At 68.3% G+C, this 230,686-nt stretch carries 181 protein-coding genes and 11 tRNA genes (1 of these 192 running past the window's edge); 125 read left to right on the top strand and 67 right to left on the bottom strand.

Features of this window, described 5'->3' with window-relative positions; genetic code table 11:
• Positions 1–39: 39 nt before the first annotated feature.
• Entirely contained in the window at positions 40–225 is a 186-nt protein-coding gene (locus QWY76_RS15995; RefSeq protein WP_290312311.1) for a hypothetical protein, read from the bottom strand.
• Between the two features lie 594 nt (positions 226–819).
• Between QWY76_RS15995 and QWY76_RS15990 the strand changes: the two genes are divergently transcribed.
• The 25 genes from QWY76_RS15990 (at position 820) to QWY76_RS15870 (ending at position 37,121) form a co-directional block, all read left to right on the top strand.
• Positions 820–1,230, top strand: a complete 411-nt coding sequence (locus QWY76_RS15990) for an RT0821/Lpp0805 family surface protein (protein WP_290312310.1) — start codon at positions 820–822, stop codon at positions 1,228–1,230.
• Entirely contained in the window at positions 1,230–2,942 is a 1,713-nt protein-coding gene (locus QWY76_RS15985; protein WP_290312309.1) for a polysaccharide biosynthesis/export family protein, read from the top strand. Before QWY76_RS15990 ends, QWY76_RS15985 begins: the two co-directional genes overlap by 1 nt.
• Before the next feature lie 67 nt (positions 2,943–3,009).
• Positions 3,010–3,819, top strand: coding sequence for an ABC transporter permease (locus QWY76_RS15980; RefSeq protein ID WP_290312308.1), 810 nt, complete (start codon positions 3,010–3,012; stop codon positions 3,817–3,819).
• Between the two features lie 4 nt (positions 3,820–3,823).
• A complete protein-coding gene (locus QWY76_RS15975; RefSeq protein ID WP_290312307.1) occupies positions 3,824–4,705 on the top strand; it encodes an ABC transporter ATP-binding protein in 882 nt (293 codons plus the stop codon).
• Between the two features lie 25 nt (positions 4,706–4,730).
• Positions 4,731–5,810: a KpsE/RkpR family capsule polysaccharide export protein gene (locus QWY76_RS15970; RefSeq protein WP_290312306.1), complete on the top strand. Its 1,080-nt coding sequence runs from the start codon at positions 4,731–4,733 to the stop codon at positions 5,808–5,810.
• Between the two features lies 1 nt (position 5,811).
• Positions 5,812–6,927, top strand: a complete 1,116-nt coding sequence (gene rfbB, locus QWY76_RS15965) for a dTDP-glucose 4,6-dehydratase (protein WP_290312305.1) — start codon at positions 5,812–5,814, stop codon at positions 6,925–6,927.
• The gene (gene rfbD / locus QWY76_RS15960) at positions 6,902–7,774 is read left to right on the top strand and encodes a dTDP-4-dehydrorhamnose reductase (protein ID WP_290312304.1); all 873 of its coding nucleotides are present in this window, start codon (positions 6,902–6,904) and stop codon (positions 7,772–7,774) included. Before rfbB ends, rfbD begins: the two co-directional genes overlap by 26 nt.
• Positions 7,775–7,858: 84 nt before the next feature.
• The gene (rfbA, locus tag QWY76_RS15955) at positions 7,859–8,737 is read left to right on the top strand and encodes a glucose-1-phosphate thymidylyltransferase RfbA (protein ID WP_290312303.1); all 879 of its coding nucleotides are present in this window, start codon (positions 7,859–7,861) and stop codon (positions 8,735–8,737) included.
• 28 nt (positions 8,738–8,765) lie between these two features.
• Positions 8,766–9,323: a dTDP-4-dehydrorhamnose 3,5-epimerase gene (gene rfbC, locus QWY76_RS15950; RefSeq protein WP_290312302.1), complete on the top strand. Its 558-nt coding sequence runs from the start codon at positions 8,766–8,768 to the stop codon at positions 9,321–9,323.
• A 3-nt stretch (positions 9,324–9,326) separates the two neighbouring features.
• Entirely contained in the window at positions 9,327–10,397 is a 1,071-nt protein-coding gene (locus tag QWY76_RS15945) for a sugar-transfer associated ATP-grasp domain-containing protein (protein WP_290312299.1), read from the top strand.
• Positions 10,397–11,578 carry a hypothetical protein gene (locus QWY76_RS15940; RefSeq protein WP_290312298.1) on the top strand — a complete coding sequence of 394 codons (1,182 nt, stop codon included), beginning with the start codon at positions 10,397–10,399 and terminating at the stop codon, positions 11,576–11,578. Before QWY76_RS15945 ends, QWY76_RS15940 begins: the two co-directional genes overlap by 1 nt.
• An 11-nt stretch (positions 11,579–11,589) precedes the next feature.
• Positions 11,590–12,741: a sugar-transfer associated ATP-grasp domain-containing protein gene (locus tag QWY76_RS15935; protein WP_290312297.1), complete on the top strand. Its 1,152-nt coding sequence runs from the start codon at positions 11,590–11,592 to the stop codon at positions 12,739–12,741.
• Positions 12,742–12,831: 90 nt separating this feature from the next.
• Positions 12,832–14,220: an enolase-like domain-containing protein gene (locus QWY76_RS15930; RefSeq protein WP_290312296.1), complete on the top strand. Its 1,389-nt coding sequence runs from the start codon at positions 12,832–12,834 to the stop codon at positions 14,218–14,220.
• 51 nt (positions 14,221–14,271) lie between these two features.
• Positions 14,272–16,194: an acylphosphatase gene (locus tag QWY76_RS15925; RefSeq protein WP_290312295.1), complete on the top strand. Its 1,923-nt coding sequence runs from the start codon at positions 14,272–14,274 to the stop codon at positions 16,192–16,194.
• Between the two features lie 13 nt (positions 16,195–16,207).
• Positions 16,208–17,395, top strand: a complete 1,188-nt coding sequence (locus QWY76_RS15920; RefSeq protein WP_290312294.1) for a hypothetical protein — start codon at positions 16,208–16,210, stop codon at positions 17,393–17,395.
• A gap of 1 nt (position 17,396) precedes the next feature.
• Positions 17,397–21,053 (top strand): CapA family protein, encoded by a 3,657-nt coding sequence (locus QWY76_RS15915; RefSeq protein WP_290312293.1) that lies wholly within the window; start codon positions 17,397–17,399, stop codon positions 21,051–21,053.
• A gap of 695 nt (positions 21,054–21,748) precedes the next feature.
• Positions 21,749–24,334: an acylphosphatase gene (locus tag QWY76_RS15910; protein WP_290312292.1), complete on the top strand. Its 2,586-nt coding sequence runs from the start codon at positions 21,749–21,751 to the stop codon at positions 24,332–24,334.
• Between the two features lie 141 nt (positions 24,335–24,475).
• Complete coding sequence (locus QWY76_RS15905) at positions 24,476–25,873, top strand: ATP-binding protein (protein WP_290312291.1); 1,398 nt, start codon at positions 24,476–24,478, stop codon at positions 25,871–25,873.
• A 164-nt stretch (positions 25,874–26,037) separates the two neighbouring features.
• A complete protein-coding gene (locus QWY76_RS15900; protein WP_290312290.1) occupies positions 26,038–26,985 on the top strand; it encodes an ATP-grasp fold amidoligase family protein in 948 nt (315 codons plus the stop codon).
• A gap of 23 nt (positions 26,986–27,008) precedes the next feature.
• A complete protein-coding gene (locus QWY76_RS15895; RefSeq protein WP_290312288.1) occupies positions 27,009–28,076 on the top strand; it encodes an ATP-binding protein in 1,068 nt (355 codons plus the stop codon).
• A complete protein-coding gene (locus QWY76_RS15890) occupies positions 28,073–30,115 on the top strand; it encodes a glycosyltransferase family 2 protein (RefSeq protein ID WP_290312286.1) in 2,043 nt (680 codons plus the stop codon). Before QWY76_RS15895 ends, QWY76_RS15890 begins: the two co-directional genes overlap by 4 nt.
• Positions 30,099–31,589 carry a glycosyltransferase family 4 protein gene (locus QWY76_RS15885; protein WP_290312285.1) on the top strand — a complete coding sequence of 497 codons (1,491 nt, stop codon included), beginning with the start codon at positions 30,099–30,101 and terminating at the stop codon, positions 31,587–31,589. Before QWY76_RS15890 ends, QWY76_RS15885 begins: the two co-directional genes overlap by 17 nt.
• Positions 31,586–33,826, top strand: a complete 2,241-nt coding sequence (locus tag QWY76_RS15880; RefSeq protein ID WP_290312284.1) for an alginate O-acetyltransferase AlgX-related protein — start codon at positions 31,586–31,588, stop codon at positions 33,824–33,826. Before QWY76_RS15885 ends, QWY76_RS15880 begins: the two co-directional genes overlap by 4 nt.
• Positions 33,823–36,024: a glycosyltransferase family 2 protein gene (locus QWY76_RS15875; RefSeq protein WP_290312281.1), complete on the top strand. Its 2,202-nt coding sequence runs from the start codon at positions 33,823–33,825 to the stop codon at positions 36,022–36,024. The genes QWY76_RS15880 and QWY76_RS15875 overlap by 4 nt, the downstream gene beginning before the upstream one ends.
• 59 nt (positions 36,025–36,083) lie before the next feature.
• Entirely contained in the window at positions 36,084–37,121 is a 1,038-nt protein-coding gene (locus tag QWY76_RS15870) for a glycosyltransferase family protein (protein WP_290312279.1), read from the top strand.
• Positions 37,122–37,274: 153 nt separating this feature from the next.
• Here QWY76_RS15870 and QWY76_RS15865 read toward each other — a convergent pair whose 3' ends face one another.
• The 9 genes from QWY76_RS15865 to QWY76_RS15825 form a co-directional block, all read right to left on the bottom strand.
• Positions 37,275–38,405, bottom strand: a complete 1,131-nt coding sequence (locus QWY76_RS15865) for a phosphotransferase (RefSeq protein ID WP_290312278.1) — start codon at positions 38,403–38,405, stop codon at positions 37,275–37,277.
• A 7-nt stretch (positions 38,406–38,412) separates the two neighbouring features.
• Positions 38,413–39,000 (bottom strand): GNAT family N-acetyltransferase, encoded by a 588-nt coding sequence (locus QWY76_RS15860; RefSeq protein WP_290312276.1) that lies wholly within the window; start codon positions 38,998–39,000, stop codon positions 38,413–38,415.
• Positions 39,001–39,187: 187 nt separating this feature from the next.
• On the bottom strand, positions 39,188–40,678 hold the full coding sequence (locus QWY76_RS15855; RefSeq protein WP_290312275.1) for a hypothetical protein: 1,491 nt from the start codon (positions 40,676–40,678) through the stop codon (positions 39,188–39,190).
• Between the two features lie 29 nt (positions 40,679–40,707).
• A complete protein-coding gene (locus QWY76_RS15850; protein ID WP_290312274.1) occupies positions 40,708–42,069 on the bottom strand; it encodes an aminotransferase class I/II-fold pyridoxal phosphate-dependent enzyme in 1,362 nt (453 codons plus the stop codon).
• Entirely contained in the window at positions 42,066–49,529 is a 7,464-nt protein-coding gene (locus QWY76_RS15845; RefSeq protein WP_290312273.1) for a type I polyketide synthase, read from the bottom strand. The genes QWY76_RS15850 and QWY76_RS15845 overlap by 4 nt, the downstream gene beginning before the upstream one ends.
• Complete coding sequence (locus tag QWY76_RS15840; RefSeq protein ID WP_290312272.1) at positions 49,522–51,120, bottom strand: LTA synthase family protein; 1,599 nt, start codon at positions 51,118–51,120, stop codon at positions 49,522–49,524. The genes QWY76_RS15845 and QWY76_RS15840 overlap by 8 nt, the downstream gene beginning before the upstream one ends.
• Positions 51,117–51,893 (bottom strand): SDR family NAD(P)-dependent oxidoreductase, encoded by a 777-nt coding sequence (locus tag QWY76_RS15835; protein ID WP_290312271.1) that lies wholly within the window; start codon positions 51,891–51,893, stop codon positions 51,117–51,119. Before QWY76_RS15835 ends, QWY76_RS15840 begins: the two co-directional genes overlap by 4 nt.
• 44 nt (positions 51,894–51,937) lie before the next feature.
• The gene (locus QWY76_RS15830) at positions 51,938–53,278 is read right to left on the bottom strand and encodes a capsule polysaccharide biogenesis protein (RefSeq protein ID WP_290312269.1); all 1,341 of its coding nucleotides are present in this window, start codon (positions 53,276–53,278) and stop codon (positions 51,938–51,940) included.
• Position 53,279: 1 nt separating this feature from the next.
• A complete protein-coding gene (locus tag QWY76_RS15825; protein WP_290312268.1) occupies positions 53,280–55,295 on the bottom strand; it encodes a capsule polysaccharide biogenesis protein in 2,016 nt (671 codons plus the stop codon).
• A 305-nt stretch (positions 55,296–55,600) separates the two neighbouring features.
• On the opposite strand from QWY76_RS15825, the gene QWY76_RS15820 reads away from it, so the two are divergent.
• From QWY76_RS15820 to QWY76_RS15795, 6 genes are all read left to right on the top strand, one after another.
• Positions 55,601–55,771, top strand: a complete 171-nt coding sequence (locus QWY76_RS15820) for a hypothetical protein (protein WP_290312267.1) — start codon at positions 55,601–55,603, stop codon at positions 55,769–55,771.
• A 42-nt stretch (positions 55,772–55,813) separates the two neighbouring features.
• On the top strand, positions 55,814–56,260 hold the full coding sequence (locus tag QWY76_RS15815; protein WP_290312265.1) for a DUF6789 family protein: 447 nt from the start codon (positions 55,814–55,816) through the stop codon (positions 56,258–56,260).
• Between the two features lie 225 nt (positions 56,261–56,485).
• The gene (locus QWY76_RS15810) at positions 56,486–57,850 is read left to right on the top strand and encodes a glutamate--cysteine ligase (protein ID WP_290312264.1); all 1,365 of its coding nucleotides are present in this window, start codon (positions 56,486–56,488) and stop codon (positions 57,848–57,850) included.
• Between the two features lie 73 nt (positions 57,851–57,923).
• Entirely contained in the window at positions 57,924–58,937 is a 1,014-nt protein-coding gene (locus QWY76_RS15805) for an endonuclease/exonuclease/phosphatase family protein (protein ID WP_290312263.1), read from the top strand.
• A 153-nt stretch (positions 58,938–59,090) separates the two neighbouring features.
• Positions 59,091–60,131: a GlxA family transcriptional regulator gene (locus QWY76_RS15800; protein WP_290312262.1), complete on the top strand. Its 1,041-nt coding sequence runs from the start codon at positions 59,091–59,093 to the stop codon at positions 60,129–60,131.
• Positions 60,122–61,297: an MFS transporter gene (locus QWY76_RS15795; protein WP_290312261.1), complete on the top strand. Its 1,176-nt coding sequence runs from the start codon at positions 60,122–60,124 to the stop codon at positions 61,295–61,297. Before QWY76_RS15800 ends, QWY76_RS15795 begins: the two co-directional genes overlap by 10 nt.
• A 71-nt stretch (positions 61,298–61,368) precedes the next feature.
• On the opposite strand, the gene QWY76_RS15790 is transcribed toward QWY76_RS15795, so the two are convergent.
• The 4 genes from QWY76_RS15790 to QWY76_RS15775 all read right to left on the bottom strand — a co-directional run bounded on the left by QWY76_RS15790 (position 61,369) and on the right by QWY76_RS15775 (position 64,632).
• Positions 61,369–62,040 (bottom strand): DUF6064 family protein, encoded by a 672-nt coding sequence (locus tag QWY76_RS15790; RefSeq protein ID WP_290312260.1) that lies wholly within the window; start codon positions 62,038–62,040, stop codon positions 61,369–61,371.
• Between the two features lie 12 nt (positions 62,041–62,052).
• A complete protein-coding gene (locus QWY76_RS15785) occupies positions 62,053–62,982 on the bottom strand; it encodes an aldo/keto reductase (protein ID WP_290312259.1) in 930 nt (309 codons plus the stop codon).
• 60 nt (positions 62,983–63,042) lie between these two features.
• A complete protein-coding gene (locus tag QWY76_RS15780) occupies positions 63,043–63,183 on the bottom strand; it encodes a hypothetical protein (protein ID WP_290312258.1) in 141 nt (46 codons plus the stop codon).
• A gap of 312 nt (positions 63,184–63,495) precedes the next feature.
• Complete coding sequence (locus tag QWY76_RS15775; RefSeq protein ID WP_290312257.1) at positions 63,496–64,632, bottom strand: molybdate transporter family protein; 1,137 nt, start codon at positions 64,630–64,632, stop codon at positions 63,496–63,498.
• A 439-nt stretch (positions 64,633–65,071) separates the two neighbouring features.
• On the opposite strand from QWY76_RS15775, the gene ftsH reads away from it, so the two are divergent.
• The 5 genes from ftsH (at position 65,072) to QWY76_RS15750 (ending at position 71,366) form a co-directional block, all read left to right on the top strand.
• Complete coding sequence (gene ftsH, locus QWY76_RS15770; RefSeq protein WP_290312256.1) at positions 65,072–67,060, top strand: ATP-dependent zinc metalloprotease FtsH; 1,989 nt, start codon at positions 65,072–65,074, stop codon at positions 67,058–67,060.
• Positions 67,061–67,311: 251 nt separating this feature from the next.
• Entirely contained in the window at positions 67,312–67,710 is a 399-nt protein-coding gene (locus tag QWY76_RS15765; protein ID WP_290312255.1) for a YybH family protein, read from the top strand.
• Between the two features lie 219 nt (positions 67,711–67,929).
• The gene (locus QWY76_RS15760; protein ID WP_290312253.1) at positions 67,930–68,412 is read left to right on the top strand and encodes a group I truncated hemoglobin; all 483 of its coding nucleotides are present in this window, start codon (positions 67,930–67,932) and stop codon (positions 68,410–68,412) included.
• 141 nt (positions 68,413–68,553) lie between these two features.
• Positions 68,554–69,387, top strand: a complete 834-nt coding sequence (locus QWY76_RS15755; RefSeq protein ID WP_290312252.1) for a CPBP family intramembrane glutamic endopeptidase — start codon at positions 68,554–68,556, stop codon at positions 69,385–69,387.
• 173 nt (positions 69,388–69,560) lie between these two features.
• Complete coding sequence (locus QWY76_RS15750) at positions 69,561–71,366, top strand: C1 family peptidase (RefSeq protein ID WP_290312251.1); 1,806 nt, start codon at positions 69,561–69,563, stop codon at positions 71,364–71,366.
• Between the two features lie 75 nt (positions 71,367–71,441).
• On the opposite strand, the gene QWY76_RS15745 is transcribed toward QWY76_RS15750, so the two are convergent.
• On the bottom strand, positions 71,442–72,329 hold the full coding sequence (locus QWY76_RS15745; protein ID WP_290312250.1) for an LD-carboxypeptidase: 888 nt from the start codon (positions 72,327–72,329) through the stop codon (positions 71,442–71,444).
• Positions 72,330–72,611: 282 nt separating this feature from the next.
• Positions 72,612–73,595: a LysR family transcriptional regulator gene (locus tag QWY76_RS15740; RefSeq protein ID WP_290312248.1), complete on the bottom strand. Its 984-nt coding sequence runs from the start codon at positions 73,593–73,595 to the stop codon at positions 72,612–72,614.
• A gap of 266 nt (positions 73,596–73,861) precedes the next feature.
• Here QWY76_RS15740 and QWY76_RS15735 point away from each other — a divergent pair, with 266 nt between their 5' ends.
• Together QWY76_RS15735 and QWY76_RS15730 are read left to right on the top strand one after the other, a co-directional pair.
• Entirely contained in the window at positions 73,862–75,061 is a 1,200-nt protein-coding gene (locus QWY76_RS15735) for an efflux RND transporter periplasmic adaptor subunit (RefSeq protein WP_290312247.1), read from the top strand.
• Positions 75,062–75,134: 73 nt separating this feature from the next.
• Positions 75,135–78,305, top strand: a complete 3,171-nt coding sequence (locus QWY76_RS15730; protein WP_290312246.1) for an efflux RND transporter permease subunit — start codon at positions 75,135–75,137, stop codon at positions 78,303–78,305.
• A 121-nt stretch (positions 78,306–78,426) separates the two neighbouring features.
• On the opposite strand, the gene QWY76_RS15725 is transcribed toward QWY76_RS15730, so the two are convergent.
• Both QWY76_RS15725 and QWY76_RS15720 read right to left on the bottom strand, forming a co-directional pair.
• The gene (locus tag QWY76_RS15725) at positions 78,427–79,233 is read right to left on the bottom strand and encodes a DUF5602 domain-containing protein (RefSeq protein ID WP_290312244.1); all 807 of its coding nucleotides are present in this window, start codon (positions 79,231–79,233) and stop codon (positions 78,427–78,429) included.
• Positions 79,234–79,476: 243 nt separating this feature from the next.
• Entirely contained in the window at positions 79,477–80,436 is a 960-nt protein-coding gene (locus QWY76_RS15720; RefSeq protein ID WP_290312243.1) for a LysR substrate-binding domain-containing protein, read from the bottom strand.
• A 99-nt stretch (positions 80,437–80,535) separates the two neighbouring features.
• Here QWY76_RS15720 and QWY76_RS15715 point away from each other — a divergent pair, with 99 nt between their 5' ends.
• Positions 80,536–81,417 carry a PhzF family phenazine biosynthesis protein gene (locus tag QWY76_RS15715; RefSeq protein ID WP_290312242.1) on the top strand — a complete coding sequence of 294 codons (882 nt, stop codon included), beginning with the start codon at positions 80,536–80,538 and terminating at the stop codon, positions 81,415–81,417.
• 334 nt (positions 81,418–81,751) lie between these two features.
• Here QWY76_RS15715 and QWY76_RS15710 read toward each other — a convergent pair whose 3' ends face one another.
• The gene (locus tag QWY76_RS15710; protein WP_290312241.1) at positions 81,752–82,063 is read right to left on the bottom strand and encodes a hypothetical protein; all 312 of its coding nucleotides are present in this window, start codon (positions 82,061–82,063) and stop codon (positions 81,752–81,754) included.
• Between the two features lie 264 nt (positions 82,064–82,327).
• On the opposite strand from QWY76_RS15710, the gene QWY76_RS15705 reads away from it, so the two are divergent.
• Positions 82,328–83,731, top strand: a complete 1,404-nt coding sequence (locus tag QWY76_RS15705; RefSeq protein ID WP_290312240.1) for a GGDEF domain-containing protein — start codon at positions 82,328–82,330, stop codon at positions 83,729–83,731.
• Between the two features lie 271 nt (positions 83,732–84,002).
• Here the strand turns inward: QWY76_RS15705 and QWY76_RS15700 are convergent, their stop codons facing one another.
• On the bottom strand, positions 84,003–84,872 hold the full coding sequence (locus QWY76_RS15700) for a LysR family transcriptional regulator ArgP (RefSeq protein ID WP_290312239.1): 870 nt from the start codon (positions 84,870–84,872) through the stop codon (positions 84,003–84,005).
• Positions 84,873–84,962: 90 nt separating this feature from the next.
• Here QWY76_RS15700 and QWY76_RS15695 point away from each other — a divergent pair, with 90 nt between their 5' ends.
• Positions 84,963–85,580, top strand: a complete 618-nt coding sequence (locus QWY76_RS15695; RefSeq protein WP_290312238.1) for a LysE/ArgO family amino acid transporter — start codon at positions 84,963–84,965, stop codon at positions 85,578–85,580.
• A 143-nt stretch (positions 85,581–85,723) separates the two neighbouring features.
• Here the strand turns inward: QWY76_RS15695 and cysK are convergent, their stop codons facing one another.
• Entirely contained in the window at positions 85,724–87,214 is a 1,491-nt protein-coding gene (gene cysK / locus QWY76_RS15690) for a cysteine synthase A (protein ID WP_290312237.1), read from the bottom strand.
• Between the two features lie 238 nt (positions 87,215–87,452).
• Here cysK and QWY76_RS15685 point away from each other — a divergent pair, with 238 nt between their 5' ends.
• Positions 87,453–88,784: a tetratricopeptide repeat protein gene (locus tag QWY76_RS15685; RefSeq protein ID WP_290312236.1), complete on the top strand. Its 1,332-nt coding sequence runs from the start codon at positions 87,453–87,455 to the stop codon at positions 88,782–88,784.
• A 63-nt stretch (positions 88,785–88,847) separates the two neighbouring features.
• Here the strand turns inward: QWY76_RS15685 and mltF (QWY76_RS15680) are convergent, their stop codons facing one another.
• A complete protein-coding gene (gene mltF, locus QWY76_RS15680) occupies positions 88,848–90,284 on the bottom strand; it encodes a membrane-bound lytic murein transglycosylase MltF (RefSeq protein ID WP_290312235.1) in 1,437 nt (478 codons plus the stop codon).
• A gap of 313 nt (positions 90,285–90,597) precedes the next feature.
• On the opposite strand from mltF (QWY76_RS15680), the gene QWY76_RS15675 reads away from it, so the two are divergent.
• The 6 genes from QWY76_RS15675 to QWY76_RS15650 all read left to right on the top strand — a co-directional run bounded on the left by QWY76_RS15675 (position 90,598) and on the right by QWY76_RS15650 (position 98,627).
• Positions 90,598–91,743, top strand: coding sequence for a substrate-binding domain-containing protein (locus tag QWY76_RS15675; protein ID WP_290312234.1), 1,146 nt, complete (start codon positions 90,598–90,600; stop codon positions 91,741–91,743).
• Positions 91,743–94,787, top strand: a complete 3,045-nt coding sequence (locus QWY76_RS15670) for an EAL domain-containing protein (protein ID WP_290312233.1) — start codon at positions 91,743–91,745, stop codon at positions 94,785–94,787. Before QWY76_RS15675 ends, QWY76_RS15670 begins: the two co-directional genes overlap by 1 nt.
• A 112-nt stretch (positions 94,788–94,899) precedes the next feature.
• Positions 94,900–96,306, top strand: a complete 1,407-nt coding sequence (gene dbpA, locus QWY76_RS15665) for an ATP-dependent RNA helicase DbpA (RefSeq protein ID WP_290312232.1) — start codon at positions 94,900–94,902, stop codon at positions 96,304–96,306.
• Positions 96,307–96,349: 43 nt separating this feature from the next.
• Complete coding sequence (locus tag QWY76_RS15660; protein WP_290312231.1) at positions 96,350–97,207, top strand: PA4780 family RIO1-like protein kinase; 858 nt, start codon at positions 96,350–96,352, stop codon at positions 97,205–97,207.
• A 116-nt stretch (positions 97,208–97,323) separates the two neighbouring features.
• Positions 97,324–97,767 carry a DUF4399 domain-containing protein gene (locus tag QWY76_RS15655; protein WP_290312230.1) on the top strand — a complete coding sequence of 148 codons (444 nt, stop codon included), beginning with the start codon at positions 97,324–97,326 and terminating at the stop codon, positions 97,765–97,767.
• 89 nt (positions 97,768–97,856) lie between these two features.
• Entirely contained in the window at positions 97,857–98,627 is a 771-nt protein-coding gene (locus QWY76_RS15650; protein WP_290312229.1) for an META domain-containing protein, read from the top strand.
• 75 nt (positions 98,628–98,702) lie between these two features.
• On the opposite strand, the gene QWY76_RS15645 is transcribed toward QWY76_RS15650, so the two are convergent.
• Positions 98,703–99,422, bottom strand: coding sequence for a YebC/PmpR family DNA-binding transcriptional regulator (locus QWY76_RS15645; RefSeq protein WP_183382708.1), 720 nt, complete (start codon positions 99,420–99,422; stop codon positions 98,703–98,705).
• A 134-nt stretch (positions 99,423–99,556) separates the two neighbouring features.
• On the opposite strand from QWY76_RS15645, the gene QWY76_RS15640 reads away from it, so the two are divergent.
• The 3 genes from QWY76_RS15640 (at position 99,557) to QWY76_RS15630 (ending at position 103,090) form a co-directional block, all read left to right on the top strand.
• Complete coding sequence (locus QWY76_RS15640; RefSeq protein ID WP_290312228.1) at positions 99,557–100,744, top strand: M24 family metallopeptidase; 1,188 nt, start codon at positions 99,557–99,559, stop codon at positions 100,742–100,744.
• Positions 100,745–100,852: 108 nt separating this feature from the next.
• Positions 100,853–101,074 (top strand): hypothetical protein, encoded by a 222-nt coding sequence (locus QWY76_RS15635; RefSeq protein WP_290312227.1) that lies wholly within the window; start codon positions 100,853–100,855, stop codon positions 101,072–101,074.
• Positions 101,075–101,200: 126 nt separating this feature from the next.
• The gene (locus tag QWY76_RS15630; protein WP_290312226.1) at positions 101,201–103,090 is read left to right on the top strand and encodes an ABC transporter ATP-binding protein; all 1,890 of its coding nucleotides are present in this window, start codon (positions 101,201–101,203) and stop codon (positions 103,088–103,090) included.
• Positions 103,091–103,116: 26 nt separating this feature from the next.
• On the opposite strand, the gene QWY76_RS15625 is transcribed toward QWY76_RS15630, so the two are convergent.
• The 3 genes from QWY76_RS15625 to QWY76_RS15615 are packed head-to-tail and all read right to left on the bottom strand — an operon-like array spanning position 103,117 to position 104,957.
• Positions 103,117–103,881 carry a GNAT family N-acetyltransferase gene (locus QWY76_RS15625; RefSeq protein ID WP_290312225.1) on the bottom strand — a complete coding sequence of 255 codons (765 nt, stop codon included), beginning with the start codon at positions 103,879–103,881 and terminating at the stop codon, positions 103,117–103,119.
• The gene (locus QWY76_RS15620) at positions 103,871–104,503 is read right to left on the bottom strand and encodes an FMN-binding negative transcriptional regulator (protein ID WP_290312224.1); all 633 of its coding nucleotides are present in this window, start codon (positions 104,501–104,503) and stop codon (positions 103,871–103,873) included. The genes QWY76_RS15625 and QWY76_RS15620 overlap by 11 nt, the downstream gene beginning before the upstream one ends.
• Positions 104,504–104,513: 10 nt before the next feature.
• The gene (locus tag QWY76_RS15615; protein ID WP_290312223.1) at positions 104,514–104,957 is read right to left on the bottom strand and encodes a GNAT family N-acetyltransferase; all 444 of its coding nucleotides are present in this window, start codon (positions 104,955–104,957) and stop codon (positions 104,514–104,516) included.
• A gap of 88 nt (positions 104,958–105,045) precedes the next feature.
• Here QWY76_RS15615 and pdxR point away from each other — a divergent pair, with 88 nt between their 5' ends.
• Together pdxR and QWY76_RS15605 are read left to right on the top strand one after the other, a co-directional pair.
• The gene (pdxR, locus tag QWY76_RS15610; protein WP_290312222.1) at positions 105,046–106,539 is read left to right on the top strand and encodes a MocR-like pyridoxine biosynthesis transcription factor PdxR; all 1,494 of its coding nucleotides are present in this window, start codon (positions 105,046–105,048) and stop codon (positions 106,537–106,539) included.
• 184 nt (positions 106,540–106,723) lie between these two features.
• Positions 106,724–111,010, top strand: a complete 4,287-nt coding sequence (locus QWY76_RS15605) for an nSTAND1 domain-containing NTPase (RefSeq protein WP_290312221.1) — start codon at positions 106,724–106,726, stop codon at positions 111,008–111,010.
• A gap of 26 nt (positions 111,011–111,036) precedes the next feature.
• Here the strand turns inward: QWY76_RS15605 and QWY76_RS15600 are convergent, their stop codons facing one another.
• Positions 111,037–112,035 carry a hypothetical protein gene (locus QWY76_RS15600; protein ID WP_290312220.1) on the bottom strand — a complete coding sequence of 333 codons (999 nt, stop codon included), beginning with the start codon at positions 112,033–112,035 and terminating at the stop codon, positions 111,037–111,039.
• A 2-nt stretch (positions 112,036–112,037) separates the two neighbouring features.
• Positions 112,038–112,508: an RT0821/Lpp0805 family surface protein gene (locus QWY76_RS15595; protein WP_290312219.1), complete on the bottom strand. Its 471-nt coding sequence runs from the start codon at positions 112,506–112,508 to the stop codon at positions 112,038–112,040.
• Positions 112,509–112,709: 201 nt separating this feature from the next.
• Between QWY76_RS15595 and QWY76_RS15590 the strand changes: the two genes are divergently transcribed.
• The 3 genes from QWY76_RS15590 (at position 112,710) to QWY76_RS15575 (ending at position 114,868) form a co-directional block, all read left to right on the top strand.
• The gene (locus tag QWY76_RS15590; RefSeq protein ID WP_290312218.1) at positions 112,710–113,231 is read left to right on the top strand and encodes a DUF4231 domain-containing protein; all 522 of its coding nucleotides are present in this window, start codon (positions 112,710–112,712) and stop codon (positions 113,229–113,231) included.
• Positions 113,232–113,536: 305 nt separating this feature from the next.
• Positions 113,537–114,019 (top strand): diguanylate cyclase, encoded by a 483-nt coding sequence (locus QWY76_RS15580; protein WP_353960413.1) that lies wholly within the window; start codon positions 113,537–113,539, stop codon positions 114,017–114,019.
• 90 nt (positions 114,020–114,109) lie between these two features.
• The gene (locus QWY76_RS15575) at positions 114,110–114,868 is read left to right on the top strand and encodes a TIGR01458 family HAD-type hydrolase (protein ID WP_290312215.1); all 759 of its coding nucleotides are present in this window, start codon (positions 114,110–114,112) and stop codon (positions 114,866–114,868) included.
• 92 nt (positions 114,869–114,960) lie between these two features.
• Here the strand turns inward: QWY76_RS15575 and QWY76_RS15570 are convergent, their stop codons facing one another.
• Positions 114,961–116,241 (bottom strand): MgtC/SapB family protein, encoded by a 1,281-nt coding sequence (locus QWY76_RS15570; protein WP_290312214.1) that lies wholly within the window; start codon positions 116,239–116,241, stop codon positions 114,961–114,963.
• Positions 116,242–116,672: 431 nt separating this feature from the next.
• On the opposite strand from QWY76_RS15570, the gene QWY76_RS15565 reads away from it, so the two are divergent.
• The 4 genes from QWY76_RS15565 to QWY76_RS15550 all read left to right on the top strand — a co-directional run bounded on the left by QWY76_RS15565 (position 116,673) and on the right by QWY76_RS15550 (position 122,527).
• A complete protein-coding gene (locus QWY76_RS15565) occupies positions 116,673–117,461 on the top strand; it encodes a protein-L-isoaspartate(D-aspartate) O-methyltransferase (RefSeq protein ID WP_290312213.1) in 789 nt (262 codons plus the stop codon).
• Positions 117,462–117,467: 6 nt separating this feature from the next.
• Positions 117,468–119,810, top strand: a complete 2,343-nt coding sequence (locus QWY76_RS15560) for a hypothetical protein (RefSeq protein WP_290312211.1) — start codon at positions 117,468–117,470, stop codon at positions 119,808–119,810.
• A gap of 99 nt (positions 119,811–119,909) precedes the next feature.
• The gene (gene fusA / locus QWY76_RS15555; RefSeq protein ID WP_290312210.1) at positions 119,910–121,955 is read left to right on the top strand and encodes an elongation factor G; all 2,046 of its coding nucleotides are present in this window, start codon (positions 119,910–119,912) and stop codon (positions 121,953–121,955) included.
• A 116-nt stretch (positions 121,956–122,071) separates the two neighbouring features.
• Positions 122,072–122,527: an aminoacyl-tRNA deacylase gene (locus QWY76_RS15550; protein ID WP_290312209.1), complete on the top strand. Its 456-nt coding sequence runs from the start codon at positions 122,072–122,074 to the stop codon at positions 122,525–122,527.
• A gap of 42 nt (positions 122,528–122,569) precedes the next feature.
• Here QWY76_RS15550 and QWY76_RS15545 read toward each other — a convergent pair whose 3' ends face one another.
• Positions 122,570–124,543 carry an acyl CoA:acetate/3-ketoacid CoA transferase gene (locus tag QWY76_RS15545; protein WP_290312208.1) on the bottom strand — a complete coding sequence of 658 codons (1,974 nt, stop codon included), beginning with the start codon at positions 124,541–124,543 and terminating at the stop codon, positions 122,570–122,572.
• 141 nt (positions 124,544–124,684) lie between these two features.
• On the opposite strand from QWY76_RS15545, the gene QWY76_RS20175 reads away from it, so the two are divergent.
• Both QWY76_RS20175 and QWY76_RS15540 read left to right on the top strand, forming a co-directional pair.
• A complete protein-coding gene (locus tag QWY76_RS20175; RefSeq protein ID WP_435388992.1) occupies positions 124,685–125,023 on the top strand; it encodes a S24 family peptidase in 339 nt (112 codons plus the stop codon).
• Positions 124,948–125,163: a Y-family DNA polymerase gene (locus tag QWY76_RS15540; protein WP_290312207.1), complete on the top strand. Its 216-nt coding sequence runs from the start codon at positions 124,948–124,950 to the stop codon at positions 125,161–125,163. Before QWY76_RS20175 ends, QWY76_RS15540 begins: the two co-directional genes overlap by 76 nt.
• 411 nt (positions 125,164–125,574) lie before the next feature.
• Here the strand turns inward: QWY76_RS15540 and QWY76_RS15535 are convergent.
• The 3 genes from QWY76_RS15535 to QWY76_RS15525 form a co-directional block, all read right to left on the bottom strand.
• A tRNA-Thr gene (locus QWY76_RS15535) sits at positions 125,575–125,650 on the bottom strand.
• Positions 125,651–125,720: 70 nt separating this feature from the next.
• Positions 125,721–127,040, bottom strand: a complete 1,320-nt coding sequence (locus QWY76_RS15530) for a glycine cleavage T C-terminal barrel domain-containing protein (RefSeq protein WP_290312206.1) — start codon at positions 127,038–127,040, stop codon at positions 125,721–125,723.
• 241 nt (positions 127,041–127,281) lie between these two features.
• Complete coding sequence (locus QWY76_RS15525) at positions 127,282–128,094, bottom strand: acyl-CoA thioesterase (RefSeq protein WP_290312204.1); 813 nt, start codon at positions 128,092–128,094, stop codon at positions 127,282–127,284.
• A 91-nt stretch (positions 128,095–128,185) separates the two neighbouring features.
• Between QWY76_RS15525 and tadA the strand changes: the two genes are divergently transcribed.
• On the top strand, positions 128,186–128,668 hold the full coding sequence (tadA, locus tag QWY76_RS15520; RefSeq protein ID WP_290312202.1) for a tRNA adenosine(34) deaminase TadA: 483 nt from the start codon (positions 128,186–128,188) through the stop codon (positions 128,666–128,668).
• Positions 128,669–128,700: 32 nt separating this feature from the next.
• Here tadA and mltF (QWY76_RS15515) read toward each other — a convergent pair whose 3' ends face one another.
• The gene (gene mltF, locus QWY76_RS15515) at positions 128,701–130,164 is read right to left on the bottom strand and encodes a membrane-bound lytic murein transglycosylase MltF (RefSeq protein WP_290312201.1); all 1,464 of its coding nucleotides are present in this window, start codon (positions 130,162–130,164) and stop codon (positions 128,701–128,703) included.
• 157 nt (positions 130,165–130,321) lie between these two features.
• Here mltF (QWY76_RS15515) and purL point away from each other — a divergent pair, with 157 nt between their 5' ends.
• Entirely contained in the window at positions 130,322–134,242 is a 3,921-nt protein-coding gene (gene purL, locus QWY76_RS15510; RefSeq protein ID WP_290312200.1) for a phosphoribosylformylglycinamidine synthase, read from the top strand.
• A gap of 75 nt (positions 134,243–134,317) precedes the next feature.
• Here purL and QWY76_RS15505 read toward each other — a convergent pair whose 3' ends face one another.
• Positions 134,318–134,530 (bottom strand): hypothetical protein, encoded by a 213-nt coding sequence (locus QWY76_RS15505; protein ID WP_290312199.1) that lies wholly within the window; start codon positions 134,528–134,530, stop codon positions 134,318–134,320.
• Between the two features lie 226 nt (positions 134,531–134,756).
• Here QWY76_RS15505 and QWY76_RS15500 point away from each other — a divergent pair, with 226 nt between their 5' ends.
• The 9 genes from QWY76_RS15500 (at position 134,757) to nadA (ending at position 142,508) form a co-directional block, all read left to right on the top strand.
• Entirely contained in the window at positions 134,757–135,272 is a 516-nt protein-coding gene (locus tag QWY76_RS15500) for an AmiS/UreI family transporter (RefSeq protein ID WP_290312198.1), read from the top strand.
• A gap of 106 nt (positions 135,273–135,378) precedes the next feature.
• The gene (locus tag QWY76_RS15495) at positions 135,379–136,170 is read left to right on the top strand and encodes a crotonase/enoyl-CoA hydratase family protein (protein ID WP_290312197.1); all 792 of its coding nucleotides are present in this window, start codon (positions 135,379–135,381) and stop codon (positions 136,168–136,170) included.
• A 52-nt stretch (positions 136,171–136,222) separates the two neighbouring features.
• Positions 136,223–138,031, top strand: coding sequence for a DNA repair helicase RadD (radD, locus tag QWY76_RS15490; protein ID WP_290312196.1), 1,809 nt, complete (start codon positions 136,223–136,225; stop codon positions 138,029–138,031).
• Between the two features lie 160 nt (positions 138,032–138,191).
• Positions 138,192–139,160 (top strand): segregation and condensation protein A, encoded by a 969-nt coding sequence (locus QWY76_RS15485; RefSeq protein WP_435388991.1) that lies wholly within the window; start codon positions 138,192–138,194, stop codon positions 139,158–139,160.
• Positions 139,157–140,047 carry an SMC-Scp complex subunit ScpB gene (scpB, locus tag QWY76_RS15480; RefSeq protein ID WP_290312195.1) on the top strand — a complete coding sequence of 297 codons (891 nt, stop codon included), beginning with the start codon at positions 139,157–139,159 and terminating at the stop codon, positions 140,045–140,047. Before QWY76_RS15485 ends, scpB begins: the two co-directional genes overlap by 4 nt.
• On the top strand, positions 140,047–140,898 hold the full coding sequence (gene rluB / locus QWY76_RS15475) for a 23S rRNA pseudouridine(2605) synthase RluB (RefSeq protein WP_290312194.1): 852 nt from the start codon (positions 140,047–140,049) through the stop codon (positions 140,896–140,898). Before scpB ends, rluB begins: the two co-directional genes overlap by 1 nt.
• 96 nt (positions 140,899–140,994) lie before the next feature.
• Positions 140,995–141,070, top strand: a tRNA-Lys gene (locus QWY76_RS15470).
• Positions 141,071–141,111: 41 nt separating this feature from the next.
• Positions 141,112–141,187 (top strand) — tRNA-Lys (locus QWY76_RS15465).
• A 292-nt stretch (positions 141,188–141,479) separates the two neighbouring features.
• Positions 141,480–142,508 carry a quinolinate synthase NadA gene (gene nadA, locus QWY76_RS15460; protein ID WP_290312193.1) on the top strand — a complete coding sequence of 343 codons (1,029 nt, stop codon included), beginning with the start codon at positions 141,480–141,482 and terminating at the stop codon, positions 142,506–142,508.
• 65 nt (positions 142,509–142,573) lie between these two features.
• Here nadA and QWY76_RS15455 read toward each other — a convergent pair whose 3' ends face one another.
• Positions 142,574–144,028, bottom strand: a complete 1,455-nt coding sequence (locus tag QWY76_RS15455; protein WP_290312192.1) for a M48 family metalloprotease — start codon at positions 144,026–144,028, stop codon at positions 142,574–142,576.
• A 151-nt stretch (positions 144,029–144,179) separates the two neighbouring features.
• On the opposite strand from QWY76_RS15455, the gene QWY76_RS15450 reads away from it, so the two are divergent.
• Positions 144,180–144,428 (top strand): sulfurtransferase TusA family protein, encoded by a 249-nt coding sequence (locus QWY76_RS15450; RefSeq protein WP_290312191.1) that lies wholly within the window; start codon positions 144,180–144,182, stop codon positions 144,426–144,428.
• Complete coding sequence (locus QWY76_RS15445) at positions 144,425–145,528, top strand: AI-2E family transporter (RefSeq protein WP_290312190.1); 1,104 nt, start codon at positions 144,425–144,427, stop codon at positions 145,526–145,528. Before QWY76_RS15450 ends, QWY76_RS15445 begins: the two co-directional genes overlap by 4 nt.
• A 33-nt stretch (positions 145,529–145,561) precedes the next feature.
• On the opposite strand, the gene QWY76_RS15440 is transcribed toward QWY76_RS15445, so the two are convergent.
• Positions 145,562–146,038: a peroxiredoxin gene (locus QWY76_RS15440; RefSeq protein ID WP_290312189.1), complete on the bottom strand. Its 477-nt coding sequence runs from the start codon at positions 146,036–146,038 to the stop codon at positions 145,562–145,564.
• A 200-nt stretch (positions 146,039–146,238) separates the two neighbouring features.
• Here QWY76_RS15440 and dapA point away from each other — a divergent pair, with 200 nt between their 5' ends.
• From dapA to QWY76_RS15375, 13 genes are all read left to right on the top strand, one after another.
• Positions 146,239–147,123, top strand: a complete 885-nt coding sequence (gene dapA / locus QWY76_RS15435) for a 4-hydroxy-tetrahydrodipicolinate synthase (RefSeq protein ID WP_290312188.1) — start codon at positions 146,239–146,241, stop codon at positions 147,121–147,123.
• A gap of 45 nt (positions 147,124–147,168) precedes the next feature.
• Entirely contained in the window at positions 147,169–148,131 is a 963-nt protein-coding gene (locus tag QWY76_RS15430) for a lipoprotein-34 (RefSeq protein WP_290312187.1), read from the top strand.
• Positions 148,131–148,928 carry an MBL fold metallo-hydrolase gene (locus tag QWY76_RS15425; protein WP_290312185.1) on the top strand — a complete coding sequence of 266 codons (798 nt, stop codon included), beginning with the start codon at positions 148,131–148,133 and terminating at the stop codon, positions 148,926–148,928. The genes QWY76_RS15430 and QWY76_RS15425 overlap by 1 nt, the downstream gene beginning before the upstream one ends.
• A gap of 41 nt (positions 148,929–148,969) precedes the next feature.
• A complete protein-coding gene (purC, locus tag QWY76_RS15420; RefSeq protein WP_290312184.1) occupies positions 148,970–149,683 on the top strand; it encodes a phosphoribosylaminoimidazolesuccinocarboxamide synthase in 714 nt (237 codons plus the stop codon).
• 239 nt (positions 149,684–149,922) lie between these two features.
• Positions 149,923–152,913 (top strand): xanthine dehydrogenase family protein molybdopterin-binding subunit, encoded by a 2,991-nt coding sequence (locus QWY76_RS15415; protein WP_290312183.1) that lies wholly within the window; start codon positions 149,923–149,925, stop codon positions 152,911–152,913.
• Complete coding sequence (locus QWY76_RS15410) at positions 152,910–153,755, top strand: FAD binding domain-containing protein (protein WP_290312182.1); 846 nt, start codon at positions 152,910–152,912, stop codon at positions 153,753–153,755. Before QWY76_RS15415 ends, QWY76_RS15410 begins: the two co-directional genes overlap by 4 nt.
• Positions 153,739–154,266, top strand: coding sequence for a (2Fe-2S)-binding protein (locus QWY76_RS15405; RefSeq protein ID WP_290312181.1), 528 nt, complete (start codon positions 153,739–153,741; stop codon positions 154,264–154,266). Before QWY76_RS15410 ends, QWY76_RS15405 begins: the two co-directional genes overlap by 17 nt.
• A complete protein-coding gene (locus tag QWY76_RS15400; protein ID WP_290312180.1) occupies positions 154,259–155,788 on the top strand; it encodes an AMP-binding protein in 1,530 nt (509 codons plus the stop codon). The genes QWY76_RS15405 and QWY76_RS15400 overlap by 8 nt, the downstream gene beginning before the upstream one ends.
• 26 nt (positions 155,789–155,814) lie before the next feature.
• Positions 155,815–156,618 (top strand): enoyl-CoA hydratase/isomerase family protein, encoded by an 804-nt coding sequence (locus QWY76_RS15395; protein WP_290312179.1) that lies wholly within the window; start codon positions 155,815–155,817, stop codon positions 156,616–156,618.
• 40 nt (positions 156,619–156,658) lie between these two features.
• Entirely contained in the window at positions 156,659–157,936 is a 1,278-nt protein-coding gene (locus QWY76_RS15390; protein ID WP_290312178.1) for a benzoate/H(+) symporter BenE family transporter, read from the top strand.
• A 26-nt stretch (positions 157,937–157,962) separates the two neighbouring features.
• Positions 157,963–158,937: an XdhC family protein gene (locus tag QWY76_RS15385; RefSeq protein ID WP_290312177.1), complete on the top strand. Its 975-nt coding sequence runs from the start codon at positions 157,963–157,965 to the stop codon at positions 158,935–158,937.
• Positions 158,927–159,523 carry a nucleotidyltransferase family protein gene (locus QWY76_RS15380; RefSeq protein ID WP_290312176.1) on the top strand — a complete coding sequence of 199 codons (597 nt, stop codon included), beginning with the start codon at positions 158,927–158,929 and terminating at the stop codon, positions 159,521–159,523. The genes QWY76_RS15385 and QWY76_RS15380 overlap by 11 nt, the downstream gene beginning before the upstream one ends.
• Before the next feature lie 104 nt (positions 159,524–159,627).
• Positions 159,628–160,488: a helix-turn-helix transcriptional regulator gene (locus QWY76_RS15375; protein ID WP_290312174.1), complete on the top strand. Its 861-nt coding sequence runs from the start codon at positions 159,628–159,630 to the stop codon at positions 160,486–160,488.
• A 40-nt stretch (positions 160,489–160,528) separates the two neighbouring features.
• On the opposite strand, the gene tsaA is transcribed toward QWY76_RS15375, so the two are convergent.
• Positions 160,529–161,254, bottom strand: a complete 726-nt coding sequence (gene tsaA / locus QWY76_RS15370) for a tRNA (N6-threonylcarbamoyladenosine(37)-N6)-methyltransferase TrmO (protein ID WP_290312172.1) — start codon at positions 161,252–161,254, stop codon at positions 160,529–160,531.
• Positions 161,255–161,346: 92 nt separating this feature from the next.
• Here tsaA and QWY76_RS15365 point away from each other — a divergent pair, with 92 nt between their 5' ends.
• Positions 161,347–161,895, top strand: a complete 549-nt coding sequence (locus QWY76_RS15365; RefSeq protein WP_290312171.1) for a GNAT family N-acetyltransferase — start codon at positions 161,347–161,349, stop codon at positions 161,893–161,895.
• 4 nt (positions 161,896–161,899) lie between these two features.
• Here the strand turns inward: QWY76_RS15365 and nadC are convergent, their stop codons facing one another.
• Positions 161,900–162,751, bottom strand: coding sequence for a carboxylating nicotinate-nucleotide diphosphorylase (gene nadC, locus QWY76_RS15360; protein WP_290312170.1), 852 nt, complete (start codon positions 162,749–162,751; stop codon positions 161,900–161,902).
• Positions 162,752–162,828: 77 nt separating this feature from the next.
• Here nadC and ampD point away from each other — a divergent pair, with 77 nt between their 5' ends.
• The 6 genes from ampD to QWY76_RS15330 all read left to right on the top strand — a co-directional run bounded on the left by ampD (position 162,829) and on the right by QWY76_RS15330 (position 170,941).
• Positions 162,829–163,398 (top strand): 1,6-anhydro-N-acetylmuramyl-L-alanine amidase AmpD, encoded by a 570-nt coding sequence (gene ampD / locus QWY76_RS15355; protein ID WP_290312169.1) that lies wholly within the window; start codon positions 162,829–162,831, stop codon positions 163,396–163,398.
• Between the two features lie 336 nt (positions 163,399–163,734).
• Complete coding sequence (gene aceE / locus QWY76_RS15350) at positions 163,735–166,407, top strand: pyruvate dehydrogenase (acetyl-transferring), homodimeric type (protein WP_290312168.1); 2,673 nt, start codon at positions 163,735–163,737, stop codon at positions 166,405–166,407.
• A 70-nt stretch (positions 166,408–166,477) separates the two neighbouring features.
• Positions 166,478–168,487, top strand: a complete 2,010-nt coding sequence (gene aceF / locus QWY76_RS15345) for a pyruvate dehydrogenase complex dihydrolipoyllysine-residue acetyltransferase (RefSeq protein WP_290312167.1) — start codon at positions 166,478–166,480, stop codon at positions 168,485–168,487.
• Between the two features lie 243 nt (positions 168,488–168,730).
• A complete protein-coding gene (adk, locus tag QWY76_RS15340; protein WP_290312166.1) occupies positions 168,731–169,387 on the top strand; it encodes an adenylate kinase in 657 nt (218 codons plus the stop codon).
• Positions 169,388–169,475: 88 nt separating this feature from the next.
• Positions 169,476–170,180 (top strand): tRNA (adenosine(37)-N6)-threonylcarbamoyltransferase complex dimerization subunit type 1 TsaB, encoded by a 705-nt coding sequence (tsaB, locus tag QWY76_RS15335; RefSeq protein WP_290312165.1) that lies wholly within the window; start codon positions 169,476–169,478, stop codon positions 170,178–170,180.
• Entirely contained in the window at positions 170,177–170,941 is a 765-nt protein-coding gene (locus QWY76_RS15330; RefSeq protein ID WP_290312164.1) for a class I SAM-dependent methyltransferase, read from the top strand. The genes tsaB and QWY76_RS15330 overlap by 4 nt, the downstream gene beginning before the upstream one ends.
• 7 nt (positions 170,942–170,948) lie before the next feature.
• Here QWY76_RS15330 and plsB read toward each other — a convergent pair whose 3' ends face one another.
• On the bottom strand, positions 170,949–173,387 hold the full coding sequence (gene plsB, locus QWY76_RS15325) for a glycerol-3-phosphate 1-O-acyltransferase PlsB (RefSeq protein WP_290312163.1): 2,439 nt from the start codon (positions 173,385–173,387) through the stop codon (positions 170,949–170,951).
• Between the two features lie 133 nt (positions 173,388–173,520).
• On the opposite strand from plsB, the gene QWY76_RS15320 reads away from it, so the two are divergent.
• Positions 173,521–174,642: a phospholipase D-like domain-containing protein gene (locus tag QWY76_RS15320; protein WP_290312162.1), complete on the top strand. Its 1,122-nt coding sequence runs from the start codon at positions 173,521–173,523 to the stop codon at positions 174,640–174,642.
• A gap of 59 nt (positions 174,643–174,701) precedes the next feature.
• Here QWY76_RS15320 and QWY76_RS15315 read toward each other — a convergent pair whose 3' ends face one another.
• Positions 174,702–175,352 carry a YecA/YgfB family protein gene (locus tag QWY76_RS15315; protein ID WP_290312161.1) on the bottom strand — a complete coding sequence of 217 codons (651 nt, stop codon included), beginning with the start codon at positions 175,350–175,352 and terminating at the stop codon, positions 174,702–174,704.
• A 141-nt stretch (positions 175,353–175,493) separates the two neighbouring features.
• Between QWY76_RS15315 and QWY76_RS15310 the strand changes: the two genes are divergently transcribed.
• The 3 genes from QWY76_RS15310 (at position 175,494) to QWY76_RS15300 (ending at position 179,048) form a co-directional block, all read left to right on the top strand.
• On the top strand, positions 175,494–176,054 hold the full coding sequence (locus tag QWY76_RS15310) for a SprT family zinc-dependent metalloprotease (RefSeq protein WP_290312160.1): 561 nt from the start codon (positions 175,494–175,496) through the stop codon (positions 176,052–176,054).
• Between the two features lie 162 nt (positions 176,055–176,216).
• The gene (acs, locus tag QWY76_RS15305) at positions 176,217–178,166 is read left to right on the top strand and encodes an acetate--CoA ligase (protein WP_290312159.1); all 1,950 of its coding nucleotides are present in this window, start codon (positions 176,217–176,219) and stop codon (positions 178,164–178,166) included.
• Between the two features lie 219 nt (positions 178,167–178,385).
• Positions 178,386–179,048: a LuxR C-terminal-related transcriptional regulator gene (locus QWY76_RS15300; protein WP_126485493.1), complete on the top strand. Its 663-nt coding sequence runs from the start codon at positions 178,386–178,388 to the stop codon at positions 179,046–179,048.
• A 133-nt stretch (positions 179,049–179,181) separates the two neighbouring features.
• On the opposite strand, the gene QWY76_RS15295 is transcribed toward QWY76_RS15300, so the two are convergent.
• The 4 genes from QWY76_RS15295 to QWY76_RS15280 all read right to left on the bottom strand — a co-directional run bounded on the left by QWY76_RS15295 (position 179,182) and on the right by QWY76_RS15280 (position 185,843).
• A complete protein-coding gene (locus tag QWY76_RS15295; protein ID WP_290312158.1) occupies positions 179,182–183,132 on the bottom strand; it encodes a hybrid sensor histidine kinase/response regulator in 3,951 nt (1,316 codons plus the stop codon).
• Between the two features lie 68 nt (positions 183,133–183,200).
• Positions 183,201–183,716 carry a hypothetical protein gene (locus tag QWY76_RS15290; RefSeq protein ID WP_290312157.1) on the bottom strand — a complete coding sequence of 172 codons (516 nt, stop codon included), beginning with the start codon at positions 183,714–183,716 and terminating at the stop codon, positions 183,201–183,203.
• Between the two features lie 93 nt (positions 183,717–183,809).
• Positions 183,810–185,576 carry a sodium:solute symporter family protein gene (locus QWY76_RS15285; RefSeq protein ID WP_290312156.1) on the bottom strand — a complete coding sequence of 589 codons (1,767 nt, stop codon included), beginning with the start codon at positions 185,574–185,576 and terminating at the stop codon, positions 183,810–183,812.
• A gap of 6 nt (positions 185,577–185,582) precedes the next feature.
• The gene (locus tag QWY76_RS15280; protein ID WP_290312155.1) at positions 185,583–185,843 is read right to left on the bottom strand and encodes a DUF4212 domain-containing protein; all 261 of its coding nucleotides are present in this window, start codon (positions 185,841–185,843) and stop codon (positions 185,583–185,585) included.
• A gap of 670 nt (positions 185,844–186,513) precedes the next feature.
• Between QWY76_RS15280 and QWY76_RS15275 the strand changes: the two genes are divergently transcribed.
• The 3 genes from QWY76_RS15275 to ttcA all read left to right on the top strand — a co-directional run bounded on the left by QWY76_RS15275 (position 186,514) and on the right by ttcA (position 190,004).
• The gene (locus tag QWY76_RS15275; RefSeq protein ID WP_290312154.1) at positions 186,514–188,337 is read left to right on the top strand and encodes a DUF294 nucleotidyltransferase-like domain-containing protein; all 1,824 of its coding nucleotides are present in this window, start codon (positions 186,514–186,516) and stop codon (positions 188,335–188,337) included.
• Positions 188,338–188,372: 35 nt separating this feature from the next.
• Positions 188,373–188,999, top strand: coding sequence for a 3'-5' exonuclease (locus tag QWY76_RS15270; RefSeq protein WP_290312153.1), 627 nt, complete (start codon positions 188,373–188,375; stop codon positions 188,997–188,999).
• 90 nt (positions 189,000–189,089) lie between these two features.
• Positions 189,090–190,004, top strand: coding sequence for a tRNA 2-thiocytidine(32) synthetase TtcA (gene ttcA / locus QWY76_RS15265; RefSeq protein WP_435388997.1), 915 nt, complete (start codon positions 189,090–189,092; stop codon positions 190,002–190,004).
• A gap of 116 nt (positions 190,005–190,120) precedes the next feature.
• Here ttcA and fnr read toward each other — a convergent pair whose 3' ends face one another.
• From fnr to ccoN, 11 genes are all read right to left on the bottom strand, one after another.
• Positions 190,121–190,864 (bottom strand): fumarate/nitrate reduction transcriptional regulator Fnr, encoded by a 744-nt coding sequence (gene fnr / locus QWY76_RS15260; protein ID WP_290312151.1) that lies wholly within the window; start codon positions 190,862–190,864, stop codon positions 190,121–190,123.
• Positions 190,865–190,956: 92 nt separating this feature from the next.
• Positions 190,957–192,303: a coproporphyrinogen-III oxidase family protein gene (locus tag QWY76_RS15255; protein ID WP_290312150.1), complete on the bottom strand. Its 1,347-nt coding sequence runs from the start codon at positions 192,301–192,303 to the stop codon at positions 190,957–190,959.
• Between the two features lie 78 nt (positions 192,304–192,381).
• On the bottom strand, positions 192,382–193,104 hold the full coding sequence (locus tag QWY76_RS15250; RefSeq protein WP_290312149.1) for a sulfite exporter TauE/SafE family protein: 723 nt from the start codon (positions 193,102–193,104) through the stop codon (positions 192,382–192,384).
• Positions 193,104–193,343, bottom strand: coding sequence for a cbb3-type cytochrome oxidase assembly protein CcoS (ccoS, locus tag QWY76_RS15245; protein WP_290312148.1), 240 nt, complete (start codon positions 193,341–193,343; stop codon positions 193,104–193,106). The genes QWY76_RS15250 and ccoS overlap by 1 nt, the downstream gene beginning before the upstream one ends.
• Positions 193,340–195,799, bottom strand: coding sequence for a heavy metal translocating P-type ATPase (locus QWY76_RS15240; protein ID WP_290312147.1), 2,460 nt, complete (start codon positions 195,797–195,799; stop codon positions 193,340–193,342). Before QWY76_RS15240 ends, ccoS begins: the two co-directional genes overlap by 4 nt.
• A 9-nt stretch (positions 195,800–195,808) precedes the next feature.
• Entirely contained in the window at positions 195,809–196,318 is a 510-nt protein-coding gene (locus QWY76_RS15235) for a FixH family protein (RefSeq protein WP_290312146.1), read from the bottom strand.
• A complete protein-coding gene (gene ccoG / locus QWY76_RS15230) occupies positions 196,315–197,751 on the bottom strand; it encodes a cytochrome c oxidase accessory protein CcoG (RefSeq protein WP_290312145.1) in 1,437 nt (478 codons plus the stop codon). Before ccoG ends, QWY76_RS15235 begins: the two co-directional genes overlap by 4 nt.
• Positions 197,752–197,882: 131 nt before the next feature.
• The gene (gene ccoP, locus QWY76_RS15225; RefSeq protein ID WP_290312144.1) at positions 197,883–198,812 is read right to left on the bottom strand and encodes a cytochrome-c oxidase, cbb3-type subunit III; all 930 of its coding nucleotides are present in this window, start codon (positions 198,810–198,812) and stop codon (positions 197,883–197,885) included.
• Positions 198,809–199,021 carry a cbb3-type cytochrome oxidase subunit 3 gene (locus QWY76_RS15220; protein ID WP_290312143.1) on the bottom strand — a complete coding sequence of 71 codons (213 nt, stop codon included), beginning with the start codon at positions 199,019–199,021 and terminating at the stop codon, positions 198,809–198,811. Before QWY76_RS15220 ends, ccoP begins: the two co-directional genes overlap by 4 nt.
• A 2-nt stretch (positions 199,022–199,023) precedes the next feature.
• A complete protein-coding gene (ccoO, locus tag QWY76_RS15215) occupies positions 199,024–199,632 on the bottom strand; it encodes a cytochrome-c oxidase, cbb3-type subunit II (RefSeq protein ID WP_290312142.1) in 609 nt (202 codons plus the stop codon).
• 22 nt (positions 199,633–199,654) lie between these two features.
• Positions 199,655–201,079, bottom strand: coding sequence for a cytochrome-c oxidase, cbb3-type subunit I (gene ccoN, locus QWY76_RS15210; RefSeq protein ID WP_290312141.1), 1,425 nt, complete (start codon positions 201,077–201,079; stop codon positions 199,655–199,657).
• 164 nt (positions 201,080–201,243) lie between these two features.
• Between ccoN and QWY76_RS15205 the strand changes: the two genes are divergently transcribed.
• From QWY76_RS15205 to QWY76_RS15160, 10 genes are all read left to right on the top strand, one after another.
• A complete protein-coding gene (locus QWY76_RS15205; protein WP_353960412.1) occupies positions 201,244–201,966 on the top strand; it encodes an alpha/beta family hydrolase in 723 nt (240 codons plus the stop codon).
• A gap of 133 nt (positions 201,967–202,099) precedes the next feature.
• A tRNA-Val gene (locus QWY76_RS15200) sits at positions 202,100–202,175 on the top strand.
• A 39-nt stretch (positions 202,176–202,214) separates the two neighbouring features.
• Positions 202,215–202,291: transfer RNA gene (locus QWY76_RS15195), tRNA-Asp, on the top strand.
• A 25-nt stretch (positions 202,292–202,316) separates the two neighbouring features.
• Positions 202,317–202,393: transfer RNA gene (locus tag QWY76_RS15190), tRNA-Asp, on the top strand.
• 32 nt (positions 202,394–202,425) lie between these two features.
• Positions 202,426–202,502 (top strand) — tRNA-Val (locus QWY76_RS15185).
• A gap of 3 nt (positions 202,503–202,505) precedes the next feature.
• A tRNA-Asp gene (locus tag QWY76_RS15180) sits at positions 202,506–202,582 on the top strand.
• A gap of 232 nt (positions 202,583–202,814) precedes the next feature.
• The gene (locus QWY76_RS15175) at positions 202,815–204,758 is read left to right on the top strand and encodes an NADPH-dependent 2,4-dienoyl-CoA reductase (protein WP_290312520.1); all 1,944 of its coding nucleotides are present in this window, start codon (positions 202,815–202,817) and stop codon (positions 204,756–204,758) included.
• Positions 204,759–204,962: 204 nt separating this feature from the next.
• Positions 204,963–206,885: a PrkA family serine protein kinase gene (locus tag QWY76_RS15170; RefSeq protein WP_290312140.1), complete on the top strand. Its 1,923-nt coding sequence runs from the start codon at positions 204,963–204,965 to the stop codon at positions 206,883–206,885.
• 70 nt (positions 206,886–206,955) lie between these two features.
• Positions 206,956–208,236 (top strand): YeaH/YhbH family protein, encoded by a 1,281-nt coding sequence (locus tag QWY76_RS15165; protein WP_290312139.1) that lies wholly within the window; start codon positions 206,956–206,958, stop codon positions 208,234–208,236.
• 19 nt (positions 208,237–208,255) lie between these two features.
• Positions 208,256–209,815: a SpoVR family protein gene (locus tag QWY76_RS15160; RefSeq protein ID WP_290312138.1), complete on the top strand. Its 1,560-nt coding sequence runs from the start codon at positions 208,256–208,258 to the stop codon at positions 209,813–209,815.
• Between the two features lie 64 nt (positions 209,816–209,879).
• Here QWY76_RS15160 and QWY76_RS15155 read toward each other — a convergent pair whose 3' ends face one another.
• Positions 209,880–210,194 carry a high-potential iron-sulfur protein gene (locus QWY76_RS15155; RefSeq protein ID WP_290312137.1) on the bottom strand — a complete coding sequence of 105 codons (315 nt, stop codon included), beginning with the start codon at positions 210,192–210,194 and terminating at the stop codon, positions 209,880–209,882.
• A 277-nt stretch (positions 210,195–210,471) separates the two neighbouring features.
• Between QWY76_RS15155 and QWY76_RS15150 the strand changes: the two genes are divergently transcribed.
• Positions 210,472–210,747: an Lrp/AsnC family transcriptional regulator gene (locus QWY76_RS15150; protein ID WP_183382784.1), complete on the top strand. Its 276-nt coding sequence runs from the start codon at positions 210,472–210,474 to the stop codon at positions 210,745–210,747.
• A gap of 25 nt (positions 210,748–210,772) precedes the next feature.
• Positions 210,773–211,642 carry a DNA/RNA non-specific endonuclease gene (locus tag QWY76_RS15145; RefSeq protein WP_290312136.1) on the top strand — a complete coding sequence of 290 codons (870 nt, stop codon included), beginning with the start codon at positions 210,773–210,775 and terminating at the stop codon, positions 211,640–211,642.
• Between the two features lie 136 nt (positions 211,643–211,778).
• On the opposite strand, the gene QWY76_RS15140 is transcribed toward QWY76_RS15145, so the two are convergent.
• From QWY76_RS15140 to QWY76_RS15130, 3 genes are all read right to left on the bottom strand, one after another.
• Positions 211,779–211,865: transfer RNA gene (locus tag QWY76_RS15140), tRNA-Leu, on the bottom strand.
• 45 nt (positions 211,866–211,910) lie between these two features.
• Positions 211,911–211,997: transfer RNA gene (locus QWY76_RS15135), tRNA-Leu, on the bottom strand.
• A gap of 50 nt (positions 211,998–212,047) precedes the next feature.
• Positions 212,048–212,134 (bottom strand) — tRNA-Leu (locus tag QWY76_RS15130).
• 233 nt (positions 212,135–212,367) lie between these two features.
• Between QWY76_RS15130 and rnr the strand changes: the two genes are divergently transcribed.
• The 9 genes from rnr (at position 212,368) to QWY76_RS15085 (ending at position 220,115) form a co-directional block, all read left to right on the top strand.
• Positions 212,368–214,758: a ribonuclease R gene (gene rnr / locus QWY76_RS15125; RefSeq protein ID WP_290312135.1), complete on the top strand. Its 2,391-nt coding sequence runs from the start codon at positions 212,368–212,370 to the stop codon at positions 214,756–214,758.
• Between the two features lie 42 nt (positions 214,759–214,800).
• Positions 214,801–215,595 (top strand): 23S rRNA (guanosine(2251)-2'-O)-methyltransferase RlmB, encoded by a 795-nt coding sequence (rlmB, locus tag QWY76_RS15120; RefSeq protein ID WP_290312134.1) that lies wholly within the window; start codon positions 214,801–214,803, stop codon positions 215,593–215,595.
• A gap of 184 nt (positions 215,596–215,779) precedes the next feature.
• On the top strand, positions 215,780–216,154 hold the full coding sequence (rpsF, locus tag QWY76_RS15115; protein WP_290312133.1) for a 30S ribosomal protein S6: 375 nt from the start codon (positions 215,780–215,782) through the stop codon (positions 216,152–216,154).
• Between the two features lie 31 nt (positions 216,155–216,185).
• The gene (rpsR, locus tag QWY76_RS15110) at positions 216,186–216,413 is read left to right on the top strand and encodes a 30S ribosomal protein S18 (protein ID WP_016853668.1); all 228 of its coding nucleotides are present in this window, start codon (positions 216,186–216,188) and stop codon (positions 216,411–216,413) included.
• A 12-nt stretch (positions 216,414–216,425) separates the two neighbouring features.
• The gene (locus tag QWY76_RS15105; protein WP_290312519.1) at positions 216,426–217,277 is read left to right on the top strand and encodes a hypothetical protein; all 852 of its coding nucleotides are present in this window, start codon (positions 216,426–216,428) and stop codon (positions 217,275–217,277) included.
• A gap of 15 nt (positions 217,278–217,292) precedes the next feature.
• On the top strand, positions 217,293–217,739 hold the full coding sequence (gene rplI / locus QWY76_RS15100; RefSeq protein ID WP_290312132.1) for a 50S ribosomal protein L9: 447 nt from the start codon (positions 217,293–217,295) through the stop codon (positions 217,737–217,739).
• Between the two features lie 195 nt (positions 217,740–217,934).
• Positions 217,935–219,323, top strand: a complete 1,389-nt coding sequence (gene dnaB / locus QWY76_RS15095; RefSeq protein ID WP_290312131.1) for a replicative DNA helicase — start codon at positions 217,935–217,937, stop codon at positions 219,321–219,323.
• 73 nt (positions 219,324–219,396) lie between these two features.
• A complete protein-coding gene (locus QWY76_RS15090) occupies positions 219,397–219,690 on the top strand; it encodes a hypothetical protein (RefSeq protein WP_290312130.1) in 294 nt (97 codons plus the stop codon).
• A gap of 122 nt (positions 219,691–219,812) precedes the next feature.
• Positions 219,813–220,115 (top strand): DUF6482 family protein, encoded by a 303-nt coding sequence (locus QWY76_RS15085; RefSeq protein WP_290312129.1) that lies wholly within the window; start codon positions 219,813–219,815, stop codon positions 220,113–220,115.
• A gap of 176 nt (positions 220,116–220,291) precedes the next feature.
• Here the strand turns inward: QWY76_RS15085 and QWY76_RS15080 are convergent, their stop codons facing one another.
• A complete protein-coding gene (locus tag QWY76_RS15080) occupies positions 220,292–221,440 on the bottom strand; it encodes an AI-2E family transporter (RefSeq protein ID WP_290312128.1) in 1,149 nt (382 codons plus the stop codon).
• 470 nt (positions 221,441–221,910) lie between these two features.
• Between QWY76_RS15080 and hemH the strand changes: the two genes are divergently transcribed.
• Entirely contained in the window at positions 221,911–222,996 is a 1,086-nt protein-coding gene (gene hemH / locus QWY76_RS15075) for a ferrochelatase (RefSeq protein ID WP_290312127.1), read from the top strand.
• Between the two features lie 25 nt (positions 222,997–223,021).
• Here the strand turns inward: hemH and QWY76_RS15070 are convergent, their stop codons facing one another.
• From QWY76_RS15070 to QWY76_RS15045, 6 genes are read right to left on the bottom strand one after another with little or no spacing between them, the layout of a single operon-like run.
• On the bottom strand, positions 223,022–223,480 hold the full coding sequence (locus QWY76_RS15070) for a Na+/H+ antiporter subunit G (RefSeq protein ID WP_290312126.1): 459 nt from the start codon (positions 223,478–223,480) through the stop codon (positions 223,022–223,024).
• Between the two features lie 16 nt (positions 223,481–223,496).
• The gene (locus QWY76_RS15065) at positions 223,497–223,766 is read right to left on the bottom strand and encodes a K+/H+ antiporter subunit F (RefSeq protein WP_290312125.1); all 270 of its coding nucleotides are present in this window, start codon (positions 223,764–223,766) and stop codon (positions 223,497–223,499) included.
• The gene (locus QWY76_RS15060; protein WP_290312124.1) at positions 223,760–224,257 is read right to left on the bottom strand and encodes a Na+/H+ antiporter subunit E; all 498 of its coding nucleotides are present in this window, start codon (positions 224,255–224,257) and stop codon (positions 223,760–223,762) included. Before QWY76_RS15060 ends, QWY76_RS15065 begins: the two co-directional genes overlap by 7 nt.
• Positions 224,254–225,765: a monovalent cation/H+ antiporter subunit D gene (locus QWY76_RS15055; RefSeq protein ID WP_290312123.1), complete on the bottom strand. Its 1,512-nt coding sequence runs from the start codon at positions 225,763–225,765 to the stop codon at positions 224,254–224,256. Before QWY76_RS15055 ends, QWY76_RS15060 begins: the two co-directional genes overlap by 4 nt.
• Positions 225,762–226,109 (bottom strand): Na+/H+ antiporter subunit C, encoded by a 348-nt coding sequence (locus tag QWY76_RS15050; protein ID WP_290312122.1) that lies wholly within the window; start codon positions 226,107–226,109, stop codon positions 225,762–225,764. The genes QWY76_RS15055 and QWY76_RS15050 overlap by 4 nt, the downstream gene beginning before the upstream one ends.
• The gene (locus QWY76_RS15045; protein WP_290312120.1) at positions 226,109–228,928 is read right to left on the bottom strand and encodes a monovalent cation/H+ antiporter subunit A; all 2,820 of its coding nucleotides are present in this window, start codon (positions 228,926–228,928) and stop codon (positions 226,109–226,111) included. Before QWY76_RS15045 ends, QWY76_RS15050 begins: the two co-directional genes overlap by 1 nt.
• 254 nt (positions 228,929–229,182) lie before the next feature.
• Here QWY76_RS15045 and QWY76_RS15040 point away from each other — a divergent pair, with 254 nt between their 5' ends.
• Positions 229,183–230,686 carry the 5' portion of a putative monovalent cation/H+ antiporter subunit A gene (locus QWY76_RS15040; protein ID WP_290312119.1) on the top strand. The gene runs 827 nt beyond the window's last position, so the window shows 1,504 of its 2,331 coding nt (coding positions 1–1,504); the start codon lies at positions 229,183–229,185; its stop codon lies off the right edge, out of view.

Raw genomic sequence — 230,686 nt, 5'->3', positions numbered from 1 at the left:
AGGGGCCGGGCATCAAGACAACCGCCACCTGACGGCCCCCTATGGCATGTCCGGGAGGCGATGCGCCCGGTGGCGCCGCCGCGCGGGCCGGGCGGCTGAGCGCAGCACGAGCGGCACCGGGGGCTCGGCGACGATCGCCTCCCGTGGCGGCTCGGCATAGGGCGTCACGCCCTCGAAGGTGCCCAGGCATACCTCCGTGGCTCGGTCGAGGGCGGCGACGGGCATCAGTTGCCACAGGTCAGGCTCCAGGCGGCGGGGGAGTCGAGGGGGGATCCGGGGGCCAGTCCTGTGGACCCCAAGGCGCTTCCAGCAGGCTGAAGGCCCGACACTGGGAGCCGCCCCTATCATGTCGCCTGTCCAGCTAGCCTCCCGATCCCAGGTGCCGCTCGGGGAGACGCCGTCCACCCAACGAAGAAGGACCGATTTATTGTGTATGTATTAGCAGACTTTCATGTTGGCAATTGGCGACATCTTGGCTTAGGAATCGGGCGTATTTGCGCCAATGTATGTCTTGGCAGTCAGAGGTGTTTGCAAGTGACGACTGATCAACTTAGGAATCGGTGCATCCATGACCGTTGGGCTGGAGCTGGGAATTTCTCCTACGTAGGATTAGCCCGGATCAACGGGCAGCCTTCCGTGCTGGCCCGGCACGTCAGGATGACATCCATGTGGTCAGGGCAAGGGAATGCGCCCGTTACAATCCTCGGGCGGTAGCGTGGCTAAACGCCTGATCCCTCGCTTGCCAAAGTTACTATTCGAATTTCCGACACCTGAATATCGAGACCATTCCAGGTGTCATCATTGACATAGAGACTCACCATGCCAACGATTGCCCATCTTCTGCTCTCCCGGCCGGCCCGGTGCGGCCTGGCAGTCATGGGGTGTTCCCTGCTGCTGAGTGGCTGTGCCGCCTTGGGCGGATTCCCCGGCTCGAAGCCGGGCGGCGTCGTCGATGGTGGCCAGGGGGAAACCCTGGATGAGAACCTCAGTGGCTTTCTCGCCCAGGCGCCTGCCGGTGCCGTGATGACTCTCGCCGAGAGCCCTTGGGGCCGTGACGTCGAGGTCATGGCGGACGAGCCCTATCACGCCGCCAGCGGTCGTGAGTGCCGCAAGCTGCAGGTCATCTCGGCGAGTGACGCTACCCGTCGAGTGGTGGCCTGCGAAACCGACTCGGGCTGGGAATCCCAACGCCTGGTTACCGACATGCTGAGTGCAGGGGGTACTCGCTGATGCTGCAAGTGAAACGCTGTTCGCCCCTGCTCATCGGTCTATTCTGCGCCTTGCTGGGATCATTGGCCCAAGCCCAGACGGTTAACCCGTCCACCGGCATCCTGCCGGAGCAGCAGCAGAAGCGGGCCTCCAGCGAGTCCGAGGAGGTGGATGACACGCCGCGTGCCGACTGGCGCAGTGGCACCGTGGGCCCCGTCCCCCAGGACCGCCTCGACGAGGCCGCCGATCGGCTTCCTCCCTTCGGGGCCAACCTCTTCGAGGGGGGCTTCCGCGGCACCATGGCCGACGGACTGACGCCCGGCTATCGCGTCAAGCCCGGGGATCAGGTCACTCTGCGTGCCTGGGGTGCCGTCGAGATCGATCGCGTACTGACCGTCGATGCCCAGGGCAATATCTTCATCCCCAGCAGTGGCCCGCTGGCCGTGCAGGGCAAGAACAGTCAGGAGCTCGACAACGCCGTACGCCAGGCGATTCACGCCGTGTATCCGGATAACGTGGAGGTCTACACCAACCTGCAGGGTGTCCAGCCGGTGGGGGTGTTCGTGACCGGTTACGTGGACAACCCCGGCCGCTATGCCGGTACCCCGAACGACTCGCTGCTGTACTTCCTCGACCAGGCTGGTGGCATCGACAACGAGTTGGGCAGCTACCGCAAGATTCGTGTGGTGCGCGACAACCAGACCGTTGCCCGGGTCGACCTCTATGATTTCCTGATCGAAGGGTCGATTCCCCGCCCGCAGTTCCGTGATGGTGACACCATCGTCGTGGAAGAGCGCGGCCCCTCCCTGGCCGTCGTCGGCGACGTGCAGCGCGAGTATCGCTACGAGCTCATCGGCGATCGCCTGAGCGGCGACGAAGTGACCAAGCTGGCGCGGCTCAAGGCCGGGGTGTCCCATGTGCTGGTGCGTGGTTCCCGTGCTGACGGTCCCTTCGCCCGCTATTTCTCGCTCAACGACTTCAACGGCCAGACGGTGCGCAGCGGTGACGAGGTGACGTTCAGCGCCGACCAGCGTGACGAGAGCATCGTCGTCCAGGTGGAGGGCAGCTACTATGGACCTTCCCGCTATGCGCTGCCGCGCAACGCTCGCCTGAGCGAACTGCTCGACGCCATCTCCGTGCCGGAAGACATGACGGCCGTGCACAGCGTCTCGCTGCAGCGAGAAAGCATCGCCGAGCAGCAGCGACAGTCTCTCGAAGACAGCTTGCGCCGCCTGGAGACCACTTACCTGGGGGCGCCGACCCGTACCGACGAAGAAGCCCGCACCCGCGTGAAGGAAGCCGAGCTGATCGAGCGCTTCGTCGAACGCGCCCGTGAGGTCGAGCCGTCTGGCCGCCTGGTCGTCGCCCGGGATGATCGCATCAGCGACATTCGACTGCAGGACGGTGACGTGATCACCATTCCCGAGAGCAGCGACTCCGTCCTGGTCAGCGGCGAAATCGTGGTGCCCCAGGCGGCGGTCTACGAGCCGGGTCTGGATGTGCGTAACTACATCGAAGCGGCCGGCGGCTTCACCCAGCGCGCCGACGATGACCACATCCTGGTGGTGCGCCAGAACGGCGCCGTGGTCAACGCCGACGACGTCAAGCTGCGACCCGGCGACGAGATCCTGGTGATGCCCAGGGTGCCGAGCAACAATCTGCAGCTCGCCTCCACCATCACCCAGATCCTCTACCAGGTCGCCGTGGCCGCCAAGGTCGCGCTCGATATCTAACCTCGGGCCGATACCTCCCCGGGCGGCGGTTCGCCCGGGGAGGTCGAGCTCCTAAAGGTAGTGTGCCATGCCCGAAGCCAACTCATCGAACGGCGGCGTCCGCACGCCCTGGCAGGTCGCGCGCAGCGTCTGGTTCGCCATGTTCATGCGCGAAACCATCTCCCGCACCATGGCGGACCGCTTCGCCTGGTTCTGGATGATCTTCGAGCCGGTGGCCTTCGTGGGCATCTTCATCGCGATACGCACCATGATCCGTGGTGACCGCTTCGTCATCGGCGCCGATTTCATTCCCTGGCTGATCGTCGGGTTGATGGGGTTCTTCCTGTTTCGGGAGGGAATGAACCGTCCGGTGGGGGCGATCGAGGCCAATCAGGGCCTGTTCGCCTATCGCCAGGTGCTGCCGATCGACCCGGTGCTGGTCAGGATCGTCCTCGAGGGACTACTGCGCACCTTCATCTTCCTGATCTTCATCGTGGGCGGAATCATGCTGGGCCTCGACCTCTATGCCGACCTGCCGATGTTCGCGATGTGGGCCTGGCTCTCGTTGTGGGCCCTGGGAGCCGGGGCGGGGCTCACCATATCGGCGGCCGCCGCCCTGGTGCCCGAGATAGGACGCGTCGTGAAGATGATCTCGCTGCCCTTGATGCTGATCTCCGGCGTGATCATCCCGATGAGCCTGAAGTCCTACCACCTCCAGCAACTGATGCTCTACAACCCGATCGCCCATGCCATCGAGTTCCTGCGGCTCGGCTTCTTCGAGAATTACAAGACCGTGTCGGGCATCAGCATGCTGTACGTCTGGATGTTCGCGCTGGCGCTGATCGCGCTGGGGATGATCCTTCATCTGCGCTTCGCGGAAGAGTTGAAGGCCAAGTGATCTCATGATCGAAGTCAACGGGCTCTATAAGCGTTACCACAACCACCGCTACAACGACTGGGTGCTCAAGGACGTCAACCTGACGATCCCCAGAGGGGTAAGCGTCGGACTGGTGGGCCCCAATGGGGCGGGCAAATCGACGCTGCTGCGATTGATCGGCGGCATGGATACGCCCGAGCGGGGAGAGGTGAAGCGCCGCTGCCGCGTCTCCTGGCCCATCGGCCTGACCGGAGGGTTCAAGGGCTCCATGACCGGGCGCCAGAACGTGCAGTTCGTGGCGCGCGTGCATGGTGGCGGTGGGCAGGGCGTCAAGCGAGTCATCGAGCTCGTCGAGGAGTTCGCCGAGATCGGCAGTGCCTTCGACCGCCCGGTGCAGACCTACTCCTCGGGGATGCGTTCGCGTCTGGCCTTCGGGCTTTCCCTGGCGTTCGACTTCGACGTCTACCTCTCGGACGAGGCCACGTCGGTGGGGGATCGGGCCTTCAAGGCCAAGGCCAAGCAGGCCTTCCGGGATCGTGTCGGCAAGGCGAGCTTGATCATGGTCTCACACGGTGAGGCCATCCTTCGGGAGATGTGCCAGGCGGGCATTTTCCTCTATGAGGGGCGGGCCCAGTGGTTCGACGAGATCGACGACGCGATCGCCGCCTATCACGACACCTCCGGCATGCCGGATCCGGCACCGTTGCGGGAGGCCAGGAAGGCGACCAGGAAGGCGCGCCAGGAGCTGCGGGCCGCCAAGGCGGCCCATGCCCAGGCACAGGCCGAGGGTGCCGGCCAGGCCCATCTCGATACCCTGACGGCATCGATCAAGCGCAAGCGCGAACAGCTCCGGCAGCACAAGGCGACGCTCGCCGCCTTCAAGGAGCCGACCGATGACGATGATTGACGTTTCTTTTCGATAAGGTCCCTGGATGAAAGCAATCTTTAGGCGTAACTCCTACTGGGGGTTATGTATAGTCGCGATCGTGCTGGTGAGCGCCTACTGGACGTTCTGGGCGACGGATCGCTATGTATCCCGCACGGTGGTCGTGCTGGAGAGCCCGCAGATCGCCTCACCGGAGGTGTCGTTTGCATCGATCCTCGGCGGCGGCGGCTCGAGTGATCTGCTGCTGTTGCGCGAGCACCTGCTGTCGGTCGACATGTTGCGTCGGGCACAGCAGCAGCTGGATCTTCGCGAGCACTACTCCAGCCATGGCGATTTCTTCTCGCGGCTACGTGATCCCGATGCCCCCATCGAGGACCTTCACAGCTACTACCAGAGCCGGGTGAAGATCGACATGGACGAATATGCCAAGGTGCTGAAGATCGAGGTTCAGGCCAATACCCCCGAGTTCGCCCACGACCTCGCTGATCTGCTGCTCGAGGCCGGCGAGCAGCACATGAACGAGATGGGCCAGCACCTCGCCGAGGAGCAGGTCCGCTTCCTCGAGCAACAGTTGGGGCGTCTGGAGCAGCGGCTGGATGAGGCCCGCGCCGCTCTCCTCGACTATCAGAACGAACATGGCCTGATCTCGCCGACCAAGACCGTGGAGAACCTCAACCAGGTCGTTGCCACCCTGGAGGGGGAACTGGCCCGGTTGCAGGCACGCCGCAGCGCCCTGGCCTCCTTCAACAGTGCCCAGTCGGCCGAGATGGTGCGCATCGAGAGTGAAGTAGAGGCCTTGCGCGAGCAGATCGACAAGGAGCGGGGCCGCCTGGCCCAGGCGGCGGGTGATTCACTGAACCGGGTCTCCTCGGAATACCAGACCCTGGAGCAGCGTGCCAAGTTTGCCCAGGAAACCTATTCGAGTGCCATGGCCGCCCTGGAAAATACGCGTATCGAAGCGGCGCGTACCCTCAAGCAGGTCTCCGTGCTGCAGAGCCCGATGCTCCCCGAGTACGCCACCGAGCCGCGTCGGCTGTATAACGCCACGGTGTTCGCCATCCTCGCCCTGTTCGTCACTTTCATCCTCAATATGCTGATCCTGATCGTGCGCGATCATCGCGACTGATATGGCCAAGACCTTCTTGATCACTGGCGGGGCAGGCTTCATCGGTTCCGCGGTGGTGCGTGAACTCATCGGCAACACCGAGCATCGCGTGGTCAGCGTCGACAAGCTGACCTATGCCGGCAACCTGGCGTCGCTGGAGCCCATCGCCGACAGCCCGCGGCATGTCTTCGTGCGGGCCGATATCGGCGATGTCGCTGCCATGCAGCAGGTCTTCGAGCAGCATCGGCCCGACGTGGTCATGCACCTGGCGGCCGAGAGCCACGTCGACCGTTCCATCGAGGGGCCGGCCGATTTCATCCACACCAACCTGGTGGGCACGTCGGTGCTGTTGGAAGTCTCGCGCGGCTACTGGGCGGCGCTGAAGGGCTCCGTCCCGGAGAAGGCCGCCGACTTTCGCTTCCATCATGTGTCCACCGACGAAGTGTATGGCGACCTGGATGGCGCGGAGGGGCTATTCGCCGAAACCACCCCCTATGCACCGAGCTCACCCTATGCGGCCAGCAAGGCCGGTGCCGACCACCTGGTGCGCGCCTGGCACCGTACCTTCGGCCTCCCCACGCTGGTCACCAATTGCTCCAACAATTACGGGCCCTACCACTTTCCGGAGAAACTGATTCCGCTGATGATCCTCAACGCCCTGGCCGGCAAGCCGCTGCCGATCTATGGCGATGGCCAGCAGATTCGCGACTGGCTCCACGTGGAGGACCACGCCCGTGCACTGATCAAGGTGGCGGTGCAGGGACGGGCAGGGGAGACCTACAACATCGGCGGCCTCAACGAGAAGAGCAATCTCGAGGTCGTCGAGACGATCTGTGACCTGTTGCAGGAACGGGTGCCGCGGGATACCCGTTACCGTGACCTCATCACCTTCGTCGCCGATCGCCCCGGCCACGACAGACGCTACGCCATCGATGCCGGCAAGATCGCGCGCGAGCTGGACTGGGCACCACAGGAGACCTTCGAGAGCGGGCTATGCAGGACCGTCGAGTGGTACCTGAGCAACGAGGACTGGTGGCGGTGTATCCAGGATGGCAGCTATCTGGGACAGCGCCTCGGCCTGACCGACGCCTTTGATGACAGGGATGATCGCCATGAACATTCTGGTTACCGGGGGTAGCGGCCAGGTCGGCTTCGAACTGCAACGTCGGCTCAGCCCGCTCGGCAGGGTGCTGGCACCGACCCGCGCCGAGCTGGACCTGAGCGACTCCAGGGCCGTCGACGCCTGGCTCGAGACATCCCGTCCCGAACTGATCGTCAATGCCGCCGCCTATACGGCGGTCGACAGAGCCGAACGCGAACCGGACCTGGCACGGCGCCTGAATGCCGAGTTACCCGCCCAGCTGGCCGACTACGCCCAGGCGCACGACCTGCGGCTGGTCCACTTCTCCAGCGATTACGTCTATTCCGGCCACGGCGATACGCCCTGGCGGGAAGACGATGTCCCCCAACCGCTCAACGTCTATGGCCGGACCAAACTGGAAGGCGACCGGGCCATTCAGCTGAGCGGCTGCCAACACCTGATCTTCCGAACCAGCTGGGTCTACAGTGCCCATGGCAGCAACTTCATGCAGACCATGCTGCGGCTGGGGCAGGAGCGTCACCGGCTCGAGGTGGTGGCGGATCAGATCGGCGCGCCGACGCCGGCATGCCTGCTGGCGAAGGTCACTGCCCAGGCCCTCCAGCGGCGACTGGAGAGTGGCCTCTATCACCTGGCCCCGAGGGGAACGACGGGTTGGCATGGCTTCGCCCGGGCGATCTTCCGGCACGCCATCGCCCAGGGGCTGCCCCTGGCCATCTCTCCCGACGGGGTGATTGCCATCCCCACGGCCGACTACCCCACCCCCGCCACTCGCCCGCTCAACTCGCGCCTGTGCCTCGACAAGCTCGAGGAGGCGCTGGATGTGGCGCTGCCGCATTGGGAAGACCCGCTCGTCTCGACGCTGGCCGAGTCGCTGAAGGGCTAGCGGCTCGCCAGTTCGGGTGATGCGGTATCGCGGCGACAACCACTCGCAGGTGCCCGATGGATCGGGCAAATGAGGTTTGACAGCATGCAACGCAAAGGCATCGTACTGGCGGGAGGCACCGGCAGTCGGCTCTATCCCATTACCCATGGGGTCTCCAAGCAGCTGCTGCCCATCTACGACAAGCCGATGATCTACTACCCGCTTTCGGTCCTGATGCTGGCGGGGATACGTGACATTCTGATCATCTCGACCCCCGACGACTTGCCTGCCTTCCAGCGCCTGCTGGGCGATGGCGAGCAGTTGGGGGTATCCCTCGAATACGCCGAGCAGCGCTCGCCCGATGGCCTGGCGCAGGCGTTCCTCATCGGCGAGCGTTTCATCGCCAATGACCCCGTGAGTCTCGTGCTGGGTGACAATATCTTCCATGGCCAACACTTCACTGGACAGCTCCAGCAGGCGAGCCGGCAGCAGCGGGGCGCTACCGTGTTTGGCTACTACGTCAAGGACCCCAAGCGCTTCGGTGTGGTGGAGTTCGATGGCGAGGGTCGCGCGATCAGCATCGAGGAAAAGCCCGCCCGCCCCCGATCCCAGCATGCCGTTACCGGGCTCTACTTCTACGACAACGACGTCATCGAGATCGCCAAGGGGGTGAAGCCCAGCGCCCGTGGCGAACTGGAGATCACCTGCGTCAACAACGCCTACCTGGCGCGTGGCGACCTGCATGTGGCTAGCCTGGGCCGTGGCTTCGCCTGGCTGGATACCGGTACCCACGACAGCCTGCTGGAAGCGGCCCAGTACGTACAGACCATCGAGCACCGCCAGGGACTCAAGATCGCCTGCCTGGAAGAGATCGCCTGGCGCAACGGCTGGATCGACGATGAGGCCCTGGTCCGACGCGGCCAGGCACTGGCCAAGACCGGCTACGGTGACTACCTCCTGACCCTTGTGAACCCGACTCCCTAGGCGCCCGACTCCTCGGGCGAAGACCGCTATGCATGCTCAACCCCTCTCCATTCGCGATGTCATCCTGCTCACCCCCGAGGTCCATGGCGATGAGCGTGGCTTCTTCATGGAAAGTTTCAACCAGCGCGATTTCGAAGCCCTCACCGGTGTGAGCACCACCTTCGTACAGGATAACCATTCCCGCTCCCGTCAGGGGGTATTGCGCGGCTTGCACTATCAGGTAGAGCGGCCCCAGGGCAAGCTGGTGCGAGTGCTGGCCGGCGAGATCCTCGATGTCGCCGTGGACATCCGTCGCGACTCCGCCACCTTCGGCCAGTGGGTAAGCGCGCGCCTATCCGCCACCACGCACCAACAGCTCTGGGTGCCGGAAGGCTTCGCCCATGGCTTTCTCGTGCTCAGCGAGCAGGCCGAGGTGCTCTACAAGACCACCGACTATTACGCCCCTCGGGGTGAGCGCGCCATTCGCTGGGACGACCCCGCGCTGGCTATCGATTGGCAGCGTGCCGACTGGAGCTGGGGTGGCGAACCAACCCTCTCCACCAAGGATCGTCTTGCCGCCGATTTTCACACCAGCGAGATCAATTGAGACATGTTCAGCGGATACCACCAGTCCATCCATAACGCGCGGGATGGTGAGGCCTTGCAGGCCTGGAAGACCTTCTCGCTCGCCTATTGGGAAGAGCCGAGTTTCGGGCTGCCCGAGGACCTCCAGCAACGGCTCTTCCATGCCGGCTTCCTGCGCAGCCGCTGGGCGCTGTACGACATGGCGGAACATGGTGCCGACGGCTACCTCAGTGACTTCCAGGCCATGCGCCTGCAGGCGGCCAATGCCAAGTATCAGACGGTCATGGCCGACCGGGTGCTGTGCTCACACGTGGTGAGCAACTATTGCCCGGCCCCCGAGATCTACTGCGTGGTCACTGCGGAAGAGGTGCAGTGGGTCGCGGCCCCCTGGTGGCACCAGGACGACCATGCCCCGGGAGAATTGATCGTCCACCCCATGCAGAGCGGCGCTGCCATGCCCTATCAGCGGGTGGCATTGCGCGAAGGGCGCTTCCATTCGGCCCTGGGGGAAGGCGGCAGCGACGAGTTGGTGAGCAACCTGCAGCAGCAGGCAAGGCAGCATGGGAGTGCCTATGTGCTGAGCGAACACGTCTCCCAGGGGGCGTTCGCCGAAACCCTGGCGCCCGGTCACCTGAACCTGCTGAATGTCCTGCTGGTGCGGGAACAGCACGAATGGCGGCCGCAACTCGCCTCCGCGACACTGCTGATCGGTCGGCAGGGCAAGGATGGCGAGGCCGCCTTGCGTGTCGAGGAGGGTGCCCTCAGTGCCGCTATCGACCACCAAACGGGCCTGATCACTGCCTGCAAGGGGTTGGATGAGGGCCGTCGGGCCTTGACGGACTATGCCGTCCATCCTCAGTCGGGCAGCCGCATCGTGGGACAGTCGCTGCCCGGTTGGCAGGAGATACGCAGGATGCTGATGGCCTTCTTCGACGAAGCCTCCTATCTGCGAACGTGCAACCTCTCCTTCGTGCTTACCGACGATGGGCCTTGCTTCTTCGCCGCCTGCGAGGGGCAACTCGCCACGCACCAGATCCACCGCCCCTTGCTCGATGACCCTTTCATCTCCAGCCATGTCAATCGCTTGGAGTCCTGATGCCGACGCCTGTGACCTACAAGACCAAAAAGACGTTGCTAGAGCTCCTGAAGCATCCGCAAGCCAAGCAGCGCGCCGAAGTCCTGCGAAGTGGCTATTTCAACACCGAGTGGTATCTCGCCAATCACCCGGAGCTTCAGCAAGACCCCAAGGCACTCCGCGACCCGCTCAAGCACTTCATGGTCCAGGGAGCCAGGCAAGGCCTGAGCCCGGGGCCAGGCTTTCATACGGCTTGGTATCTCGACGAGTACGAGGATGTCAGAGACTCGGGTATCAACCCCCTGCTGCACTACCTTCGCCATGGGCGGCATGAAGAGCGGCGCCCCACGCCTCATCTGGCCGGTATCCGCGAGCGCTTGCCCTACCTGAGCGGGGGACGCCATTCACGCGTCATCTACAACACCAAGCGCAGCGCCGATCTCAGCCACGAGGGGCGCGTCAAGCGGCTGGACATGGCGGAGGGCGTCGAAGCCTGGCGGACTTTCAGCCAGGAGTTTCGCCGAGCGGCGCCCAGGCTGTCCCAAGACGACGCCGAGTACCTGCACAACCGCGGGTTCTTGCCGGACAAGAAGTCGTTGTATGGCTTGCCGAATTCCCAGGCCGATGCCTACATCAGTGACTTGCAGGCCCAACTCTTGCCACTGGCCAATGGTCATGCCCGCAAGATGCTCGAATCACCCGCCCTGCAATTTCAGCTGTTCAATCGACGCGTACCCATGCGCCCCCCTTGGGAAGCCGACGACTCGGCTCCGCGCCTCAAGGTGCTGGTGATGCTGGACCCGGCGCGTGCGGGATTGATTCCCCTGGCGGCCGTGGTGGCTCGGGCCGAGAGCCAGCATCGCCCCGCCAAGAGCCTGAGGCTCTCGCTGAACAGCGGTCGGGTCAAGAGCGTGGTGCGTTACCGGGCAGGCGGCGTGATCTCCGGCCCCAGACGCCCGAAGCCATGGGAACGGCGGCGTTACCTCGAACTCTGGCAGCGCAGCCGAGAGGAGATCCTGGCCGTTATCGCCCACAAGCCCATCTTCACTTTCGCCCAGCTGGAAATCGATATCTGCGGAACGGCCCCCCGCCCCCGCCTGATCGAACTACGCAGCCGACCTTGCGGCGCGGCTTTTCAAGTACATGGTCCCCTGATGGATTCCGAGGCGGCCATCGAATTCATCCGTGAGTTTGGTATCTAGGCTGACGAAGCATGAATGAGTTTGCCATCACTGCGTGCGATCCCGGTGGATCGGCTCCCTTGCCTGACCTGCCCGAGGACCACCATCGCCACTTCATGGCCAATCTGAGTGGGGTCGAGCGCCTATCGTTGCTCAAACGTTTCACCCTGGATTTCCATGCCGACCCCGACCTGGGGAAGATCAGTGAAGAGCAGGCCGAGTTTCTCTATGAGCGGGGCTTTCTCCCGGAAAAGATACGCCTCTATGGCCTGAACCGTGACAATATCGACCTCTATCTTAGCGACGTGCAGCGTTGGTTGACGCGGCTGGTCAACGGGCCCTATAGCATCGTCTTCAACAACAAGGTGCTCTTCACACAGGTCTTCGGGCGCTACTGTCGGGTGCCAGGTATCATCGCCATCTTTCGTAATGGCCGAGCGATACCCTACTGCGAGTTGTGGGACCGGATTATCAGTGGCCAGGACTCAGGGCGTATGATGGTTGCCAAGCCACTGGGCGGAGGCGGTGGTGGGAGCGTCTATTTCATCCGTACTGACCGGCATCATGCGGTAATAGAGACCAACGATGAGGAGGGGGCCCGTGTCGTCGTGAAGGTCAGCGAGCTCGCCGAAGTGCTCGCGGCTCAAGAGGTTCCCTTCATTCTCAATGATTACATACAGCAAGGTGATTTTACCCAGGCGTTGTTTCCTCTCACTGTCAATACGCTCAGGGTGCTGGTCATCCGTCATCCCGTGACGCGCAAAGGACAGGTGATACGTGCCGTACAACGTATCGGGACTAGCGAATCCTATCCGATCGACAACTTTTCATTGGGTGGGCTCAGTGCCGAGATCAATCTTGCCAATGGCGAACTGAGTCATGCCGTCGCTGCTGAAGGCAAGCATGCCGGGAAGCGCTGGGAAAGCCATCCCGACACCGGCGAGAAAATCTCCGAGAAGAGAGTGCCACACTGGGAGGATATAAAGGAGGATATATGTCGACTCTTCGAGAATCTTCCGTATATAAAATATTGCGGATTCGATCTTATCATTGATGATGATGGCTTCATCGTCTTGGAAGGCAATAGTTATAGCCAGGTTCGATTATTCCAGATGAGCAGCCCCTTGCTGGACAACCAGGTGCTGGTGGATTTCTACAAGAGTGAGGGGTTGTTAGTTACATGATTGATGAGTGAGAAAAAACAAATAAAGTTATTGGCAGGAATGGGGGAGTTCTAGAAAGGCAAATGATGGAACGACACGGAGTCTCCAGTGATGATTACTCAAGTTGATATTTTTACATTGAAGAACAAGCCCGTCAGTCGGGCCGACAGGGAGCAGGGTGAGCAGCTCAACGGGAGAGAGTCCGAGGAGTATTCCATCTTCTTCAAGGTCGTGGCCGAGGTGGAAGGGAAGGAGTATATCGGACTGGGTGAGGCAAGGCCCTCCAGCATCAGCTCGGAGACCCTGTCTCGCGCGACTCGCTATGGGAAGAAGCTAGCCCGGGGATTGGCTGGAAAGCCGCTACCCATCATGGCGGGGGAGCAGGGCTACGCCCACCAGGTGCATGGAGTGGTACAGCAAGTCGTCAGTGAAATCTTCGGTTACACCGAAGAGGGCAATACCCAGCAGCGTCCCAGCCCCTCGGTCTGCTTTGCCGCCGAATGTGCCCTGCTGGATATCATCGCCAAGCATCATGGCGTATCGGTTGCGCAGCTGGTATCCGGCAACAGTGAGCGGGCCGTTGTCCGCAATGTGTTCAACGACCGGCTCAAGAATACCGAGAAGTTACTCGCCGACATTGCGGATGGCAAGGCCGTGGAAGGCTGGCTGCGGCGTGGGCGCCGCATCGGTGCCGACAAGGCCAGCGCTCTGGTGAACTCGCTGTTGTTTGCCTTGAAGGACAAGCAGCACTCGCTGGAGGGTATCATCCTCAATGCCGGCCAGCGTTGGCAATTGGAGGAGTGGAAGCGCTTCTGTGACGAGATCTCGCTGAGTGGACTGACCGAGAAGATGGGCGTCGAAGTCGTGGTGGAAGATCCCTTCGCCGAGATTTCCGATGCCTTCTATCGCGAGGCTTTCGCCTATGCCAAGGGCAAGCGGATTCGCATCATGCTGGCCAAGCCGGTGTGGGGCGTCGCGTCCGTGCGTACCCTGGCCCCCTATATGGCCAATGTCGATCTCAAGATAACGCCCCAGAAGGCCGGCGGTTTCCATGAGGTGCTGGAAACCGAGCGCGTGGCCAAGGAACTGGGATTCGAGGGTGGGGTGTTCCTCGGGAACCTGCAGAATACCTCCAACTTCACCACCTTGACCATTCTGGCGCTTGCCAAGAGCCTGAGTAACTGTCGCTACTTCCCGGCCACCTTCAAGAGGGAAAAAAAGGTGCGCCTGGTCCACCCGCGGGCCGAAAGGAATGGCACTCAACTGGTGGCGCCGGAAGGGAGCGGTTGGGCAACCAATGTATGCCGCTCCGGCCTCAAGCGGCGCCTGATGTACCACCGGGCCTATGGGGTAGAGGGGCGCCGGCCTGAGCGCGAGGCGCGCAAGTCACTGCTCAGGAGCGTGTTCGATGATCGCTTCCTCAGCCGTGAGTCCGTGGAGAGTCAGCGCTTCAAGTACAGTGACGAAACGTTGGCCAAGGCGCTGCAAGGCGCCAACTGACCGATCGCGCCGGGCGGAATCATCCGCCCGGCTTTTTGACGATGGTGCGACATGCCGCAAGAGAATTGTAAAGTCAAGCGAATTGAATTGGTCGCTTACTCGAGACCTCATGCTGAAAGGCTCACCGCAGCGGTCGATAAAAAGGCGGCCAAGGACGAGGTGAATTACTATCTGAAGGTGACGGTCAGTGCTCTAGATCGGGAGTTTGTCAGTGCCATAGAGGGAGCGATGGGTCTTCGCCCCGACAAGCCGATGGTCGGTCGTTACTGGGATTATCTCGAGACCGTCGCCTCCAGACTGATGGGCAGTCAACTCGATGCCGAGGCCTTGGCCAAGGGGCAACTGGCCAGACAACTTAAAGCCTGGGTTGAGCCCACACTGGAGCTGATCGACAACGCCAAGGCGCTTGAGTTGCGCCAGTGGGTCAAGGTCCAGCGTGCGGTTAACAGCATTCACATGGCGCTCAAGCAGCTGTTCGCCGATCTCGCTCGACAGATACAGCGAGAAGGTAATGGCGAACAGCCGGCGGAGGAGGTGACGTCAGCAAGCGAGGCGTTGTTCTTCCGCTCCGAGAGGGTGCTCTATCTACCTGAGGCGGAAGCGCCGACCTATACCTACCAGCCGCGATTGAAGGATGTGCCACAGGAGCCCTCTCCACCGCTCCACCCTAATGCCTTCGATGATACGCCACTGATGCTGCCGCTTGGCACCATGGACGCCAAGAGCCACCTGATGGAACGCGAGTGCCTGCGCCAAGGCTTCAATGTGCTGCGGACCGGCAAGGGAGTCTTCACCGCCGACAAGGGAGACCAGCGCTTCTACTTCAAGCTCAGCCGTTCGCCGCTGGTCTCGGTGGATGCCATCGCCTTGTGCACGCACAAGGAAGCGACACGGGAGTTTCTGGCGCCCCTTGGGTTCCCGGTTCCTCGCGGCAGGATGTTTCCTTCGGGCGATCATGATAACGCCATGCGCTATGCCAACCTGATCGGCTATCCGGTCGTGGTGAAGCCGGCTACCGGCGTTCGCGGCATCGGGGTGGTGCCGAATATTCGCAGCGATGAGGAGCTGCGGAGCGCCTTCCATGTGCTGGAGTCCAGCAAGCTGGGACACGATGACTTCATCGTCGAGAAGCATATCTTCGGCGAGGATTATCGGATCATGGTGATCGGGGGCAAGGTGCGTGCCGCTACATTGCGGGCTCCCGCCTCGGTGACCGGCGACGGCAAACATACTATCGCCGAGCTGATCCTGATCAAGAACCGCTACCGGCAGAATATCCCTCATCTCAAGTCCCGGCCCATCGTCTACACGGAATCGACCCAGTATCAACTCGACAAGCTGGGGTATACGCTGCATTCCGTTCCCCGCTTGGGCGAGCGTATCAACCTTTCCGGTTCCTGCAACCTCTCTCAAGGCGGCGACAGCGTCAACGTCCACCACGAGATGCACCCGAGCATCATCAAGGTGGCGGAGGATGCGGTGAAGGCCGTTCCCGGCCTGGATTACTGCGGCATCGACTTCCTGATCGAAGATCACCGCAAGCCGGTGGGAGAGACCGACATCGGCATCTGCGAGCTCAATGCACATGCCGCCATCGGGACCGCCTGCTACCCGATGTTCGGTGAGCCCGTGAACGTTCCGCGCCAGGCCATCGAGGCGATCCTGCACAACCAGGGCATGCCGTTGACGCCGCTGGACGACAGCCAGGTCTCGGTGAAGGTGAGGGTGCGCGGGAAGGTCACGGGAGTGGGCTTTCGCAAGTGGGTGAGCCGCCATGCGCAGAAGGGCGGCCTGACGGGCTATGTGAAGAATCGTGACAAGCGCACGGTAGAGGCCGTCTTGCAGGGCTCACTGGTCGCCATTGCCTCACTCGCCACCGCCTGCATTCGCGGCCCTTCCGAGGCCTTGCCGACCTCGGTCAGGGTCATGCATGTCAAGGAGCCTCTGCACGATGGCTTCACCCTCATACGATAAAGGCGAGAGACCCATGGATGTCAGAATCGATAGCTTCCGGGCACTGCTGGATAGCCTGCCCAGCATTGCCAAGGAAGGGCTGCTGATTCATGCCCAGCGCTTGCCGGCCAGCGCTCGCACTATGCTGCTGCCTCGTCAGCTCGCTTACTACTATGATCGTCACGCCGATGGGGAGTCCGTTGGTAAACCGGCAGGCTTCGTCTGTGGCGTCAGCGGCCGCAACCTGCTGCCGGCCGTGAACTTCTGCCAGGACATTCGTGCCTGGCGTGCCCGCCTGGAGCGCCACGGCATCAAGGTCGTCAAGGCGGCTTCCTTTTCTGGGCGCTCGCAGCGCGACCACCTGCGCTATGCCAAGAAGATCGGCTATCCGGTGGTCTTGAAGCCGGTGATTCGCAATACCCTGTACGAAGAGTTCATCACGGACATCTCCAACGAAAACGAACTGGAGTTCCTCTTTCGCAAGTCGCGTGAGCTCAAGAAGAACAAGGCCAGTGATCTCACGGCTTCCCCCTACGCCATGACGCGTCTCTCGGAAGACCACGTGGACGAGCATGGTCGTCGCTTCCTGCCCCTCAGTGTGCGCTACCTGCTGGAGAAGCAGTTGGCGGGTCGACACCTGCGCCTGATCATGGCCGAAGGCCAGCTGGCGGCGGCCTTCCACAAGCCGCTACAGGACAAGGTCTGGCAACCGGCCGATAACCTGCATGAGAGCTACCGAGCCCTGGGAGAGAAGGTCGCCAAGGTCATGCAGGGCATGGCCTTCTTGCGCATCGACCTGGTCGTGGAGGATCCGGCCAGCGAAGCCAAGGAGGGTAACCACGCGGTCATTTCCCTATCGGAGCACCTCAAGTGCTACAAGCTCTATGACGAGCATCCGGCGGTGACGCAACGGCTGCTGGAACTGGTGGCAGGTTGCTCGCCGGATATCTCCCTGGAGACCCCCCTGCAACTCGAGGCGGTGCTGGCCGGTATCAGCCGTGGCGAGCGTCTCGAAAGGGAACTGCGGCGCACCGCTCAGGCACTGGGGATGGAGCTGGCAATCGAGGAGCTGGATCAGGTGACGGGACGGGTGCGCTTCCATGCCTCGGGGCCGGCCTGGGCGGGTTCCGCCTTGACATGGGCTTATGCCAACGGCCTGGGGATCGAAGAGATCCCGACCAGCGTAGATGTCAAGGTGATACGTTCGGGTCGGGGGGGGTAAGGTGGCAGTACTCAACGAGCATTTCGACTATGAAGACATCAGGGAATACCTGGATGGTCAGCTGAATAAGTTCAGTAGCCCGGTGCACTTGAGAATACAAAGCGAAAAATTAAAAAATCTCAATGCCTTCATGATCGCTGAGGAGTTTCAGCGACGAGGGCATTTCGTCGTATGGGAGAAGAAGTCAAGATTCGAGGTGATTGACCTGGAGCCTAGGCTCTCGTTTTCCTTTTCTCACCTGAGGGGCTATTCGCGTGGAGCGATAAGTCTATTACGAGACAAGGCTGTCTTCAAGAGAGCACTATCAGAAAGTGGAATCAGCGTCGCGACGGGTATCGCAGTGCCCACGCATGACAAGGAAGGGGGCAGGCAATTCGTTGCCAAGAGTGAGACTGCCTGTGTCATCAAGCCAGTATGTGGGCATAAGGGTAAAGGGGTCACTGTAGGTGTCAAAAGTGACGACCAGTTCGATTATGCCTGGGACCTGGCGGTCAAGGAAAATCGAGACGAGGGCGATATACTCATAGAAGATCAGTTCTCGGGAGGAGTTGAAGCTCGCTTCCTCGTGGTGGGTGGAAAATGCGTCAGTGTCTGTCGGCGGATTCCGCCAATCGTCGTTGGTGATGGCGTAAAGACCGTCGACGAACTGATCGAAGAAAAGAATGAGGAGAAGCGGAAAAGTCCGGGCCAGGTCATCCGTCAGATCAAGCTCGACGAGCATCGGGTCGGGCTGATCAAGGCACAGGGCTTCTCCTTGGATGACGTGCCCGAGCGAGGGACCTATGTGCTCATCGACCACAAGGCAGGCGCCAGTACTGGTGCCGATACCCTGGAAATCAGCGATCTCGTTCATCCCGACTATCTCAGGATTGCCGAACATGTCTCTCGGGTAGCAAAGAATATCCCTGTTCTTGGTGTGGATATTATATCAAAGAGCTTTTCAGGGGTGCCGACGAGAGAAAACTATATCGTCCTGGAAGGCAATATAGCGCCAGGATTGAGTGGCCATTGTTACCCTAGCTACGGTAATCCAAAAAACATAGTTTCACCGATTGTTGATCATGCCCTCTCTCTCTCCAGGTCGAAGGATTTAAGAAGCCTTCCTGCTTGTAACTTGGTCGAGAGGCCTCTGAGCCAGGGGGCGTTCACCAGCTTTTCCGAAGACTGTGAGGAAGGGTTGGAAGGCAGTGTGGATATGACAGATAAGTCAATGTCCTTCAAACTTGGCCATGATGTGAGGTGCAGTGAATTGGCAAAACGAGTCTATGAGCATAACCGGTCAGGTGAGTCGCTGGTATTCTTTGAAAAGCCTCCAGTGACGACCAAGGCGCTCACCGTCACCTTTTGTGGCGATACGAGTCTGGGGTATTACTATCTCGAGAAGTCGAAGAGAAAATATGCCGAGGCTTATGAGCGCTTGCAGGACAACCCCATCTCATTCTTTGATGGGGTCAGGCCTCTTATCGACGGAAGCGATGAAGTCATCGTGAATCTCGAAACGGTGCTTAGCCATGCACCCGGCGCACCTATAGAAGGTAAGGAATATCCCGGCTGTGATGATCCAGATGTGACCATTGAGGTTCTCAAGGAGCTAGGGGTAACGGCCGTCACCTTGGCCAACAATCATACAATGGATTACGGGCCAGACAAGATGCTGGCCATGATCGAGAAGCTGAAAAGTCATGGCATTGCCGTTATTGGCGCCGGCAGGAATCTCGAGGAAGCACGTAAGCCCTATCATATACAGATGAATGCAGAAGACGGGGTGAAGAACCTCTACATATTTAATGGTATGCGCTCGACAAGGCGCTACATGGGATACGGTTTCTTTGCCAAGAAAGATAAGCCGGGCATTGCCAGCACGAGCTTCAAGGCAATGTCACGCGAAATCCAGAAAGTCAAGTCTGTAGACCCTGACGGTATCATTATCGTCTGTCCTCACTGGCAGGGCATCGATTACCAGGATACGAGCGAGAAGCATCGAGAGTGGTGCCGGGCCATCATCGATGCAGGTGCGGATCATGTGGTAGCGCATGGATCGCATAAGGCTGACGCTGTAGAGACCTATAGAGGCGGCAAGATCTTTCATTCAATCGGGAATTTTGTCTTCAATTCTCCCGGAAGATACAAGGCTAAGCAGGCTGATCCATATAGCTTTGTCGTGAGTCTTACTGTCGATGAGATGTTGCGGTCAAGCATTCGCTCAGAGAAGATATGTACAGACAATAAAAGAACGGGCTTCAAGACCTACGTGGTCGACGAAGTTGATAGCAGCAACGAGGCACCAGAAAAAGAAAAGTCATTCAGCGGGATGGACTATTGCCTGCAAAAAATGCGTAAAGGCAATGCTCTTGTGGTCGTCGACGACAACTGGAGTAAAGGGAGGAGGGTTCATTCTGGCCAACACGGAAAGGATGATCGTGAAATCATCGAGAAGGCAAAAAGAAGCAATGTCAGGGAGATAATTGCCAGTCGTGAGTTTAATGGAGAAGGAATACCAGTCAAGTATGTCGAAAACACATTGCAATATTTTCTAGACGCAGGAAAGTCGGCGAGAAGGAAATTTAAAGGTAAGGTCCTGGCGGTTACCGGATCTGCTGGAAAAAGCAGTACGGTATTGATGCTGTCACATGTGCTGAGGTCTATGGGGTTTTCAGTGCTCAGCACCGATAGTAATCATAATACGATTTATGGCATTTCGGCGCTCTTGTCCAACCTTGATGATGATTATGATTTTTGTGTTGTTGAAGCAGCCTTGAGCGGGTTCTATAGGTATGAGAACCATGTTGGGAAACTCATCTCCCCGGATGTTTCTATCATCACATCCATCGACGTGAGTCAGCCTGAGCTCATAGAGTCTTCGGAGAAAACGGCATATTATAAGTCGAAGATATATGAGGGTTTAGGCAAGGAAGGCGGGGCGGTATATTGCAACAATACAAAACATTCCCAGCATTTGGCCTTCATGGCAAATGCCTTCAGCAATAACCCAGTGTCTTATGGTGATGATGACTCGACTGTTTCGCTAAAGCATTTTGATGTGAATGCCAGTGGCAGCGGGAAAGTTCTCTGCTCCATTGATGACGAGATCATCGAGTATACTATACCCACGCCAAGCCGAGCCATGGCCTACAACTCATTGGCTGTGTTGTCGGCATGCAAGGCTCTTGGCTTGAACTTGGCTGAAGCCGCGACAAGTCTCGCCTCATCACCAAAAGAGAAAAGGGTTCTTGATTTCTACTCCGGTGCGTTCTTTGGCAAGAATATAGAGTTCGTTGATGACACCAAAAACGCAACGATCAATTCAGTCAAGGAAGTCCTGAAAGTTCTCTCAGCCAAGAAGGTGTCCGGTAAAAAAATCTTTGTTCTTGGAAGACTTGTTCACTTGGGTGAGCATGAGGGAAATGTTTATTCTGAGATCGCTGCGCTGCTTGATGAATTTACGCCCGACCTGGTAATAGGGCTTGGCGATGAAGTCAAACCAGCAGTGGCGGGGCTGGACGGTTTGGTGTTTCATGGAATCCTTCAGGATGCCGATGAGTTAATGGGGGAGCTTTCGACACTGGTGGAAGATGGGGATCTGGTTGCAATAAAGGGTTCCTCTCGTGGTACTGGAATTCGCAAGACTGCGGATAGAGTCATATCCGAGATAAAGTAGCTGACTTGAAGGGATCATGGGGAGGCGGTCTCGAGTTCCAAGCGCAACGCTTTGAAGGGGGGCGGACCGAGCGACCGATGGCTTGAGCACCTCGGCAGGGAGTTCCAGCGGCGTTCGCCAGTCCAGTGTCTTGCACGGCCGAGTGTTCGGTGAGTCGTCGATCTCGTCGAGTTCTTCCTGGCCGTGGCGACAGGTCTGTGCCCTTCGGCAGGTAGTGCCGCAAGAGACCATCGGCGTTCTCCTTGCCACCTCGTTGCCATGAGCCATGCGGGGCAGCGAAGGAGATCGCCTTGCCGGTTGCAACATCATATTCCTTCCCATGGACCCGCTTGCCTCGGTGTTCTGCGCTTATCGGATATCGTGTACCTGAATCCCGAGCGAGAATCAGTGCCCCGGAGGCAGTAGGACGTTAGAGAACGAACCTGATTCGGGCGTCATCGATATCGTCAGTCATTGTATTCTTGAAGAATAAGATGAGATCGATCTGAAGCAAGAGCAGACAGAGGTCTTCCGCCAGTTGTTCATGAGCGCCTTGAGCTATTGCATGCGGATCCCGCAAGAGGCTCGAGCTTAGCATTCTTGATTGCTGGCAATCATTGCTCTGAGTAGCACATGATTCTTGATAGTGGAGCGTCAGGCCTCGCTGATGCTCGTGAAGGTTTTCTTCTCTCAACCCTATATAAAGGAACGTATTGGTGATTCATTCTAGCCGCTTGAAGAAATCAGAGTACTACGATTACAAGAGATTGGGAAAAATCATTTCGCAGGATCCTGTGCATGCCACGTTTTCCAACGTTGCCGCATCATTGGGAGTGTCATGCCTAAAGCTGTCTAAATCAGTTTCCATCCTTTCTCAGGACGATGAGTTCGTTATTTACCGGCTCAATGAGCCAGGAATCAATTCGATCGTTTCAGCCAAGTTGTGTCGCGACAAGAAGATCGCAAGCGATATTGTGAGAGATGCCGGCATCAATGCGCCTGAGTCGTATTCATTTCGCAGCAATAGGAAAGAGCGGGCCTGCAAGATCACCCCGGATTTTTTTCCATGTGTCGTGAAGCCTCACTCTAGCTACGGTGGGAAAGGAATCTCACTTGATATCGATGACTACGAAAAGCTGTCAGTTGCCTTTGACAGGGCGGCGCTGGAATCAGAAACGGTCATCATTGAAAGGCAGATAACTGGCGACGATTATAGGTTGTATGTCGTTGATGGCAGCGTTGTTGCGGTGAGTCAAAGGTTTGAGGCTCACGTTGTTGGTGATGGGAAACACTCGGTGCGTGAGTTGGTAAATAAGAAGAATAAAGAAAGGAGAAAGAATCCCAGGCTGAGAAAGCTGCTTATAAAGATCGATGATAGAGCCGTCGATATCTTGAAGGCCCAAGGAGAAACTCTTGGTAATATTCCTGAGAAGGGGAAGGTTGTAAAGTTAAGAGATGTGAGGAATGTGAGTTCTGGAGGCGAAAATCTTGATGTCACGGATTTTGTTCATCCTGCCTTTTGTGATATTGCGGCGAAGATAAACTCTCTCTTTCCAGGGATCTATTCAAGCGGCATTGATTTGATTGCCGAGGATATAAGGAAGTCCCCTGAAGGCCAGGATTGGGGCTTCATTGAAATCAATATCAACGGTTCCATTGTTCATCACAATCTCGGAAACTTCGACTCCTCCAGGAATGTTGCAAAGTCAGCGATATCCGGGCTTTTCTACCCGTCTTATATAAACGATAAAAAAAGTATTACCTTGAATCTTGAGTATAGCAAGAGTGATAAGGGCAGGATAGAGGAGTTGCTGGTAAGGGAAACTGCGCTACGCGAAGTGGCGGGGGAGGTTGATTTTGGTGATGAAGAGATCAAGGTAAGTCTTTCTGGAAGAAAGCAAGCAGTTGACGATATAGTAACGACATTGCAGTGGTTGTTGAAGAAAGAAGTTGATTTGCCGTTTTTGAACAATGGCACCAAGTCGTTACATGGGTCAAAGGGGTTTTATTCATACAGCGGCACATGCGTTGCCCAGCCGATCTCCTATGGAGAGAGACGCTCTCTATTTAGTCGATCAGCTGCTTTGCACCAGCAGTTGATCGTGGACGCTGCCTTGGCGAGAGGGCTTAGTGTCTATCGCGATAATTCAAGATTCATTAGAGTCGAGGGCGGGGAGGAGACGGTCTGGTTCTATAATTCAATGCCGGAGATGACGACATACGGCGATCGTTACATCTCCAACAGCAAACATCTTACAAAGCTTTTCCTGTCGTCACTGGGCGTTAGTGTCCCGCAGGGAAAGGCATTCGGAAAGGAAAATATAGAAGACGCCTGGAGCTTTGCCAAGTCGGTCGGGCTTCCTGTTGTCGTCAAGCACTCTGGAGGGAAGGGGGTAACGGCCAGCATCAAGGACGAGGACAGCTTCAGGTCTGCCTGGCATCATGATGTCAGCAATATTGTCGAGCGTCATGTTGAGGGTGAAAACTTTGGGCTGTTTGTTGTCAACGGCAGAATAGTCTGTGCGGCTAGGCGAGCTCCTGCCTATGTCGTTGGTGATGGTGCCAGCTCGATAAGGGAGTTGGTGAGACAAAAGGATAGAAAGCGGAGAAGTAATCCTTATCTAGGGGCCAAGTCGTTTGTGGTCACCGATGAGATGGAAGTGTATCTCAAGTCGCATGGGTTGACTCCTGATACAGTCGTGGATGAGGGAAGGAAAGTCCGGGTCACCAGTGTCGCGAGCATCGGCAATGGTGGAGAGAGCCATGACGTGACAGATCGAGTCCACCCTTCGTGGAGTGATATTGTCAAGAAAGTGCATGGGGCGTTTGCCAGTTGCATTCACTTCGGGGTGAATTTGTTGGCTAAAGATATATCTTTGCCGCCCGAGGATCAGGAGTGGGCCATTTGTGGCGTCAATACTAATCCGGAAATTGCGATGCATCACTTCCCTGCCTCTGGTGAGCCAAGGGATGCTGCAGGGGTGCTTATTGATCATATTATGCAGCGATGCCTGATGCCCACGACGAAGCGGAAGAATGAGGCTGTTTTCGTCAAGGTCTCCGGCGATGTTCAAGGGGTTGGATACCGGAAATACCTGGCCAGGGCTGCCTCGAGGTATGATGTGGAAGGTGGTATTGTAAACTTGGAAGATGGCTCTGTTTACTTTGAGTGCAGAGGCTATAGAAATGCCATTGACTATCTCTTGAGCTGTGCACGGATAGGGACACGAAAAGCCAGTGTGGACAAGGTTGAGGTACTAGAGAAGAGTCAAGAGACTCAAGGATTCGACATGAGTTTCTAATAATATCCACGGCAACGAAAGGAATGCCATTCTATAGAGGCATCGTTGCTCTATTTTTTGGCATCTAATATGGATAGACCTGATATATCAAGCGTACATGGTTGCTTGATGCTTTAACTTGTCAATTTTCAGGAGAGACTTATGGATGATTTTGTTAGCTGGCCGCAACCCTTTTCTGCAACTGCCGTGAAAGATGCCTATGGCAAACCCTTGTGTGGTTACTGTATATCTCTGGAGGCCTGGAGAAGAGGGTTGGCTGTGAAGGTGAAGCATGCCGACTATAATAAATACACCATCTCTAGCAAAGAGAAGACCCTGACGTTTAACAAGTCTCTCCTGGTAAAGGATAGAAATCGCATACGAAAGTTGTCCAAGGATAAGCACAGGGTCAAGGAGCTTTTATCCCAATACGGGGTCAATGTGCCCAAGGGGGAGGTGTTTGGTCCTGATGCCATCCTGGATGATGCACTTTCGTATGCGAAGAGCATTGGATACCCTGTTGTGGTAAAGCCCTTGGTAGGTAGCCTGGGAGATGGGGTTTTTACGAACATTGCAACGGATGAAGAGCTTGTAACTTATTATAAATACCTGAAGGAAGAGGCGAACGAATCTTCTGTAATCGTCGAGAAACATTTTTCCGGCAATGATTACAGGGCGTTTGTCATTGGTGACGAGGCCGTCGCTATCGTTAAAAGGATTCCTGCTAATGTCAAGGGGGATGGGAAGAGCACGATAGATCAACTCATCAGCAAGAAGAACGCCTTCAAGAAACTCAACCCCTTCCTTTCGAAAGGCCTCATCAAGAAAGATAGAGAGGTGCATGATTACATAAACAAGTCTGGCTACAGTCTCGACAGTGTCCTTCCAGAGGGCGAGGTGCTATTTCTCAGGGGGAAGGCAAATGCATCGGCAGGTGGGGATACTGTTGATTTTACCGATCTTATTCCTCAGAGAGTGAAAGATGCGGCGGTCCTGGCTGTGAAAGCCATAGACGGACTCGAACACTGTGGCGTCGATGTCTTGTTTGATGAGGAGACTGAGGAGTACTGTATTCTCGAGCTGAATACAAGGGCCCAGATCGGGGTCAATATGTATCCCGTGGAAGGGGAGGGCAGGAATGTTCCAGCACTTCTTGTGGATCACTATTTTCCCGAGTCGAAAGGAAAGACCGCAAAATTCTCCACTCGTATAGCTTTCAATAATCAGAAGGTGAGGAATGCCTTGAGAGGAAGCGTCATCGACGAGGTGTCTATCAGCCCGTTCCCCAGGCTCAGCAGCATTCTCCGGAGACGTTTTGTCTTTTCATGTTCCAGGGTTTCCCCTGCTACGGCATCCGACAGGGTCGCTCGACTGGCTAAACGCTATGGAATTCTAGGATTTGTAAGGTCGCCTTCCGAAGGAAAGATTGAAGTGGTGGCGGTTGGGGCACGGCAGAAGGTGATCGAGTTTAAAAACAAGGCCGTGTCTCGGATGGCGCTCTCCATTGAAGAAGAAGTGAAGTGGCGTCGTACAGTGAAAAACTGCTTTGAGCGCCTCTGACAACATCGAGGGCGGGTAAATGTCACTCGATCGCCTGTTGAGGATACTGCTTCGTCAGTTAATAAGGCCGATCATCCGGAAACTCCCCATACCTGTCGTGACTGCCCTGGCGGCGATGGTGTTGTTGCTTATGTTTGTCATCCGTTATTTACGATGAGTCTGATGTGAAACAGCTGCTATCCTTTGCTGCGACTGGTACGGCTGCCGGTCGTGGCGTACCCGCGCCGTTGGTGGCGTTTCCGAGCTTCACCCGTGTCCTGGCGGAACCGGATTGTCTCTCCTGGATACGTGCCGCGCATCCTGCCCGCAAGGGCACGGCCCCTCAGCCGCCATCGTTTCGCGCCGGCATGGATGCCTTGATGCGTCGCTATCAGCGTGAGGCGAAAATGCCGGGTATCCAGCCCTTCAATCGGCTCGCCAATGATCGACGGTGGCTCGGGCAACGCATGGATGAACTGGGCGTCGCCACTGCCCGTATCCTGCGTGACGACTTCCCCCTGCAGAACCTGCGAGAGGCACTCGAGGGCATCGATGAGTGTGTCATCAAGCCCAGGCAGGCGCATAGTTCGCGCGGCGTGATGTCGTTGCGCCGGGTGGGGGAAGTGACCTTTACCTGTCTACAGCAGCGTCGCGAGCTGCGCCTGGTCGAGGTTCTCGACTATCTGTATCGGGACATGCGTGAGCACCAGTTCCCTAATCACTGGCAGCTCGAGGAACTGCTGCTTCCGCCTTCCGGGCTGTTGCGTCCGGTGGATGATTTCAAGTTCTATGCCTTCCGGGGGCGTGTCGGCCTGATCCTGCAGGTGGCCCGGGCGACGGAAGGGCAACGCTATCGCTGGTACGATCGCGACTGGCAGCCGGTGCATACCGGCAAGTATGAAGAGGCCCTCGATCCTACCCTGTTGCCGCCGCGTGAACCGGGCGCCATGCTCGCCTTGGCGGAAAGGGTATCGGCCGTCTTGCCGACCCCCTTCTGTCGCATCGATCTCTACGAAGCGCGCCAGGGTGTCGTGCTGGGGGAACTGACTCCAGAGCCGGGAACCTACCATGCCTTCGGGGAAAGTGCCGATCTGTATATGGGCGCCATGTTCGAGGTGGCGCAACATCTCTAAGCCTTGCCGCAGGTAAGTGGTCAATGAATTTATGGACGAATGCTCGAGGCAGCCTGATGAACAGGGTGCCTGAGTCGCATGACGAGATTTTCAAGTTGATGAAGACCCAGGCCCTGGGACCGCTGCTGATCGCCAGGGAGGCGGAGGGTGACGGGGCCGAGGTGAAGTGGCTATCACGCTATATGTTCGTTGCCCGGTGGGATGATATCGACATCCTGTTCCACGACAGCCGTTCGTTGGATACCACGGTGGCCGCTACCTTTGCGGGCCGTAAGGATCTGACGCGTTTGCTTCTCCAGCAGGCCGGCGTCCCCGTCGCACCGGGGGGAGTGGCCAAGAGTCTGAGCAAGGTCGAGGCCATGCAGAAGGCGATGGGCTCGCCACTGGTCATCAAGCCGAAGACCGGCACCAAGGGGTATGGTATCTCGGTAGGGGTGCAGGAACCCGCAGAGCTCAAGCGGGCATTTCGCCGCGCCAACAAGTCGGAAAGTGGGGTGTTGGTCGAACGTAAGATGCCCGGCATCGAGTACCGAGTGCTGGTGGTCGGAGGCGCCGTGGTGGGGGCGTTGGGCAAGGAGGCGGCCCACGTGGTGGGCGATGGCCGCTCCAGCATCGCCGAACTGATCGACGCCAAGAACATCGAGCGGGCCAAGAACCCTCACCTCTCCACTCGCTTGATCAAGGTACGAAAGCACATTCGCACCAACCTCGAACGACAGCAGCTCAGCGTCGAGAGTGTGCTAGCGGAGGGCAGGAAGGTCTACCTCCGTCATGAGGCCAACTTCTCCGCGGGGGGGGAGACCCTGGACGTAACCGACGAGCTACCCGAGTCCATCAAGGCGATCACCGTGGCGGCGGTGGCGGCGATTCCTGGCCTGGAACTGGCTGGGGTGGATATCATGCTTGACCCCGACGCAGACGACGCGGCGAAGGCGGCCTGCGTTCTCGAGATCAACACCAATCCCGGCATCGGCGGCCATCATTTTCCTGCCGTCGGGCAGCCGCGCAATGTGGCCCGTGCCATCTGGCGGCACACCCGGGCGATGATGACGGCGCGCCAGGCTTGGCGGGAAGGACTCATGAAGCGATGAAGATCATCCCGGGCGGCATGCTGAAGCGCTGGGTCGGGCATGTCCGCCGTTTCTTGCCGCTCTGGCCCAGTCACGGCGAGCGTGGGCAACTGAGGCTGATACGTCAGCATGGCATGTTCCAGCCGCATTTCTACCTGGCACAGCTCCCTGCCTGGCGCCGCCTGCTGGCCTGGCGTCCGGCACTGCATTTCCTGCGCAGTGGCTGGCGCCTCGGGTATGCGCCGGACCCGCGGTTCGCGACCGAGTGGTATCTGGACCGACATGACGATGTGCGCCAGACCAGGAGCAATCCCCTGGTACACTTCCTGCGCCACGGCGTGCATGAGGGGCGCCGGCCCTCCCCCGACGGGGTGCTCAGCGATTTGCCCTTCCTGCGGGGCACCGCGCTCTGGTACCACCGTCAGTTATGGCAGGGACATGCCCATGCCGCCTTGCCGCGGTTACGGGCCCTGGCAGAGGCCGGCGATGGCAAGGCGTACTGGTACCTGGCTGGCTGGGCGTACGGTCATGGCCGCTATCGGCAGGCGCTGGGACTGCTTGGGCATGGCCGTGCCTTGGCCGCAAGCCCCTTCGCACCGTATGTGGCTCAGGCTAGGATCAAGTGTCTGTTGCGGCTGGGAGACGAGGAGGGCGTGCTGGCCGAGATGACGGCCGGCCATCTGGAAGACGATCCTCTGACCAAGGCGCTGGTGGAGGCGAGCCTGGTGTCTCGGCCGGCGGTGCGGCGCCTGGAGGCGTTGAATCGGCTGTATCAACGTCACAAGCTGGCAAGGCTGCGGATACGTCGGGAAGCGGCCTTCGAGATGGCGAGTCTGGAGACGCGGCGGGTCGCCGCCAAGCCGCGTCGTGAAATGCCTCTGGTATCGGTGGTGGTGCCTGCCTTCAATGCCGAGGCCACCTTGAACATGGCGCTGGACAGCCTGCTGGCTCAGAGCTGGCCACACCTCGAGATCATCGTCGTCGATGATGCCAGTGGCGATGGCACGGCCGAACTGGTGGCGCAGCGGGCTCGCTATGAGCCGCGGCTGAGCCTGCTGCGGCACGAGCGCAACTGCGGTGCCTACGCGGCACGCAACACCGGCATGCGCGCCGCCCGTGGGCCCTATGTCACGGTGCATGACAGCGACGACTGGTCCCATCCGCAGAAGATCGAGCGGCAGGTCACCGAGTTGATGAATAGCCGTGAGGCCAAGGGGGCGGTGTCGTTCTGGGTGCGAGCCGATTCGCAGCTACGCATCGTCGGCCCCTGGCACCTGTGTGGCGATTGGCTGGAGATCAACCCCTCGTCACTGATGGTAGCGCGTGAGGTGCTGGACGAGCTGGGGCTGTGGGATCCGGTTCGCGTGGCCGCCGACAACGAGTTCGTCGATCGCCTGATGTGCCGTTACGGCGAGCAGGCGCTGCTGCGGGTATGTCCGCAGCTGCCCTTGGCGTTCTCCCTGGTGCAGCCCGGCTCCTTGACACAGCATTCGGCCACGCACGTGCGTACGGTGCAGCATGGCGTGCGTCAGCTCTACCATCAGGCGGCTCGCTGGTGGCATGGGCGCCAGGTGGTGCCGACGCTGGATGTAGAGCATCGTCGCCGTGCCTTTCCGGCGCCGCTGGGTAACCTGCCCCAGGCATCCAGTGCCTTCGATGTCGCCGTGCTGGCCGACCTCTCGCCACGTAACCCCGCTTTGTTCCCTCTTCTGGAGCGGGTGCTCAGGCTCCGTCAGGCCGGGCAGACGGTGGTGCTCTGCCCCTGGACGAGGCCCGATGACTTCGCCTCGCGACAGGTGGCCGGCGAGGTCTGGGAACTCTGCCATGAGGAAGACATGGCGATCGCCCATGCCGACGTCTCGCTGTCTTCCCGGCGGCTGCTGGTGCAGTCGCTCGGTGAGCCGGAGATCTGGCCGGACCGCGTGCCACAATTGCGGGTCGAGGGTGAGCTGAGCCGGCTGGACGAGCAGGCGCTGCCGAAAGGGCTGGCCGATGTCTTGCGCCACTATCTGACTCAGGGAGGGCGAGAGGTAGAGGCATCCTATGATGACGAGGCTTGAGCGGTGGTGGAAAGGGTGGCGTCGGCATGGCTGGCGCCACCCTTTGTTGTTTCGGGCGGCGCGTCATCTACTGGACCCGGCGTGGTATCTGGCGCGCTATCCGGACGTCGCCGAGGCGGGGCTGAATCCGCTGCACCACTTCCTCGCCTTCGGGCTGGGTGAGGGGCGTGAGCCCTCGCCCCGACTCAGCTTGAGTGGTTATGCCTGGCGATACGGGCGCAGCCGGTGGGCGCCCGAGCAGGCCTTGCTGCATTACTGGGCCTGGGGGCGTTGGCACGGGGCCGAGCCGTTGCCCCTGGCCCTCGGGAGCCATGCCCGGAGGCCAGGGCGTCCGCGTCTGCTGGTGTGCGCGCATAGCCTGGGGCCACGCCTGTTCGGCGCCGAGCGCAGCCTGCTGGATGTGGTGCGTGGCCTGGAGGCGCTGGGGTGCGAGGTGGTGGTCAGCGTGCCCAATGCCAGCCATCCGGGCTACCTGGCCACGCTGCTGGCGCACTGCCACGCCGTCAAGGTGCTGCCTTATACCTGGTGGCAGGCCCAGCGACCGGCGTGTGAGGCCAGCGTCGAGGCCTTCGTCCAGCTGCTGCGCGAGTGTCGCGCCGATGGGGTCTATCTCAATACCCTGACCCTGGACGCGCCGGCGCTGGCAGCCAGGACCCTGGGGCTGAACGTCATCACCCATGTGCGCGAACTGCCGGACCATGATCCGGGATTGTGCCAGGCGCTGGGCGCCGACCCCGAGGCGGTAGTCGCGCGTGTCGTGGCGGACAGCGACCTGATCGTCGCCAACTCCTGCCATACCGCCCAGGCCTTCGCGAGGCATGCGAGCCAGGTGCGGGTGGTGCCCAACACCCTGGAAATGAGCGATTGGCAGGCGCTGCCGCCTCCTGCCGTGCCTGGCGATCGGCCCCTGCGGGTCGGGATGCTCGGCAGCCTGGTGGCCAAGAAGGGGGTGGCGGATTTCGCGGCCATGGCCGACGCGCTGGCGGCGCGTGGTGTGCCGGCGGAGTGCGTGCTGTTCGGCGAGACCACCTTGGAACTGGAGGCGCTGCTGGCGCGTCGGGCCCCAGGCGAGCGGCCGGGCAACCTGGTCTATCGGGGCTATGTGGATGACCCGCGCGAGGCCTTGGCCGAGCTGGATGTGGTGGTGAGCCTGTCGCACTTCCAGGAATCCTTCGGGCGTACCGTGCTGGAAGCCATGGCCGCGGCGCGTCCGGTGGTGGCCTATGCCTGGGGTGCCCTGCCGGAACTGGTGGAAGAGGGACGCACGGGGTTTCTGGTACCCTTCGGCAACCCGGGGGCGGTCGCGAACCGAATCGCCGCGTTGGCTGCCCGGCCCGAGCGCCTGGTCGCCATGGGCGCCGCCGGGCGCGAGCGTGCCCTGGCACATTTCGATCGGCCGGCGTTTGCCGGGGCGCTCGGCGAGGCCATCGAGACGGTGTTTCCAGTCATCACAACGAAGCGATCAACGCAGTGAGCAATGAATTACCCAAGCTGGGTGTGGCGGCTATCGTCAAGAACGAGCTGGCCGATCTCCGCGAGTGGCTCGCCTTCCACCTGGCGGTGGGGGTGTCGCACTTCCTGATCGCCGACAACGAGAGCAGCGACGGGACTCGCGAGTACTTGCAACTGCTCGAGTCCCTGGGGTTGGTGACCCGGGTCGAGGTGCCGACGGTGGGCGAGGAGAAGCCCCAACTGCCGGCGTACCGGGAGCTGTTGGCACGTTGCCCCGCCGATCTGGACCTGCTGGCCTTCATCGATGCCGACGAATACCTGCTGCCACTGGCCAGCAAGGAGGCGGCGCCTTCCCTGCTGCCGTGGCTGGCAGACGTCTTTGCCGATGAGGCCGTCGGCGCGCTGGCGCTCAACTGGGCCTGCTTCGGCTCCTCGGGAGCGCGCTTTCGCGAGGAGGGGCTGGTCATCGAACGCTTTCGGCAACGCGCGCCGCGTACCTTCCGTACCAATCGCCACTACAAGAGCATCGTCCGGCCCGACTGCGTCGGGAAGTTCCTCAACCCCCACCATGTCGAACTGAGCCGCGGCCATTATGTGAATGGCCAGGGCGATCCCCTCGAGCCACTGGAGGCGCGGCCTGGCCTCAGCCGTCAGGTGGTGTGGGCCGGTGCCAGGGTCAATCACTACATCATCAAGTCGGTGGAGGAGTTCCTGCTGGGCAAGTCGGCGCGCGGCAGCGCGGCGACGCCGGGGTATCACAAGGGACCTGAGTACTTCCAGCGTTTCGACCGCAACGACAAGACCTGTCGCCTGGCCGAGCGCCTGGCGCCCGAGGTGCACCGCCAGTTGCTGGCATTACCGGTCGTGCAGTCCGTGGCGGAGCGCTCGAGGCGTCGTCCCGGGATGTGGCGTTCGCTGAGACGACTGCTGCCGGGGGAAGGGACGGCGCCGGCCACTTCGCCGCCGGCACCGGTGTCCGAGTGGTCACTGCAGACGCCGACGGCCGACTGGGTCGTTCGCAGCCAGCGGGGGCTGCTCTTCCAGGGGCGAGTGGTGCTGGCCACGGGGCATGGCGCGGATGACGTGGCGCTGCGGGTCGCCTGGGAGGAGGAGAGCGACCTGGTCCATCCCCTGGCGCTGGAGCGTCGGCCGGATGGGCGAGACGTCGCCGTCTTCCGCCTGGAGGTACCGCGCGCGGCGGGCACCTTCGCCCTGCGCCTGTCGCTGGATGAGCGGCTCATCGAGCTCGGCCGCTTGAGCGTTGCGGCGGCCGACACCCCGAGCCCGGAGCGGGGCGCCGTGCTGGTCGGCAGGCAGGGATGGCTGTTCCTGGATCAGGATACCAACGCCAGCGTGCACCAGCACTGCGGCCAGCTGCAGCTGAATGCCACGGGCCTCCGGCGTTGGTCGGTCTTCGCCGAGGAGTTCAAGCGCCTCGCCGCGACCCATGGCGCCGACTGTGCCCTGCTGGTGGCGCCCAGCAAGGAGCGCGTGATGCAGCAGTATCATCCGCTGCCGGCTGCCGAGGCGATCCCGGTGGATCAGGTGGCAGCGGCGTTGCCGACGTCCCTGCTGGTCTATCCGCTGGAAGCGCTGCGTGACCTCGGTGATGAGGCCTACTACGTGACGGATACCCATTGGACGCACCGGGGGGCCCTGGCGGCCACCCTGGCGACGCTACGCGCGCTGGGGCGGGAGTGCGAGGCGGTCGACGCCTTGTTCGCCGCCGACGAATATGCGCCTGTCCAGATCAAGGGCGACCTGGGCGGCAAGCTGTCGCCGGTGAGAACGGCGACGGCGCAGCGCCAGACCTCCTTCCATCATGAGACCTGCAAGCGTTATGACAATGGACTGCCCAACATGGGCCGGATGATCGCATGGGAGAACCCCGACGCGCTGTATGGGCGGCAGCACTGCCTGCTGTTCGGCGCATCGTCGAGCCTCTCGATGTTCCAGTTCCTGGTGCGGCTATTCGGGCGCCTGACGTTCGTGCATTCGGCCGGCAGCGTGGATCCGGCGCTGGTCGAGGCGCTGGCGCCCGATGTGCTGCTGGCACAGACCAATGCGCGCTTCATGGCCCGCGCCCCGACCCTGACGTTCTCCCTGGCCGAGGTCATCGCCGACAAGGCGGAGGAGGTGCGGCAGCGCGAGGCGCCGATGGCGGCGGATCGGCGGACCACGGTGGTGTCGCCGGAGCTGGCGCGCCTGGGGCTGGTGACCTGGGACAGGGCCTTGCCGGCCGGGTGGTTCGCGTCATGACACAGCATCCGCATATCAGGGTGTCGTTGGGACTCGAGGTCAGGCTACGGCTCGAGCCCTGCCATCGGCTGCGCTGGCAAGCCGCGGAAGGCGAGTGGCAGGTACTGTCGGAAGACGCCGAGTTCCACACCCGGCGGGGCTTGCCGTTGCCCGGCTGGTACATGATCGAGCTGACCGCCGAGCGCTCCATCACCACGGTGGCGTCGGGGCTGTGTTTCGAGGCCGGCCAGCGGAGCTTCTGCATCGATATGCCGCTGCGGGTGGGCAAGGTCACCAAGCGGCTGGTGTATGTGCCGGCGGGGGTCAGCCGGCTCCGCTTCCGGCCGATGAATGCCGAAGGGCGCTTTCGGCTACGCCACTTCCGGATGGTATGGGTGACGCCAGCGTTCGCCCGCGACCGGTTGATCCGCCGGCTGATCAACGCGCACGCCGCCTATCGGGACCTGACGCCGCAGGAGGTGGAGCAGCAGTTGCGGCTCGCGGCTCGCCGGCAAGGCGAACGCTGGCGTCGGGTGGCGCTGCGCGAGTATGAGACCACCTTCGTCAGCCTCTGTTCGCAGCGCAACTATGGTCGCTGGGTCGCCGAACTGGAGCCACGGCTCGAGCCAGGGGAGCTGCAGCGCGTCCTGGCGACGCTCCCTCCCACCGCGACGCGGGTGCTGCTGCCGGTGTCGGCGGCGACCCCGCCGGCGGCACTCCGGGCGACGCTGGCGAGCCTGCGTGAGCAGGCCGTCACGACATGGCGAGCGGTGGCCGTCGCATCGGACCCGGCGCGCCTGAACGAGCGCCTGGCCGAACTGACGGCATGGGAGCCGCGGCTGAGCGTGGCATCGGCGGTCCAGCCGACGCCGGACGAGTGGGTGATCTGCATGGCGCCGGGCGATCGCCTGGCCGAGGGGGCACTCTATCAGCTGGTCACGGCGGTGCAGGCAAGCCCCGGGGTGGCGCTGGTCTACGGTGACGAGGATCGGCTGAATGACCGGGGCGAGCGCTACGCCCCTTCCTTCAAGCCAGCCTGGAACCCCGACCTGCTGCTCTCCCAGCCTTACCTGGGACGGGCGGTCTTCCTCCGCGGGGACGTCTGGCGGCAAGGCGTGTCGGGGCTCGACCTCCCGGTCGACGAGGCGCCGGATGCCTGGAACCAGGCGCTGGCCCTGCGCTTCATGGCGCGGCAGGGCGCGCGAGCGGCCGAGCGCAGTATGCGCATCGGGCGCATTCTCTATCACGCCGCGGACACGCTTCCCGGCGTGCCGCACGCGCATTGGGTGTCGGAGGTGGATCGCCACCTGCGGGGCATGGGGGAGAGCGCCGAAGTGAGCCCGGGACGGCTGCCGGGGAGCGCGCGCGTGCGTTGGCCGCTGCCCGAGCCTGGCCCCCTGGTCAGCCTGCTGGTCCCGACCCGCGACGGGGTGGAGATCCTCCGGCCCTGTGTCGATGCGATCCTCGAGCGCACGGCGTATCGGCACTTCGAGTTGCTGATCCTGGACAACCAGAGCCGCTGTCCGGAGACCCTGGCCTACATGGACGAGGTGGCACGTCGCGATGCCAGGGTCCGGGTGCTGCGTTGGGATCACCCCTTCAATTATTCGGCCATCAACAACTTCGGTGCCGCCCAGGCCAAGGGCAGTCTCATCGGCCTGATCAACAACGACGTGGAGCCGATCGATGGGGAATGGCTGAGCGAGATGGTCAGCCAGGCGTGCCGGCCGGAGATCGGCTGCGTGGGCGCCAAGCTCTACTACCCCAATGGCACCATCCAGCATGCCGGGGTGATCCTCGGCCTGGGGGGCGTGGCCGGGCATGCGCACCGGTTCTTCCAGCGCGACGAGGACGGCTATGGTGGTCGGCTCAAGGTGGTGCAGAACCTGTCGGCCGTGACGGCGGCATGCCTGCTGTTGCGCAAGGAGACCTTCGAGGCGGTGGGCGGGCTCAACGAGGCCGACCTGGCCGTGGCCTACAACGATGTGGACCTCTGTCTGAAGGTCCGCGCCGCCGGCTACCGCAACCTCTGGACGCCATACGCCGAGCTCTATCACCACGAGTCGATCTCCCGGGGCGCCGACGATACCCCGAAGAAGCGTGCCAGGGCGCTGCGCGAGGCCGATTACATGCGCCGCACCTGGGGGAAGGCGTTGGACAACGACCCGGCCTACAACCCCAACCTGACCCTGGTGCATGAGGACTTTTCGTTGCGCTGAGTGGCCTGAGAGCGGTGACTTCGGCGAGCCAAGGAGGGGATGTGGGGGAAGAGGGTGCCATGACCGATCGCTGGATCGTCCTGAGCGACGGGGCGCGACCCACCGAGGACATCTATTTTCTCGAATCGGCCGCCCCGTCGTTGCGTTGCTCCGGGGGCGAGGTCTCGCGACTGGAAACGCGGCGCTGGCGAGTGCCCCTGGCGCTTAGTGCCGCGCTGGCCCTGCGCCGGCTGGCGGGTGCCAACCTGATCATCTGCCGGGCGCTGGCGCCTGCCTGGCTGCGATTGCTGGAGCGTCACCGCGGGGTCGTGGGGCGCATCTGCTACCTGGTGGATGACGACATCCCGGCGGCGATGGACGATGCCACCCTGCCCGCGAGCTACCGGGCCAGGATGGCACGGGTCGCGAGCCTGCAGCCGCGCCTGCTGGCACTCGCCGATGAGGTGGTGGTCTCGAGCGAGGCCTTGGCGGCTCGCTTCGCCGGGCGCCATCCCCGGGTGTCGGTGCTCACGCCGCCGCTGCTGGCGCCCTTGCCGGCACTCACCCACTTCGACCGCCGCCCCGACGCCGCCGCCCCCTGGTGGGTGGGCTACCACGGCACCCGCGCTCACCTGCCCGACCTGTCACGGGTGGCGCCGGCGCTGGTGGACCTGCATGACGCCACCGACTCGGTGGGCTTCGAGGTCATGCTGGGGCAGCACACCCCCGCGGAGCTCGGCGCTCTGGCCCGCTGCACCGCTCCTTCCCCTCTCCCCTGGTCGCGTTTCCGCGACTATCAGCGACAGCGCCGGATCCATATCGGCCTGGCGCCGCTGCTGGATACGCCCTTCAACCGCGGCAAGTCGTTCATCAAGTTCCTGGATATCGCCGCCATGGGGGGCGTGGGTATCTACTCGCGCCGGCTTCCCTACACCGAGATCGTCGAGGACGGCGTCAATGGCCTGCTGGCCGATGATTCGCCGGAGGACTGGTATCGCTGCCTGACCCGGCTGCTCGATCACCCGCAAGAGGCCGGCCGCATGGCCCGGGCGGCGGCCGACACCGCCCGACGGGTCGGGGAGGCAGGCGGCGCCGTGGCGTTCTGGCGGGCACGTTGAGCCACGCTTCGGCCTCGGTACGGGGCGGGGCAGGGACCGCGAGGCGCCCAGCGGCAGGCCGGCGGCCATCACGGGCGACGCGATGCGCCGGGTCGCGCAATGCCGGGTCGCTTGCGACAGGCAGCGGTCGGCATCGCGGGATGGGGGGCGCGATCAGTCCCCCATGAGCTCCCGACAGCGCCGGCGCAGCGCCCGGCCCTCTTCGGAGGCCGCCAGGCCCGGTCGATCGAGACGCTGGAAGAGGTAGGTGAAGCCCACCACGCCGAAGCGCTGGGCCCGGCTGCCTCCGGCAAGGTGTTCGGCGGTATCGCCCGGCAGGCCGCGCATCAGCAGGGCGAGATCGCCGCCGATGGGCAGGTAACCCCAGCGGTCCCAGTCGATCAGCGCGAGCTCGCCTCGCTCGGCATCCACCAGCACGTTCTCGCGATGCAGATCACCGTGTGACAGCACCCTCGGCAGGCGTCTCAGCCTGGCCAGCAGCCAGAGCAGGAAGCGGCGCTCGCCCCGGGCGCGATCCCAGCGCAGGGCATCGCTCAAGGCCCGACGAAGCAGCCGGTTGAGCAAGGAGCAGCGGCGGCCGGCACGGCTCGACAGGCTCTCGCGATACCGCTCTCCGAATCGCTGCAGGCGCTCCAGCTCGCCCATCACGGCCGGCAACCAGGCCTCCCAGCCCGGGCCGTGCGAATCCAGCGGTCGCCCCGGGAAGCAGTCGAAGATCAGCGCCTTTCGCCTGTCGAGGCTCACGCTATGGTGCAGGGTCGGGCAGGCAATCCCGGCGGGGGTCAGCACTCGCTCATGGAAGCGCTGCAGGTGAGCGGCGTCGCGAGGCGCGACGCCGAAACGCGCCACCCTCGAGCCTTCACCGGCATCCAGCTTCACCGCCGCCACCTGGCCGGGCTGGCCGAACAGCGGCCGGAAGCGCTTCAGCGACAGCTGTCCGGCGAGCGCCGCGATCTCGGCATACTCCGGGTGGCGGGCGGCCAGCGACACCGGCAGCCAGCCCTCGCTCTCCCGAGACAGGTAAAGCCAGGGGCTATGGCGCAGCGGCCTGCCCTGCGGCGTGGTCACCCGGACGATATCCCCGTTCTCGAGAGACAGCGAGGCGCGAAAACCGACGCGGCCATCGGCCGACAGCCCCGCCGCCTGTACATCGGGTCGCCTGTTCGCACAGGGGACGCTGCCGATCGAGGCGCCGTTGATCGACACCAGCACCCTGGGGGCGAGGCTCCAGCCGGCGACTCCCTCGGCCCACACGCGATCCACATAACCGTTCACTGATGACATGGCCGCGCTACCACCGCTTGACCATATGCGTCAGCTCGCGATCGCGCAGCCAGCTCGCCCGCAGCGGCCATCGGCGCCGTCGGTACGCCTCGTAGCCCAGCGACGCATAGAAGGCCTCGGCGCGCGGGTTGTTGCCCCACACCTCCAGGTCCGCCTGCTGCACCTCATGCTCCACCAGCAGCGCCAGCCAGCGCTCCAGCAGCCGCCTGCCGAGGCCCCGGGAGCGAAACCGCTCATCGATGATGATGCGGTAGAGATAGGCTTCGAAGCGCCGGAAACGCCACTGTACCAGCTGGTACAGCGCCCAGCGCCAGGCCGCGTTGCTCGCCCCGAACTCGGCGCGCAGGTCGGCCAGCGACAGACGATGCGGCCCCTCGCCGCGCAGATAGAACTGCAGGTAGCCGGCCACCTCGCCGTCCACCGCGACAAACAGGATCCGCTGCCAGTTCACCCCATTGGCCAGCAACCGCCGCCGCTGATAGGCCCTGCCCAGCAGCGGCCGCAGGAACGACGGCGAGCTCGCAGCCAAGCGACGCTCCTCGGGGCTTGCCGCCGCCTCTCCCGCCACCTGATAGGTCACCACTCCCTGGCTCATCCCTGATACCTTAGCCTGAGGCGTCGTCTCCCGGGTGATCCCCTCGTGGGACGCTGCCTGCACCCGGCCTTGCGGCCAATTTCATTCGATCCGATGCGTGAGATCGCGCGCGAGTCGCCTCATCGGATCGATCGACGTGTCTCGACCGTCGCCCTTCCCGTGACGATCGGCCGGGTCCCAGCGGCGGCTAGAACCGGTAGGACAGACTGGCCTGCACCGCGGAGAACTCCGTATCGCTGCTGCCGACGACGGTCCTGCCATCGAGGCTGACGTCCAGGTTGTCGGCCAGCTCGTGGGCGGCACCGATCTTCAGCTCGGTGCGCTGGTCGTCATCGTCCAGCACATCGGCGCGATCGTCGAAGTTGGCGGTGACATCGTGATGATGGATCAGGCTGCCATAGAGTCGACCCGAGGCGAACTCGGTACTCAGCGTGGCGCCGGCGAAGACCTCGCCGAGCTCGATGCCATAGTCGCTGGTGGAGCCCAGGTAGGCCCCCTCGATGTCATCCTTCATGTAGGCGCCCCCGGCGGTGATGCCGAACAGCAGGTTGTTGACCTCGGGCAGGAAGTAGGTGCCCGCTGCCCGGCCCCCCCAACGGTGGCCATCGAGCGCCACGGGTTGCGGCTGATAGCTGGCACGGCTGCTGCCGTCGAGGTCCTGGTACATCAGGATGCCGTCGAGTACCAGGTCGCCATCGGCCAGGGTCACGGCGCCGTAGGGGGCGATGAGGTTACCGCCCAGGTCGGTATTCAGGCGTCCGCGCTTGCTGTCGATCTCGACCTCGCCATGCCCCAGGGCGACACCGGCGAGCAGCGCGTCCCCCTTCCAGTCCACGCCCACCATGGAGACGGAGCCTTCACCGTCATAGTCGGTGTTGCCCGCCTGGCCCTGCATGTCGCTGTATTCGTGAGAGACCCAGGCATTGCGGCCGTTCACGCGGTCGACGCGGCCGTGCTGATGCGGATGCATGGAGGCGTCGATCTGGTTGGCGATGATGCCGAAATTCTTCGCCACGGCCTGCTTCTGGGCGCTGCGCAGGGCCATGTCGACGTCGAGCAGTCCCAGGCCGGCGGCGATGTCGTTGGCCCCGCTGGCGGAGAGGCTGTTGAGGGCGCGATCGTCGAGCACGACATTGCCCTCGGCGTCTCGTATGGTGATCGGCGTGCCGGCCGAGAAGTCGCTGACGGTCGTCCCTTCGGGCAGTTCGATCGTGAACGGCTCGCCATTGAGCACGATATCGAAGCTATCGGAGGGGGGCGCGGCGTCCGGCGAGGCCGACCGACTCAGGGTCAGGGGACGCGACGCGACGGTGGTGGAGACGGCGAAGGGGACGGGCTCACCGGACGCCCGATTGAGGCTTGCCAGGCTCGGGGCACTGGTGCTGAGGGTGGCCGGAGCGTCGTCGATCAGCAGCGTCGCGCTGCTGTCGTCGAGCAGCTGTGACAGGGGCGTGGTGCCATCGAGTGAGCTGATCGCCAGGCTGGAGCCATCTGACAACATGATGGTGCCGCTGGTCGCGTCCTGGGCCGATTCGCCGTCATCGGGGTCGACAGCGATGCCGGCAATGCCCTGATTCATTCGAATGAGCGATGGCAGACTGAAGTCCTGTGCCGAGGCGAGGCCATGGAAGAGCGCGCCGGCGAGCCCAATGGCGGTGACAAGCTGTTGTTTTCTCATGTCAATTCCCTTTGCTCATGGGACGGTGTTCAAGTGGTGTCGAGCGGAGTCGATGCGTCTTTCAGCATTTTCGTGAGGGTGTGAAGCGTGGTGTCGATCTGTTGTCGTGTGTGATCGCAGCAGAGGAAGAAGCGCAGTCGCGCGCTCTTCTCCGGCACGGCGGGATAAAGGATCGGCTGCACGTTGATGCCCTGCTCGAACAGGCCATGGGAGAGTCGGGCGGCGAGCGGTGAGCTGCCGACGATGACGGGCACCACGGCCGCACCGATGCTGTGTCCGGTGTCGAGGCCCAGGTCTCGGGCCTGCTCGAGGAAGTAGCGCGAGATCTCGTGCAGCCGCGCCACCCGCTCGGGTTCCTGCTGCATCAGCGTGAGGGCCTCGAGGGCGGGCGCTGCCACCTGGGCGGGCAGGCCGACACTGTAGAGGAAGCCGGGGGCCAGGTAGCGCAGGGTCTCCACCAGGGCTCGGCAGCCGGCGATGTAGCCGCCGCAGCCGGCCAGGCTCTTGCTCAGGGTGCCCATCCAGATGTCCACCGCGCTGCTTTCCAACCGGAAATGTTCACGCAGCCCCAGCCCATGCTGGCCCAGCACGCCGAAGGAGTGTGCCTCGTCGACCATCAGCCACGCCTGGTGGCGTCGCTTGAGTTCGATGAAGCGTGGCAGGTCGGGCACGTCGCCGTCCATGCTGTAGAGCCCTTCGATGACGATCAGCACGCGTTCGAACTGGTGGCGGTGCCGGGTCAGCAGGGCATCCAGGGCGTCGGTGTCGTCGTGCGGGAAGGCAATCCGCCTGGCGCCGGCGAGTTGGGCGCCCATCAGGGTACTGTTGTGGATGTACTCGTCGTGAAGGACGAGATCCTTGGGTCCCAGCAGGTAGCCGAGGGTGGAGACATTGGTGGCATGACCGCTGACGAAGGCCACGGCGTCCTCGGCCTGGTAGGCGCTGGCCAGCGCCTGCTCCAGTTGGCGGTGGATGGGACGCTCGCCCGAGACGACGCGGCTGGCGGAGACCGAGGTGCCGTAGCGGGCCACGGCGTCGCAGGCGGCTCGATTGACCCGCTCGTCGCCCGAGAAGCCCAGGTAGTTGTAGCTGGAAAAGTTGAGGCACTCGCGTCCGCCGATCACCGAGCTGGCGCCGGCGTTGCCGTCATGCACCTTGAAGAAGGGGTCCGTCAGGCCGAGCCGGCGGGCCCCTTCGCGCATCATGGCGATCTGCTGGTAGCCGGGATGGGCGTCGAAGCGGGTGAAGCGTTCGGCCACGCCGCCGGGCGGGGCGGCGTGTCCTTGGCCGTCCGCTGGCCGGGCGTCGGCCGGCGCGGGCCGCCGACGCTTGCGGGCCTGGGCCAGCAGTTGTTGCCGGAGGTCGGCACGGGGGTCGTGGGGAGCACTCACTCGAGGGTCTCCTTGGCAAGGTCGGGCGTTGCCATGATCGCGTCCGCGTCGTGGCGGGCCGCCAGCGAGGCCAGTTCGTCATCCTCGCCGGGCTCGCCACCCTGCTGCAGCTTCTGGATCAGCACGCCGGCCAGCTTGTCGAGGGTCGAGGCCTCGCTGAGCACCATCACCGGCACCTGGATGTCCAGTCGCGACTCGATGGCGGTCATCAGCTCCACGCCCATCAGGGAGTCGAAGCCCATCTCGTAGACCGAGCGGTGCACGTCGATCTTGTCCTCCTCGATCAGCAGGATGCCGGCGAGCTCGGCGCGCAGCAGCTGGGTCACGGCGCCATGCAACTCCTCGGGCGGCAGTTCGGCGAACAGCGCGGCGACGCTGTTGCCGCCGTCGTCGGCCTGGCCGTCGTCATCGGCCTGGCGGGCGATCTCCTGGAAGCGCGGTGCCGCGGCGGTGGGCAGGAAGCGGGACAGCGCCCCCCAGTCGAGCTCCAGCACGCCGAGGCTGGGCCCGCCCAGCCGAGCGTCGTGGTGCACCAGCAGCTGCTCGAGCACGCGCAGGGCGTCCTCGGAGCGCAGCGCCGAGCCGCCCAGGCGCTCCTGCAGGGCGTCGCGGGTGCGGGTATTGCGGGCCAGGAAGCCGGCATCCTCGATGGCGCCCCAGCGCAGGCAGGTGGCCGGCAGTCCCCGGGCGCGGCGATTGGCCACCAGGGCCTCGAGCCAGTGGTTGGCGGCCACGTAGTTGGCCTGGCCGGGATTGCCGAATAGGGTGGTGGCCGAGGAGTAGAGCACGAAGAAATCCAGCGGAGCGTCGCGGGTCAGGGCATCCAGATGACGGGCGCCGTCGATCTTCGGGGAGAGTACGCGCCGGATGCGGTCGCCGTCCAGGTTGCGGATCAGGCCGTCGTCGATGACGGTGGCGGCGTGCACCACGCCGCGCAGCGCTGGCATCCGCTCGCGGCACTCGGCCAACAGCCCGGCCAGGGCCTCGCGGTCGGTGATGTCGCAGGCGGCGGCCTCGACCCGCACGCCTGCCTCGCGCAGCGCGGCCACGCCGGCCTGGGCCTCCTCCGAGGCCGCACCGCTGCGGCCGACCAGGATCAGGTGACGGGCACCGCGGCTGGCCAGCCACTGGGCGGTCTTCAGGCCGAAGCCGCCGAGGCCGCCGGTGACCAGGTAGCTGGCGGCGGCGGGCAGGGCCAGGGAGTCGTTGGGCAGGGCGGCGGCATGACGGGCCGGCGCGAGCGCCTGCTCGTGGGTCACCACCACCTTGCCGATCTGGCGGGCCTGCTGCATGTAACGGAAGGCCGCCACCACCTGCTGGGTGCCGAAGGCGGTGTAGGGCAGCGGGCTCAGGGTGCCGTCGTGGAACAGCGCCATCATCTCGCCGAACAGCTGGTGGGTCAGTCCGGGCTGCGCCTTCATCAGCTGGTCGGAGTCGATGCCGAAATAGCTGAGGTTGTTGCGAAACGGCCGCAGGCCGATGTGGGTGTTCTCGTAGAAGTCGCGCTTGCCGAGCTCGAGGAAGCGGCCGAAGGGGCGCAGCGCCCTGAGGTTCTGGTTGATCGCCTCGCCGGCCAGCGAGTTGAGCACCACGTCGACCCCCTGGCCCCCGGTCTCCTCGAGGATCTCCTCGGCGAAGGTCAGCGAGCGCGAGTCGTAGAGGCGCTCGATGCCCATCAGGCGCAGGAAGTCGCGCTTCTCGTCGGAGCCCACGGTGGCGTGGATCTCGGCGCCCAGCCACTGGGCGATCTGGATGGCGGCGATGCCCACCCCGCCGGCCGCGCCATGGATCAGCACCTTCTCGCCGGGGGCGAGGCGTGCCAGGTGCTTCAGCGCGTAGAAGACGGTGAAGAAGGTGGTGGGAATGGTGGCGGCGGCGGCGAAGCTCACCCCCTCGGGGATCGGGGCGATGGCGTCGCGGCTGGCGATCAGCCGGTCGCTGAAACTGGCCGGGCCGAAGCCCACCACGGCGTCACCCACGGCGATGCCCTCGACGCCGGGCCCGATGGCCGCGACGATGCCGGAGAACTCCAGCCCCAGGGTGGGGCCGGCGAAGCCGTTCTCGATCGCCTCGTCGGAGAGCAGGCCGAGGGTGTACATGACGTCGCGGAAGTTGAGGCCGGTGGCCTGGACGTCGATCTCCACCTCGCCGGGGCCCGGCGGGGGCAGCGGGGTCGGGGTCCAGGTCAGGTTGCGCAACTGGCCGGGCAGCGGGAAGCCGAGCGTCATGGTGCTGCGCCGGTCGTCGCTGGCGCTCGCGGTGCCGGGGGCCGGCAGGGTGCGCAGCCGGGGGGCAAGGCGGTGTCCCGCGGCGTCGATGACGATCTCCGTCTCGGCGTCCGGGTCGCTGAGCTCGGTGAGCAGGGCGTCGAGCACGGCGTCGGCGAGGGCGTCGCCGGCCGGCAGGTCGAGCAGGCGCACCGTATAGCCGCCGGCCTCGTTGGCCAGCGAGCGGCCGAAGCCCCACAGGGCGGCGTCGGCGCTGACCTGGTCGGTCTCTGCGCTGGCCGCGTCCTGCCACATGGCCGCGACACCCTGGGTGACCAGCCACAGTTCGGCCTGGTCGCCGAGCGGATCCAGGTCCGCTGGCCAGCGGGCGGCCTGTTCGCAACGCGCGCCGAGCCGGCGCAGGTCGACGATCGTGGTGGGGGCGAGGTCGGTGGCCGCGAAGGCGGTGACCACCTCGGCGCGATGGCCGTGGCCCTCGAGCCCGGCGGTGAGCCGCTCGGCCAGGGGGCGGCTGGCGTCGTCGCTGATCAGCTGGAAGCGCCGTCCGGGGGGCGGCGGCGCGGCGGCCGGTGGCGTGGCGGCGGGCATCCGGGCATGCAGCAGGTAGGCGCCGTGGGCGTCCTCCTCCAGCGGGATCGGCTGGAGGTCGGTGGCACCCAGCGCCTCGAGCTGGGCCATGACGTCGGCCAGCTCGGTGGCGTGCAGGGGGGTGCCGTCGTCCTCCAGACCGGGGGTCGCCAACAGGGTGTCGAGCCAGCTGCTGGGGTGCAGGCCCAGCAGCAGGAGCTGGGCGCCGGGTGCCAGACGCCGGGGGAGGACGTCGAGCAGGTGTCGAGCGCGCGCGCGGTGGCCGATCTCGAGGCTGACCAGGGCGAGCTGGGCCGGCATGGCCTGCTCGTCCAGGGCGTCGAGGCGCTCGATGTCGATCAGCGGATGGCGCTCCCGGAGCTGCTCGGCCTGGTGCCAGGCGGCGTCGTCCACCGCCAGGATGCGGTAGTCGCAGCGGTCGGGGTCGAGCAGGTCGCAGAGCCGCTCGCCGAGTGTCGGGGCGCTGGGGCCGGCCTCCAGCAGCCGCAGGCGCTGTCCGCCGGGCAGGCCGGCGAGGAGGTCGGGCAGCACGTCGTGCAGTACGCCGGCCAGGGCCTGCCAGCCGGCGTTGCCCACCAGCTGGTGGTTGAGCCGGGCCAGGGAAGCGGCGGTGAGGCCAAGGGTGGCGGCGGTCTCGCGGCCGTCGAGCAGCGCCGGCAGGTGCAGGCCGAAGCGGCCGAGGCGCTGGATCGGGGCGAAGTAATCGGGGTAGTCGCGGACCAGCAGCTGCCAGATGGTGGCGGCGTCCACGCTGGCCTCGTCGCCTTCGCCGAGCCTCCATCCCGAGTCGGTTTCCACCAGCCGGTCGGCGTTGACGAGCAGGCGCAACAGCTGGTCGAGCAGCCGCTGGGTGCCGAGCCGGGCGCGGCACAGCTCGCGATAGCGGGCGTGGCTGAGTCGCTCGCCGCCGGCCAGCTCGCGCAGGGCCTGGGCGGCGAAGGCCTCCATCAGGCTATCGAGCAGCGGGTCGACCTCGCCGGCGAGCCGCCGCCCGGTGCGGGCGGCGAAGTCGTCGATCAGACGCGGCACGGCGGTGTGCAACGGGCTCAGGTCGAAGGCGTCGGCGGCGGTCTCGCGCGGGGCCGGGGTGAGCTGCATGTCCAGGTAGCTGAAGCGCTGGTGGTGCTGGCGCTTGAGGCGCACCGCCTTGAAGCGGGTCTCGCTGAGCACCGCCACGGCATGTCCCTGGGCGTCGTAGAGCTCGAAATCGGCGGTGAAGGAGTGCGGCGCGCGCTTGTACAGGCGGGCGTGGGCGAGGGCGGGCACGCCGCCCCCGGGCAGGAACTGCAGGCGGCCGACGCGCACCGGCACGAAGGCCATGCCCGTGTCGTGCAGCCCCTCGCGGGCCAGCAGCGGAATGAACAGCTGGAAGGCGCTGTCGAGGATGCCGGGGTGCAGGTGCAGGGCATCGAGGCCCGAGGCGATCGCCTCGGGCAGCGCGATCTCGCCGATCACGCTGTCGCCCTCGATCCAGCTGCGGGCGATGGCCTGGAAGGCGGGGCCGTAGTGGAGCCCGATCCGCTCGGCCATGGCCAGGTGGTCTTCCAGCGTGACGTCGGGCTCGCGCGCGGGACGCGCCGGGGCCTGGCGGCGCAGCAGGAAGCCGCGGCTCTGCTCCATGACCCGCGCCACGGCGTTGAGCTGCCAGTCGCTGCCGGTGACCGGCTCGCGAGACCGGATCGTCAGGCGGCCGTCCTCCGGCTGGACCTGGAGGCGCATGCGGCGGCCGTTGGCGGAGTCGAGCAGCAGCGGGGCGCGGATCTCGAGCTCCTCGATGTCGACCAGCGGCTGTTCCTTGCCGTGACGGGCGGCGGCCAGCGCCAGTTCCACGAAGCCGGCGCCGGGGAAGACGGCGCCTTCGCCGACCACGTGATCGGCCAGCCAGGGCAGGCGGCCGGTGTCGAGCTGGCTCTCCCAGGCGTGGCTCTGCTGGGCGAGGCGGTAGCCGAGCAGCGGGTGCTCGTAGTAGCGGTTGAGCAGGCCCTGGCCGTCGGCCGTGCCATGGACCCAGTAGCCCTCGCGCTGCCAGGGGTAGCGCGGCAGGTCGACGAGGCGGCCTTCCACCGGGAGCCAGCGGCGGGAATCCACGGCGATGCCGGAGAGCAGGGCCTGGCCGACCGCCTGGGTCATGCAGTGCTCGGCGGGCCTGTCGCGCTCCAGGGTCGCGATCACTCGCCCGTCGCGCTCGCGGTCGCGCAGGGCGTCGCTGAGGTAGCGGCGCAGGATCGGGTGCGCGCCGATCTCGAGGAAGGTGTCGATGCCCTCGTCGATCATCGCGTCGACGGCAGACGCGAAACGCACCGGCTGACGGATGTTGTGCCACCAGTAGTCGGCGCCCAGCTCGCCGCCCTCGAGCGCGGCGCCGGTGACGGTGGAGAGGAAGGGCAGGCTGGCGGCGCGCGGGCGGATGCCGGCCAGGGCGTCGATCACGCCGGCCTCGATGGGATCCATGGCCGGGCTGTGGAAGGCGTAATCCAGGGGCAGCCGCGTGGCGAAGATGCCCCGCTCGCCGAGCGTCGCCTCGAGGCGGCCGAGGGCCTCGGGATCGCCGGCCAGGGTGACGCCGCGGGCGCTGTTGATGCCGGCCAGGTGGACGCCGTGGAACTCGGGGCGTGCGAGCCACTCGGCGATCTCCGCGTCACCCAGCGCCACGGCGCTCATCTCGCCCTGGCCGCGGGTCTGGCCCTGGTAGTGGCTGCGGTGGTAGATGACCCTGACGGCGTCGGCCAGGTCGAGCGCCCCGCAGGCCCAGGCCGCGGCCACCTCGCCGACGCTGTGGCCGGTCACGGCGCGGGGCTCGATGCCGTGATCGCGCAGCACGGCGGTGAGTCCCACCTGGACGGCGAACAGCGCCGGCTGGGCGATCTCGGTGCTGGCGAAGCGGTCCTCTCCCTCCCTTGCCAGGCCGTTGGCGCCCTCGAGTTCGGCACGCAGCGAGAAGTCGCCGTCGCGCTGGAACAGGGCATCCACCTCGTCCACCGCGGCGGCGAAGGTCGCCGAGCTGGCCAGCAGCTCGCGTCCCATGGTCTCCCATTGGCAGCCGTTGCCGGTGTAGACGAAGGCCGGCCCCTGCGCGTTGTCGAGGCGTTGGCCCAGGGCCAGCCCGCCGGGCACCTCGTCGGCCTCGGGGTCGGCGTAGGCGGCGAGGAGCCGGGCCGCCTGCTGCTTGCTTTCGGCGAACAGCAGGGCGCCGTCGCGATGGTGCTCGCGGCGGTGGTGGAGGGTATGGGCGATGTCGTAGAGGTCGTCGTCGCTCTCGGTCAGCCACTCGGCGAGTCGGCCCGCCATGGCCTTGAGTGCCGGCTCGCCGCGGGCCGACAGGCGCAGCGGCAACGCCCCGCCGGGTGTCACGGGGTCGCGGGCCGGTGCCTCGGCAGGGCTCTCCAGGATGACGTGGGCGTTGGCGCCGCCGAAGCCGAAGGAGTTGACGCCGATCACCAGGCGGCCCTCGGGCTTGAGGGGCTGGGCCCGGGTGACCACGCGCAGGTTCCAGTCGTCGAGCTTGATGCGCGGGTTGAGCTTGCGGATGCCGATGGTGGCCGGCACCTCGCGGTGGCGGATGCTGTAGAGCGCCTTGGCCAGGCCGGCCGCCCCGGAGGCGGTCTCCAGGTGACCGAGGTTGCTCTTCACCGAGCCGATGGGCAGCGGTTCGCGACGCCGCTTGCCCAGGGCCTCGCCGATGGCATGGGTCTCGATGGGGTCGCCGACCGGGGTGCCGGTGCCGTGGGCCTCCAGGTAGTCGATCTCGTCGGGGGAAATCCCGGCCTGCTGGTAGGCCTGGCGCATCAGGGCGATCTGGGCGCTGGGATTGGGCACGGTCAGGCCCGACTTGTGGCCGTCGGTGTTGACCGCGGAACCGGCTACCACGGCGAGGATGCGGTCGCCGTCGGCCACCGCCTTGTCGTATTCCTTGAGCAGGAAGAGGCCGGCGCCTTCGGAGCGCACGTAGCCGTCGCCGGCTTCGTCGAAGACCTGGCAGCGTCCGCTGGGCGACAGCATGCTCGCCTTGGTGAAGATGATGAAGCCGTAGGGGTGCAGGTGCAGGCTGATGCCGCCGGCCAGGGCCATGTCGGTCTCGCCGCTGCGGATCGCCTGGCAGGCCTGGTGGAAGGCGACCAGCGAGGAGGAGCAAGCGGTGTCCAGCGACATGCTGGGGCCGTGCAGGTCGAACAGGTAGGAGAGCCGGTTGGAGGCGATGCTCGAGGTGTTGCCGGTGGCCGAGGAGGCGTCGATGGCACCCAGGTCGTCGGCGATCCGGTAGGAGTAGTCGAGGCTGGCGATGCCGACGAAGACGCCACACTGGCTGCCGCGCAGTTGCGAGGGTGCCACGCCGGCGCTCTCCATGGCTTCCCAGGCCAGCTCCAGCAGCAGGCGCTGCTGGGGGTCCATGTGGGCAGCCTCGCGGGGCGAAATGCCGAAGAAGGCGGCGTCGAAGCCGCTGATGTCGCCCAGGCTGCCGGCGGCGAAGGTGACGCTGGTGCCGGGGTGGCGCTTGTCGGGGTGCTGGTGGGCCGCCTGGCTCCAGCGATCCTCGGCGACCCGGGTCACCAAGTCTTTTTCGGCCTGAAGATCCTGCCAGAACGTCTCGGGCGTGGTGCCGGGGAAACGGTGGGCGGCACCAATGATGGCTACGCGTTTAGTCATTCTTGCTCCTGATGGTGCTGGCTCTTCCTGCAGTCGTGCTGTTCGGTTGTGTTATCGGGTGTGGTGCGGCGGCCAACGCGAGGAGTGTCTCGCGCAGCAGTGGCCCCAGGTCGGCAATGTGCCGCTCCTGTGAAGGCGTCCGGGTGTTGGCCTGGGGCGACCAGATCGCATAGTGCGTGTGGCCGTCCGGTATCCCGAAGCGACGGTAGGCCGGAGGAAGGATGGGCACATGGTCGCCATACCAGGCCAGCAGGCTGGGGCGCGGGTGCGTGCCCATGGCGCGGTGCAGCCTGGCGATCATGCGGTCGGCGTTCACCAGATGGCGCAGGTAGATCGCCAGGTCGTCGCACGCTTCCGGGCGTGCCTCGGGGGTCGCCAGCAGGGCGTAGGCGTCGTCGGGAACCGGGCGCTCGAGGTGCAGGGGGCCGTGATTCTCCATGGTGATCACGAAGATGAACAACGGCCTGTCGTCCGCGCCCGCCAGCAGCGCTTCCACCTTCTCGGCCACGGCCAGGTCACCGATATACTGGCCATCGCGGTCGCTGGGCTCGAAGTCGCTGATGTCGAGGAAGCGCTCGAAGCCGAGCCGCGGCATGACGCGGTCGCGAAAGTAGAAACTGGCGGGGTAGGGGTGCACGCAGACGGTGTGGTAGCCGAGATGTCGGAGGTTGGCCACCAGGTTAGGCAGGTCGCGACGGACCAGCTGGCGATAGGGGTTGAAGCGATGGATGCCGAGCCGTGCCTCGTCGAGGCCGGTGAGAAAGGCGCACTCGGTACGTACGGTGTTGGCGCCCCAGGCGGGGACCCGCAGGCGACCGTGATGCAGGGCCTCGGCACACAGGGCATCGAAATGCGGGAGGAGATCACGGCGTACGCGAGGGCACCAGTCGCGGGGATCGAAGAAGGACTCGCTTTGTACCGCCACCAGGTCAGGCAGCCGTCCCTCGGCGGGCCTGTCGGGAAGCGTGGCGAAGGGCGAGTCCAGGCGCTCGGTGTCCAGCGGCACCAGCGCTTGCCGGCCATAGGCCCAGAGGGCGCCGAACAGGCCGAGGTGGGCGAGGTCTCGTTGCGGCTCCAGCGTCGTCGGGGGCAGGTGGCGCAGGCCCACCCAGAGCAGCAGCAGGGCGACCGACAGCAGGGTGGCGACGGCCCACAGGAAGGGGCCGCTTCCCTGGCGGGTGACCAGCGAGGGTTCCAGCCACAGGAAGGCGGCGATGGCCAGGGCACCGGCGACGCCGGCGGCGAGGGCCAGGCCGATACCGAAGAAGGGCACGTAGAGCCGGGGATGACGCAGGGCGTCGAGAAAGTATTCGAAGTCCTGGCAGATGAAGGGCTCGTTCAGGGTCTGTGACTTGGTGTTGCTGGACTGCACCACCACCAGCTGCAGCGCGGCGATGACGCCGGCGGCGAACCAGGCGCGCTGCAGCACCAGCAGGAAGAGGGCGAACAGCAGCGTCCAGCTGCCCAGGTGCACGACCGGCGATGCCCAGGGCCGCCGCCAGAACGCGGGCACGGCGGGACGCAGCAGGGCCTCGATGGCCACGGTGAGCCCGAGCCCGGCCAGGAAGGGCTGCCAGAGGGCGGCGCTCATGAGCAATGACTCCCGTAGCCCATCAGGCGCATCAGGCGCTGAGAGACGGCGGCCGGCAATACGGCCAGCCACCAGCAGCCGATATTCAGCAACAGGGGGAAACCGATGCGCGCCCGGTTGCGTGCCACACCGGTCCGGATGCGTCGAGCGGCCCGCTCGGGGGACCAGAGCCAGGGCTTGGGGCCCGGCATGGCGTGGCACATGGCGGAGCGGACATAGCCCGGCATGACCACGCTGACGCCGACCCCAAAGGGGGCCAGGTGGCCGCGCAAGCCCTCGCCATAGGCCTTGATACCGGCCTTGCTGGCGCTGTAGCCGGGGGTGATGGGGAGGCCGTGCCAGGCGGCCAGCGAGCTGATGAGCACGAGCTGGCCACTGCCGCGGCTGGCCATGCGGGGGGCCAGGACGCTGGCCATGGCCATGGGGGTGCGCAGGTTGATGGCCAGCAGGTCGCTGACCTCCTGCCAGGGCTCGAGGGCGCCCTGCGGGCCCACCTGGGTATTCTTGCCGGCATTGGCGATGACGATGTCGGGCAGATACCGAGTGGCCAGGGCCTCCAGCCAGGGGTGCAGCTGCTGGTCGTCGGTGAGGTCGATGCGGGAGACTTCGACCACGGCGCCCCGCTCGCGGCATTCGGCAGCGAGGGTATCGAGCACCTCTCGGCGGCGACCGTGCAGTATCAGCCGCGTGCCGGGGCAGGCGTAGTCCCGCGCCAAGGCTCCGCCGATGGCACCGGTGGCGCCGGTGATCAGGACGGTGCGTGATATCGCCATGAAGGTCGCTGTGGACGCTTCCAGGGGCTGTGGTTCGGCGGTGGTCACGACAGGGCTCGCTCGACGTCTGCTGGCTTTGGCACTTCCGCTGGCTTTCGCCCTTCTGCTTGTCCTGGCACGACGGCTGGTTCGCGCACGAAGTCTTGCGACAGCAGGCGTTCCAGAGGCGAGCGCTCGGCCTCGAGCGCTTGCACGGCATTCTCCACGGCCAGGTCGATGCCGGGCCGGCAGTAGAAGCCTCCATTGAGTTGAACGGTGTGCATGACCGTATCCCGGAAGCACTGAAAGAGTTCGGCACTCGGTGGGGGGGGGCGTTGCCAGAACTCGTCCAGACTGCCCTGGAAGGTCAGGCCGGCCATGTTGTAGATGGGGTCGCTCAGGGCCAGGGTCGGCAGGGTGTGCTCCAGGGAGACGATGCCAACGGTGCTGTTGACGGTGATGGTCCCCGCGGCGCGCTTGAGCAGCTTGTTCAGGTCGCCCGATTCCAGGTAGACGGTGCGCCCCTCCAGACCGTAGAAGCGTTCGAGCCGGGCGATGATGCGGGCATAACCGATCAGGCCCATATCCAGCGGATGGTTCTTGATGCACAGCAGGGCGTCGCCGGGAGCGTGCTCGGCGAAGGAGCCCATGACGTAGTCCAGCACCTCCTGCATGTTGGCGAACGGCGAGTGGTCGCGGATCTGGGCATCGCTGTTGAGCTGCAGCGGCAATACGAAGTAGGGGCGCTTGCCTTCGGCCAGGGCCCGGATGCGTTGGGCGTCCCGTGGCTTCCAGGCGCGCAGCTGGGTGAAGCGCTTCAGGTAACCGGCATACTCCACGGGGGCGATGACCGGCGCGTGATTGCGATAATGGGGGTAGAGCAGGGGATTGCCCAGCCCGGCCAGGTGGTAGAGCACGTCATGGGTGGCGCGCTCGCGGAAGGGGGTGCGGAAGCGTACCGGCTTGGGCAGCGGCGGGATCCGCCGGGCGGCGTCCTGGAACCAGGCGGGGTCGCGGGGCAGCAGCGAGTGGCCGTTGACGCCTTCCCGCTCGAGGGTGATCCAGAACGGACGGAAATAGCCCTCTTCGAAGACATGGGTGCGGATGCCCGTGGCCGGCGCGCCCTCGATGGCGGCTCGGTGCACGGGCCGGCGGTCGCCGAAGACGACCTGATCGGTGATGGCATGACGCTGCCAGAGGTCGGCGAGGAAGGCCGGCAGGGCCTCCAGGCGCTGGCGGAAGTGGTAGGTGTGGCCGATGCCGCGTCGCCAGTAGGCCAGATCCCCGGCATTGACGTGTACCTTGACGACACGGTGGCCGTCGGCGGCGAGTCGGCCGGCGAGCCGCCGGTGGAACGGGGAACAGGCCCCCTGCAGGAAGAGAAACGAGCGTCGTGGCAACTTCACGTCAATGCCTCCCCGTGAACGCATTGCGGTACCAGCGGTAGAGGCGTGTCCTCCAGCGCAACGTCTGGCCGTCGATCCGGCGTTGCTCCAGCAAGGCAATGGTCGTCTCGACATTGCAGAGCTGTGCCGTGCGAGGGTCCACGTAGATGGGGTAGAGGATCAGGGCCGCGGCGATCAGCGCCTCCAGGGTGAGGCGCCGCCGGCGCCGTGGTGAGTGGCGATGGTCGTGGGTGAGCCCCCAGCCGGCATAGAAGGGCAGGCCGTAGGTGGTGACCTCCCGTCCCCTGAGCAGGGCCTCGAAGCCGGTCAGCGAGCTGATGGTGTGGACCTCGTCGACCTGTTCCAGCAAGTGGCCGATGTCGACCTCGCCCACGTCGAGGTCATAGAGCGCCCGGTCGGCGGGGGCGAGGTCGCCCAGGCGTGCCCCGCTGAGCACATCGGGATGGGGCTTGTAGAGGATGCAGGCCTCGGGGTTGGCCTGGCGCACGGCGGCCAGCAGGGCGGCGTTGGTGCGGATCTCGCCGGCGCCACGGGCGATGGAGGCGTCGGTCTCCACCTGGCCGGGCACCAGCAGACGCCGCCGGCCGTCGCCAGGCGGCAGGGACCGGGCGCCGGCGACGTTGTACTTGGAGAGTCGCAGGCCCACCAGGCGCTCCCGCAAGGCGGCGGCACGCGTGAGCAAGTCGGCATCGAACTCGCCGTGTTCGAGCAGGTGTTCCAGGTCGCTGGGACGAGCGGGGTCGTAGTAGATGCCCCGCTGGTCGAGCACCAGCGAGAGCGGCCGGGCCAGGTCGACGCCCAGGCCCACCGAGCGGATGAAGCCGTCCTCCATGCGCCACAGCGGCACACCGGCCCGTGCGCAGGCGTCGTGCAGGCGGTCATCGACCCCGGTGGACCAGGCCAGCAGGCGTTCACCGGGGCGCGCGTGCTCGGGGGCGGCGGGACCGCGGCGATGACGGCAGTGGGCGTCGTCGCCGAGGAAGTCGCCGACGAAGCCGCGCTTCCAGCCGGAGAACCCGCAGGCGACCCAGTCCCCGGCCAGGCGCTCGCGCTGGCGACGCTGGTCGGTGATCAGCGCGATGGTGGCCTCCAGGGTGCTGGGCTGGCCGGTGTAGGGATTGGCGTAGCGGCAGTAGCGCAGGTAGGCGGCGGCGAACAGCTGCGCCAGGGAGCGCGTCAGACCACGCCGGGGACAGCTCTGGCGGTCGTCGGTGAGCCCCCAGCCGGCGAAGAAGGGGAGCCCATGGCAGACCACGCGCTTGCCCGCCAGCAGGGCCTCGAAGCCGAGCTGGCTGGTGACCACGTGAACCGTCTCGACGGCATCGAACAGGGCCCAGGGATTGAGGTCTTCGGCGATCAGCCGGCAGCGGGGATGGTCGGCATGTTCCAGCAGGTGCCCGGCCTTCCTGCCGGCGATGACGTCGGGATGCACCTTGACCAGGATCTCGGCCTCGGGGTGCTCGCGCAAGGCACGCTCGAGCATCGCCGTGAAGGTCTCGGTCCCGGCGCCGCCATGGAGGATGGAGGCGTCGCCACGGGTCTGATCGACCACCAGGACGCGCGGATGTTCGCTGTCGGGCAGGGCGCGGTCCGGCGCGTGGTTGTATTTCGACAGCCGATGGTGGGCGATCAGCGCCATGCATCGGCGCGAACGAGCCAGCTCTGCTGGGCCGAAATCGGCCGTCCGAATCAGCTCCTCCAGGTCGGAGGGACGAGACGCGTCGTAATAGATGCCTCGGGTGTCCACCACCAGGCTATGGGGCTGGAAGCCCGCGACGCCCAGCCCCAGCGAGCGCAGGAAGCCATCTTCCAGGGCGATGTAGGGTAGCCCGCGGCGCTCGGCGAGATGGCGAGCGCGTCGAGAGGTGGACTTGAGGCCCCAGCCGATGACGGCATCGATGGCGGATCGGGGCAGGATCCCCAGCGAGGCGATGCGCGCGAATTCCGGCAGGAAGGCCGGAAGCGCCGCCAGCCGGCCGATGCCACGTGATCTGTAGCCTGCGATGTGCCCTGCCATCGGCGATCCCTGAGTGAAGACTCTCTGCCGTGTCTTGTGACGGCCATCGTACGAAAAAGGGATTGCAAACTACGTGAAGTATTCGTTGTCTTCAATGCGTATTTGGCTGAGCTTATATTGCGCTTGTGGCCTAATGGCGACAGGGGGAAAGTCCCGCTCGGGGGACGCGGGTAGGGGAATTCGTGCGGCAAGGGACAACGAGAGTTGCTCCGTCGCGTCATGGGGATTTGGCCTGATCCACGAGGTGGCCTACCGGGCTGCTGATCGAGAAAATCAGGGTCATGAAGTTGGTCTAATGACGATGGATGCATGCGCATGTCATGGCCGCCCGGAACCGCTCGTTCATGCCCTTCCCGACGCGCGATGGTCAGGCCGAAGTGCCGGCGCCTCATGACCCGCTCGGCGTGCCGCTGCGCCGTCTCTTCCGCAAGCACGGCCGCCGCCTGATGAAGCCTCCCGGCCCTGTCTGCGGCTGACCTCCTACACTGAAAGGCACAGCGGCAATCGGGAGTTACGCCATGGGTGCGCGTCTGGTAAGGGGGCTGATGGCCGGGTTCGTGGCCACGCTGGTCATCTCGATGATCCTGATCCTGCGCATGGCGGCCGGGATCATCCCCTGGTACGACCCCATCGAGGTCATGAACCTGGCCGCCCAGGACCTGCTCGGCACGCCGGACAGCCGGATGCTGGCCTGGGGCATCCACTTCGCGGTGGGCACCCTGATCTGGGGCCTGCTGTTCGCGCTGCTGGTGCCCTACCTGCCGGGGCGCACGCCCACACGGCGGGGCCTGGAGTTCGGCGTGGCCAGCTGGCTGGTGGTGATGGTCACGGTCTTTCCCCTGGCGGGGTCCGGCCTGTTCGGCCTGGGCCTCGGGCTGGTGGCGCCGCTGTCCATGCTGCTCGCCCATGTGGTGTTCGGCGCGGTGATCGGCGCCGTCTATGGCTGGGCGAAAGGCGTGCTCTAGGTGGGCACCCCAGGCGCCTGTCGGACGTGGCGCCGATCGACGGCGCATCGCGGGCTGTCGGTCAATCGCCGTTCGGCGTGACGCCCCGCGAGGCGGTCACGGCAGGGCGGCGAGACGACCGCATCGGAGCGCCCGACGCTGCCCGGGCAGGGGAGCCATGCGTTACCCGCTTTCCGGCGGCGAGCCGCCTGGGCCGGCGTGACTGAGCGCCGAGGAGGTCACAGCATGGCGGAGATCACCGAGGCTCGACAGCTCTGCGTCGACCTGGCCGCGCACGGCAAGGCGGTCGACCGCTGCCTGATCGGCGTCGAGCACGAGGTCTTCCTGTTCACCCGGGCGGACCGCCGTCCCTTGCCCTATGCGGGGCGGGACGGCATTCGGGCCGTGCTCGAGGCCTTCCAGCGCTTCGGCTGGAGGCCGAGTCGGGAGCGGGAGCGACTGGTCGGCCTGACCCGCGGCGAGGCCGCCATCACCCTGGAGCCGGCCGGACAGCTGGAGCTGTCCGGAGCACCCTGGTCGGACCTGCACGGCGTGCAGGTGGAGCTGCTGGGCTTCCGACGCGAGCTGGCGGAGATCGCCGCGGCGATGGGGCTGGGCGTCATGGCCCTGGGCTTCGCCCCGGAGTGGACCCGCAGGGAGATGGGCTGGGTGCCCAAGAGCCGCTATCGGATCATGCGTGCCTACATGCCCAGGGTGGGGGTACACGGCAAGGACATGATGACCCGCAGCTGTGCCTTCCAGCTGAACGTCGACTTCTGCAGCGAGCAGGACATGCGCGCCAAGTTCCGGGTGGCCATGGCGCTGCAGCCGCTGGTCATGGTGGCCCTGGCCAATTCGCCCTTCGCCGATGGCCGCGACAGCAACCTGACCTCCTACCGCCATTACGTCTGGCTGCATACCGATTCGGCGCGCTGCGGCATCCTCCCGCTGGCGTTGTCGCCGACGCTGTCCTTCGCCGAGTTCGTGGACCGGGCGCTGGCGGTGCCGATGTACTCGGTGGCGCGCCACGGCGAGCACCTCGACCTCGCCGGGCGCCGCTTCCCCGACATGATGCGCGGCGCCCTGCCGGAGCTGCCCGGCGAGCGGCCGACGCTGCAGGACTGGAAGGCCCACCTCAACACCCTGATGCACGACGTGCGCCTGAAGGATCACCTGGAGTTGCGCGGCAACGACTCCCTGAGCCTGGAGTACGGCCTGGCGCTGGCGGCCTTCTGGACCGGCATCCTCTACGACCGCCAGGCCCTGTCAGGCGCCCTGGCCCTGGTGGCGGATTGCGACGTCGCCCGCCTCAACCAGCTGCGCCACGAACTGCCCCGCTACGGCCTGGCGGAGAGCGAGCGGATCCCGGTCGCGGGCATCTATGCGGCCGATTCCTTCGCCGAGGCCCTGGAGCGCGCCCTGGCCCTGGCCGAGGCCGGCCTCCGGCGACGCCACCGACTGGACGCCCAGGGGCAGGACGAGCGGCGGTATCTGCGCCCGCTCCAGGCGGTCGTCGCACTGGGGCGGAGCCCCGCCGAACACTGGCGGTCGCGCTACCATGGCCGGTGGCGCGGCGATCTCCGTCCCCTCTACGAACGCGCCAGCCTGTGAACCGTCGCGAGTCGGCGGCGACGGGTACTTGGGCGCGGGGGCACCATGGCGCAGCCGAGGATGGGCCCGGCCGATGATCTATCCGCAATACCCGGCCTTCGTGGTCGAGGACATCGTGCGCCTTCGCCGGCGGCTGGCGCACGCGGGGATTCCGCCGCGGTGCACCGATGGCAACTTCATCGTCGGCACCTGGAATCTCCGGGATTTCGGCGGCCTGTTCGATGACTGGATCGAGAACCCGGACTCGCCCAAGCGCAACCTGCGGGGACTGGCCATCATCGCCGAGGTCGTGCGCCGCTTCGACGTGGTGGCCCTGCAGGAGGTCAAGCGGCAGACGACGGCGCTGCGGGTGCTCCAGGAGCGCTTCCTGGGACCGCACTGGGACCTGATGCTCACCGACGTCACCGCCGGGGACAAGGGCCGCCAGGAGCGCCAGGCCTACCTGTTCGACCGCCGGCGGATCTCGCCGTCGGGGCTGGCCGGCGAGATCGTGCTGCCGCCCACCGCCGATGGCGATCCCCAGGAGCAGTTCGACCGCACGCCCTACCTGGTGGGCTTCCAGGCGGGCGGCGAGCACTTCGCGCTGCTCAGCGCGCATATCCGCTATGGCGATGAACCGGCCGAGCGGCTTCCCGAGCTGCGCCGGCTGGCCCGCTTCGTGGCCCGGGAGATCCGCGACCGCGCCCGCGAGGACGGCGCCGAGGAGGCCAACCTGATCGTGCTCGGCGACTTCAACATCGACCGGCGCCAGGGCAACCCGCTGTTCGATGCCTTCGTGGAAACCGGGCTGTGGGTGCCCGAGGCCCTGCGCACCCTGGCCACCACCTATGGCACCGCGGCCAAGCACTACGACCAGATCGCCTGGTTCCGCGACGACATGGCCCTGCGGCCCACCGGGCGGGCCGGCCTGCTGGACTTCGCCGGCGCCGTCTTCCAGGAGCTCAGCCTCTTCCAGATGAGCTACCGGGTCAGCGACCACTTTCCGCTGTGGGTCGAGTTTGCCCTGGACCGCAGCGACGAGACCCTGGCCAGGACCCTGGGCGTGGATGCCAACGGGCCGGATCCCTTCGGCGGGGTCGCCGACTGAGCCGCCGACTGAGCCACCGGCGAGGCGGCCCTCCCTCGTCCTGCCTCGCCGTGCTCGTCCTTGCGATGTCCCTATCGGTGGGATATGTGTCATTGAGGACATTCCGTCCGTCTTCCAGACTCGGGGACGTCGCCTTGATTCCCGGAGCCCCCGATGTCCCCCTTGCCCTCATCGCCCCCCGCACGCCGCGTGGTGCTGGTCGCCTACCCCGACTGCCAGGTCCTCGATGTCAGCGGCCCCTGGCAGGTCTTCGCGAGTGCCAACGACCTCTCGGGCCAGACGCTTTACGAACTGAACCTGGTCGCTCGCTCCCCCGGTCGCGTGGTCACCAACGGTGGCCTGGTGATGATGGCCGATCTCGATTGGGCGGGCCTGGAGGCTCTGGGGGCGCCCGACACGCTGCTGGCCGCCGGGGGCAGTGGCGTCTTCAGCCAATGCCGCCAGCGTTACCATATCGATGGCCTGCGCGAGCTGGCCCCCGATGTCAGGCGCCTGGGCGCCATCTGCAGCGGTGCCTTCCTGCTGGCGGAAGCGGGATTGCTGGATGACCGCCGGGTCACCACCCACTGGCGTCACTGCAGCAGCCTGGCCCGGCAGTATCCGCGCCTCCGCGTCATCCCCGATGCCCTCTACGTCGAGGATGGGGGCCGCTATACCAGCGCCGGGGTCACCGCCGGCATCGACCTGGCCCTGTCGCTGGTCGAGGCCGACCATGGGGCCGCCCTGGCCGGCCGCGTCGCCCGGGAACTGGTGATGTTCCTGCATCGTCCCGGCGGTCAGGCGCAGTTCAGCGAGGCGCTGCAGCATCAACAGCGCGCCACCGGTCCGTTGCGCGAGCTGGTCGGCCGGCTCCATGCCGACCCCGCGGGCGATCACAGCCTGGAGAGCATGGCGGCCCGGATGGCGGTCACCCCGCGCCACCTCTCGAGGCTGTTCCGCCGCTACCTGGATACCTCGCCCGGTGCCTACCTGACGCGCCTGCGCCTGGAGGGGGCCCGCCTGAGCCTGCTGAACGCCCGTCCCGCGCCGCCGCTGGAGCGCCTCGCTACGCAATGGCGACTGGGCGGCGCCGAACAGCTCCGGCGCCTGTTCCACCGCCAGTATGGCGTCTCGCCGTCGGTCTACCGGCAGCGCTTCGCGACCACGCCCCCGGCTTCCCCGTCTCACGCCCTCGAGGACATGCCATGCGCCTGACCGTCCCCCTGCTGTCGCTCTGCCAGGCCCTGCTGGTCAGCGGCAATATCCTGCTGATCGCCGTGTCGCCGCTGATCGGCGCGCAACTCGCGCCGGCTCCCGCCTGGTCCACCGCCCCGGTGGCGACCCAGTGGCTGGGGCTGATGTGCGCCACCCTCCCGGCCTCGCTGATCATGGCGCGCCTGGGGCGTCGCCGGGGCTTCGTGCTCGGCAACCTGCTGGGGCTCGCCGGCGCGGCGCTCGCCGTGGCGGCCCTGCACGGCCAGCAATTCCCGCTGTTCCTGGTCGCCACCTGGCTGATCGGCATCGGCATCGGCTTCGGGCAGCTGTATCGCTTCGCCGCCGTGGAGGCGGCCCCGGCCGGCGGGCGGGACAGGGCCATCGGCATGGTCATGGGCGGCGGCGTCCTGGCGGCCTTCTTCGGTCCCTGGCTGGCTCGCCACAGTCACGCCCTCGCCGACACCCCTTATCTGGGGAGCTTCATCGGCCTGGGGGTCCTGTATCTGTGTGCCCTGGCGCTGCTGGCCTTCATCCGCCTGCCCGAGCCCTCCCGGGACGCTGCGGTCGGCGAGTGCCGGCCCCTGGCCGAGATCGTCACGCAGCCGGTCTTCGTGCTGGCGGTGGTCAGCGCCATGGTCGGCTACGGCGTGATGAACCTGGCCATGACCGCCACACCGCTGGCCATGGCCGAGGCCGGCCACACCTTCGACCATGTGGCCACCACCATCCAATGGCATGTGGTGGCGATGTTCCTGCCATCCTTCGTCACCGGCCGGCTGACGGCCCGGTTCGGCGCCACGCGCATGATCGGCGCTGGCTGCCTGCTGTTGATCGCCAGCACCCTGGTGGCCCAGGTCGAGGCCGGCCTGGCGGGCTTCCACAGCGGCTTGATCCTGCTGGGCCTGGGCTGGAACTTCACCTTCCTGCCGGCCACCGGCCTGCTCACCGAGGCCCACCGGCCCATCGAGAAGGCCCGTACCCAGGCGACCAACGAGTTCCTGGTGTTCTCGACCGTGGCCATCTCCGCGCTACTGGCGGGGCCCGCCGCCGATGCCCTGGGCTGGCCACGGCTCAACGCGTTGTTGATCCCGCTGTGCACGGTACCGCTGGCACTGCTGGGCGCCCGACACCTTGGCTTCCGGGGCCGCCCGCAGACCGGCGACTGAGAGGCACTCCGCCAGGCACCGAGGGACAGCTGCGATGAGGGACCGGCAGCCGAGCCCCTGGCGCTCCCTCCCTACGCGCATCCCGGCGGCCGCCAGCGGGCTGCCACGGCGATCACCACCGCGGCGAGCGGCAGCCAGGCGCCCGGCGCCCCGAGCAGCAGCAGGGTGGCGGCGCTGGTCAGGCACCACAGGGCGGGAATCGCCAGCAGCGCCCAGCCGCGTCGCGCCGGCTGCACCAGCACCGCCACGCCGAGGGTAGCGATGGCCAGCGGGTCGGGGGCGAGGCCGATCACCTCGGCGCCGGCCAGGCCGTGGCCATGCAGCAGGGCGGTGAGCGGATGCCCGAAGACCGCGTAGGCGACCAGCGCGAGGCCCGCCCACCGCGCCGGCGCCCGGCGGGAGGCCGTCACGCGAACGCCGCGCCCCAGGCCCAGGACGAGCAGCAGCAGCGCCTGGAGGGCGAACAGCGGCAGCAGGTAGCGGATGCCCCAGTTGACCGGCGCGTAGCGCTGCCACAGGAAGGCCCAGGCGACGAAGCCCCAGGCCGCCGCCAGCCCGGCCAGGGCCAGGCGCCTCCGCCCGGCGGCGGGGCGCCACAGCGCCAGCAGCAGGCCGGCGCCGAGGGCCAGGGCGAGCCACTGGGCCGGCCACAGCGCCTGGTTGTGCAGCACGAACAGCCGCTCGTAGACCCGCAGCGAGACCATCAGCAGGTCCCCGGGGCGGTAGGTCCACCACTCGCTCATGGCGTCATCCCGCTACAGGGCCCGCACATGCTCGGCCATCCGCCGGCGCAGCGCGGCATCCGGCAGCGGCTCGCGGGCCGCGGCCAGGTTCTCGCGCACGTGGTCGACCCGGGTGGTGGCGGGAATCGCGCAGCTCACCGCGGGGTGGGAGACGATGAACTTGAGGATCACCTGCGCCCAGCTCTCGGCGCCGATCTCGGCCGCCCAGCCGGGCAGCGGCTCGCCCGCCAGGCGGCGAACCAGGCGCTTGCGCTGGAAGGGGCGGTTGGCGATCACCCCGAGGCCGCGCTCGCGGGCCAGCGGCAGCAGGCGCGCCTCGGCCTCGCGGTCGACGATGTTGTAGGTGAGCTGCACGAAGTCGATGTCGGCGTCGCGCATGATGCGCTCGAGGGTTCCGTGGCGGCGGCCGTGGGAGGTGGTGATGCCGATGTGGCGCACCTCGCCGGCGGCTTTCATGGCCTGCAGCGTATCCAGGTTGGCCTCCCAGGCCAGCAGGTTGTGCACCTGCAGCAGGTCGAAGCGCGGCACGCCCCAGTCACGCCGTGAGGCCTCGATCTGCGAGGGCCCCTCGGCGGCGTTCGAGGTCCAGACCTTGTCGGTCGCATAGACCTTGCCGGCGGCGTCGAGGGTGGCCAGTCCGTGGCCGATGGTCGCCTGGGAGGTGCCGTACATCGGCGAGGAGTCGATCATCCGCCCGCCGCCGGCGAAGAAGGCGGCCATCACCGCCGTGCATTCCTCGAGCAGCAGCGGGTCGTCGCCGACGTTGAAGGTGATCCAGCTGCCGAGGCCCACCAGCGGCAGGGCCTCGCCGATCGCCGGCACCTCGCGGGTCAGGATCTCGCTCCCGCGGGCGGGGAAAGGGGGCAGCGCCGCACCGGCGGCGAGGGCCAGCAGGCCGCCGAGCAGCCGCCGGCGCGACAGGCGTTGGGATTCCAGAGACATGGGCCCTCCGGTGTGGCGTGCTGTGGGCAGTGTAGACGGCCCACACACGCCGTGGCCGGCTCAGGCCGTCCCGAGCATCGCGTCGGAGACCTCGATGAGCAACCGGCCCTCGTCGCCGATGCCGAGGTCTCCGGTCGCCTCGCTGGTGATCATCGACGCGAGGACGTTGCCGGCAATGACCTTGCGTGCACGGGGCGTCATCGCTGTCTTCTCCAGTGCCTCGGGGGTGGGCTACGCTTTGTCTGAAAACTGCCTGCGCTCGCCCATCCGGCGTTAAAAATCGGCTCGTGCGCGAGCCCGGTCAAAGTACTCATTTACACCGCGTAAACTCCGTCTTTTGACTCGCGACCTCCATGTCGCTCGCTCTGCGAGCAGCGGAGCTGCCCAAATCGGCTGTCCTTGCCGATTTGTCACCGATTTTTGCCTTGTGACCCACATGGATGTGGGAAATGCGTTGGCCCGCCGGGAGCGGGCCTAGCCCTGGCCATCGCTCGTCGACTTTTCAGACAAAGCTTAGTGGCGCTCGCCGGCCGAGCGGGGCGCGCGCCTGCGACGGATCAGCAGGCGCAGGCGTTCGACCGCCAGCCCGGCGGCGAGGCCGATCACGGCGCCCCCCAGCAGGGTCGCCACCGCCGTGACCCCGATCACCGGGCGGCAGTCGGGACGGGCGTCGACCAGCCGGCGGCCGAGCATCAGCTCGGCGGCGGCGAAGGCAAGCAGGGCGCCGATCACCGGGGCGGGAACGGCGGCGAGCCAGGCCATCACCCCGGGGCCGAGCAGGGCGGCCAGGGCACAGGCGGTGGCCATCAGCAGGGGGGCCCCGGGCCCGCGGGCGCCGAAGCGGTGGTGGGCGGCGATGCCGCCGGCCCCATGACACATCGGCATGGCGCCGAGCGGCGCCAGCGCCAGGTTGAGCAGCCCGCTGGAGGCGGCCAGGCGGCGCGGGCTGACCGTCGCGTCGTGCTGCGGATACAGGGAGTGGGTCACCGCTGCGGCCACCACCACGGCGTTGAGCAGCGTCAGCGGCAGCTGGGCGATCACCCCGGTGGCCACGGCCCCGGCCGAGACACCGTCATCGGCGGGCGGCAGCGGCAGGCCCGGCGGCGCGTCCGGCGTGCCGAGCAGCAGGCCGGCGGCCACCACCAGCAGCGCCCAGGGACCGCGTGGCCAGGCCCAGGACAGCCCCAGTACCGCCAGGGCGGGGACGGCGATGGCCCAGCCCTCGGCCATCAGGCGCAGCGCCATGCTCATCAGCATCAGCCCCAGGCCCGCCTGCAGGCCGGTGACCACCGACTGCGGCAGGCCGCGGGCCACGGCGGTCAGGCGCGGCGTGGCGGCCAGCAGCAGCAGGATCAGGCCGATCAGCGCGCCCGCCCAGGCGGTCTCGCTGGCGCCGAGGCCGCCGGTAAGGATCACCGCCCCCAGCGCCTTCATCGGCTGCACGGCGATCGGCAGCCGATAGAGCAGGGCGACCAGCAGGTAGCCGGCCGCGAATCCCAGGAAGACCGGCCTGGGCGCCAGGACGCCCAGGCCCACGGCGGCAATCACGTAGGGCAGCAGGGTGCCGAGATCGCCGCAGGCACCGGACACCTCGCCGGACAGGCCCCTCAGGGCTTCCCGCCGGCGGGCTCGATGGTTGTGGGTCGTCATGATTCTCCACTGTAGGCGCCTGTCGGGCGTAACGCCGATCGACCGCGAATCCCGGGCGTTGGGCCAACGTCATTCGCTCTGTGTCGTTAATATCACGCGGTTCGCCTCAACGGATCGAGACCTTTGGCTCGAGATCCGTGAATCTCGTGGCGATCGGTCACCTCCGACAGGCGCCTGTCTCACCCGGGGCCGCCATCCCCGCCCCCGGGACACTCGGCGGCCCGGCAGCCCGGCAGCCCGTTCCTGGCTTGCTCCCCCGACGCCGATCCTGTCATGCGATACCTCGGCTCGGCCAGTGGGCGAGTGAGGGGGGCCGGGTGGCCGACTCGGCGGCGAGACGGTGGAGGCGCCCATCAGGGGCTATGTTGTGGGGTAGTAACGCCGGCCGGGCTGGCCGCCGAGCCCCCGCCCGCGCCGACATCCTCCACAAGAGATCGACATGGCGAGACCGGATCGCAGCCCCGACGCCCCGCAAGACCGTCCGCCCAAGGGGGGCGGGCAGGGCCCGCCCGTCCCACCGCCGCTGCGCCCCCGGCGGCAGCAATGGCTGATGTTCCTGTGGCTGGCGATCGTCATCCTGGTGGTCGCGAACTTCATGGAGGCGACGCAACGGCCGGAGCGGGTCGAGATGATCTACTCCGAGTTCCTCGAGGCCGTCGAACAGGGACGGGTCGAGGAGGTCATCCTGCGCGGGCAGTCCGTGGAGGGCAGCTTCACCGAGCAGGCCCGCACCCGGGGCGACCTCGACGCGGGAGAGGGATTCCGCACCACCCGGCCGACGGTGGAGGGGCGCCAGCTGCTGGATCGCCTCCAGGCCCACGGCGTCAGGATCATCGCCCGACCGGAGGACCCGCCCTGGTGGCAGAGCATGCTGATGCTGGTGGTGCCCTGGATCCTGCTGCTCGCCTTCCTGTTCTGGTTCTGGAACCGCATGCAGCAGCGCCTGATGTCGGGGGGCGGCCCCTTCGGCATTGGCCAGTCCAAGGCGCGCCAGATCAAGGCCGAGGAAAGCGAGGTGCGCATGGAGGACGTGGCGGGTTCGGAGAACGCCAAGCGCGACATCTTCGAGGTGGTCGACTTCCTCAAGCAGCCCGAGCGTTACCGCGCCCTGGGCGCCAAGGTGCCCCACGGCATCCTGATGATGGGCCCGCCGGGGACCGGCAAGACCCTGATGGCCAAGGCCGTGGCCGGCGAAGCGGGGGTGCCCTTCTTCAGCATCAGCGGTTCGGAGTTCATCGAGATGTTCGTCGGTGTGGGGGCCGCCCGGGTCCGCGACCTGTTCAAGCAGGCCAAGCAGCAGGCGCCCTCGGTGATCTTCATCGACGAGCTGGACTCCATCGGCCGGGCCCGGGGCACGGGCATGGGCGGCGGACACGACGAGCGCGAGCAGACCCTGAACCAGATCCTCTCGGAGATGGACGGCTTCGAGTCGCACCATTCGGTGGTGGTGCTCTCCGCCACCAACCGCCCCGACGTGCTCGACTCGGCGCTGCTGCGCCCGGGGCGCTTCGATCGCAAGATCGTCCTGGAGATGCCCCACCGCCAGGCCCGGGAGGCGATCCTCGCGGTGCATACCCGCGACATGCCGCTGGCCGACGACGTCGATCTGGCGCGGCTGGCCGCCATCACCACCGGTTTCTCCGGGGCGGACCTGGCCAACCTGGCCAACGAGGCGGCGCTGCTGGCCGGGCGCCGGGAGCGGGAGATCATCGACTGGGCCTGCTTCTCGAATGCCCGCGACCGCGTGCTGCTGGGTGAGGCCAAGGATGTCGCCCTGTCCGAGGAGGAGCGCCACCGGGTGGCCTATCACGAGTCCGGGCACGCCCTGCTGGCCTACCTGCTGCCCCAGGCCGACCCCCTCGAGAAGGTGACCGTGCTGCCCCGGGGGCAGGCCCTCGGGGTCACCGCCCAGGTGCCGGACGAGGAGCGCTTCACCTATGGGGAGGCCTATCTGCGTGATCGCCTGACCGTGATGTACGGTGGTCGGCTGGCCGAGGCCATCGTCTTCGGCGAGGTCAGCAGCGGCGCCCAGGACGACCTCGACCAGGCCACCAGGTTGGCGCGGCGCATGGTGGCTCGCTGGGGCATGAGCGAGCGGGTCGGCCCGGTGGTCTTCACCCAGAGCCATGAGCATGTCTTCCTCGGCAAGGAGATCTCGCAGCCCCGGGAGCACAGCGAGGAGACCGCCAGCCTGGTGGACGCGGAGATCCGTCGACTGCTCACCGATGTCGAGTCGCATGGCCGGGCATTGCTCGAGCGTCACCGCGAGGCCCTGGACGCCCTGGCCGAGGCGCTGGAGCGTCGCGAGACCCTCGAGTTCGAGGAGATCCATGCGCTGCTCGAGACGCACCTTCCCGGCGCTGCCGACGAGACCCCGGAGCGCCGGGCCCATCGGGGAGCGCCAGCGGCCAAGGGGCGGGATGCCTGAGGCCGCGCGGGGACGGCGCGCTACTGAGCGAGGGGCACTGCGCCATCGCGGTGGTTTCTTTGCGCATCGCCATGGCGCTGGCTTTACTGAACGCAGGGGAGAGATGGCCAGGCGCCGGCCGGGGGAGAGGGTCGCAGGATGTCGCGCCTGGTCCGGATGGTTGGGCGAATCCGACGACGGAACGCGGCCTTCGCCATCGAGGGTGCCGGTTGCGGCCAGAACCGTGCACCGGCACGGAGCGGGAGGAGAGCATGTCCAGTGCTGACGAGGTGATCCAGGCCATGTGCCGGTCTTATGCCAATGCGGTGAACGCGAGTGACGCGGCGAGCTATGCGGCGCTGTTCACCGAGGATGCGATTCGCATGCCGCCCGACGGGATGCCCGAATACGGGCCCGAGGCGATCCGGCGGGCCGAGCAGGCCGACTACGACGAGGCGAAGCTGAATGTCGTCTTCACGCCCCGGGACGCCCTGGAGATCGCCGAGGGCTGGGCCTACGGCATCGCCGACGTCGAGGCGTCCATGGTCGACTACGAGAGCCGCGAGGCGTCCGATGTCCGGCTGACGGTGGCGTGGCTGCTGGAGCAACAGCCGTCGGGCGAGTGGCGGATCAAGCGGCAGATGTGGAACCGCAAGCCGGCGGCGGCCTGAGCCACGCCAGCGGCCTGCGGGGCGGGGAGGCAGGACGGCAAGGAAGCCGTGAAAGCGGACGGTGTCCTCCCGCGATGACCGGGGGTTCGCCTTTTCGTGCCACGTTGTGACAAGGGTGCCGTCTCAGGCGAGGCGGCTGACGGGGTGTCGGTGGGCCGGTCGCGGGGCGAGGGCATGCCTCCCCCGCACCGGGCCGCCGGCAGGCAGGAGGGTGGAATCATGAGCAAGTGCAGCAGGAGTCTCGGGGCCGCGTTGGCCGTTTTCCTGATGGTGGTGATGCCCGGCACGGCGATGTCCCAGGAGGGGGACGAGCCACAGGCGTCCCTGTTCGAGCGGCTGGGGGGGCTGGCGCCGATCACGGTGGTGGTGAGCGACTTCATCGACCACCTCGTCGAGGATCCCGTGCTCAACGCCAACCCGGCGGTCGATGCGGCGCGACAGCGCGTGCCGGCGGCCTACCTGAAATACCGGGTGACGTCGCTGGTCTGCCAGTCCACCGGCGGTCCCTGCCAGTACCAGGGCCGCGGGATGAAGGAGTCGCATGCCCATCTCGAAATCACCGAGGCAGAGTGGAATCACATGGTCGAGGTCTTCAAGGAAGTCCTCGCCGAGCATGGCGTACCCGACCCGGAGACCGAGGAACTGCTCGCCATCGTGGGCTCCACCAGGGACGACATCGTCTCCACCGGCAGCGGTAGCTGAGCGCCACGCGCCTTCCCCCGGGCACGGCGCATCTGCCGGCGCCCGGAGGGGGCTCGGCGCGGGCGTCGCGCCAGGGCCGCGACAGGGGACGCCCGGACGTGGTGAACTGTCCCACGACTCCCCGGCAGGCAAGGACGCCTCATGCTGCCCTTCGGCATCCTCTACTCCCTCTGCCTGCTCCTCTGTGGCCTGAGCCGGGAGGCGCGGCTTCGCTACGGCGGGGCCGCGGTGGTCCTGCTGGCCGCGGCGGCGGTGGGCTATGCCGGCGGGTCGTTCGTGGCGCCGGCGCTTGGCTATGTGGCGCTGACCGCCTGGATGGCCGAGCGACGCGCGCCGCCCTGGCTGGCCCGGGGGCGTGTCTTGGCCTGGCTGGTCGCCAGTGCCGGGCTGGTCACCCATGCCTGGCCCGGCGTCCAGGGCCTGCTGCTGGCCGAGGCCACGGTGCTGAAGGCAGGCAGCGTGCCAATGAGCCTGTATTTCCACCACGACAAGGTGCTGGTGGCCTGGTCGCTGCTGGCCTGGCTGCCGCTGTTCGACCGCAGCGCCCGCCCCCTGGCCGTGGGGCGATCCTGGGCGGTGGCGCCGCTGGTGGCCGGCGGCGTGCTGGCCATCATGGGGCTGGCGGCGGTCCTCGGCCTGGTGGCCTGGCAGCCGGGGCTGCCCGCGCTGTTCTGGGCCTTCGCCATCGCCAACCTGCTCAACACCTGCGTGGCGGAGGAGTTGCTCTTTCGTGGCCTGCTGCAACGCTGGCTGGTGGAGAGAGCCGGGTGGCGGCTCGGCCTGTTCGCGGCCAGCGGGCTGTTCGGCATCGCCCATCTCGCCGGCGGTACGGCCTTCGTGCTGGTGGCCACCGCCGCCGGGGGGCTCTATGGCCTGGTCTACCTGTGGACGGGGCGGCTGGTGTGGGCGGTGCTCGTCCACTGGGGGCTCAATCTCACCCACCTGGCGCTGTTCACCTATCCGATGACGGCCTGATGGGCCAGTCGCCACTCGCGGGAGATCCGAACTCGGCTAGCGGCGGACGGGAGGGAGGACTAAGGTAGCTAGTCATCCCGATGATGGATGTGCGCCCGAGGTCTAGCGCGCGAGTACCGCCGCCGTGCCTGGGCCTCGTGCCGACGCGGCACGCCTGTAAAGGGGATTCCGTCATGCCTGGTCATCCTCCCGCCGCCGCCCTGAACGTCGTTGCCGACGCCCCCGACTTCCGCGACCGCTTCTACACGCCCTCCCTGCGCCCGCTCCGGGAGGCCATCACGCCCCCCCAGGACCTGTATATCCTCGATCAGGGGCAGCAAGGGGCCTGTACCGGTTTCGGGTTGGCGGCGACCATCAACCTGCTCTATCGCTTCCAGCGCCAGGATCACAAGGTCAGCCCGCGGATGCTCTACGAGCTGGCCAGGCGTTACGATGAATGGCCGGGCGAGGACTACGAGGGCTCCAGCTGCCGTGGGGCGATCAAGGGCTGGCGGAACTCGGGGGTCTGCCTCGAGCAGCTGGCCCCCTTCCGGCAGGGCCAGCGGCATTTCGCCATCACGCCCGAGATGGCGGGCGATGCCAGGCAGCGAACCCTGGGGGCCTATTATCGCCTGCGCCCCGAGATCACCGACTTCCATGCCGCCCTCAACGAGGTCGGGGTGATCTACGTCTCGGCCAGGGTGCACAGGGGGTGGTACCAGCCGGTGGCGGACGAGGACGGCGAGGCCCATATCCCCGAGTCGCCGGACATCGTCGGCGGTCACGCCTTCGCGATCGTCGGCTACAACCGCAAGGGGTTCTGGGTGCAGAACTCCTGGGGCAGGCAAGGCTGGGGGCAGGGCGGACTCGCGCTCTGGCCGTATGCCGACTGGGCGCGCCACGTCCTCGACGCCTGGGTGGTGCAGCTCGCCCTGCCGACCCCGCAGATCTTCGCCGAGCGGGCGGGCGACCAGTCTGCCGGCAACCGGTTGGCCGCCCGGGGCTCCGTGCCCAGGCAGAAGATCGAGAACCATTTCGTGCATCTCGATGACGGCGCCTACCACGACAAGGGGCGTTACTGGAGCAACCGTCAGCACATGGCCCTGGTGCAGCATCGGCTGAAGCAGCGCGACTTCGAGCATCTGCTGCTGTATGCCCATGGCGGCCTGAACAGCACCCAGGCCTCGGCGCGGCGCATCGCCGCCATGCAGGGCGTCTTCCTGGCCAACGGCATCTATCCGTTCCATGTCATGTACGACACCGGTCTGGTCGAGGAGCTCCGCGACGTGATCCTCGGCAAGCGGCTGGAAGCCGAACGGGTCGCCGGCGATATTCGCGACTGGCTCGACCGGCGTATCGAGGACCTGACCCGCAAGGTCGGCAGGGCACTCTGGCGGGAGATGAAGTTCGGCGCCAGGCAGCCCTTCGGCACCCAGCGCGCCGACGGCAGCGATGCGCTCGGCAGGCTGCTGGCCCCGCTGGACGGGGAGATCCCGCTCCACGTGGTGGGGCACTCCACCGGCGCCATCCTGCATGCCCACCTGCTCACGAGAGCCGCGACGCTGTTGCCCGACCTCGAGATCCGCACCTGCTCTTTGCTCGCCCCGGCGGCGACCAATGCCCTGTTCGAGCAACGCTATGTGCCGCTGCTGGAGCACGGACACCTCAAGGAGCTGTGCATCTACAACCTCTCCGACCGCCTGGAGCGGGACGACCATGTGGCCGAGGTGTACGGCAAGTCCCTGCTGTATCTGGTCTCGAGGGCCTTCGAGGAGGCGCCCACGATGCCCTTGCTGGGGATGCAGGTCCACAACTCCCGGCTCGACCTGGCCGGCCTGCCGGTGGAATTCGTCTACAGCGAGGGGGAGCCTTCCCAGCGCAGCGCCAGCCTCAGCCATGGCGGCTTCGACAATGACCCCTCCACCCTGAACGATGTGTTGAGGCGGATACTGGGCAAGGCGCCCGCGCGCCCCTTCGTGGCGGAAGAACTGGACTACTGACGTCGGCGGCCCGGGTATCCCGGCGCTCCCGGCGCACGCGACCCGGACGAGGCAGGGCATCCCGGCAAGCGGGCGTCATGCCGCGATGCTCAGGCAGCCGTTCTCGATGCGCCCGGTGGCGCCATAGCGCCAGGGGCGGTTGTGCAGGCCGTGGCCGATGGGCAGGCCGCTGAACAGCGGCAGCGCGAGGGAAGCGAGGGTCTTGGTGAAGATCGCCTCCAGGGTCGTCTCGCCGTAGGGGGGGCAGCCCTCGAAGGTGCCCAGGCACACCGCCGCGGCCTCGTCCAGGGCCCCCGCATGCACCAGCTGCCACAGGGCCCGCTCCAGGCGGTAGTAGGGCTCGCCCACGTCCTCGAGGATCACCAGCGCGCCAGGCGCGGCCCGGAAGGCCGCCGGGGTGCCGATCAGGCTCGCCAGGGTGGCCAGGTTGCCGCCCACCACCGGACCCTGCAGGCTCGGCGGTGCCGGCCGGTGGGCGATCAGCGGGTAGTCGAGGGGCACGCCTCCCCGGATCAATTCCAGGGTCTCCTCGAACTGGCGGCGGATCACTTCCCGCCGGTCGGCGTCGCCGGCGAGCAGGCCGCCGGCGGCCTTGGCCACCGGCCCATGGATGGCCGGCAGCCCGCGGCGATGGCACTGGTCGAGCAGCACGGTCACGTCGGAATAGCCGATCAGCGGCTTGGGGTGGTCCGCCAGCCTGGCCCAGTCGATGCCCGCCACCAGTTGGGCGGCACCATAGCCGCCGCGCACCGCCCAGACGGCCTGGCTCGCGGGATCGTCATAGGCGGCATGCAGCTGGGCCAGGCGCCGCTCGCGGCTGCCGGCCAGATAGCGCTCGGGGGCCTGCAGCGGCTCCACGACGCGCACCTCGACGCCCAGGGACGACAGGCCCCGGATGCCGGCGGCCACGGCCTTCGGGTCGGTGTAGGACGAGGGCGCGATCAGGCTGACGGCGAGCGACATGGCGGGGTGATCCTGTGGCGAGCATAAGGGACAGGATGGCATTGTCGGCAGGCAGGCGCCCGTTGTCACGACCTCGACGGCAGCAGGCGCCAGGGAAGCACGCATGGCGAGCCTCCCCGGCGCCCTTCCTTGCGGGGCCGACGGCCGCTGTCGGGTCCGGCGGAAGCGCGCGTTTCACTGCCGTTCGACGGGTGTCGGCAGCCTGCCCCAGTCTCGCGTCAGACGCGCGGTCGTCGTAGCCGGAGCCGGCCACCTCGTCCCGGGGCGGTACGCCCGTGCCCGTCAGGCCGGTGCGTCCACGGACTCCGCTGCGTCTGCGGGGGCGGCGATCGGGGCGACGGGTGCCTGGCCCGGCGGGAGCGGTGCCAGCATCTTGATGCGCATCTGCTCGACGACGAAATCGACGAAGGTGCGCACCTTGGGCGAGACGAGCTGGCCGCCCGGGAAGACCGCATACAGCTCGATCTCGGGGCCCTCCCAGCCGTCGAGGATGCGGTGCAGCCGGCTGTCCTCCGGGCCCAGGCAGGCCACGATCTCGCTGGCCAGCATGATGCCCTGCCCCTCGAGCAGCAGGCCACGCAGGACGAAGGGGTCGTTGGCGATGGCCACGGGATCGACTTCGACCTCCTCCCGGCGCGAGCCGTTGCGAAGCTGCCACACATGGCGGTGGCCGCGCCGGTCGATGGCCTTCGCCAGCGCCGGGTGATGGATCAGGTCCGCCGGCTGGCGGGGCTCGCCGTGCCGGGCGAGGTAGTCTCCGCTGGCATAGACGTAGGAGCGATGCCTGGCCAGGGGGCGGGCCACCAGGCTGGAGTCCGCCAGCGGCCCGACGCGAATCGCCACGTCGATCTGGTTGGCCACCAGGTCGAGGCGCTCATTGGAGAGGATCAGCTCGACCCGCACCTGGGGATAACGCTTGCGGAAATCCTGCACCAGTATCGAGGTGAACTCGGTGCACATGGTGAAGGGGGCCGTGACCCTTAGCCAGCCGCGCGGGCTCTCCTCGAGCCGATGCACCGCGTGCTCCGCTTCGCTCAACTCCCGGGCGATGCGGTTGCAATACTCGAAGTAGACGGCGCCGGCTTCGGTCAGGCCCAGCTGGCGGGTGGTGCGGTTCAGCAGCCGGGCGCCCAGGCGCTGCTCCAGTTCCCGGACCTTGCGGCTCACCGTGGTCTTGGGGATGTGCAGCAAGCGGGAGGCGGCGGTAAAGCTTCCCTGCTCCACGACCTTGGCGAAGATCAGAACGTCGTTGAGATCCTGCGACATGGTGTTGTCCTTTGCCGTGCCAGTGGCATTCGTAGAGGAGTGAAGCAGGGCGGGGGGCACGGACACTGTCCCGTCAGTGGAACAGTATTTCCCCCGAGACCCGTCTAATCAAGTCGCCTTAGCCGCTCTATGGTTGGCCATTCATTGTGCCCCGGCCGTGTCGATTCTGCGCCTGCTGAGACGACTCAGGAGTCATCACGGCAGATCGCCCTCCACCAGAGGAGCGGTGTCGGTGCCGATTCACGACGGGATAGGGAGGAACTCCCATGCATGTCCACGAGAGGTTCCAGCAGTCGCGGCCCCGGCGAGTGTCCCTGATGATCGCCTTGCTGCTGGGAGCCGGAGTGCTGGCCGGCTGCGATAGCCAGGCGGACGGTGAACCATCGGCACCGCCACCCCCCGAGGTGAGCGTGGCCGAGGTGGTGGTCAGGGACGTGCGCTACTGGGACGAATTCACCGGTCGTATCGAGGCGGTGGAGTCGGTGGAGCTGCGTCCGCGCGTGGCCGGCTACGTCGAGCGCGTCAACTACATCGAGGGCGGTGTCGTCGACCAGGGCGATGTGCTGTTCGTCATCGATCAGCGTCCCTATCGGGCCGAACTGGCGCGAGCCGAGGCCGAGCTGGCGCATGCCGAGGCGCGGGTCGGACTGACCCGCAGCGAGGCCGCCCGGGCCGAGGCGCTGAGCCAGAGTCGCGCCATCTCCCGCGAGCTGCTGGATCAGCGCCGGTCGGCGGCGGCCGAGGCCGAGGCCGAGCTGCTGGCCGCCCGCGCGCGCGTCGACACGGCGCGACTGAACCTGGCCTTCACCGAGGTGCGCGCGCCGATCGCCGGGCGTACCGGGCGGGCCCTGGTCACCGCGGGCAACCTGGTGTCCGAAGCCTCGCCCCTGACCTCGATCGTCTCCCTGGACAAGGTCCACGTGCACTTCCACGCCGACGAGCAGAGCTACCTGCGCTATGGCGCCATGGCGCGTTCCGGCGAGCGGCCCAGTTCGCGCGAGGCGCACACCCCGGTGCGGGTGGGATTGGCGTCCGACAGCGGCTACCCCTACCGGGGCGAGGTGGACTTCGTCGACAACCGGCTCGACGCCTCGGCGGGCACCATGCTGATGCGTGCCGTGCTCGACAACCGCGATGGGCAGTTCGCGCCGGGCATGTTCGCGCGCGTACAGCTGCGCGGCCAGGGGGCCGACGACGCCATGCTGGTCGATGACAAGGCGGTGTTGACCGATCAGGACCGCAAGTACGTCTATGTCGTCGACGACCAGGGACTCGCCCAGCGCCGCGACGTTCGCCTCGGGCGCATGGCCGAGGGCCTGCGCGTGATCGAGTCGGGGCTCGAGCCGGGTGACCGCGTGGTGGTGCGCGGAGCGCAGCGCATCTTCGTTCCGGGCATGCCGGTGGCCGCGCAACGCGTCGACATGAGCGATCCCCGGCCGACGGTCGATCTCTCGGCCGTTCACTGACGGCGGTTGCCGTCGACAGGTTCTCCGGGACATGCCTGAAAGCGGCTCGCCCCGATGACGGAGGAGTAGTGCCATGGACTTCGCGAAGTTTTTCGTCGACCGCCCGATCTTCGCCGCGGTGCTGTCGATCCTCCTCTTCATCGCCGGGGCGATCACCATCCCGCTGCTGCCGGTCAGCGAATACCCGGACGTGGTGCCGCCCTCGGTGGTGGTACGCACGGTCTATCCCGGCGCCAACCCCAAGGTCATCGCCGAGACCGTGGCCACGCCGCTGGAAGAGGAGATCAACGGCGTCGAGGACATGATGTACCTCAAGTCGGTGGCCGGCTCCGATGGGGTGCTGCAGATGACCGTGACCTTCCGCCCCGGTACCGATCCGGACGATGCCGCGGTCAAGGTGCAGAATCGGGTCAACCAGGCGTTGGCGCGGCTGCCCGAGGACGTGCGCCGACAGGGCGTGACCACCCAGAAGCAGTCGCCGACGTTCCTGATGGTGGTGCACCTGACCGCGGAGGACGGCCGCTACGACACCCTGTACCTGCGCAACTACGCCCGTCTGCACGTCAAGGACGCGCTGGCGCGCCTGCCGGGGGTCGGCGATGCGCAGATCTTCGGCGGCGGCGACTACGCCATGCGCGCCTGGCTCGACCCGAACAGGATCGCCGCGCGCGGGCTCACCGCCGGCGACGTGGTGCGGGCGATGCGCGAGCAGAACGTGCAGGTCTCGGCCGGCCAGCTCGGCGCCGAGCCCATGCCCGATAGCGATTTCCTGACCCTGATCAACGCCCGGGGCCGTCTGACCACCGAGGAAGAGTTCGGCGACATCGTGGTCAAGAGCGGCGCCGACGGCGAGCTCGTGCGCCTGGCCGACGTCGCCCGCCTGGAACTGGGCGCCGGCGACTATACGCTGCGCTCGAAGCTCGATGGCAATGACGCGGTCGCCATCGGTGTCTTCCAGGCGCCGGGGGCGAATGCGCTGGAGATCCAGGAGAACGTCATCGCCAGCATGGACGAGCTGGCCCAGTGGTTCCCCGAGGGCGTCGAGTACGAGGCGGTGTACGATACCACCATCTTCGTGCGCGACTCGATCGAGGCCGTGGTCAAGACCCTGCTGGAGGCGGTGCTGCTGGTGGTGCTGGTGGTCACGCTGTTCCTGCAGACCTGGCGGGCGTCGATCATTCCGCTGATCGCGGTGCCGGTGTCGGTGGTGGGTACCTTCGCCGTGCTCTATCTGCTGGGCTTCTCGATCAATACCCTGACCCTGTTCGGCCTGGTGTTGGCGATCGGTATCGTGGTCGACGACGCCATCGTGGTGGTGGAGAACGTCGAGCGCAACATCGAAGAGGGATTGACACCGCTTGCCGCCGCGCACCAGGCGATGAAGGAGGTGTCCGGCCCGATCATCGCCATCGGCCTGGTACTGTGCGCGGTATTCGTGCCGATGGCGTTCCTGTCCGGGGTCACCGGGCAGTTCTACCGCCAGTTCGCGGCGACCATCGCCATCTCCACGGTGATCTCCACGATCAATTCGTTGACCCTGTCGCCGGCGCTGGCGGCGATGCTGCTCAAGCCCCACGACGCGCCCAAGGACCGCCTGACGCGGCTGATCGACCTGCTGTTCGGCTGGCTGTTCCGTCCCTTCAACCGCGGCTTCGGCAGCAGCTCGGCCAAGTACCAGGGGGCGATCTCGCGCATCCTGGGCCGGCGTGGGGCGGTGTTCGTGGTGTATGCCTTGCTGCTGACCGCGACCGGGGTGCTGTTCAAGGCGGTGCCGCCGGGCTTCATCCCGACCCAGGACAAGCAGTACCTGATCGCCGGTGTCATGTTGCCGGAAGGGGCCTCGCTGTCGCGCACCGATGCAATGCTGAGCCGGGTCGGCGAGATCGCCATGGCGACCGAGGGCGTGACCCACACGGTCGCCTTTCCGGGCCTCAATGCGCTGCAGTTCACCAATACGCCCAATAATGGGGTGGTGTTCCTGACCCTGGCGCCCTTCGCCGAGCGCGACCGCACGGCGGCCGAGATCAACGCCGAGATCAACCGCAACATCGCGGGTCTGCAGGAGGGCTTCGCGTTTGCCTTCATGCCGCCGCCGATCCTGGGGCTCGGCAACGGCAACGGCTGGCAGATGTTCATCGAGGACCGGGCGGGGCTCGGCTACGGCGCGCTGCAAGGCGCGGTGCAGGCGTTCCAGGGGGCGATCGCGCAGACGCCGGGCATGGGCTTCCCGATCACCAGCTACCAGGCCAACGTGCCGCAGCTCGATGCCGACGTCGACCGCACCAAGGCCAAGGCCCAGGGAGTGCCGCTGACGGAGCTGTTCGACACCCTGCAGACCTATCTCGGCTCGACCTACGTCAACGACTTCAACCAGTTCGGCCGCACCTGGCAAGTGATCGCCCAGGCCGATGCCCCCTACCGTGACAGCGTCGAGGACATCGCCAATCTGCGCACCCGCAACGAGCGCGGCGAGATGGTGCCGATCGGCTCGATGGTGCGGATCAGCCAGAGCTTCGGCCCGGACCCGGTGCTGCGCTACAACGGCTATCCCGCCGCCGACCTGGCCGGCGAGGCGGATCCGCGGCTGCTGTCCTCGGCGCAGGCGATGGACGCGCTGAGCGAGCTCGCCGCCCGGGTGCTGCCAGGCGGCATGACCTTCGAGTGGACCGACCTGAGCTTCCAGCAGGCCACCCAGGGCAACGCCGCGCTGGTGGTGTTCCCGGTGTCGGTGTTGCTGGTGTTCCTGGCCCTGGCCGCCCTCTACGAGAGCTGGACCCTGCCGCTGGCGGTGATCCTGATCGTGCCGATGTGCATGCTCTCGGCGCTGCTCGGGGTGTGGTTGATGAAGGGCGACAACAACATCTTCGTCCAGGTCGGGCTGGTGGTGTTGATCGGCCTGGCGTGCAAGAACGCCATCCTGATCGTCGAGTTCGCCCGCGAGCTGGAGATACAGGGCAAGGGCATCATCGAGGCGGCCCTGGAGGCCTGCCGCCTGCGCCTGCGGCCGATCATCATGACCTCGATCACCTTCACCGCGGCGGTGGTGCCGCTGATGCTCGGCAGTGGCGCCGGCGCCGAGGTGCGCCAGGCGCTCGGCGTGGCGGTGTTCGCCGGCATGCTCGGCGTCACGCTGTTCGGCCTCTTCCTCACCCCGGTGTTCTACGTGGCACTGCGCAAGCTGGTCGAGCGCGGCCGTCGGGCGCCGCAGGACGCCTTGCCGGCGGAGGGCGAGTCCCCGGCATAAGCGTCTGCCGATGCCCTTGGCGTTGCTGCGCTCGGCCTGCCCCGGGGCCCCATCCCAACGCCCGCATCGCCGGCCGGGCCGGAGAGCCGCGACGTTGAGACGAGGCAGCCGTGAGCGGGAGCTAGAGGGTCTTGGCCGGCGTGGCCGGGAAGGGACGCAGATCGAGCAACTCGACCCGGTACTCGTCGGTGGCGGGTGCGTAGACCACGCGGTAGCGACCGGGATAGTAGCCTGGAAGGCTGTAGGCGGCCGGTGTCTTCACCGGCAGGGTGTCGACCGGCCGTGAGCGCAGGTAGTCCAGGGCGACCATCGGTTCGAGGAAGATCAGCCTGCCGGCGTCGTAGCCGTACACGAAGGTGCGGGTGAACGGCTGGCCATGGAACTCCTCGCTGTCGGTATCGATGCCGTGGACGCCCATGCGCTCGACGGCCGAGTCGGGCGGGATCATGTAGCCCGCCGGCACCAGCGTGTTCTCCGGCGGGGCGAGGCGCGCCTCCCGGTCGGGGCCCTGGAAGGTGATGGCCTGCCGCTCGGCCTCGTCGATGAGGTAGAAGTGCAGGTCGAAGTGGGGGACCGAGTAGATGCCCTCGGGGATATGGCCGTGGGGATTCCAGTTCAGCCCGATATGCTGATAGCCGGTGATCGGCGAGTCCTCGGGCATCGGCAGCAGGTACTCCCATTCATGCTGGTCCGGCGTCTCCGTCGGCAGCCCCTCCAGGACTCCGGCGCTGAGCACCACGGCGACCGAACTCGGGATGCCGTCCGTCTGTTCGCTGACGGCGACCCTGGCCTGGCCGTCACCGACCGCCACCGGGTCGCCCCACGAGATGCGCTCCGCGAGGGCCGGCAGGGCGGTGCCCGCCATGGCCAGCGCCACGACCGATACCCCGCCGAGTCGGCGGAGTCTGGCAACATTCACGATGGTCATGATCCCCTCCACGATAGGTGCCGGGCCGACAGGCGTGGGTCTGGCATCAAGGCCCGCCGCCGGTGTCGTTGCCGGACGCGACAGGCAGCTTGCCCGCCATGGCCGGGTCATCTCGGGAGGGGGTGTCGCGTGCGGCAGGAGGCATGAAGCGCTCCCGGCGTGACGCCCTTGACCGCTGCGCTGGCGGTTGGCGTTGGCCCATTCAGTATAGTGCCTGGCGGCCGCGGCGACGGGCGGGAGATGTCAGACGGCCCGCGGTCTGCTGGCCGATGGTGGCGCTGAGGCGGAGGGGCCGATCGCCGCCTCCATGGCCCGGCGCAGCGGTTCCAGGGCCTCCCCGAGCCAGTCGCCGAAGGCGACCGCACGGGGCGCCTCGGCGGTCGCCGGCAGGCTGACCAGATAGTAGCTGAACTCGCTGCGCCGCCAGCGGCGCAGCGCCACCACCTCGCCTCGCTGGAGCATCTCCCGGGCCACCGAGAGGCGGGCGAGGCACAGCCCCAGACCCTGTCGGCAGGCGGTCAGCGCCAGGCCGCTGTCGGAGACCCCGAGGCGCCGCAGTGCCTGGGGATCATGCAGGCCGGCCTCGCGCCACCAGGGCCCCCAGTGGCTCCAGGGCTCGCCGGGCAGGGCGCCGGCGTCCTCGATAAAACAGGCGTCTCGCCAGTCGCTCGGCAGCGGCGAGCCCTCGCCCGGGCCCACCACTGTGATCGCATCGTCCAGCAGGGGGAGCACCCGCAGGCCGGGGTAGTCGCCGGTGCCGAAGCGGATGGCGAGGTCGACCTCGCCGTCACGCAGGTCGGCCAGGCGGTTGTCGCCCACCAGCGTCAGTGCCAGTCCCGGATGGCGGTGCAGCAGCTCACCCACCCGCGGCAGCAGGGTCTGCTGCAATAAGGCCTGGGGCGCCGACACCCGCAATGGGCCGTCGAGGCTCGGCTGGCGCAGCTCCCGGGTGGCCCGTTCGATCAGCACGAAGGCCTCGGCGATGCGCTCGCGGTAGCGCGCACCGGCGTCGGTCAGGGCGACCCCGCGTACCTTGCGCTCGAACAGCCGCAGCCCGAGCGCCTCCTCGAGGGCCTTGATGCGATGGCTGACGGCCGCGGGCGTGACGTGCAGTTCGTCGGCGGCGGCGCTGAAACTGCCCCGCCGGGCCGCCGCCTCGAAGGCGTGCAGGGTGGCCAGGGGCAGGCGAGGGAACGCGGGCATGGCTTACTCCTGATAGGCCTGTGGGTGAGAAACGCTAGGTTGTTATTACACCCGCTAAGCCCAGAATGCGAGGCATCCCCCACGAACCGGAGACCTCCCATGACCGGCACCCTCTACCGCCTGTCCGCCTTCACCCGTGCCCCCCGGGGCGGCAACCCGGCCGGCGTCTGGCTGGGCGAGGCCCTGCCCGACGCCGACACCATGCGCCGCATCGCCGCCGAGGTGGGCTATTCCGAGACCGCCTTCCTCGCGCCACGCCATGGCGAGGCCCGCCAGGTGCGCTACTACAGCCCCGAGGCCGAGGTCAGCTTCTGCGGCCATGCCACCGTGGCCGCCGGGGTGCTGCTGGGACGCCTCGAGGGCGCGGGGACCTATCGGCTGGCCACGGCGGTCGGCGAGGTGCCGGTCACGGTGGAACGCATTGGCGGCGACTGGCGGACTTCGCTGGTCTCGGTCACGCCAGACCACCGGGCCGCCGCGCCCGACCTGGTCGAGGCGGTCCTGGCAAGCCTCGGCTGGCAGGCCGATGAGCTGGACCCGGCACTGCCGCCGGCGCTGGCCTATGCCGGGGCCTGGCACCTGGTGCTGGCCGTGGCCACCAAGCAACGGCTCGATGACCTGCGCTACGATTTCGCGGCACTCAAGGCGCTGATGCAACGCGAGGGCCTCACCACCCTGCAGCTGGTGTGGCGCGAGTCGGCGACGCGCTTTCATGCCCGGGACCCCTTTCCGGTGGGCGGGGTGGTGGAGGACCCGGCGACCGGCGCCGCGGCGGCGGCGCTGGGCGGCTACCTGCGGGCGGCGGGATTGATCGACACGCCCTGCCGGCTGACGATCCTGCAGGGCGAGGCCATGGGACGGCCGAGCCGGATCGAGGTCGGGGTGCCGCCCACCGGTGGGATCGTGGTGGCCGGCACGGCGGTGGACCTCGAGGCGACAGCGGGCGACGCGCCCTGCGTGGCGAGGTGTCAGTCGAGGTAGGCCGCGATGGCGTCCCGAGCGGCGGTCTGCTGGCGAGCGAACGCCGCCCAGCACTTGAGGACATAGGCATCGAACAGGGGAGCGGTGGACGTCATCATGGCGACCCTCCTTGGGGGAGACCCTTCCAGTATAGTCGCTCTATGCTGCGATGCAGCATGAAGGTTGGATGACGCCGAGCCGCCGTGGCGCCTGATGCATCCAGACGGCCGGAACAGCCGGGGGCGTCACGCAGCTGGCCAGGGGCGCGCCGACACCGGCAGCCCGATGCAAAACACCCCACCGGCGCGTGGCGCAGTGGGGTGCGGTAAGGGCGACTGCCGGGGGATCGCGCCGCTCAGAGCTGAGGGTGTTCCTCGAACAGCTCGGCCCTGGCATCGCGCATGACACCCTCGCAGGCGGCCTGGTGGGCGAGTTGGGTGAGCAGCCCCTGGGTCACGGCGAAGCCCTTGCCCAGGCAGGTGTCCACCTCTTCGCGGCTGACTTCCGGTATGACGTTGCAGTCGATCCTGAGCGTTCTTCCGCTCCCTTCCAGCCGGTCGGCCAATGCCCGCAGCTGCCAGGCGAGCCGTTGCTTCCAGTCGGCCGATTCTTCCGCGCCCTCGTTCACGCTAAACGTGCACTGCCACTCCGGTTTGTAGACTCTCATACGAACCTCCGGTGCTGGCTTGGAATGAATGCTCGGTCGTCGTTGCTGCTCCGTTATCTGAAGATGTTGCCCGTTCAGCCTATCTGATTTTGCCCCGCCGCGCAGCCGTTCCGTGCCGCAGCATTGCGCGGGTCAGAGGTTTTCGCTTAACTGATTCCACACCGAAGGCGTGGCCGGCCCGGGCACTGGCCGGAGACGTCCCGCGCCCCTGGTCGGCGCTTGGGGACCCGCAGGGAAGCGGAACCACAGAGGAAGGAGAGCGAGGTGAGCGAGGACGAAACGACTGCCGCGACGGACCCGCGAACCGACGCGGAGTGGCTCGGGCGACTGACGGAACTCCAGGTGGCCGTGTCGGTGATGGTCGCGATCCTGGCGGGCACGGTACTGCTCGGCTGGGCGGTCGCCCCGCTCGGCGGCTGGCTGCCATCGGGCTGGGCGCTGATGCCGGCCAGCACCGCGGCGGCCTGCCTGCTGCTGGCGCTCGGCCAGCTGGGGCTCGCCGGGTGGATCGTCGCCAGCCGCCCGGCCCGCTACCTGGGCGGCGGCCTGGCGATGGCCCTCGCCGGCCTGGCGCTGGTCGCTCACCTGGCCGGGGCGGGGCCCCGCTGGGGAGAGACCCTGCTGGCCACCGATACCGTGCGCATGGCATGGCCGGTCGCCGGCCACCTGATGCTGGCGAGCCTGGCCCTGCTGCTGGCCCGGGCGCGCGGCCGTGCCCTGGTAGCGCTGCGGGACGCCCTGCTGGTGGCACAACTGGCGTTGGTGCTGACCCTCGACGGCGTCCGGCTGTTCGCGGCCCTGGGAAGCTTCTCTCCCGACGCCGGCCCGCTGCTGGCCCTGCCCACCCTGGCCGGCCTGTCGATGCTCACCCTGGCCCAGCTGGCTGACCAGGCCAGGGCGGGGCTGTTCTCGCTACTGGCGATGCCGGATCGCGCCGGTGGCCTGCTGCGCCGGGGCTGGCCGCTGGTGATGCTGTTGCCCTTCCTCATCGTGGCCGTGATCAGCCGGTTGGCGCCGGCGTCGCTCAGCCCCCTGGCGGCGGCGCTCATGGCGGCCGCGCAGGCGACACTGCTGCTGGTCACGCTGCTGCTGGTGGGGGGCTGGCACGCTCGCCTGGAGGCGCGCCTGCGCGAACTCTCGCTGAGCGACCCGGTGACCGGTGTCTACAATCGGCAGGCCTTCACGGTGCTGGGCGAACAGCTACGCCGCCTGGCGCGGCGAGAGGGCGAGCCCCTGTCGCTGCTGTTCTTCGATCTCGACGGCGTCAAGCGGGTCAACGACGAGCGGGGCTACGAGGCCGGCACGCGGCTGATCGCCGACTTCGCCGGGCTGTTGGCCTCCCACACCCGCGAGAGCGACATCGTGGCCCGCCTGGGCGGCGACGAGTTCGCCGTGCTGATGCGCATGCACCCGGAGCACCTGACGCGCCTGCTGACCCGGCTCGAGGGAGAGCGTCAGGCCCTCAATGCCCGCCCCGGGCAGTCCTTCGTCATCGACTACAGCCAGGGCGAGGCGGTCATCGCCCCGGATGACAGCGCCGCGCTGTCGACGCTGGTGGCGCAGGCCGAGTCGCGCATGTTCGCTCGCAAGGCCCGCAAGCGCGCCTGGGCCTCGGGCGCCGAGGCCCCGGCGACGGGAGCCATCCCGCCCCGGCCGGCCCACGACTGACCCGCCGGCCCGGAGCGCCCTCGGGGGAGCGGGCCGCCGGCGCCCATGTCCGGCCGGCTCGCCGCGACGAAGTGGCGCGAGCGCATGCCGGCGTTCGTCAGGGCGCAGCATCCCGAAGGGTGGCCGCGGGGGCGTGGTCATCGGTCATCAGGATGTGGCTCGGGGTCATGCGTCTGGCCCGCCGATGACGCCATGCCGGTCCCGTCGGGGGGCAGCCCTCCGCGCGTCCTGCCCTGATCCGATGGCCGGGTTGGCTCGCCCGAGGGCGAGACTAGCGCAGCACGATATCGCCCAGTATCCGGGTCAGCCGCGCCAGCAGCTCACCGCTGTGGCGCCAGAAGTGCCAGTAGAGCGGCACCGCCAGGGAGCGCTGCGGGGCGATGCTCGCCAGCCGGCCCTCGGCCACCAGCGAGGCCACCTGCAGGCGCGGCATCATGCCGTAGCCGACGCCGCCGGCGGCGAGGCGCACGAAGCCCTCCGAGGACGGGCAGAGGTGGTGGGGGAAGGTGCCGTGATAGCCGCACTGGGCGAGGAAGCGGTGCTGAAGCTGGTCGTGGGGGCCGTAGACGATCGCCGGGGCCTGGCGGAAGGCCGTCTCCGTGGGCCCCTCGGGGAAGTAGCGGGCGATATAGGCCGGGGTGGCGTAGGGATGGTAGACCATGGTGCCCAGCGGCACGCAGCGGGCGCCGGCGATCGGCTGGTCGCTGGCGCACAGGCAGGCGGCCACGTCGCCGTCGCGCAGGCGCTTGAGCCCCACGTCCTGGTCCTCGATCACCAGGTCGAGCAGCACCCCCTCGGCCCGGCAGAACGCGCCCACGGCCTCGCCCCACCAGGTCGCCAGGCTGTCGGCGTTGAGGGCGATACGCAGCCGCGGCGAGGCGGCCTCGAGGGTCGGCAGGGCGGCGCGCAGGTCGCGTTCCAGCAGCCGGACCTGCTGGTGGTGGTTGAGCAGCCGCCGTCCCGCCGGGGTGGGCTCGAGGTGGGGGTGACGGATCAGCACCGGCTGGCCGAGGCGGATCTCCAGGGCCTTGATGCGCTGGGAGACCGCCGACTGCGAGAGGCCGAGCGCCTCCCCGGCGCGCTCGAAGCCGCCGCACTCGATCACCGTGGCCAGCGCCTCGAGCAGCTTGTAGTCGAGCATAAGAAAAAGTGATGCAGCATTAGGAGGATGATTTTTCAGTATAACGACTCGCCGCTAGGCTGGCCTCCTCACCTTCAGGGAGGACGATCGATGCTGGAGAGTTACCTGACCGGGCTGGTGGTGTGCGGTGGCATCATCGTCGCCATCGGCGCCCAGAACGCCTACGTGCTGGGGCTCGCCGTGCGCCGTGAGCACCACTGGTGGTCCGCCGGGCTGTGCATGGGCAGCGACCTGCTGCTGGTCACCGCCGGCATGTTCGGCGTGAGTGCCGTGCTGCTGTCGATGCCCGGCGCCCTGGAGGCGCTGCGCTGGCTGGGGGTGGCGTTTCTCGGCGGGCTGGCCCTCCAGGCGCTGCATCGCGCAACCGCCGGACGCCAGGGACTGGCCGTCGCCGAGGCCCGGGGCCGCAGCGTCTCCCGGGTGGTGCTGGCCACCCTCGCCGTCACCGTGCTCAATCCCCAGGTCTACCTGGACACCCTGCTGCTGATCCCCTCGGTGGGCGCCCAGCAGGACAGCGCGGGGGCCTTCGTGGCCGGCGCCGGCAGCGCCTCCATCCTGTGGTTCAGCCTGCTCGCCTGGGGCGGGGCGCTGCTCTCGCCCTGGCTGTCGCGGCCGCGGGCCTGGCGGGCGATCGACGGCGGCATCGGCGTGATGATGGCGATCATCGCCGTGCAACTGGCCGGCGGCGGGTTCGGCGGGCTGGCCTGACCCGGCGCGCCGATGCCGGCGATGCGAGGAGAGCCTCTGGCTGCCGGCGACCGGGGTGCCCGTCGCCTGCCCGTGCCTGGGCGATGTCAGCCGGGTCCCCGAGCCCCGGGAGCGGGCGCCGGGTGAGCAGCGAGCGTGGTCACTCAGCGCGGGTGCAGCCAGCCCGGCAGCAGGCCATAGGGATCGATCGGCTGGCTGGTGTCGTGGGTGACGTGCAGGGCCAGCAGGCGGGCGAACAGGCGCTCGTCCTTGCTCTCCTCGAACAGCTCGGTACACCCCCCCACGAAGTCGCCGCCGATGAAGATCTGCGGCAAGGTCAGCACGCCGGTGCGGGCGCGCAGCACCGCGCGGATTCGCCCGCCCAGGTTGTCCTGCTGGTAGTCCACGGCATCCAGGTCGACGCTCTCGTAGGGGATGGCGTAGTGGCGCAGCAGCTTGCGCACCGACCAGCAGAACTCGCACCACTCCAGGGCGAACATCACCACCGGCTGGTGGGGGTCGCCGATCAGCCGGTCGACCTCGGCCTCCGCCTCGGCATCGATGGCCTCGGCGGGGGCCGCGGCGCCGGAGGGGGGGGGGCGGGGTGCCACGTCGAAGCGGTAGCCCGAGGTCGAGCAGGACAACAGGGTCTCTTCCTCGGTCATCTCGACGGGCACGTCCTCGAACAGCGGCGTGGACAGGTAGCGCTCGCCGGTGTCCGGCAGCATGCACAGCAGGGTGGTGCCCGCCGGGGCTCGTTCGGCCACCTGCAGCGCCCCGGCGAAGGTGGCGCCGGCGGAGATGCCGACGAAGATGCCTTCCCGGCTGGCCAGCTCGCGGGCACAGCGCAGGGCGTCATTGCCGTTGATGGCCAGGTACTCGTCGATGCGATGCTCCGCCAGCACCGGCTCCACCAGCTGCGGGATGAAGTCCGGCGTCCAGCCCTGCATCAGGTGGGGGCGGAACTGCGAGTGGCTCTGGGCGTGGCCGCCGTCGGGGAGGCGGGCCTGGGGGATGCCGCTGGCCAGGATGGCGGCGTTGTCGGGCTCGCAGACCACGATGCGGGTGTGCGGGCTCTCGCGCTTGAGGACCCGGGAGACGCCGCTCAGGGTGCCGCCGGTGCCGAAGCCGGTCACCCAGTAGTCCAGCGGCTGGTCGGCGAAGTCACGGAGGATCTCGACGGCCGTGGTCCGCTCGTGGATCGCCGCGTTGGCCGGGTTCTCGAACTGGCGGGACTGCCACCAGCCGTGCTTCTCGGCGAGCTCGCGGGCCTTGGCGACCATGCCCGAGCCCTTCTCCGAGGCCGGGGTCAGCACCACCCGAGCGCCGAGGAAGCGCATCAGCTTGCGCCGCTCGACGCTGAAGTTCTCCGCCATGGTCACCACCAGCGGGTAGCCCTTCTGGGCGCAGACCATGGCCAGGCCGATGCCGGTGTTGCCGCTGGTGGCCTCGACCACCGTCTGCCCCGGGGCCAGGTCGCCGCGGCGTTCGGCGTCCTCGATGACGCCGAGGGCCAGGCGGTCCTTGACCGACCCCATCGGGTTGAAGGCCTCGATCTTGACGAACAGCGACACCCCCGGCGGCGCCAGGTTGTTGATGCGCACCACCGGCGTGTTGCCGATCGTCTCGAGGATGCTCTGATAGCGCTGGTTCATGGCGAGGACTCCCCCGGACGTCAGGCTCACTGTATGAAGGGCGGCTGGGCCTCACCATAGGCTGTTCGGCTGAATCGAGGCTGAGGCGAACCAGCCGCGCGGGCCGAGAGGGGGCGCGGTGCGGCTTTCGCCACGGGACTAGACTCAGGGAAAGGCCCTGCGCCCGGCGTCACCCGGCGGGGGCTCGGCGGCGATGGGGCGCGTCCCCCGGCCGTCCGTTCTCCCGGAGGGACTCCCCATGTCAGCCGACCGGCAAGGTAACCCGCTGTCGGGCGCGACCCCCGCGGCGGTCGACGCCTACGACGAGGCCGTCACGGCCTTCAACCTGTACCGGGGCGACCCCGTCGCCCGGCTGGACGAGGCCATCGCCCAGGCGCCCGCCTTCGCGATGGCGCATCTCCTCAAGGCCTGGCTGTACGCGGTGGCCACCGAGCCCGAGGCCGCGGAGCAGGCCCGCGCCATCGCCGAGGGCGTCAGGTCGCTGGCGCTCGACGCGCGCGAGGCGTCGCTGCTGGCCGCCCTGGATCGCCTGCTGCAGGGCAACTGGACCGCCGCGGCGCTCGCCCTGGATCGCCACAACGTCGACTTCCCGAGGGACCTGGTGGGCCTGCAGTGTGGCCACCTGCTGGACTTCTACCGGGCCAATGCCCGCGACCTGCGTGACCGCATCGCCCGGGTGCTGCCGCAGTGGTCGGCCGAGGTGCCGGGCTACTCGCTCCTGCTCGGCATGCACGCCTTCGGCCTGGAGGAGACCGGCGACTACGCCCGCGCCGAGGCGCAGGGGCGCCGCGCCGTCGAGCTCGAGCCCCTCGACTGCTGGGCGCACCATGCGGTCGCCCATGTCATGGAGATGCAGGGGCGGGCCGAGGACGGCATCGGCTGGATGACCATCCGGGAACCCTACTGGTCCGGCGACGACAACTTCTTCCGCGTCCACAACTGGTGGCATCACGCCCTCTACTACCTCGACCTGGGCCGAGTCGACGAGGCGCTGGCGCTCTACGACGGCCCGGTGCGCCAGGACCACAGTGAGGTGGCCCTCGACATGATCGACGCCTCCGCGCTGCTGTGGCGGCTGACGCTGCTGGGATGCGATCTCGCCGGGCACTGGCAGGAGCTGGCGGATACCTGGGACCGCCATGCCGATGGCCGGCTCTATCCGTTCAACGACTGGCATGCGGTGATGGCCTACCTGGGCGCCGGGCGCGAGCCGGACGTGGCTCGGATCCTGGCCGCCTTCCGCTCGCCCGCCGAGCCGTCCGCCGAGGCGGCCCGCTGGACGCGGGACATCGGCCTGCCGCTGGTCCAGGGCTTCGTGGCCTTCTGGCACGGGGACTATCGGGTGGCGGCGGAACAGCTCCATGCGGTGCGCTTCATCGCCAACCGCTTCGGCGGCAGCCACGCCCAGCGCGACGTGATCGACTGGACGCTGACCGAGGCCGCCCTGCGTGGCGGCCTGCACGACCTGGCCGAGGCCCTGGCCCACGAGCGCCTGGCCCTGAAGCCCCACAGCCGGGTCAATCGCGACTTCCTGGCCCGTGCCACCCGCCGGACGCCGGCCCGGGGCTGAGGCGGCAGGTCCCGTGGCCGGTCGAGAGCCGCGAGGCCGGCTCCGGGCCTTGGGCCGCTGCCGTCAGCCGGTGGGGGCGGAGCCCTCGAGGCCCCCGGCCTGTGCCGGCGCGGCGTCGCCTGCCGGGGAGGGGGCGGCGCTCAGCGCAGGGCCGATCACGTCGAGGTAGTTGCGAATCCGTTCCACGTAGTGCACCGGCTCGTAGCCGCGGGCATAGCCATAGCGCGTGCGCGGGTAGTAGCGGCGATCGGCCTTGAGCGGCAGCACGTCCTTCATGTCGGCCCAGGAATCCGGATTCTTGCCGAGTTCCCGGGCCAGTTCCCGGGCATCCTGCAGGTGGCCGCGACCGATGTTGTAGCTGGCCAGCGCCAGGTAGGTGCGATCCGGCTCGGGAATGCTGTCGGGCAGGCGACGGTGACGGTCGGCGAGGTAGCGGGCGCCGCCGTCGATGGCCGCCGCCGGGTCCAGCCGGTTGTCCACCCCGAGCGAGGCGGCGGTGTTGCGGGTCAGCATCATGATGCCGCGCACCCCGGTGGGCGAGACGGCCTCGGGGTTCCAGTGGGACTCCTGGTAGGCCAGGGCGGCCAGCAGGTCCGCCGGCATGCCGGTCTTGGCCTCGGCGGCGAGGAAGAGGTCGAGAAAGCGCGGCAGTCGCTCGTCGATGCGCCGGTTGAGGGCCCGCAGGTCGACGAAGTCGAACTCGCCGATATGGCTGTAGTAGCGCTGGCGCATGGTCGCCACCGCCGTCTGCCCCGCGGCGCTGGCCATCCACCGCCGGGCCTGCCCGGCGAGCGGCGCCTGATCGTCGGGCAGGTACCAGCCCAGGGGCTCCCCGGCGGTCAGGTCGAGCGCCACCTCCAGGTGCGGGAAGTGGCGGCGGGTCATGCGCACGATGTTGGAATCGGCCACGGTGCATTCGACGTCCCGTTCGGCCACCGCCGCCAGCAGGGTCTCGGTGTTGCGCGGGTCCTCCCGGAAGTCAAAGCCGGTGTGGTCGTTGACCAGGCTTTGCAGCCGCTCCGCGTAGCTGGAGGCGGCGGTGACGCGCACCTCGACCCGGGCAAGCTCGCTGACCCGGCGGGGCAGGGGCCGGTCGTCACGATGGCAGACCAGTTGCTCGACGATCTCGGTATGGGCGGGCCCCCGGGCGAAACGCGCGTCACGGGACGGCAGGTGGGTCAGGCCGGCGGCGGCCAGGTGGACCTCGCCGTCTTCCAGCGCCGCGAGCACCGCGGCGGTGGTCTCGAACAGCGTCCACTCGACCCGCCAGGCATGGGCCGCGGCGAAGCGCTGGACCAGGTCGTGCTCGGGGCCGACCGTCTGCCGGTGGCGATTCAGGTAGTAGGTGGTGGCGGCGTTGCGGGTCGCCACCCGCAGCGTCCCGCTCTCGTCCGGCGGCGCCAGACGCGGTGCCGCCTCATGGCTCAGCAGCGGGAGCAGCAGGGCCGCGGCCAGCAGCCCCGCCAGGATCGGGAAGAGAAGGCGTGGTGGCGGTCTCAAGGGCCCTCGGCGTCGGGAAGTTCGCCTTCCACCCTATCAGGCCACAGCGTTGGCGGAGCGTGAGTCGGGGGAGTGGCGGCGGTCCCGGGCGGGGCGTCTTGTACGACATCGCTTAGGTTCATGTAAGTCGATTGCCCGACTGATCCTCCCTCTTTTGCGTTTTTAATCAGCATTAACTTAACTAGAAGGGAGGAGATCTTTGACTCCGCCAGGATGGGGAGTCAGCCTGGGAGCGTACGGGAGGGCCGTCAGGGACGCGGGTGTTCGGTCATCGGTGCTGGCGGCGCTTCCGGCGCATGAGGAGACCATCGCGATGCAGCATCGCCCGCCGCCAGTCAGCGGCCCGCTTGCCTGGGTGCTGGGCCTGGCCCTGGTCGCCGGGCTCGGCGCGGCGACGCCGGCCGGGGCGGAGAACGAGTACATCCGGGTCGAGGAGCATCTCGCCCGGCACCCCGAGCAGCGCACCCTGATGGCGGCGTTCGCCGAGCGGGTCCGCGAGCCGGCGGTGCCGCTGGCGACACCGCCCGAGGCCCCCGTGCGCATCGCCGTCGTCTATCCGGGACTGCAGACCTCGGACTACTGGCGTCGCAGCCTGGTCGCCTTCGAGGCACGGTTGGGCCGTCTGGACATCCCCTATGAGCTGAAGGCCTTCTTCTCGCGCCCCTCGGTGGACGTCGACCTCCAGGCGAAGCAACTGGCCGAGGCCCTGGCCTGGGAGCCGGACTACCTGGTCTTCACCCTGGACGCCCTGCCGCACAAGCGCATCATCGAGCGCCTGCTGGCGCGGGGCGAGCCCCGCCTGATCCTGCAGAACATCACCACCCCGCTGGCCGAGTGGCAGGGCCACCTGCCGTTCCTGCACGTCGGCTTCGACCATGTCCAGGGCACCCGGCTGATCGCCGACTGGATGCTCGAGCGTGCCGACCATCGCGGCAAGTACCTGATGCTCTACTTCACCCCGGGCTACGTGAGCCGCATGCGCGGCGGCACCTTCGCCGCCATGGCCGCCGACCATCCCGAGGTCGAGCAGGTGGCGGCCTTCTTCACCGACGGCGACAGCGACCGGGCCTATCGCGCCACCCGCCGGACCCTCGAGGCCCATCCCGACCTGACGATGATCTTCGCCAGCTCCACGGATGTCGCCCTCGGCGCCCTGCGCGCGCTGCGCGAGACCGGGAAGCAAGAGACGGTCCTGCTCAACGGCTGGGGCGGCGGGGCGGCCGAGCGGGAGGCCCTGGCGGCCGGTGGCCTGGATGTCACCGCCTTGCGCCTCAACGATGACAACGGCATCGCCATGGCCGAGGCGATCAAGCTGGACCTGACGGGCCAGGCCCGACGGGTGCCCGACATCTTCGCCGGGGATATCGCCCTGATCACCCGGGACACGTCGCCAGAGGCGACCGCGCGACTCGAGCGACGCGCCTTCCGGCTCAGCGAGCCGTCGCCGGAGGCGCCCTGATGCGGGCCTGGCGCTTCTCCCGGATGGTGCTGGTGCTGCAGCTGGCGCTGTTGACGATGGTCGCCATCATCCTGCTGACCACCGCCTACATGGGGGCCCAGCAGGCCCTGGAACAGGGCACCCGCCAGGCCCATGCCCGGGACCAGCGCGTGCTGCAGAGCCTGGTCGAGTCCGAGCTGCGCAACATCCGGCGTTACAGCCTGGGCCTGGTCGAGCTGGACAGCCTGAGCCGGGCCCTGAGCGAAGGCGACGGCTCGGCGGTATCGGCGGTCCTGGAAAGCCTGCAGGGCGACAACGAAGCCCAGCATATCGATGCGCTGGTGGTCGAGACCGACGACGAGGCCTTCGTCTCGACCAGCGTCAGCCTGCTGGGCACGCCCCTGCCGCTGGCGGCGCTGAGTCGGCAGTCGGCCCCACTGTCGACCTGGACCACGGTGAATGCGCGGGTGGAGGGCCGGCACTACAGCCTGCTGCGCCTGACCCGGCCGATCCTCGAGCCGTCACTGGGCCAGGTGGTCGGCCGGCTGCACGTCTTCGTGCAGCTCAACGACAACTTCTGGATCACCAATGCCCTGCAGACGCTGTTCGGGGCACGGGCCACCGTGCTCAGCCACGACGACGCGGTGCTCGACGCCCTGGCCCGGAACCCGAGCCAGCTCGACGCGCTGGAGGTGTTGGACGGCGCCGACGGTCCGGTCGTGACGACCCCGCAGGGGGTGGTCCGCGAGCATGTGCTGCAGGTCGGCAACAGTGATCGCTACCGGGTGCGTTCCTTGCTGCCCGGCGACAGCTTCGCGGCGCTGCGCGATACCTACCTGTCCAGCATCTTCTATGCCACCGTGCTGGTGCTGGGCTTCGGCATCGTGCTGATGCTGGTGCTGCGCCGGCTGACGACCCGGGCGCTGGACAACCTGGTGCGCTATGCCGAACAGGTGCCCCTGAGTGGGGTGCCGACGCCCTTCGAGGGGGGACGGTTCCTGGAGTTCAATCGGGTCGGCAAGGCCTTCGAGGCCATGCTCACGCGCATCCGCGAACGTGACAAGTACCTGTCCGGGATCCTCAAGCATTCGCCCGACCTGGTCTTCGTCAAGGACCTGGAGAATCGCTACCGGCTGGTCAACGAGCGCTACGCCTGGGCGGTCCATTCGACGCCGGACGCGCTTCTCCGCACCCGGGCCGAAGAGACCCTGGACGAGGAGGTGGTGGCCCTGGCCACCGAGTCCGATCAGCAGCTGCTGCATGAGCTGGTGCCGGTCAAGTACAAGACGGACCTGCATACCCCCGACGGCCTCCATCGCTACCTGGTCACCAAGTTCCCCATCTACGACGACCAGGGACGGCCCTATCTGGTCGGCGGGATCGCCACCGACATCACCGGCGTCACCCAGGCCCGGGAGCAGCTGCATCTCGCCCACCAGGTGTTCGCCGAGACCAGTGAGGCGATCGTCGTGCTCGACGACGACCATCGCACTCTGCTCTCCAACCGGGCCTTCGGGGAGATGAGCGGACACGACGAGTCCCGAGCCACCGCCGCCATCCGCGACTTCCTGTTGGGGCATCCCGAGGTGACCTACCACCTGTCGCGGGGGGACCGCTGGCAGGGCCAGTGCGATCTGCAGCAGAGTGGCGGCAGCAGCCTGCCGGTGCTGGTCTCGGTCACCAGCCTGCCGCCCACCGAGGGTGAGCGACACCACGTGCTGCTGTTCAGCGACATCTCCTCGCTGAAGGTCGCCGAGCAGCGCCTGGAACGGCTGGCCTGGTATGACCCCCTGACGGGCCTGGCCAATCGCAGCCTCTTCACCCTCAAGCTGGATGAGGCGCTGCAGGGCGAGGCGTCGACGGAGACGGCGGTGATCTTCATCGATATCGATCACTTCAAGGACATCAATGACACCCACGGCCACTCCCTGGGCGACGAGCTGCTCTGCCAGGTGGCCGATCGCCTGCGTCACTGTGTCCAGTCCCGGGACACCGTGGCCCGTTTCGGGGGGGACGAGTTCATCATCCTGCTGCGCGGGATCGGCCAGGAGGGGCAGGCCATGGCCATCGCCCGGCGCATCCTGCGCAACCTGAGCGAGCCCTATGAGTTGGGCGTGGCATCCTGCCACAGCACCGCGAGCCTCGGGATCACCCTGGCGTCGCGGCATGGCTGTTCCGTCGAGGCGCTGATCCGCAATGCCGACCAGGCCATGTACGAGGCCAAGTCCCTCGGCCGCCAGAAGGTGGTGCTCTTCGACCCGTCCATCGACGAGCGCCACCAGCTGCGCCTGCGCTACGAGGCGGGATTGCGCAAGGCCATCGACAACGGCGAACTCTATGTGCTCTTCCAGCCTCGCTTCGAGATCACCGGCCAGCGCGTGGTGGGGGCCGAGGCACTGGTACGCTGGCAGAGCGAGGAACACGGCCCGGTGCCGCCGAGCACCTTCATCCCCATCGCCGAGAATTCCCGGCTGATCGTCGACATCGGCCGCCTGGTGCTCGAGGAGGCCTGTCACCAGGCCGCCCAATGGGCCGAGGCGGGCTACCCGGTGCCGGTCTCGGTCAACCTCTCGCCGCGACAGCTCCACGAGGGCGAACTGATCCGCGATATCCAGGGCGCGATCCAGCAGGCCGGCCTGCCGCCCCGGCTGCTCGAGCTCGAGATCACCGAGACCCACCTGATGGACAACGTCGATCAGGTGCTGCCGGTGCTCCACCAGATCCGTGCCATGGGGCTGGGGCTGGCGATCGACGACTTCGGCACCGGCTATTCGTCGCTGACCTACCTCAAGCGGCTGCCGATCGAGATCCTCAAGATCGATCGCAGCTTCATCGCCGACGTGCCCGGCGATGTCGACGACGAGATCCTGCTCGGCGCCATCATCAGCATGTCGCACAGCCTGAACTTCCGGGTCGTCGCCGAGGGGGTGGAGACCGAGGCACAGCGCGACTTCCTCGAGGGGCTGGGGTGCGACGAGGTGCAGGGCTTCCTGCTCGGGCGTCCCGAGAGCCCCGGCAGGCTGCTCGGCAGGCTGCGCCGCTGCGACGCGACCGCCAGCCCGTGAGGGCCTCCCGCCACCGGGGAGCGCGCACGCGACGATTTTCTGCTTGCCCTGGCGGCGGCAACTGCGTAGCGTCCCCCTCCCGCTTCCATGCCCGCACACGACAGGTTCCCCCGTGACTGATGCCCCCTCCCAGGACGCCGCCGGCGCCTTCTCCCGCCTGCCGCTGGCCGCCGAGCTGCTGGCCAACCTGGAGTCGCTGGGCTACCGGCGCATGACGCCGGTCCAGGCCGAGAGCCTGCCGGCGATGCTCGCCGGTCGCGACCTGATCGCCCAGGCCCGGACCGGCTCGGGCAAGACCGCGGCCTTCGGGCTGGGACTGCTGGCGCGGCTGGCCCCGGCGAGCTTCCGGGTCCAGGGGCTGGTGCTGTGCCCGACCCGGGAGCTGGCCGACCAGGTCGCCGAGGAGCTGCGCCGGCTGGCGCGGGGGCTGCCCAACATCAAGGTGCTGACGCTGTGTGGCGGCGCCCCCCTGGGGCCGCAGCTCGCCTCGCTGGCCCACGGCGCCCATCTCGTCGTCGGCACCCCGGGACGGGTGGAGGAGCACCTGCGCAAGGGCAGCCTGGCCCTGTCGGGCCTCGATACCCTGGTGCTGGACGAGGCCGATCGCATGCTCGACATGGGCTTCCAGGACACCCTGGAGGCGATCATCGCCGCCACCCCCGAGGAGCGCCGCACCTGGCTGTTCAGCGCCACCTACGGCGAGGGTGTCCGCCCGCTGGCCGAGGGCCGCACGCGCGACCCGCTCAGCGTGTCGGTCGCCGAGACCCACGGCCACGATACCATCCGCGAGCACTTCTACCGGGTGGCGGACGACGAGGCGCGCTTCGAGGCCCTGCGCCGGCTGCTGCTGGCCCGGCGCCCGGTCGCCAGCGTGGTGTTCTGCAACACCAGGCAGGAGACCCGCGAGCTCGCCCGGGCACTGGACGAGTCGGGCATCAGCGCCCTGGCCCTGCATGGCGACCTGGAGCAGCAGGACCGCGACCGGCGGCTGGTGCTGTTCGCCAATCGCAGCGCCTCGGTGCTGGTGGCCACCGATGTGGCGGCCCGGGGGCTGGATATCGCCGAGCTCGATGCGGTGTTCAACTACCGCATCGCCCGGGAGCTCGAGGTTCACGTGCATCGGGTCGGGCGTACCGGCCGGGCCGGCCACCAGGGCATGGCCTGTACCCTGGTCGGCGAGGACGAGCGGCATCGGCTGGCGCGTCTCGAGGCCTTCCTCGGCCAGGTCCTCGAGACCGAGGCGCTCCCCCGCCTGAGTGGCGAGCCGGCGCCGCTGCGCGCGCCCATGGCGACCCTGCAGCTCGGCGCCGGCAAGCAGCAGAAGATCCGGCCGGGGGACATCCTCGGCGCCCTCACCGGGGAGGGCGGCCTCGACGGGGCGCGGATCGGCAAGATCAAGGTGCTCGCCCGCAGCGCCTATGTGGCCGTCGAGCGCGAGCTCGCCGAGCCCGCCCTGGCGCAGCTGAACGGCGGTCGCCTCAAGGGCCGCAGCTACCGCGCCCGTCGCGTCCAGCGCTGATGCCCGGCGCGCCGTTCCCCACCCGTGCCGCCGGAGTAACGCGATGAAGATTCCCAGGCGATTGCAGCCACTGGTCGACGACGGCCTGATCGATGCGGTCCTCGGCCAGCTGATGAGCGGCAAGGAGGCCCAGGTCTATGTGGTGCGCTGCGGCGAGGCGCGACGCTGCGCCAAGGTCTTCAAGGAGGCCAGGCAGCGCAGCTTCAAGCAGGCGGTGCAGTACCAGGAGGGCCGACGGGGGCGCAACAGCCGCCGCGAGCGGGCCATGGCCAAGAAGACCCGCTACGGCCAGCGGGAGCAGGAGCAGGCCTGGCTGAATGCCGAGGTGGATGCCCTCTATCGCCTGGCGGCGGCGGGGGTCCGGGTGCCGGCGCCCCAGGGCTTCGTCGACGGCGTGCTGCTGATGGAGATGATCACCGACGCCGACGGCCGGGTGGCACCGCGCCTCGGTGACGTCCCGCTGAGCGCCGAGCAGGCGATCGCCCATCACGACGCGGTGATCCGGGAGGTCGTGCGCATGCTGTGTGCCGGCCTGGTGCATGGCGACCTCTCCGAGTTCAACGTGCTGCTCGATGCCGAGGGGCCGGTGATCATCGACCTGCCCCAGGCGGTGGATGCCGCCGGCAACAACAGCGCCGCCATGCTGCTGCGGCGCGACGTCGACAACATGCGGGCCCATTTCGGGCGGTTCGCCCCGGCCTTGCACGACACCGACTACGGCAGGGAGATCTGGGCGCTCTTTGAGGCCGGCGAGCTGCACCCGGACAGCCCCCTGACCGGGCGCTTCGCGGTGGATCCCGCCGCCGTGGATGTGGACGAGCTGGTCACCCTCATCGAGGATGCCCGGGAGCAGGAAGCCTGGCGCCTGGCACGGCTGCGGGAAGCGCAGGACGAGGAGTAGCCCGGCAGGCGGGGCGAGCCTTGCTACACTGTGGCTGTCGTGCCCGCCGCCCGGGCACGCTCGCGACGGGCCAAGGGGCCCGTCCTGGAGCCCAACCAGGTACAGGAGGTATCGTCATGCGCCGTTCACTTTCCGGAATCGCCGCCGTGCTGCTCGGCAGCGCCCTGCTGGCCTCGCCGGCCCTGGCCGAGGAGATGCAGCGCCAGGCGCCGCCGGAGGACGCGAAGGTCGACATCATCGCGCCACAGGATGGCGCCACCGTCTCGGGACCGCTGACCGTGCGCATGGGGCTAAAGGGCATGGGGGTGGCCCCGGCCGGCATGGAGGCCCCGAACACCGGCCACCATCACCTGCTGATCGACACGCCGCTGGCGGACGTCGATCTCTCGGCCCCGCTGCCCTCCACCGAACAGACCCGCCACTTCGGCGGCGGCCAGACCCAGGCCACCCTGGAGTTGCCCCCCGGCGAGCACACCCTGCAGCTGCTGTTCATGGACCATCGCCACCTGAGCTTCGATCCGCCGGTGATCTCGGCGCCGATCACCATCACCGTGGAGTGATCTCCCGGCGCGGCCAGCGGCCGCGCCGAACCTTTTCGCATCCTGTGGTCAAAGCGCGTACCCGCCCCCGTGCGACAGGATGTTCCCCGATGAAAAGGATGTTCCTCTATGCCTATTTCCTGCTGACCGCCGTCTTCCTGGTGGGCTGTGCGGCGCTCGAGCGCGCCGGCAAGCAGGAGCCGGCGCTGGGCGAGCTGCCGGCCAGCTTCCGCGGCGAACTGCCCTGTGCCGACTGCGAGGGCATCCGCTATCACCTCTCGCTGTTCCCCGACGGGGTCTACACCCTGGCCACGGCCTACCTGGGGCCGGACGAGCGTCGCCGCTTTCACGAGCGCGGCAACTGGTCGCTGGATGGCAGCCACCGGACCCTCACCCTGGCCGGCGGCGATCAGGGACCGCGGCTGTGGCGGGTGCGCGATGCCGACACCCTCGAGCTGCTCGACCTGGAGGGGCGCGAGATCGACTCCGCGCTGGACTACCGGCTGCGACGCACCGAGGCCTTCGTGAGCGAGACCCTGGAGGACACCTACTGGAAGCTGGTCCAGTTGGGCGATACCCCGGTGACGGTGCCGGCCGAGGGGCGCGAGCCGCACCTGGTCCTGCATGGCGAGGACAATCGGGTGGCCGGCGCCACCGGCTGCAACCGCCTGGCGGGTGCCTATCTGCTGAGGGGCGATGCGCTGCGCTTCGGTACGCTGGCCGGCACCCGCATGGCCTGCGCGAAGGGCGCCCCCCTCGAGTCGCGCTTCCTGGCCGCCCTGGAGGCCACGGCCGGCTACCGCGTGCTGGCCGACCAACTCGAGTTCTACGATGCGCGGGGCCGGCTGCTGGCCCGCTTCGTGGTGCGCCACCTGACCTGAGCCGCGCCTCGCCACGCCAGCGGCCGCCCCGAGGGGCGGCCGCTGGCGTCATGGGCGGGGTCGGCGAGGCGGGCGTCAGTCCAGCTCGGCGCTGTGGTAGACGTTCTGGACGTCGTCCAGCTCGTTGAGGCTGTCGAGCAGCTTGTCGAACATCGCCACGTCGTCGCCTTCCACCGGGGTGGTGGTCTGGGGCACGAACTGGATCTCGTCGACCTCGAAGTCGAGCTCGCCGAAGGCATCGATCAGCGCCAGCTTGGCCTTGGCGTAGTCGGTATGCGGCGCGAAGACGGTGATCCGGCCATCCTCGTTCTCGATGTCGGTGACGTCGACGTCGGCCTCCATCAGCGCCTCCAGGGTGGCCTCCTCATCCTCGCCGGCAAAGGCCAGGATGGCGCAGTGGTCGAACATGTGGCTGACGCTGCCCGGGGTGCCGAGCTTGCTCTTGGCCTTGTTGAAGCAGGCGCGCACGTCGCCGAAGGTGCGGTTGGGGTTGTCGGTCAGGCACTCGACGATGACCATGCAGTTGCCCGGGCCGAAGCCTTCGTAGCGGGCCGGGGAGTAGTCCTCGCCGCCCACGCCGCTGGCCTTGTCCAGGGCCTTGTCGATCACGTGGGACGGCACCTGGTCCTTCTTGGCGCGGTCGATCAGCCCGCGCAGGGCCAGGTTGCCATTGGGGTCGACGCCGCCCTGCTTGGCGCAGACGTAGATCTCGCGGCCGTACTTGCTGTAGACCTTGGTCTTGGCGGCGGCCGTCTTGGCCATGGATTCCTTGCGGTTCTGGAAGGCCCTGCCCATTGCATTTGTCCTGTTGCGTCTGGTCTCGTGCCAGGATTCTACGAAACCGGGCGGTGCGGTAACAGCCTTATTTGCCCGGTCGCCCGGCCCGTCCCGGCTACACTGGCGGGAGGTCCCCTGCGCCTGGAGCCCCCATGGATCACCACCGCTATCGCCACGTTCTCGCCGAGGCCCTCGGCGGCAGCGAGCTGCCCTTTCCCGAGGCCGAGCTCGAGGCCCGCTGCACGCGGCTGCGTGCCGCCATGCGCGAGGCCGGCCTCGAGGCCCTGCTGCTCACCGACCCGGCCGATATCCACTATCTCACCGGCTACCACACCTTCGAGGTCTCGGTGCATGCCTGCCTGGTGGTCTCGGTGGAGCGGCTGGTGCTGCAGGTCGCCTCCATCGAGACCGGGCCGGCGGTGGTCACCGCGCGGGTCGACGAGATCCTCGGCTACCGCTGGGAGGGGGTCGAGGAGGTCGTCGAGCCACTGGCCGAGGTGCTGGCGCCGTTCCACACCATCGGCATCGACGCCATGGGCGCCGGGCTGCGCCTCGGGGTGATCCAGCCCCTCCAGGCGCGGCTGGGCGCCGAGCGCTTCCGCCACGAGGGGGGCGAGCTGCTCGACCGGTTGCGTATCGTCAAGAGCGCGCTCGAGCTCGAGTGCCTGCGCGAGAGCGCGCGCATCACCTCGGCGGGGCTGCGCGCGGCCATGGCGGCCATCGCCCCCGGGGTGACCGACAACGAGGTGGCCGCGGAGGGCGCCCGGGCGATGCTGGCGGCGGGCAGCGAGTTCATGAGCCTGCAGCCCATCGTCACCAGCGGGGCGCGCAGCGGCACCATCCACGTCAACCACAAGCGGCGGGTGATCGCCCGGGACGAGCCGGTGTTCCTGGAGTTCGGCGCGGCCTTCCAGCGCTACACGGCGCCGATGATGCGCACCGCCGTGGCCGGCCGGGCCGGCCCCGGGATGCACGAGCTCCGCGATGTCGGCCGGGGGATGTACGAGGCGCTGATCGCGGCGATGCGCCCGGGCCGCAGCTTCGACGATGCGGCGCGGGCCGCCGAGGCGGTGCTGGCGCCCCACGCCGATCGGGTGTTCTTCTCGGGCGTGTTCGGCTATGCGGTGGGCGGCCAGTTCCCGCCCAGCTGGGTCGAGGGCACCGGCTACATCGCCCGCGGCCAGGTCCGCGAGTTCGAGGCCGACATGGTCTTCCACCTGCCGCTCTGCCTGCGCCTGCCGGGGCAGTGGGGCATCGGCCTGAGCGACACCGTGCGGGTCACGCCCGACGGGGGCGAGCCGCTCACCGACAACGACTGGCGGCTGCGCGAGATGCCCTGAGCGGGGTGCATCGCCCATCGGTTGGCGGCACGCCGGGGGAGGAGCCATGCTGAGAGGGCCCCGGCGGCAGCGGTCGGGGCGACATCAGCCATGCAGGAGGAAGAGGTCATGACGCAGACCGTCACGGCGGCCTACGACAGCGAGCTCAAGGCCCGGAACGCGTTCGACGAGCTGGTCTCCGACGGGTTTCCCCGGGAGTCGTTGTTCCTCGACGAGCAGGCCCGGGAGCTCAAGGTGATCATCGGCGACTCGGCGCAGCGTGAGGTCGAGGAGGTCCTCAACCGCCACGAGCCGGCCAGGCTCTGGAGCCGTCCCTACCAGAACGAGTGACCCGCCCCAGGGTCGCATGACCCGGACCCCGGCCGGGGGCGTCGACGAGCCGCCGTTCCAGCCGGTCCGGCGCATATTACCCCGGCAGCGTCGCGCTGCCGGGTCCGCTCCCATGCCGAGGCGCGCATGTTCCGCTTTTTCGAGACCCTCGTGAATCCCTACCCGGCGGGAGAGCCGCAGGTCCCGCCGCGCGGCCTGCTGCCGTTCATCCTGCACTTCTCCCGCCCGGTGCTGCCGCTGCTGATCGCCATGTCGCTGGTCACCGCCCTGGTGTCGGCCGCCGAGGTGCTGTTCTTCAGCTACATGGGCGAGCTGGTCGACTGGCTCGCCGACGCCGAGCGCGAGGGCTTCTTCGCCGAGTACGGCTGGCGCCTGGCGGGCATGGCGGCGCTGGTGGTGATCGGCCTGCCGCTGCTGACCCTGCTCCAGTCGCTGCTGACCCACCAGAGCATCTTCGGCAACTACCCGATGCTCGGCCGCTGGCTGGCGCATCGCCACATGCTGCGCCAGAGCCTGGCCTTCTACCAGGACGAGTTCGCCGGGCGGGTCTCCCAGAAGGTCATGCAGACGGCCCTGGCGATCCGCGAGACGGTGATGAAGCTGATGGACCTGCTGGTCTACGTGCTGGTCTACTTCGCCGGCGCCATGCTGTTGATGGGCCAGGCCGAGCCCTGGCTGATGGCTCCGCTCGGCGCCTGGCTCGCCGGCTATGTGGCGATCATGGGGGTGTTCGTGCCGCGGCTGCGGCGGGTCTCCATGGACCAGGCCGATGCCCGGGCGCGCATGACCGGGCGGATCGTCGACAGCTACAGCAACATCCAGACCATCAAGCTGTTCGCCGATACCCGGCGGGAGCAGGACTACGCCCGCGACGCCATGGAGCGCTTCATGGTCACGGTGCACCGCCAGATGCGCCTCGCCACCAAGCTGACGCTCTCGCTGACGCTGCTCAATTCGCTGCTGCTGGCCGCTGTCGCCGCCACGGCCATCGGGGCCTGGTACCTGGAGGCGGTGACCCTGGGCGCGATCGCGGTGGCCATCGCGCTGGTGATGCGCATCCGCTTCATGTCCAACTGGATCCTCTGGGAGGTGGCCGGGCTGTTCGAGAATATCGGCACCGTGCAGGACGGCATCAACACCATCGCGCGTCCCCCGGCGGTGCTGGATGCCCCGGACGCCCGGGCGCTCTCGGTGCCGCGGGGCGAGATCCGCTGCGAGGCACTGCGCTTCGGCTACGGGCTGGCGACGGGGGAGGCCCGCCCGGTCTTCGACGGGCTCGACCTGACCATCGCCCCGGGCGAGCGGGTCGGCCTGATCGGTCGCTCGGGGGCCGGCAAGTCGACCCTGGCCAACCTGCTGCTGCGCTTCTACGACCTCCAGGGCGGACGCATCCTGATCGACGGCCAGGACATCGCCGGCGTCACCCAGGAGTCGCTGCGGCGGCGCATCGGCATGGTCACCCAGGACACCTCGCTGCTGCATCGCTCGGTGCGCGACAACATCCGCTACGGCAGCCCCGGGGCCAGCGAGGCGGATATCCGCCGGGCGATGCGCCAGGCCCATGCCGATGCCTTCATCGCGGAGCTGGTCGATGCCCAGGGGCGACGCGGCCTGGACGCCCGGGTCGGCGAGCGCGGGGTGAAGCTCTCCGGCGGCCAGCGCCAGCGCATCGCCATCGCCCGGGTGCTGCTCAAGAACGCCCCGATCCTGGTGCTCGACGAGGCCACCTCGGCGCTGGACTCCGAGGTGGAGGCGGCCATCCAGGAGCAGCTCTACGCCCTGATGGCGGGCAAGACGGTGATCGCCATCGCCCACCGGCTGTCGACCATCGCCATGCTCGACCGGCTGGTGGTGATCGACGCGGGACGCATCGTCGAGACCGGCCGGCACGACGAGCTGCTCGCCCGGGACGGCCTCTATGCGGCGCTCTGGCGTCGCCAGTCCGGCGGCTTCCTGGGACTCGAATGCGACGGCGAGGCCGAGGCGGCGTTATCCGCACCGGTGTCGGGGCCCTGAGCGCAGACCTCGACGAGGAGGCGGCGTCAGCCGCTGGCGGATGATCGCGCCGTCAGGGCCGAAAGCGAGAGGCGCTGTCGCCCCTTTGCATCGAAGTTGTCCGGCGATAGCCAGCGCCACAGGCGCGCCTCCAGGGCCGGCCATTCGCCGTCCAGGATCGAGAACCAGGCGGTGTCGCGATTGCGCCCGGCCACCACCCGGTGCTGGCGGAAGACGCCCTCGAGGCGAAAGCCCAGGCGGGTGGCGGCCCGCCGCGACGCTGCATTGAGGGTATCGCACTTCCATTCGTAGCGGCGATAGCCCAGGGCGAAGGCATGACGCATCATCAGCGCCATGGCCTCCGTGGCGGCCGGGGTGCGCCGCAGGCGCGGCGAGAAATGCAGGTGTCCCACCTCGAGGCTGCCGTGCTCGGGCACGCCGTTCAGGTAGGCGGCCAGTCCCACCGCCAGGCCGCTGGCCCGGTCGACGATGGCCCGGAACCGCGGCTCGCGGCTATCGGCCCGGGCGGCCAGCCAGGTATCGAACTCGTCCCTGTTCGCATAGGGGATGCCGCCGAGGTAGGTCCAGCGCGCCTCAGGAGCGTCACCGGGCGTCTCCCCCGGCTCGCCCAGGGCGGCGTGGAGGGCATCGCCATGGCGGCCGGCATCCAGGGGTTCCACGCGGACCCGGCGCCCGGTCAGGGTCGTGTCCGGGAGCGGCATCGCGCCCTGCCAGTCGTCCACCGTCTCGCCGATGGGCTGGCCATGGGGGCCCAGCACGCCGAGCGAACCGCCTGCGATATCAGGGGACATCCTCGCCCTCCGTCTCGAGCGTGTCCTCGAGATAGCGTTCGGTATAGGCCCCCAGTTGCCGGGCCAGTGGATCGGCGCTGTCGCCCAGCCCGGCCAGGACGCCGGCCTGGTCCTCCCGCGAGCGGCCCAGGCCCAGCTTGGCCTTGCCCTGCAGATCGTCCAGGCGTATCCGGAAGCCGATGGTGCCCTCGACCAGCCGTCGGCGATAGGCATCACTCAGGATCTCCGCGTCGCCGAGCAGATCGGGCTCGTACTTGGCCACCAGGGTGTCGAAGGCCGCCTGGGTGGCGGCATCGTCGAGTCGCTCGAGGGTGCCGCCGGCGTGCACGGCCGCATAGTTCCAGGTCGGTACCGCCGGCCTGGCGGCGTACCAGCGGGGCGACACATAGGCATGCGGCCCCTGGAAGACGGCCAGCACCCGCCGCCCCTCCAGCTCGCGCCAGTGGGGGTTGGCGCGGGCGAAATGGCCGTAGAGGGTGCCCAGTGCGCCTTCGCCACGCTCCAGCACCAGGGGCAGGTGACTGGCCCGCAGGCTGCCGTCCACGAGCATCGCGAAGCCATGGGCATCGATCAGCGCCTGGGCCTGTGCCAGGGGCATGCGGGTATCACGGGGTCGGTACATGGGGGCTCCGTCAGTCGAGGCTCAGGGCGTAGTGATGGAAGGCCCGGTCGCGCCGCCAGCCCTGCGATTCATAGAGGGATTGGGCGGCTCGGTTGTCGATGCCGGTGGACAGCTTCAGGTGCCGGACGCCTTCGGCCTGGGCCAGGTCGGCCGCGGCCTGCAACAGGCCACGCCCGATGCCCCGGCGACGGGCATGGGGCGCCACGAACAGGTCGTTGAGTTGCCATAGCGGCGCCAGGCGCACGGTGCTGAACAGCGGGTAGAGCTGGACGAAGCCCTGCAGGGCTCCCGCGTCGTCGTGCACCAGCAGGTGGGCGTCGCCCAGCCCCAGGCGCCGGGCAATGAAGTGGCGGGCGGCGTCCGGGTCGCTGGCCCGGCCGTAGAAGACCCGATAGGCGTCGAGCAGCTCGCCCAGGGCCTCGACATCGGCGAGCCGGGCATGGCGGATGGGCATGGTGATCTCCTCCGTGTGGGCAGCGGTGACAGCATCAGAGTCTGTCGGCATAGTGGTTCCCTGATAAGGACCAGTTATGGGGAAAATCATGGGACCGGTTGTCGCCGTGCACGCCGATTGGGTCGGCGAGGCCCTGGGCATCGAACTGACGCAAGCCTCGTCGCTGCCGCTGGCCCGCCGCCTGTATCGGGCGCTGCGGGCCTGGATCCAGTCGGGGCGCCTGGCCAGCGGCTGCCGGCTGCCGTCGTCGCGCCGCCTGGCCCGGGAGCTGGGGGTGGGGCGCAACAGCGTGCTGGACGCCATCGACCAGCTGGTCGCCGAGGGGTTCCTGGAGACCCGCCCCGGCGCCGGCACCTTCGTCGCCGACCTGCCGTTCGGCCGCCCCGGAACGCCGTCGGAGAGGCCGGACGATGCTCCGCCGACGGCGGTGCTGTCGCCGCGCGGCGAGCGGCTGCTGAGGTTCTGTGCCCCGTCGGACGGGCATCACGGCGCCTTCCCGCCGGGGGTGCCGGCCCTCGACCGCTTTCCCCGCGAGCTCTGGCAGCGACTGCTCAAGCGTCACCAGCGGCGCGCCCCCGAGGCGTGGCTGGACTACCGCGCCCAGGGCGGCGTGACGGCGCTGCGCGAGGTGCTGTGTGACTACCTGCGGCTGTCGCGCTCGGTGCGCTGTCGCCCGGAGCAGGTGCTGGTGGTGCAGGGGGCCCAGCAGGGCTTCGAGCTGATCGCGCGGATGCTGGGCGACCCGGGCGACGCGGTGTGGATGGAGGAGCCTGGCTACGGCGGCGCCCAGGCCTGCTTCGATGCCTCCGGCCTCGAGTTGGTGCCGGTCCCGGTGGATGGCGAGGGCATGGATCCCGGAGGCGTGCCCTCGGGGCAGGCCGACCCGCGCCTGATCTACGTGACGCCCTCCCATCAGTATCCCAGCGGCGTGACCATGAGTCTCCCGCGGCGTCTGGCGTTGCTCGAGGCGGCCGAGACGCACGGCGCCTGGATCGTGGAGGACGACTACGACAGCGAATTCCGCTATGGCCAGCGCCCCATCGCCGCCCTCCAGGGGCTCACCGAGTCGGCCCGGGTGATCTATGTCGGCACCCTCAGCAAGGTGCTCTATCCGGGGCTGCGGCTCGGCTACCTGGTGTTGCCCGAGGCCCTGGTGGAGCCCTTCCGGCGCGCCAATGCCCGCCTGCATCGCGAGGGGCAGTACACGGTGCAGGCGGCGCTGGGCGAGTTCATCGCCGCCGGGCACTTCTCCCGGCACGTGCGCCAGATGCGCGACTGCTATCGGCAACGCCAGGCGCTGCTGCGCCGGGCGCTGGCGCCGGCCGTGGCGCGGGGGCTCGTGCTGTCGGAAGGGCAGGCCGGCATGCACCTGGTGGCCTGGCTCGACGATGCCGGCCTCGAGGCGACCCTGGTCGAGCGCGGCGCGGCCAATGGCATCACCCTGTCGCCGCTCTCGGGCTACTACCTGGAGGCGCCGGGGCGTCCGGGGCTGGTGCTGGGCTATGCCGGCTCCCGCGATGACGAGATCCTCCGCGCCGGTCGCTGGCTGGCGCAGGCCTGGCTGTCACTGGTCGAGGGCTGAGGGGCGGCCGCCCGAGGCATCGTGGCGCCCCTCCAGTGCCCTGCATCAGGGCAGGCGCCGCCCACGACGCCAAGCCCGCCCCAGGCCTCGCCGAGGCGCGGCCCTCGGACGCGGCGGCGTCCCTCGCCTAGGCTGGGAGTAACGCCAACGGCGTTTCCCTTCGTGGGTGAGACGGGCCGCCAGGATGAGCACGCTCTTCATCAGTCACAGCAGCCGTGATGCCGAGGTCGCCGCCGAGCTGGCCGACTGGCTGCAGCGGCACGGCCATCACTCGCTGTTCCTCGACTTCGACGTCGAGCATGGCATCCCGGCCGGACGCGACTGGGAGAAGGAACTCTATCGCCGCCTGCGCGCCTGCCAGGCGCTGATCGTGCTGTGCAGCGACACCTCCATGGCGTCCTGCTGGTGCCTCGCCGAGATCAGCCATGCCCGGGCGCTGGGCAAGCCCATCCTGCCGATCCGCATCGCGCCCTGTACCCTGCGCCCGCAGCTTCGCGAGCTGCAGGTGATCGACCTGGTCAAGGAGCCCGAGGCAGGGTACGAGCGGCTGCGCCGGGCACTCGCCGGGGTCTTCGACTGGGACCCCCGGCGGCCGCCCTATCCCGGCCTGATGGCCTTCGAGGAGCAGGACGCGGCGATCTTCTTCGGTCGCGACGCCGACATCCAGCGTGCCCTGGATCGCCTCAACCGGCTGCGGCGCTTCGGCGGGCCGCGCCTGCTGCTGTTCCTGGGCGCCTCGGGGAGCGGCAAGTCGTCGCTGATGCGGGCCGGGATCCTGCCGCGGCTGCGCGCTACGTCGGACGCCTGGACGCTGATCGGGCCGATGCGTCCCGGCGAGCGGCCGCGGGAGGCGCTGGTGGCCGGGCTGCTGGCCGGCCTCGAGGCCCAGGGCGTGGCGACCGGAGAGCTGGCGGCGATGGCCGGACGGGAGGAGGCGCCGCCGGCGCTGCTGCCGGCGGCGCTGGAGGCCCTGCAGGCGTGCCCCGGCCGGGAGCGCTCGGCGCTGGTGCTGGTCATCGACCAGCTCGAGGAGGCGCTGAAGGACAGCGGACAGGCATCGGCCTTTCGTCATCTGCTGCGTCCCGTCCTGCAGGCCAGCGACGGTGACGTGCTGGTGATCGCCACGCTCCGCTCGGACTTCCTGGGGGCCCTTCAGGCCCAGTCGAGCTGGCGTGATGTCCCCCTGGCCCCCGTGACCGTGGCGCCGCTCTCGGTGGAAGGCTTCTCGGCGGTCATCGAGGGGCCGGCACAGCTGGCCGGCCTGGACCTCGAGGCCGGCCTGGCGCAGAAGATGGTCGCCGATACCGCCACCGAGGACGCCCTGCCGCTGCTCGCCTTCACGCTGCGCGAGCTGTGGGAGCGGGGCCGCGCCGACGGCCGGCTCACCCTGGCCGAGTACCGCGAGCTCGGGGGCCTGCACGGCGCGGTGGCGCAGGCCGCCGAGGCGGTACTCGCCGCCGCCCGGCCCACCCCGGCGCAGCGGCACGCCCTGCGCCGGGCGCTGTTCGCCCTGGTGCGCCTCGACGACGAGGGACGCTACACCCGCCGGGTGGTGCGGTGGCAGGCGCTGCCCGCCGAGAGCCAGCCGCTGCTGGAGCGCTTCGTCCAGGCACGCCTGCTGATCGCCGGCGACCACGAGGGCGAGCGGACCCTGGAGGTGGCGCACGAATCGCTGTTCCGGGTCTGGCGTCGGCTGAACCACTGGCTGCGGGCCAGCCGCGAGGCGCTGAGGGTCCACGAGGGCCTGCGTCGTGCCGCCGCCGACTGGGAGGCGGGCGGGAAGAGCGACGAGCTGCTGGTCCACCGTGGGGGACGCCTGGAGGAGGCCGAGGCGCTGGCGCAGGAGGCGACCCTGCCACTCGACGCGCAGGAGCGCCGCTACCTGGAGGCCTGTCGTGCCCTGCGCGACGCCGAGCGCGAGGAGCGCCGGCGCCGTGAGCGGATCAAGCGACGCTGGGTCCGGGCCACCTGGCTGACGCTGCTGGGGGGCGTCATCGGGCTCAGCGGGTTCGCCTGGTCGCTGCACCAGCAGGCGCAGGCGACCCGCCAGGGGCTGGCCGACCTGCACTGGGCCAACGCGGTGAGTGCCCGTGATCGGGACGACGATCCCCTCCGCGCCGGCCTGCACTTCATGCGGGTCGCGGCCCTGGCGCTGGAGCCGGCACGGGCGGCCAGCGCCTACTGGGCCGGCGAGCGCCTGGGCGGTGGCCCGACCCTCGAGGCCGTCGTCGAGGCCGGCCCGGCCCTGGCGATGGCGAGCTTCGCGTCCTCGGGCGAGACGCTGCGGCTGTGGAGCCGCGAGGGCGGCAGCCTGGCCTGGTCAGAGGGAGGGGAGGGCGCAACGCCGGCATTGCCCCCGGGACCGGGCCTGCTGCAGACCGTCGACCCGACGGGGCGCGCCTGGCGACAACGCGTCGCGGTGCAGCTGCCGGATGGCCGTGTCCGGGTGCACGACCGCCTCGACGGTGAGCTGCTGATCGAGACGCCGCCGGCCCTGGAGCGGCTGTGGATCGGTGGCGCCGAGGAGGCCACGGCGGTGACCCGCCATGCCGGCGGCGAGGCCTGGGTCTGGGACCTGCGCCAGGGGGAGCGCCGCGGCTCCCTGGCCGGGGCACCGCCGGCCGGCGTGGCCTTCGCCCCCCTGGGCACGCGGCTGCTCACCTGGACAGGCGAGGGGGCGGCCTTCCTCCATGAGGCGGGGATCCCGACGCCGGTGGCCGGCACCGGGCCCGGGCAGGCCCATCGCGTGGTCGGCGGCGCCCTGGGGCGGCGGGCCGGGGAACTGGCCCTGTGGGATGCCGCCGGGACCCTGTGGCTGCCGGGCCAGGACGGTCATGAGCTGCCTCCCTCCGGGCAGGGCCGCTGCAGTCCCCGGGCCCTCGGCGCCCGCTTCCTGGACGCCCCGGCCCGCCTGCTGGTGTGGAACCATGGCGCCTGCGGCACCGCCCGCCTGTGGGCCCTCGAGACCCTCGCCCCGCTGGGGCCGGGCATGCGCCACCCCGAGGAGATCGCCCCGCCACGGGTCCGGGGCGAGCGGCTGTTCACCTGGACGCCCGGGGCCGGCCCGGCCAGGCTCTGGGATGCCGCGACCGGCGAGCTACTGGCGGCGCTTCCCGGGCCGGTGAGCGGTGCCCGTTTCGCCGCGCCGCCAGGGCCGCTGATCACCTGGCACGGCCGCCAGGCACGCCTCTGGTCGCGTCGCGACGGCACGCCGCTGGGCCTGCCGCTGCGCCATGCGGCCCCGGTGGTCGGTGTCGATAGCCGGGAGGCGGGACGGCGGCTGCTCAGCTGGTCGGCGGACGGCGGCCTACGCCTGTGGCGGGGAGCGGCCGTGGCGGGCGTCGAGGGTGCGCCGTGGCGCTTCCCGGCGGCGCTCCTCGATGCCGTGCCGCTGCCCGGGGAGGCGCGGGTACTCGCCGTCACCCTCGAGGGGCGCCTGTGGTCCTGGGCGCCGACCGGCGAGCGCCCGGTCCAGTGGCTGGACCGCGACGCCGTGTATGCGGCCTTCTCCCCCGACGGTGGCCGACTGCTCACCGCCACGGCCGACGGCGAGGTGCGTGTCTGGAATCGCGAGGACGGCGGCTTCCTGGAACTGGCCGCTCCCGGGGGCACCACCGGCGACACGCCGCTGGCGGGGGTGGCATGGGGTGTCGCCGGCGACCGCCTGCTGTTCTGGGGCGAGCAGGGTTGTACCGCCTGGCTGTGGCGGCTGGGCACCGCCCGGGTGCTGCCGGTCGCGCATGCCGAGGCGGCGGAAGGCGACTGTCGATTGCGCGGGGCGCGCTTCGCCGAGGATGGCGGCGGGCGGGCGCTGACCTGGGGCGAGGATCGTCGGTTGCGCCTGTGGGACACCGAGGCGGCGACGCCCGCGCTGCTGGCGACGCCGCTCGAGGGGACGCTGGTGCGTGATGCCCGCCTCGCCGCCGAGGGCGAGCCACTGCTGGTCGCCAGCGCGGAGGGCCGGATCCGCCTTCTCGGGGAAGCCTCCCAGGCGCTGGCCCATGCCGACGTGCGCGGGGCGCGGTGGCATGCCGGCACCCGGCGGGTGCTCAGCTGGAGCGCCGAGGGCGTGCGCCTCTGGGACGCGGACCGTCAGGCGTTGCTGGCGTCGCTGTCCCATCACGGGGCCGTCGCCGGGGCGGCCTTCATGCCCGACGGCGAGCGCCTGATCAGCTGGCAGACCGACGGGGGCGTGCGGCTCTGGGATGCCCTCGGCGGTCAGCCGCTGACGCCACTGCTGGGCGGCGGGGGGCGCGAGTCGCCGACGGTGGATATCGACGCCTCGACTCCGGCGGTCCGCGTGCTGGTGGCCACGGGAGATCGGGGGCGGCTGTGGCGCCTGCCCCCCTTCGTCGCCCCGCCATCGCGGCCGGTGCGCCGCCTGGAGACCCTCACCGGCAGCCGGCTCACGCCCCAGGGCGAGGTCGTGGCCCTGCCGGCCGCGGCATGGCGGCCGTTGACGGCCGACTAGGTGGCCAGGCGGTGTCCGCGACGTGCCTAGGGCATGACATTGACCCGCGACCCCGACCAGGCGGTGACCCAGCCGCCGGTGGGCGCCCAGGCGCGGACCTTGAGGCGATGGGGGCCGGAGGAGACCCGCCGGAAGCTGTCGCGACCGTCCCACTGCCGGGGGGCGATGCTGCGGCCGGCGGCGAGCCCGCCGTCGATGGGCGCCTCGTCGACGAAGAACTGGCGCTCGCCGTCGGTGGCGTCCTCCACGCGAATGAACTCGGCCACGGCGCGGGGAAAGCGGGAATGGGAGAAGAAGCGGTAGGAGGCGCGCTCCCGGGCCTGGGCGCGGATGCGCCGAGGCAGGAAGGAGACCTCCTCGATGGCCACCGAGCCGATCGCCCGGGGGCCGCAGCCCAGGGCCAGCAGCCGGAAGTCGGGCGCCGGACGCTGGCCGCTCATGTCGGTGGCGGTCACGCCGATCGCGGCGGGGCGCTCGCTGTCACCGAAGGCCGGCGGCAGCCGGAACTGCAGTCGGTGCTGGCCGACGTCGCCGGGGCCGAAAGGCAGGCGGAGGGTGTAGATCTCCGGGACATCCCGGGCGCTGAGCCGCAGGGTGACCATCACCGGGGTGTGGTGGGAAAAACTCAGCACGAAGGGCCAGTCGCCACGCACCGCGGCGATGGCGGCGAAGGCACTGGTGTTGTAGGTGGGCGCGAAGACCGGCCCCTGGCGCTGCAGGCGCGACATCATGGCATCGTCGCTCGACGGCGAATGCGACTGGCTGCGCTGGTACAGCCAGCGGCCCACCAGGCCCAGCGCCACGGCGCCGGCCACGATGGCCGGCACCTTCCAGTCATCGTCGCCCCCGTCATCGGGATAGTGCGGTCGCCCGCCATCGCTGCTGTCGCTGCCGGCATCGTAGGCGTCGCCGGTGGGAGGAAGATACTGGACATCGTCATGCCGGATCGCCAGGGCCGGCGAGAGCAGCATCAGCGCGGCCAGGACGCCGGCGAGCCAGCGCCATCGCCGTCGAGGGATCCGCACGCCTAGGCCTCCACCGTGTTCCAGGACTCGCCGTCCGGTCGGCGGCAGGCCGTGCCGTTGGTGGCGCGCCGTTCGCCGTCGACGACCACCTCGAGATCGAAGTCGCGGCACTGCCGGTCGGCATCCTGGTAGGTGCGCCGGGGTGTCATGGTGTAGGAATGGCCGGTCTCGGGGTTGCGCCAGCGCTCCGTTTCCCCGTCGTCGGTGCCGTCGAGGGTGGCGTCCATGGCCTCCCGGTCCTCGCGGGTCAGCCGGGCCCCGATCTCCCTGCCGATCCAGGCGCCGAGGCCCGCGCCGATCACCGTGGCGATGGTTCGGCCGGAGCCGCCGCCGACCTGATGCCCGAGCACGCCGCCGATGAGGCCGCCGATCCCGGTGGCCACCCCCTCACGGGTGTCGAGCGACTCGCAGCCGCCGAGCAGCAACAGGCTCAGCAGCGCCACCGAGAGCGCACGTACCAAGCGAATCGTCATGCCGGTTCCCCCTGTCGACGGGGCCGGTCCGCGAGATCGGATAGCGGGGCTCGGAAGCGCGGGTGGACCGGTCGCCCGTCCTGTGCACTGGGGCAGTCATCGAGTCCCTGGTCATCAGTATTGCACCCCTGCGCGCGCCCCTCCATGCCGATGACGGCCGGCTGCTATCTTGAGGATGGGCGACACGCTTGGGAGGCTGCCGTGAACGACGCGGACCGTCACGAGACGCCGGCCGTCGACGGAGACCTTCCGGACGATGGGCTGGCGCACTGCCACGAGTGGCGACGGCTGGAGGACCAGTTGGCCTGGTACGGGCGTCGCAGCCGGGGCTGCCGGCGCTGGCACAAGGGGCTGCGCCTGGTGCAGGTGACCTTCGCCGCCGCCATTCCGGTGATCTCGTTGGCGGATCTGTCCTGGGCCCGCTGGCTGACCGCCGCGCTGGGGGCGCTGATCGCGGTGCTCGAGGCCGTCGAGCAGATCAACCAGTTCGGGCCGCTGTGGATCCAGTACCGCGCCACCGCCGAGAGCCTGAAGCACGAGAAGTTCCTGCTGCTCGCCGGGGCGGGGCCCTACCGGGAGCTGGCGCGTGGCGAGGCCCTGCGGCTGCTGGCGGAACGGGTCGAGGAGCGAGTGTCCCGCGAGCACGCGCGCTGGGTGCATACCACGGCGGAGACCGTGGCGACGCCTGCCACCGGCCAGTCGGGCAGCACGCCACGGCGCTGAGGGGCGGGCACAGGCGGTCTTTCCCGCCATTCGCCCCCTGGGGTCGCCAGGCCAGCGGCTGGTCGGCGCACAGCACGCCGTCCTCGTCCCAGTCGTCCCAGCCGCTGAAGGGAATCGTGGCTTCCGTTCCCAGCCCTCCCAGTCGCCGTGCCCAGGCCTGCTTCTCACGCGCCAGGTGGTCCCGGAACGCGGTCTCGTCCCGATAGCGGAGCCCGCCGCCCCGGACGCCATGGATGACCTGGGGCGCCAGGACATCCATTCCCAGCTAGTAGAGCGAGCAGTGCAACGGCCACATCAGCGTGGCCATGTCGCCGCCCCGGCCATGGCGCGAGGAGGCGGGGGCCGGCGAGCCGGTGGTCACCGCACACAGCGCCCGCTTGCCGCGCAGGCGCCCCGGTCATAGCGCCTGCTCCCGGAATAGAGACCGCCGTAGATGCAGACCCGGTCGAACCAGCCCTTGGGCATCGCCGGCGGGCATTGACCCACCCGGACCTGCGCCGGGCCTGTCGGGGCGCCGGGGGAGGGGCCGGCTACTCAGCGAGCGACCGCGGCGCATGGACGTGCCCTGCCGGCTGGGCGGGAAGGAATTCGCTATCCTGCTATCCGGGACCTCGCGGGAGGGCGGGCTGTGCCTGGCCGAGGCCAGCCGTCGGGAACTGGCAACCCTGTCGTTCGCCACGCCCCGGCACGAGAACGTCCGGGTCGCGATCACCGGCGGGGTGGCGGTGCCGTTCGCCGGCGATGCCTCCGGCGAGGAGGCCATCCAGCGGGCCGATGCGTCCCTGTAGCGCGGCAAGCAGCGCGGCCGCCAGCGGATCGCGGCCGAGGCGACGGCCGCCACGGCCCCGAACGAATGCCCCTGACCGAGGAGGTGAGGCATGCTCAAGGCGGTGTTGCTCGATATCAGCGGCGTGCTCCATGAGGATGGCGCGCCACTGCCCGGCGCCGTGGCGGCGGTGGGCCGCCTGCAGGCGGCGGGTCTGGTGCTGCGGTTCGTCACCAACACCTCGCGCAAGACCGGGGATAGGGTGCATGCCGACCTGCGCGGGATGGGCTTCGAGGTGGACCGCGAGCAGGTCTTCACCGCCCCGGCCGCGGTTCGCCACTACCTGGTACGGCATGGGCTGCGTCCCTACCTGCTGATCCACGAGGGACTCGAGCCGGAGTTCGCGGACCTCGCCGGCGATGACCCGGATGCGGTGGTGCTCGGCGATGCCGAGTCACGCCTGGACTATCGGCATCTCGACGAGGCCTTCCAGTGCCTGCAGCGCGGGGCGCCGTTGCTGACCGTGGGCACCAATCGCTACTTCCGCCAGCAGGGCAGCCTGCACCTGGATGTGGGGCCCTTCGTGCGTGCCCTGGAGTATGCGGCCGACACCCGGGCCACGGTGCTCGGCAAGCCCGCCGCGGGGTTCTTCCGTGCCGTGCTGGACGACGCGGGGGTGACGCCGGAGCAGGCCATGATGGTCGGCGACGATGTCGACTGCGATGTCGCCGCCGCCCGGGAGGTCGGCCTGGGGGCCTGCCTGGTGCGCTCCGGCAAGTACCGGCCCGGCGACGAGGCACGGGCGCCGGGGGCGGAGTGCGAGGACGGCCTGGCGGCGCTGGTGGCGCGCCTGCTGGCACGCGAGGCCTGACAGGGTCGTGCCGTCTTTGCCGCGGCGCTTTCCGCGCCCCTGCCTCGTCCTTTCCCTCGGGCGGCATCGCCGCCTGGCCTCCCGGCGTGGCCTCACAGCCCCCAGGCCAGGACCAGCCCGACCAGCAGCGAGCCGGCCATGGGCACGGCGACCCGTCGCCCCAGTCCTCGGTCGCCGACGGTCGCCGCCATGCCGGCCTTGATGGCGTTGTTGACCGCCGCGGCGATGACGATGCCGAGCACCACCGTGTCCGGCGCGATGGTGCCGTGGGACAGCCGAGCCAGCGACAGGGTGACGGCACCGACATCGGCCATGCCGGAGGTGGCGGCCAAGAGGTAGACGCCGGCATCGCCCAGCCAGTCCTGGAGCCAATGGCCGAGCAGCATGATCACCGCCAGCAGCACACCGAACAGCAGGGCCATGCGCAGTTCCAGGGGGTTCTGGTTCAGTTCCGGCCGGTCGACCTTGGCCGCCCGGCGGTGCGAACGCCAGATGACCAGCGCGGCCACATAGAGCAGCATGGCCATCGCCGTCACCGGCAGCGCCAGCGGCGCGAGCAGCGCCGGGTTGATCACCAGGCAGTAGAGCAGGATGCGCGGGAACATGGTGCCGCAGGCGATCAGGATGCCGGCCGCCAGCAATGGCGAGAACTCCTGGTGTTGCCGCGACAACCGGGCGAAGTGCAGCGTCAGGGCGGTGGAGGAACTCAGGCCGGCGAACAGGCTGGTGAAGAGAACGCCCCTTTCCGGTCCTCCGAGACGGATGGCGAAGTAGCCGACGAAGGAGATGGCCGCGACCATCACGACCATCCACCAGATCTCGTACGGGTTGAGGGCCGCTCCGGGCCCCATGGCGCGGTCGGGCAACAGCGGCAGCATGACCACCGAGATCAGCAGCAGCTTGAGGCCGGCGTCCATCTCATGAGCCTGCAGCTGATTCAGCAGGCCGTGGATCTCGCGCTTGTTGTCGAGGATGACCGCGGTGATCACGGCGCAGGTGGTGGCCAGCGCCAGGTCCACGGCCACCGCGATGGCGCCGAAACAGAAGGTCAGCAGCACCCCCACCAGGCCGGTGATGCTGTAGTCCTGGCTCAGCGGCATGCGGGCCCGGTAGGCCACCAGGGCGGAGCCGGCCACGGCGAGGAAGATCAGCGGAAAGGCCCATTCGGTGACGGTCGTCGAGAGCAGGGCGGCGATGCCGCCGAGCAGACCCACCAGGGCATGGGTGCGCACCCCGGCGATGCGTTCGCCGGCCTCCCGCGTCCGGGCGACCCAGCCGCGCTCGATGCCGATCAGCGCCCCCAGCAACAGGGCCACGGCCAGCCGGATGGCCATCTCGTTGCCGACGATGAACTGCTGGGTGACCTCGTCCATGGCGGGGGGGGCTCCTCTCGGTCAGGCGTGATCGATGTAGAAACATCTGCTTATATTCTGCGCGCTCGACGCCGGACGGGAAAGCCGCCGGGTCATCCGTGCGGCCGCCCGGCTCGGCTCGCGGGGCTTCGCCGATGCCCCGCTGGCGCGCTGGAACAGCCCGATCATGGGCATGCTGGTGGGCGGCGAAGCCATCCGGGGCCGCGCCGACATGAAGCACCACGGCGGTCACGCCGCCTGACGCCCATTCGCCATGGGCGAAGCGAGAGGGCAGGCCACGGCCTCCCCTCCGTCTCGGGGGCATGCCCCTCCAGGCGATATCACCGGCGACCCGCCGGGCGTTCGCCGTCCCGTCTGGACTATGCTGGGAGCACGACTGCGAAGACCGCCATCTCCCGGCATGGCGCTGCGCGGTGGCGAGGGGAACGCTGATGATGCCCAGATCCCTCGGCGGCGCCGTCCGGCTCGTGGCGCTGTCCCTTTGCCTGGCAACCCCGCCGGTCGTCGGCCAGGAGGTCGAGGCCGAGGTCCTGCTCGAGGCCACGCCGGCGGAGGCATCCGTGCGGCGGCCTGTCTTCGCCCCCGATCCCTTCGTCGAGCCGCGCGAGGCGATGGTGCAGGATCACATCGCCGGCCGGCGGCTGGACGATCCCGCGGTGCTCGCCGCCATGCGCCGGGTGCCGCGCCATCGCTTCGCGCCGGAGGTGCCGCCGCGACGGGCCTATCGCGACGAGCCCCAGCCCATCGGCCACGGCCAGACCATCTCCCAGCCCTATATCGTGGCGTTCATGACCGCGCGGTTGGGGCTGGAGCCCGACGATCGCGTGCTGGAGGTGGGCACCGGCTCCGGTTACCAGGCGGCCATCCTCGCCGAGATCGTCCGCGAGGTCGTGACCCTCGAGATCATCCCCGCGCTGGCCACCGAGGCCGCCGAGCGCCTGGCGGCGCTGGGCTACACCAACATCACCGTGCTTCAGGGCGATGGCTACTACGGCGATCCGGCCCGGGCGCCCTTCGATGCCATCATCGTCACCGCCGCCGCGCGGCATGTGCCGCCGCCGCTGGTCGCCCAGTTGCGCCCCGGCGGTCGCCTGGTGATCCCCGTGGGCCAGATGCTCTGGGTCCAGAACCTGCTGCTGCTGGAGAAGGACGCCGACGGCGAGGTCAGTACCCGCAACCTGGCCTCGGTGCGTTTCGTGCCGCTCACCGGCGGTCATTGAGTGGCGATGACGGGGGCGCCGACTCGACTCGACCTGGTGGCCCTGGCGGGGGTGTCGGCCGCCCTGCTGGCGCTGGAGGTGCTGCTGCTGCGGCTCTTCGCCTTCAGTCATTGGCATCACTTCGCCGGCCTGGCGGTCTCGCTGGCCCTGCTGGGCCTGGGGGCGGCCGGCACCACCCTGGCGCTGGCCGGGCGCCATCGCGCCAGCCGCGGGGACGGCTGGTTCCTCGCCGGCCTGCTGGTCACCGGCTTCGGCTACCTGTTGCTGCTCGGCCTGCAGTCCCGGATCGCCCTGCGGCCCCTGGTGGCCGGCTGGCACCCCGCCGAGCTGGCCCGGCTGCTGCTGGTCGACTTCATCGCCTTCCTGCCCTTCTTCGGGGCCGGCCTGGCCATCGGCCAGGTCTTCCTGCGCTGGCCCCGGCACACTCGGCGGCTCTACGCGGCCGACCTGCTCGGCGGCGGCCTGGGCAGCCTGGGGGCCGCGGGCCTGCTGGCGGTGGCGCCGGTGGAGGTGGGGCTGGCGGTGGTCGCCGCCCTGTTGTTCGCCCTGACCGGCCTCTGGGCCGTCCGGCGTCGCCGGCGGGCCGGGGCGCTGGCCGGCCTGCTGGGGCTGGGGGTGTCGCTGGCCGCCGCGCTCCAGCCGCCCGCGCCGGCGATGTCCGACTTCAAGGCCCTGTCGCGGCTGCGCGAGCTGCCCGGCGTCGAGACCCTGGCGGTCGAGCCGGGGCTGGCCGGCCGGCTGACGGTGCTGCGCGCCGAGAGCCTGCGCTTCGCCCCGGGACTCAGCCTGCGCTGGCCTCGGGGCGTGCCGGCACAGGACGTCGCGGTGATCGGCAGCGACCGGGTGGTGCCGCTGCCGCGCGCCTGGCCGGCGCCCGCCGAGCACCTGGCGGCCTCGCTGGCGGGCCTGCCGCTGCGCCTGCGTCCCGAGGGCCCGGTGCTGGTACTGGGCAGCAGCGCCTGGCAGACCCCGCTGGCCGCGCAGGGACGGTCGGTGACCTGGGGGGAGTCGGATGGCCGGCTGCTCGACCTCGCCCGAGCCCGCGGCGCCCCCGCGGCCGGCGTGACGCTGGTGGAGGAGGGTACCTGGCGCTTCCTGGCTACCGCCGAACCACGCGCCTACGCCGTGATCGCCCTCGACCGCGCCTGGGCGGGCGGCGACGCCGCCAGCGAGGACTATGCGCTGACGGTCGAGGGCCTGTCGCTGGCCCTCGCGGCCCTGTCGGACGACGGCCTGCTGGCCCTCCCGCTGCCCCTGGACTACCCGCCGCGGCACTATCCGCGCCTGATGGCCAGCCTGGCGGAGGCGCTGGCCCGGCAGGGAGCCGCCGCCCCGGGCGAGCGGGTGGCCGTGCTGCGCGGCCTGCAGGCGCTGCTGGTGCTTGCCTCGCCGCGCCCGCTGGGGGAGGCCGACCTGGCGGCGGTGAGCGCCTTCGCCGAGCGCTGGCGCTTCGATATCGCCTGGCTGCCCGGGCAGGCTCGGGAGGCGGCCAACCGCTTCCACCGCCTGGACACGCCGCTCTTCCATGACATCGCCCGGGCCGTCTTCGCCGGCCGCCCGCCGCCGGCCGAGGCCCGGCGCTTTCACACCGCGCCGGCCGACCTCGACCGGCCCTATCCCTGGCGGTCGCTGGCCTGGTCCCAGGCGCCGGGCCTGGTCCAGGAACTGGGCGGGCGGGGCTGGAGCTACCTCGACTGGACCCTGATCCTGTCGCTGGTCGCCACCCTGGTGGCGAGCCTGCTGGCCTTCCTGCTGATCCTGGTCCCGCTGGGCCGGCTGCCGCCGATCCGTCCGCCCTTCACCCGGCTGTCGATCGCCGGCTACTTCGCCGCGCTGGGCCTGGGCTACATCCTGGTGGAACTGGTGATCTTCCAGCGCCTGATCCTCTACCTGGGCGAGCCGGTGCTCGCCGCCGCGCTGGTCTTCGCCACCTTCCTGGTCGGCTCGGGCCTGGGCAGTGCCATGGCCCCCGAACGGGCGACCCGGGCCAACCGGCGGGCGGTCTATCTCGCCGTCGCCGGGGGCCTGGCCCTGGCCCTGGTGCCGTTAACCGCCGTCATCGCGCTGAGCGCCCCCGCGCTGCCGCTGCGGCTGCTGGCCCTGATCGCACTGCTGCTGCCGCTGGCCTGGGCCATGGGGCGCCCCTTTCCCTGGGCGCTGCGCCAGCTCGCCGACCAGCGTCGCTGGATCCCCTGGGCCTGGGGCATCAACGGCTTCGCCTCGGTACTCGGGGCCTCGCTGGCCACGCTGGTCTCGGTGCAGTTCGGCCAGTCGACGACCCTGGCCGCCGGCGCCCTGTGCTATGCGGCGGCCTTCGCCATCGCCGGGCGCTGGTTGGCACCGCGCTGAGGGGCGCCGCCTCGCCGACGCCACACGACGTGCTCCGGGCGGTCGACTGCTAACTTGGAGAGGTAACGGTGAGCGATGGGGCCATAGGGGACAGGGATCATGGGCGAGCACTCTGCCGAGGGAATTCGCAACATTGCCTTGACCGGCCCGGCGGGTGGGGGCAAGACGACCCTCGCCGAGGCCCTGCTGGCGGCGGCCGGGGCCATCGATGCCGCCGGCAGCGTGGCCAAGGGCTCGACGGTCAGCGACGCCGGGCCCCAGGAAAAGGCGCTGCAGCATTCCATCGCCGCCTCGGTGATGGGGCTGGCCTGGGGGGACGCCTGGATCAACCTCATCGACACTCCCGGCTTCGTGGACTTCCAGGGTGCCACCCTGTCCATCCTGCCCGCCGTGGAAACGCTGGCGGTGGTGATCGATGCCGAGAGCGGCGTGGATGCCACGGCGCGGCGGATGATGCAGTGGGCCGGAGAGCGCGGCCTGTGTCGGCTGATCATCATCAACCGCATCGATGTCGCCGCGGCCCGGCTCGAGGCGCTGCTCGACGACCTCCGCGACATTTTCGGCAACGAGTGCCTGCCCCTCGACCTGCCGGCGGATGGGGCCCGGCGGGTCGTGGACTGCTTCTTTGCCCCCCAGGGGACGGCGGACTTCTCGTCGGTCGAGGCCGCCCACGAGCAGCTGGTCGACCAGGTGGTGGAGGTCGACGAGGCACTGATGGCGCTCTACCTGGAGCAGGGCGAGGCACTCAGCCCCGAGCAGCTCCATGCCCCCTTCGAGGCGGCACTGCGCGACGCCCACCTGGTGCCGGTGTGTTTCACCTCGGCGGCCACCGGAGCCGGGATCCCCGAGCTGCTGGAGATCTTCGCCCGGCTGATGCCCAACCCCCTGGAGGGCAATCCGCCGCCCTTCCTGCGCCAGGACGAGGCGGGCACCCACCCCTACCAGGCCCGTCCTGACCCCGCCGCCCACGTGCTGGCCCACGTGGTCAAGGTCGAGCACGATCCCTTCCTCGGCAAGCTGGCGGTGTTCCGCATGCACCAGGGCAGCGTCTCCCGGGATACCCGGCTGCTGGCCGGGGAGGCCCGCAAGCCCTTCCGGGTCGGCCCGCTGTTTCGCCTCCAGGGCCGGGAACACCGCGAGGTGGAGCGCCTCGGGCCCGGCGAGATCGGCGCCCTGGCCAAGGTCGAGGAGGCGAGTCTCGACACCGTGCTGCACGACTCCCACGACGAGGACCACATCCGCCTGCGCCCGGTGGCCGTGCCGGCCCCGGTGTTCGGCCTGGCGATCCGCGCGCGACGCCACGGCGACGAGCAGAAGCTCACCGAGGCCCTGAGCCGCCTGGTCGAGGAGGATCCCGGCCTGCGGGTGGAGCAGGACGCCGCCACGCGGGAGACCGTGCTGCGTGGCCAGGGTGAGCTGCACCTGCGCATGGCCCTGGAACGCCTGGGCGAGCGCTACCGGGTCGAGGTGGATACCCGCCCGCCCTCCATCGCCTACCGCGAGACCATCCGTAGCCCGGCCGAAGGACATTGCCGGCACAAGAAGCAGAGCGGCGGTGCCGGCCAGTTCGGCGAGGTGTTCCTGAGCGTCGAGCCGCTGCCCCGAGGGGCCGGGTTTGAGTTCGCGGACTCCATCCGTGGCGGGGCCATCCCCTCGTCGCTGTTGCCGGCGGTGGAGAAGGGCGTGCGCCAGGCCATGGAGGAGGGCGCCCTCGCCGGCTATCCGCTGCAGGACCTCCGGGTCGTGGTGCTGGACGGCAAGACCCATCCGGTGGACTCCAAGGAGATCGCCTTCGTCGTCGCCGGCCGCAAGGCCTTCCTGGACGCGGTGCACAAGGCCGGCCCGCAGGTGCTGGAGCCGCTGGTCGAGCTGGAGGTCGAGGGCCCGGGGACGGCGATGGGCGATCTGACCGCGGATCTCGCCGCGAGCCGTGGCCGGATCCAGGACACCCGGACCCTGGGCGACCAGGTCAGCATCCAGGCGCTGGTCCCGCTGGCGGAAGTCGCCGACTATCCCAAGCGTCTCAATGCCCTGACCGGCGGCAGCGGCCGTTACACGCTGCGCTTCAGCCACTACGAGCCGGCCCCGGAGGCGGTACAGCAGGCCCTGGTCCAGGCCCATCGGGAGGCACGCCAGGAGGCCTGAGGAGCGAGTGGGCCGCGCCCGCGGAGATGACGCGACGCCTCCGCCATCGGCCTGCGGCGACTATCCTTAGGGAAGCGGCAGGCCCCTTCCACGACACACTTCAGAGGGTGGTTCCCATGTCCATGGAGCGAGTGACGCGCTTTCTCGATGACAACGGCGTCAAGTATGTGATCCTGCAGCATTCCCCCGCCTATACCGCCCAGGAGATCGCCGAGGCGGTCCATGTGCCCGGCCGGCACTTCGCCAAGAGCGTGCTGGTCACCATCGATGGCCGCTTCGCCCTGGCGGTCCTGCCGGCCACCGACCGGGTCGACCTGCGGCGGCTGGCCCAGTCCGTCGGCGCCCAGGCCGTCGAGCTGGCGGAGGAGGCCGACTTCCGGCGCTGCTTCCCCGACGGCGAGCCCGGCGCTATGCCGCCGTTCGGCAACCTGTTCGAGCTGGAGGTGTTCGTCTCGCCGCACCTGGCCGAGGCCGACATGATCGCCTTCAACGCCGGCAGCCACCGGGAGGTCATGCAGTTGCCCTTCACGGCCTTCGAGCGGCTCGTGAAGCCGGCCGAGGTGGCGATGTGAGGGAACGCCGCTCCCGCCCCGGCGCGGGAGCGGGGCGCGGCGTCAGTCCCGCAGGTGTCGCCGCGCCTCCTCGGCACTCTCGTAGATATGCGGGGAGACGGCGCGCTCCTCCAGGGCGTGGCCGAGCTTCTTGCGCATGAAACCGCTGGTGGTGTAGCGGGTCACCCGCGAGTAGAAGCGCTCCTCCAGCCCGCGGACCATCTCGGTATAGGGCCCCAGCATGGTGTCGTCGATGCGGCAGCGGTCGTAGTTGACGATGGCGTGCACGCGATGCCCGAGGGGCGCGAGGCGGCGCTCCACCTCGCGCCGGATGGCCTCGATGTCCGCCGGGGTGGCGATGCGCAGGTTCTCGAAGTTGATGAAGAAGAGCCCCTCGTCGGGATCAAGGCTGAAGCGTTGCGACAGCGGCACGCTCAGCAGGTCGTCGGCCAGCCCCATGGGCTCGTCGTGGAAGATGCGCGCATCCATCAGGCGGGGCGGCGCGTCCATGCGGGGCGTGAAGCCCATGTGGGCGAGGATGTCGCGCTCCAGCTCCACCCCCGGGGCGATCTCGCTGAGGGCGAGGCCGTCGGCGGTGAGCTCGAACACGCAGCGCTCGGTGATATAGCGCACCGGCTTGCCGTCCGCGGCGGCCAGGGCCCCGCTGAAGGTGCGATGCTCCACCGCGTCGACGAACTTGGGCTGGCCGCCCTCGGGCAGCCGGAGGGCTCCGTCGATGACCTCCAGCGCCTCCTTGGTGGCCACGAAGGTGCCCATGAACACCACCTTGCGGGCGTTCTGGCTGATGTTGATGAAGCCACCGGCCCCGGCCAGCCGCGGCCCGAACTTCGAGACATTGACGTTGCCGGCCCCGTCGGCCTGGGCCATGCCGAGGAAGGCGATGTCGAGCCCGCCGCCGTCGTAGAAGTCGAACTGGGCGGGCTGGTCGATGATCGCCTGGGTATTGGTGGCCGCCCCGAAGTCCAGCCCGCCGGCCGGCAGGCCGCCGATCACGCCGGGTTCGGCGGTGAGGGTCAGGTAGTCGAGCAGCTGCTCTTCGCTGGCCACCGCGCCGACACCCTCGGGCATGCCGATGCCCAGGTTGACCACGCTGTTGGGCTGCAGCTCGAAGGCCGCCCGGCGGGCGATGATCTTGCGCACCGACAGCGGCAGGGGGGCCGGCGTCCGCATCGGCACCCGGATCTCCCCGGAATAGGCGGGGTTGTAGGGGGTCTGGAAGGTCTGCCAGTGCTGGGCCGGATCCTCGCAGACCACCACGCAGTCGACCAGCACGCCGGGAATCTTCACCTCCTTGGGGGCCAGGGTGCCGCGCTCGGCGAGCCGCTCCACCTGGACGATGACCACGCCGCCGGCGTTGTGGACCGCCGTAGCGATGGCCAGGGCCTCGAGGGTCAGGGCCTCGCGCTCCATGGTGACATTGCCCAGGGTATCGGCGGTGGTGCCGCGCAGCAGCGCTACCTGCAGGGGCTCGGCCCTGTAGAACAGCAGTTCCTCGCCGCCCAGGGTCACCAGTTCCACCCGCGCCTCGGTGGTCGCCTCGTTGAGCCGACCGCCGTCCTGCCGCGGGTCGACGAAGGTACCGAGACCGACCCGGCTGAGGGTGCCGGGCTTGCCGGCGGCGGTGTCGCGGAACAGGTGCGAGATCACGCCCTGGGGCAGGTTCCAGGCCTGGATGCGCCCCTCGATGGCGAGGGCCTGCAGGCGTGGCACCAGTCCCCAGTGGCCGCCGATCACCCGGGCCACCAGCCCCTCGTGGCCCAGGTGGTTGAGCCCCCGCTCGCCGCCGTCGCCCTGGCCGGCGGCATACATCAGGGTGAGGTCCCGGGGCTGCCCGGTCTCCAGGAAGCGCTGCTCCAGGGCCACGGCGAGCTGTTCGGCGAAGCCGATGCCGACGAAGCCACCGGTGGCCACGGCATCGCCGTCGCGGATCAGGTTGACCGCCTCGCGGGCGGAGACGATCTTGCCGAACTCGGTGAAGGGACGGCTGCTGAGCAGCGGGTGGGTCTGGCGTGGCATCGGCGCGTCCTCGGGGGCGGGGTCGCTTGTCACGTTAGCACGGCCCCGGGCATCCCCCCCAGGCGGTGAGGAAGCAGAGGCTTGTCAGGCGGCGAGGCCTGATGAATGCTGTAATTAAATACAGCATCTGTGGGGGATGCCATGTCGCCGCCGCTGTCGCCTCTTTCGGGGCTGGCGCGCCGGGCCGCCCCCCTGCCGGGGGGCGAGGCCCGGCCATTGCTGGGCTGCCGGGTGCGGGTCGGCCTTCCCAGCCCCGCGGACGATCACCTGGACGTGGAGATCGACCTGCACGCCCATGTGGTACGCCGCCCGGCGGCCACCTGCTTCGTGCGTGCCGAGGGCGACTCGATGCTCGGCGAGGCATCCACGACGGCGACCTGCTGGGCGTGGCCACGGGCGCGCCGATGCACCTGCTGCCGCCGGCGGTGCGTCGCCAGGCGACGCTGCTCTCCAGCCACTATGCCCTCTATGGCGACATGAGCCGGCGGGTCAACCCGGTGCTCGGCGAGTTCTCCCCGGACGTGGAGGTGTACCCCATCGACGAGAGCTTCGTCGGCGAGCGGCGCCCCCCGCGCTACACCACCCGCTGGAACGAACTGATGCGGGTCAAGGTGCGCTGAGCCGCGCACGGCGAGCGGCCGCGGCGTCGAGCAGGCCATGCCAGTGTCCCGGGACCGACTGGCCAGGCCTGGCGGGAGGGGGTGGGCCTTGGTCTATAGATCAAGGTGTGGTCTTTCCATCATCATCGACGCACGGTTTCCATCGCCATGACCAGGAGTACCGCCGCTGAATGCCCTGCCAGCCGGCCCCGGATCGAGCGCGTCGGCCAGAAGGCCTATCGCACCCGGAGCCGATGACCGGGAGCGCCTACCGGGGTTACCAGGCGCGAATGCCCTGTTCCTGCCTCCGAGCCGGTCGAGCGCGACAGGCGCGGGCGAACCGGGGCATGGGCGGCATGCGGGACGCGCCATGAGGGCGAAGGAAAAAACCGCCACCCGGAGTGAGCCGGATGGCGGTTTGCTGAGATGGTCTGGTGCCGGTGAGAGGAATCGAACCCCCGACCTACGCATTACGAGTGCGTTGCTCTACCGACTGAGCTACACCGGCGTGCCGTGCATCATACGATCACCACGCCGGCCTGCCAAGCGCGCCCGGGGCCAGGCCCCGGGCGCGGTGCTCAGAAGGCGTGGTCGCGGCCCGCGGCCTTGGCCCGCTCCCGGGAGCTGGGGTTCACCGAGGCGCGGAAGGGCATCTCGCAGACCACGGCATCGACCGGTTTCCCGGGAATGTCGAGGAACTCGTCGGGCAACCAGGCCACCAGGGCGGTACCGAGCGCCGCCGCGGCCACCGGCACATAGGCCATGGCGATGTTGGTGCCGAGCTCCGGACAGTACCAGGGCGAGGTGATCCAGCCGCAGGCGTCGCCATCGGCGTCGTGGCCGACCAGCCAGAAATCCGGGGCATAGTCCTCGATCGGTCGGCCGCCGAGCTTGAGGCCGACCAGCTGGTGGGTGAACGGCGGCGTGCCCTGGCTGACCAGCTCGCGGGTCCGCTCCAGGGCGTCGCGGCCGATGTAGTCGGCTTCCTTGGCCTTGGGCACCATGTGCCCCAGGTTGCACTGGAAGGGATTGGTCTCGTGATCCAGGTCCTGGCCGTAGGAGAGGATGCCGGCGGCGATGCGGCGGTGGTGGGCCGGGGCGATCACCTTGAGATCGTACTTCTCCCCCTTGTCGAGGATGGCGTTCCAGATGGTCTCGGCATGCAGCGTGGAGTCGTAGGCGTAGACCTCGTAGCCCTTCTCGCCGGAGAAGCCGGTCTGGGAGATGAGCACCTCGGCCCCCTCGATGGTGGCCGCCATCAGGCCGTAGTAGGGCACCTCGCGCACCCCCTCGCCGACCAGGTCGGCGATCAGGTCCTCGGACTTGGGGCCCTGGACCTGCAACGGCGAGACATCGATCTCGTCGATGGTGACGTCGTAGCGCAGGCCGTGGTTGATGCCCTTGAACCAGTACGCCAGGTCCGAGTCGCTGATGGTGAACCAGAACTCGTCATCCGCGACGCGCAGCATCACCGGGTCGTTGAGTACATGGCCCTGCTCGTCGCAGAGCACCACATAGCGGCCCATCATCGTCGGCACCCGGGTCACGTCGCGGGTGCAGACGTAGTTGCAGAAGGCCTCGGCGTCGGGTCCCTTGACGCGGATCGGCCGCTCGACGGCGACATTCCACAGGGTCACGTCATTGACCAGGGCGCGATATTCCTCCATGGCTCCGCCGTCCTCGGGCCGCACATAGGCCCGCGGATGGTACATGCGGTTGTAGACGGTGGCCTTCCAGCACCCGGCCTCGACCGAGAGGTGCCAGTAGGGGGACTTGCGCACGCGATTGGAGATCAGCATCTGGATGCCGGGGTCGCCGCTCTGGCGCAGGTTGACCGGTACCAGGCGGTCGCCCTGATCGATGGACTGCTGGAAGTTCACGTTGGCTTGCTTGGACATGGCTCGGCACTCCTCGCCCGTTCATATGCCTGAGGGCGGAATCGTGGGAGGCGAGAGGGCGGTCATGTCGAGACCGTCGCCGAGTCACCCACGACTCTGACCCGCACGGGCGGACGCCCGGAGACGCCCGCGAGGCGACGACCGCGCCCTGGAGGTCGTCGCTACTCTCAAGGTAGGTAGGCCCTTGGCGGGCAACGTTCCCGCGGCGACGCCGGGATTCCCCGGCACGACACGCAGGGCGTCAGTCGCGCAGTCGGGTCAGGCCCTCCTGGGCGCTGGAGGCGACGAGCCGGCCGTGTCGGTCGTAGATGCTGCCCCGGCTGAAGGCGCGGGCACCGCCGGCCCAGGGACTGTCCATGTCGTAGAGCAGCCAGTCGTTGACCTTGACGTCGTGGTGGAACCACAGGGCGTGATCGAGGCTGGCGATCTGCAGCGAGGGGTCACCGAAGCGGATGCCGTGGGGCACCAGGGCGGTGGTCAGCAGGTTGAAGTCGGAACTGTAGGCGAGCAGGTAGCGGTGCAGTGCCGGGTCGTCGGGCAACTCGCCGGCCAGCCGGAACCACAGCCGCTTGCGCGCCGGCTGACCGGCCTCGGCCGCCTCGTCCAGGGGCAGGAACTCGATGGGGTGGCCCGGGAAGCGGGTCACCCGGCCGGGATCCGGGGCCACGCGCTCGGGGGCGGTCACCTCGGGCATCTGGGGCTGATGGGCGAGGCTCGTCTCCTCGCCGTGGAAGGAGGCGCTGCAGAAGAAGATCGGCCGGCCCTTCTGGATGGCGGTGACCCGGCGGGTGGTGAAGCTGGCGCCGTCGCGCACGGCATCGACCTGGTAGACCACCGGTCGACTGGCGTCGCCGGGGCGCAGGAAGTAGCCGTGCAGGGAGTGTACCCGCCGCGAGGCATCCACGGTGTGGGTCGCGGCGGAGAGCGCCTGGCCCAGCACCTGGCCGCCGAACAGCTGGGGCAGGCCGAGGTCCTGGCTGCGACCGCGGAACAGGTTCTCTTCCAGGGGTTCGAGACCGAGCAGGTCCACCAGGGCGTTCAGGGCGTCGGGCATTCCGGGTATCCTCCAGGGGCCATGACGTCCGGGCGAGGCCGCGGCGTCATACACACGTTTCATGTCGGTCAGTCTACGGGAGTCCAAGGCGATGCGCAGCGACGAGTTCTACATGCACCGGGCCCTGGAGCAGGCACGCCTGGCCGAGGAGGCCGGGGAGGTGCCGGTGGGGGCGGTGGTGGTGGACGCCGACGGGGCCATCGTGGGTGCGGGGTACAATGCCCCGGTGTCCGGGCATGACCCCAGCGCCCATGCCGAGGTCCGCGCGCTGCGCGATGCCGGGGCCCGTGTCGGCAACTACCGCCTCGACGGCTGCACGCTGTTCGTGACCCTGGAACCCTGCCTGATGTGCACCGGGGCGATCATCCACGCCCGCCTGGCCCGGGTCGTCTACGGGGCCGCCGAGCCCCGCAGCGGCATGGTCGAGTCGAAGGCCAATCTCTTCGCCCAGCCCTGGTACAACCATCGGGTCGAGGTGGTCGGCGGGGTGCTGGCCAGCCGGGTGGCCCGCCAGCTCAAGGCCTTCTTCGCCGCGCGGCGTGACGGCCGGGCCGCCGGCGCGGGGGATGACTGACGGCGGCGGGCCCGGCGGGAGGCCCCGCTGGTTCAACTGCTCGGTGGCACCAGGTCGAAGATCCCGCTCTCGGCCTCCTCGGGGAGCCGGGCATTGAGCTGGTGGAACTGCTGCTGGCTGCGGTACACGTAGGCGAGGATCTCGTAGTAGCGGCGAACGTTGCGGACATAGATGACCGGTTCGCCCCCCCGCGCATAGCCGTGGCGGGTCTTGCTGAACCATTCGCGCTCCTGGAGCAACGGCAGGGCGTCGCGCACGTCCGCCCAGGCGTCGGGGTCGCCGCCGCGCCCCTCGGCGAGGCGTCGCGCGTCGTAGAGGTGGCCGAGACCGACGTTGTAGGCGGCCAGCGCCATGAACAGCCGGTCCTCGCCGGTGATCGACTCGGGCAGGCGGTCCTTCAGTTCGCGCAGGTAGCGCGCCCCGCCGTCGATGCTCTGGGCCGGGTCGAGGCGGTTGTCGACGTCCATCTCCGCGGCGGTGGCGTTGGTCAGCATCATCAGGCCGCGCACGCCGGTCGGTGAGGTGGCGCGGGGCCGCCAGTGGGATTCCTGGTAGCCCACCGCGGCGAGCAGCTTCCAGTCGAAGCCGGAGCCCCGTGCCGCCTCGCGGAACAGCTCGGCGTAGTCCGGCAGGCGGGCATGGACATGGCCGATGAAGGTGCGGGCGCCGACGTACTCCAGGTAGTTGTCGCGGCCGAAGTAGCGGGTCTCGAGGCGCTCGAGCAGGCCGCTGCCCTGGAGCTGGTCGAGGAAGCGGTTGGCCTCGCGGACCAGCCCAAGCCCCTGGCCGGCGGGAAAGGCCCAGGCCAGGGACAGCGGCTTGCCGAGCCGGAAGCCATCCTCCACTTCGGGAAAGAACAGGCGGTTGAGGCGGAACTGGTGCTCGAAGACCACGGCGGCATCCAGGCGGCCGTTGGCCACCTGGCCCAGCAGAGCCGCCACTTCCATGTTGGCGGACTCCTTCCAGCCCAGGCGGGGATGCTCGGCCTGCAGCTCACGCATCACCAGGTCGGTCCCGGTGCCGCTGAGGGTGCCGATCTCCAGTCCCGCCAGGTCGTCGATGCCCTGCGGCGGCGGCAGTCCGCGGCGATAGACCAGCAGCGGCTGCAGCGGCATGATCGGCCGGCTGAACAGCAGGCCCGGCTGGGTCGGGTCCAGCGGCAGGGCGGCGGCCCCCAGGTCCCCCTCCTCGCGTACCGCCTGCAGGACGCCGGCGATATTGTGGTCGGCATCGAGGGTCAGGCTGACGTCCAGGTGGTCGGCGAAGCGACGCATCAGCTCGTACTCGAAGCCGGTGGGGCCCTCGCGTCCCTCGTAGTAGGTGGTGGGGGTGTTGCGGGTCTGGATGCTCAGGAAGTCCCGCTCGCGCACGGCCTCCAGGTGCGGCCCCGGCGCGCGGTCCGGCGGTTCGGGGACCAGGCCGAGCAGCAGCACGGCGCACAGCGTCAGGTAGCCTCGCCGGTGGCGGCGGAGGTGGGAGAACAGGGATGCGGGCATGGGCGCGGTGGGCAGCGACGGGAGGCTCCACCTTACCCAGCCGCCGGTCGGCTGTCATCCACGGCGATTTCTCGCGACCGGTGCTTTCCAGTATCATGTGCGCTCGTTGCCGCCGGCCGCGGCCCCGTCATTCCGCTTGTTTCAGAGGCCCCAGGATATGCTCGAACTGCGTGGTGCGCCCGCCTTATCCGCTTTCCGTCATGCCAAGCTGCTGGCCGCCCTGCGTGCCGCCGTTCCCGAGGTCGAGGCAGTCACCGCCGACTATCTGCACTTCGTCGACCACGAGGGCGACCTGGCCGGCGAGGACCGGCGCCTGCTCGAGCGGTTGCTGGACTATGGCCCGGCCCGGGACGAGGACGCCGTTCCCGGCGAGGGCCGGCTGTTCCTGGTGGTGCCGCGTATCGGCACCCAGTCGCCCTGGTCCTCCAAGGCCACCGATATCGCGCACAACTGCGGCCTGACCCAGGTGCAGCGCCTGGAACGGGGCATCGCCTACCGGGTGAGCTTCGCCGGCACCCTGTCCGAGGCGGCCTTCGAGACCGTCACCGCGCTGCTCCATGATCGCATGACCGAGACGGTGCTGTTCGACGCCTCGGATGCCGCGCGGCTGTTCGTCCATCACCAGCCGGCGCCGCTCGGCCAGGTGGATATCCTCGCCGGCGGCCGCGCCGCCCTGGAGACCGCCAACGTCGCGCTGGGCCTGGCGCTCGCCGAGGACGAGATCGACTACCTGTGCGAGGCCTTCCAGGGGCTCGAGCGCAATCCCTCGGATGTCGAGCTGATGATGTTCGCCCAGGCCAACTCCGAGCATTGCCGCCACAAGATCTTCAACGCCGACTGGGTGGTGGACGGCGAGGCCCAGCCACGCTCGCTGTTCAAGATGATCAAGAACACCTACGAGGCCTCGCCGGACGACATCCTCTCCGCCTACAGCGACAACGCCGCGGTGATTCGCGGCAGCCAGGCCGGGCGCTTCTTCGCCGCGCCGCTGACCGGCGGCGTCGAGAAGGCCGTCTACGGCACCCACCAGGAGCCGGTGAACATCCTGATGAAGGTGGAGACCCACAACCACCCCACGGCCATCGCCCCGCACCCCGGGGCGGCCACCGGGGCCGGCGGCGAGATCCGCGACGAGGGCGCCACCGGCATCGGCGGCAAGCCCAAGGCGGGCCTGACCGGCTTCACCGTCTCCAACCTGCGCATCCCCGAGTTCGTCCAGCCCTGGGAGGCCTTCGACTACGGCAAGCCCGAGCGCATCGTCAGCGCCCTGGAGATCATGCTGGAGGGGCCCATCGGTGGCGCCGCCTTCAACAACGAGTTCGGTCGTCCCAACCTGGCCGGCTACTTCCGCAGCTACGAGCAGGAGGCCCTGGGCGGTGAGGGCATCGAGCGGCGCGGTTACCACAAGCCGATCATGCTGGCCGGCGGCTACGGCAACATCCGCGAGGAGCACGTCGAGAAGGGCGAGATTCCCGTCGGCGGCAAGCTGATCGTGATGGGCGGCCCGGCCATGCTGATCGGCCTCGGTGGCGGGGCGGCCTCCTCGATGGCCTCCGGCACGTCCAGCGCCGACCTCGACTTCGCCTCGGTGCAGCGCGACAACCCCGAGATCGAGCGCCGCGTCCAGGAGGTCATCGACCGCTGCTGGGCGCTGGGTGGCGACAACCCGATCCGCTTCATCCACGACGTGGGCGCCGGTGGCCTCTCCAACGCCCTGCCGGAGCTGGTCAAGGACGGCGAGCGCGGCGGGCGCTTCGAGCTGCGCGAGGTGCCCAACGCCGAGCCGGGCATGAGCCCGCTGGAGATCTGGTGCAACGAGGCCCAGGAGCGCTACGTGCTCGCCGTGGCCCCCGAGGACCTGGCGACCTTCGATGCCCTGTGCCGGCGCGAGCGCTGCCCCTACGCGGTGGTCGGCGAGGCCACCGAGGCCCACCACCTGGAGGTCCGCGACGGCCACTTCGCGACCAAGCCGGTGGACCTGCCGATGAGCGTGCTGTTCGGCAAGCCGCCCAAGATGCAGCGCGAGTTCACCCGCGAGCGCCGTGAGCTGCCCGGCGTGATGCTCGACAACCTGGACCTGCGCGAGGCCATGGACCGGGTGCTGCGCCTGCCCACGGTGGCCTCCAAGAACTTCCTGATCACCATCGGCGACCGCTCCATCACCGGCCAGGTGGCCCGCGACCAGATGGTCGGCCCCTGGCAGGTGCCGGTGGCCGACGTGGCGGTGACCACGGCGACCTTCGATACCCATGCCGGCGAGGCCATGGCCATGGGCGAGCGGCCGCCGGTGGCGCTGATCGATCCCGCGGCCAGCGCCCGGCTGGCGGTGGCCGAGACCATCACCAACCTGGCCGCCGCGCCGATCGCCAAGCTCGGCGACATCAAGCTCTCCGCCAACTGGATGAGCGCGGCCAGCCATCCCGGCGAGAACCAGGCGCTGTATGACGCCGTGCATGCCGTGGGCATGGAGCTGTGCCCGGCACTGGGCATCGCGGTACCGGTGGGCAAGGACTCCATGTCCATGCGCACCGCCTGGGAAGAGGACGGCGAGGAGAAGAGCGTCACCGCGCCGCTGTCGCTGGTGACCACCGGCTTCGCCCCGGTCACCGATGCCATGCGCACCCTGACCCCGCAGATCAACCTGGAGCAGGACGAGTCCGACCTGATCCTGGTCGACCTGGGCGGCGGCCGCAATCGCCTCGGTGGCTCGGCGCTGGCCCAGGTGTATGGCCAGGTGGGCGACGCCTGCCCGGACCTGGATGATCCGGAGGACCTCAAGGCCTTCTTCTCGGTGATCCAGGGCCTCAACGCCGACGGCAAGCTGCTGGCCTACCACGACCGCAGCGACGGCGGCCTGCTGGTCACCCTGCTGGAGATGGCCTTCGCCGCCCATGCCGGCCTCGAGATCAAGCTCGACTGGCTGATCGACGAGCCCACCGAGGCCTTCAACGCGTTGTTCGCCGAGGAGCTGGGGGCGGTCATCCAGGTCTCGCGGGAGTACACCGAGGAGGTGCTGGCGCAGTTCGCCGCGGCGGGCCTCGAGACCTGCGGCGTGATCGCCCGGCCGCGCTACGACGACCAGGTGCGGGTGACCCTGTTCGAGGAGCCGCTGCTCGAGACCACCCGGCTGCTGGCCCAGCGCACCTGGACGGAGACCAGCTACCGCATGCAGGCGCTGCGCGACAACGCCGACTGCGCCAAGAGCGAGTTCGACGGCCTGCTCGACAGCCGCGATCCCGGCCTCTCGGCGGTACCGACCTTCGACGTCGACGAGGATATCGCCGCGCCCTTCGTCAACACCGCCCGGCCCGCGGTGGCCGTGCTGCGCGAGCAGGGCGTCAACGGCCACCTGGAGATGGCCTGGGCCTTCGACCATGCCGGCTTCGAGGCGGTGGATGTGCACATGAGCGACATCCTCGAGGGGCGCGTGTCCCTGGAGGACTACAAGGGCCTGGTGGCCTGCGGCGGCTTCTCCTACGGCGACGTCCTGGGCGCCGGCGGCGGCTGGGCTAAGTCGGTGCTGTTCAATGCGCGGGCCCGGGAGCAGTTCGCCGGCTTCTTCACCCGCGACGACAGCTTCTCCCTGGGGGTCTGCAACGGCTGCCAGATGCTCGCCCAGCTCAAGGAATTGATCCCCGGCGCCGAGGCCTGGCCGCGCTTCGTGCGCAACGAGTCGGAGCAGTTCGAGGCCCGGGTGGCCATGGTGCGGGTGGAAGAGAGCCCGTCGATCCTGCTTTCCGGCATGGAGGGCTCGCGGCTGCCGATCGCCGTGGCCCACGGCGAGGGGCGCGCCGAGTTCCGCGACAGCGCCCATCTGCGCGGCATGCAGGGCTCGAGCCAGGTGGCGATGCGCTACGTCGACAACTATGGCCAGGTCACCACCCGCTATCCGGCCAACCCCAATGGCTCGCCGTCGGGGATCACCGGCCTGACCACCCCGGACGGCCGGGTCACCATCATGATGCCGCACCCGGAGCGCGTGGTACGGGCGGTGACCAACTCCTGGCGGCCGGCCGAGTGGACCCGCGACGGTGCCTGGATGCGCCTGTTCCGCAACGCCCGGCGCTGGCTGGGCTGAGCCTGCGCGCCAGCCGACACGCCGACGCCCGGGCCATGGCCCGGGCGTCGGCGTGTTCGGCAGGGGATAACAGGGTCAGGAGGCGCCGTCGCCGCTGGGCGCTTCTCGCTTGAGTTGCGCCTCCAGGTCATCGAGAAGGTGACGGAACTGTGCCTGGAAGTAGTCGTGACGGCCGAAGTCGTGGCCGCAGTCGTCGCAGTAGACGTGGTACTGGTCCTCGCGGCCGGGCGGAAATCGCTTCGTCCGGCCACCGCACTTGGGGCATTCGGGGCGGGTCTTCGCTTTCATATGCGCCTCTCCTGTTTCAGCGATGGACGACCGAGTCATCCCTGTGTCCTCTTTAGGTATCATGGCTGAGGATGCCAAGGTCAAGGACGCACCCTGAACGCTGGCGTCACGGTAATGTAGTGGAAAATATTTCCATATAGTCTTGCCTCCTGGCCTCGCCCCCTCTATAAGAGCGCTTCGGGGCCCCGGCATGGGGGCGGGGCCCCTCCTGACGGAGGCGACAAGGATGCACGAGGGACTGAGCCTGCTCTACGTGGGGGCGGTGCTGGTGCTCAACGGCCTGTGGCTGCTGGGACGCATCGAGGATCGCGAGATCCAGGTGATCAACTTCTTCGTCGGCGGGGTGAGCCTGGCCGTGGCCGCCCATGCCGCCTTCGGCCCCGGGGCCGATGCGGCCAGCGTGCGGACCGCGGCGATGACCCTGCTGTTCGCCTTCACCTACCTGTGGGTGGCGATCAACCGGCGCAACGGCAGCTCCGGCCATGGCCTGGGCTACTTCTGCCTGTTCGTCGCGCTCACCGCCCTGCCCACCGGCGTGCTGCAACTGGCCGTGGCGGAGGGACTCTGGGCGTGGTGGTCGGGCGCCAACTGGCTGGCCTGGTCGCTGCTGTGGTTCGGTTTCCACCTGATGCTCTGCCATCGGCCCCGGCTGCAGCCGCTGATGGCGCGGACCTCGCTCGTCCAGGGCCTGGTGACCGCCTGGCTGCCGGGCTACCTGCTGCTGCAGGGGCTGCTGGGCTAGGCGGGGTGCCACGCCACCGACCCCGAGATGCTGGCAAACAGTTGTTTGAAATCGTGGTGCGTCCGGGCCACACTCGGCGGGAGCAGCCCATGAGGGAGGAGGGAACATGGCATGGCGTTTTGCCGAGCGGGTGACGCTCACCGTCACGGCCCACGTGGCCGAGGTGTGCCTGGCACGCCCTGACCATCACAACGGCCTGGACTGGGCGATGATCGACGGCCTGCTCGAGGCGCAGCAGCAGCTGACCCGCCTGGATGGCCTGCGGGCCGTGGTGCTGCGCGGCGAGGGCGAGAGCTTCTGCGCCGGGCTCGACATGGCGGCGATCCTGGCCGCCCCCGAGCGGCTGCCGTCGCTGCTCGCGGCCGGGGCCGACGGGCGCAATCCGGTCCAGCGCCTGGCCCTGGGCTGGCGGGACGCCGGTGTCCCGGTGATCGCCGCCCTGCACGGCCATGTCTACGGGGGTGGCCTGCAGATCGCCCTCGGCGCCGACCTGCGGGTGGCGCACCCCGAGACCCGCCTGGCGCTGCTGGAGATCGACTGGGGGATCATGCCGGACATGGGACTCAGCGTCAGTGCTGCCGGGCTGCGCCCGGACGTGCTGCGTGAGCTGGCCTGGACGGGACGCAAGGTGGCGGGGGCGGAGGCACTCTCGCTCGGGCTGGTCACCCGGCTGGCGCCGGATCCCGCCGGGCAGGCCATGGCCCTGGCCACCACCATCGCCGCCCGCTCGCCTCGCGCGGTGGCCGCCATAGGTGAGCTGCTGGAGCGGGCACCGAGCCTGTCGCCACCCGAGCGCCTGGCCCTGGAGGCCAGGCTGCAGGGCAGCCTGCTCGGCGGGGAGGAGCAGCGTGAGGCGGTCGACGCCCGGCTGGCCGGGCGGCCCCCGCGCTTCCCCTGACGCCGTCCACGACAGCCGGTAAGATGGCGCTCCCATGCCTCGAGGTGCCGCCATGACCGAGACCACCGCGCCCACCCTGCGTCCCTATCAGCGCCAGGCGGTGACCCGTGTGGTCGAGCACTTCCGCGCCACCGACGACCCCGCGGTGGTGGTGCTGCCCACCGGCAGCGGCAAGTCGCTGGTGATCGCCGAGCTGGCGCGCCTGGCCCGGGGCCGGGTGCTGGTGCTGGCCCATGTGCGCGAGCTGGTCGAGCAGAACCATGCCAAGTACCTGGCCTACGGGCTCGAGGCCGACATCTTCAGCGCCGGCCTGGGACGCAAGGAGGCCGGGCGGCAGGTGGTGTTCGGCTCGGTGCAGTCGGTGGTGCGAAATCTCGAGCGCTTCGACGCGTCGCCCGAATGGCATCGCGGCTTCACCCTGCTGGTGATCGACGAGTGCCACCGGGTCTCGCTGGAGGAGGACTCGAGCTATCAACGGGTCATCGCCCACCTGCGGGCCCACAACCCCCGCCTGAAGATCCTCGGGCTGACCGCGACCCCCTACCGGCTGGGGCAGGGCTTCCTCTACCACCGGCATTACCATGGCATGGTGCGCGGCGGCGAGGACTGCTTCTTCCGCGACTGCGTCTTCGAGCAGCCACTGCGCCTGATGGTCAAGCAGGGCTACCTGGCCGAGCCCCGGCACGTCGATGCGGCGGTGGAGCGCTACGACTTCTCGGGGCTGGCGCCAGGCAGCGGCGGGCTCTTCCAGGAGGCGGCGCTGAACCGGGTGGTGGCCGGCCATCGCGCGACCCCGTCGATCATCGAGGAAGTGGTCGCGCGCGGCGCCGAGCGAGCCGGGGTGATGCTCTTCGCCGCCAGCGTGGCCCACGCCGAGGAGATCCTCGGCTACCTGCCGGACGGCGAGGCGGCGCTGATCACCGGGGCCACGCCCTCGGCCGAGCGGCAGGCGTTGATCGAGGCCTTCAAGGCCCGCGAGCTCAAGTACCTGGTGAATGTGGCGGTGCTCACCACCGGCTTCGATGCGCCCCATGTGGACCTGATCGCCATCCTGCGGCCCACCGAGTCGGTGGGCCTCTACCAGCAGATCGTCGGTCGTGGCCTGCGCCTCGCCCCCGGCAAGACCGATTGCCTGGTCCTCGACTATGCCGGCAACCCCTGGGACCTCTATGCCCCCGAGGTGGGCAGCCCGCGCCCGGCCGCCGACACCGAGCCGGTCCAGGTCGCGTGTCCCCAGTGCGGCCATGCCAACCTGTTCTGGGGGCGGCGCGACGGCGATCTGGTCATCGAGCACTTCGGGCGCCGCTGTCAGGGCCTGGTGGAGGAGGTCGACGGTCGTGGCGCGGCGCCGGGCGCCGGTAAACCGCGCCAGTGCGACTTCCGCTATCGCTTCAAGGTCTGCGAGGCGTGCGGCGCCGAGAACGACACCGCCGCCCGGCGCTGCAACGGCTGCGAGGCGCTGCTGGTGGATGCCGACGACAAGCTGCGCGAGGCACTCCGGCTGCGCGACGCCCGGGTGCTGCGCGTCTCGGGCATGGCGCTCGAGGCCACCGTCAACGGCCGTGGGCTGCCCCGGCTCAGGGTCGTCTACCATGACGAGGACGGCGCGACCCTCAGCGAGTGGTTCGCCCTGGAGACCCCGGCCCAGCGCGGTGCCTTCGCCGCGGTCTTCCTGCGCGACCACCTCCGGGCGCCGGGCGACCGCTGGTCACCCGCCAGCCCCGAGGAGGTCGTCCGCGAAGAGCGCCGGCTGCGGGCGCCGGACTTCGTCATCGGCCGCAAGGTGGGGCGGCACTGGCAGGTGCGGCGCAAGCTCTTCGACTACACCGGCCGCCATCGGCTCGCCGCCGACGCGGGGTGACAGGATGCCGGGCGAAGGGGCGGGCAAGGCCTGCCGCCGGCCCCGTCCCTGCCCTGGATGGCCCGGGACGCGAGCGCCGTGGCTTACCCTGGGCCGCGGCCCTTGGTAGACTGTCCGGTCGATCATTCGCCGCCCCACCAGCCCGGAGGCCAGGCCCCGCGTGAGCGAGACGCCATCGTCCATCGAAGCGCCCGACGCCCCCCCGGGGGACGGCGCCGCCTCGGCCGAGCCGAGTGCGGCGGAGCAGAGTGCGGCGGTGCTCGGCCGGCTGTTCGACGAGCCGATCACCCAGCTGCCCGAGGATCTGTACATTCCGCCGGAGGCCCTGCGGGTCTTCCTCGAGGCCTTCGAGGGTCCGCTGGACCTGCTGCTCTACCTGATCCGGCGGCAGAACCTGGATATCCTGGCCATCGACGTGGCCGCCATCACCCGCCAGTACATCGAGTACGTGGAGCTGATGAAGGCCATGGAGATCGAGCTGGCCGGCGAGTACCTGCTGATGGCGGCGATGCTCGCCGAGATCAAGTCGCGGACCCTGCTGCCCAAGCCGCCCAAGGAGGGCGGCGACGACGAGGAGGAGGACCCGCGGGCCGAGCTGATCCGGCGTCTGCAGGAGTACGAGCGGCTCAAGAACGCCGCCGAGGCGCTGGCCGAGCTGCCGCGCCTGGGCCGCGACTGGTTTCCGGCGCGGGCGGCCCTGCCGCCCCTGGAGTCGCGGGTGGTGCATCCGGACGTGGAACTCGACGAGCTGCTGGGCGCGCTGGCCGGCATCCTGCGCCGCGCCGAGCTCAACCAGGCCCACCAGGTCAGCCGCGAGGTGCTGTCGACCCGGGAGCGCATGCTGGCGATCATGGAGCGCCTGCATCACGAGCACTACACCCCCTTCGAGGCGCTGTTCCGCCTCGAGGAAGGCCGCTCCGGGGTGGTCGTCACCTTCATGGCGATCCTCGAGCTGGCCAAGGAGGCGATGATCGAGATCGTGCAGAACGCGCCGCTCTCGCCGATCCATGTGCGGGCCCGGGTGGCCGCGGAGCAAGACGGTGACGAGGCGGCGGCGTTCGACGACACCGGCGAGGAGGGCGAGAGCGCCTTCGCGCCGCAGGACGACGATGGGAGCGAGCCGGCATGACCGCCATGGAATTCCCCGATGCCCTGGACGAGATCCTCGAGGCCGCCCTGCTGGCGGCGGGCGAGCCGCTCTCGCTGGAGCGCCTCGAGGCGCTCTTCGATGACCACGAGCGCCCGCCACGGCGGGCGCTGCGGGAGGCCCTGGGCCGGGTCGAGGGGCGCCACGAGCGCGGCGCCATGGAGCTGCTCGAGACCGCCTCGGGCTACCAGCTGCGCATCCGGCCGCGGCTCTCGCCCTGGGTGTCGCGGCTGTGGGACGAGCGCCCGCAGCGCTACTCCCGGGCGCTGCTGGAGACCCTGGCGCTGATCGCCTATCGGCAACCGGTGACCCGCGGCGACATCGAGGAGGTGCGTGGCGTCACGGTGAGCGGCTCGATCATGCGCACCCTGGTCGACCGCGGCTGGGTGCGGGTGGTCGGGCACCGGGACGTGCCGGGCCGCCCGGCGGTCTATGCCACCACCCGGGCCTTCCTCGACGACTTCGGCCTCAAGACCCTCGACGAGCTGCCGCCGATGCACGAGCTGAAGGCGTTCGAGGAGCCGGAGCAGTCCCTCGAGGACGCGCCGCCGCCGCCCCAGCACGAGCTGCTGGCCCAGGCGGATGACCCGCCGGAGCCCCCGGACGAGCCCCCGGTGGGGGATGACACGCCAGACGATACGGCGTCGCCCGAGAGCGGCGACGCCGCGGCCGCGGAGACCCAGGAGGCCGCCGCGGCCGACGAGACGACGGCCGGGACGGCCGACGATGACCACGCCGGGACGGCGTCAGCACGGACGGGCCTGAGCTTCGCCGACCTCGAGGCGCGCCTGTCCGAACGTGCCCGGGGCCGCGTCGACGATGACGCTGCCGCGGGGACGGAATCCACTACCAGCGAGACAGACGACTGATGAGCACCACCACCGAGAAACTGCAGAAGGTCCTGGCCCGGGCGGGCCTGGGTTCGCGCCGCGAGATGGAGGCCGCCATCGCCGACGGCCGGGTCAAGGTCAACGGCCAGGTGGCCACCCTGGGCGACCGCATCGAGAGCCGCGACCGGGTGGCCCTCGATGACCGGCCGGTGACCCTGCGGGCCGCCGACGAGGTGCCGCGCCGGGTGATCATGTACAACAAGCCCGAGGGCGAGCTGTGTACCCGCAAGGACCCCGAGGGGCGCCGCACCGTCTTCGATCGGCTGCCGCGCCTCAAGGGCGAGCGCTGGATCGCCATCGGCCGGCTGGACATCAATACCAGCGGGCTGCTGCTGTTCACCACCGACGGCGAGCTGGCCAATCGCCTGATGCATCCCTCCACCCAGCTCGAGCGCGAGTACGCCGTGCGGGTGATGGGCGAGGTCAAGCCCGATCAGGTCAAGGCCATGGTCGAGGGGGTGATGCTCGACGACGGCCCGGCCCGCTTCACCGATGTCCAGGAGTTCGGCGGCGAGGGCATCAACACCTGGTTCCACGTGGTGATCATGGAAGGCCGCAACCGCGAGGTGCGCCGGCTCTGGGAGTCCCAGGGCCTGACGGTCAGCCGCCTCAAGCGGGTGCGCTACGGCAACATCTTCCTCGACAAGCGCGCCAAGGCCAGCGAGTGGGTGGAACTCAGCCAGGACGAGATCGACGACCTGGCCGAGATGGCCGGGCTGCCGCCCCGCAAGGTGCCGGAGCTGACGCCCGACGAGAAGAACCGCTGGAGCCGCGACAAGCACAAGCGCCGGCCGGTGCAGGCGATGCGCAAGCCCAAGGCACGGGGGTAGGGGGATCCAGCACCTCGGCCGGGCGAGAAGGGCCGAAAGGCAAAAAAGTCCTTGCCAGGCCGGGGGCGTATCCGTATTATCTGCACCCGTTCGGAAGGGTCGTTAGCTCAGTTGGTAGAGCAGTTGGCTTTTAACCAATTGGTCGTAGGTTCGAATCCTACACGACCCACCATCCGGACCTGGATTCATGGCGACTGAGCCGCCATGCATCATGGGTCGTTAGCTCAGTTGGTAGAGCAGTTGGCTTTTAACCAATTGGTCGTAGGTTCGAATCCTACACGACCCACCAGACATAGCGCCCCTGCCTCCCATGAGGCAGGGGCGTTCTGCGTTATGGGGCTGGTCAGCGCCGGCGCCGTTGTGCTTGCAACCCGGCCGGTACGGCGTCATCATCGGCGGGCGTCATGTTTCTTGCCCGGAGTGAATGAATCACGCGTTTCCCGGTCTAGAACGGATGCGGGTCGGCCACGGCGGAAGACGCGACGGTTGACCCTCTGGCGTGTCGCGGCGTGCGGAGTGCACGCGTGTCGGCACCTGGTGCAATGCGGGGGGAGCCCCTGCCGGTCACAGTGGTAGACACGATGACGATCATGACTTCCCGTGCCGAGCTGCGCGACCAGCTGGCACGTACCTATTGCCCCACGCGCATTCCCGCCGAGGACGAGGCCCGCATCGAGGAGATCAAGCGGCTGCTCGAGGCCCACAATGCCGTCCTGGTGGCCCATTACTATACCGACGACGCCATCCAGCAGCTGGCCGAGGAGACCGGCGGTTGTGTGGCCGACTCCCTGGAGATGGCGCGCTTCGGTGCCCGCCATCCGGCCGAGACGCTGGTGGTGGCCGGCGTGCGTTTCATGGGCGAGACGGCCAAGATCCTCTCCCCCGAGAAGCGCGTGTTGATGCCGACCCTGGAGGCGACCTGCTCGCTGGACGTGGGCTGCCCGGCCGAGGAGTTCAGCGCCTTCTGTGACGCCCATCCCGACCGCACCGTGGTGGTCTACGCCAATACCTCGGCGGCGGTGAAGGCCCGGGCCGACTGGGTGGTGACCTCCTCCATCGCGGTGGACGTGATCGAGCACCTCAAGGCCCGCGGCGAGAAGATCCTGTGGGCCCCGGACAAGCACCTGGGCGGCTATATCCAGAAGCAGACCGGCGCCGACATGCTGCTCTGGGACGGCGCCTGCATCGTCCACGAGGAGTTCAAGGCCAAGGGCGTCGAGGACCTCAAGGGCCTCTACCCGGAGGCCGCGGTGCTGGTGCACCCCGAGTCGCCGGAATCGGTGGTCGAGCTGGCCGACGTGGCGGGTTCCACCTCCCAGCTGATCAAGGCGGCCAAGGCGCTGCCCAACGACAAGCTGATCGTCGCCACCGACCGCGGCATCTTCTTCAAGATGCAGCAGGCAGTGCCCGAGAAGACCCTCTTCGAGGCGCCCACCGCCGGCAACGGCGCGACCTGCAAGAGCTGCGCCCACTGCCCGTGGATGGCGATGAACGCCCTGGACAACCTGGCCGGCGCCCTGCGCGAGGGCGAAGGCGAGATCTTCGTCGATGACGCCCTGCGTCTTGCCGCCTTGAAGCCCCTGGAGCGGATGCTCAACTTCAACGCCTGAGCGACGAGCAACAGCCCGTGACGGATGTCACGGGCTTTTCGTCCTCCACCTCATTGGCGCCGCTGTTACTGAAACTCCTCCATGGCCTCCCGGTACTCGATGAAGGCCTCGCGCCGCTGGGCGATGCGCCCGGCGGCGTTGTCGTCGTGCTCTCCCTGTGCCACGTCCTTGGCCACCTCGAGCTGGCGGATGGCGCGATCGATATGGCCGGTGAGCTGCAGGTGCTCGGCCCGGGCCAGGTGCCCCCAGGCCGGGCGACCGCTGCGACCGGCGGCCTCGGCGAGCAGGTCGAAGACCCGGGGATCCTCGGGGCGTCGGGCGGCCAGCTCGCTGAGTTGTCGGTAGGCCGCATCGGGATCGCGCTGCAGCAGGGCCTCGCCGAGCAACAGGCTGGCCGGCACGTAGTCGGGCATCAGCCGCAGTTGGCGTCGGCTGCGGGCGATGGCGTCATCGACCCGCCCGGCATCCAGGGCCACCTCGGCGGCCGAGGCCGGGAGCATCGCCAGGTCCGGCAGGCGCCGGGTCAGGGCATCCAGGGCCTGCAGCGCGGCCTCGCTGCGCCCGGCCTCGGCATCCGCCAGCGCGGCCAGGTAGCCCCGGGCCATCTCCGGGGCCTGGCCGCGGGCCAGGCGGGTGGCGGCCTGGCGCGGGTCCTGGTCGTGGATCGCCAGCAGGGCGCGGGCGCGGATCAGGTGGTACTCGATATCCTCGTTCCGGGGCGCGCCCGCGCCGAGCTGATCGGCCCTGGCCTGGGCATCGCTGATGCGTGCTTCCGTGACCGGGTGAGTGAGCAGGAATTCCGGCGGGTTGCCACCCTGCAGGGAGATCATGCGCTGCATGGTGCGGAACATCTCGACCATCGCCTGGGGATCGTAGCCGGCATCGGCCATGGCCTGCAGGCCGATCCGGTCGGCCTCGCGCTCGAAGCGCCGCGAGTAGGCCAGCTGATCCTGGAACAGCGCGGCCTGGGAGCCCATGGCGGCGGCGATCCCGGCATCGCCGCCGCCCCCGGCGGCGATCAGCATCCCGGCGAGCATGGCGGCCATGGCCGGGATCTGGGTCTGCTCGGCGCGGGCCTGCCCGCGGGCATAGTGGCGTTGGGAGAGGTGGCCGAGTTCATGGGCGAGCACCGAGGCCAGCGGCGCCTCGCGCTCGGCGAAGGCGAACAGCCCGGCGTTGATGCCGATCACGCCACCGGGCACGGCGAAGGCGTTGAGCCGCTCGCTGGCGACCAGGGTGATCACCGGGTCGATGCCGCCGACGTCGCTGTAGGGCAGCAGGCCGTCCACCAGGGATTCCACGTAGTGCTGGGCGATGGCATCCTGCCACTGCGGGGCCTTGGCGCGAAACTGGCGCAGCCAGGCGCGGCCCAGGCGGACCTCCTTGCCGCTGACGGCCTGGGTGTCGCCGCTGATCAGGCTGGGCAGGTCGGCATCGTCGCCGGTCTGGCCGAGGGCCGGCACGGCGACGGCGAGGCTGAGGGCGATGGCGGTGAGACAAGACAGGGGGCGACGCAGCATGGCCTTCCTCGTCAGTAGAGCGGAACGGGGCGGGACGGCCCCCTTCCGACATTGATTCGTCCGGAAAAGTGCCTTTAAATCCCAAGAGTTCATGTCGGCAACCTGCCCCGCTCGGGCCCGGCATGCCTCTGGCATTCTCCCGGGAGACAATATGGCTGTGCAACCTGATGACGTGCTCGACGCACGGGGGCTTCCCTGTCCGTTGCCCCTGCTCAAGGCCAAGCAGGCCCTGTCCCGACTGGCGCCGGGGCAACTGCTGGAAGTGATGGCCACCGACGCCGGATCCTGGCAGGACTTCGAGACCTTCGTCGCCCAGAGCGATCACGAGATGCCTGCCCGCGAGGAGCGCGGCGAGGTCTACCACTACTGGATTCGCAAGGGCGGGGAGCAGGCACCATGACCCTGAGGTCGGTGTTCCGTAGCTGGGTCGACCACTACCTCTCCGACGAGGAGGCGGTCATCCTGCTGATCGTGCTGGTGCTCGGCTTCGCCGTGGTGATCTGGCTGGGCAAGATGCTCGCGCCCTTCCTCACCGCCCTGGTGATCGCCTTCCTGTTGCAGGGCGCGGTGAACGCACTGACCCGGCGTCGCGTGCCGCACTTCCTGGCGGTGATGCTGGTCTATCTGGCCTTCATCGGCGTGCTGCTGGCGATGGCGCTGATCCTGATGCCGCTGATCTGGAACCAGCTGGTCAATCTGGTCCAGGAGACGCCGCGCATGTTCGCCAGTGTCCAGCAACTGCTCGATGACCTCCAGGCGCGCTATCCCCAGCTGGTGACCCCGGACCAGATCCAGGACTGGATCGGCATGGCCGGCCGCGAGGTCACCCAGCTCGGCCAGCGCGCCCTGACCCTGTCGCTGGCCTCGCTGGGCAATGTGGTGGCGTTGATCGTCTACCTGGTGCTGGTGCCGATCCTGGTGTTCTTCATGCTCAAGGACCGCGATCGGCTGGTGGGCTTCACCGTGTCGCTGCTGCCCAAGAATCGCCGCCTGATGACCCGGGTGTGGCAGGAGATGGACGATCAGATCGCCAACTACGTGCGGGGTAAGTTCACCGAGATCATCATCGTCGGCAGCGTGGCCTTCTTCACCTTCATGTTCTTCGGTCTGCCCTATTCGGCCCTGCTGGCGGTGCTGGTGGGCCTGTCGGTGCTGGTACCCTACATCGGCGCCGCCGTGGCGACCCTGCCGGTGGCGGCGGTGGCGGGCTTCCACTTCGGTCTCGGCGACCAGTTCCTCTACGTGATCATCGCCTACGGGGTGATCCAGGCCCTGGACGGCAACGTCCTGGTCCCGGTGCTGTTCTCCGAGGCGGTCAACCTGCATCCGGTATCGATCATCCTGGCGGTGCTGTTCTTCGGCGGGGTCTGGGGCTTCTGGGGCATCTTCTTCGCCATTCCCCTGGCGACCCTGCTCAAGGCCCTGGTCTATGCCTGGCCGCGGGGCATCCAGCAGCGCCGCCAGGAGGTCTCCCAGGAGGAGGAAGTGGTCGAGTCCTGAGCGCGTGTCCGCCGTGAGGCGGACACGCGGCCCTCACTGCCCGGCGTGCAGCGCCCGGGCGGCCTCCAGCACCTCGTCGGCGTGCCCCTTGACCTTGACGCCCCGCCATTCCCGGGCGAGCGTGCCGTCGGCATCGATCAGGAAGGTGCTGCGCTCGATCCCCAGGTGCTCCTTGCCGTAGAGCTTCTTGAGCTTGATGACGTCGAACAGCCGGCACAGCGTCTCGTCCTTGTCGGAGAGCAGCGGGAAGGTGAACGCCTGCTTGGCCTTGAAGTTTTCCTGGGCGCGGATGCCGTCCCGGGAGACGCCGACGATCACGGTGTTGGCGGCCTCGAAGGCGTCCATGCGGTCGCGGAAGTCGCCGCCCTCGGTGGTGCAGCCCGGCGTGCTGGCCTTGGGGTAGAAGTACACCACCACCTGCCGGCCGCGCAGTGCCGAGAGGCTCAGGGTGGTGTCGCCGGTGGCGGTGGCGGTGAAGTCGGGCACGGGCTGGCCGATGCTGACGGTCATGGGGAACTCCTCGGGTCGGGGGGCGAAGGCCCCGATTACACGCAACCCGGGGCGAACTGTAAAGTCGCCGCTGTACAGGCTCTCGAGCGCTGAGTACCATTTGACCCTTGATATCGAGACCCCGGGCGGGGCGGGACCCTTGAGCGGTGACCCTGGCCGCAGCGGTCACCCCGGCAGGCAGTTGAGAGGACAAGCAGAGCATGATCACGGGTAGCATCGTCGCGCTGGCGACACCGATGAAGGTCAACGGCGATATCGACTGGGAAGCCCTGCGGGCCCTGGTCAACTTCCATCTCGACCACGGTACCGATGCGATCGTCGCGGCGGGCACCACCGGCGAGCCGACCACCATGTCCTTCGCCGAGCACTTCGACGTGATCCGCGCCGTGGTGGAGGAAGTCGGCGGGCGCATCCCGGTGATCGCCGGCACCGGCGCCAACGCCACCTCCGAGGCGGTCGACCTGGCGCGTTATGCCAGCGAGGTGGGGGCCGACTATTGCCTGTCGGTGTGCCCCTACTACAACAAGCCGACCCAGGAAGGCCTCTATCAGCACTTCAAGGCCGTGGCCGAGGGCAGCAACCTGCCGGTGATCCTCTACAACGTGCCCGGTCGCACCTGCTCGGACCTCTACAACGAGACCGTGCTGCGCCTGGCCGAGGTGGACAACATCGTCGGCCTCAAGGATGCCACCGGCAACCTGGAACGCGCCGAGGACCTCATCGCCCGCCTCAAGGGCAGCGACTTCATGCTCTATTCCGGTGACGACGGCACGGCCTGTGACTTCATGCTGATGGGCGGCCATGGCGACATCTCGGTGACCGCCAATGTCGCGCCGCGGGCCATGCACGAGCTGTGCGTCGCCGCCGTGTCCGGCGAGGTCGACAAGGCCCACCAGATCAACACCCGCCTGATGCCCTTGCACACCAACCTGGGCATCGAGGCCAACCCTATCCCCGTGAAATGGGCCCTGCACCGCATGGGGCTGATCGAGCCGGGCATCCGCCTGCCGTTGACCTGGCTCTCCGAGAAGTACCATTCCACCGTCAGCGAGGCCCTGCAGCTGGCCGGTGTGATCGACGACTGAGCGGCCCCGAGCCGCAACCTGGATAACCCGATGCAAGGTGGACGCATGAGCGCTGCGCTGAAATGGATGCCCCTGGTGGCCGCCCTGGCCCTGGCCGGCTGTGCCCGCGACGGCCATTACGACGACCGTCGCGTCGACTATGCCGAGGCCGAGGCGAGCGCCCCCCTGGTGCTGCCCGACAGCCGGGACACCCGCCGCTACCGGGATGCCATGCCGGTGCCCGAGGCCGCCGGCAGCTTCGCGTCCCAGGGCGATGACTTCGATGCCCCGCCGCCCCGGGCGCTGGGCGCCGGCAGCGGCGTCGAGGCCGGTGACGTGGCCCGCCGCGAGGCCGCCGGGCAACGCTGGCTGGTGATCGGTGCCGAGCCCAGTGCGGTGTGGTCCGAGCTGGAGCGCTTCGCCGACGAGCGCGGCCTGCGGGTGGTGAGTCGCGATTCTGGCCGCGGCGTGCTGGAGACGGCCGAGGGACGCCTCAGCGTGCGCCCGGGCCTGCAGCCCGGGGCCAGCGAGGTGCGCTGCGAACAGGCCGGCTCGCCGCTGCAGGGCTGCCTGCAAGCCCTGCAGCGGCGCTTCGAGGCGCGTGGCGCCACCGCCAGTGCCTCGTCGCTGGCGGTGCAGCGTGCCCCCGAGGAACGCATGCGTCCGCTGCTCGAGCAGCGCGCCGGCGAGTGGCGCCTGGTGATCCCCTTCGATCTGGCGCGGACCTGGGCCGAGCTCAGCTACCAGCTCGAGGCCGACTTCTCGGTGGCCGAGCGCCGCGAGCTTGTGGAACAGGACGCCGAGGGCCACCGCTTCCTGGTGGACTACCTGACCGTCAGCGAGCGCAGCGAGGGGCTGCTCGGCACCCTGACCAGCCTGGGCCAGGCGTCGCCCCAGCGCATCCGCCTGGTGCTGGAGGCCAGCGGGCCCGAGCGTACCGTGCTGCGCGCCGAGCCGGCCGACGCGCGCGAGCTCTCCGCGGAGGATCGCCGCGAACTCCTCGAGCGGGTGGCGGGCCTGCTGGGCTGATGACGGGGTTGCCGAGCCTGGAGGGGGCCGGACGCCTGCACTTCGCCTCGCTGGGCAGCGGCAGCAAGGGCAATGCGACCCTGGTCAGCGATGGCGAGACGCACCTGCTGGTCGACTGCGGTTTCGGCCTCCGGGAGACCGAGCGCCGCCTGGCCCGCTTCGGCCTGCACCCTCGCCAGCTCGATGCCGTGCTGGTGACCCACGAGCACGGCGATCACGTGCGCGGCGTCGGTCCCCTGGCGCGGCGCCACCGGGTCCCGGTCTACCTGACGCCGGGCACCTGGCTGTCGGGCAAGCTCGGCGAGGTGCCGCATCGCCACTGGATCACCCCCCAGTCGCCCTTCCGCGTGAAGGGCTTCGAGATCGACCCGGTGACCGTGCCCCACGATGCCCGGGAGCCGGTGCAGTTCCGCCTCGCCGCCGCCGACCGGCGCCTCGGCCTGCTCACCGATCTGGGCCACCCCAGCGAGCATGTCGTCGAGGCCTTCCGGGGCTGCGATGCCCTGGTGCTGGAGTGCAACCACGATGTCCACCTGCTGCAGACCGGCCCCTACCCGCCGAGCCTCAAGCGCCGGGTCGGTGGCCAGTGGGGCCACCTGGCCAACGCCCAGGCCGCCTGGCTGCTCCAGCGGCTGGGGCTGGACCGGCTGCAGCGCATCGTCTGCTCGCACCTGTCGGAACACAACAACCGCCCCGAGCTGGCCCTGGAGGCCCTGGTGCCGCTGCTCGACGGCGACGACTCGCGCCTGACGGTGGCCGCCCAGGACCAGGGGCTGGACTGGCAGGCGATCACCTGACCCCCGTATCCTCTTATACCTACCGCCTGTGGAGGCTTCCCATGGAAAAGCGCCAAGAACTCTATGCCGGCAAGGCCAAGTCGGTCTTCGCCACCGACGACCCGGATCGCCTGATCCTGCACTTCCGTGACGACACCAGCGCCTTCGACGGCCGGCGCATGGAGTCGCTAGCGCGCAAGGGCAAGGTCAACAACCGCTTCAACGCCTTCATCATGGGCAAGCTGCAGGAGGCCGGCATCCCCACCCACTTCGAGGGCCTGCTCTCCGACACCGAGTGCGTGGTCAAGAACCTCGACATGCTGCCGGTGGAGTGTGTGGTGCGCAACATCGCCGCGGGCAGCCTGGTCAAGACCCTCGGTGTGGAGGAGGGCAGCGAGCTCAACCCGCCGACCTTCCAGCTGTTCCTCAAGAACGACGAGCTCCACGACCCGATGATCAACGAGTCCCTGGCCGAGACCTTCGGCTGGGCGACCCCCGAGCAGCTGGCCGAGATGAAGGCGCTGACCTTCCGCGTCAACGAGGTGCTCAAGCAGCTGTTCGCCGACGGCGGCCTGCTGCTGGTGGACTACAAGCTCGAGTTCGGGCTCTTCCAGGGCCGTATCGTGCTGGGCGACGAGTTCTCCCCGGATGGCTGTCGCCTGTGGGACGCCGAGACCCGCGAGAAGCTCGACAAGGATCGCTTCCGTCAGGGCCTGGGCGGGGTGATCGAGGCCTACGAGGAAGTTGGCCGCCGCATCGGCGTCGATTTCGACTGAATTCGCGAGTTCGCGAAGTGGTAACGAGAAGGCGGCCCTCGGGCCGCCTTCCTGCATTCTGACAGCGTCTGAGGAGCCGGTTTCAGCCTCTTGTCCTTTGGTCGCAAATCAGACCCTCGGGCAAGTCATCCGATGCTGGGGCCAAACTCCGGTCCGAGAGGCAAGGCCGGCCCTCCCTTCGCTCCTTAGACTCCTCCCCAGGTGGCACGCCATTTCCCATGGCCACCGCGGAGGAGTGAATGAACACGTTCGAGCCAGTTCGGCAGACAGGGCAGGGGGAGCAGATCGGCCGTCGACAGCCGCGCGTCGAAGACGATGCCTTGCTGCGAGGCCGGGGAGGCTATGCCGACGACCTGGCGGTGGCGCCGGGGACCCTGCATGCCGCCGTACTGCGTTCCCCCCATGCCCATGCCCGGCTGGTCGACCTGAATGCTTCGCCGGCGCTGGCCATGCCCGGCGTGCATGCCGTCCTGACCGGCGCAGACCTAAGGCGCTGGGCGGCCCCCTTTCCCGTCGGCGTGCGCCAGCCCATGGAGCACTGGTGCCTGGCGGTCGACAAGGTGCGCTATGTCGGCGAGCCGGTTGCCGTGGTGATCGCCGAGAGTCGCTATCTCGCCGAGGATGCCCTCGACGCCATCCGTGTCGACTACGAGACGCTGCCCGTCGCGGTGGATACCGAGGCGGCCATCGCAGCAGGCGCCCCATTGCTCCATGAGGGAGTCGGCAGCAACGTGGTCAGCGAACGCCACTTTCGCTATGGCGACCCCGAACAGGCCTTCGCCGAGGCCGAGCGCCGCGTCGCACTCAAGGTGCGCATGCCACGCAGCTCCTGTACGCCGATGGAGTGCTACGTGGTCATCGCCGACTATGACGCCTCCAGCGACAGCTACGACGTGCTCTCCAACTTCCAGGGGCCTTATGCGCTGCACTCGGTAATGACTCGCGCCCTGAAGGTCCCCGGCAACCGCCTGCGCCTGCGTACCCCACCGGAATCCGGTGGCAGCTTCGGCATCAAGCAGGGGGTGTTTCCCTATGTGGTGATGATGGGCCTGGCCGCCCGCAAGGCCGGCGCCCCGGTCAAGTGGGTGGAGGATCGCCTCGAGCACCTGCAGGGGTCCTCCTCGGCCACCAATCGGGTGACGGAAATCGAGGCTGCGGTGACCCATGACGGCCGTGTCACTGCGCTGCACTGGGACCAGGTCGACGATTGCGGGGCCTACCTGCGTGCCCCCGAACCGGCCACCTTCTATCGCATGCACGGCAACCTCACCGGCGCCTACGCCATCGAGCATCTCGCCGTGCGCAACCGTGTCGCGCTGACCAACAAGACGCCCACGGGGCTCAACCGTGGCTTCGGCGGCCCCCAGGTGTATTTCGCCCTCGAACGGCTGATGCAGCGCATCGCCGTGGAGCTCGAGCTGGACCCTCTCGAGGTGATCCGCCGCAACCTGGTGCCGTCCGGGAGCTTCCCCTACCGTGCCGCGGCCGGGGCGTTGCTCGACTCAGGCGACTATCCCGCCTCGGTAGAGCAAGGGGTTCGTGACGGCGGACTGGACGAGCTGCTGGCGCGCCGCGCGGCGGCACGCCGCGAGGGGCGGCTGTATGGCATCGGCTACACCGTGGCAGTGGAGCCATCGATCTCCAACATGGGCTACATCACCACCGCCATGACGCCCGAGGAACGGCGCAGGGCCGGCCCCAAGAACGGCGCAGTGAGCACCGCGACGATCAGTGTGGGGCCGCTGGGTGACATCAGTGCTCATGTCTCCTCGACACCCCAGGGGCAGGGGCATCGCACCGTGGTGGCTCAGGTGATCGCCGAGGTGCTCGGGGTGTCGCTGGAGTCGATCCGTGTCAATGTCGAGCTCGATACCGGCAAGGACGCCTGGTCGATCGCCTCGGGCAACTACTCCAGCCGGTTCTCCGGCGCCGTGGCCGGGGCCGTCTACCAGGCGGCGTTGAAGGTGCGCGAGCGCCTGGCCGGCATCGCCGCCGCCCAGTGGCAAGTAGACCCAGCACGCATCCATTTCGCCGAAGGGCAGTTGAGGGTGGTCGATAGCGAGTTGACGATGCCCTTTGGCCGCCTGGCCGGCGCCACGCACTGGGCGCCGGGCACCCTGCCCGACGGGGAGCCGGGCGGGCTACGCGAGACGGCCTTCTGGTCGCCGCCCCAGCTCGAGGCGCCGGACGATGACGATCGTATCAACAGCTCGCTCTGCTACGGCTTCATCTTCGACTACTGCGGCGTGGAGGTCGACCGCATCACCGGCAAGGTGAGACTCGACCGCTATGTCACCCTCCATGACGCCGGCCGCCTGCTCAATCCGGACCTGGTCGATGGCCAGGTGCGCGGGGCATTCGCCCAGGGGCTTGGGGCGGCGCTGATGGAGGAGTTTGCCTACGGCGACGATGGCAGCTTCCAGTCCGGCACCTTCGCCGACTACCTGGTGCCGACCAGCGTCGAGGTGCCTGAACCACTGATCCTGCACAGAGAGACGCCGTCGCCGTTCACCCCGCTGGGTGCCAAGGGGGTCGGTGAGGGCAACAACATGAGCACCCCGGTGTGCATCGCCAATGCCGTGGCCGACGCGCTGGGCATCGCGGACATCGAGCTGCCGCTGACGCCGTCCAAGGTGCGCACTCTGATCGGCATCGAGGAGCCTCCGCGGCCCCAAGGAGTGGGCGAGGATCAGACGGCTCCCGCAGCCGGTGGCGGCTCGCGGCTCACCGCCAGCGACTCGGTGACGCTGCCGGGCAGCCCTCAGGCGGTCTTCGACACCCTGCTCGATCCCGAGACCCTGCAGACGATCATCCCTGGCTGCCATGCACTGGAACTCACCGGCGAGAACGCCTACCGCGCCGATGTCACCGTCGGCGTGGGGATGATCCGAGCGCGCTTCGATGCGCGGGTGGCGCTCTCCGACCTCGACCCTCCGCACGGTCTGCGGCTCTCCGGGGCCGGCACCAGCGCCATGGGCTCGGCGGAGGGCAGTGCGCGGATTCGGCTGACCGAGATCGAGGGCGGCCAGACGCGACTCGACTACGACTACGACGCCGCCGTGGGCGGCAAGGTCGCCTCGGTGGGCGGGCGCATGCTGCAAAGCGCCTCGCGGATGATCATCGGCCAGATCTTCACGCGCCTGGCCCAGCGCATGGGCGGCGCCGTACCACGGCTGTCGCTGTGGCAGCGCCTCAAGGTCCTGCTCACCGGCCGGGGAGGTCGCTCATGAAACCTGCTGCTTTCGATTATCTGCGCCCGTCGAGCCGTCGCGAGGCCTGTGAGCTGCTGCATGAGGCTGGGGACGATGCTCGGCTGATCGCCGGGGGGCAGTCGCTGATGGCGGTGCTCAACATGCGCCTGGCCCAGCCCAAGCGGCTGATCGATATCGCGGGTATCGAGGACCTGCACTACATCGAGCGTCGTGACGATCATCTAGCGGTGGGCGCCGGGGTGACTCAGGCCGAACTACTCGAGTACCCCGGCCTCGCCGAAGCGGTCCCGTTGCTGGCGCAGGCGATGCCCTGGATCGGCCATTGGCAGACCCGTAACCGCGGCACGGTATGCGGCTCGATCGCCCATGCCGATCCCAGCGCCGAGTTGCCGTTGAGCCTGGTCACCCTGGGAGGGCAGGTGGTGCTCGAGAACCGCCGCGGCAAGTCGCGCCGAGTCCTGGCGCGAGACTTCTTCCAGGGCGTACTGACCACCGACCGCCACCCCGACGAGCTGATCACCGAGGTGCGTTTCCCCCTGGCGAGGCCGGGCGCGGAGTACCGCTTCCAGGAAGTGGCCATGCGCCATGGCGACTTCGCCATCGTCGCGCTGGCGGCAGTGATCGACAACGACCGAGTCACTCTCGGCGTGGGCGGCGTCGCCGACCGCCCAGTGAGCCGCGAATTCGCCCGCCAGGATGACCCGAGCGAGGTCCTCAACACCCTCGCCTGGTCCTTGGGTGCCGAGGACGACGCCCATGCCACGGCGGCCTATCGCCGCCAGTTGATCCGTGAGCTCGGCCGGCAGTTGATCGCCGGTGGGCCAAGTGACGAGGAGATCGCCCATGCACGCCAGGGCTGACCAGCGCATACGCGTGACCCTGACCCTCAATGGCCGCGAGCGCAGCGGCTACGCCGAGCCCCGTACCCAGCTGTGCGACTTCCTGCGCCACGAACTGGGAGCCACCGGCACCCACGTGGGGTGCGAGCACGGCGTGTGTGGGGCCTGCACGGTGCGCGTCGATGGTCGCGCCAGCCGCAGCTGCCTGATGCTTGCGGTACAGGCCGAGGGTCGGCGGCTCGATACCGTCGAGTCGCTGGCAGGAGAGGAGGGCCTTTCCGATCTGCAACAGGCGTTCCGGCGTCATCACGCCCTGCAGTGCGGCTTCTGCACCGCAGGCATTCTGATGTCCTGCGAGGAGTTCCTGGACCGTGTGGCCGACCCCAGCGAGGCCCAGGTGCGCGACATGCTGTCGGGTCATCTGTGCCGTTGCACCGGCTATACCGGCATGGTCCAGGCGGTACTCGAAGTGGCTCGGACGCGCCGCGAGGCGGCCGTGCCCGACAGTCAACTGGAGAACAACGATGTTTGATCTTGGTCGCAGTTTTCTTGCCTCGGTGGAGCGTCGCCCTCGGGCGATCGCCATTTCCGATGGCGATTTTCGCAAGACTTATGCCGAGTGGTTCGCCGATATCCAGAGTGTCGCCAGGAGCCTCGAGGCGATGGGCCTGGCCAAGGGGGATCGCCTGCTGGTGGTGATGCAGAATCGCTGGCAGATGGCGACCCTGCACTGGGCCTGCCAATTCGCCGGGATCGTGGTCACTCCCCTCAACTGGCGATCCACGGCCCGGGATCTGAGTTACTGCATCGAGGATGCCGAGGTCAAGGCTCTCGCCTATGACGCTTCGGTGGCCGAAGCGGTGAACGGCTGTCCCGAGGCACAGCGGCTGCCGCGCATCACTGCCGGAGGGGGCGAGGACATCGGTGCCCATGACTTCGATGCCCTGCTCGGTGTGGACGGTGAGCTGGTATTGCGTGCCGATGCCGAGGATGTCTCGCTGATGCTCTACACCTCGGGTACCAGCGGCAAGCCCAAGGGCGTGCCACGCCTGCATCGCGCCGAGCGAGCCGCAGCGCTGGCCCATGTGGCCCAGAACCTCTATCGCCACGACGAGTGCACCCTCGGCGTGATGCCGCTCTATCACACCATGGGCGTGCGCTCGCTGCTGTCGATGGCACTGATCGACGGCCACTTCGTCTGCGTGCCGAAGTTCGATCCCGCGGCGACGCTGGACTCCATCGAGCGTGAGGGCGTCACCAACCTCTATCTGGTGCCGACCCTCTACCACATGCTCATCGAGCATCCCGAGTTCTCACCGTCACGGGTGGTCAGCGTCGACAAGCTGGGCTTCGCCGGCGCGCCGATGAGTGCGGGGCTGATGGCACGGGTTCAGGAAGCCTTCCAGCCCAGCCTGTTCGTCAACCACTACGGCAGCTCCGAGATCTATACCTTCACCATCGACCAACGGGCCAGTGACAAGCCGGGCTCATCGGGTCGGCCGTCGCTCAACCAGCGCATCCGGGTGGTCAAAGTGGGTGCCGAGTCGCCGGACGAGATCCTGGGCGTGGGGGAAGAGGGCGAGATCATCGCCGACATGGCCGGCGACGAGGCCTTTCAGGGCTACTGGCACCGCCCCGATGCCGACCGCAAGGCGCTCAAGGAGGGCTGGTACTTCACCAGCGACACCGGCTACTTCGACGCCGACGGCGACCTGTTCGTCACCGGCCGGGTCGATGACCTGATCATCACCGGCGGCGAGAACGTCAGCCCGGTGGAGATCGAGAATGTGCTCTCGGTGCACCCCCAGGTGGAAGAGGTCGTGGTGGTGGGGCTGGCCGACGAGCAGTGGGGAGAGGTGGTCACCGCCTTCGTCAAGGCCCGACAGACCATCGACGAGGGCGAACTCGACCGGCACTGCGTCGATTCCGGCCTGGCCCGCTTCAAGCGCCCGCGGCGCTACATCTTCGTCGACGAGATTCCCAAGTCCCCCGTGGGCAAGATCCTGCGCCGCGTGCTGCGCAAACAGGATTCCGCCAGCGTACAACCCCACTGATCAGCAAACCGACAAGGAACCAAGACATGACTACCACCGACGTGAACACCATCCTGGCCAGCGACTTCGACGGCTTCAGGGTCCAGGTCGACGCCGAGGCCGAGCGCGCCGACATCATCCTCGGCCGTCCACCGCTCAACGTGATCTCGATGCCCCAGCGCGACGAGTTGCGCCGCGTGTTCGAGGCGCTGGATGCCCATGATGGCGTGCGCGTCATCGTGCTGCGCGCCGAGGGCGAACACTTCTCCAGTGGTGGCGACATCAAGGGGTTCCTCGAGGCCTCGCCCGAACATGTCTCGAAACTGGCCGACAACGTGGCCGCTCCGGCGCGCTGCTCGAAGCCGGTGATTGCCGCCAATCGTGGCTACACCTTCGGCGTCGGCTTCGAGTTGTCGTTGGCCTGCGATTTCCGCATCGCCTCCGAGACGACCCTCTATGCCCTGCCGGAGCAGAAACTGGGGCAGATTCCGGGTTCCGGAGGCTCGGCCCGCCTGCAGAAGATCATCGGCATCGCCCGAACCAAGCACATGGTGATGCGCGCCAAGCGCATCGGCGGTGCCCAGGCGCTGGCGTGGGGGATCGCCACCGAGTGCGTGCCCGATGACCAATTGGAGAACGCTACCCAGGCGCTGGTGGATGAGTTGCGCGGCTTCTCGCCGCTCGCCCAGCGCACCGCCAAGCGCCTGATCAACGACAACGAGGATGCCCCGCTGTCGGTGGCCATCGAGATGGAAGGCCACTGCTACAGCCGACTGCGCACCTCCAGTGACTTCCGCGAGGGTGTCGAGGCCTTCCACGGCAAGCGCCGGGCCGTCTTCACCGGTGAATGATCGGTATCCCATGACATAACAACAACGCCAGGAGAATCCCATGCGAGCACACGACAACAACGGGGCCAGCCCCACGCCGAGCGCAGACGTGGGCGCCAAGCGTCCGCTGCTCAAGGACCTGACCCGGGCCTTCACAGCCAAGTCGATCAGTGCCGGCATCGTCGCGGCGCTTTTCGGTTGCTCGGGGCCGGCGCTGATCGTGATCAGTGCCGCCGAGGCCGGCAACCTGAGCAATGGCCAGACCGTGGCCTGGCTGTTCGCCATCTACTTCCTGGGTGGCCTGATCAGCCTGATCATGGCCTTGCGCTATCGTCAGCCGATCACCGGCGCCTACTCGATTCCCGGGGCGGCGATCATGATCACCGCCCTGGCGACGATTCCCTTCACCGAGGCGATCGGCGCCTTCATCATGAGTGGGGCGATCGTGTTGGCGCTGGGGGTCAGCGGGGTAGTCGGGCGCATCATGCGCTGGCTGCCGATGCCGATCGTCATGGCGATGATCGCCGGCGCCTTGATCCGCTTCGGCATCGGCGCGGTGAACTCGGTGGGGGCCGCACCCTGGATCGCCGGTACGGCGGTGGTGGCCTTCTTCCTCAGCTCGCGCTTCATCAAGGCGGTGCCACCCGTGCTGGTGGCGGCGGTGGTCGGCCTCGGCGTCGCTCTGGCGATGGGTGCCGTGCAACCCGCCGACGTGGATATCGCCTTCGTCGCGCCGCAGTTCACCGCACCGAGCTTCACCCTGGGTGCCTTCCTGGCCATCTCCGTGCCGCTGGCGGCACTGGTGATCGGGGCCGAGAATGCCCAGGCCATGGGGGTGCTGCTGGCCGAGGAGTACCGTCCCCCGGTCAATGCCATGACCATCATCAGCGGTATCGGTGGCATGCTCGCCGGCCTCCTCGGCGGCCACAACGCCAACATCGCCGGGCCGATGACCGCCATCTGCTCCTCCGAGCAGGCCGGCGACGACAAGAGCACCCGCTATGGTGCCACCCTGGTGAACGGCGTGCTGTTCTGTGCCTTCGGCCTGTTTGCCGGTGCGGCGGTGCCCGTCATCCTGGCGTTGCCCAGCGCCCTGATCGGCAGCGTGGCCGGCCTGGCGATGATCGGCGTGCTGTTGGCGGCCTTTCAGCATGCCTTCTCCCGGCATCGCGGCCATCAGATCGGTGCCTTCGTGGCGCTGGTGGTGGCGATGAGTAACATCACCCTGCTGGGAATCAGCGCCCCTTTCTGGGCACTGGTCTGCGGTATCGCGGTCTCCCTGCTGCTGGGCGAGAAGACGCTCGATCCCGAGGCAGAGAAGACCCAGGTCGCAGACTGAACGCGGCGGAGCAGGAGGGGGGAGTGATGCACGACCTCGATACCCAGGTGATCACCCAGGCGCTGGCCTGGGTCCGCGATGGCCACCCCATCTGGCTATGCACCGTGCTCTCGACCTATGGCTCGGCGCCCCGTGGGCCGGGCTCCATGCTAGTGGCGCGTCGCGACGGTCAGTGTGTTGGCTCGCTATCCGGTGGCTGTGTCGAGGAGGCCTTCCTCGAGGAAGTCGTCGCCGGCGACTTCAAGCGGCCGGTGACCCTGCGTCGCTACGGCGAAAGTCGCGAGGAGAGCCGACGCCTCGCCCTGCCCTGTGGTGGGGTACTGGAGGTGCTGATCGAGCACCGCGCTGCCGACGATGCCTGGCTGGCGCATCTCGAGGCGCTGCAACTGGCCCTGCAGGGACAGCGCCGGCTGAAGCGTCGGGTCGATCTCGAGTCCGGCACCGTGCGAGCCGATAATGATGAGGAGCCTGGAGGGCCGAGCGTGGTACGGCACCCCGGGGCGGTCGATATCCGTATCGGGCCCGTGTTGCGCCTGCTGCTGGCCGGCATCTCGCCGGTGGCCGAGGCCTGTGCCGGCTTCGCCAAGATGTTGGGTCATGAGGTCATCGTCTGCGACCCCCGCCCGGAAATGCGCGAAGGGTTCAGTGTCGACGGGGTGACGGTGGTGCCGCAGTTGCCGTCGGCCTTCATCGCCGCCGGGGGCTGCCATGCGGCAACCGCGGTGGTGGCCCTGACCCACGATCCGCGCATCGATGATCTGGCCATGATCGAGGCGGTGCGTACCGAGGCCTTCTACATCGGCGTGATGGGTTCACAGCGGACCTCGGATGCCCGTGCCACACGGCTGATGCGCTCGGGAGGGCTGTCCCAGGCAGAGATCGAGCGGATCCATATGCCTATCGGCCTCGCCATCGGCAGCAAGACCCCGGCCGAGATCGCCCTGGCCGTGGTAGCGGATATCGTACGGGTCTACCACGGAAAAGCGCGCGATGCCCTCTGACGCCGTCGTTGCCCTGGTATTGGCGGCCGGTCGGGCGCGCCGCTACGGCAGCGACAAGCGCCTGGCGCACCTGCCACAGCGTGGCCCGCTGCTGGCCGCCACGCTGGCGACTCTCCGGCCACATTTCGGCGAGATCCGGGTGGTGCTGGGCATCGAGGACGATCCCGTCCATCTGGGCATTGCCAAGGATATCGGCATTATTGTTGCCGATACGGCAGAACAGGGCATGGGGGCCAGCCTCGCCGCCGGCATCCGCGCACTGAGTACCGAGAGCCAAGCCCTTGCGGTGGCGGTGATGCTGGGCGATATGCCTTGGTTGAGCGAGGACACCTTTGCTCTATTGTGCTCAAGGGCTAGTGATCGGGCGATCGTGCGGCCCTTCTATCGGGGGCAGGGTGGGCACCCGGTGCTGTTCGGCCGGTGTTTCTGGGGCTCGCTCGAGCAACTGACCGACGACGAGGGAGCCCGCAGCGTGGTGCGGCGGCATCGGGATGCCTGTATCGAGATCAAGGTTCAGGACCCGGGCGTCATGGAGGATGTGGACAGGCCAGTGGATCTTGCCTGGGCAAGGCGTAGTGGCCGCTGAGTGACTCGCCATCGACTTTGGTCTGGCTGTGGCCGGTGCACGGGTAAGAGATGGTACGCTGGCTTGTACCAGCATGCCCTTACACTTCCACTAACGAGGACGTCATGTCGAGTGCCCACCGCATCTTGCATGGCGAGTTTGGTCGCGTTGCCCTGCTGGACATGGACGAGTCGCTGGTGCCCCACGCCCATTCCGAATGCCATGTACTGCTCAAGGTCTCCGGGGAGGATACCTACTTCTCGGTGCGCGATCGCCGGCTGCCGCTGACCGACAGGACGGCGGTGCTCATCAACGCCTGGGAGCCGCACTTCTACGATCACCAGAGCGGTGCCGCCGACACCCTGATCCTGGCCCTCTACATCGAGCCGAGCTGGCTGGCGGCCTTGCAGCGTGGACTGGCACTGAGTGGCCGACCCGACTTCTTCTCCAGCCCCTGCATCGAACTCACGCCCCGCATGCGGGATCATGCGGACCTGCTGATCGATGCCATGTTCTCTTTCGGGCTGGTGCCTCAGGACAGGCTGGAAGAGCTGCTTTTTGATTTGCTTATCGGGATCACCGAGAAACATTCTGACTGGCGCCACCTGGCCAGGCTGCGAGTGGGTGTTGCCAGCGACTTCTACGATGCCCGCATTCGCCAGGCGAGCCAGTTCATTCTCGACCATCCCCAGGGGGAACTGGACATGGAAGGCATCGCCCGCCAGTGCGGCCTTTCCCGGGCGCATTTCTTTACCCTCTTCAAGAAGAACACCGGCATGACACCGCAGATGTTTGCCAATATCGGCAAGATGCAGATGGCGTTCCACTGCCTTTCCAACAATCGCCCCGGCACCCTGGGCAACTTGTCGGAATCCTTGGGGTTCTCTGAACAGGGCCACTTCACTCGCTTCTTCCGACGCCATATCGGGGCCTCGCCCAGCCAGTACCAGAAGGTGATCGATGACTATTCTGCCCGTGCATCATGAGGCGTCCGAGAGAGGCAGGCAATGACGACGCTCTGAGGGCCTATGCCCAAGGGACCACCATGAGCACTCGCAACTGCACGATGCCATTTTCTCCGGCCACGGCGCGGAAACGCACGTCCACGTCGCGCAGGCGGAGCCCGTAGATCCGGTCCTCAGTCCCCTTGCGGTAGGCCGGGCGGGGATCCTGGGCCAGCACCTGGGCGATCAGCGCGCGCAGGGTGTCGCCGTCGGTCCGGGCGGCGAGGGCGGCTTCGGCCTCGGCCGTGAAGGTGACCGGCAGTGCGGGCGGGGCCGCCGGGGCGAAGCCGGCCCGGGCCTCGGGGCGGGCCTCGGCCCAGGGCAGGTAGGGCTTGATGTCGAGTACCGGGGTGCCGTCCACCAGGTCGGCCCCGCGCAGCGTCAGGCTCACCCCGGCGCGCGTGTCGATGGCGACGAGTTCCACCAGCGACAGGCCCAGGCGATTGGGGCGGTGGGTGCTGCGGCTGGCGAAGACCCCCACCCGGGCATTGCCCCCCAGGCGCGGCGGCCGCACCAGGGGCGTCCAGCGCTCGGGGCTCAGGTGGAAGACGAAGGTCAGCCAGAGGTGGCTGAAGGCCTCCAGGCCGCGCACCGCCAGCGGGTCGTCGAAGGGCGGCGCCAGGACCAGGCGGGCGCGGGCGGCCTCGGCCAGCCCGGGCTGGCGCGGGATGCCGAACTTGTCGGGAAAGTCGCTGGCGATATGCCCGATGGGCGTCATCGGCAGGGCGGCGGCAGAAGGGGCGGGCATGGCGGGTCCTGGTGGCGGTCGCCGTCGGGCATTGGCCCGGGCGTTCGGCTTCGGTAATCTCGGGGCGTCACCATTCTCGCAGGAAGCCCCTTATGCGTCATGCCGACCCCGTTTCCCCGGCGCCCCTGGACGCTCCGGTCGCCACCCGGCCGCCGCGTATTCTCTATCGCCGCGCGCGGGTCCAGGACGGCACCGACCAGGCCGAGGTCTTTCGCCACGCGGTCATGCAGGGGGCCATGGCGCACTACACACTGGCGGCGCGGGAGGCATGGGCCGCGGTGCTGCCCCGCGAGGGCTGTGCCTGGGTGGCGCGCCAGGCCCTCTATACCACCCTGGTGGCGACCCGTGACGGACGCTGCGTGGGCTTCATCGAGATCGACTCGCGGCGTCACCACGTCGAGTCCCTCTATGTCTGGCCCTCCCTGGCCCGCCGCGGCATCGGCTCGACCCTGCTGGCGCACGCCGAGCGGCTGTTGCGGGAGCAGGGGGTGACGCGCCTGGGTATCGACGCCAGCCTGGTGATGGCCGACGCGCTGGAGCGCCGTGGCTGGCGGCGGGTGCGCGAGGAGTGGGTCGAGCGGGGCGGCCAGCGGCTGTGCCGCCGGCATCTGGTGAAGTCGCTGGAAGCGTCGGGTGGCTGAGCGCTCAGCCGTCCTGCTCGATGATGCGCATCGACAGGTCGATGGCCTTGACGTCCTTGGTCAGGGCGCCGCTGGAGAGGCAGTCCACCCCGGTCTCGGCGATGGCCCTGAGGGAGGTCTCGTCGACATTGCCCGAGGCCTCCAGGGTGGCGCGGCCGCCGCTGCGCTGGACCGCCTCGCGCATGTCCTCCAGCGAGAAGTTGTCGAGCATGATCACGTCGGCACCGGCGGCCAGCGCCTGGTCCAGTTCCGCGAAGGTCTCCACTTCCACCTCCACCGGCAGGTCCCGGGCGATGCGGCGGGCCTCGTCCACGGCGGCGGCGATCCCGCCGCAGGCGGCGATGTGATTCTCCTTGATCAGGAAGGCATCGAAGAGCCCGATACGATGGTTGTGCCCGCCGCCGCAGGTCACCGCATACTTCTGGGCCAGGCGCATGCCGGGCAGCGTCTTGCGGGTGTCCAGCACGCGCACCCCGGTGCCCGCGAGCAGGTCCACGTAATGGCGGGTGCGGGTGGCGGTGGCCGAGAGGGTCTGCAGCAGGTTGAGGGCCGCCCGCTCACCGGTCAGCAGGGCGCGGGCCGGTCCCTCGAGCTCGAGGAAGGCGTCGCCGGCGGCCACCCGGTCGCCGTCGGCGGCCTGCCAGCGCAGCGTGACCCGGGTGTCGAGACGTCGGAACAGCTCGTCGACCCAGGCCACCCCGCACAGCACCGTGTCCTCCCGGGTGATCACCCGGGCCCGGGCCCACTGTCTCTCGGGAATCAGCTCGGCGGTGATGTCACCGGGGCCGACGTCCTCGGCCAGCAGTCGGGCGGCGCTGTCACGGATCTCTTCGGCAAGGGCATCCTGGTAGTGCATGGTGGGCCTGTCTCTGTGCTGGGAAGCTGGGGACGTCCATTATAGGGGAAATCCAAGCACCGACGTCAGGGGGAAAGATGCCGATTCACCAGGGCTGGCTCGAGGGCGCCCGCCGGGTGCCGTCACCCAATCAGGACAGGCGCCCGGACGGCGAGGTCTCGCTGCTGGTGCTGCACTCCATCAGCCTGCCGCCGGGACAGTTCGGCGGCGATGCGATCGAGCGGCTGTTCACCAACTGCCTCGATCCCGCCGGCCATCCCTTCTTCACCGCGATCGCCGGCCTCAGGGTCTCGGCGCACCTGCTGATCCGCCGCGACGGCGAGTGCGTGCAGTTCGTGCCCTTTCAGGCGCGCGCCTGGCACGCCGGTCGCTCGCGTTGGCGGGAGGGCGGCGTCGAGCGCCGGGCGCTGAACGATTTCGCGGTAGGCATCGAGTTGGAAGGGGACGAGGTGTCCCCCTACACTCAGGCCCAGTACCGGGCCCTGGCGACGGCCACCCGGGCCTTGCAGGCGCACTATCCGGCGCTCACGGCCGAGCGCATCACCGGCCATGCCCATGTCGCGCCGTTACGCAAGAGCGATCCCGGGCCGGCCTTCGACTGGGCCTACTTTCGTCAGCAGCTGGTGGCGGCCGACATTTATGCGTAATAAAACATGCATAATATCGTGCGCTCCTCGCCGGCTGCCACGGGTGGTACGGCCTGGCTGGGGCCTTTCTCGAGCGCCTGCGTTCAACGTGAGGCCCCGGCTGACCAGTGACTGGGCGGCCCTCTGCTTTTTTTGAAAATATTTTTCAATCTTGCTCTAATTGGCAGCCGCGAGCGTTTGCGGTATCTTCGGCGCACCCACCGACATGGGTCGCGTTGACTTGTAAAACGACTACAACCTAGGACAACGGCGTGGAGGTGATCCCTCCTGACCGTCATTAAAACGCCACACCCCAGCTGCGGGAGCAGAGCCGCAGCGTCATTCGGAGAGACGTCTATGAGTCTTGAGACACGAGAAGATCTCGATCCGGTCGAAACCACGGAATGGCTGGATTCCCTGGAATCGGTACTGGATCGCGAGGGCGAGGAACGTGCCCGGTACCTGATGACCCGCCTGGCCGACCGCGTGCGCCGCGACGGCATGCAGGTACCTTTCTCGGTGACGACGCCGCATCGCAACACCATCCCGGTGCACCGCGAGGCGCCGATGCCGGGCGATCTCTTCATGGAGCGTCGCATCCGGTCGTTGATCCGCTACAACGCCATCGCCCAGGTGATCCGCAACAATCGCGCGAACCCGGGCCTCGGCGGCCACATCGCCAGCTTCATGTCGGCGGCGACCCTCTACGACGTGGGCTTCAACCACTTCTTCCGGGCTCCCAACGGCGACTTCGAGGGTGACCTCGTGTACATCCAGGGCCACGTGGCGCCGGGGATCTATGCCCGTGCCTACCTGGAAGGGCGCCTGACCGAGGAGCAGATGGACAAGTACCGCCAGGAGGTGGACGGCGACGGCCTGTCGTCCTACCCGCACCCCTGGCTGATGCCGGACTTCTGGCAGTTCCCCACCGTGTCCATGGGGCTGGGACCGATCCAGGCGATCTACCAGGCGCACGTGATGAAGTACCTGCACTCGCGTGAACTCAAGGACATGCACGATCGCAAGATCTGGTGCTTCATGGGCGACGGCGAGTGCGACGAGCCGGAGTCCCTGGGTGCCATCCACCTGGCGAGCCGCGAGAAGCTCGACAACCTGATCTTCGTCATCAACTGCAACCTGCAGCGCCTCGACGGCCCGGTGCGCGGCAACTCGCGGATCATGGACGAGCTCGAGGGGGTGTTCCGTGGCGCCGGCTGGAACGTCCAGAAGGTCGTCTGGGGCCGCCTGTGGGACCCGCTGTTCGAGAAGGACAAGAAGGGCGTCCTGCAGAAGCGCATGGACGAGGCGGTCGACGGCGAGTACCAGAACTACAAGGCCCTCGGCGGCGCCTACACCCGGGAGCACTTCTTCGGCAAGTACCCGGAGACCGCCGAGATGGTCAAGGACCTGTCCGACGAGGACATCTGGAAGCTCAACCGCGGCGGCCACGACCCGTTCAAGGTCTATGCGGCCTACCACGAGGCGACCCAGAACGCCAACGGCCGGCCCACCGTGATCCTGGCGCACACCGTCAAGGGCTACGGCATGGGCGGCGGCGAGGGCGAAGCCGCCATGGAGGCCCACCAGGTCAAGACCATGGAATACGAGGCGCTCAGGACGTTCCGCGACCGCTTCGGCATTCCGCTGTCCGACGAGCAGCTCAAGGAGGTCCCGTACTACAAGCCCGAGGATGATTCCCCGGAGATGAAGTACATGCATCTCCAGCGCGAACGCCTGGGCGGCTACCTGCCGAGCCGCCGCAGCGACTTCGAGTCGCTGCCGATCCCGTCGCTGGAGGACAAGACCTTCGCTTCCCAGACCGGCGGGTCCAAGGGCCGCGAGATCTCCACCACCATGGCCTTCGTGCGCATCCTCAACGGCCTGGTCAAGGACAAGAAGATCGGCGACCGCGTGGTGCCGATCATCCCCGACGAGGCGCGCACCTTCGGCATGGAGGGCATGTTCCGCCAGCTCGGCATCTACACTTCCGAGGGCCAGAAGTACGAGCCGGTCGACAAGGGCCAGATCATGTTCTACCGCGAGGATCAGAAGGGCCAGATCCTCGAGGAGGGCATCAGCGAGGCCGGGGCCATGTCGGCCTGGATCGCCGCGGCGACCTCCTACGCCAACAACGCCACCACCCTGCTGCCGTTCTACGTCTACTACTCGATGTTCGGCTTCCAGCGCATCGGTGACCTGGCCTGGGCCGCCGGCGACATGCAGGCGCGCGGCTTCCTGGTCGGCGGTACCGCCGGTCGCACCACCTTGAACGGCGAGGGACTGCAGCACCAGGACGGTCACAGCCTGCTCCAGGCGTCGATGATCCCCAACTGCCGCAGCTACGACCCGACCTACGCCCACGAGGTCGCGGTCATCGTCCAGGACGGCCTGAAGCGCATGTTCTCCGACAAGCAGAACTGCTTCTACTACCTGACGGTGATGAACGAGAACTACGAGCAGCCGGCCCTGGAGGAGGTGCCCGCCGAGGACATCATCAAGGGCATGTACCTGCTGCGCGAGACCCAGGGTGACAAGGGACGCGTCCAGCTGCTGGGCTCGGGCACCATCCTGCGCGAGGTCGAGGCCGCCGCCGAACTGCTCGCCGAGGACTGGGGCGTGGGTGCCGACATCTGGAGCGTGACCAGCTTCAACGAGCTGCGTCGCGAGGCCCTCGAGATCGACCGCCAGGCCTTCCTCAAGCCGGCCGACGAGCCCGGCAAGCCGCACGTCACGGCGTGCCTCGAGGGGCGCCAGGGCCCGGCGATCGCCTCCACCGACTACATGAAGCTGTACGCCGACCAGGTCCGCGCCTGGGTGCCGACCGACTACCATGTGCTCGGCACCGACGGCTACGGCCGCTCCGACACCCGCGAGAAGCTGCGTCACTTCTTCGAGGTCAACCGCTACTTCGTCACCGTGGCCGCGCTCAAGGCGCTGGCCGGGCGCGGCGAGATCGATCGCAAGGTCGTCGGCGAGGCCATCGAGAAGTATGGCATCGACCCCAACAAGCCCAACCCGCTTGAGGTGTGAGGCGTCGACCACCGGTGGCATGGCGGGCCCGTCGGGCCCGCCCCCGTCAAGAGTTTGAAGGAGCGCGACCTTGAGTAGCGAAATCATCAAAGTGCCCGACATCGGTGGCGATACCGATGTGGAAATCATCGAGATCGCGGTGTCGGAAGGCGACGTCATCGAGCCCGAGGACACCCTGATCACCCTGGAATCCGACAAGGCCTCCATGGACGTGCCCGCCCCCAAGGGGGGCAAGGTGCTGAAGGTGCTGGTCAAGGAGGGCGACACCGTCTCCGAGGGGGACGATATCGTCGAGATCGAGGCCGAGGGCGGCGGTGATGCCGATGGCGAGGCCGGTGAGACCGCCGAGGCCCCGGCCGCCGAGCCCGAGCCGGCGTCCGAGCCCGAGGCGCCGGCGGCCAAGCGTGCCGGCGGCGGCAGCCGCACCGTCGACATCACGGTGCCCGACCTGGGTGGCTCCGCCGATGTGGAGATCATCGAGGTGGCGGTGGCCGAAGGCGACGAGGTCGCCGAGGAAGACACCCTGATCACCCTGGAGTCCGACAAGGCCTCCATGGACGTGCCGAGTCCCCATGCCGGCAAGATCGTCAGCCTGACGGTCAAGGAGGGCGATACCGTCTCCGAGGGCGACGTCATCGGCTCCATGCAGGTCGGCGCCGCCGGCGACGAGGCCGAGGCGCCCGCCAAGGCTGCCGCGTCCGAGACCCCGGCACCCGAGCCCCAGGCGGAACCGGCGTCCGAGGCGGCGGCGAGTGGCGCGCCCGAGCGTCGCGAGGTGCGCGTACCCGACCTGTCCGGCTCCAGCGACGTGCCGGTGATCGAGATCGCCGCCAGCGTCGGCGACTCGGTCGACGAGGAAGACCCGCTGATCACCCTGGAATCCGACAAGGCCTCCATGGACGTGCCGAGCCCCTTCAAGGGCACGCTGGTCGAGCTCACCGTCAAGGAGGGCGATACCGTCTCCGAGGGTGACCTGATCGGCTATATCGAGACCGCCGGCGCCAAGCCCGCGCCCAAGGCCGCTGCGCAGAAGAGCGCGGCGAAGGCCGAGGCGACGGCCGGGACGTCCACGGCCGTCGCCGAGAAGCAGGCGGCCGCCCCGGTGGGACGACCCAGCCCCGAGGCCCAGATGGCGGCCCACAAGCCCCGCGATAGCAAGCTGGTGCATGCCGGTCCGGCGGTGCGCATGCTGGCCCGCGAACTCGGCGTCGACCTCGGCCTGGTCAAGCCCAGTGGTCCCAAGGAGCGGGTGCTCAAGGAGGACGTGCACGCCTACGTCAAGCAGGTCATGGCCGCCCAGACCCAGGCGCCGGCCGCCGCTCCCGCGGCCGCGGCGGGTGGCGGCGGCATCCCGCCGATCCCCGACCAGGACTTCAGCCAGTTCGGCGAGGTCGAGGAGAAGACCATGGGGCGCCTGATGAAGATGGGCGCCACCAACCTGCATCGCAGCTGGGTCAACCTGCCCCACGTGACCCAGTTCGACGAGGCCGACATCACCGAACTGGAGGCCTTCCGCAAGTCGATGAAGGCCGAGGCCGAGGCCCAGGGGGCCAAGCTCACGCCGCTGCCCTTCCTGATCAAGGCCTGTGCCTTCGCGTTGCGCAAGTACCCGCAGTTCAATGTCAGCCTGAAGAGCGATGGCGAGACCGTGGTGCACAAGAAGTACGTGCATATCGGCATCGCCGTGGACACCCCGGATGGCCTGATGGTCCCGGTGATTCGCGACGCCGACAAGAAGTCGCTGATCGAGCTGGCCAAGGAGTCCGTGGCGCTGGCGGGCAAGGCCCAGTCGAAGAAGCTCAAGCGCGAGGAGATGACCGGTGGCTGCTTCACCATCTCCAGCCTGGGCTCGATCGGCGGCACGGCCTTCACGCCCATCGTCAACGCCCCGGAGGTCGCCATCCTCGGCGTTTCCAAGGCCTCCATGAAGCCGGTGTGGGACGGCGCGGCCTTCCAGCCGCGACTGACCATGCCGCTGTCGCTGTCCTACGACCACCGAGCGGTCAACGGCGCCGATGCGGCTCGCTTCACCGCCTTCCTCGGCCAGGTGCTGACCGACATCCGTCGCCTGCTGCTCTGATCGGGAACGGGTGAACCACGACCGACGGCGCCACCAGGCGCCGTCGGCGTTTCTGCCCGGCTCGGCACGGCGAGCCGACCAAAGTGCTAGTTGCCCCTTAATGCCTTGAGCTAAAGGGGTTTTTTGTCTTTCGGACGGCCACTGCGGCCGTCCGTCGCTTGTCTGGCGAAGATGGCCCGGGTATCGTGCGCTTCATTCCATTTGTCGTCTGTGCGTTTCTCATCACCTCAAGGAGCAATTTCGATGCGTTTGATCCTCTTGGGCGCCCCGGGTGCCGGCAAGGGCACCCAGGCCCAGTTCATCTGCGAGCGCTTCGGCATTCCGCAGATCTCCACCGGCGACATGCTGCGGGCGGCCGTCAAGGAAGGCAGCGAGCTGGGTCTCAAGGTCAAGGAGATCATGACCACCGGTGGCCTGGTCTCCGACGACCTGATCATCTCCCTGGTCAAGGAGCGCATCGCCCAGCCGGACTGCGCCAACGGCTTCCTGTTCGACGGCTTCCCGCGCACCATCCCCCAGGCGGATGCCATGAAGGACGCCGGCGTGAAGATCGATCACGTCCTGGAGATCGCCGTGCCCGACGAGGAGATCGTCAATCGCCTGGCGGGTCGCCGTGTCCATCCGGCCTCGGGCCGGGTCTATCACGTCGACCACAATCCGCCCAAGGAGGAGGGCAAGGACGACGTCACCGGCGAGGCGCTGATCCAGCGCGACGACGACAGCGAGGCGACCGTGCGCAACCGCCTGGCGGTCTACCACGACCAGACCGCGCCGCTGGTCGAGTACTATCAGCAGTGGGCCCGGCAGGACCCGGCCGCCGCGCCGGCCTATCACCGGGTCGAGGGCGTCGGCAGCGTGGATGACATCACCAGGCAGGTGATCGACGCCCTGGAGGGCTGATCCCGCCCCGTCTCGCCTCACGACGGCCCGCATCCGCGGGCCGTTGTCGTATAATGCCCCGACATTTTTCGCCACTGCGTGACTCCCCATGCCCATCCTGCTGGCCCTGGATGCCTCCTCGAGCGCCTGCTCCGCCGCCGTGCTGCACCGCCGCAACGGCCAGGCGGACACGCTGATCTCCCGCTTCGAACTCACCCCCCGCGCGCATACCCGCCGCCTGCTGCCGATGGTCGACGAGGTCCTCGGCGAGGCCGGGGTGGCGCCCGCCGACCTGGATGCGGTGGCCTATGGCCGGGGGCCGGGCTCCTTCACCGGGCTGCGCATCGCCGCCGGGACCGCCCAGGGCCTGGCATTCGGCCTGGACCGCCCCCTGCTCGGGATCTCGACCCTGGCGGCGCTGGCCCTGGGCGCTCATCGTCGCCACCATTACCGCTACCTGTTCACCGCCCTGGATGCCCGCATGGGCGAGGTCTACGCCGCGGCCTGGCGCTGCCAGGAAGGCCGTGTCGAGGCCCTGGCGGCGGAGGCGGTGCTGCCGCCCTCGCGGCTATGCCTGCCCCCCGGCCATGCCGACCATGACTGGGTGGGCGTCGGCTCCGGCTGGGCCCTGTGGGAGCAGATGCCGCCCCAGGTCCAGGCCGGCCTGAGCCAGTGCCTGCCCGAGATGGACCCCGCCGCCGAGGACATGGTGCTGCTGGCCGCCGAGGCCTTCGCCGCCGGGGAGGGACGACCCGCCCACGAGGTGCAGCCGGTCTATCTGCGCGACCGGGTCGCCTGGCAGAAGAGCCGATGAGCGGCGTGGCGGTCGAGGGTGACGCCGCCCTGGCCGATCGCTGGGGGCTGCCCGGCCGCGAGAGCCCGGACGGGGCCGAGGCAGCGCTGGTGCTGCGCCGCGAGAACGGCCGGCTGGTGCTGGCCGGCGACCCCCGCGCCTACGGCAAGCCCCTGGCGGTCGACTTCGTCGCCGGTCGCGCGGCCCATCGTCGTCGCTTCGGGGGCGGTCGGGGCCAGCTCATCGCCCGGGCCTGCGGGCTGGCCAGGGGCGTGACGCCCTCGGTGGTGGATGCCACGGCGGGGCTCGGCCGCGATGCCTTCGTGCTGGCCGCGCTGGGCGCCGAGGTGCTGATGATCGAGCGGGTCGCGGCCATCGCGGCGCTGCTCGAGGACGGCCTGGCTCGCGCCCGGGCGGACGCGGATACCGCGGAGATCGCCGCGCGCATGCACCTGGCCCGTGGCGACGCCGGGCGTGATCTCGCCTCCCTGGTGGCGGGTGGCGGCGTCGCACCCCAGGTCATCCACCTGGACCCGATGTTTCCCCATCGCGAGAAGTCGGCGCTGGTCAAGAAGGAGATGCGCCTGTTCCGGGCGCTGGCCGGGGACGACGCCGATGCGCCCCGCCTGCTCGAGGCGGCACTCGACGTGGCCACCCACCGGGTGGTGGTCAAGCGACCGCGCAAGGCCCCGCCCATCCCCGGCCCCGCCCCGCGGCATGTGCTGGAGGGCAAGACCAGCCGCTATGACCTCTATGTCCATCGTGCCCTGACCCCGCCCTGAGTACGTCTCAGGCCTCTTGCTGGCGAGCGACCCGCTGCAGGCGATGGCGCAGCGCCGGGGCGAACAGCGCCCGGCTGCGGCTGGCGGTCTCGCGCAGCGCCCGGGTGTAGTGCAGCCGTCCCGCGTCGATCCACAGCCAGCCCTCGGCCTCCAGACTCGCCACCAGCCCGGCGAACAGCCGGGCATCGAAGAACTCCGGTGCCGCCCGTCCGGTGAGCTGGGCCAGGCGCTCGGCCAGCTGGCGGGCATGGTCGCCGAGGGTCCCGGCGGTGAAGTGGCCGGGGGGCCCGCCGAGCAGCGCCGAGAGCAGCAGGTAGCCGCGTTCCAGCGAGGGCTGCATCAGCCGGCCGAGCATCCTCAACTGCTCGTCGGCGGTCAGCGAGGCCGGGCGGCGCCAGCCGTCGCCGTCACGTTCGAGCAGCCCCGCCGCGCCGAGCTGGGCCAGGACCTCGTCCAGGGCGGCGCGCAGCGAGGCCGGCGACTCGAGGGACAGCTCCCTGGCCAGCACCGGCCAGATCGGCGCGAGCAGGGCCTCGAGGTCACCGGGGCCATGGTAGGCATGGTGGCGGAAGGCGAAGGCCGTGATCCCGGGCAGGGCGAAGAGGTGCAGCACGTTGTTGCGGTACCAGCCGAGCAGGCTGGCCTGGCGCTCATCCGCGATGACGATGTCGCCCAGCGGGTGGGGGCGATAGGCGATCAGCCCCAGCGCGCGGGCCTCGTCGAGCCAGTCCCGGGGGCTGCCCGCCGGCAGGCCCCGCTGGGGGCCGCCGGGCCGCGGGCGACGCAGGTCGACGAGCAGCGCCAGTTGGCGGTCCAGGAGATCGGCCTCGATGGCATGGTGGGGGGTCGCCAGCAGGCCCAGCGCCACCAGGTTGACCGGGTTGAGCGCCGCCGCGGCGTTGATGCGCCGGGTCAGGGCCTCGCCGAGTGGCGGGACCACCTCGTCGAGCCAGGCCGGGCGCCCCTCGCCGGCGGCGTCCCGCCAGCCCGGACGCTGGTGGTCGAGGAAGGCCGCCAGCTCCAGCGGCTCGCCGATGTTCACGGCGACGCGCCCATGGGGCTGGCGCAGCCGCCCCAGGACCCGCAGCAGGCCCAGCGGGGTCTCCTTGCGCTTGCGACGGCCGGCGAGCTCACGCTGGTAGGTGACGTCTTCCAGGACCCGCTCGTAGCCGATGTAGACCGGCACGAAGGCCAGCGGCTGGGCGCCATGGCGGCGGCTGCGCAGGAAGGAGCCGAGGGTCATGGCCAGCATGCCCGGTCGCGCCGGCAGCATCCGACCGCTGCGCGAGCGGCCCCCCTCGATGAAGTACTCCAGGGGATGGCCCGCGGCCAGCAGGCGATGCAGGTATTCGTTGAACACCGCGGCATAGAGCGGTTGGCCGCGAAAGCTGCGGCGCATGAAGAAGGCCCCGCCGCGTCGCAGCAACGGGCCGACCAGCGGCATGTCCAGGTTGCGGCCCGCGGCGATGTGCGGCGGCATCAGGCCATGGTCATGGAGCACGTAGGACAGCAGCAGGTAGTCGATATGGCTGCGGTGGCAGGGCACATAGACCAGGGTGTGGTCGCCGGCCAGGGCCTTGATCGCTTCCAGCCCCTGGACATCGACGCCGTCGTAGAGACGGTGCCACAGCCGGCGCAGCACGCCGTGCAGGAAGCGCATCACCGGGTAGCTCATGTTCGAGGCGATCTCGCGGCCATAGCGACGGGCGCGTCGCCGCAGACGGGCTCGGGCCCGCGGGTCCTCGCCGGCGAGCTGCTCGATGACCCGGCGGATCCCGGGGCTTCCCACCACCCCCTCGACCAGGGTGCGGTGGTGGGAGAGGTCCGGACCCAGCACTTGGGTGCGGATGCGGCGGAAGTGGACCCGCAGCAAGCGGGCGGCCTTGCGGTTGGTGAGCGCCGGCTCGCGGCCGTCATCGAGCTCGGAGAGCCGCAGCGGGGCGCCGAAGTGTACCTCCACGTCGCGGCCATTCACCGCCACCGAGAGCAGCCGGCGCAGCCGGCCGGTGAGCCGCCAGCTGTCGGCGGCCAGCAGGTGCCAGAGGCCGAAGCGCTTGCCCGGGGCGCGCCCCCAGAAGACGCTCACCGGCACCAGCTGGATATCCTGGGGCAGGGCGCGGCTGGCGGCGATCAGCGCCTCGAAGGGCGCCGCGCCATGGGGGGGGCGGGGCCAGAGGCGGCGGCGCAGTGACGGCAGAGCCAGCCGCGCCCGCAGCTCGTGCTCGCCCAGACGCCGCCGGGTGTCCGCCGGCGGCAGGCCATGGCGGTGGGCCAGCGACTCCAGCAGCAGGGCATCCGAGAGGGACGGCCGGGGCAGTACATAGACGGTGGGCAGCATGGGGTCGAGCCCCAGCGCCTCCGGGGCCGGCTCGATCCGGCGCACCTGAACCCAGGCCGTGAGCAGTCGCCGCAGCGGGGCGTGCAGTGCGCTGAGCGGGGAGGCCATCCGGATGCCCCTGTGAGGAATGAGAGGCCAGTATAGCGAGGCGGCTCGGGCGGGTCAGGCGTCCCGGCTTTTCGCGCCGCCGCAAACGTGCGTCAATACCGGCAGTCACGGCGGACAGGGAAGGGGGCGGGCCATGCACGGCATATGGCGAGACGGCAATCACTTCCAGCTGCTGCCGGAGGCGGCACGCTTCCTGCCGGCCATGTTCGAGGCGGTGGATGGGGCCCGTCACTCGATCCTCATCGAACTCTACCTGATGGAGTCCGGGCGGCTGGCCACGGCGCTGATCGAGGTCCTGCGGCGGGCCGTGGAGCGGGGCGTGAGCGTGCTGCTGCTGCTCGACGGCTATGGCGCCATGGGGCTCGAGGCGGCGGATCGCCGCCGGCTCGAGGCGGGCGGCGTGGCGCTGCGCTGGTTCAATCCCCTGGGCCTGCATTCCCTGGCACGCAACCTGACCCGCGACCATCGCAAGCTGGTGGTGGTGGACGGCGAGGTGGCCTTCACCGGCGGCTTCGGCGTCGTCGACGAGTTCCTCGATGCCTGGTACGAGGTGGCGATGCGCATCGAGGGGCCGGTGGTGGCCGACTGGGCGCGGCTGTTCTGCGCGCTCTGGGACTCGCCGATGACCCGGGGCGCCGGTGCCCCCGAGCTGGTGCACGGCCTGGGCGTCGCGACGGGCACCGACGACGGTTACGGCGGCATGCGCGGGCGAGTGGTCTGGGGCCAGGGCTATCGCTACCAGGCCATCCGCCATTCGCTGCAGCGCCAGGTGAGCGGGGCGAGACGGCGCATCTGGATCTGCACGCCCTACTTCGTGCCGACCCTGAGCCTGCGCCTGCGCCTGGCGCGGGCCGCCCGCCGCGGCGTCGAGGTCTGCCTGCTGCTGCCCGGCGAGAGCCACGACCACCCGGGCGTGCGCTATGCCGGTCAGCGCTTCTACGGGCGCCTGCTGCGGGCCGGGGTGCGCATCTTCGAGTTCCAGCCGTCGTTCATCCACGCCAAGTTCACCCTCGCCGACGACTGGGTCAGCCTGGGTTCCTGCAACTTCGATCACTGGAGCCTGCAGTGGAACCTGGAGGCCAACCAGGAGGTGGCAGATGCCCGCTTCGCCGAGGAGGTGGCGGCGCTGTTCCGGCGCAACTTCGCCGCCAGCCACGAGATCCACCACGCGCTGTGGCTGCGCCGTCCCCGCTGGCAGCGCCTCAAGGAGTGGCTGTTCGGTACCCTCGACGGCCTGCTGACGCGGCTGAGATGAGGGGAGAACGCGGCTACGCCGCTGAAGAGAGAAGAAACCGGCGAACCCTGACTTCCCTCTTACTTCCTGCGCTTGCCGCGTCCCGCCGGCGCCTTGCGGCGGGGCTTGGGCTTGGGCGTCTCGGGGGGCACCCGGTAGTGCAGGTAGAGGTCGAGCACCAGCTCCGGCAGCTGGGCCACCAGCGCCTCCAGCCGCTCGCCGTCGTTGGCCAGCTCGGCCATGTCCGGCTCCTCGGCGAACAGCCCCGAGAGCAGCATGAAGGGCAGCAGCAGGGTGGCGGCGGCCTCCTCGTCGTCGGCGAACCAGGCCGTCTCGTCGAGGAACACCCCCTCCATGAAGCCGGCACACCAGTCGCCGATAGGCGTCTCCTCCGGGGCCAGGCCGCCCAGCTCCAGGTCGAAGGGCAGCTCGGGCAGGCCGCCGCCCTCGAGCACCTCGATGGCGTTGTGGCGTAGCGCCTCGAGCCGCCCGAGCGTGGCCTCGCGCTCCGCCTCGTCGGCGAAGCTCGGCTCGCCGTGGAACAGCTCGGCCAGCCAGGTGGCGGCCGGCACGTCGCTCGGGGCCACCGCCAGGGCGACCAGGAAGCCGTGGGCCCCGATCAGGTCCAGGGCATCGGCATCGACCCGCTCGGACTCGAGGAAGTCGTCGAGCCGGTCCAGGGCCTCGTCATCGAGCAGGGGCAGGGGCTGGGGCTTGTCGGTGTCGGACATGGGGTCTCTCGTCGGCTGTCTCGGGCGGCGGGCGTGGGGGCGGTCGGCGAACCGGGGGTTCCCGGCGCGGTGCCGGCTCGTGCGTCGCGCCGGGCCGTGTTCCCTTTACGCCGCGGGCGCGGAGCGCCATTCTAGCATCCCATGACCACGCCCGCCCTGCCGACACCCGATCCCCACTGGCTTGCCGCCCTCGACCGGGCGGCCAGCCAGCACGCCCTGCATGAGCGGGTCGAGGCCGCCTGGCGGTTGTGTCGCGAGGTGCATCCCGGGCTGCCGCGCCCCGGGGTGTGGCTCGACCTGCGCGGCAAGGGCGCCGGCCAGGCGCATTTCGGGCGAGGCGGCCTGCGCTTCAACCCGGTGCTCTTCGACGAGAATCGCCTGGCCTTCCTGGTCGAGGTGGTGCCCCACGAGATGGCCCACTGGCTGGTCCACCACCTCGACGATGGCCACCTCGCCCGTCCCCATGGCCATGAGTGGCAGACGGTGATGCGCCGGCTGTTCGGCCTGCCGCCACGGGTCACCCACCGCTTCGATACCGGCCGCGCCAGCCCCGCGCCCCATCGCTACCGCTGCGGCTGCGGCGAGCATGCCTTCACCTCCCGACGCCATGCGCTGGCCCGCTCGGGGCGCGCCTATCGCTGCCGGCAGTGCGCCGAGACCTTGGTCTATAGTGGCCGGGCGGTGTTTGAAAATGGCTCTTAACCCATTGTTATAAAAAAGGAAATTGTTCATACCAATGTCTAAGGGGAAGTAGGGGCGCGGGCGGTTTATGCTGGGACTACCTTAATGGCGTCGGCGGTACCAACAACAACGCCGCCGGCTTCATCAACCTGAAGGGGCCACCCCGAGGACAGAGGCATTTCCATGAGTGATCAGCAGCACGTCTATCCGGTACGTGAGGACTTCGCCGCCAAGGCATGGGCCGACAAGGCGACCTACCAGGCCATGTACCAGCGCTCCCTGGATGATCCGGAAGGCTTCTGGGCCGAGCAGGCCGAGCGCCTCGACTGGTTCACGCCACCGACCAGCATCAAGCACACCGTCTTCGATACCCATGACGTCGACATCCGCTGGTTCGAGGATGGCACCCTCAACGCCAGCGTCAACTGCCTGGACCGTCACCTCGAGACCCGTGGTGACCAGACCGCCATCATCTGGGAAGGCGACGATCCCCAGGATTCCAAGACGCTGACCTATCGCCAGCTCCACGAGCGGACCTGCCAGCTGGCCAATGCCCTGAAGTCGCTGGGCGTCGCCAAGGGCGACACCGTGACGCTCTACATGCCGATGATCCCCGAGGCCGCCATGGCCATGCTGGCCTGTGCCCGGCTCGGCGCCATCCACTCGGTGGTGTTCGGCGGCTTCTCCCCGGACGCCCTGGCCCAGCGGGTCAAGGACGCCGGTTCCAAGGTGGTGATCACCGCCGACGAGTCCGTGCGCGGCGGCAAGCGAGTGCCCCTCAAGGACAACGTCGATGCGGCGCTGACCCGCGAGGGCACCGACGTGGCCGAGACGGTGCTGGTGGTCCAGCGCACCGGCGGCGAGATCGAGTGGCAGGACGGCCGCGACGTCTGGTACCACGACCTCGTCGACCAGCAGTCCAGCGACTGCCCGGCCGAGCCGATGGGCGCCGAGGATCCCCTGTTCATCCTCTACACCTCCGGTTCCACCGGCGCGCCCAAGGGCCTCAAGCACACCACCGGGGGCTACCTGCTGCACGCCGCCATGACCCACCAGTACGTCTTCGACTACCAGGACGGCGAAGTCTACTGGTGCACCGCCGATGTCGGCTGGGTCACCGGCCACAGCTACATCGTCTATGGACCGCTGGCCAACGGCGCGATCTCGCTGATGTTCGAGGGCGTGCCCAGCTACCCGACCAACGGCCGCATGGGCGAGGTGGTCGACAAGCACCAGGTCAACATCCTCTACACCGCGCCCACCGCGGTCCGCGCCCTGATGGCCCACGGTGACAACGTCATGGACTCCAGTAGCCGGGACAGCCTGCGGCTGCTGGGTTCGGTGGGCGAGCCGATCAACCCCGAGGCCTGGGAATGGTTCTACCGGGTGATCGGCAACGAGCGGTGCCCCATCGTCGACACCTGGTGGCAGACCGAGACCGGCGGCATCATGATCGCCCCGCTGCCGGGCGCCACCGACCTCAAGCCGGGGTCCGCGACCCTGCCGTTCTTCGGCGTGCAACCGGCGCTGGTCGACAACGAGGGCAACCTGCTCGAGGGGGCCACCGAGGGCAACCTGGTGATCCTCGACTCCTGGCCGGGCCAGGCGCGCTCCATCTGGAAGAACCACGAACGCTTCCTGCAGACCTACTTCACCACCTACCAGGGGATGTACTTCACCGGTGACGGCTGCCGTCGCGACGAGGACGGCTACTACTGGATCACCGGCCGGGTCGACGACGTGCTCAATGTCTCTGGCCACCGCATGGGCACCGCCGAGATCGAGTCCTCCCTGGTGGCCCACGAGGCCGTGGCCGAGGCCGCCGTGGTCGGTTTCCCCCATGACATCAAGGGGCAGGGCATCTACATCTACGTGACCCTGGCGGATGGCGTGGAGCCCAGCGACGCGCTCAAGAAGGAGCTGACCCAGTGGGTGCGCAAGGACATCGGGCCGATCGCCTCGCCGGATGTCATCCAGTGGGCCCCGGGCCTGCCGAAGACCCGCTCGGGCAAGATCATGCGCCGCATCCTGCGCAAGATCGCCGCCAACGAGTGCGATGGCCTGGGCGACACCAGCACCCTGGCGGACCCGTCGGTGGTCGAGGAGCTGATCGAGCATCGCGCCATCAAGTGACCGCGAGCGGGGGCCCCGCCTGGCCGGGGCTGCCCGTCGAGAGGTCATCCGAGCCGGCCCACGTGGCCGGCTTCTTCATGGCCCGTCGAAAAATGTCGACAATACCCGCCAAGCGCTTGGGCATCGCCTCGGCCATGGGGTAACATGCCGGGAAAGACAAAAGCGTCCCGCAGGCGGCGGCCGGCCCGTCCCGCTGCTCCCGGAACCGGAGGAGAATGCATGGCCTTTGCCCAGAAATTCATCGTTGCCGATGACCATCCGCTGTTCCGCGCAGCCTTGACCCAGGCGCTGCGCCAGCTGGCACCCCAGGCCGAGATCGTCGAGTCCGACACCATGGAGGCCACCACCGAGGTGGTCACCCGCCATCCGGACGCCGATCTGATCCTGCTCGACCTGCACATGCCGGGCGCCCATGGCTTCTCCGGGCTGATCCAGTTGCGCGGCCAGACGCCCGACATCCCGGTGGCGGTGGTCTCCGGCAGCGACGAGCTGCACGTGGTGCGCCGGGCCATCGACTACGGGGCCTCCGGATTCATCCCCAAGTCGTCCTCGCTGGCACTGATCGCCGAGGCGGTGGGCGAGATCCTCGATGGCGAGGTGTGGCTGCCGGCGGAGATGGCCGATGCCCTGGGCGAGGGCGACGAGGAGGAGACCCGCTTCGCCGAGGCCATCGCCTCGCTGACCCCCCAGCAGTTCCGGGTGCTCAACATGCTCACCGAAGGGCTGCTCAACAAGCAGATCGCCTATGAGCTCAACGTCTCCGAGGCCACCATCAAGGCCCACGTCACCGCCATCCTGCGCAAGCTCGGCGTGCACTCCCGCACCCAGGCGGTGATCGCCGCCCAGAAGCTCGAGGTGGAGCCGCCGAAGGTCGAGTCCTGACCTTCGGTCACGAGTTTGGCGAGCGGCGCTTCGCGCCTGGAAGCTTGCAGCCGGTAGCACAACCGCCCCCATGGCCTTGCCGTGGGGGCGGTTGCGTTTCGGCTGCTATCCAGCTGCCAGCTCGCGTGCAGCGCTAGCCCTCTTGCCGGGTGGCCGCCCGGCTGGCCTGCAGGGTACGGGTCAGCAGCGCGCGCAGGGCGGCGGGGCGTACCGGCTTGAGCAGCAGCTGGTAGCCGGCGCGGCGGATCTCCTCGGCGACTTCCTCGGTGCGGTCGGCGGTGATCACGATGCCGGGAACGGCGCCATAGAGCCGCTCGCTCAGGGCCTCCATGGCCATCAGGCCGGTGACCTCGTTGTCCAGGTGGTAGTCGGCGAGGATGGCGTCCGGGTCGTCGTCGAGATGACGCAGCACCGACTTGGCGCCGCCGATGGAGGTGGCCGTGAAGACCTCGCAGCCCCAGCCGGAGAGCATGGCCTTCATGCCCTCGAGGATCAGCGACTCGTTGTCGATGCACAGGATGCGCTTGCCGGCCAGCTTGTTGCCGGCGCGCCGCGGGGTGGTCTCCTCGGCGTCCTCCTGGCGGCGGGCGGCCACCACCGGCACGCTGACCGCGAAGACGGTGCCCACGCCCTCCCAGGACCGCACGGTGATCGGGTGGTCGAGCACCCGGCTCATGCGGTCGGCGATCGATAGCCCCAGGCCCAGGCCCTTCTCGCTCTCCTTGTGTCGCGAGGCCTGGTCGAGTCGGCGGAACTCCTGGAAGATCTCGGCCTGCTTGGTCTCGGGGATGCCGGGGCCGGAGTCCCAGACCTCGATGGACAGCCGCTCGCCATGGCGCCGGCAGCCCAGCAGCACCCGCCCCTCCTGGGTGTAGCGGATGGCGTTCGACAGGAAGTTCTGCACGATGCGCCGGAGCATCTGGGCATCGCTGTCGACCCAGCAGCGGGTCGCCACCACCACCAGGTCCAGGCCACGGTCCTCGGCCATCACCTCGAACTCGGCGCGCAGCGGCCGGAAGATGTCGGCCAGGGCGAAGTGGCTGCGCCGCGGGGTCAGCGCCCCGGCGTCGAGCTTGGAGATGTCCAGCAGGGTGCCGAGCAGTTCCTCGGCGGCCTGCAGGGAGTTGTCGATATGGCCGATGGTGCGCTTCATGTCGACGGCGTCCATCTCCTGGGACAGCGCCGAGGTGAACAGCCGGGCGGCGTTGAGCGGCTGCAGCAGGTCGTGGCTGGCGGCGGCCAGGAAGCGGGTCTTGGAGGCGTTGGCGTCCTCGGCGACCTGCTTGGCCTGGCGCAGCGCCTGCTCGGCCTCGGCGCGTACGCGGTTCTCCTGGCGCAGGGCGGCGTTGGCCTCGGAGAGCGCCTGGGTGCGCTCGCGGACGCGTTCCTCGAGGGTCTCGTTGGTCTCCTTGAGGGCGATCTCCGCGCGGCGCCGCTCGGTGATGTCCTGGTAGAGGGCGAAGAAGCCCAGGATCGCCCCGCTGTCGCCGAAGTGCGGCGTGTAGGTCACCAGCATGTAGCGCAGGCCCTCGGGCAGGGTCAGCGAGACCTCGAAGTGGACCCGCTCGCCGGCCAGGGCGCGCTCGATCCACGGCTCGCGTTCCAGGGCCAGCTCTTCGGGAATCACCTCCTGCAACGGCTTGCCGATCACCGCGTTGCGATCGATGCCGAAGGCCTGCTCGTAGGCGCGGTTGGTGAAGAGGTAGCGGCACTCCTTGTCGAAGTAGGCGATCAGCGCCGGCACGTTGTCGGTGTAGATGCGGATGTTGTTCTCGGAGCGGATCAGCGCTTCCTCGATGCGCTTCTGCTGGGTGATGTCCTGGTAGGTGTAGACGAAGCCGCCGCCGGGCATGGGGTTGCCCTGGACCTCCAGCACGCTGCCGTCCTGGCGGTAGCGGACGTAGCGATGGGGCTGGCCCTCGCGGATGTTGTCGAGCAGCAGCTGGACATGCTCCTCCGGGTCGCCGGGGCCGTATTCCCCATTATGGGCGTTGTAGCGAAAGATGCGGTCGACCGGGGCGCCGACCCGGATCAGGTGGTCCGGAAAGCGGAACAGCTCCAGGTAACGCTGGTTCCACACCACCAGGCGCAGGTTCTGGTCCACCACGCTGATGCCCTGGTTGATGTTCTCGATGGTGGCCTGGAGCAGGGCGCGGTTGAACTCCAGGACCTGGGAGGCCTCGTCGACGATGGAGATCACGTCGGAGATGCCGATGCCGCGGCCCTGCAGCGCCGAGTTGACGACGATCCGCGCCGAGGAAGCGCCCAGCACCGAGGCCAGGAAGCGCTCGGTGAACTGGATCACGTCGATGGACGCCCGGGTGTTGTCATCCAGCGGCTTGCCGGTGCGGCGGGCATAATCATCGAAGGCGCGGCTGACCTGGCCGGCCCCCAGGAAGCGCTCGCACAGCACCTTGAGGTCGCCGACGGTGGTGGCCCCGGTCCAGGGCCGGTTCACCGAGGTCTGGCGCGTCTCGACGCTGTCGACGAACAGCGAGGCCTGGATGCGTTCCACCACGCGCTGGGGCGTCATCTGGGAGACGAAGATGTAGGCCACCAGGTTCACGCCCAGCGACAGCATCACCCCGTGGGTGAAGCTGTCGCCGACGTTGAGGCCGAACAGCGAGGTGGGCGACAGCCAGCCGATGTCCAGCGGGCCACCCGTGAGCCAGCTGGCCGGCAACACCCCGGCGCCGATCATCGCCGGCATCAGCAGGCTGTAGGCCCAGATGGCGAAGCCGGCGTTCATGCCGACGATGACCCCCAGGCGGTTGCCGCGCTTCCAGTAGAGGCCGCCGATCAACGCCGGGGCGAACTGCGCCGCGGCGGCGAAGGACAGCATGCCGGTCGCGGCCAGGGAGTTGAATTCGCCGATCAGCTGATAGAAGCCATAGGCCATGGCCAGGATCGCCGCGATGGTGATGCGCCGGGCGCGCAGCACCAGCCGGCCGTAGTCCCGGGCCTTGGTGTCGAACCAGCGCAGTCGGAACAGCGCCGGGATGACGATCTCGTTGGAGATCATGATCGATACCGCCACGGCGGCGACGATGACCATGCCGGTGGAGGCCGAGAAGCCGCCAATGAAGGTCAGCAGGGCCAGCCACTCGCTGCCGGCCGCCATGGGCAGCGCCAGCACATAGCTGTCGGGCTCGACGCTGCCGTCGGCGAACAGGGTCAGGCCGGCGGCGGCCAGCGGCAGCACGAAGAAGGCGAAGGCTACCAGGTAGAGCGGAAACAGCCAGCGGGCCTTGGCGGCATCGTCGCGATGGGTGTTCTCCACCACCGCCACATGAAACTGGCGGGGCAGGCAGAGGATGGCCAGCATGGCGAGCAGCGTCTGGGCCCAGAAGCTCTGGCCGAAGTCCTGCTGGGCGAGCTGGCGTTGCAGCTGCAGCTGGATGTCGGCGAAGGCCAGCAGATCGCCGAGGCCGTCGAACATGCCCCAGGTGACATAGGCACCGAGGATCAGGAAGGCCAGCAGCTTGACCAGCGACTCGAAGGCCACCGCATGGATCAGTCCCTCATGGTGCTCGGTGGCGTCGGTATGGCGGGTGCCGAACAGGATCGCGAACAGCGCCATCACCGCGGCGACATAGAAGGCGGTATCGCCGAACAGGGGCGTGCGGGTAATGTCGCTGGCCTCGGTGAGTACGCTGAAGGAAGTGGATACCGCCTTCAGCTGCAAGGCGATGTAGGGCAGGGTGCCGATCAGCGCGACCAGGCTGGCGAAGGCCGCCAGCGATTGCGTCTTGCCGTAGCGCGAGGCGATGAAGTCGGCGATCGAGGTGACGTTCTGGTGCTTGGCGACGCGGATCATCTTGGCCAGCACCGGCCAGAACAGCAGCAGGGTCAGGATGGGGCCGACGAAGATACTGGCGAAGGACCAGCCCGAGGTGGCGGCCTGGCCCACCGCACCGTGGAAGGTCCAGGAAGTGCAGTAGATGGCCAGCGCCAGGCTGTAGATCACCGGCCGGCGCCGCGTGGCGCCGCGCTCGCGGGCCTGACGGTCTCCCCGCCAGGCGATGGCGAACAGCACCGCGACGTAGAGCAGCGAAACGACGATCAGCAGCCAGCCTGCGAACATGGGGTATCTCCCTCCGGTTCCCGCCCATTCTAGGGCAAGGCGGGGGGCGACGGCAGGGGCGGCGTGGTTCAGGCGTCGCGACACACCGTCTGGAGCAGCGGGTCACCGGCCGCGAGCCGACGCAGTGCCTCGGTGCGGGGGCGGCGCGGCTCACCGGCCAGCGGCAGCAGCTCCCGGGCGCTGCAGTTCAACACGTAGGCCTGGTGCTGTACCCGGTCGGCATTGGCCATCTCGAAGCGATAGAGGATGAACTCGACCAGCGGCTGGTCGTCGGTCCTTGCGCGCACCAGGCTGTCCCGATCCACCACGGTGAAGCCCGAGGTCAGCGGGACCAGATAGGTCCAGGGGCGCCACAAGACCGGCGTCTGCTCGGTGCTCACCACCCGAGTGGAGTCGGGGAGCTGGGCGCGCTGGTGCTCGAACCAGGTGTACTCGTGATTGATCTGGTAGCCCAGCATGCCCAGACCCGCGCAGACCGGGACGATCCAGCGGGGCAGTCGCCCACGGCTGAGCATGCGCAGCAGCAGGCCGATGCCGGCGGCGCCGAGGCCGGCGAAGGCCGCCGCGATCAAGTGCCATATCATAGGACAGCTTCCTGACAGACGTCGGGCTTCCCGAGGGAAGCCCGACGAAGGGTTGGGACCGGCGCCGCGGGGGCGCCGGTTGGGGATTATGGCTCAGTGGTCGACCGCCATGCCAGCACCCTTGGGATAGCGGACGCTCTCCACCAGGTCCTGGATCTCCTGCGGCGGTGCCGCGGTCGCCTTGGAGACCGAGAAGGCCACGGCGAAGTTGATGATCGCGCCCACCGCCCCGATGGACAGCGGCGAGATGCCCAGCACCCAGTTCTCCGGGAGGTCTTCCAGGTTGTTGGTGCCCGGGATGAAGAACCAGCCCTTGTAGACGAAGATGTAGACCAGGGTGAAGGCCAGACCCGTCAGCATGCCGGCGATCGCGCCCTTGTTGTTCACGCGCTTGGAGAAGATCCCCATCATCAGCGCCGGGAACAGCGAGGCCGCGGCGATACCGAAGGCCAGGGCCACCACCTGGGCCGCGAAGCCCGGAGGATTGGCGCCGAGGTAGGTGGCGACGATGATGGCGATGGACATCGAGATCCGTGCCGCCATGAGTTCGCCCTTCTCGCTGATATTGGGGTTGATCGAGCCCTTGATCAGGTCATGACTGATCGCCGAGGAGATGGCCAGCAACAGCCCGGCGGCCGTCGACAGCGCCGCTGCCAGGCCCCCCGCGGCGATCAGGCCGATGACCCAGCCGGGCAGGTTGGCGATCTCCGGGTTGGCCAGTACCAGGATGTCCCGGTTGACCTCCAGCTCGTTGCCTGCCCAGCCACGCTGCTCGGCGGTCGGGGCGAACGCCTCGGTGTCGTTGTAGAGCTGGATGCGGCCGTCGTCGTTCCTGTCCTCGTACTGGATCAGCCCGGTGACCTCCCACTCGCGCACCCAGTTCGGACGCTCGTCATACTGGATGGGCTCGGCCGTCGGGCCGTCGGGGTAGATGGTGGTCATCAGGTTCAGGCGGGCCATGGAGGCCACGGCCGGCGCGGTCAGGTACAGCAGGGCGATGAAGACCAGGGCCCAGCCGGCGGACCAGCGCGCATCGGCGACCTTCGGCACGGTGAAGAAGCGGATGATGACGTGGGGCAGGCCCGCGGTACCGATCATCAGCGACAGGGTGAACAGCACCATGTTCAGCTTGTTGTCGACGTCCGCCGTGTACTCGTTGAAGCCGAGCTCGGTGATGACCTCGTTGAGCTTGGCCAGCAGCGGCATGCCCGAGGCGTCATGCTCGGAGAACAGCCCCAGCGGCGGCAGCGGGTTGCCGGTCAGCTCCAGCGAGATGAACACCGCCGGGATGGTGTAGGCGGTGATCAGCACGCAGTACTGGGCGACCTGGGTATAGGTGATGCCCTTCATGCCCCCCAGTACCGAGTAGAAGAACACCACGATGGCGGCGATGATCAGGCCCATGGTGGCGTCGACTTCCAGGAAGCGCGAGAAGGCCACGCCGGCGCCGGCCATCTGGCCGATGACGTAGGTCACCGAGGCGACGATCAGGCAGATCACGGCGACCAGGCGAGCGTTCTTGCTGTAGAAACGATCGCCGATGAACTCCGGCACCGTGAACTTGCCGAACTTGCGCAGGTAGGGGGCCAGCAGGGTGGCCAGCAGGACGTAGCCGCCGGTCCAGCCCATGAGGAAGGTGGAGTTGGCATAGCCGCCGGCGGCGATCAGCCCCGCCATGGAGATGAAGGACGCCGCCGACATCCAGTCGGCGCCGATGGCCATGCCGTTGGTGATGGGATGCACGCCGCCGCCGGCGACGTAGAAGTCTTTCGTCGAACCGGCCTTCGCCCAGATGGCGATGCCGATATAGAGGGCGAAGGAGGCGCCCACGAAGAGGACGTTGATGGCGAATTGGCTCATGCTGGATTACTCCCCAAGCCCGAACTTTTTATCCAGCCGGTTCATCTTCCAGGCGTAGAAGAAGATGATGCCGATGAAGGTCAGGATCGATCCCTGCTGCGCGAACCAGAAGCCCAGGTCGGTGCCGCCGACGGGAATGCTCGCGAGCAGCGGGCGCAGCAGGATGGCGCAGCCGTAGGACACCAGCGCCCAGACGACCAGGCAGCCGGCAATGAGGCGGAGGTTGGCCGCCCAGTAGGCTTCGGCATTGGATTTCTCATCTGCCATGGTGTTGCTCTCCACTTGTTGTTGGGGGTGGGAAGTTGTCCCGAGCGTTCACATGACTCAGCCGGGCAATCGCGCGTGGACAGCCGTCAGCCAGCGGTGATCCGGGCCGGGATGCCGGAAGATGCTGCGGGCCTTGAGCAGGTTGGCAATGAGGGCATGGTTTCCTCCCTTACCTTGTGACAGGACCTGGGTCGCTCACGCTTTGGTTGAGGTGGGTTGTCGACGTGCGATTGCCCTGCACGACTCACCGGTAATGCTGGTCAATAAAGCGAAAAAATAAATCCCAGACTTTGGTATCATGAGGAAAAAACGATTTAAAACGGTTTTGTCAATTCCTTTTAAATCATTGCCTTGTTGTCGTTGGCAAGGTTTTTCTTTCCCGGTGGGCGTCGCCGTATAGGACGATTGTCTAGGAGACTATCGAATTGGACTTTAGTCGAAACGTCCTTTGAATAGTACCAAGGTATAACGCACGGCAAGGATCCGATGGCAGCACCTGTGGGCGTATAGAACCATGGTCTAGATACTTGCCTCGACCTCGACTTTGCTACCCTGATTCCAGTGTTCCTGCCACGCTGTCTCCTGTCGTGAGACGGCTCCCCTTCGGCGCCCCTGGCCCGCGGTGGGGGCACGGCAGACGACGCCCGTTTCCCGACACGAGGACCTTGCCATGGTCGATGTCGATCTCTCCCAGCCGCCGTTCACCCTTCTCGACGAGGCGGGGCGTGAGCGGGTCCGTGGTGGTGTCGACCTCGCCTACTTCGATCGCGACGAGATCATCCTCGAGACCGGCCAGCCCGGCGAATACGTCTTCCTGATCCACAAGGGCGAGGTCGCGGAACTCGATACCACCCGGCCCGGCGCCCGGGAACGCATCGGCCACTACACCGCCGGCGACCTCTTCGGCGCGATCAGCATCCTCAACGGCAAGAGCCGCTATCGCTTCCAGGCCGAGCAGGAGAGCCTCTGCTACCTGCTACCCAAGGCGCTGTTCCTCGACCTCTGCGACGACCACCCGGCATTCGCCGAGTTCTTCCGCCAGACCCTGGCCCACAAGACCCGCCTGTTGACCGAGCAGCGCGCCGCCGGCGGGGTGACCATGGCCGGCTTCATGCTCGCCAGGGTCGACGAGTGCATGCGCGCACCGCTCTGCGTGGGCCCCCGGGCAACCATCGCCGAGGCGGTGACCACCCTGCACGACAGCCATGCCGACAGCCTGCTGGTCGAGGGCGACCGGGGCCCGGGGATGATCACCAAGACCGACCTGCTCAACGCCCTGGTGCTCGAGGGGCTGCCCCAGGACAGCCCGGTGCAGTCGGTGGCGCACTTCGCGCTGGTCACGGTGACGCCGGACCAGTACCTCTTCCAGGTGCTGGTGCTGATGACTCGCCACCAGGTGGAGCGGGTGGTGGTCACCGAGGGCCAGGCCGCGGTGGGCGTGGTGGAGCTGACCGATGTGCTCAGCTACTTCTCCAGCCGCAGCTACGTGGTCAGCCTGCAGGTCGAGCAGGCCGACAGCCTGGCGGCGCTGACCGCCGCCAGCCGGCGCACCCCGGAGCTGGTCCGCGCGCTGATGGCCCAGGGCGTCAAGCTGCGCTTCGCCATGGGCCTGCTGGCGGCGCTCAACGGCCGGATCATCAACAAGGCCTGGGGCTTTCTGATCGAGGCGCGTTACCACCGCGACAGCTGCCTGATGGTGATGGGCAGCGAGGGACGCGGCGAGCAGATCCTCAAGACCGATCAGGACAACGGCCTGATCCTCGACGATGCCCTGGACTGGCCCGACTGTGCCGAACAGATGCAGCGACTCACCGAGACCCTCATCGAGCTGGGCTATCCGCCCTGTCCGGGCAACATCATGGTCTCCAATCCCGACTGGGTAGGCACCGAGAGCCAGTGGCAGCGGCGCATCGCCCGGTGGGTGGAGCAACGCGACGGGGACAGCCTGATGAAGCTGGCCATCGTGCTCGACGCCCATGCGGTGGCCGGCAATCCGTCGCTGCTGGAGCGCCTGCGCGAGACGCTGTTCCGGCTGTGTGCCGGCGACCAGCTGCTGTTGTCCTACTTCGCACGGCCGGCGCTGCACTTCTCCACGCCCTTGACCCTGTTCGGCTCGCTGAAGAAGCCCCAGCACGGCATCGACATCAAGAAGGGCGGAATCTTCCCCATCGTGCACGGGGTCCGGGTCATGGCCCTCGAGCGGCGCATCGCCGTGACGTCCACCCTGGACAGGCTGGATGCCCTGGTAGCTGACGGGCGCCTGGAGGCGCGCGTCGCCGAGGACCTGGGGGAGGCGCTGTCGCTGTTCACCGAGCTGCGCCTCAAGCAGCAGCTGGCGCGGCTCGACGGGGAGGGGACGCAGGGCGCTGAGCCCGACCGGGTGGTGGTGCAGGAACTGTCCTCCCTGGAGCGCGACCTGCTCCGCGAGGCGCTGCACATCGTCAAGGACTTCAAGCAGCGCCTGTCGCACCACTTCCACCTCGAGTACGCGTGAGGCCCGATGGGCAGCAACGACACAGGAGTGCATTCATGCTCAGGACATGGCGACGGGTGACCGACCGCCGGCGACACGCCCATGGCCGCTACGGCTGGCTCTTCCAGCCCTATACCGGCGACGAGCTGGTGGCCCTCGGCTGCCAGACCACCGGCGCCAACGCCCGGACCGCCGAGCTGGTGGCCATCGCCGCGGTGCGCCTGCGGGGCGAGCGGGTACTCACCAGCGAGTCGCTGGATCTCCGCCTGCAGCGCCCGGCGAGCCTCGATGGCGGTTCCATCTGCCTGCATGGCCTGCGGGGGATCGACCTGGACGATGGCCAGGGCATCGACGAGGCGCTGGCGCAGCTGCTGGAGTTCGTCGGCAACCGGCCCCTGGTGGGCTGGCGGCTGGATTTCGAGCTGGTCCTGCTCAACCGCTATCTGCGCCCCCGCTTCGGCTTCGACCTGCCCAACGCCGGCATCGACGTGGCGCAGGTGTACCAGCGCCGCCAGCGGTACCACCACCCCCAGCTCGATACCCCGCCGCGCTTCGGGCAGGTCGCCGAGCGTCTCGGTGTGCCGCTGATGGGGCGCCACAGTGCCCTGGGGGTGGCGGTGACCACCGCCCTGATGCATCTGCAGCTGTCCCGGGAGGGCCAGCCGTCGCGGCAGCTGCCCTGAGCGCCCCGCCCGGCTTGGCTTCGCCAGCGCCGGGGAGGATGGTAGGATAGGCGCCCGTCCACCCGCAGATGCCCTGGCAGCGCCGTGACCATGCAAGATGCCGTGATGTACGACCCCCGTCCCGTCGAGGATCCCCCCGCCGCCGTGCCGCAGGCCGACGGCGCCGACAGCCGTGCCGCCAAGGCCAAGCGCGAGTTCAACAAGCTGCAGAAGCGGCTGCGGCGCCAGGTGGGCAACGCCATCATCGACTATGACATGATCCGCGAGGGGGACAAGGTGATGGTCTGCCTGTCCGGTGGCAAGGACAGCTACACCATGCTGGAGATCCTGCGCAACCTGCAGCGCAATGCGCCGGTCGACTTCTCCCTGGTGGCGGTGAACCTGGACCAGAAGCAGCCGGGCTTTCCCGAGCATGTGCTGCCGGCGTACCTGGACGGTCTCGGGGTCGACTACCACATCCTCGAGCGCGACACCTATTCGGTGGTCAAGGAGAAGACCCCGGAGGGCAAGACGACCTGCGCGCTGTGCTCGCGGCTGCGCCGCGGCTCCCTGTACGGCTATGCCGAGGAGATCGGCGCCACCAAGATCGCCCTGGGCCACCATCGCGAGGACATCCTCGAGACGCTGTTCCTCAACCTGTTCTTCGGCGGCAGCCTCAAGTCGATGCCGCCCAAGCTGCTCTCCGACGACGGCAAGAACATCGTCATCCGCCCGCTGGCCTACTGCCGCGAGGCGGATATCGCCGAGTTCTCGCGGCGCATGGACTTCCCGATCATCCCCTGCAATCTGTGCGGCTCGCAGCCCAACCTGCAGCGCCAGGTGGTCAAGGAGATGCTGGCCGAGTGGGAGGCCAAGCACCCCGGGCGACTCGAGAGCATGTTCAAGGCCGTGACCAACGTGGCGCCGTCGCAGCTGGCCGACCGTGAACTGTTCGACTTCGCCGGCCTCGAGGACAAGCAGGCGCGGATGCGGGCCGATCGCATCGACCTGCATAACGAGTCATAAGCTGGAACAACGCCCGCTACGCGGGCTTAGGCGGAAGCTGGAAGAACGACCACCCCCAGGCAGTTGCCGTGGGGGTGGTTCGTTTTACGCGGCCTTCCAGCTCACGCGATAGCCTACTAGCGGCAGCCTTCTTCCTCGGCCACCTGGATCAGCGCATCCAGGTCGAGGATATTGACCTCGCGACCGGAGACGGCCACCAGGTCCTGCTGCTGGAAGCGGCCGAGGATACGGCTGACGGTCTCCACGGCCAGGCCCAGGTAGTTGCCGATGTCCGCCCGGGACATGGAGAGCCGGAAGCTGTAGGGCGAGTAGCCGCGCCGGCGGAAACGGTCGGAGAGGCTGGTGAAGAAGGTCGCCAGGCGCTGGTCGGCGGTCTTGCGCGACAGCAGGCGCATCATCCGGCGGTCGTCGCGCATCTCCTTGCTCATGCTGCGGTAGAGCTGGGCGCGCAGCTCCGGCAGCCGCTCGGAGAGCGCATCGAGCCGGTCGAAGGGGATCTCGCAGACGGTGGTGGTCTCGAGCGCCACCACGGAGCCGGGGTAGCTCTCCTCGTCGATGCCGTCGAGGCCCACCAGCTCGCTGGGCAGGTAGAAATTGGTCAACTGGTCATCACCGCTGCCCTCGGTGGTGACCTGCTTGAGACTCCCGGAGCGCACGGCGTAGACGCTGGTGAAGGGACTGCCCTGGCGAAACAGCGACTCCCCCTTCTTCAGGGGGGCGCGGCGGCGAATGATCGCATCGAACTGGTCCATGTCCTCGAGCTCGAGGGCCAGTGGCAGACACAGCGAACTCAGGCTGCAGGTCTGACAGCGGGTCTCTTGCAAGAGGGAGCGTCGCCTGCCGGCTGCGACATCAGGCATGCTGTCCTCCTTGATGTTGGCTCTGCCCGACATTATGGGGGATGAAGGCCGGTGAGGCATAGCCTCCCTTCGGAGGTACTCCCCGCCCCGGCTCATGGGCCCGCGACGCCGAAGGCCCGGGTCAGCTCCCGGGCCCAGCGCGTCCCGGCGTCGACGAGGTCGAGGCGTGGCCCCCGGCGGGTGACGAGCCCGGCAGCCTGCAGACGCTCCAGGGCCGTGGCCAACTCCGCCGCGGCGTCGAGGGCGAAGGCCTGGCCCAGGGCCTCGAGGTCCAGCGTCCGCCGGGTCATCAAGGTCTCGATGGCGCGTGCCCGCAGGCGGTCATCCATCGACAGCCAGCGCCCGCCGGCGGTCGGCAGGTCGCCCCCATCCAGTGCGGCCTCGAACTCCGCCAGGCGCACGGCATTGCGCGCCATGGCCCCCTCCAGGTGGGAGACCGCCCCGACGCCCAGGCCCAGGACGTCATGCCCGACCCGGCGTCGCCACTGCGTCCCGGCATCCTTCAGGCCACCGCCCCGCCGGGCATAGCGGTCCCAGCCGAGGTGGACATAGCCGGCGTCGACCAGGCGGGCGTGGGCCGCGCGACGCATGGCTCGTTGCGCCTCGCTTCCCGGTAGATCCCCCTCGGGGATATGGTGCTGCGGCGGGAAGCGGTCCGGCCGGTGGACATAGGAGAAGAGCGAGAGCCGGGCGGGCGCCATGGCGAGGACCTGCTCGAGCGTGGCGGCGAAGCCCTCGGTGGACTGTCGGGGCAGGCCGATGGTCAGCTCCAGGTCCAGCGAGCGGAAGCCCAGGCGAGCCGCCTCGTCGAGCAGCCGCTCGGTGAGCCCCCGGGACTGCGGACGGTTGATGGCCTGCAGCACCCGTGGATCCAGGTCGAGCACGTTCAGGGTGAGCCGGTTGAAGCCCAGCGCCTCGAGATGGCGCAGGGTGAAGACATCGGCATCCCGGGGATCGATCTCGATGCCGAAGTCCCGATCGCGCCCCCGGGCCAGGCGGAAGCGTGCGTCGAGACGGTCGATCAGGTCGCTCATCTGGTTCAGCGTCAGGAAGGTCGGCGACCCGCCCCCCCAGTGCAGGGCCTGCACCTCCCGGCCGGCGTCGAGGTGGCGGCCGAGCAGCACCATCTCGCGGTCCAGCCGCGACAGATAGGCGTCCGCGCGTCGGCGATCGCTGGTGACCACCGGCTGGCGCGCGCAGTGGAAGCAGCCATGCTGGCAGAAGGGCAGGCGCAGCGCCAGCGACAGCGGCCGCCCCCGGAGATTGCTGTGCTCCAGGGCCCGGCGGTAGTCCGCCGCCGTGAAGGCCGGCGAGCACGCCTCGGCACCCGGGTAGCCGGGGGGAACGGGGCTCGAGACCGCATCCCCCGCCCCCCCGTCCGGCCCCGGAACGCGCGGGTCGGCGTGGGCAGGAGGGTCGGCAGGCGCGCTGGCGGTCATTGGGGCACTCCGGGAGGGTGATGTCCTCATGCTAGCGGCGCCCGGGCCGGGCCGCGTTGAGCTGGATCAAGCGCGGTGTCAATGATCGCCGGGGTGTGCCGCGCCATGCTCCATGCCGCCGGGTAACAGCACCCACAGCTGCCAGAGGGCGAAGGCGATGATCGCCAGCGCCGCCAGGGTGCGGGTGGCGGGGTGACGGATCAGGGCGCCGAGCTGGCGGGCGGCGAGTCCGGTGGCCAGCAGGGCCGGCAGGGTGCCGAGGCCGAAGGCCCCCATGATGGCCGCCCCGCGCAGCGGCTCGGCGATGGCCAGGCTCCAGGCCAGCATCGAGTAGACCAGCCCGCAGGGCAGCCAGCCCCAGACCGCGCCCAGGGCCACCGCCTGGGGCACCCTCACCACCGGCATCAGGCGCCGCCCGAACGGCTCCAGGTGGCGCCACAGGCGTCGGCCGAGGGCCTCGACGCGCAGCAGTCCCTTCCACCAGTCGGCGATGTAGAGCGCCATCAGCATCAGCATCACCGCGGCGAGGACCTGCAGCGCCAGGCGGGCGCCGGGCGCCACGCCGATCAGGGTGCCGAGGCCGGCGACCAGGGCGCCGGCGGCCATGTAGCTGGCGATGCGTCCCAGGTTGTAGCCCAGCAGCAGGCCAGCGAGGCGCGCGGGATGGCGCATGCTGGGAGGCACGGCGAAGGTCAGGGCGCTCATGATGCCGCCGCACATGCCGATGCAGTGGGCGCCGCCGAGCAGGCCGAAGACGAAGGCCGCGGCCAGGGGCGGCAGGTCGAGTCCGGTGGGGTCCATCAGTCGCGGTGTGACTCCCCGTCGCGGCTGGCGGGCCGCGAGGCCTCGCCGCCGGTGGCGTCCCGCCGTCGCTCGCGCTCCGCCGGGGTCAGGTCGTTGTCGTCCTCGTCGAAGAGGATGCGGTGGGCGGGCCCCTCCAGATCGTCGAACTGGTCATGCTTGACCGCCCAGAAGAAGGCCCACACGGCCAGGCCGAGCAGGATCAGCGACAGCGGGATCAACAGGTAGAGGATACTCATGCGTTCACCGGGCTCGGGGCGGGGGCGGGCGTGACCCGGGCCAGGCGCAGGGCATTGCCCACCACCACCAGGGAACTCGCCGACATGCCCAGGGCGGCGAGCCAGGGGGGCACCAGGCCCATGGCGGCCAGCGGCAGGGCGGCGAGGTTGTAGACCAGCGCCCAGCCCAGGTTCTGGCGGATGATGCGGCGCGTGGCGCGGCTGATCTCGACGGCCTCGACGATACGCATCAAGCGCGGACCCAACAAGACGGCATCCGCCCGGGTGCGCGCCAGGTCGGTGGCGCCGTTCATGGCGAAGGCGACGTCGGCACCGGCCAGCACCGGCACGTCGTTGACGCCGTCACCGACCATGGCGACCCGCTCGCCCCGCGCCTGCAGGGCCTGCAGATGGGCCAGCTTGGCCTCCGGGTCGGCCGCGGCACGCCAGGTGGCGATGCCCAGGCGCTCGGCCATGGCGGCCGTGGCCGCCTCGCTGTCGCCGGAGAGCAGCTCCACCGCCAGGCCGCGGGCCTCGAGCGCGGCCACGGTCTCGGTGGCGTCCTCGCGGACCCGGTCGCGCAGGGCGAACCAGGCGCGCGGCCGGCCCTCCTCGGCGAGCAGCAGCCACTGGCCGTCTTCGGGCGGCGCCGGGGCCGTGTCGGGGGCGGCGAAGTCGGGCCTGCCGAGCCGCCAGCGGCGGCCGGCGATCCGGCCCTCGAGGCCCTGGCCGGGCCGGCCGAGGACGTCCTCGGCGACCAGGCTGCCGCGCCGATGGGGGCGGAAGGCCCGGGCGATGGGATGCTCGGAGTGGGCCTCCAGCGCCGCGGCCAGGGCCGCCAGGCGGTCGGGGGCGTCGCCTGCCAGGGGGCGGGTGTCCACCAGGGTCATCTCGCCGGCGGTCAGGGTGCCGGTCTTGTCGAACACCACGCGGTCGAGCCCGGAGAGCGCCTCGAGGGCGTCGGCCCGGGTGATCAGCACGCCGCGGCGGTGCAGCCGGCCATGGCCGGCGGTCAGCGCCGTGGGCGTGGCCAGGGCCAGGGCGCAGGGGCAGGTCACCACCAGCACCGAGAGGGTGACCCAGAAGGCGCGGGCGGGGTCGATGAACCACCAGGTCACGGCCACGGCGGCGGCGATCAGCAGCACCTGCACCACGAAGTGGTGGGCCAGGCGAGCGGTCATCCGGGCGAGCCGCGGACGGCTGGCGAAGGCCCGGTCGGTGAGGTCCACCAGGCTCGCCACCCGGGCGTCGCGACCGGCCCGGGTCACGCGGACCGTCAGCGGGCTCTCGACGTTCTGGCTGCCACCGGTGACGGTATCGCCGACCCCGCGGGTCACCGGCAGGGGCTCGCCGGTGAGCATCGATTCGTCGAGGCTGGAGGTGCCGCTCTCGATCACGCCGTCGGCGGGCACGCCGTGGCCGGGCTTGACCAGGATGCGGTCGCCGCGGGCCAGCTCGCTGGCCGGCAGGATGCGCTCCTCGCCGGCCTTGCTGAGGCGGATGGCCGACAGCGGCAGGGCGTCGGCCAGGGCATTGCCGCTGCGCCCGCTGCGCCGTCGGGCCCGGCTCTCGACGTAGCGGCCGAAGAGCAGGAAGAAGGTGAACATGGCCACCGAGTCGAAGTAGACCTCGCCGTGGCCGGCGAGCACCGCCCAGGCACTGGCCAGGTAGGCCGAGCCGACGGCCAGCGACACCGGCACGTCCATGCCCAGGGTGCGGCTGCGCAGGTCGCGGAGCGCGCCCGCGAAGAACGGCTGGGCGGAGAACAGCACCACCGGGGTGGTCAGGGCGAAGGCCAGCCAGTGGAAGAGGGCATCGAAGTCGGCGCTGATCCCGTCCTCGCCCGCCACGTAGAGGGGGATGGAGAACATCAGCACCTGCATCATCCCCACCGCGGCGACGATCAGCCGGCGCACGTTCATGCGCTCCTCGCGCTGCAGCCGGCTGTGGGCGGCGTCGGGCTCGTAGGGCTGGGCCTGATAGCCGATCGCCGCCATCTCGGCGAGGATCCGCGAGAAGGCCAGGCGCGCCGGGTCCCAACTGACCCGCACCCGGTGGTGGGAGAGGTTGACGGCGCTGGCCGTGACCCCCGCCAGGGCATTCAGGCGATGCTCGATCAGCCAGGCGCAGGCCGCACAGGTGATGCCGTCCACCGCCAGGGTGGCGTGGACGCCGTCCCCCCCGGCCTCGGGGTGCACGAAGCGGGCCTGCAGGCCGGGGTCATCGAACACCGCCCAGGTCTCGGCCCGGGCCGCCTGGCGGTCGTCCGGGCGGTCCGGCAACGCGGTGCGGAAGCGATAGTAGCTGGCCAGGCCGCCGTCGACGATGGCATGGGCCACGGCCTCGCAGCCGGGACAGCACAGCGGGTGGGCGGCGTCGTCGAGGGTGATCGTCCAGGGCGCGTCGGCGGGCACCCGGCTGCCGCAGTGGTAGCAGCCGGTGGCCTCGGCCGGGGGCGTCAGGGTCGTCGCGGTCATGGTGGCGGGTCAGATCCCCGGGACCAGGGCGATCTCGTCCTCGCTGGGGAAGTGCGCCTCGCCGGTCAGGCGCCACTCGGCCGCCTCGCCCGGGCTGGGCTGCAGGTGCAGGTACCAGCGGTAGCGCAGGGGCTCGTCGATCATGGTCACGTAGCGGCCGTCGTGGACATGCTCGAGGGTGAGGGTGCGGTCGCGCTGGCTCTCGGTGGGGAAGATCAGCTTGAGCGTCAGTTGCTCGGGGCGTCGCTCGCCCGCCAGGTCGACGACGATGTCGCCGGTGCGCGGGTCGGCCCGCAGCGTCGCCGCCAGGCCGAGCCGCTGGGCATGCTGCTGCTTGGCGATCTGCTCGTTGATCGCCAGCCCCTCCTTGTAATAGTCCTGGGCCACGGTGCCGTCGAAGTAATGAATCGACAGCGCCAGGTAGACCAGGCTGAAGGTCACCGACGAGCCCAGCAGGCCGATCAGGAACCACGGCCAGAACTGCTTGTACCAGGGGGGGATATCGTGTTCCGCACTCATCGGCGGCTCTCTCCTATGAAGCGACTGTCGCGTTCGATGCCGATGTCGGCGTCGGTGGCCTCGAGGCGCAGCAGGATATCGTGGCTCGGCCGGTCGATGGCCTCACGCGGCACCGTGGCCTCGACCACCAGCTGGCGGGACTCGCCGGCGGGCACGCTGACCCGGTCGGTGTCCAGGCGCAGGCCGGGCAGCCCGGAGGCCTCCAGGCGATAGACATGGTCCTGCCGGTCGAGGTTGCGCACGATCAGGGTGTAGACGTTGCTGATCTCCCCCTCCCGGGTCACCCGGAACAGCTGGTTGCGGTCGCGTTCCACATCGAAGCCCACCGCCGTGCGGTCGGCCACGGCCCAGGCGAACAGCCCGATCATCACCAGCAGGGCCGCCAGGTAGCCGAGCAGCCGCGGGCGCAGGATATGCGTCGGCTTGCCCTCCAGGGCGTTCTCCGTCGTATAGCGGATCAGCCCGCGGGGATAGCCCATCTTGTCCATGACGCTGTCGCAGGCGTCGATGCAGGCCGCGCAGGTGATGCACTCGTATTGCAGGCCCTCGCGGATGTCGATGCCGGTGGGGCAGACCTGCACGCAGAGGTCACAATCGATGCAGTCGCCGTGCCCGGCCGCTCGCGCCTGTTCGTGGCTGAGGCGCTTGCTGCGCGGGCCGCGGGGCTCGCCACGGGCGGCGTCGTAGGAGACGATCAGGGTGTCGCGGTCGAACATCACCGACTGGAAGCGGGCATAGGGGCACATGTAGATGCACACCTGCTCGCGCAGCCAGCCGGCGTTGAGGTAGGTGAAGACCGTGAAGAAGCCGACCCAGAAGTAGGACCAGCCGTGGGCCTCCAGGGTGGGGAGTTCCAGCATCAGCGTGCGGATCGGCGTGAAGTAGCCGACGAAGGTCACCCCGGTGGCGGCGGCGATGATCAGCCAGATGGCATGCTTGGCGGCCTTGCGCCGGGCCTTGTCGGCGCTCATGGCCTGCTTGTCGAGCTTGATGCGGCGGTTGCGTGGGCCCTCGACGCGATGCTCGACCCAGATGAACAGGAAGGTCCAGACGCTCTGCGGGCAGGTATAGCCGCACCACACCCGGCCGGCGAACACGGTGATGAAGAACAGGCCGAAGGCGCAGATGATCAAGAGCCAGGACAGCAGCATGAACTCCTGCGGGTAGAAGGTCGCGGCGAAGATATGGAACTCCCGCCCGGGCAGGTCGAACCACACCGCCGGGCGGTCGCCCCACTGCAGCCAGGGGAGCAGGAAGAAGGCCAGCATCAGGGCCCAGTTGGTGCTGCGGCGCAGCCGCTGGAACACGCCCTTGATCTCGCGCACATAGATATGGCGGCGGCTGGCGTACATCTCCTGGGTGACCGTGCCCTGGGGCGCGTGATGCTTCACGGGCTCCGGGGTCACGTCACGGGTGGGGATCTTCTCGCTCATGGCAGGCTCACGGCAGGCAAGGAGGGGCAGGGCTCGGCCCCTGTCCGATATCCGATTGTATCGGCAAGGCCGTTAAACGAGAAAGGGTGCGCCCTCCGGCCACACCCTGTCTCGGCACCCGCGGGACGGGCCTACTCCTGATGGCTCAGGCTGTAGACATAGGCGGCCACCAGATGGACCTTGTCCTCGCCGATATAGGCGGCCTGGGCCGGCATGTGGCCGTTGCGGCCGTTGCGCAGGGTCTGGCGGATGGCCTCGTCCAGGGGCTGGCCGGGCTGGCGATAGAGCCAGGCGTCATCGGTCAGGTTGGGCGCGCCCAGGGCCTGGTTGCCGGTGCCGTCGGGCGAGTGGCAGGCGGCGCAGACCGAGGCGAAGACCGCCGCGCCCTGCTCGGCCCGCTCGGCATCCTCGGCCTGGCCGGACAGCGACAGCACGTGCTGGGTCAGGTTGGCGATGTTCTGCTCGCCGAGCTGCTGCCAGGAGGGCATCAGGCCGTTACGTCCGTTGGTGATGGTCTGGACGATGTTCTCCGGCGCGCCGCCGTACAGCCAGGCGTCGTCGGTGAGGTTGGGGAAGCCGTAGCCACCCTGGGCATTGGAGCCGTGGCAGATCGCGCAGTTGTTGAGGAAGATGCGCTCGGCCACCTGCATCGCCTCGCCGTCCTGGGCCAGCTCCGGGACGGGCACTTGCTGGTACTGCTCGAAGATCGGCGCATAGCGCTCCTCGGCCTGGGCCACCTCCTGCTCCCACTGGCCCTCCTGGGTCCAGCCCAGCACGCCGGCATAGTTGCCGAGGCCGGGGTAGAGCACCAGGTAGCCCAGCGCGAAGATCACGGTGCCCACGTAGAGCTGGAACCACCAGCGCGGCAGCGGGTTGTCGTATTCCTCGATATCGTCGGCCGCATGACCGGTGGTCTCCACGTTGCCTTCGGCATCCGGGGTCTTGTCGGTCTTGCGGTTGGCGAAGAGCACCCAGGCGCTGATGGCGATGGTGCCCAGCGTGATGACGATGATCCAGGCACTCCAGAAGCCGGAAAGGGAGTCACCCCAAAGATTGTTCATGTGTTCCTGTCTCCCTTGTCGTGTCGGGAATCGGCCTCACGGGAGGCATGCGTGTCACGGGTCGGCTGCTCATCCTCGTCGGCGAAGGGCAGGTTGGCCGCTTCGTCGAAGTCCGGCTTGCGACGCTTCGAGTAGGCCCACCAGACCAGCCCCACGAAGGCGATGATCAAAAGGCCGGTGATGATGCCGCGGACGGTCCCGATATCCATGATCAGCGCGTGTCCTTGAGCACGGTGCCGAGCTGCTGCAGATAGGCCACCAGGGCGGTGATCTCACGCTCGCCGCGCACCGCCTGGCCGGCACCGGCGATCTGCTCGTCGGTGTAGGGCACCCCGAGGGTGCGCATGGCGCGCATCTTGTCGGCGATATGCTCGCCGTCGAGGGTGTTCTCGAACAGCCACGGATAGGCCGGCATCACCGATTCCGGCACCACGTCGCGCGGGTTGTACATGTGCGCGCGGTGCCAGTCGTCGCTATAGCGACCCCCCACCCGGGCCAGGTCGGGGCCGGTGCGCTTGGAGCCCCACAGGAAGTTGTGCTCGTAGACCGATTCGCCGGCCACGCTGTAGTGGCCGTAGCGCTCGGTCTCGGCGCGGAAGGGACGGATCATCTGCGAGTGGCAGCCGACGCAGCCTTCCCGGCGATAGATGTCACGGCCGGCCAGCTCCAGGGCGGACAGCGGCTTCAGCCCCTCGACGGGCTCGGTCGTCTGCTTCTGGAAGAACAGCGGTACGACCTCGGCCAGGCCGCCGAAGCTGATCACCACCAGCACCAGTACGGAGAGCAGGCCGACGTTCTTTTCGACAATCTCGTGTCTCATTGGCGTTTCGTTCCCTGTTGGCTCAGGCGGACTGCGGAAGCGGCTGGCGGAGGCCTTCTTGATGACGCACGGTCATGAAGACGTTGAAGGCCATGATCAGCATGCCGGTCACCCAGCACAGGCCCCCGATCATCCGCACGACATAGCCCGGGCCGCTGGCTTCCACGGATTCGACGAAGGTGTACATCAGGGTGCCGTCGGGGTTGACGGCGCGCCACATCAGGCCCTGGAGGATGCCGTTGACCCACATGGCGGCGATGTAGAGCACGGTGCCGATGGTGGCCAGCCAGAAGTGCACGGCGATCAGGCCCACGGAATACATCTCGGTGCGGCCGAACAGGCGCGGGATCAGGTGGTACATGGAGCCGACGGTGATCATCGCCACCCAGCCCAGGGCGCCGGCGTGGACATGGCCGATGGTCCAGTCGGTGTAGTGGGAGAGCGCATTGACCGTCTTGACCGCCATCATCGGCCCCTCGAAGGTCGACATGCCGTAGAAGGACAGGGCCACCACCAGGAAGCGCAGGGTCGGGTCGGTGCGCAGCTTATGCCAGGCGCCGGAGAGGGTCATCATGCCGTTGATCATGCCGCCCCAGCTCGGTGCCAGCAGGATGATCGACATGACCATGCCCAGCGACTGGGCCCAGTTGGGCAGGGCGGTGTAGTGCAGGTGGTGGGGGCCGGCCCACATGTAGACCATGATCAGCGCCCAGAAGTGGACGATGGACAGACGATAGGAATAGACCGGGCGCTCGGCCTGCTTGGGCACGAAGTAGTACATCATCCCCAGGAAGCCGGCGGTCAGGAAGAAGCCCACCGCGTTGTGGCCATACCACCACTGGGTCATGGCATCGATCGCACCGGAGTAGATCGAGATGGAGTACAGGGCGGAGACGGGGATGGCCGCGCTGTTGACGATATGCAGCACCGCCACGGTGAGGATGAAGGCGGCGAAGAACCAGTTGGCCACATAGATGTGTGAGGTCTTGCGCAGCTTGATGGTCATCAGGAAGACGATGGCATAGCTGATCCACACCACGGCCAGCAGGATGTCGATCGGCCATTCGAGCTCGGCGTATTCCTTGACCTCGGTGTAACCCAGCGGCAGCGTCACCACGGCGGCCACGATCACCGCCTGATAGCCCCAGAAGGTGAAGGCGGCGAGCTTGTCCGCGAACAGGCGTGTCTGGCAGGTACGCTGCACCACGTAGTAGGAGGTGGCGAACAGCGCCGAGCCGCCGAAGGCGAAGATCACGGCGTTGGTGTGGAGGGGGCGCAGGCGGCCGAAGCTCGTCCACGGCAGTCCCAGGTTGAGTTCCGGCCATACCAGCTGTGCGGCAATAATGACACCGAGGGACATGCCCACGATGCCCCACACCACTGTCATGATCGCGAACTGCCGAACTACCTTGTAATTGTAGGTCGGGTGTTCAAGTGCTGTGCTCATGTCAGGTTCCCATCGAACGCGGTTTGGGGGTAGCCCGCGGCATTCTGCCCCGAGTCGACCGCCCGCAGGATGATGCAGGTCAATAACCACCCCGGATTCTAGCGCAGGGCCGCGACAAGCTGAACTAGCGAATGGGTGGAATCGTGAACCAAAGGAGCCCTCGAGTGTCCGACTCTTCTTGTCATTCTCTGCCCGCCATCACTCCCGAAAGTCTGGGCAATTCCCTGCAGGATGGCCGCCAGGGGCGCTGGGCCATCGACGGCCTGGGAAGCGTGGACGTCCAGGGCGATGGTCGCGCGGGACGGCTGCTGTTGACCCATGGCGCCGGGGCCGGGCAGGACAGTGCCTTCCTCGTGACCCTGCGTCGGGAACTGGCCGAGGCCGGCGTGCAGACGCTGGCGATCGAATTCGACTACCTGCGTCGCATGCGCGAGGCGGGACGCCGGCGTCCGCCGCCCCGCGCCGATCGGCTGGTCGAGGAACTGGCCCGCTGGTGCGACCGCATGTCGCAGCACTCCCCCTCGCCCCTCTGGCTGGGCGGCAAGTCGATGGGCGGCCGGGTGGCCAGCCTGCTGGCGGCCCGCCAGGGCGCCGCGGGACTGGTGCTCTGCGGCTACCCCTTCCATCCCCCGCGCAAGCCCGAGTCCCTGCGACTCGACCACTGGCCTTCCCTGGCCTGCCCGACGCTGGTGGTGCAGGGCAGTCGCGACCCCTTCGGCACCCGCACGGAGGTGGCCGGCTATGCCCTGCCGGCCTGTGCCGAGGTGCACTGGCTCGAGGACGGCGATCACGACTGGACGCCCCGGCGTGCCTCGGGGCGCGATCAGGCCGGCTTGTTGCGCGAGGGCGCGCAACGCATCGCCGCCTTCATGTCCCGCCACCGCTGAACCGCTGAACCGCTGAGCGGGCCCAAGTGGATGAAAGCCTTGCGGATTCCCCGGCACGGACGAAGGGGTCCCGGGCGAAAAAACGCGTTGACAATGACCGCGGTCCCTGTAGAATGCAGCGCCACGTGACCGGGGGTGGTTAGCTCAGCTGGGAGAGCACCAGCCTTACAAGCTGGGGGTCACAGGTTCGATCCCTGTACCACCCACCATTGCCCAGGCAATGCCCGATCATGTTGCAGAAACGCTGCGGACCGGTAGTTCAGTTGGTTAGAATGCCGGCCTGTCACGCCGGAGGTCGCGGGTTCGAGTCCCGTCCGGTCCGCCAACGTTTTTGCGCCGCATCATCTTGCGGACCGGTAGTTCAGTTGGTTAGAATGCCGGCCTGTCACGCCGGAGGTCGCGGGTTCGAGTCCCGTCCGGTCCGCCACGATGACGCACACAATCTATGCAGTAACGCGTGGGCGATTAGCTCAGTTGGTTAGAGCACCAGCCTCACATGCTGGGGGTCACTGGTTCGAGTCCAGTATCGCCCACCACGCGGACCGGTAGTTCAGTTGGTTAGAATGCCGGCCTGTCACGCCGGAGGTCGCGGGTTCGAGTCCCGTCCGGTCCGCCATCTGCAAACGAATTCGAAAGCCTCGAGTCTCACGATTCGGGGCTTTTTCGCGTTGGCCCCTCATCGGCTATCCTCGACGAGTGGGTACTTGCCCTTTGCGCATGTCGGCTAGCTGTCATACAGTTGTTTGAATTCTTGTCGCCCGACAGCGAGGACTCGGATCGTGAACGCCTTCCCCAACCTGTTTCGCCCCCTCGAGCTGGGGCGCCTGACCCTGCCCAATCGCGTGTTGATGGGGTCGATGCACACCAACCTCGAGGAGGCGCCGGAGGGCTTCGCGCGCCTCGCCGCCTTCTACGCCGAGCGTGCCCGGCAAGGGGTCGGGCTGATCGTCACGGGAGGGATCGCGCCCAATCCGGAGGGGGCGGTCTTCGAGGGGGCGACGACCCTGGCGCGCGCCGAGCAGGTGGGCGACCACCGGCGGATCACCGGCGCCGTGCACGAGGCGGGCGGCCGGATCTGCCTGCAGATCCTGCATGCCGGCCGCTACGCCTACTCCCCGGCGCTGGTCGCCCCCTCGCCGATCCGTGCGCCGATCAACCCCCGCGAGCCCCGCGAGCTCGGCGCCGTGGAGGTCGAGGGGCAGATCGATGACTATGTGCGCTGCGCCTCCCTGGCCCGGGAGGCCGGCTACGACGGCGTCGAGGTGATGGGCTCCGAGGGCTACCTGATCAACCAGTTCGTCTGTCGACGGACCAATCATCGCCAGGACGCCTGGGGCGGCGCCTTCGACAACCGCATCCGCTTCCCGGTGGAGATCGTGCGGCGCATCCGCGAGGCGCTGGGCCCGGACTTCCTGATCATCTTCCGCCTGTCGATGATCGACCTGGTGGAAGAGGGCAGCACCTTCGAGGAGGTGGTGGCGCTGGGGCGCGCCATCGAGGCCGCCGGCGCGGATGCCATCAACACCGGTATCGGCTGGCACGAGGCGCGGGTCCCGACCATCGTCACCAGCGTGCCGCGGGCGGCCTTCAGCGAGGTGACCCGGCGCATGAAGGCCGAGCTCAAGCTGCCGCTGATCACCACCAACCGCATCAACATGCCCGAGGTGGCGGAGCGGGTGCTCGCCGAGGGACATGCCGACATGGTGTCCATGGCGCGCCCCTTCCTCGCCGATCCGGCCTGGATCACCAAGGCCCGGGAGGGTCGCGAGGCCGAGATCAATACCTGCATCGCCTGCAACCAGGCCTGCCTGGATCACACCTTCCAGGGCAAGCTGGCCTCCTGCCTGGTCAATCCACGGGCCTGCCACGAGACCGAGCTGAGCATCGCGCCGGCCGCCGAGCCGCGGGCCATTGCCGTGGTCGGGGGCGGGCCGGCGGGGCTCGCCGCCGCGGTCACGGCCGCCGGGCGGGGGCATGCCGTCACCCTGTTCGAGCGCCAGTCGATGCTCGGCGGACAGTTCAACTATGCTCGGCGGATCCCCGGCAAGGAGGAGTTCGACGAGACCCTGCGCTACTACCGGGTGATGCTCGACAAGCACGCGGTGAGCGTGCGCCTGGGGGTGGAGCCCAGCCTTCATGATCTCCAGGCCTTCGACGAGGTGATCCTGGCCACCGGGGTGCGGCCCCGGCGGCTCGATCTGCCGGGCATCGATCACCCCAAGGTGCTCTCCTATCCGATGGCCATCATGCATCCCGAGCGGGTCGGCGCCCGCGTGGCCATCATCGGCGCCGGCGGCATCGGCTTCGACGTGGCGGAGCTGCTGACCCATGCGGGCCACCCGGCCCTCGACACCGAGGCCTGGTGCGACGAGTGGGGCGTGGACCTCAGCGTGAGCTCGCCGGGCGGGCTGCGCGAGCCGCAGCGTCCGCCGATGTCGCGCCGGGTCACCCTGCTGCAGCGCAAGACCTCCAAGCCTGGCAAGGGGCTCGGCACCTCCACCGGCTGGGTGCATCGTGCCTCGCTGCGTCATCGCGGCGTGGAGGCCCTGGCGGGCTGCGAGTATGTGGGCATCGACGACCAGGGGGTGCATATCCGCCTCGACGGCGTGCCGCGCCTGCTCAAGGTCGACACGGTGGTGGTCTGTGCCGGCCAGGAATCGGTCCGCGACTGGCTGGCACCGCTGCGTGAGGCCGGCGTGTCGGTGCACCTCATCGGCGGCGCCCTGGAGCCCGCGGAACTGGATGCCAAGCGGGCGATCGACCAGGGCACCCGGCTGGCGGCCGCCCTGTAGGCGCGGCGTCTCGCCGAGGCGTGAAAATCTATACAGGTTTCAACGAAACGCTTCCCGCCTTCGGGGTTCATAGAATGTAGTAGCGCCATGCGTTGAAGCCGGTGTGCCCCTTGTCCGCGAATGCTGGCTACGCTGAAGCTACCGATCCCCGGCAAGCGTACCGATGGGCGCAGGACCGGAGTTCCGGGTCTAAAGGAGGCATCGATGAGTATCTTCGACCATGTGCAGAACCGCTACTCACGCATCCAGCAGGAGGAATTGAGCCTGCAGGAGTATCTGGAGCTCTGTCGCGAGGACCCTTCGGCCTATGCCAGTTCGTCAGAGCGCATGCTGGAGGCGATCGGCGAGCCCGAGGTCATCGATACGGCCAAGGATCCCAGGCTGTCGCGCATCTTTTCCAACAAGGTGATTCGCCGCTATCCGGCCTTTTCCGAATTCTACGGCATGGAGGAGGCCATCGAGCAGATCGTCGCCTACTTCCGGCACGCGGCCCAGGGACTCGAGGAGAGGAAGCAGATCCTCTACCTGCTGGGGCCGGTGGGCGGCGGCAAGTCGTCGCTGGCCGAGCGCCTGAAGCTGCTGATGGAGCGGATCCCCTTCTACGCCATCAAGGGCTCGCCGGTGCAGGAGTCCCCGCTCGGGCTGTTCTCGCCGGAAGACGACGGTGAGCTGCTGGAGAAGGAGTACGGCATCCCCACGCGCTGCCTGAAGAGCGTGATGTCCCCCTGGGCCGCCAAGCGGCTCAAGGAGTACGGCGGCGACATCACCCAGTTTCGCGTCGTGCGCCTCTACCCCTCGCGCCTCAACCAGATCGCCATCTCCAAGACGGAGCCCGGTGACGAGAACAACCAGGACATCTCCTCGCTGGTCGGCAAGGTGGACATCCGTCAGCTCGAGCTCTACTCCCAGGACGACCCCGATGCCTACAGCTTCTCCGGCGGCCTGTGTCGGGCCAACCAGGGGCTGATGGAATTCGTCGAGATGTTCAAGGCGCCGATCAAGGTGCTGCATCCGCTGCTGACCGCCACCCAGGAGGGCAACTACAACCCCACCGAGGGCATGGGGGCGATTCCCTTCGACGGCATCGTGCTGGCGCACTCCAACGAGAGCGAGTGGCAGACGTTCCGCAACAACCGCAACAACGAGGCCTTCCTCGATCGGGTCTACATCGTCAAGGTGCCGTATTGCCTGCGGGTCGCCGAAGAGATCCACATCTACCGGAAGCTCCTCGAGCACTCCTCGCTCAACGAGGCGCCCTGTGCGCCGGATACCCTGCGCATGCTGGCGCAGTTCACGGTGCTCTCGCGCCTCAAGGAGCCGGAGAACTCGAGCATCTACTCCAAGATGCGCGTCTATGACGGCGAGAACCTCAAGGACACCGATCCCAAGGCCAAGTCGATCCAGGAGTACCGCGACGCCGCCGGGGTCGACGAGGGCATGGACGGGCTCTCCACGCGCTTCGCCTTCAAGATCCTCTCCAAGGTGTTCAACTTCGACAATGTCGAGGTGGCGGCCAACCCGGTGCACCTGCTCTACGTGCTCGAGCAGCGCCTCGAGCAGGAGCAGTTGCCCCGCGAGGCCTTCGAGCGCTACCTGCGCTTCATCAAGGAGTTCCTGGCACCGCGCTACGTCGACTTCATCGGCAAGGAGATCCAGACCGCGTACCTGGAATCCTATTCCGAGTATGGCCAGAACATCTTCGATCGCTACGTGACCTATGCCGACTTCTGGATCCAGGATCAGGAGTACCGGGACCCGGAGACCGGCGAGCTGTTCAACCGCCAGTCCCTCAACGAGGAACTGGAGAAGATCGAGAAGCCGGCCGGCATCTCCAATCCCAAGGACTTCCGGCACGAGGTGGTCAACTTCGTGCTGCGGGCCCGGGCCCAGAACAACGGCATGAACCCGAGCTGGCAGTCCTACGAGAAGCTGCGCGGCGTGATCGAGCACAAGATGTTCGCCAACACCGAGGAGCTGCTGCCGGTCATCTCCTTCAACGCCAAGGCCTCGACGGCCGACCAGAAGAAGCACGAGGACTTCGTGGCCCGCATGGTCGACCGCGGCTATACCGAGAAGCAGGTGCGGCTGCTCTCCGAGTGGTACCTGAGGGTGCGCAAGTCACAGTAGCCCGTCATGGCGGTCCGCCGCGGCGGCTCGCGCCGCGGCGCCCGGGCGAGTCGCATCCAAGGAGGTCTGCATGACCTATTTCATCGATCGTCGTGCCAACGCCAAGCACAAGAGTGCGGTCAACCGCCAGCGCTTCCTCGACCGCTATCGTACCCACATCAAGCGATCGGTCGAGGAGGCCGTCAATCGCCGCTCGATCACCGACATGGAGCGCGGCGAGAAGGTCTCGATCCCCACGCGTGACATCTCCGAGCCGGTGTTCCAGCACGGTCCCGGCGGCAAGCGCTCGATCATCGCTCCCGGCAACAAGGAGTTCGTCGAGGGCGATCGGCTGCGTCGGCCCGGTGGCGGCGGTGGCGGTGGGGCCGGGGAGGGCGGTGCCTCCAACCAGGGCGAGGGCATGGACGAGTTCGCCTTCACCCTGAGTCGCGAGGAGTTCCTCGACTTCGTCTTCGACGGCCTGGAGCTGCCGCACCTGGAGCGCAAGAACCTGGTGGACCTGGACGAGGTGCGCCCGATCCGCGCCGGCCTGACCCGCGACGGTGTCCCGGCCCGCATCAACATCGTGCGCTCCATGCGCGAGGCCCATGCTCGGCGCATCGCCATGCGCGGGCCCATCCGCCGGGCCCTGCGCGAGGCCCAGGAGGCGCTGGAGGTCGAGGAGCGCAAGGACCCGGTGCTGCGCAACCCGGCGCGCATCGAGGAGCTCAGGGCCGAGATCGAGCGCCTCGAGAAGCGCCTCGAGGCGGTGCCCTTCATCGACACCTACGACCTGCGCTACAACAACCTGATCAACCAGCCCCAGCCCTCCAGCAAGGCGGTGATGTTCTGCGTGATGGACGTGTCCGGGTCGATGACCCAGGCCCACAAGGATATCGCCAAGCGCTTCTTCCTGCTGCTCTACCTCTTCCTCGAGCGCAACTACGAGAAGGTCGAGCTGGTCTTCGTGCGCCATCACACCGCCGCCAAGGAGGTCGACGAGGAGGAGTTCTTCTACTCCCGGGAAACCGGCGGCACCATCGTCTCCAGCGCCCTGTCCCTGGTCGACGAGATCATCGAGGCGCGCTATCCCCCCGCCCAGTGGAACCTCTACGTGGCCCAGGCCTCCGACGGCGACAACTGGGACGACGACTCCCTGACCTGTCGTGACCTGCTGGCGAAGTCGCTGATGCCGCGCCTGCAGTACTTCACCTACGTGGAGATCACGCCCCATGCCCACCAGGCGTTGTGGGAGGAGTACGAGCGCGTGGAGGCCGAGTATCCCGAGCGCTTCGCCATGCGCCAGATCGTCGAGGCCGGCGACATCTATCCGGTGTTCCGCGAGCTGTTCCGGCGTCGCAGTACCCAGTGAGTGGCGTCAAGGAGATACCATGACCGATCGCAAGCCCATCGCCACCGGTTCCGACTGGAATTTCGATATCCTTCACGAGTTCGAGGACGAGATCGCGCGGCTGGCCGATGAGTATCGCCTGGATACCTATCCCAACCAGATCGAGATCATCACCACCGAGCAGATGATGGATGCCTATGCCAGCGTGGGCATGCCGGTGGGCTACCATCACTGGTCCTTCGGCAAGCAGTTCCTGGCCGTGGAACAGGCCTATCGGCGCGGGCAGATGGGGCTGGCCTACGAGTTGGTCATCAACTCCGATCCCTGCATCGCCTACCTGATGGAGGAGAACACCCTGATGATGCAGGTGCTGGTGATGGCCCACGCCTGCTATGGCCATAACTCCTTCTTCAAGGGCAACTATCTGTTCCGAACCTGGACCGACGCCAGCTCCATCGTCGACTATCTGCTGTTCGCCCGGCGCTACATCGCCGAGTGCGAGGAGCGTCATGGGGTCACCGCGGTGGAGCAACTGCTGGATGCCTGCCATGCGCTGCAGAACTACGGGGTCGATCGCTACAAGCGGCCCTCGCCGATCTCCGCCGAGGAGGAGGCGCGTCGTCAGAAGGAGCGCGAGGCCTACCTCCAGGCCCAGGTGAACACCCTGTGGCGGACCATTCCCGAGCGGGGCCCGGCCGACGGGGAACTGGAGGCGGTCGTCGGAGAGGGGGAGGACCCGCTCGGTCTGCATGCCGGCGGCCGCTATCCCCCTGAGCCCCAGGAGAACCTGCTGTACTTCATCGAGAAGAATGCGCCGCTGCTGGCGCCCTGGCAGCGCGAGGTGGTGCGTATCGTGCGCAAGCTCGCCCAATACTTCTATCCCCAGCGCCAGACCCAGGTGATGAACGAGGGCTGGGCGACCTTCTGGCATTACACCCTGATGAACCGGCTGTTCGACGAGGGGCTGGTCGACGAGGGGCTGATGCTGGAGTTCCTGCAGTCCCATACCTCCGTGGTCCAGCAGCCGCCGTTCGACAGCCCGCATTACAACGGCATCAATCCCTATGCCCTGGGCTTCGCCATGTTCACCGACATCCGGCGCATCTGCGAGTCGCCCACCGAGGAGGATCGTGAGTGGTTCCCGGACGCCGCGGGCAGCGATTGGCTGGAGACGCTGCACTTCGCCATGCACAACTTCAAGGACGAATCCTTCATCCAGCAGTTCCTGTCACCCAAGGTGATCCGCGACCTCAAGCTGTTCATGGTGATCGACGACGACCAGGACGAGATGCTCGAGGTGACGGCGATCCACGACGAGCGCGGCTATCGACGCATCCGTGAGGCGCTGGCCACCCAGTACGCGCTGTCGGTGCGGGAGCCCAACATCCAGATCTACTCGGCGGACATTCGCGGCGACCGCTCGCTGACCCTGCGCCATGTCCAGGACAGCCGTCGTCCCCTGGCGCGCAGCGTCTACCCGGTGATGCGCCACCTGCACCAGCTGTGGGGCTTCCCGGTGAAGCTCGAGTCGATGGAGGGCGAGGAAGTCGTGCGCCGCTATCACTGGCCGCTGCCCGAGGAGGAAGCGTCGGCGGAGTGACGGGGCGTGATCAAGCGGCGAGACCCGCACCGACCGGTGCGGGTCTCGTGCGTTGGGGGAGGGGTCAGGCCTTGGCGGTCCAGGACTGGCACCAGCCCTCGGGGTTCACGCTATTCTGCGGGAACAGTTGGCAGCCCTGGTTGTCGGCGTTGAAGAACATGCAGTTGGCGCAGTTCTCGCCTTCCGCATAGGCCGGGTGGTCGCTGGCCTCGCTGGCGTTTTCCACGTAGTTCAGGGCCTTGGCCTGCTCGCTGTTCGGGTCCAGGGGCGTCAGCTCCTGGGCGAAGGCGGACCTGGACAGGATGCCCGCGCCCAGCGGCAGGGCGGCGAGGCCCAGCAGGCTGTGGCGCATGAAATCACGACGGCTGTGATTGGCCATGGTCTCTCCTTAGTCATCATCGGTCTTGGTCTGGACGCGCTGGCCGGTGGTCCGGCCGTTCTTCTGGTCGGGTGGTGAGCCCACCTCTCGATCCGACAGGCGCGAGCCCGCGGAGTTTATCGCTTCATGGTAGTCACTCGGCCGGGTGCTGGCGAATGCTGCGGCAATCCGCCACGCGCGCGGCGGCGATTCTGCCGGGCCGGCGTCGCTGGTATACTCGTGGCAACGGCGGGCTGCTGACCGCCGCGGAGAATCCCTTTCAGACGGAGAGTGCCCGATGCAGAACGCCGTGATCCTGATCAATGCCGAGAAGGGCCAGGTCAAGGCCGTGGCCGAGCGCCTGGCCGATGTCGAAGGCATCAGCGAGGTGTTCTCCACCTGTGGCCGCTATGACCTGGTCGCCATCGCCCGCACCCGGGACTTCGAGAGCCTTGCCGAGCTGGTCACCGGGCGCCTCAACGAGGTGGAGGGCATTCGCGAGACCGAGACCCTCAACGCCATGCAGGTGCACTCCCGCCACGACCTCGAGACCATGTTCTCGCTGGGCTGGTAAGCCCCGCCGGCGCCCCGCTCCGGTCATGCCGCCGCGTCGTCGTTCCGCCGTGTCCCGGTTGCGCCCCCTGATGCGCCGGGCCGCCATCGCCGTGCTCTTCGCCGCGGTGGGTAGCGGCCTGTGGTATGCCGAGGAGCGCGAGGTCCGTGACGGTCTCAGCTGGATGGGTGTGCCCGACTGGCAGCGGCTGACGCCCCTGAGCCTGCATCGGGTGCTGCGCAACGACGGCTACCTGGTGGGCTGGTCAGACGTGCGGGTCAGCCCGTTGTGGGTCAGCTACCGCCTGGCCGCCACCGAGGACGCCCGCATCGGCGAGCGTCCCGGCTTTCGCCGCGACTGGCGCACCCTCTGGCCGGTCACCCCGGACAGCTACCTGGGCAGCGGCTACGACCGCGGCCACCTGGCCCCCAACTATGCCATCGCCGCCGTGCATGGCCGCGGCGCCCAGCGTGACACCTTCCTGATGAGCAACATGGTGCCCCAGCGCCCCTCCCTCAATCGACGGCTCTGGCAGCGTCTCGAGGAGGTGGTGATCGATCGCTTCGTGCCACGGGTCGGGGCCCTGCAGGTCATCACCGGCCCGGTGTTCGCGGAGCGCTTCCAGCAGGGGGCGCTGCGCCGGGTGGGGCTCGTCGAGGTGCCGGTGGCCTTCTACAAGATCCTGGTGGTGCCGGGGGCGCGGCCGCGGGCCCTGGCCTTCCTCATGCCGCAGGAGGTGAGCGGCGACGAGCCGCTGGACCGTTTCGTGGTCAGCATCGACCGCGTCGAGTCGCTGACCGGGCTGGACTTCTTCCCGCAGCTGCCCGCGGCGGCGGCCGATGTCCTGGAGGGGCGGGTCGATGCCGGTGGCTGGGGACTCGAGGCGGTGGCGCGCTTGCCCGGCCGCTTCGACTAGGCGGCGGGCCGGCTCGCCGGGCCGTGGCTGGCACGCTCGGTCCGGGGAAGGCGCAGGCACAAAAAAACCGCAACATGGTGCGGCCTGTGCGATGCAGCGATAACGATGTAGGAGAGGGGCTCTGCATAACGCGAAATGGTGCCCAGGAGAGGACTTGAACCTCCACGTCCGTAAGGACACTAGCACCTGAAGCTAGCGCGTCTACCAATTCCGCCACCTGGGCGCGTCATGCATATCGTCGTGTTGCGGGTCATCGCGGGAGCGATGATGGTGCCCAGGAGAGGACTTGAACCTCCACGTCCGTAAGGACACTAGCACCTGAAGCTAGCGCGTCTACCAATTCCGCCACCTGGGCGAACACGAGCGATTTCGAGCTGATAAAGAGCGGTGATACCGAGGTATCGATGGTGCCCAGAAGAGGACTTGAACCTCCACGTCCGTAAGGACACTAGCACCTGAAGCTAGCGCGTCTACCAATTCCGCCATCTGGGCAAGTGGCGCGTATGTTACCGAATCCTCGCGCGGATGCAAGCCTCCGCTGGCCCCTGGCGCGATTTTTTTTCCCTTCCCCTCGGCAGGGAGCGGTCGTGCATGGTTGGGTGAAGACCATGGCGGCGCTATACTGCCGCCATGACATTATACCCCGACCGCATCATCGTATGCCCGCGGCGCCCGCGCGCCATCTCCCTCATGCCGTCCCCGACCCTGCCAAGGATGCTCCCTGCATGAATCACTGGACGCTCAGCGACGATACGCACGCCAGCCGCGAGGCCCACAAGTACGACAAGCCCGCGCCCAGTCGCGAATACCTGCTGGCCCGCCTGGAGGAATACGGCAAGCCGATCACCCACGAGGCGATGAGCCAGCTGCTGGGGCTCGAGGACGAGGACCTGCAGGAGGCGGTCCGTCGCCGGCTGGCCGCCATGGAACGGGACGGCCAGGTGCTGCGCAACCGGCGTGGCGCCTATGCGCTGATCGACAAGCTCGACCTGATCAAGGGGCGGGTGCTCGGCCACCGGGACGGCTTCGGCTTCCTGCTGCGCGATGATGGCAAGAAACCCGACCTGGTGCTGCCGCCGCGGCAGATGCGCCGGGTCTTCCACGGCGACCACGTGCTGGTGCGCGTCAGCGGCCGCGATCGTCGCGGTCGCGACGAGGCCACCATCGTCGAGATCCTGGCCCGCAACACCCAGACCATCGTCGGCGTCTATCGGGAGAATACCCCCGAGTTCGGCGTGCTGATTCCCGAGAACCCGCGCATCGCCCAGGAAATCATCATTCCTCACAAGGCCAACGGCGGGGCCCGGGATGGGCAGGTGATCTCGGCGACGATCATCAAGCAGCCCGAGACCCGGGTGCAGCCGGTCGGCGAGGTCGCCGAGGTGCTCGGCGAGCGCATGGATCCCGGGATGGAGATCGACATCGCCATCCGCAGCTACGAGATCCCCGCCGAGTTCCCGCCGGAGGTCCACGACCAGATCGCCGGCATGTCCGCCGAGGTGGCCGAGGTCGACAAGCAGCACCGCATCGACCTGCGCGATGTGCCCCTGGTGACCATCGACGACGAGTCTGCCAAGGACTTCGACGATGCCGTCTGCGCCTGGAAGACCAAGTCCGGCAGCTGGAAGCTGCTGGTGGCCATCGCCGACGTCTCCCACTACGTGCGGCCGGGCAGCCCACTGGACCAGGAAGCCATCACCCGGGGCAACTCGGTGTACTTCCCGGGGCAGGTGGTGCCCATGTTGCCGGAGCTGCTGTCCAATGGCCTGTGCTCGCTGAATCCCGCGGTGGACCGGCTGGCGCTGGTCTGCGAGATGAACATCTCCAAGACCGGGGCGATCAGCCGCTACCGCTTCTATGAGGGGGTGTTCCGCTCCCATGCGCGTCTGACCTACAACAAGGTCGCCGCCATCCTCGACGACGACGGCGAGCAGGGCGAGGCCCTGCGCGAGGAGCACCGCGAACTGGTGCCCTCGCTGAAGAACCTCCATGCCCTCTACCGCCTGCTGCGCGAGGCCCGGGTCGAGCGCGGGGCCATCGACTTCGAGACCATCGAGACGGCGATCCTCTTCAACGAGGAGCGCAAGATCGAGCAGATCGTCCCGCGCTCGCGCAACGATGCCCACAAGATCATCGAGGAGTGCATGCTGGCGGCCAACGTCGCCACCGCCCGCTTCCTCGACAAGCACGACCTGCCGGCCCTCTACCGTATCCACGAGCGCCCCTCGCCGGAACGCCTCGACAAGCTGCGCCTGTTCCTCAACGAGCTGGGCCTGTCGTTGGGCGGCGGCGACGAGCCGACCCCCCAGGACTACCGTGACCTGGCCGAGGCCATCAAGGCGCGCGACGACAGCGACATCATCCAGACCGTGATGCTGCGCTCCATGAGCCAGGCCGTGTACTCGCCCCAGAACGAGGGGCACTTCGGGCTGGCCTACCCGGCCTATGCCCACTTCACCTCGCCGATCCGGCGCTACCCGGACCTGATCGTCCACCGGGCCATTCGCTCGGTGATCCGCGGGCCGCGCCAGACCAATACCGTGCTGCGCGCCGACGGCGCCTCGGTGGAGCCGCCGAGCAAGTGGTGCCCCTACACCTTCGAGCAGATGCTCGAGCTCGGCGAGCACTGCTCCATGACCGAGCGGCGCGCCGACGATGCCACCCGCGATGTCGAGGGCTGGCTGAAGTGCGAGTTCATGTCCGACAAGCTGGGCGAGGTCTATGAGGGTACCATCGCCTCGGTGACCCAGTTCGGCATCTTCGTGCGCCTCGACGAGGTCTTCGTGGAGGGCCTGGTGCACGTCACCGCGTTGCCCTCCGACTACTACCACTACGAGCCGGAGAAGCATCGTCTCAAGGGCGAGCGCAGCGGCATGAGCTACCGGCTCGGGGATGGGGTCAGCGTCCAGGTGGCGCGGGTCGACCTCGACGACCGCAAGATCGACTTCGAGCTGGCCGACGACAAGCCCCGGCCGCGCCGGGCGCCGCGCAAGCGTCGCGGTGGCCAGGGCGGGGCCGCGGGCAAGCCCGAGGCGGCCCAGGCCGACACCCGCGGCAAGGCCGGCGGGGACGACGGCGGCGGCAAGCGCCGTCGCCGGGGCCCGCGTCGCCGCTGAGCCCCGCGGTACTCCTTTCTCCTTCGCCAAGATGGCATCATCATGAAGAAGCACGCTCAACACCGGGGCCCCAGGGCCCCGGGTGGTCTCGACGCCGTCTACGGCGTCCATGCGGTGCGCGCCCTGCTCGAGCGGGGCGAGGCCCCTCGGGAGCTCTGGGTGCAGGAAGGCGAGGCGGCGACGCGCCTGGCCGACCTCGTGGCGGAGGCCCGCCGCGGCGGCGCCCGGGTGCTGTCCCGGCCCCGTGACGAACTCGACCGGCTCGCCCAGGGCGCCGCCCACCAGGGGCTGGTGGCCTTCTGCCCGCCGCTGGCCTTCGAGGCCGAGGCCGCGCTGTGGCATCGCCTCCAGGGCTGGTCCTCGCCGACCCCGCCGCTGCTGCTGGTGCTCGACGGCATCACCGACGTGCACAACTTCGGCGCCTGCCTGCGCAGCGTCGATGCCGCCGGGGCCCATGGCGTGGTGGTGCCCAAGGACCGTGCCGCGCCACTCAACGCCACGGTGCGCAAGGTGGCCTGCGGGGCCGCCGAGAGCGTGCCCGTCTACCAGGTGACCAACCTGGCCCGGGCGCTGGCCAGGCTCAAGGAGCTGGGCATGTGGGTCACCGGTACCGCCGGCGAGGCCGAGGCCAGCGTCTTCGAGGCCGACCTCTGCGTGGCCACCGCCCTGGTGATGGGCGCCGAGGGCAAGGGCATGCGGCGGCTGACCCGGGAGGCCTGCGACGGCCTGGTCAAGCTGCCCATGGCCGGGCAGGTGTCGAGCCTCAACGTCTCGGTGGCGACGGGGATCTGCCTGTTCGAGGCGGTCAGGCAGCGGCGCGCGAAGCTCGAAGCCTGAAGAGGGAAGGCAAGGGCGAACTCGTGTTCCGTCTTCCTGACTTGCGCCATCGGCGGCGAGTCTTTAGAATACTGGCGCCCGTTCGTCCCGCGAACGGGCGTCGTGTATTTCGATAATCACCTCCTTGCTTCCCCTGGAAGGCACCGCGCCTCCACCGGAAGCTGCCAAACCGCAAGGAGAACCCATGCGTCACTACGAGATCGTCTTCATGGTCCACCCGGACCAGAGCGAGCAGGTCCCCGCGATGGTCGAGCGCTACACCAGCATCGTCACCGAGAACGGCGGTACCGTGCATCGTCTCGAGGATTGGGGCCGCCGTCACCTGGCCTACCCGATCAACAAGATCCACAAGGCTCACTACGTGCTGATGAACGTCGAGTGCCGCGGCGAGACCCTCGAGGAAATCGAGAACATCTTCCGCTTCAACGATGCCATCATTCGCAGCCTGGTCGTGCGCTGCAAGGAAGCCATCACCGAAGCCTCACCGATGATGAAGCCGGCAGAAGACAAGCGCGCCCGTCGTGACGACAAGCCGTCACGCACCGCCGAGTCCGCCTGAGCCCACCTCGCACGCCTGAAGGAGTCTCCCCATGGCACGTTTTTTCCGTCGCCGCAAGTTCTGCCGTTTCACCGCGGAAGGCGTCAAGCAGATCGACTACAAGGATCTGGACACGCTCAAGGCCTACATCACCGAGACCGGCAAGATCGTACCCAGCCGCATCACCGGGACCAAGGCCCGTTACCAGCGCCAGCTGTCCACCGCCATCAAGCGGGCACGCTACCTGGCACTGCTGCCCTACACCGATAGCCACCAGTAAGACGCAGGCGTGATGCTGCCCGTCGCCCGCTGGATGATGCGCGGCACGCCCCAGGCGGTCCTCGGCGCCGCGGCGGCCACGGTGATCCCCTGGCTGTTCTGGCTGGGGGCCGCCATCGCCGCCCTGGTCACCCTGCGACGCGGCCTGTCGCCGGCGCTGCCGGTGATCGTCGCCGCCGCCGTCCCGGCGGGTTGGTGGTGGACCCGCGGCGACGTCATTCCGCTGGCCAGCATCCTGCTGGTCACGCTGATGGCGGTGGTGCTGCGGGCCCGGCTGCGCTGGAGCGAGGCACTGATCATCGGCGCCCTGGCCGGGGTGGCGATGATCCAGCTCGGCGTCTTCCTGCCGCCGGGGGGCGCCGGGCCGGTACTGGACCAGCTTCGCCAGGGATCGCCGGAGGTCGCGGCGATGCTCGACGAGTTTGCCCGGCAGGGCATGCCCACCGAGCAACTCGCCGGCCTGCTGATCGCTGGCGTCACCGGCCTGGTGGTGCTGCTGGCGGCGGTGGCCTGTCTGGCCCTGGCCCGCAGTTGGCAGGCCGGGCTGTACAACCCCGGCGGCTTTCGCGAGGAATTCCATGCCCTGCGGCTGGCCCCCCGCGAGCTGCTGGTGCTGTTCGTGCTCGGCGTGGTCGGCATGCTGCTGGGCCTGCCGTCCCTGGGCATGCTGCTGTGGGTGCCGCTGCTGGTCACCGGCATCGCCCTGGTACATGGTTTCATCGGATTGAAGGGAATGAACGGGCTGTGGCTGGTCGCCTTCTATGTGTTGCTGATCACCACCTGGCCCATGATTCTCATCGTGCTGCTCGCGGCCCTGACGGATACCTTCGCGGACTTCCGCGCCCGACTCGGCCGCAGCGACTGACAAGAGGTTAACGAGATGGAAGTCATTCTGCTCGACAAGATTGGCAAGCTGGGCGGTCTGGGTGACCGGGTCACCGTCAAGCCCGGTTATGGCCGCAACTACCTGGTGCCCTACGGTCTCGCCGTGCCGGCCACCAAGGACAACATCGCTGCCTTCGACGCCCAGCGCGCCGAGCTCGAGGCCCAGGCCGCCGAGCGCAAGGCCGAGGCCGAGGCCCGCGCCGAACAGCTCAACGACATCGAGCTGTCGCTGGTCGCCAAGTCCGGCGACGAGGGCAAGCTGTTCGGTTCCATCGGTCCGCGCGACCTGGCCGAAGCGATCTCCTCCGCCGGGATCGACGTGGCCAAGAGCGAGGTCCGCATGCCGGAAGGCCCGATCCGCCAGACCGGCGAGTACGACATCGACCTGCACCTGCATGCCGAAGTCGATGCCACCGTGCGCGTGGTGGTCGTGGCCGAGTGAGCCCGATCCGCTGACGCCGTCACGGCGGCGTCGGCGCGGTTGCCAGGGGGCGCGAGGAGAGATCCTCGCGCCCCTTTTCATGGCCGGGAGGCGCGTTCCGGGCAGCGGTCGGCGCGGTTTTTCCGGTGGGGCATGGGGTCGGCGCAACCCTTCGGGTAGAATGAGCCGGCCGTTTTCGCGAAGGTCCCCGCCGTCATGAACGAATCCCTCGAGCTCGACAAGGAAACCGCGGCCCTGAAGGTGCCGCCCCACTCGCTGGAGGCCGAGCAGTCGGTGCTCGGTGGCCTGATGCTCGACAACCAGGCCTGGGACAACGTGGCCGACCGTCTGGTGGCGGGCGACTTCCATCGCTACGAGCATCGCCTGATCTTCAACGTCATGGCCGGGCTGGCCGAGAGCGCGCGCCCGCTGGACGTGGTGACCCTGTCCGAGGCCCTGGAGGGGCGCGATCAGCTGGAGACCGTCGGCGGGCTCGCCTACCTGGCGGAGCTGGCCCGCAACACCCCCTCGGCGAGCAATATCCGCGCCTATGCCGACATCGTTCGCGAGCGGGCCACCCTGCGCAAGCTGATCCACGCCGCCAACCAGGTGGCGGAGAGCGCCTTCGCCCCCCAGGGACGTCCCGCCGACGAGCTGGTCAACGAGGCCGAGCGGCTGGTCTTCCAGATCAGCGAGGAGCGCCCCAAGGAGGGCGGTCCGATCGGCATGAGCGATCTGCTGGCCAGGGCGGTGGACCGCATCGACGAGATGTTCAACATGCAGGGCGAGATGACCGGGCTGTCCACCGGCTTCCGCGATCTCGACGACATGACCTCGGGCCTGCAGCCCTCGGACCTGGTGATCGTCGCCGGGCGCCCCTCCATGGGCAAGACCACCTTCGCGATGAACCTGGTCGAGCATGCGGTGATCGCCAGCGACAAGCCGGTGATGGTGTTCTCCATGGAGATGCCGGCGGAGGCGATCATGCTGCGCATGCTGTCGTCGCTGGGGCGCATCGACCAGACCCGGGTGCGCACCGGTCAGCTCGAGGACGAGGACTGGCCGCGCTTGACCTCGGCGGTGAACCTGCTCAAGGACAAGCAGCTGTTCATCGACGATACGGCGGCGCTGTCGCCCAACGAGATGCGTTCGCGGATCCGCCGGGTGGTGCGCGAGCACGGCAACCTGGCGCTGATCATGATCGACTACCTGCAGCTGATGCAGATTCCCGGCTTCTCCGAGAACCGCACCGGCGAGATCTCCGAGATCTCGCGCTCGCTGAAGGGCCTGGCCAAGGAATTCGGCTGCCCGGTGGTGGCGCTCTCGCAGCTCAACCGCTCCCTGGAGCAGCGACCCAACAAGCGCCCGGTGATGTCGGACCTGCGCGAGTCCGGCGCCATCGAGCAGGACGCCGACCTGATCGGTTTCGTCTATCGCGACGAGGTCTACAATCCGGATAACCCCGACAATCAGGGGCTGGCCGAATTCATCATCGGCAAGCAGCGTAACGGCCCCATCGGCACGGTGCACATGGCCTTCATCGGCAAGTACACCCGCTTCGAGGACCTGGCGCCGGACAGCTACGGCGAGGCCTTCGGCGAGTGAGCCGGCGCAACGCTTGAGCCAGCGGCTGGTCACCGTATAATCCGACCCCCGATCATCACACTGGAGGCACACCATGGCAGGCGGATTCCGACGCGGCAATCGTCGTCGCACCCCGAAACTCGAGGCCCGCGGCGAGCTGCAGTCGATGGAGCGGGAAGGTCCGTTCAAGGAGTGGCTGGGCATGCCGGACCTCTACCGCTACCACATCGTGGTGGACGGCGAGAGCTACAGCTATCAGACCGAGGACGCGGAGCTGCCGGTCCAGGTCGGCGACCGGGTGGTCTTCCGCTACAAGGAGACCAAGGCCGGCAAGTGGGTCGACCGCAATTCCCTGGGCAAGGCCATCGACCCCGCCGACTACCAGTAGCGCCGGGAACCCCTGATCCTTCCATCGGTCACATTTACGACACGGATCGGTCATGCGCGTGTCATCGGTCACCCTCAGGCTGTGACCGATCCGGCAAGTCGACTCTTCTGATGGAGGGATCCATGGAATTCAATGACCTCAAGGCCTTCGTGGCCGACCACGACAACTTCGAGATCCGCGTGATCGGCCATGCGGGCAGCCATTTCTACCAGGTCGAGCTCGAGGACGTGGAGGGCCGGCGCCATATGCTGACCCGCAGCGGCAAGCCGATGCTGTTCCGCGCCCTGGACGATGTCTACCTCGAACTCAAGCGTGCCGGCATCCATCGGGCCTACCTCGTCCAGCAGGTGCCTCATGACGAGATGGTCGGCCGCGCGACCCATTACGCGGATCCGCTGGCCTCGCGCATGCCGCTGGTCTTCTGAACGGCTGGTCGTGCCGACGCCCGCCATCCGCGCCCAGCGGGTCTTCATGGCGGGTGGTGCAAGATGTCGTCACTGTCCCTCAGCGCCCGGCAGGGCACGCGGCCACCTTCGCCTCGAGCGGTGGCGCATTCCGCTGACATCATGACATGCAACACGACGAGACACCCTGCCATACTTCAGCCCTTCCCGCCGCGGTGGCTGACAGGGTCTTCCCTTTCTGCATAGCGCTCGCTGAGAAAATGCCCCAGCGCTTCCAGGCCATTGATGTGCTCGCTCAGCGTCTTGATCGCCACCAGCAATGGCACAGCGACGATCATGCCGACGACGGACCACAGCCAGGCGAAGAATGAGATGGCCAGGAAGACCACGACGGTGTTGATGCGCAGGCTACGGCCGACGAAATAGGGGGTGACGAGTTGTCCCTCGAGGGTCGTCAGCAGGAAGTAGGTGCCGACCACGAGCGGTACCCAGCCGAGTCCGTCGAGTGACACGATGGCGACCACCGCCGCGATGATGATGCCGGCCAAGGCGCCGAGATAGGGTATGTAGTTGAAGAGGAAGCCGATGATCCCGAAGCTCAGCGGGCTTGGCATGCCGAGTAGCCACATCGCGATGCCCACGGCGACCCCCAGGCCGGCGTTGATGATGGTGATGGTCAACAGATAATGGGACAGCTTGCGCTCGATGTTATGAGCGATACGGATCGCCCGTTTCTTGTCGCGAAAGGTTGGCATGACATGCACGATCTTCTCATAGAACATGTCGCCCGAGGCGAGAAGAAACAGCAACAGCACCATGGTGAAAATGAACTGCGTGAGCAGGGTGGGGATGAGAGATGCTAGATTGTCGCTGAGCTTGTTGCCTTGCGTTTCCACCTCCACCTTCTGAGTATTTGAAGAGTCGGAATTCGTGATCTCATCGAGCGACTCCTTGGCGGCAAACAAGTCACTGAAGGGGCCGGATATCTCGTTCAACCGGACTTCGATTTTCCGTTCGATCTGCGGTGCGTCATTGATCCAGCCATTGACCGGCACCGCCAGCGTGGCCGCGATCATGAACAGACCCAGGAGCAGGGAGCTCACGATGAGGGTCGCCGACAGTCCCTGGGAGATGCCGAGTCGGTCGAAGCCACGCCTGACCGGGCTGAACACCATCGATAACAGGAAGGCCAGCACGACGGGGACGATGAACAGTTGTGCGTAGCTGAGGGCGAAGACGGACAGGTAGATGAACAGGCCCACGCCTGCCCACTTGGGGACGGTGTTTGGCCAAGACGGAGTGACTGGCTCCCGGGTAGGCTGATCGTTGTCCGGGGTTTCTGCCATGGTCGTTTCCGAGCGATAGGTGAGAGTGACCAAGGGGGTCAGCCACGCCTTGGGACTGGCGTCACGCCGGCCGGCCAGTGCTACGGGGTGCTGTTACAATCGTAGTCCGCTAGTAGGCCATTGACGGCGGTTCGCAAGCGAAAACCGTCGCGGCTCGCCCATCGCCTGACCGGGCGTGATTTCCAAGTGCATGAGATTCAGGCTAAAGCGTTGCCGGATGTTTATCCAGTGCGCTGGGCATGCCTCAGTGACGGACGTCGCATCATGCTGCCACGGCAACGCTTGCCCCCACGTCGTGACCCGCCGTCACGGCGCCTGGAGAGCAGCGAAAGCCGGCCGCCGGAGGGGGAGTGATTGCCCAATAATTGTACATGATCTGGTTGATATATAACTCTGTTCCGCCGACGGCTCCGGCGGTGGTATCGTAGGCTCCACACATTCGCCCCACGCCACCACAGGGACCGCGCACCATGGCAGCTCTCGAGACCCCCGTCGGCAACGCGCTCGTCCGCCCGGGCGAGGATCGCCTCGCCCAGGCCCCCGTCGATCACCCGCCCGTGGCGCGCCGGAAGGTCGGCGTGGTGCTGGCCAACCTGGGCACCCCGGATGCCACCGACTACTGGTCCATGCGTCGCTACCTCAACGAGTTCCTCTCCGACCGGCGGGTAGTGGACTACTCGCGCTGGCTGTGGCAACCGCTGCTGCAGCTGGTGATCCTCAGCAAACGGCCCTTCGCCTCGGGCCGGGCCTATCGCAGCATCTGGAACGAGGCCCTCGACGAGAGCCCGCTGTTGACCATCACTCGGGAGCAGACGGAAAAGCTGGCGTCACGGCTCGAGGCCGAGCATGGCGAGCGGGTCGAGGTGGACTTCTGCATGCGCTACGGCAATCCTTCGACCGAGAGCGTGCTGCGTCGGCTACAGGCCCGGGGCTGTGAGCGCATCCTGTTCTTCCCGCTCTATCCCCAGTACGCCTCACCCACCACGGCCACCGCCAATGACCAGGCCTTCCGCAGCCTGATGCGGCTCAAGTGGCAGCCTGCCATCCGCACGGTGCCGGCCTACTTCGAGCACCCCGACTATATCGCCGCCCTGGGCGCCTCGGTGCGCGAGGCGTATGACGCGGCGGCGTCGATGCCCGAGGTGCTGGTCGCCTCCTATCACGGCGTGCCCAAGCGCTATCTCGAGGAGGGTGACCCCTATCACTGCCAGTGCCTGAAGACCACGCGGTTGCTCAAGGAACACCTGGGACTCGCCGACGGGGCCGTCGTCACCGCCTTCCAGTCGAAGTTCGGGCCCGAGGAGTGGGTGGGGCCGGCCACCGTCGACCAGGTGGCGACGCTGGCTCGCCAGGGCAGGAAGCATATCGCCGTGATCTCGCCGGCCTTCGCCGCCGACTGCGTGGAGACCCTGGAGGAGATCCAGCAGGAGATCCGCGACGCCTTCCTGGCCGCCGGCGGCGAGACCTTCACCTATGTGCCCTGCCTCAACGCCCGGGACGACCATGTCGCGGCCCTCGAGGCCATCGCCCGCCAGGAGCTCGCGGGCTGGGTCTAGGGGCCGCGACGGCCGCCCTGGCCGGCTAGCCCTCGTCCTGCGACTCCTCGCGGGCCGTCCGGCGGGGCAGGGGCGATCGCTCGTGGGTGATGTGCTGGTGATCCGGGGTCGGGTGGGGGACCGGTTTGTCGCCGACCTCCTCGCTGCGCAGTTCCGCCGGGCGTCCACGAGTCTTGTCGGCGTGGGGGAGCTTCTGGTGGAGCCCCGACTTGGCCAGCAGGTGGGCGCTGACCGGGGCGGTAATGAACAGGAAGAGGGTGATCAGCATCTCCTGGACCACCGGCTGGCTGTCGATCACCCCGAAGTAGAGCATCGAGGCGACCAGCGTGCAGCCGATGCCCATGGTGGTGGCCTTGGTGGGGCCGTGCAGGCGCATGTAGAAGTCGCGCAGGTGGGCCATGCCCAGCGAGCCGATGAAGGCGAAGGCCCCGCCGGCGATCAGGAAGAGGGAGATCACGCCCTCGAGGATCACAAAGGTCGTCATGATGGCTCCGGTTCGCCTATTCGATGATATCGCCGCGTAACAGGTACTTGCAGACGGCCACGGTGCTGATGAAACCGAGCATGGCGATCAGCAGGGCCGCCTCGAAGTAGGTCTTGGTATTGAGCCAGAGCCCCATCAGCACGATCAGCGCGATGGAGTTCACGTACATGGTGTCCAGGGCCAGGATGCGGTCGGGCATGCTCGGGCCCATCGCCAGGCGAAAGGCGTTCAGCACGATGGCCATCAGGATCAGGGCCAGGCTGATCGTCAGCGCGATGTCTAGCATTCGTAGATCTCCTTGAGCGGCCGCTCGTAGCGATCCCGGATCTCGGCGATCAGCGCCTCCTCGTCCTTCACGTTGAGGGCATGGACCAGCAGCGTCTTGCCGTCCATGCGCAGGTTGGCCGACACCGTGCCCGGGGTAAGGCTGATGGTATTGGCCAGCAGGGTGATGGTGAACCGCTCCTCGAGCATCAGCGGATATTCGACGAAGTGGGGGCGCGAGCGCTGCCAGGGGTTGATGATCAGCCAGGCGACATGGAAGTTGGCGACGATGATGTCGCCCAGCACGCGCAGGATGAAGCGCAGCAGCAGGCCGGGGCGCTTGACCCGGGGCTGCACGTCCCAGAAGCGATAGGTGAACAGCGGGATGGCGACCGCCAGGGCGCTGCCCAGCAGCAGGTGGCCGACGGCCAGGCTGCGCACCAGCAGCAGCCAGACCACCAGCAGCAGCAGCGACAGCAGCGGGATGGGAAGCCAGGAACGGGGGGTGATCATGGCGCGTCTCCAGCATCGGGGAGCAGGGCATCGACGACGTTGTCCGGATTGGCCAGCTGACTGGCGGTGGCCAGGGTGTAGTCGCTGACCGGCCCGGCCAGGGCCGCCAGCAGCGGCGAGGCGGCCAGCAGCAGGCCCACCCCCGTCCACTGGTGGCGGGACAGGCGCTCTCCGCTGCGCTCGCCGGACTGGCTGCGCCAGAAGAAGGTCGAGCCGGCGCGGGACAGCGCGACCATCGCCCCCAGGCCGCTGGCCAGCAGCAGGGGCCATAGCCAGGGCTGCTGGGCCGGGGTGGCCGCCTGCAGCAGCAGGGCCTTGCCGATGGCACCCGACAGCGGCGGCAGGCCGGCCACGGCCACGGCGCCGACCAGGAACAGCAGCGCCAGCAGGCCGCCCTGGGTCAGCGGCCTGCCCTTGACGATGCGGGTGCCGGCCTTGCCGCGCTGCAGGCCGATCATCTCGGCGAGCAGGAAGAGTCCGCCGGTGACCAGGGTGGAGTGCAGCAGATAGTAGAGCAGCGACGCGGTGGCCTCGACGGTGCCCATGCCGACCCCGGCCAGCAGGGTGCCCACCGAGACCAGCACCAGATAGGCGATCAGCAGGCGCAGGTCGCGGGCCGCCAGCACCCCCGCCGTGGCGATCGCCAGGGTCGCCAGCGACAGCCACCAGACCCACGGCTGTTCGAGGTCGGCCAGGTCCCCGGCGCGCTCGCCGAAGATCAGCGAGTAGACCCTCAGGATGGCGTAGATGCCGACCTTGGTCATGATGGCGAACAGCGCCGCCACCGGTGCCGGGGCCGCGGCATAGGCCCGCGGCAGCCAGAAGTACAGCGGCAGGATCGCCGACTTCAGGCCGAACACCACCAGCAGCATCAGGGCTCCGGCGGTGACCAGGCCGGCGCGCTCGGCGGGCAGCTCGCCGAGGCGCACCGCCATGTCGGCCATGTTGAGGGTGCCGGTGGCGCCGTACAGGGTTCCCACGGCGATCAGGAACAGCGCCGAGCCGGCCAGGTTGAGCACCACGTAGTGCACGGCGGCCTGGGTGCGCGACTTGCCGCCGCCGTGCAGCAGCAGGGCATAGGAGGCCAGCAGCAGCACCTCGAAGAACACGAACAGGTTGAACAGGTCGCCGGTGAGGAAGGCGCCGTTGATGCCCATCAGCTGCAGCTGGAAGAGGCCATGGAAGTTGCTGCCCTTCTCGTCGTCGCCGCCGCAGGCGAAGATCACGCAGCCGAGGGCGAGCACGGCGGTGAGCAGCACCATCATCGCCGAGAGGCGGTCCAGCACCAGCACGATGCCGAAGGGCGGCTGCCAGCCACCCATCGCGTAATAGGCCATCTCGCCATCGGCGGCGCGCAGCAGCAGGGCGAGGGCGATGATCACGAGCAGCCCCGTCGAGGCCACGCCGAGCACGCGCTTGAGGCGGGTACTGCCGTGGAGGCCGCGCAGCAGGAACAGGCCCGTCAGCAGCGGCAGGACCACGGGGAGGACGATCAGATGCTGCATCACCGGTGGTTCTCCTCTCGTTCCTCTTGCTTGCGACCGTCGACATGGTCGTTGCCCATGTCGCCGCGGGCCCGCATCGACAGGATGACGGCGAAGGCCGTCATGGCGAAGCCGATGACGATGGCGGTCAGCACCAGGGCCTGAGGCAGGGGGTCGGCATAGTCGCGGGGGCCGTCGATGATGGTCGCGCCATCGGTGGTCAGCCCGCCCATGGAGAACAGGAAGAGGTTGACCGCATAGGACAGCAGGGTCAGCCCGACCACCACGGGGAAGGTCCGTCCCCGCAGGATCAGGTAGAGCCCGCAGGCGCTGAGCACGCCGGTGGTAATGGCATAGAGGCTTTCCATCAGCGTTTCTCCTTGGCGCTGGTCGTGGCGGCGGCCTCGTTCTTGGCCGGGCGGTGCGGCGTGGTCACCTTGCCGAGATTGGCCAGGATCATCAGGGTGGCGCCGACCACGGCCAGGTAGACCCCCAGGTCGAAGATCATCGCCGTGGCTAGCTCGAAATCGCCGATCAGCGGCAGGTGGAAGTGGCCGAAGGCCGAGGTCAGGTAGGGGTGGCCGAACAGCCAGCTGCCCACCCCGGTCACCGCGGCCACGCCGACCCCGACGATGGCCACCGGCTGGTACTGGAAGTCGAGGCGTTCCTGGGCCCACTCCACGCCCCGAGCCATGTACAGCAGGATCAGCGCCACCGCGGTGATCAGCCCGGCGATGAAGCCGCCGCCGGGCAGGTTGTGGCCGCGCAGGAAGATGAACACCGAGACCAGCAGGGCCAGCGGCAGCAGCGCCTGGGAGATGGTCGTCAGGATCATCGGGTAGCGATCCGGCGACCACACCCGGCCCTCGCCGTCACTGTGGGGCATGAACAGCCTCAGGCGGTTGAGCAGCTTGAAGATCGCCAGGCCCGCCAGGGCCAGCACGGTGATCTCGCCCAGGGTATCGAAGCCACGGAAGTCGACCAGGATGACGTTGACCACGTTGTGGCCGCCGCCGCCCGGCACGCTGTTGTCGAGGAAGAAGCCCGAGATGCTCGGCGTGCCGCGGGTCAGCACGGCATAGTTGAGGCTGGTGATGGCCACGCCCAGGGCGCCGGCCAGCAGGGTGTCGCGCACGTTGCGCGGCAGCGAGGATTCGCGCGGGGTCTTCTGGGGCAGGAAGAACAGCGCCAGCATCAGCAGGATCATGGTGACCACCTCGACCGACAGCTGGGTCAGGGCCAGGTCGGGGGCCGAGAAGCGGGCGAAGGTCAGCGAGACCAGCAGCCCGACCATGGACAGCAGCAGCAGCGAGATCAGGCGATAGCGGTGGGCGAGGACCGTGCCCAGGCCGCTGAAGATCAGCAGCACCGCCCCGGTCAGCAGCACGCCGTCCACCGGGCGCTGGGGCTGGTCGCCGGCGAGGCTCGGCACCATGACCAGGCCCAGGCTGGTCAGTGCCAGGGCGCTGAACATCAGCAGGCCCATGTAGCGCTGCAGCGAGGCATTGTCGAGCCGGGCGAGCAGGGCCTCCGAACGCCGTCCCAGGCGCTGGATGCTGGCCTCGAAGATCATCCGCGCGTCCACCGGGTGGAAGCCCCTGAGGAAGCGCCGCAGGTAGCGGTGCAGGTGGTAGAGGCCGATGCCGGCCACGAGCGCGATGGCGCTCATCAGCAGCGGCAGGTTGACGCCGTGCCAGATGGCCAGGTGGAACTCCAGTGGCTCGAGCAGCACGGCTTGGGTGGCCAGGTCGAGCAGGCCGCCGGCCATCGCGGACGGGAAGAGCCCGACCAGCACACAGAGAACGGCGAAGATCTCCACCGGCAGGCGCATCAGCCGGGGTGGCTCGTGGGGCGTCTTGGGGGGCGTCTGGCGGGGCGGCTTGAAGAAGACCGCGTGAACCAGGCGCAGCGAATAGGCCACCGACAGCACGCCGCCCAGGGTCGCCATCACCGGCATCAGCCAGCTCAGGCCACCGAGCACCGGCGTTTCCAGGCTCTCGGCGAAGAACAGCTCCTTGGACAGGAAGCCGTTGAGCAGCGGCACCCCGGCCATGGCCGCGCCGGCGATCGAGGTGAGCAGGGCGGTGACCGGCATGGCCCTCGCCAGGCCGCCGAGGCGGGCCAGTTCCCGGGTGCCGGTCTCGTGGTCGATGATCCCGGCGCTCATGAACAACGCCGCCTTGAAGGTGGCGTGGTTGAGGATATGGAACAGCGCCGCCAGCACCGCCATGGGGCTGCCGATGCCCAGCAGCACCGTCACCAAGCCCAGGTGGCTGACCGTGGAGAAGGCCAGGATACCCTTGAGCTCGGTCTTCATCAGCGCGAACCAGGCGCCGTAGAGCAGGGTGGTCATGCCCACCAGGGAGACCACCATTGTCCACAGCTCGTTGCCGGCCAGCGCCGGGTGCAGCCGGGCCATCAGGAAGATGCCGGCCTTGACCATGGTCGCCGAGTGGAGATAGGCCGAGACCGGCGTCGGCGCCGCCATGGCATGGGGCAGCCAGAACTGGAAGGGAAACTGTGCCGACTTGGCGAAGGCCCCCAGCAGCACCAGGGCCAGCATCAGCGGGAAGCGGGGGTCGGCCTGGATGGTCTCGCCGGCGGCCAGCACCCGATCCATCTCGAAGCTGCCGACCATGTCACCCAGCAGCAGGAAGCCGGCCAGCAGCGCCAGCCCCCCGGCGCCGGTCACCACCAGCGCCATGCGCGCCCCCTTGCGGGCATCGCTGCGGTGGGACCAGAAGCCGATCAGCAGGAAGGAGGAGAGGCTGGTCAGTTCCCAGAACATCCACAACAGCAGCAGGTTGTCGGCCATCACGATGCCGACCATGGAGGCCATGAACAGGATCAGGTAGGCATAGAAGCGCCCGTAGGGTTCCTCGGGCGAGAGGTAGTAATGCGCATACAGCAGGATCAGCAGGCCGATCCCCAGGATCAGCAGGTTGAACAGCAGCGACAGCCCGTCCAGCCGGAAGGCCACCTCGAGGCCCAGCGCCGGGATCCATTCGGCGGAGAAGCGCAGCGCTTCCCCGGCGTTGAGGGCCGGCACCTGGGACAGGGTCAGCACGAGGGCCAGGGCCGGCAGGGCCGCCGTGGCCAGGGAACAGTCACGACGCCCCCGGTTCGCCACCAGCGGCGGCACCAGTACACCGAGGAGGGGCAACAAGGCGATCCACAGCAATGTCATCGATCGGTCATCCTGCGCGTTTGCGTTGGGCCAAGGGTCCCATCCTGCCGAGGGACGGCCCCGAACAAGCGGCTAGGCATCGCCTCCGTCCCTGGGCGAACAGGCCCATCAATGGCATTCGCCCCATACTCTACCGCAAAGAGGGCGGCTCGCGCCCTCCTTACCTTTCAACTCCCCGCCTCGACTAGAGTGAAGCGATAGGAACGGGAAAACCGACCCACGCCGAGGGCCACCGTCTGGCGCGGAGGAACGTCATGCAACAGGCTGTGCTGGCAGGTTTCGTGATGGCGGGGCTGGCGCCACTGCTGCACCGCTGGCTCGGCGCCCGGACGGCGCCGATGATGGCCCTGCTGCCGGCGAGCCTGGTGCTGTGGCTGCTCTGGCAGTGGCCGCTGATCGCCGCCGGCGAGACGCTGCTGCTGGCCTGGCCCTGGGTGCCCGCCCTGGGCGTCTCGCTGACCTTCTTCCTCGACGGTCTGGCCTGGCTGTTCGCCCTGCTAATCTGTGCCATCGGCGCCCTGGTGCTGGTCTATTCGGGAGACTACCTGCGTGACGATCCCGACCAGCCCCGCTTCCTGGTGCTGATCGTTGCCTTCATGATGGCGATGCTCGGCCTGGTGCTGGCCGACAACCTGGTGACCCTGTTCATCTTCTGGGAGCTCACCAGCCTGACTTCCTACCTGCTGATCGGCTTCCATCACGAGGATCCGGCGGCGCGCAAGGCGGCGCTGCAGAGCCTGATGGTCACCGCCGGTGGCGGCCTGGCCCTGCTGGCCGGGCTGGTCATGCTGGCCCAGGCCGGGGGCAGCTGGTCGCTGGCCGAGCTGGCCGGCCGCGGCGAGGCCGTGCAGGCGCATGCGCTGCACGGACCCTTGCTGGTCTGTGTGCTGCTGGGGGCCTTCACCAAGTCGGCACAGTTTCCCTTCCACTTCTGGCTGCCCAACGCCATGGCCGCGCCGACGCCGGTCTCGGCCTATCTCCACTCGGCGACCATGGTCAAGGCCGGGATCTACCTGCTGGCCCGCCTGCATCCGGTGCTGGGCAGCAGTGACGCCTGGGTCGTCACCCTCTCGCTGGTGGGGGCCTTGACCATGGCCCTGGGCGCCTGCCTGGCGATCCGCCAGACCCACCTCAAGATCCTGCTGGCCTATTCCACGGTGATGGCGCTGGGCGCCATGACCCTGCTGCTGGGCATCGGCAGCCGCGCGGCGCTGGCCGCCTTCGTCGTCTTCCTGGTGGCCCATGCGCTCTACAAGGGCGCGATGTTCCTGGTGGCCGGCATCCTCGACCAGGCCACCGGGACCCGGGACCTGACCGGCATGGGGGGCCTGCGCCATCGCATGCCCTGGACCGCCCTGGTGGCCGGGCTCGCCGCCCTGTCGCTGGCCGGCCTGCCGCCGTTGCTGGGCTTCATCGGCAAGGAGGCGCTGTTCGCCGCGGTGCTCGAGGCCGACCGCCTGCGTGGGGTGATCCTGCCACTGGCCTTCCTCGCCGCCCTGTTGACCCTGGCGGTGGCGGCGCTGATGGTCCTGCGTCCCTTCTTCGGGGCCGTGCGGGAGACGCCCCGGCCGCCCCGCGAGGGCTCCCCGGCGATGCTCGCCGGCCCGGTCCTGCTGGTGGGCCTCTCGCTGTGGCTGGGGCTCGCGCCGCACGGGCTCGAGGCACTGGTGACGGCCACCGTGCAGGGCCTGGGCGTGCGCGAGGCGGCGGTCCACCTGACGCTCTGGCACGGCATTACCCTGCCACTCGGCCTATCGT

The sequence above is a fragment of the Halomonas maura genome (assembly GCF_030409305.1).
Taxonomy (GTDB): Bacteria; Pseudomonadota; Gammaproteobacteria; order Pseudomonadales; family Halomonadaceae; genus Halomonas; species Halomonas maura.
Note: the sequence above shows the minus strand (reverse complement) of the source record. Positions and strands in the feature narration are given on the sequence as shown.

Coding starts and splice junctions, on each gene's coding strand:
- rluB (WP_290312194.1), top strand. CDS start 140,047: ATGAGCACCACCACCGAGAAACTGCAGAAGGTCCTGGCCCGGGCGGGC.
- pdxR (WP_290312222.1), top strand. CDS start 105,046: ATGGGACCGGTTGTCGCCGTGCACGCCGATTGGGTCGGCGAGGCCCTG.
- QWY76_RS15650 (WP_290312229.1), top strand. CDS start 97,857: ATGAAAAGGATGTTCCTCTATGCCTATTTCCTGCTGACCGCCGTCTTC.
- QWY76_RS15765 (WP_290312255.1), top strand. CDS start 67,312: ATGTCCAGTGCTGACGAGGTGATCCAGGCCATGTGCCGGTCTTATGCC.
- QWY76_RS15735 (WP_290312247.1), top strand. CDS start 73,862: ATGCATGTCCACGAGAGGTTCCAGCAGTCGCGGCCCCGGCGAGTGTCC.
- QWY76_RS15730 (WP_290312246.1), top strand. CDS start 75,135: ATGGACTTCGCGAAGTTTTTCGTCGACCGCCCGATCTTCGCCGCGGTG.
- QWY76_RS15580 (WP_353960413.1), top strand. CDS start 113,537: ATGTCGCCGCCCCGGCCATGGCGCGAGGAGGCGGGGGCCGGCGAGCCG.
- QWY76_RS15150 (WP_183382784.1), top strand. CDS start 210,472: ATGCAGAACGCCGTGATCCTGATCAATGCCGAGAAGGGCCAGGTCAAG.
- rnr (WP_290312135.1), top strand. CDS start 212,368: ATGAATCACTGGACGCTCAGCGACGATACGCACGCCAGCCGCGAGGCC.
- QWY76_RS20175 (WP_435388992.1), top strand. CDS start 124,685: ATGTCGCCGCCGCTGTCGCCTCTTTCGGGGCTGGCGCGCCGGGCCGCC.
- QWY76_RS15840 (WP_290312272.1), bottom strand. CDS start 51,120: ATGAGCGCCGCCCTCTGGCAGCCCTTCCTGGCCGGGCTCGGGCTCACC.
- QWY76_RS15240 (WP_290312147.1), bottom strand. CDS start 195,799: ATGACCGCGACGACCCTGACGCCCCCGGCCGAGGCCACCGGCTGCTAC.
- tsaA (WP_290312172.1), bottom strand. CDS start 161,254: ATGCCCGCCCCTTCTGCCGCCGCCCTGCCGATGACGCCCATCGGGCAT.
- QWY76_RS15865 (WP_290312278.1), bottom strand. CDS start 38,405: ATGTCATCAGTGAACGGTTATGTGGATCGCGTGTGGGCCGAGGGAGTC.
- QWY76_RS15430 (WP_290312187.1), top strand. CDS start 147,169: ATGAGCGCTGCGCTGAAATGGATGCCCCTGGTGGCCGCCCTGGCCCTG.
- rlmB (WP_290312134.1), top strand. CDS start 214,801: ATGAAGAAGCACGCTCAACACCGGGGCCCCAGGGCCCCGGGTGGTCTC.
- QWY76_RS15145 (WP_290312136.1), top strand. CDS start 210,773: ATGCCGCCGCGTCGTCGTTCCGCCGTGTCCCGGTTGCGCCCCCTGATG.
- QWY76_RS15550 (WP_290312209.1), top strand. CDS start 122,072: ATGTCCATGGAGCGAGTGACGCGCTTTCTCGATGACAACGGCGTCAAG.
- QWY76_RS15795 (WP_290312261.1), top strand. CDS start 60,122: ATGCGCCTGACCGTCCCCCTGCTGTCGCTCTGCCAGGCCCTGCTGGTC.
- QWY76_RS15500 (WP_290312198.1), top strand. CDS start 134,757: ATGCACGAGGGACTGAGCCTGCTCTACGTGGGGGCGGTGCTGGTGCTC.
- nadC (WP_290312170.1), bottom strand. CDS start 162,751: ATGCACTACCAGGATGCCCTTGCCGAAGAGATCCGTGACAGCGCCGCC.
- QWY76_RS15595 (WP_290312219.1), bottom strand. CDS start 112,508: ATGACGATTCGCTTGGTACGTGCGCTCTCGGTGGCGCTGCTGAGCCTG.
- QWY76_RS15760 (WP_290312253.1), top strand. CDS start 67,930: ATGAGCAAGTGCAGCAGGAGTCTCGGGGCCGCGTTGGCCGTTTTCCTG.
- QWY76_RS15380 (WP_290312176.1), top strand. CDS start 158,927: ATGCCCTCTGACGCCGTCGTTGCCCTGGTATTGGCGGCCGGTCGGGCG.
- radD (WP_290312196.1), top strand. CDS start 136,223: ATGACCGAGACCACCGCGCCCACCCTGCGTCCCTATCAGCGCCAGGCG.
- acs (WP_290312159.1), top strand. CDS start 176,217: ATGAGTGATCAGCAGCACGTCTATCCGGTACGTGAGGACTTCGCCGCC.
- QWY76_RS15425 (WP_290312185.1), top strand. CDS start 148,131: ATGACGGGGTTGCCGAGCCTGGAGGGGGCCGGACGCCTGCACTTCGCC.
- QWY76_RS15575 (WP_290312215.1), top strand. CDS start 114,110: ATGCTCAAGGCGGTGTTGCTCGATATCAGCGGCGTGCTCCATGAGGAT.
- QWY76_RS15505 (WP_290312199.1), bottom strand. CDS start 134,530: ATGAAAGCGAAGACCCGCCCCGAATGCCCCAAGTGCGGTGGCCGGACG.
- ampD (WP_290312169.1), top strand. CDS start 162,829: ATGCCGATTCACCAGGGCTGGCTCGAGGGCGCCCGCCGGGTGCCGTCA.
- ttcA (WP_435388997.1), top strand. CDS start 189,090: ATGCAAGATGCCGTGATGTACGACCCCCGTCCCGTCGAGGATCCCCCC.
- QWY76_RS15045 (WP_290312120.1), bottom strand. CDS start 228,928: ATGACATTGCTGTGGATCGCCTTGTTGCCCCTCCTCGGTGTACTGGTG.
- QWY76_RS15300 (WP_126485493.1), top strand. CDS start 178,386: ATGGCCTTTGCCCAGAAATTCATCGTTGCCGATGACCATCCGCTGTTC.
- QWY76_RS15560 (WP_290312211.1), top strand. CDS start 117,468: ATGACGGGGGCGCCGACTCGACTCGACCTGGTGGCCCTGGCGGGGGTG.
- QWY76_RS15670 (WP_290312233.1), top strand. CDS start 91,743: ATGCGGGCCTGGCGCTTCTCCCGGATGGTGCTGGTGCTGCAGCTGGCG.
- QWY76_RS15970 (WP_290312306.1), top strand. CDS start 4,731: ATGAAAGCAATCTTTAGGCGTAACTCCTACTGGGGGTTATGTATAGTC.
- QWY76_RS15270 (WP_290312153.1), top strand. CDS start 188,373: ATGCTCAGGACATGGCGACGGGTGACCGACCGCCGGCGACACGCCCAT.
- QWY76_RS15985 (WP_290312309.1), top strand. CDS start 1,230: ATGCTGCAAGTGAAACGCTGTTCGCCCCTGCTCATCGGTCTATTCTGC.
- QWY76_RS15675 (WP_290312234.1), top strand. CDS start 90,598: ATGCAGCATCGCCCGCCGCCAGTCAGCGGCCCGCTTGCCTGGGTGCTG.
- QWY76_RS15170 (WP_290312140.1), top strand. CDS start 204,963: ATGAGTATCTTCGACCATGTGCAGAACCGCTACTCACGCATCCAGCAG.
- QWY76_RS15365 (WP_290312171.1), top strand. CDS start 161,347: ATGCGTCATGCCGACCCCGTTTCCCCGGCGCCCCTGGACGCTCCGGTC.
- QWY76_RS15775 (WP_290312257.1), bottom strand. CDS start 64,632: ATGACGACCCACAACCATCGAGCCCGCCGGCGGGAAGCCCTGAGGGGC.
- nadA (WP_290312193.1), top strand. CDS start 141,480: ATGACGATCATGACTTCCCGTGCCGAGCTGCGCGACCAGCTGGCACGT.
- QWY76_RS15645 (WP_183382708.1), bottom strand. CDS start 99,422: ATGGGCAGGGCCTTCCAGAACCGCAAGGAATCCATGGCCAAGACGGCC.
- QWY76_RS15615 (WP_290312223.1), bottom strand. CDS start 104,957: ATGCCCATCCGCCATGCCCGGCTCGCCGATGTCGAGGCCCTGGGCGAG.
- fusA (WP_290312210.1), top strand. CDS start 119,910: ATGGGCGAGCACTCTGCCGAGGGAATTCGCAACATTGCCTTGACCGGC.
- adk (WP_290312166.1), top strand. CDS start 168,731: ATGCGTTTGATCCTCTTGGGCGCCCCGGGTGCCGGCAAGGGCACCCAG.
- scpB (WP_290312195.1), top strand. CDS start 139,157: ATGACCGCCATGGAATTCCCCGATGCCCTGGACGAGATCCTCGAGGCC.
- QWY76_RS15855 (WP_290312275.1), bottom strand. CDS start 40,678: ATGAGAAAACAACAGCTTGTCACCGCCATTGGGCTCGCCGGCGCGCTC.
- QWY76_RS15385 (WP_290312177.1), top strand. CDS start 157,963: ATGCACGACCTCGATACCCAGGTGATCACCCAGGCGCTGGCCTGGGTC.
- rpsF (WP_290312133.1), top strand. CDS start 215,780: ATGCGTCACTACGAGATCGTCTTCATGGTCCACCCGGACCAGAGCGAG.
- QWY76_RS15835 (WP_290312271.1), bottom strand. CDS start 51,893: ATGGCGATATCACGCACCGTCCTGATCACCGGCGCCACCGGTGCCATC.
- QWY76_RS15825 (WP_290312268.1), bottom strand. CDS start 55,295: ATGGCAGGGCACATCGCAGGCTACAGATCACGTGGCATCGGCCGGCTG.
- QWY76_RS15455 (WP_290312192.1), bottom strand. CDS start 144,028: ATGCTGCGTCGCCCCCTGTCTTGTCTCACCGCCATCGCCCTCAGCCTC.
- QWY76_RS15845 (WP_290312273.1), bottom strand. CDS start 49,529: ATGACTAAACGCGTAGCCATCATTGGTGCCGCCCACCGTTTCCCCGGC.
- QWY76_RS15980 (WP_290312308.1), top strand. CDS start 3,010: ATGCCCGAAGCCAACTCATCGAACGGCGGCGTCCGCACGCCCTGGCAG.
- QWY76_RS15255 (WP_290312150.1), bottom strand. CDS start 192,303: ATGACCGCCAGCGCGCCTGCCGACCCTCCTGCCCACGCCGACCCGCGC.
- QWY76_RS15860 (WP_290312276.1), bottom strand. CDS start 39,000: ATGAGCCAGGGAGTGGTGACCTATCAGGTGGCGGGAGAGGCGGCGGCA.
- QWY76_RS15320 (WP_290312162.1), top strand. CDS start 173,521: ATGCACGGCATATGGCGAGACGGCAATCACTTCCAGCTGCTGCCGGAG.
- QWY76_RS15620 (WP_290312224.1), bottom strand. CDS start 104,503: ATGTACCGACCCCGTGATACCCGCATGCCCCTGGCACAGGCCCAGGCG.
- QWY76_RS15250 (WP_290312149.1), bottom strand. CDS start 193,104: ATGGACCCCACCGGACTCGACCTGCCGCCCCTGGCCGCGGCCTTCGTC.
- QWY76_RS15390 (WP_290312178.1), top strand. CDS start 156,659: ATGCGAGCACACGACAACAACGGGGCCAGCCCCACGCCGAGCGCAGAC.
- rplI (WP_290312132.1), top strand. CDS start 217,293: ATGGAAGTCATTCTGCTCGACAAGATTGGCAAGCTGGGCGGTCTGGGT.
- cysK (WP_290312237.1), bottom strand. CDS start 87,214: ATGAACCAGCGCTATCAGAGCATCCTCGAGACGATCGGCAACACGCCG.
- QWY76_RS15745 (WP_290312250.1), bottom strand. CDS start 72,329: ATGTCGCTCGCCGTCAGCCTGATCGCGCCCTCGTCCTACACCGACCCG.
- ccoS (WP_290312148.1), bottom strand. CDS start 193,343: ATGAGTATCCTCTACCTGTTGATCCCGCTGTCGCTGATCCTGCTCGGC.
- QWY76_RS15630 (WP_290312226.1), top strand. CDS start 101,201: ATGTTCCGCTTTTTCGAGACCCTCGTGAATCCCTACCCGGCGGGAGAG.
- QWY76_RS15715 (WP_290312242.1), top strand. CDS start 80,536: ATGACCGGCACCCTCTACCGCCTGTCCGCCTTCACCCGTGCCCCCCGG.
- QWY76_RS15065 (WP_290312125.1), bottom strand. CDS start 223,766: ATGCTAGACATCGCGCTGACGATCAGCCTGGCCCTGATCCTGATGGCC.
- tadA (WP_290312202.1), top strand. CDS start 128,186: ATGCGCAGCGACGAGTTCTACATGCACCGGGCCCTGGAGCAGGCACGC.
- rpsR (WP_016853668.1), top strand. CDS start 216,186: ATGGCACGTTTTTTCCGTCGCCGCAAGTTCTGCCGTTTCACCGCGGAA.
- QWY76_RS15810 (WP_290312264.1), top strand. CDS start 56,486: ATGGCGGAGATCACCGAGGCTCGACAGCTCTGCGTCGACCTGGCCGCG.
- QWY76_RS15440 (WP_290312189.1), bottom strand. CDS start 146,038: ATGACCGTCAGCATCGGCCAGCCCGTGCCCGACTTCACCGCCACCGCC.
- QWY76_RS15800 (WP_290312262.1), top strand. CDS start 59,091: ATGTCCCCCTTGCCCTCATCGCCCCCCGCACGCCGCGTGGTGCTGGTC.
- rfbA (WP_290312303.1), top strand. CDS start 7,859: ATGCAACGCAAAGGCATCGTACTGGCGGGAGGCACCGGCAGTCGGCTC.
- QWY76_RS15905 (WP_290312291.1), top strand. CDS start 24,476: ATGGATGATTTTGTTAGCTGGCCGCAACCCTTTTCTGCAACTGCCGTG.
- tsaB (WP_290312165.1), top strand. CDS start 169,476: ATGCCCATCCTGCTGGCCCTGGATGCCTCCTCGAGCGCCTGCTCCGCC.
- purC (WP_290312184.1), top strand. CDS start 148,970: ATGGAAAAGCGCCAAGAACTCTATGCCGGCAAGGCCAAGTCGGTCTTC.
- QWY76_RS15725 (WP_290312244.1), bottom strand. CDS start 79,233: ATGACCATCGTGAATGTTGCCAGACTCCGCCGACTCGGCGGGGTATCG.
- QWY76_RS15415 (WP_290312183.1), top strand. CDS start 149,923: ATGAACACGTTCGAGCCAGTTCGGCAGACAGGGCAGGGGGAGCAGATC.
- QWY76_RS15570 (WP_290312214.1), bottom strand. CDS start 116,241: ATGGACGAGGTCACCCAGCAGTTCATCGTCGGCAACGAGATGGCCATC.
- QWY76_RS15160 (WP_290312138.1), top strand. CDS start 208,256: ATGACCGATCGCAAGCCCATCGCCACCGGTTCCGACTGGAATTTCGAT.
- QWY76_RS15700 (WP_290312239.1), bottom strand. CDS start 84,872: ATGCTCGACTACAAGCTGCTCGAGGCGCTGGCCACGGTGATCGAGTGC.
- QWY76_RS15945 (WP_290312299.1), top strand. CDS start 9,327: ATGTTCAGCGGATACCACCAGTCCATCCATAACGCGCGGGATGGTGAG.
- QWY76_RS15710 (WP_290312241.1), bottom strand. CDS start 82,063: ATGAGAGTCTACAAACCGGAGTGGCAGTGCACGTTTAGCGTGAACGAG.
- QWY76_RS15400 (WP_290312180.1), top strand. CDS start 154,259: ATGTTTGATCTTGGTCGCAGTTTTCTTGCCTCGGTGGAGCGTCGCCCT.
- QWY76_RS15685 (WP_290312236.1), top strand. CDS start 87,453: ATGTCAGCCGACCGGCAAGGTAACCCGCTGTCGGGCGCGACCCCCGCG.
- QWY76_RS15925 (WP_290312295.1), top strand. CDS start 14,272: ATGCCGCAAGAGAATTGTAAAGTCAAGCGAATTGAATTGGTCGCTTAC.
- QWY76_RS15820 (WP_290312267.1), top strand. CDS start 55,601: ATGCATGCGCATGTCATGGCCGCCCGGAACCGCTCGTTCATGCCCTTC.
- hemH (WP_290312127.1), top strand. CDS start 221,911: ATGGCAGCTCTCGAGACCCCCGTCGGCAACGCGCTCGTCCGCCCGGGC.
- QWY76_RS15870 (WP_290312279.1), top strand. CDS start 36,084: ATGACCGATCGCTGGATCGTCCTGAGCGACGGGGCGCGACCCACCGAG.
- QWY76_RS15445 (WP_290312190.1), top strand. CDS start 144,425: ATGACCCTGAGGTCGGTGTTCCGTAGCTGGGTCGACCACTACCTCTCC.
- QWY76_RS15070 (WP_290312126.1), bottom strand. CDS start 223,480: ATGACGACCTTTGTGATCCTCGAGGGCGTGATCTCCCTCTTCCTGATC.
- QWY76_RS15220 (WP_290312143.1), bottom strand. CDS start 199,021: ATGGATATCGGGACCGTCCGCGGCATCATCACCGGCCTTTTGATCATC.
- QWY76_RS15720 (WP_290312243.1), bottom strand. CDS start 80,436: ATGCCCGCGTTCCCTCGCCTGCCCCTGGCCACCCTGCACGCCTTCGAG.
- QWY76_RS15280 (WP_290312155.1), bottom strand. CDS start 185,843: ATGGCAGATGAGAAATCCAATGCCGAAGCCTACTGGGCGGCCAACCTC.
- QWY76_RS15755 (WP_290312252.1), top strand. CDS start 68,554: ATGCTGCCCTTCGGCATCCTCTACTCCCTCTGCCTGCTCCTCTGTGGC.
- QWY76_RS15375 (WP_290312174.1), top strand. CDS start 159,628: ATGTCGAGTGCCCACCGCATCTTGCATGGCGAGTTTGGTCGCGTTGCC.
- QWY76_RS15655 (WP_290312230.1), top strand. CDS start 97,324: ATGCGCCGTTCACTTTCCGGAATCGCCGCCGTGCTGCTCGGCAGCGCC.
- QWY76_RS15815 (WP_290312265.1), top strand. CDS start 55,814: ATGGGTGCGCGTCTGGTAAGGGGGCTGATGGCCGGGTTCGTGGCCACG.
- QWY76_RS15450 (WP_290312191.1), top strand. CDS start 144,180: ATGGCTGTGCAACCTGATGACGTGCTCGACGCACGGGGGCTTCCCTGT.
- QWY76_RS15750 (WP_290312251.1), top strand. CDS start 69,561: ATGCCTGGTCATCCTCCCGCCGCCGCCCTGAACGTCGTTGCCGACGCC.
- QWY76_RS15920 (WP_290312294.1), top strand. CDS start 16,208: ATGGATGTCAGAATCGATAGCTTCCGGGCACTGCTGGATAGCCTGCCC.
- QWY76_RS15940 (WP_290312298.1), top strand. CDS start 10,397: ATGCCGACGCCTGTGACCTACAAGACCAAAAAGACGTTGCTAGAGCTC.
- QWY76_RS15285 (WP_290312156.1), bottom strand. CDS start 185,576: ATGAGCCAATTCGCCATCAACGTCCTCTTCGTGGGCGCCTCCTTCGCC.
- QWY76_RS15790 (WP_290312260.1), bottom strand. CDS start 62,040: ATGAGCGAGTGGTGGACCTACCGCCCCGGGGACCTGCTGATGGTCTCG.
- mltF (WP_290312201.1), bottom strand. CDS start 130,164: ATGCCCGCATCCCTGTTCTCCCACCTCCGCCGCCACCGGCGAGGCTAC.
- QWY76_RS15080 (WP_290312128.1), bottom strand. CDS start 221,440: ATGGCAGAAACCCCGGACAACGATCAGCCTACCCGGGAGCCAGTCACT.
- QWY76_RS15805 (WP_290312263.1), top strand. CDS start 57,924: ATGATCTATCCGCAATACCCGGCCTTCGTGGTCGAGGACATCGTGCGC.
- QWY76_RS15605 (WP_290312221.1), top strand. CDS start 106,724: ATGAGCACGCTCTTCATCAGTCACAGCAGCCGTGATGCCGAGGTCGCC.
- QWY76_RS15060 (WP_290312124.1), bottom strand. CDS start 224,257: ATGATCACCCCCCGTTCCTGGCTTCCCATCCCGCTGCTGTCGCTGCTG.
- QWY76_RS15875 (WP_290312281.1), top strand. CDS start 33,823: ATGACACAGCATCCGCATATCAGGGTGTCGTTGGGACTCGAGGTCAGG.
- QWY76_RS15495 (WP_290312197.1), top strand. CDS start 135,379: ATGGCATGGCGTTTTGCCGAGCGGGTGACGCTCACCGTCACGGCCCAC.
- QWY76_RS15235 (WP_290312146.1), bottom strand. CDS start 196,318: ATGAGTGCGGAACACGATATCCCCCCCTGGTACAAGCAGTTCTGGCCG.
- QWY76_RS15405 (WP_290312181.1), top strand. CDS start 153,739: ATGCACGCCAGGGCTGACCAGCGCATACGCGTGACCCTGACCCTCAAT.
- QWY76_RS15640 (WP_290312228.1), top strand. CDS start 99,557: ATGGATCACCACCGCTATCGCCACGTTCTCGCCGAGGCCCTCGGCGGC.
- QWY76_RS15275 (WP_290312154.1), top strand. CDS start 186,514: ATGGTCGATGTCGATCTCTCCCAGCCGCCGTTCACCCTTCTCGACGAG.
- QWY76_RS15740 (WP_290312248.1), bottom strand. CDS start 73,595: ATGTCGCAGGATCTCAACGACGTTCTGATCTTCGCCAAGGTCGTGGAG.
- QWY76_RS15290 (WP_290312157.1), bottom strand. CDS start 183,716: ATGATATGGCACTTGATCGCGGCGGCCTTCGCCGGCCTCGGCGCCGCC.
- ccoP (WP_290312144.1), bottom strand. CDS start 198,812: ATGAACAATCTTTGGGGTGACTCCCTTTCCGGCTTCTGGAGTGCCTGG.
- QWY76_RS15295 (WP_290312158.1), bottom strand. CDS start 183,132: ATGTTCGCAGGCTGGCTGCTGATCGTCGTTTCGCTGCTCTACGTCGCG.
- ccoG (WP_290312145.1), bottom strand. CDS start 197,751: ATGAGCGAGAAGATCCCCACCCGTGACGTGACCCCGGAGCCCGTGAAG.
- QWY76_RS15625 (WP_290312225.1), bottom strand. CDS start 103,881: ATGTCCCCTGATATCGCAGGCGGTTCGCTCGGCGTGCTGGGCCCCCAT.
- QWY76_RS15410 (WP_290312182.1), top strand. CDS start 152,910: ATGAAACCTGCTGCTTTCGATTATCTGCGCCCGTCGAGCCGTCGCGAG.
- ccoO (WP_290312142.1), bottom strand. CDS start 199,632: ATGAGACACGAGATTGTCGAAAAGAACGTCGGCCTGCTCTCCGTACTG.
- QWY76_RS15175 (WP_290312520.1), top strand. CDS start 202,815: ATGGGGTCGATGCACACCAACCTCGAGGAGGCGCCGGAGGGCTTCGCG.
- QWY76_RS15780 (WP_290312258.1), bottom strand. CDS start 63,183: ATGACGCCCCGTGCACGCAAGGTCATTGCCGGCAACGTCCTCGCGTCG.
- ftsH (WP_290312256.1), top strand. CDS start 65,072: ATGGCGAGACCGGATCGCAGCCCCGACGCCCCGCAAGACCGTCCGCCC.
- QWY76_RS15315 (WP_290312161.1), bottom strand. CDS start 175,352: ATGTCCGACACCGACAAGCCCCAGCCCCTGCCCCTGCTCGATGACGAG.
- QWY76_RS15330 (WP_290312164.1), top strand. CDS start 170,177: ATGAGCGGCGTGGCGGTCGAGGGTGACGCCGCCCTGGCCGATCGCTGG.
- QWY76_RS15895 (WP_290312288.1), top strand. CDS start 27,009: ATGAATTTATGGACGAATGCTCGAGGCAGCCTGATGAACAGGGTGCCT.
- QWY76_RS15050 (WP_290312122.1), bottom strand. CDS start 226,109: ATGGAAAGCCTCTATGCCATTACCACCGGCGTGCTCAGCGCCTGCGGG.
- QWY76_RS15310 (WP_290312160.1), top strand. CDS start 175,494: ATGACCACGCCCGCCCTGCCGACACCCGATCCCCACTGGCTTGCCGCC.
- QWY76_RS15930 (WP_290312296.1), top strand. CDS start 12,832: ATGATTACTCAAGTTGATATTTTTACATTGAAGAACAAGCCCGTCAGT.
- dapA (WP_290312188.1), top strand. CDS start 146,239: ATGATCACGGGTAGCATCGTCGCGCTGGCGACACCGATGAAGGTCAAC.
- QWY76_RS15530 (WP_290312206.1), bottom strand. CDS start 127,040: ATGTCCAAGCAAGCCAACGTGAACTTCCAGCAGTCCATCGATCAGGGC.
- QWY76_RS15085 (WP_290312129.1), top strand. CDS start 219,813: ATGGAATTCAATGACCTCAAGGCCTTCGTGGCCGACCACGACAACTTC.
- QWY76_RS15090 (WP_290312130.1), top strand. CDS start 219,397: ATGGCAGGCGGATTCCGACGCGGCAATCGTCGTCGCACCCCGAAACTC.
- QWY76_RS15105 (WP_290312519.1), top strand. CDS start 216,426: ATGCTGCCCGTCGCCCGCTGGATGATGCGCGGCACGCCCCAGGCGGTC.
- QWY76_RS15565 (WP_290312213.1), top strand. CDS start 116,673: ATGATGCCCAGATCCCTCGGCGGCGCCGTCCGGCTCGTGGCGCTGTCC.
- QWY76_RS15885 (WP_290312285.1), top strand. CDS start 30,099: ATGATGACGAGGCTTGAGCGGTGGTGGAAAGGGTGGCGTCGGCATGGC.
- dnaB (WP_290312131.1), top strand. CDS start 217,935: ATGAACGAATCCCTCGAGCTCGACAAGGAAACCGCGGCCCTGAAGGTG.
- QWY76_RS15525 (WP_290312204.1), bottom strand. CDS start 128,094: ATGCCCGACGCCCTGAACGCCCTGGTGGACCTGCTCGGTCTCGAACCC.
- QWY76_RS15995 (WP_290312311.1), bottom strand. CDS start 225: ATGCCCGTCGCCGCCCTCGACCGAGCCACGGAGGTATGCCTGGGCACC.
- QWY76_RS15785 (WP_290312259.1), bottom strand. CDS start 62,982: ATGTCTCTGGAATCCCAACGCCTGTCGCGCCGGCGGCTGCTCGGCGGC.
- fnr (WP_290312151.1), bottom strand. CDS start 190,864: ATGCCTGATGTCGCAGCCGGCAGGCGACGCTCCCTCTTGCAAGAGACC.
- purL (WP_290312200.1), top strand. CDS start 130,322: ATGCTCGAACTGCGTGGTGCGCCCGCCTTATCCGCTTTCCGTCATGCC.
- QWY76_RS15545 (WP_290312208.1), bottom strand. CDS start 124,543: ATGCCACGCCAGACCCACCCGCTGCTCAGCAGCCGTCCCTTCACCGAG.
- rfbB (WP_290312305.1), top strand. CDS start 5,812: ATGGCCAAGACCTTCTTGATCACTGGCGGGGCAGGCTTCATCGGTTCC.
- QWY76_RS15395 (WP_290312179.1), top strand. CDS start 155,815: ATGACTACCACCGACGTGAACACCATCCTGGCCAGCGACTTCGACGGC.
- QWY76_RS15975 (WP_290312307.1), top strand. CDS start 3,824: ATGATCGAAGTCAACGGGCTCTATAAGCGTTACCACAACCACCGCTAC.
- QWY76_RS15155 (WP_290312137.1), bottom strand. CDS start 210,194: ATGGCCAATCACAGCCGTCGTGATTTCATGCGCCACAGCCTGCTGGGC.
- rfbC (WP_290312302.1), top strand. CDS start 8,766: ATGCATGCTCAACCCCTCTCCATTCGCGATGTCATCCTGCTCACCCCC.
- QWY76_RS15165 (WP_290312139.1), top strand. CDS start 206,956: ATGACCTATTTCATCGATCGTCGTGCCAACGCCAAGCACAAGAGTGCG.
- QWY76_RS15695 (WP_290312238.1), top strand. CDS start 84,963: ATGCTGGAGAGTTACCTGACCGGGCTGGTGGTGTGCGGTGGCATCATC.
- QWY76_RS15540 (WP_290312207.1), top strand. CDS start 124,948: ATGCACCTGCTGCCGCCGGCGGTGCGTCGCCAGGCGACGCTGCTCTCC.
- aceE (WP_290312168.1), top strand. CDS start 163,735: ATGAGTCTTGAGACACGAGAAGATCTCGATCCGGTCGAAACCACGGAA.
- rfbD (WP_290312304.1), top strand. CDS start 6,902: ATGAACATTCTGGTTACCGGGGGTAGCGGCCAGGTCGGCTTCGAACTG.
- QWY76_RS15990 (WP_290312310.1), top strand. CDS start 820: ATGCCAACGATTGCCCATCTTCTGCTCTCCCGGCCGGCCCGGTGCGGC.
- QWY76_RS15660 (WP_290312231.1), top strand. CDS start 96,350: ATGAAGATTCCCAGGCGATTGCAGCCACTGGTCGACGACGGCCTGATC.
- QWY76_RS15635 (WP_290312227.1), top strand. CDS start 100,853: ATGACGCAGACCGTCACGGCGGCCTACGACAGCGAGCTCAAGGCCCGG.
- QWY76_RS15935 (WP_290312297.1), top strand. CDS start 11,590: ATGAATGAGTTTGCCATCACTGCGTGCGATCCCGGTGGATCGGCTCCC.
- QWY76_RS15890 (WP_290312286.1), top strand. CDS start 28,073: ATGAAGATCATCCCGGGCGGCATGCTGAAGCGCTGGGTCGGGCATGTC.
- plsB (WP_290312163.1), bottom strand. CDS start 173,387: ATGGCCTCCCCGCTCAGCGCACTGCACGCCCCGCTGCGGCGACTGCTC.
- ccoN (WP_290312141.1), bottom strand. CDS start 201,079: ATGAGCACAGCACTTGAACACCCGACCTACAATTACAAGGTAGTTCGG.